At 63.8% G+C, this 221,212-nt stretch carries 224 protein-coding genes and 2 pseudogenes (2 of these 226 only partly in view); 107 read left to right on the top strand and 119 right to left on the bottom strand.

The genetic code is table 11. The annotated features are described in order from the left end of the window. Nucleotides 1–406, bottom strand: partial view of a 3-hydroxyacyl-CoA dehydrogenase gene (locus tag FJ423_RS02270; RefSeq protein WP_140838814.1) — the 5' portion only. The gene continues 356 nt to the left of window position 1, outside the view; only the first 406 of its 762 coding nucleotides appear in the window; its start codon is at nucleotides 404–406; its stop codon lies off the left edge, out of view. Nucleotides 407–433: 27 nt separating this feature from the next. Next, nucleotides 434–1,039 (bottom strand): N-acetyltransferase, encoded by a 606-nt coding sequence (locus FJ423_RS02265; protein ID WP_140838812.1) that lies wholly within the window; start codon nucleotides 1,037–1,039, stop codon nucleotides 434–436. A 121-nt stretch (nucleotides 1,040–1,160) separates the two neighbouring features. Between FJ423_RS02265 and FJ423_RS33440 the strand changes: the two genes are divergently transcribed. Next, complete coding sequence (locus FJ423_RS33440; protein ID WP_181174696.1) at nucleotides 1,161–1,382, top strand: hypothetical protein; 222 nt, start codon at nucleotides 1,161–1,163, stop codon at nucleotides 1,380–1,382. Continuing rightward, on the top strand, nucleotides 1,366–2,352 hold the full coding sequence (locus FJ423_RS02260; protein WP_140838810.1) for a glutathione S-transferase family protein: 987 nt from the start codon (nucleotides 1,366–1,368) through the stop codon (nucleotides 2,350–2,352). The genes FJ423_RS33440 and FJ423_RS02260 overlap by 17 nt, the downstream gene beginning before the upstream one ends. On the opposite strand, the gene FJ423_RS02255 is transcribed toward FJ423_RS02260, so the two are convergent. Beyond that, on the bottom strand, nucleotides 2,353–2,856 hold the full coding sequence (locus FJ423_RS02255) for an NUDIX domain-containing protein (RefSeq protein WP_140838808.1): 504 nt from the start codon (nucleotides 2,854–2,856) through the stop codon (nucleotides 2,353–2,355). A 139-nt stretch (nucleotides 2,857–2,995) separates the two neighbouring features. Here FJ423_RS02255 and FJ423_RS02250 point away from each other — a divergent pair, with 139 nt between their 5' ends. Then, a complete protein-coding gene (locus FJ423_RS02250) occupies nucleotides 2,996–3,931 on the top strand; it encodes a metallophosphoesterase (RefSeq protein WP_140838806.1) in 936 nt (311 codons plus the stop codon). Here the strand turns inward: FJ423_RS02250 and FJ423_RS02245 are convergent. From FJ423_RS02245 to leuA, 4 genes are all read right to left on the bottom strand, one after another. Further along, nucleotides 3,921–4,538, bottom strand: a complete 618-nt coding sequence (locus FJ423_RS02245; protein ID WP_095766446.1) for a hypothetical protein — start codon at nucleotides 4,536–4,538, stop codon at nucleotides 3,921–3,923. The genes FJ423_RS02250 and FJ423_RS02245 overlap by 11 nt on opposite strands. Before the next feature lie 134 nt (nucleotides 4,539–4,672). After that, nucleotides 4,673–5,476 carry an alpha/beta fold hydrolase gene (locus FJ423_RS02240; RefSeq protein ID WP_140838858.1) on the bottom strand — a complete coding sequence of 268 codons (804 nt, stop codon included), beginning with the start codon at nucleotides 5,474–5,476 and terminating at the stop codon, nucleotides 4,673–4,675. A 205-nt stretch (nucleotides 5,477–5,681) separates the two neighbouring features. After that, nucleotides 5,682–7,469 (bottom strand): hypothetical protein, encoded by a 1,788-nt coding sequence (locus FJ423_RS02235; protein WP_140838804.1) that lies wholly within the window; start codon nucleotides 7,467–7,469, stop codon nucleotides 5,682–5,684. Nucleotides 7,470–7,795: 326 nt separating this feature from the next. Next, nucleotides 7,796–9,526 (bottom strand): 2-isopropylmalate synthase, encoded by a 1,731-nt coding sequence (gene leuA, locus FJ423_RS02230; protein WP_140838802.1) that lies wholly within the window; start codon nucleotides 9,524–9,526, stop codon nucleotides 7,796–7,798. Between the two features lie 440 nt (nucleotides 9,527–9,966). Between leuA and FJ423_RS02220 the strand changes: the two genes are divergently transcribed. The 4 genes from FJ423_RS02220 to FJ423_RS02205 all read left to right on the top strand — a co-directional run bounded on the left by FJ423_RS02220 (nucleotide 9,967) and on the right by FJ423_RS02205 (nucleotide 13,611). Next, a complete protein-coding gene (locus tag FJ423_RS02220) occupies nucleotides 9,967–11,133 on the top strand; it encodes an ATP-grasp domain-containing protein (RefSeq protein WP_140838800.1) in 1,167 nt (388 codons plus the stop codon). Between the two features lie 4 nt (nucleotides 11,134–11,137). Next, nucleotides 11,138–11,914 carry an alpha/beta hydrolase-fold protein gene (locus tag FJ423_RS02215; RefSeq protein WP_140838798.1) on the top strand — a complete coding sequence of 259 codons (777 nt, stop codon included), beginning with the start codon at nucleotides 11,138–11,140 and terminating at the stop codon, nucleotides 11,912–11,914. 157 nt (nucleotides 11,915–12,071) lie between these two features. Further along, nucleotides 12,072–12,386 carry a nuclear transport factor 2 family protein gene (locus FJ423_RS02210; RefSeq protein ID WP_140838796.1) on the top strand — a complete coding sequence of 105 codons (315 nt, stop codon included), beginning with the start codon at nucleotides 12,072–12,074 and terminating at the stop codon, nucleotides 12,384–12,386. Nucleotides 12,387–12,477: 91 nt separating this feature from the next. Continuing rightward, complete coding sequence (locus FJ423_RS02205) at nucleotides 12,478–13,611, top strand: siderophore-interacting protein (protein ID WP_224626765.1); 1,134 nt, start codon at nucleotides 12,478–12,480, stop codon at nucleotides 13,609–13,611. Nucleotides 13,612–13,620: 9 nt separating this feature from the next. Here FJ423_RS02205 and FJ423_RS02200 read toward each other — a convergent pair whose 3' ends face one another. The 3 genes from FJ423_RS02200 to FJ423_RS02190 form a co-directional block, all read right to left on the bottom strand. Next, nucleotides 13,621–14,838, bottom strand: a complete 1,218-nt coding sequence (locus FJ423_RS02200) for an MFS transporter (RefSeq protein WP_140838794.1) — start codon at nucleotides 14,836–14,838, stop codon at nucleotides 13,621–13,623. Further along, a complete protein-coding gene (locus FJ423_RS02195; protein WP_246680060.1) occupies nucleotides 14,838–16,949 on the bottom strand; it encodes a TonB-dependent siderophore receptor in 2,112 nt (703 codons plus the stop codon). The genes FJ423_RS02200 and FJ423_RS02195 overlap by 1 nt, the downstream gene beginning before the upstream one ends. A 110-nt stretch (nucleotides 16,950–17,059) precedes the next feature. Next, the gene (locus FJ423_RS02190) at nucleotides 17,060–18,595 is read right to left on the bottom strand and encodes an MFS transporter (protein ID WP_140838792.1); all 1,536 of its coding nucleotides are present in this window, start codon (nucleotides 18,593–18,595) and stop codon (nucleotides 17,060–17,062) included. Between the two features lie 145 nt (nucleotides 18,596–18,740). Between FJ423_RS02190 and FJ423_RS02185 the strand changes: the two genes are divergently transcribed. Next, a complete protein-coding gene (locus tag FJ423_RS02185) occupies nucleotides 18,741–19,628 on the top strand; it encodes a LysR family transcriptional regulator (protein WP_140838790.1) in 888 nt (295 codons plus the stop codon). Nucleotides 19,629–19,662: 34 nt separating this feature from the next. Here FJ423_RS02185 and FJ423_RS02180 read toward each other — a convergent pair whose 3' ends face one another. The 5 genes and pseudogenes from FJ423_RS02180 to FJ423_RS02160 all read right to left on the bottom strand — a co-directional run bounded on the left by FJ423_RS02180 (nucleotide 19,663) and on the right by FJ423_RS02160 (nucleotide 22,338). Beyond that, nucleotides 19,663–20,415, bottom strand: a complete 753-nt coding sequence (locus tag FJ423_RS02180; RefSeq protein WP_140838852.1) for an SDR family NAD(P)-dependent oxidoreductase — start codon at nucleotides 20,413–20,415, stop codon at nucleotides 19,663–19,665. 156 nt (nucleotides 20,416–20,571) lie between these two features. Then, nucleotides 20,572–20,697, bottom strand: a pseudogene (locus FJ423_RS33990) (AbrB family transcriptional regulator); the annotation flags it as partial. A gap of 1 nt (nucleotide 20,698) precedes the next feature. Then, a complete protein-coding gene (locus FJ423_RS02170) occupies nucleotides 20,699–21,010 on the bottom strand; it encodes a putative quinol monooxygenase (RefSeq protein WP_095766458.1) in 312 nt (103 codons plus the stop codon). A 51-nt stretch (nucleotides 21,011–21,061) separates the two neighbouring features. Then, entirely contained in the window at nucleotides 21,062–21,835 is a 774-nt protein-coding gene (locus FJ423_RS02165) for an SDR family oxidoreductase (RefSeq protein WP_181174695.1), read from the bottom strand. Nucleotides 21,836–21,903: 68 nt separating this feature from the next. Further along, a complete protein-coding gene (locus tag FJ423_RS02160) occupies nucleotides 21,904–22,338 on the bottom strand; it encodes a DsrE family protein (protein WP_140838786.1) in 435 nt (144 codons plus the stop codon). 189 nt (nucleotides 22,339–22,527) lie between these two features. Between FJ423_RS02160 and FJ423_RS02155 the strand changes: the two genes are divergently transcribed. Beyond that, nucleotides 22,528–23,628, top strand: a complete 1,101-nt coding sequence (locus FJ423_RS02155) for a hypothetical protein (RefSeq protein ID WP_140838784.1) — start codon at nucleotides 22,528–22,530, stop codon at nucleotides 23,626–23,628. A 240-nt stretch (nucleotides 23,629–23,868) separates the two neighbouring features. Here FJ423_RS02155 and FJ423_RS02150 read toward each other — a convergent pair whose 3' ends face one another. The 5 genes from FJ423_RS02150 to FJ423_RS02130 all read right to left on the bottom strand — a co-directional run bounded on the left by FJ423_RS02150 (nucleotide 23,869) and on the right by FJ423_RS02130 (nucleotide 30,308). Continuing rightward, complete coding sequence (locus FJ423_RS02150) at nucleotides 23,869–24,816, bottom strand: cation diffusion facilitator family transporter (RefSeq protein ID WP_140838782.1); 948 nt, start codon at nucleotides 24,814–24,816, stop codon at nucleotides 23,869–23,871. A gap of 5 nt (nucleotides 24,817–24,821) precedes the next feature. Beyond that, a complete protein-coding gene (locus FJ423_RS02145; RefSeq protein WP_140838780.1) occupies nucleotides 24,822–27,011 on the bottom strand; it encodes an anthranilate synthase in 2,190 nt (729 codons plus the stop codon). A gap of 239 nt (nucleotides 27,012–27,250) precedes the next feature. After that, nucleotides 27,251–28,306, bottom strand: coding sequence for a succinylglutamate desuccinylase/aspartoacylase family protein (locus FJ423_RS02140; RefSeq protein ID WP_140838778.1), 1,056 nt, complete (start codon nucleotides 28,304–28,306; stop codon nucleotides 27,251–27,253). Nucleotides 28,307–28,473: 167 nt separating this feature from the next. Further along, nucleotides 28,474–29,850, bottom strand: a complete 1,377-nt coding sequence (locus FJ423_RS02135) for an FAD-containing oxidoreductase (protein WP_140838776.1) — start codon at nucleotides 29,848–29,850, stop codon at nucleotides 28,474–28,476. After that, nucleotides 29,847–30,308, bottom strand: coding sequence for a DUF4126 domain-containing protein (locus FJ423_RS02130; RefSeq protein ID WP_140838774.1), 462 nt, complete (start codon nucleotides 30,306–30,308; stop codon nucleotides 29,847–29,849). Before FJ423_RS02130 ends, FJ423_RS02135 begins: the two co-directional genes overlap by 4 nt. 134 nt (nucleotides 30,309–30,442) lie before the next feature. Between FJ423_RS02130 and FJ423_RS02125 the strand changes: the two genes are divergently transcribed. Next, entirely contained in the window at nucleotides 30,443–31,000 is a 558-nt protein-coding gene (locus tag FJ423_RS02125) for a sugar O-acetyltransferase (protein ID WP_140838772.1), read from the top strand. Here FJ423_RS02125 and FJ423_RS02120 read toward each other — a convergent pair. Beyond that, nucleotides 30,987–31,973, bottom strand: a complete 987-nt coding sequence (locus tag FJ423_RS02120) for a helix-turn-helix domain-containing protein (RefSeq protein WP_140838770.1) — start codon at nucleotides 31,971–31,973, stop codon at nucleotides 30,987–30,989. The genes FJ423_RS02125 and FJ423_RS02120 overlap by 14 nt on opposite strands. A gap of 127 nt (nucleotides 31,974–32,100) precedes the next feature. On the opposite strand from FJ423_RS02120, the gene FJ423_RS02115 reads away from it, so the two are divergent. The 3 genes from FJ423_RS02115 (at nucleotide 32,101) to FJ423_RS02105 (ending at nucleotide 34,435) form a co-directional block, all read left to right on the top strand. After that, nucleotides 32,101–32,742 carry a cysteine hydrolase family protein gene (locus FJ423_RS02115; protein ID WP_140838768.1) on the top strand — a complete coding sequence of 214 codons (642 nt, stop codon included), beginning with the start codon at nucleotides 32,101–32,103 and terminating at the stop codon, nucleotides 32,740–32,742. Between the two features lie 157 nt (nucleotides 32,743–32,899). Beyond that, nucleotides 32,900–33,115, top strand: a complete 216-nt coding sequence (locus tag FJ423_RS02110) for a hypothetical protein (RefSeq protein ID WP_140838766.1) — start codon at nucleotides 32,900–32,902, stop codon at nucleotides 33,113–33,115. Nucleotides 33,116–33,130: 15 nt separating this feature from the next. Continuing rightward, nucleotides 33,131–34,435, top strand: coding sequence for a hypothetical protein (locus FJ423_RS02105; protein ID WP_140838764.1), 1,305 nt, complete (start codon nucleotides 33,131–33,133; stop codon nucleotides 34,433–34,435). 65 nt (nucleotides 34,436–34,500) lie between these two features. Here the strand turns inward: FJ423_RS02105 and FJ423_RS02100 are convergent, their stop codons facing one another. The 8 genes from FJ423_RS02100 to FJ423_RS02065 form a co-directional block, all read right to left on the bottom strand. Next, complete coding sequence (locus FJ423_RS02100; protein ID WP_140838762.1) at nucleotides 34,501–36,180, bottom strand: formate--tetrahydrofolate ligase; 1,680 nt, start codon at nucleotides 36,178–36,180, stop codon at nucleotides 34,501–34,503. A gap of 314 nt (nucleotides 36,181–36,494) precedes the next feature. Further along, nucleotides 36,495–37,619 (bottom strand): DUF2333 family protein, encoded by a 1,125-nt coding sequence (locus FJ423_RS02095; protein ID WP_095766470.1) that lies wholly within the window; start codon nucleotides 37,617–37,619, stop codon nucleotides 36,495–36,497. Between the two features lie 217 nt (nucleotides 37,620–37,836). Beyond that, nucleotides 37,837–39,141 (bottom strand): DUF6638 family protein, encoded by a 1,305-nt coding sequence (locus tag FJ423_RS02090; RefSeq protein ID WP_140838760.1) that lies wholly within the window; start codon nucleotides 39,139–39,141, stop codon nucleotides 37,837–37,839. 225 nt (nucleotides 39,142–39,366) lie between these two features. Beyond that, entirely contained in the window at nucleotides 39,367–41,277 is a 1,911-nt protein-coding gene (locus FJ423_RS02085; protein ID WP_140838758.1) for an ATP-binding protein, read from the bottom strand. Between the two features lie 23 nt (nucleotides 41,278–41,300). After that, nucleotides 41,301–42,446 carry a hypothetical protein gene (locus tag FJ423_RS02080; RefSeq protein ID WP_095766473.1) on the bottom strand — a complete coding sequence of 382 codons (1,146 nt, stop codon included), beginning with the start codon at nucleotides 42,444–42,446 and terminating at the stop codon, nucleotides 41,301–41,303. Nucleotides 42,447–42,480: 34 nt separating this feature from the next. Then, entirely contained in the window at nucleotides 42,481–43,569 is a 1,089-nt protein-coding gene (locus tag FJ423_RS02075) for a hypothetical protein (protein WP_095766474.1), read from the bottom strand. 427 nt (nucleotides 43,570–43,996) lie between these two features. Further along, entirely contained in the window at nucleotides 43,997–44,608 is a 612-nt protein-coding gene (locus FJ423_RS02070) for a thymidine kinase (protein WP_095766475.1), read from the bottom strand. Nucleotides 44,609–44,670: 62 nt separating this feature from the next. Further along, complete coding sequence (locus FJ423_RS02065; protein WP_140838756.1) at nucleotides 44,671–44,895, bottom strand: hypothetical protein; 225 nt, start codon at nucleotides 44,893–44,895, stop codon at nucleotides 44,671–44,673. On the opposite strand from FJ423_RS02065, the gene FJ423_RS02060 reads away from it, so the two are divergent. The 4 genes from FJ423_RS02060 to FJ423_RS02045 all read left to right on the top strand — a co-directional run bounded on the left by FJ423_RS02060 (nucleotide 44,894) and on the right by FJ423_RS02045 (nucleotide 49,126). Next, a complete protein-coding gene (locus FJ423_RS02060) occupies nucleotides 44,894–45,829 on the top strand; it encodes a choline ABC transporter substrate-binding protein (RefSeq protein ID WP_140838754.1) in 936 nt (311 codons plus the stop codon). The genes FJ423_RS02065 and FJ423_RS02060 overlap by 2 nt on opposite strands. Nucleotides 45,830–45,952: 123 nt before the next feature. Next, on the top strand, nucleotides 45,953–46,807 hold the full coding sequence (gene choW / locus FJ423_RS02055; protein ID WP_095766478.1) for a choline ABC transporter permease subunit: 855 nt from the start codon (nucleotides 45,953–45,955) through the stop codon (nucleotides 46,805–46,807). After that, complete coding sequence (gene choV / locus FJ423_RS02050) at nucleotides 46,804–47,985, top strand: choline ABC transporter ATP-binding protein (protein ID WP_140838752.1); 1,182 nt, start codon at nucleotides 46,804–46,806, stop codon at nucleotides 47,983–47,985. The genes choW and choV overlap by 4 nt, the downstream gene beginning before the upstream one ends. A gap of 103 nt (nucleotides 47,986–48,088) precedes the next feature. Then, a complete protein-coding gene (locus FJ423_RS02045) occupies nucleotides 48,089–49,126 on the top strand; it encodes an MBL fold metallo-hydrolase (RefSeq protein WP_140838750.1) in 1,038 nt (345 codons plus the stop codon). Nucleotides 49,127–49,275: 149 nt separating this feature from the next. Here FJ423_RS02045 and FJ423_RS02040 read toward each other — a convergent pair whose 3' ends face one another. After that, entirely contained in the window at nucleotides 49,276–51,276 is a 2,001-nt protein-coding gene (locus tag FJ423_RS02040; RefSeq protein WP_140838748.1) for a transcriptional regulator, read from the bottom strand. Between the two features lie 241 nt (nucleotides 51,277–51,517). On the opposite strand from FJ423_RS02040, the gene FJ423_RS02035 reads away from it, so the two are divergent. Then, nucleotides 51,518–52,603, top strand: coding sequence for a pyridoxal-phosphate dependent enzyme (locus FJ423_RS02035; RefSeq protein ID WP_140838746.1), 1,086 nt, complete (start codon nucleotides 51,518–51,520; stop codon nucleotides 52,601–52,603). An 81-nt stretch (nucleotides 52,604–52,684) separates the two neighbouring features. Next, nucleotides 52,685–54,163 carry a pyridoxal-dependent decarboxylase gene (locus FJ423_RS02030; RefSeq protein ID WP_140838744.1) on the top strand — a complete coding sequence of 493 codons (1,479 nt, stop codon included), beginning with the start codon at nucleotides 52,685–52,687 and terminating at the stop codon, nucleotides 54,161–54,163. A 20-nt stretch (nucleotides 54,164–54,183) separates the two neighbouring features. Here FJ423_RS02030 and FJ423_RS02025 read toward each other — a convergent pair whose 3' ends face one another. The 3 genes from FJ423_RS02025 to FJ423_RS02015 form a co-directional block, all read right to left on the bottom strand. Continuing rightward, nucleotides 54,184–54,558, bottom strand: coding sequence for a YciI family protein (locus FJ423_RS02025; RefSeq protein WP_140838742.1), 375 nt, complete (start codon nucleotides 54,556–54,558; stop codon nucleotides 54,184–54,186). A 95-nt stretch (nucleotides 54,559–54,653) separates the two neighbouring features. Beyond that, complete coding sequence (locus tag FJ423_RS02020) at nucleotides 54,654–56,063, bottom strand: ATP-binding protein (RefSeq protein WP_140838740.1); 1,410 nt, start codon at nucleotides 56,061–56,063, stop codon at nucleotides 54,654–54,656. Further along, nucleotides 56,060–56,776 carry a response regulator transcription factor gene (locus tag FJ423_RS02015; protein ID WP_140838738.1) on the bottom strand — a complete coding sequence of 239 codons (717 nt, stop codon included), beginning with the start codon at nucleotides 56,774–56,776 and terminating at the stop codon, nucleotides 56,060–56,062. Before FJ423_RS02015 ends, FJ423_RS02020 begins: the two co-directional genes overlap by 4 nt. A gap of 247 nt (nucleotides 56,777–57,023) precedes the next feature. On the opposite strand from FJ423_RS02015, the gene FJ423_RS02010 reads away from it, so the two are divergent. From FJ423_RS02010 to clpS, 4 genes are all read left to right on the top strand, one after another. Next, nucleotides 57,024–57,329 (top strand): hypothetical protein, encoded by a 306-nt coding sequence (locus FJ423_RS02010; protein ID WP_095766486.1) that lies wholly within the window; start codon nucleotides 57,024–57,026, stop codon nucleotides 57,327–57,329. A 37-nt stretch (nucleotides 57,330–57,366) separates the two neighbouring features. Continuing rightward, nucleotides 57,367–57,642 (top strand): hypothetical protein, encoded by a 276-nt coding sequence (locus FJ423_RS02005; protein WP_140838736.1) that lies wholly within the window; start codon nucleotides 57,367–57,369, stop codon nucleotides 57,640–57,642. Between the two features lie 152 nt (nucleotides 57,643–57,794). Continuing rightward, nucleotides 57,795–58,127, top strand: a complete 333-nt coding sequence (locus FJ423_RS02000) for a hypothetical protein (protein WP_140838734.1) — start codon at nucleotides 57,795–57,797, stop codon at nucleotides 58,125–58,127. Between the two features lie 127 nt (nucleotides 58,128–58,254). Further along, nucleotides 58,255–58,560, top strand: a complete 306-nt coding sequence (gene clpS / locus FJ423_RS01995) for an ATP-dependent Clp protease adapter ClpS (RefSeq protein ID WP_140546186.1) — start codon at nucleotides 58,255–58,257, stop codon at nucleotides 58,558–58,560. 170 nt (nucleotides 58,561–58,730) lie between these two features. Here the strand turns inward: clpS and FJ423_RS01990 are convergent, their stop codons facing one another. Genes FJ423_RS01990 through FJ423_RS01975 form a run of 4 tightly spaced genes read right to left on the bottom strand, consistent with a single transcriptional unit; the run spans nucleotide 58,731 to nucleotide 65,559 of the window. After that, the gene (locus FJ423_RS01990) at nucleotides 58,731–60,818 is read right to left on the bottom strand and encodes a hypothetical protein (protein ID WP_140838732.1); all 2,088 of its coding nucleotides are present in this window, start codon (nucleotides 60,816–60,818) and stop codon (nucleotides 58,731–58,733) included. A 3-nt stretch (nucleotides 60,819–60,821) separates the two neighbouring features. Continuing rightward, the gene (locus tag FJ423_RS01985; protein WP_140838722.1) at nucleotides 60,822–63,644 is read right to left on the bottom strand and encodes a DUF4159 domain-containing protein; all 2,823 of its coding nucleotides are present in this window, start codon (nucleotides 63,642–63,644) and stop codon (nucleotides 60,822–60,824) included. Further along, nucleotides 63,641–64,555, bottom strand: a complete 915-nt coding sequence (locus FJ423_RS01980) for a DUF58 domain-containing protein (protein ID WP_140838720.1) — start codon at nucleotides 64,553–64,555, stop codon at nucleotides 63,641–63,643. The genes FJ423_RS01985 and FJ423_RS01980 overlap by 4 nt, the downstream gene beginning before the upstream one ends. Then, entirely contained in the window at nucleotides 64,555–65,559 is a 1,005-nt protein-coding gene (locus tag FJ423_RS01975; protein WP_140838717.1) for a MoxR family ATPase, read from the bottom strand. The genes FJ423_RS01980 and FJ423_RS01975 overlap by 1 nt, the downstream gene beginning before the upstream one ends. Nucleotides 65,560–65,602: 43 nt before the next feature. Between FJ423_RS01975 and FJ423_RS01970 the strand changes: the two genes are divergently transcribed. Genes FJ423_RS01970 through FJ423_RS01960 form a run of 3 tightly spaced genes read left to right on the top strand, consistent with a single transcriptional unit; the run spans nucleotide 65,603 to nucleotide 68,285 of the window. After that, complete coding sequence (locus FJ423_RS01970; RefSeq protein WP_224524592.1) at nucleotides 65,603–66,388, top strand: DUF1285 domain-containing protein; 786 nt, start codon at nucleotides 65,603–65,605, stop codon at nucleotides 66,386–66,388. Next, a complete protein-coding gene (locus FJ423_RS01965) occupies nucleotides 66,388–67,020 on the top strand; it encodes a CoA pyrophosphatase (protein ID WP_140838715.1) in 633 nt (210 codons plus the stop codon). The genes FJ423_RS01970 and FJ423_RS01965 overlap by 1 nt, the downstream gene beginning before the upstream one ends. Further along, nucleotides 67,017–68,285 (top strand): CCA tRNA nucleotidyltransferase, encoded by a 1,269-nt coding sequence (locus FJ423_RS01960; RefSeq protein WP_140838712.1) that lies wholly within the window; start codon nucleotides 67,017–67,019, stop codon nucleotides 68,283–68,285. The genes FJ423_RS01965 and FJ423_RS01960 overlap by 4 nt, the downstream gene beginning before the upstream one ends. 24 nt (nucleotides 68,286–68,309) lie before the next feature. Here the strand turns inward: FJ423_RS01960 and FJ423_RS01955 are convergent, their stop codons facing one another. The 5 genes from FJ423_RS01955 to hemF all read right to left on the bottom strand — a co-directional run bounded on the left by FJ423_RS01955 (nucleotide 68,310) and on the right by hemF (nucleotide 72,032). Beyond that, nucleotides 68,310–69,290: a S8 family serine peptidase gene (locus tag FJ423_RS01955; RefSeq protein ID WP_095766496.1), complete on the bottom strand. Its 981-nt coding sequence runs from the start codon at nucleotides 69,288–69,290 to the stop codon at nucleotides 68,310–68,312. 85 nt (nucleotides 69,291–69,375) lie between these two features. Continuing rightward, nucleotides 69,376–70,038: a hypothetical protein gene (locus FJ423_RS01950; RefSeq protein WP_224524597.1), complete on the bottom strand. Its 663-nt coding sequence runs from the start codon at nucleotides 70,036–70,038 to the stop codon at nucleotides 69,376–69,378. Nucleotides 70,039–70,241: 203 nt separating this feature from the next. Continuing rightward, the gene (locus tag FJ423_RS01945; protein ID WP_095766497.1) at nucleotides 70,242–70,427 is read right to left on the bottom strand and encodes a DUF1059 domain-containing protein; all 186 of its coding nucleotides are present in this window, start codon (nucleotides 70,425–70,427) and stop codon (nucleotides 70,242–70,244) included. A gap of 169 nt (nucleotides 70,428–70,596) precedes the next feature. Continuing rightward, nucleotides 70,597–70,857, bottom strand: a complete 261-nt coding sequence (locus FJ423_RS01940; protein ID WP_095766498.1) for a DUF1344 domain-containing protein — start codon at nucleotides 70,855–70,857, stop codon at nucleotides 70,597–70,599. 260 nt (nucleotides 70,858–71,117) lie between these two features. Further along, entirely contained in the window at nucleotides 71,118–72,032 is a 915-nt protein-coding gene (gene hemF, locus FJ423_RS01935) for an oxygen-dependent coproporphyrinogen oxidase (protein ID WP_140838710.1), read from the bottom strand. Between the two features lie 121 nt (nucleotides 72,033–72,153). On the opposite strand from hemF, the gene FJ423_RS01930 reads away from it, so the two are divergent. Then, a complete protein-coding gene (locus FJ423_RS01930) occupies nucleotides 72,154–72,411 on the top strand; it encodes a hypothetical protein (protein WP_095766723.1) in 258 nt (85 codons plus the stop codon). Between the two features lie 140 nt (nucleotides 72,412–72,551). On the opposite strand, the gene soxR is transcribed toward FJ423_RS01930, so the two are convergent. Beyond that, on the bottom strand, nucleotides 72,552–72,995 hold the full coding sequence (gene soxR / locus FJ423_RS01925) for a redox-sensitive transcriptional activator SoxR (RefSeq protein WP_140838707.1): 444 nt from the start codon (nucleotides 72,993–72,995) through the stop codon (nucleotides 72,552–72,554). 149 nt (nucleotides 72,996–73,144) lie between these two features. Further along, complete coding sequence (locus FJ423_RS01920; protein ID WP_095766501.1) at nucleotides 73,145–73,603, bottom strand: tRNA (cytidine(34)-2'-O)-methyltransferase; 459 nt, start codon at nucleotides 73,601–73,603, stop codon at nucleotides 73,145–73,147. A gap of 443 nt (nucleotides 73,604–74,046) precedes the next feature. Between FJ423_RS01920 and FJ423_RS01915 the strand changes: the two genes are divergently transcribed. From FJ423_RS01915 to FJ423_RS01895, 5 genes are all read left to right on the top strand, one after another. Then, the gene (locus FJ423_RS01915; protein ID WP_140838705.1) at nucleotides 74,047–74,463 is read left to right on the top strand and encodes a hypothetical protein; all 417 of its coding nucleotides are present in this window, start codon (nucleotides 74,047–74,049) and stop codon (nucleotides 74,461–74,463) included. Between the two features lie 26 nt (nucleotides 74,464–74,489). Then, nucleotides 74,490–76,370, top strand: a complete 1,881-nt coding sequence (locus tag FJ423_RS01910) for an ABC transporter ATP-binding protein (RefSeq protein ID WP_140838703.1) — start codon at nucleotides 74,490–74,492, stop codon at nucleotides 76,368–76,370. A gap of 205 nt (nucleotides 76,371–76,575) precedes the next feature. Beyond that, a complete protein-coding gene (locus FJ423_RS01905) occupies nucleotides 76,576–78,468 on the top strand; it encodes an ABC transporter ATP-binding protein (RefSeq protein WP_140838701.1) in 1,893 nt (630 codons plus the stop codon). Continuing rightward, nucleotides 78,465–80,348: an ABC transporter ATP-binding protein gene (locus tag FJ423_RS01900; RefSeq protein WP_095766505.1), complete on the top strand. Its 1,884-nt coding sequence runs from the start codon at nucleotides 78,465–78,467 to the stop codon at nucleotides 80,346–80,348. The genes FJ423_RS01905 and FJ423_RS01900 overlap by 4 nt, the downstream gene beginning before the upstream one ends. Nucleotides 80,349–80,357: 9 nt before the next feature. Further along, nucleotides 80,358–80,669 carry a DUF6665 family protein gene (locus FJ423_RS01895; RefSeq protein ID WP_140838699.1) on the top strand — a complete coding sequence of 104 codons (312 nt, stop codon included), beginning with the start codon at nucleotides 80,358–80,360 and terminating at the stop codon, nucleotides 80,667–80,669. On the opposite strand, the gene FJ423_RS01890 is transcribed toward FJ423_RS01895, so the two are convergent. Both FJ423_RS01890 and FJ423_RS01885 read right to left on the bottom strand, forming a co-directional pair. Next, nucleotides 80,666–81,517: an alpha/beta hydrolase gene (locus tag FJ423_RS01890; RefSeq protein WP_140838697.1), complete on the bottom strand. Its 852-nt coding sequence runs from the start codon at nucleotides 81,515–81,517 to the stop codon at nucleotides 80,666–80,668. The two genes, FJ423_RS01895 and FJ423_RS01890, sit on opposite strands and share 4 nt — an antisense overlap. A gap of 81 nt (nucleotides 81,518–81,598) precedes the next feature. After that, on the bottom strand, nucleotides 81,599–81,943 hold the full coding sequence (locus tag FJ423_RS01885; protein WP_140838695.1) for a cupin domain-containing protein: 345 nt from the start codon (nucleotides 81,941–81,943) through the stop codon (nucleotides 81,599–81,601). A gap of 310 nt (nucleotides 81,944–82,253) precedes the next feature. On the opposite strand from FJ423_RS01885, the gene petA reads away from it, so the two are divergent. The 5 genes from petA to FJ423_RS01860 all read left to right on the top strand — a co-directional run bounded on the left by petA (nucleotide 82,254) and on the right by FJ423_RS01860 (nucleotide 86,582). Further along, nucleotides 82,254–82,814, top strand: coding sequence for a ubiquinol-cytochrome c reductase iron-sulfur subunit (gene petA / locus FJ423_RS01880; protein ID WP_095766509.1), 561 nt, complete (start codon nucleotides 82,254–82,256; stop codon nucleotides 82,812–82,814). 16 nt (nucleotides 82,815–82,830) lie between these two features. Next, on the top strand, nucleotides 82,831–84,129 hold the full coding sequence (locus FJ423_RS01875; RefSeq protein WP_140838693.1) for a cytochrome b N-terminal domain-containing protein: 1,299 nt from the start codon (nucleotides 82,831–82,833) through the stop codon (nucleotides 84,127–84,129). A gap of 21 nt (nucleotides 84,130–84,150) precedes the next feature. Next, entirely contained in the window at nucleotides 84,151–85,008 is an 858-nt protein-coding gene (locus FJ423_RS01870; RefSeq protein WP_140838691.1) for a cytochrome c1, read from the top strand. Between the two features lie 138 nt (nucleotides 85,009–85,146). Then, nucleotides 85,147–85,842: a phosphatase PAP2 family protein gene (locus FJ423_RS01865; RefSeq protein ID WP_140838689.1), complete on the top strand. Its 696-nt coding sequence runs from the start codon at nucleotides 85,147–85,149 to the stop codon at nucleotides 85,840–85,842. Between the two features lie 194 nt (nucleotides 85,843–86,036). Further along, nucleotides 86,037–86,582 (top strand): adenine phosphoribosyltransferase, encoded by a 546-nt coding sequence (locus tag FJ423_RS01860; protein WP_140838687.1) that lies wholly within the window; start codon nucleotides 86,037–86,039, stop codon nucleotides 86,580–86,582. A gap of 160 nt (nucleotides 86,583–86,742) precedes the next feature. Here FJ423_RS01860 and FJ423_RS01855 read toward each other — a convergent pair whose 3' ends face one another. The 6 genes from FJ423_RS01855 to FJ423_RS01830 all read right to left on the bottom strand — a co-directional run bounded on the left by FJ423_RS01855 (nucleotide 86,743) and on the right by FJ423_RS01830 (nucleotide 91,566). Continuing rightward, on the bottom strand, nucleotides 86,743–87,213 hold the full coding sequence (locus FJ423_RS01855; protein WP_140838684.1) for a MaoC family dehydratase: 471 nt from the start codon (nucleotides 87,211–87,213) through the stop codon (nucleotides 86,743–86,745). Continuing rightward, nucleotides 87,210–87,680: a MaoC family dehydratase gene (locus FJ423_RS01850; protein ID WP_140838682.1), complete on the bottom strand. Its 471-nt coding sequence runs from the start codon at nucleotides 87,678–87,680 to the stop codon at nucleotides 87,210–87,212. The genes FJ423_RS01855 and FJ423_RS01850 overlap by 4 nt, the downstream gene beginning before the upstream one ends. A 114-nt stretch (nucleotides 87,681–87,794) precedes the next feature. After that, nucleotides 87,795–88,769 (bottom strand): magnesium/cobalt transporter CorA, encoded by a 975-nt coding sequence (gene corA / locus FJ423_RS01845; protein ID WP_140838680.1) that lies wholly within the window; start codon nucleotides 88,767–88,769, stop codon nucleotides 87,795–87,797. 19 nt (nucleotides 88,770–88,788) lie between these two features. After that, on the bottom strand, nucleotides 88,789–89,892 hold the full coding sequence (gene ychF, locus FJ423_RS01840) for a redox-regulated ATPase YchF (RefSeq protein WP_140838678.1): 1,104 nt from the start codon (nucleotides 89,890–89,892) through the stop codon (nucleotides 88,789–88,791). Nucleotides 89,893–90,090: 198 nt separating this feature from the next. Continuing rightward, nucleotides 90,091–90,813, bottom strand: a complete 723-nt coding sequence (gene pth / locus FJ423_RS01835) for an aminoacyl-tRNA hydrolase (RefSeq protein WP_095766517.1) — start codon at nucleotides 90,811–90,813, stop codon at nucleotides 90,091–90,093. A gap of 111 nt (nucleotides 90,814–90,924) precedes the next feature. Beyond that, nucleotides 90,925–91,566 (bottom strand): 50S ribosomal protein L25/general stress protein Ctc, encoded by a 642-nt coding sequence (locus tag FJ423_RS01830; protein WP_095766518.1) that lies wholly within the window; start codon nucleotides 91,564–91,566, stop codon nucleotides 90,925–90,927. Between the two features lie 346 nt (nucleotides 91,567–91,912). Between FJ423_RS01830 and FJ423_RS01825 the strand changes: the two genes are divergently transcribed. The 6 genes from FJ423_RS01825 (at nucleotide 91,913) to FJ423_RS01800 (ending at nucleotide 97,351) form a co-directional block, all read left to right on the top strand. After that, nucleotides 91,913–92,557 carry a glutathione S-transferase family protein gene (locus tag FJ423_RS01825; RefSeq protein ID WP_140838676.1) on the top strand — a complete coding sequence of 215 codons (645 nt, stop codon included), beginning with the start codon at nucleotides 91,913–91,915 and terminating at the stop codon, nucleotides 92,555–92,557. Between the two features lie 141 nt (nucleotides 92,558–92,698). Beyond that, nucleotides 92,699–93,256 (top strand): FMN reductase, encoded by a 558-nt coding sequence (msuE, locus tag FJ423_RS01820; protein ID WP_095766519.1) that lies wholly within the window; start codon nucleotides 92,699–92,701, stop codon nucleotides 93,254–93,256. A 36-nt stretch (nucleotides 93,257–93,292) separates the two neighbouring features. Further along, on the top strand, nucleotides 93,293–94,657 hold the full coding sequence (locus FJ423_RS01815; protein WP_140838674.1) for an LLM class flavin-dependent oxidoreductase: 1,365 nt from the start codon (nucleotides 93,293–93,295) through the stop codon (nucleotides 94,655–94,657). Between the two features lie 24 nt (nucleotides 94,658–94,681). Then, nucleotides 94,682–95,530: an ABC transporter permease gene (locus FJ423_RS01810; RefSeq protein ID WP_140838672.1), complete on the top strand. Its 849-nt coding sequence runs from the start codon at nucleotides 94,682–94,684 to the stop codon at nucleotides 95,528–95,530. Nucleotides 95,531–95,576: 46 nt separating this feature from the next. Further along, nucleotides 95,577–96,572 (top strand): ABC transporter substrate-binding protein, encoded by a 996-nt coding sequence (locus FJ423_RS01805; RefSeq protein ID WP_140838670.1) that lies wholly within the window; start codon nucleotides 95,577–95,579, stop codon nucleotides 96,570–96,572. A 17-nt stretch (nucleotides 96,573–96,589) separates the two neighbouring features. Further along, a complete protein-coding gene (locus FJ423_RS01800; RefSeq protein WP_140838668.1) occupies nucleotides 96,590–97,351 on the top strand; it encodes an ABC transporter ATP-binding protein in 762 nt (253 codons plus the stop codon). 40 nt (nucleotides 97,352–97,391) lie between these two features. On the opposite strand, the gene FJ423_RS01795 is transcribed toward FJ423_RS01800, so the two are convergent. Beyond that, complete coding sequence (locus FJ423_RS01795; RefSeq protein WP_095766524.1) at nucleotides 97,392–97,841, bottom strand: MarR family transcriptional regulator; 450 nt, start codon at nucleotides 97,839–97,841, stop codon at nucleotides 97,392–97,394. A gap of 144 nt (nucleotides 97,842–97,985) precedes the next feature. On the opposite strand from FJ423_RS01795, the gene FJ423_RS01790 reads away from it, so the two are divergent. Both FJ423_RS01790 and FJ423_RS01785 read left to right on the top strand, forming a co-directional pair. Beyond that, complete coding sequence (locus tag FJ423_RS01790; RefSeq protein WP_095766525.1) at nucleotides 97,986–98,843, top strand: alpha/beta hydrolase; 858 nt, start codon at nucleotides 97,986–97,988, stop codon at nucleotides 98,841–98,843. Nucleotides 98,844–99,110: 267 nt separating this feature from the next. Continuing rightward, nucleotides 99,111–100,397 (top strand): glycosyltransferase, encoded by a 1,287-nt coding sequence (locus FJ423_RS01785; RefSeq protein WP_140838666.1) that lies wholly within the window; start codon nucleotides 99,111–99,113, stop codon nucleotides 100,395–100,397. Nucleotides 100,398–100,549: 152 nt separating this feature from the next. Here the strand turns inward: FJ423_RS01785 and FJ423_RS01780 are convergent, their stop codons facing one another. Beyond that, nucleotides 100,550–101,779, bottom strand: a complete 1,230-nt coding sequence (locus FJ423_RS01780; RefSeq protein ID WP_181174692.1) for an MFS transporter — start codon at nucleotides 101,777–101,779, stop codon at nucleotides 100,550–100,552. A 167-nt stretch (nucleotides 101,780–101,946) separates the two neighbouring features. Between FJ423_RS01780 and FJ423_RS01775 the strand changes: the two genes are divergently transcribed. Both FJ423_RS01775 and FJ423_RS01770 read left to right on the top strand, forming a co-directional pair. After that, nucleotides 101,947–102,816, top strand: a complete 870-nt coding sequence (locus FJ423_RS01775; protein WP_140838663.1) for a helix-turn-helix transcriptional regulator — start codon at nucleotides 101,947–101,949, stop codon at nucleotides 102,814–102,816. Nucleotides 102,817–102,932: 116 nt separating this feature from the next. Next, nucleotides 102,933–103,499 carry a dihydrofolate reductase family protein gene (locus FJ423_RS01770; RefSeq protein ID WP_140838661.1) on the top strand — a complete coding sequence of 189 codons (567 nt, stop codon included), beginning with the start codon at nucleotides 102,933–102,935 and terminating at the stop codon, nucleotides 103,497–103,499. Here the strand turns inward: FJ423_RS01770 and FJ423_RS01765 are convergent, their stop codons facing one another. The 6 genes from FJ423_RS01765 to lgt form a co-directional block, all read right to left on the bottom strand. Further along, on the bottom strand, nucleotides 103,500–104,435 hold the full coding sequence (locus tag FJ423_RS01765) for a ribose-phosphate pyrophosphokinase (protein ID WP_095766529.1): 936 nt from the start codon (nucleotides 104,433–104,435) through the stop codon (nucleotides 103,500–103,502). A 189-nt stretch (nucleotides 104,436–104,624) separates the two neighbouring features. Continuing rightward, entirely contained in the window at nucleotides 104,625–105,251 is a 627-nt protein-coding gene (locus FJ423_RS01760; RefSeq protein ID WP_140838659.1) for a hypothetical protein, read from the bottom strand. Nucleotides 105,252–105,306: 55 nt separating this feature from the next. Then, nucleotides 105,307–106,458 (bottom strand): Xaa-Pro peptidase family protein, encoded by a 1,152-nt coding sequence (locus tag FJ423_RS01755; protein WP_140838657.1) that lies wholly within the window; start codon nucleotides 106,456–106,458, stop codon nucleotides 105,307–105,309. Further along, nucleotides 106,458–107,246 carry a peptidoglycan editing factor PgeF gene (pgeF, locus tag FJ423_RS01750; protein ID WP_095766532.1) on the bottom strand — a complete coding sequence of 263 codons (789 nt, stop codon included), beginning with the start codon at nucleotides 107,244–107,246 and terminating at the stop codon, nucleotides 106,458–106,460. Before pgeF ends, FJ423_RS01755 begins: the two co-directional genes overlap by 1 nt. An 87-nt stretch (nucleotides 107,247–107,333) precedes the next feature. Next, nucleotides 107,334–108,401, bottom strand: coding sequence for a class I SAM-dependent methyltransferase (locus FJ423_RS01745; RefSeq protein ID WP_140838655.1), 1,068 nt, complete (start codon nucleotides 108,399–108,401; stop codon nucleotides 107,334–107,336). After that, the gene (gene lgt / locus FJ423_RS01740; RefSeq protein ID WP_140838653.1) at nucleotides 108,398–109,252 is read right to left on the bottom strand and encodes a prolipoprotein diacylglyceryl transferase; all 855 of its coding nucleotides are present in this window, start codon (nucleotides 109,250–109,252) and stop codon (nucleotides 108,398–108,400) included. The genes FJ423_RS01745 and lgt overlap by 4 nt, the downstream gene beginning before the upstream one ends. 130 nt (nucleotides 109,253–109,382) lie before the next feature. Between lgt and FJ423_RS01735 the strand changes: the two genes are divergently transcribed. The 3 genes from FJ423_RS01735 to FJ423_RS01725 all read left to right on the top strand — a co-directional run bounded on the left by FJ423_RS01735 (nucleotide 109,383) and on the right by FJ423_RS01725 (nucleotide 110,877). Further along, nucleotides 109,383–109,685, top strand: a complete 303-nt coding sequence (locus FJ423_RS01735; RefSeq protein WP_040990372.1) for an accessory factor UbiK family protein — start codon at nucleotides 109,383–109,385, stop codon at nucleotides 109,683–109,685. A gap of 313 nt (nucleotides 109,686–109,998) precedes the next feature. Then, nucleotides 109,999–110,499 (top strand): YbjN domain-containing protein, encoded by a 501-nt coding sequence (locus FJ423_RS01730; protein WP_040989643.1) that lies wholly within the window; start codon nucleotides 109,999–110,001, stop codon nucleotides 110,497–110,499. 18 nt (nucleotides 110,500–110,517) lie between these two features. Then, nucleotides 110,518–110,877: a tRNA-binding protein gene (locus tag FJ423_RS01725; protein WP_127251739.1), complete on the top strand. Its 360-nt coding sequence runs from the start codon at nucleotides 110,518–110,520 to the stop codon at nucleotides 110,875–110,877. Here the strand turns inward: FJ423_RS01725 and FJ423_RS01720 are convergent. From FJ423_RS01720 to FJ423_RS01705, 4 genes are all read right to left on the bottom strand, one after another. Then, a complete protein-coding gene (locus FJ423_RS01720; RefSeq protein ID WP_246680059.1) occupies nucleotides 110,869–111,933 on the bottom strand; it encodes a glycosyltransferase family 1 protein in 1,065 nt (354 codons plus the stop codon). The two genes, FJ423_RS01725 and FJ423_RS01720, sit on opposite strands and share 9 nt — an antisense overlap. A 225-nt stretch (nucleotides 111,934–112,158) precedes the next feature. Beyond that, on the bottom strand, nucleotides 112,159–113,574 hold the full coding sequence (locus FJ423_RS01715) for an ATP-binding protein (RefSeq protein WP_140838651.1): 1,416 nt from the start codon (nucleotides 113,572–113,574) through the stop codon (nucleotides 112,159–112,161). Nucleotides 113,575–113,625: 51 nt separating this feature from the next. Next, the gene (locus FJ423_RS01710) at nucleotides 113,626–114,345 is read right to left on the bottom strand and encodes a response regulator transcription factor (RefSeq protein ID WP_095766537.1); all 720 of its coding nucleotides are present in this window, start codon (nucleotides 114,343–114,345) and stop codon (nucleotides 113,626–113,628) included. Beyond that, nucleotides 114,332–114,859 carry a MarR family transcriptional regulator gene (locus FJ423_RS01705; RefSeq protein ID WP_140647554.1) on the bottom strand — a complete coding sequence of 176 codons (528 nt, stop codon included), beginning with the start codon at nucleotides 114,857–114,859 and terminating at the stop codon, nucleotides 114,332–114,334. The genes FJ423_RS01710 and FJ423_RS01705 overlap by 14 nt, the downstream gene beginning before the upstream one ends. Nucleotides 114,860–115,118: 259 nt before the next feature. Between FJ423_RS01705 and FJ423_RS01700 the strand changes: the two genes are divergently transcribed. From FJ423_RS01700 to FJ423_RS01690, 3 genes are all read left to right on the top strand, one after another. Next, on the top strand, nucleotides 115,119–116,012 hold the full coding sequence (locus FJ423_RS01700) for a branched-chain amino acid aminotransferase (protein ID WP_140838647.1): 894 nt from the start codon (nucleotides 115,119–115,121) through the stop codon (nucleotides 116,010–116,012). A gap of 146 nt (nucleotides 116,013–116,158) precedes the next feature. Then, a complete protein-coding gene (locus tag FJ423_RS01695; protein WP_095766540.1) occupies nucleotides 116,159–116,467 on the top strand; it encodes a hypothetical protein in 309 nt (102 codons plus the stop codon). A 204-nt stretch (nucleotides 116,468–116,671) separates the two neighbouring features. Beyond that, nucleotides 116,672–117,313, top strand: coding sequence for an MBL fold metallo-hydrolase (locus FJ423_RS01690; protein ID WP_140838645.1), 642 nt, complete (start codon nucleotides 116,672–116,674; stop codon nucleotides 117,311–117,313). A 211-nt stretch (nucleotides 117,314–117,524) separates the two neighbouring features. Here the strand turns inward: FJ423_RS01690 and FJ423_RS01685 are convergent, their stop codons facing one another. The 3 genes from FJ423_RS01685 to FJ423_RS01675 all read right to left on the bottom strand — a co-directional run bounded on the left by FJ423_RS01685 (nucleotide 117,525) and on the right by FJ423_RS01675 (nucleotide 118,869). Continuing rightward, nucleotides 117,525–117,938, bottom strand: a complete 414-nt coding sequence (locus FJ423_RS01685) for a BA14K family protein (RefSeq protein WP_095766542.1) — start codon at nucleotides 117,936–117,938, stop codon at nucleotides 117,525–117,527. Nucleotides 117,939–118,205: 267 nt separating this feature from the next. Next, a complete protein-coding gene (locus FJ423_RS01680; RefSeq protein ID WP_008877668.1) occupies nucleotides 118,206–118,418 on the bottom strand; it encodes a cold-shock protein in 213 nt (70 codons plus the stop codon). 238 nt (nucleotides 118,419–118,656) lie between these two features. After that, entirely contained in the window at nucleotides 118,657–118,869 is a 213-nt protein-coding gene (locus tag FJ423_RS01675) for a cold-shock protein (protein ID WP_006202520.1), read from the bottom strand. A gap of 450 nt (nucleotides 118,870–119,319) precedes the next feature. Here FJ423_RS01675 and FJ423_RS01670 point away from each other — a divergent pair, with 450 nt between their 5' ends. Both FJ423_RS01670 and FJ423_RS01665 read left to right on the top strand, forming a co-directional pair. Next, nucleotides 119,320–119,712, top strand: a complete 393-nt coding sequence (locus FJ423_RS01670) for a Kazal-type serine protease inhibitor domain-containing protein (protein ID WP_140838643.1) — start codon at nucleotides 119,320–119,322, stop codon at nucleotides 119,710–119,712. Between the two features lie 190 nt (nucleotides 119,713–119,902). After that, a complete protein-coding gene (locus FJ423_RS01665) occupies nucleotides 119,903–121,537 on the top strand; it encodes a sulfotransferase (protein ID WP_140838848.1) in 1,635 nt (544 codons plus the stop codon). 292 nt (nucleotides 121,538–121,829) lie between these two features. On the opposite strand, the gene FJ423_RS01660 is transcribed toward FJ423_RS01665, so the two are convergent. The 7 genes from FJ423_RS01660 to FJ423_RS01630 form a co-directional block, all read right to left on the bottom strand. Continuing rightward, complete coding sequence (locus tag FJ423_RS01660) at nucleotides 121,830–122,183, bottom strand: DUF1428 family protein (RefSeq protein ID WP_140838641.1); 354 nt, start codon at nucleotides 122,181–122,183, stop codon at nucleotides 121,830–121,832. A 105-nt stretch (nucleotides 122,184–122,288) separates the two neighbouring features. After that, nucleotides 122,289–122,705 (bottom strand): glyoxalase/bleomycin resistance/extradiol dioxygenase family protein, encoded by a 417-nt coding sequence (locus tag FJ423_RS01655; RefSeq protein WP_071034680.1) that lies wholly within the window; start codon nucleotides 122,703–122,705, stop codon nucleotides 122,289–122,291. A gap of 155 nt (nucleotides 122,706–122,860) precedes the next feature. Further along, entirely contained in the window at nucleotides 122,861–123,043 is a 183-nt protein-coding gene (locus tag FJ423_RS01650; RefSeq protein ID WP_140838639.1) for a hypothetical protein, read from the bottom strand. 95 nt (nucleotides 123,044–123,138) lie between these two features. After that, nucleotides 123,139–123,528 carry a nuclear transport factor 2 family protein gene (locus FJ423_RS01645; protein ID WP_095766548.1) on the bottom strand — a complete coding sequence of 130 codons (390 nt, stop codon included), beginning with the start codon at nucleotides 123,526–123,528 and terminating at the stop codon, nucleotides 123,139–123,141. Nucleotides 123,529–123,649: 121 nt separating this feature from the next. Next, nucleotides 123,650–125,176, bottom strand: a complete 1,527-nt coding sequence (locus FJ423_RS01640; RefSeq protein ID WP_140838637.1) for an ABC-F family ATP-binding cassette domain-containing protein — start codon at nucleotides 125,174–125,176, stop codon at nucleotides 123,650–123,652. Between the two features lie 309 nt (nucleotides 125,177–125,485). Continuing rightward, entirely contained in the window at nucleotides 125,486–128,608 is a 3,123-nt protein-coding gene (uvrB, locus tag FJ423_RS01635; RefSeq protein ID WP_140838635.1) for an excinuclease ABC subunit UvrB, read from the bottom strand. A gap of 99 nt (nucleotides 128,609–128,707) precedes the next feature. Then, nucleotides 128,708–129,643 (bottom strand): LysR substrate-binding domain-containing protein, encoded by a 936-nt coding sequence (locus tag FJ423_RS01630; RefSeq protein WP_140838633.1) that lies wholly within the window; start codon nucleotides 129,641–129,643, stop codon nucleotides 128,708–128,710. A 104-nt stretch (nucleotides 129,644–129,747) separates the two neighbouring features. Between FJ423_RS01630 and FJ423_RS01625 the strand changes: the two genes are divergently transcribed. Next, complete coding sequence (locus tag FJ423_RS01625; RefSeq protein WP_140838631.1) at nucleotides 129,748–130,971, top strand: TauD/TfdA family dioxygenase; 1,224 nt, start codon at nucleotides 129,748–129,750, stop codon at nucleotides 130,969–130,971. Nucleotides 130,972–131,196: 225 nt separating this feature from the next. On the opposite strand, the gene FJ423_RS01620 is transcribed toward FJ423_RS01625, so the two are convergent. Further along, the gene (locus FJ423_RS01620; RefSeq protein ID WP_140838629.1) at nucleotides 131,197–132,453 is read right to left on the bottom strand and encodes a hypothetical protein; all 1,257 of its coding nucleotides are present in this window, start codon (nucleotides 132,451–132,453) and stop codon (nucleotides 131,197–131,199) included. A gap of 131 nt (nucleotides 132,454–132,584) precedes the next feature. Here FJ423_RS01620 and FJ423_RS01615 point away from each other — a divergent pair, with 131 nt between their 5' ends. Further along, nucleotides 132,585–133,634: a CapA family protein gene (locus FJ423_RS01615; protein WP_140838627.1), complete on the top strand. Its 1,050-nt coding sequence runs from the start codon at nucleotides 132,585–132,587 to the stop codon at nucleotides 133,632–133,634. Between the two features lie 3 nt (nucleotides 133,635–133,637). On the opposite strand, the gene FJ423_RS01610 is transcribed toward FJ423_RS01615, so the two are convergent. Together FJ423_RS01610 and FJ423_RS01605 are read right to left on the bottom strand one after the other, a co-directional pair. Then, nucleotides 133,638–134,120: a DUF2314 domain-containing protein gene (locus FJ423_RS01610; RefSeq protein ID WP_140838625.1), complete on the bottom strand. Its 483-nt coding sequence runs from the start codon at nucleotides 134,118–134,120 to the stop codon at nucleotides 133,638–133,640. Nucleotides 134,121–134,284: 164 nt separating this feature from the next. Then, nucleotides 134,285–134,800: a hypothetical protein gene (locus tag FJ423_RS01605; protein ID WP_140838623.1), complete on the bottom strand. Its 516-nt coding sequence runs from the start codon at nucleotides 134,798–134,800 to the stop codon at nucleotides 134,285–134,287. 806 nt (nucleotides 134,801–135,606) lie between these two features. On the opposite strand from FJ423_RS01605, the gene FJ423_RS01600 reads away from it, so the two are divergent. Beyond that, nucleotides 135,607–136,545 (top strand): diacylglycerol kinase family protein, encoded by a 939-nt coding sequence (locus FJ423_RS01600; RefSeq protein WP_140838621.1) that lies wholly within the window; start codon nucleotides 135,607–135,609, stop codon nucleotides 136,543–136,545. Nucleotides 136,546–136,893: 348 nt separating this feature from the next. Here FJ423_RS01600 and FJ423_RS01595 read toward each other — a convergent pair whose 3' ends face one another. Genes FJ423_RS01595 through FJ423_RS01585 form a run of 3 tightly spaced genes read right to left on the bottom strand, consistent with a single transcriptional unit; the run spans nucleotide 136,894 to nucleotide 140,632 of the window. Continuing rightward, nucleotides 136,894–137,811 (bottom strand): NAD(P)-dependent oxidoreductase, encoded by a 918-nt coding sequence (locus FJ423_RS01595; protein WP_140838619.1) that lies wholly within the window; start codon nucleotides 137,809–137,811, stop codon nucleotides 136,894–136,896. Beyond that, nucleotides 137,808–139,019: a mandelate racemase/muconate lactonizing enzyme family protein gene (locus FJ423_RS01590; RefSeq protein WP_140838617.1), complete on the bottom strand. Its 1,212-nt coding sequence runs from the start codon at nucleotides 139,017–139,019 to the stop codon at nucleotides 137,808–137,810. The genes FJ423_RS01595 and FJ423_RS01590 overlap by 4 nt, the downstream gene beginning before the upstream one ends. Further along, nucleotides 139,016–140,632, bottom strand: coding sequence for a GMC family oxidoreductase N-terminal domain-containing protein (locus FJ423_RS01585; protein WP_140838615.1), 1,617 nt, complete (start codon nucleotides 140,630–140,632; stop codon nucleotides 139,016–139,018). The genes FJ423_RS01590 and FJ423_RS01585 overlap by 4 nt, the downstream gene beginning before the upstream one ends. 188 nt (nucleotides 140,633–140,820) lie before the next feature. Here FJ423_RS01585 and FJ423_RS01580 point away from each other — a divergent pair, with 188 nt between their 5' ends. Together FJ423_RS01580 and FJ423_RS01575 are read left to right on the top strand one after the other, a co-directional pair. Continuing rightward, nucleotides 140,821–141,216 carry an acyl-CoA thioesterase gene (locus tag FJ423_RS01580; protein ID WP_140838613.1) on the top strand — a complete coding sequence of 132 codons (396 nt, stop codon included), beginning with the start codon at nucleotides 140,821–140,823 and terminating at the stop codon, nucleotides 141,214–141,216. Nucleotides 141,217–141,341: 125 nt separating this feature from the next. Beyond that, complete coding sequence (locus tag FJ423_RS01575) at nucleotides 141,342–141,545, top strand: hypothetical protein (RefSeq protein ID WP_140838611.1); 204 nt, start codon at nucleotides 141,342–141,344, stop codon at nucleotides 141,543–141,545. 160 nt (nucleotides 141,546–141,705) lie between these two features. On the opposite strand, the gene FJ423_RS01570 is transcribed toward FJ423_RS01575, so the two are convergent. Next, the gene (locus tag FJ423_RS01570) at nucleotides 141,706–142,074 is read right to left on the bottom strand and encodes a helix-turn-helix domain-containing protein (RefSeq protein ID WP_140629822.1); all 369 of its coding nucleotides are present in this window, start codon (nucleotides 142,072–142,074) and stop codon (nucleotides 141,706–141,708) included. Nucleotides 142,075–142,164: 90 nt separating this feature from the next. Here FJ423_RS01570 and FJ423_RS01565 point away from each other — a divergent pair, with 90 nt between their 5' ends. Both FJ423_RS01565 and FJ423_RS01560 read left to right on the top strand, forming a co-directional pair. After that, nucleotides 142,165–142,770 carry an NADPH-dependent FMN reductase gene (locus FJ423_RS01565; protein ID WP_095766563.1) on the top strand — a complete coding sequence of 202 codons (606 nt, stop codon included), beginning with the start codon at nucleotides 142,165–142,167 and terminating at the stop codon, nucleotides 142,768–142,770. Nucleotides 142,771–142,966: 196 nt separating this feature from the next. Then, a complete protein-coding gene (locus FJ423_RS01560) occupies nucleotides 142,967–143,332 on the top strand; it encodes an avidin/streptavidin family protein (protein ID WP_140838609.1) in 366 nt (121 codons plus the stop codon). A gap of 166 nt (nucleotides 143,333–143,498) precedes the next feature. Here FJ423_RS01560 and FJ423_RS01555 read toward each other — a convergent pair whose 3' ends face one another. The 4 genes from FJ423_RS01555 to FJ423_RS01540 form a co-directional block, all read right to left on the bottom strand. Beyond that, nucleotides 143,499–143,840: a gamma-glutamylcyclotransferase gene (locus tag FJ423_RS01555; protein ID WP_246680058.1), complete on the bottom strand. Its 342-nt coding sequence runs from the start codon at nucleotides 143,838–143,840 to the stop codon at nucleotides 143,499–143,501. A 162-nt stretch (nucleotides 143,841–144,002) separates the two neighbouring features. Then, nucleotides 144,003–144,374: a hypothetical protein gene (locus tag FJ423_RS01550; protein ID WP_140838607.1), complete on the bottom strand. Its 372-nt coding sequence runs from the start codon at nucleotides 144,372–144,374 to the stop codon at nucleotides 144,003–144,005. Nucleotides 144,375–144,781: 407 nt separating this feature from the next. Then, on the bottom strand, nucleotides 144,782–145,255 hold the full coding sequence (locus FJ423_RS01545; protein ID WP_140838605.1) for an SRPBCC family protein: 474 nt from the start codon (nucleotides 145,253–145,255) through the stop codon (nucleotides 144,782–144,784). 47 nt (nucleotides 145,256–145,302) lie between these two features. Then, on the bottom strand, nucleotides 145,303–146,172 hold the full coding sequence (locus tag FJ423_RS01540; RefSeq protein WP_140838603.1) for an NmrA/HSCARG family protein: 870 nt from the start codon (nucleotides 146,170–146,172) through the stop codon (nucleotides 145,303–145,305). A 104-nt stretch (nucleotides 146,173–146,276) separates the two neighbouring features. On the opposite strand from FJ423_RS01540, the gene FJ423_RS01535 reads away from it, so the two are divergent. Beyond that, nucleotides 146,277–147,170: a LysR family transcriptional regulator gene (locus FJ423_RS01535; protein ID WP_140838601.1), complete on the top strand. Its 894-nt coding sequence runs from the start codon at nucleotides 146,277–146,279 to the stop codon at nucleotides 147,168–147,170. Nucleotides 147,171–147,322: 152 nt separating this feature from the next. Here the strand turns inward: FJ423_RS01535 and FJ423_RS01530 are convergent, their stop codons facing one another. Continuing rightward, nucleotides 147,323–148,633: a hemolysin family protein gene (locus tag FJ423_RS01530; protein WP_140838599.1), complete on the bottom strand. Its 1,311-nt coding sequence runs from the start codon at nucleotides 148,631–148,633 to the stop codon at nucleotides 147,323–147,325. A 172-nt stretch (nucleotides 148,634–148,805) separates the two neighbouring features. Then, nucleotides 148,806–149,513 (bottom strand): LssY C-terminal domain-containing protein, encoded by a 708-nt coding sequence (locus tag FJ423_RS01525; protein WP_140838597.1) that lies wholly within the window; start codon nucleotides 149,511–149,513, stop codon nucleotides 148,806–148,808. Between the two features lie 111 nt (nucleotides 149,514–149,624). Here FJ423_RS01525 and FJ423_RS34735 point away from each other — a divergent pair, with 111 nt between their 5' ends. Beyond that, entirely contained in the window at nucleotides 149,625–149,927 is a 303-nt protein-coding gene (locus tag FJ423_RS34735; protein ID WP_348642871.1) for a gamma-glutamylcyclotransferase, read from the top strand. Between the two features lies 1 nt (nucleotide 149,928). Continuing rightward, nucleotides 149,929–150,345 (top strand): gamma-glutamylcyclotransferase, encoded by a 417-nt coding sequence (locus FJ423_RS34730; RefSeq protein ID WP_348642870.1) that lies wholly within the window; start codon nucleotides 149,929–149,931, stop codon nucleotides 150,343–150,345. Between the two features lies 1 nt (nucleotide 150,346). On the opposite strand, the gene FJ423_RS01515 is transcribed toward FJ423_RS34730, so the two are convergent. The 3 genes from FJ423_RS01515 to FJ423_RS01505 all read right to left on the bottom strand — a co-directional run bounded on the left by FJ423_RS01515 (nucleotide 150,347) and on the right by FJ423_RS01505 (nucleotide 152,860). Continuing rightward, nucleotides 150,347–151,177 (bottom strand): extensin family protein, encoded by an 831-nt coding sequence (locus FJ423_RS01515; protein ID WP_140838595.1) that lies wholly within the window; start codon nucleotides 151,175–151,177, stop codon nucleotides 150,347–150,349. 135 nt (nucleotides 151,178–151,312) lie between these two features. Beyond that, the gene (locus FJ423_RS01510) at nucleotides 151,313–152,302 is read right to left on the bottom strand and encodes an extensin family protein (RefSeq protein WP_246680057.1); all 990 of its coding nucleotides are present in this window, start codon (nucleotides 152,300–152,302) and stop codon (nucleotides 151,313–151,315) included. A 132-nt stretch (nucleotides 152,303–152,434) separates the two neighbouring features. Then, nucleotides 152,435–152,860 (bottom strand): DUF3775 domain-containing protein, encoded by a 426-nt coding sequence (locus tag FJ423_RS01505; protein WP_140838591.1) that lies wholly within the window; start codon nucleotides 152,858–152,860, stop codon nucleotides 152,435–152,437. Nucleotides 152,861–153,040: 180 nt separating this feature from the next. On the opposite strand from FJ423_RS01505, the gene FJ423_RS01500 reads away from it, so the two are divergent. Together FJ423_RS01500 and greA are read left to right on the top strand one after the other, a co-directional pair. Further along, nucleotides 153,041–153,577, top strand: coding sequence for a tetratricopeptide repeat protein (locus FJ423_RS01500; protein WP_095766572.1), 537 nt, complete (start codon nucleotides 153,041–153,043; stop codon nucleotides 153,575–153,577). Between the two features lie 259 nt (nucleotides 153,578–153,836). Further along, nucleotides 153,837–154,310, top strand: coding sequence for a transcription elongation factor GreA (gene greA / locus FJ423_RS01495; protein ID WP_095766573.1), 474 nt, complete (start codon nucleotides 153,837–153,839; stop codon nucleotides 154,308–154,310). 140 nt (nucleotides 154,311–154,450) lie between these two features. Here the strand turns inward: greA and waaC are convergent, their stop codons facing one another. The 3 genes from waaC to rfaD are packed head-to-tail and all read right to left on the bottom strand — an operon-like array spanning nucleotide 154,451 to nucleotide 157,352. Beyond that, on the bottom strand, nucleotides 154,451–155,425 hold the full coding sequence (gene waaC, locus FJ423_RS01490; RefSeq protein ID WP_140838589.1) for a lipopolysaccharide heptosyltransferase I: 975 nt from the start codon (nucleotides 155,423–155,425) through the stop codon (nucleotides 154,451–154,453). Further along, nucleotides 155,422–156,429 carry a lipopolysaccharide heptosyltransferase II gene (gene waaF / locus FJ423_RS01485; RefSeq protein ID WP_140838587.1) on the bottom strand — a complete coding sequence of 336 codons (1,008 nt, stop codon included), beginning with the start codon at nucleotides 156,427–156,429 and terminating at the stop codon, nucleotides 155,422–155,424. Before waaF ends, waaC begins: the two co-directional genes overlap by 4 nt. After that, nucleotides 156,402–157,352: an ADP-glyceromanno-heptose 6-epimerase gene (gene rfaD, locus FJ423_RS01480; RefSeq protein WP_140838585.1), complete on the bottom strand. Its 951-nt coding sequence runs from the start codon at nucleotides 157,350–157,352 to the stop codon at nucleotides 156,402–156,404. Before rfaD ends, waaF begins: the two co-directional genes overlap by 28 nt. 163 nt (nucleotides 157,353–157,515) lie before the next feature. Here rfaD and FJ423_RS01475 point away from each other — a divergent pair, with 163 nt between their 5' ends. The 5 genes from FJ423_RS01475 to FJ423_RS01455 all read left to right on the top strand — a co-directional run bounded on the left by FJ423_RS01475 (nucleotide 157,516) and on the right by FJ423_RS01455 (nucleotide 161,509). Further along, nucleotides 157,516–157,974 carry a thioesterase family protein gene (locus tag FJ423_RS01475; protein ID WP_210239530.1) on the top strand — a complete coding sequence of 153 codons (459 nt, stop codon included), beginning with the start codon at nucleotides 157,516–157,518 and terminating at the stop codon, nucleotides 157,972–157,974. 63 nt (nucleotides 157,975–158,037) lie between these two features. Continuing rightward, nucleotides 158,038–158,670, top strand: a complete 633-nt coding sequence (locus tag FJ423_RS01470; protein WP_140838583.1) for a LysE family translocator — start codon at nucleotides 158,038–158,040, stop codon at nucleotides 158,668–158,670. Nucleotides 158,671–158,822: 152 nt separating this feature from the next. After that, complete coding sequence (gene rfaE1, locus FJ423_RS01465) at nucleotides 158,823–160,307, top strand: D-glycero-beta-D-manno-heptose-7-phosphate kinase (RefSeq protein ID WP_140838581.1); 1,485 nt, start codon at nucleotides 158,823–158,825, stop codon at nucleotides 160,305–160,307. Nucleotides 160,308–160,314: 7 nt separating this feature from the next. Next, nucleotides 160,315–160,887: an SIS domain-containing protein gene (locus FJ423_RS01460; protein WP_140838579.1), complete on the top strand. Its 573-nt coding sequence runs from the start codon at nucleotides 160,315–160,317 to the stop codon at nucleotides 160,885–160,887. Further along, nucleotides 160,880–161,509, top strand: coding sequence for an HAD family hydrolase (locus tag FJ423_RS01455; protein WP_140838576.1), 630 nt, complete (start codon nucleotides 160,880–160,882; stop codon nucleotides 161,507–161,509). The genes FJ423_RS01460 and FJ423_RS01455 overlap by 8 nt, the downstream gene beginning before the upstream one ends. A gap of 69 nt (nucleotides 161,510–161,578) precedes the next feature. Here the strand turns inward: FJ423_RS01455 and FJ423_RS01450 are convergent, their stop codons facing one another. Beyond that, entirely contained in the window at nucleotides 161,579–162,055 is a 477-nt protein-coding gene (locus FJ423_RS01450) for an Lrp/AsnC family transcriptional regulator (protein ID WP_040989590.1), read from the bottom strand. A gap of 278 nt (nucleotides 162,056–162,333) precedes the next feature. On the opposite strand from FJ423_RS01450, the gene trxB reads away from it, so the two are divergent. Both trxB and FJ423_RS01440 read left to right on the top strand, forming a co-directional pair. Continuing rightward, entirely contained in the window at nucleotides 162,334–163,308 is a 975-nt protein-coding gene (trxB, locus tag FJ423_RS01445; RefSeq protein ID WP_140838574.1) for a thioredoxin-disulfide reductase, read from the top strand. 70 nt (nucleotides 163,309–163,378) lie between these two features. Next, the gene (locus FJ423_RS01440) at nucleotides 163,379–164,275 is read left to right on the top strand and encodes a LysR family transcriptional regulator (RefSeq protein ID WP_095766582.1); all 897 of its coding nucleotides are present in this window, start codon (nucleotides 163,379–163,381) and stop codon (nucleotides 164,273–164,275) included. A gap of 147 nt (nucleotides 164,276–164,422) precedes the next feature. Here the strand turns inward: FJ423_RS01440 and FJ423_RS01435 are convergent, their stop codons facing one another. From FJ423_RS01435 to FJ423_RS01425, 3 genes are all read right to left on the bottom strand, one after another. Then, the gene (locus FJ423_RS01435; RefSeq protein WP_140838572.1) at nucleotides 164,423–164,920 is read right to left on the bottom strand and encodes an isoprenylcysteine carboxylmethyltransferase family protein; all 498 of its coding nucleotides are present in this window, start codon (nucleotides 164,918–164,920) and stop codon (nucleotides 164,423–164,425) included. Between the two features lie 776 nt (nucleotides 164,921–165,696). Further along, nucleotides 165,697–167,745 (bottom strand): elongation factor G, encoded by a 2,049-nt coding sequence (locus tag FJ423_RS01430; protein ID WP_095766583.1) that lies wholly within the window; start codon nucleotides 167,743–167,745, stop codon nucleotides 165,697–165,699. A 322-nt stretch (nucleotides 167,746–168,067) separates the two neighbouring features. Beyond that, nucleotides 168,068–168,925 carry an alpha/beta hydrolase gene (locus tag FJ423_RS01425; RefSeq protein ID WP_140838570.1) on the bottom strand — a complete coding sequence of 286 codons (858 nt, stop codon included), beginning with the start codon at nucleotides 168,923–168,925 and terminating at the stop codon, nucleotides 168,068–168,070. A 107-nt stretch (nucleotides 168,926–169,032) separates the two neighbouring features. Here FJ423_RS01425 and FJ423_RS01420 point away from each other — a divergent pair, with 107 nt between their 5' ends. Further along, entirely contained in the window at nucleotides 169,033–169,626 is a 594-nt protein-coding gene (locus tag FJ423_RS01420) for an isoprenylcysteine carboxylmethyltransferase family protein (RefSeq protein ID WP_246680056.1), read from the top strand. A 44-nt stretch (nucleotides 169,627–169,670) separates the two neighbouring features. On the opposite strand, the pseudogene FJ423_RS01415 reads toward FJ423_RS01420, so the two are convergent. Next, nucleotides 169,671–170,028 (bottom strand): annotated as a pseudogene (locus FJ423_RS01415) (aminotransferase class I/II-fold pyridoxal phosphate-dependent enzyme); the annotation flags it as partial. Between the two features lie 78 nt (nucleotides 170,029–170,106). Beyond that, nucleotides 170,107–171,636 carry a GGDEF domain-containing phosphodiesterase gene (locus FJ423_RS01410; RefSeq protein WP_140838568.1) on the bottom strand — a complete coding sequence of 510 codons (1,530 nt, stop codon included), beginning with the start codon at nucleotides 171,634–171,636 and terminating at the stop codon, nucleotides 170,107–170,109. 298 nt (nucleotides 171,637–171,934) lie between these two features. Between FJ423_RS01410 and FJ423_RS01405 the strand changes: the two genes are divergently transcribed. After that, nucleotides 171,935–172,330, top strand: a complete 396-nt coding sequence (locus tag FJ423_RS01405) for a cupin domain-containing protein (protein WP_140838566.1) — start codon at nucleotides 171,935–171,937, stop codon at nucleotides 172,328–172,330. A 63-nt stretch (nucleotides 172,331–172,393) separates the two neighbouring features. On the opposite strand, the gene FJ423_RS01400 is transcribed toward FJ423_RS01405, so the two are convergent. Beyond that, nucleotides 172,394–173,596 carry a pyridoxal phosphate-dependent aminotransferase gene (locus FJ423_RS01400; RefSeq protein ID WP_140838564.1) on the bottom strand — a complete coding sequence of 401 codons (1,203 nt, stop codon included), beginning with the start codon at nucleotides 173,594–173,596 and terminating at the stop codon, nucleotides 172,394–172,396. A 219-nt stretch (nucleotides 173,597–173,815) separates the two neighbouring features. On the opposite strand from FJ423_RS01400, the gene FJ423_RS01395 reads away from it, so the two are divergent. From FJ423_RS01395 to FJ423_RS01385, 4 genes are read left to right on the top strand one after another with little or no spacing between them, the layout of a single operon-like run. Continuing rightward, nucleotides 173,816–174,718 (top strand): EAL domain-containing protein, encoded by a 903-nt coding sequence (locus FJ423_RS01395; protein ID WP_140838562.1) that lies wholly within the window; start codon nucleotides 173,816–173,818, stop codon nucleotides 174,716–174,718. Next, nucleotides 174,715–175,575, top strand: a complete 861-nt coding sequence (locus tag FJ423_RS01390) for an EAL domain-containing protein (protein ID WP_140838560.1) — start codon at nucleotides 174,715–174,717, stop codon at nucleotides 175,573–175,575. Before FJ423_RS01395 ends, FJ423_RS01390 begins: the two co-directional genes overlap by 4 nt. Then, the gene (locus FJ423_RS33435) at nucleotides 175,575–175,721 is read left to right on the top strand and encodes a hypothetical protein (protein WP_181174691.1); all 147 of its coding nucleotides are present in this window, start codon (nucleotides 175,575–175,577) and stop codon (nucleotides 175,719–175,721) included. Before FJ423_RS01390 ends, FJ423_RS33435 begins: the two co-directional genes overlap by 1 nt. A gap of 44 nt (nucleotides 175,722–175,765) precedes the next feature. Next, nucleotides 175,766–176,374, top strand: a complete 609-nt coding sequence (locus FJ423_RS01385; RefSeq protein WP_140838558.1) for a glutathione S-transferase family protein — start codon at nucleotides 175,766–175,768, stop codon at nucleotides 176,372–176,374. Nucleotides 176,375–176,828: 454 nt separating this feature from the next. On the opposite strand, the gene FJ423_RS01380 is transcribed toward FJ423_RS01385, so the two are convergent. After that, nucleotides 176,829–177,041, bottom strand: a complete 213-nt coding sequence (locus FJ423_RS01380) for a cold-shock protein (protein WP_027168154.1) — start codon at nucleotides 177,039–177,041, stop codon at nucleotides 176,829–176,831. 278 nt (nucleotides 177,042–177,319) lie between these two features. Here FJ423_RS01380 and FJ423_RS01375 point away from each other — a divergent pair, with 278 nt between their 5' ends. Continuing rightward, entirely contained in the window at nucleotides 177,320–177,646 is a 327-nt protein-coding gene (locus FJ423_RS01375; RefSeq protein WP_140838556.1) for a hypothetical protein, read from the top strand. Between the two features lie 11 nt (nucleotides 177,647–177,657). Here FJ423_RS01375 and FJ423_RS01370 read toward each other — a convergent pair whose 3' ends face one another. Then, a complete protein-coding gene (locus FJ423_RS01370; protein ID WP_140838554.1) occupies nucleotides 177,658–178,227 on the bottom strand; it encodes a methylated-DNA--[protein]-cysteine S-methyltransferase in 570 nt (189 codons plus the stop codon). A gap of 165 nt (nucleotides 178,228–178,392) precedes the next feature. Here FJ423_RS01370 and FJ423_RS01365 point away from each other — a divergent pair, with 165 nt between their 5' ends. From FJ423_RS01365 to FJ423_RS01320, 10 genes are all read left to right on the top strand, one after another. Continuing rightward, nucleotides 178,393–179,430 carry a lytic transglycosylase domain-containing protein gene (locus FJ423_RS01365; protein WP_140838552.1) on the top strand — a complete coding sequence of 346 codons (1,038 nt, stop codon included), beginning with the start codon at nucleotides 178,393–178,395 and terminating at the stop codon, nucleotides 179,428–179,430. A gap of 35 nt (nucleotides 179,431–179,465) precedes the next feature. Continuing rightward, nucleotides 179,466–179,963 (top strand): N-acetyltransferase, encoded by a 498-nt coding sequence (locus tag FJ423_RS01360; protein ID WP_140838550.1) that lies wholly within the window; start codon nucleotides 179,466–179,468, stop codon nucleotides 179,961–179,963. A 452-nt stretch (nucleotides 179,964–180,415) separates the two neighbouring features. Then, the gene (locus FJ423_RS01355) at nucleotides 180,416–181,639 is read left to right on the top strand and encodes an ABC transporter substrate-binding protein (protein WP_246680061.1); all 1,224 of its coding nucleotides are present in this window, start codon (nucleotides 180,416–180,418) and stop codon (nucleotides 181,637–181,639) included. A 23-nt stretch (nucleotides 181,640–181,662) separates the two neighbouring features. Continuing rightward, complete coding sequence (locus FJ423_RS01350; RefSeq protein ID WP_140838842.1) at nucleotides 181,663–182,577, top strand: sugar ABC transporter permease; 915 nt, start codon at nucleotides 181,663–181,665, stop codon at nucleotides 182,575–182,577. A gap of 1 nt (nucleotide 182,578) precedes the next feature. Next, nucleotides 182,579–183,403, top strand: a complete 825-nt coding sequence (locus tag FJ423_RS01345) for a carbohydrate ABC transporter permease (protein WP_140838546.1) — start codon at nucleotides 182,579–182,581, stop codon at nucleotides 183,401–183,403. A gap of 116 nt (nucleotides 183,404–183,519) precedes the next feature. Then, the gene (locus tag FJ423_RS01340; RefSeq protein ID WP_140838544.1) at nucleotides 183,520–184,275 is read left to right on the top strand and encodes a DUF899 family protein; all 756 of its coding nucleotides are present in this window, start codon (nucleotides 183,520–183,522) and stop codon (nucleotides 184,273–184,275) included. A gap of 114 nt (nucleotides 184,276–184,389) precedes the next feature. Next, nucleotides 184,390–184,944 carry a DUF4142 domain-containing protein gene (locus FJ423_RS01335; protein ID WP_140838542.1) on the top strand — a complete coding sequence of 185 codons (555 nt, stop codon included), beginning with the start codon at nucleotides 184,390–184,392 and terminating at the stop codon, nucleotides 184,942–184,944. Nucleotides 184,945–185,170: 226 nt separating this feature from the next. Further along, nucleotides 185,171–185,563: a RidA family protein gene (locus tag FJ423_RS01330; RefSeq protein ID WP_140838540.1), complete on the top strand. Its 393-nt coding sequence runs from the start codon at nucleotides 185,171–185,173 to the stop codon at nucleotides 185,561–185,563. A 183-nt stretch (nucleotides 185,564–185,746) separates the two neighbouring features. After that, entirely contained in the window at nucleotides 185,747–186,679 is a 933-nt protein-coding gene (locus FJ423_RS01325) for an HD domain-containing protein (RefSeq protein WP_140838538.1), read from the top strand. Continuing rightward, nucleotides 186,676–187,629, top strand: a complete 954-nt coding sequence (locus tag FJ423_RS01320) for a hypothetical protein (protein WP_140838536.1) — start codon at nucleotides 186,676–186,678, stop codon at nucleotides 187,627–187,629. The genes FJ423_RS01325 and FJ423_RS01320 overlap by 4 nt, the downstream gene beginning before the upstream one ends. 46 nt (nucleotides 187,630–187,675) lie before the next feature. On the opposite strand, the gene carB is transcribed toward FJ423_RS01320, so the two are convergent. The 4 genes from carB to FJ423_RS01300 all read right to left on the bottom strand — a co-directional run bounded on the left by carB (nucleotide 187,676) and on the right by FJ423_RS01300 (nucleotide 193,438). Next, nucleotides 187,676–191,179 (bottom strand): carbamoyl-phosphate synthase large subunit, encoded by a 3,504-nt coding sequence (carB, locus tag FJ423_RS01315; protein ID WP_140838534.1) that lies wholly within the window; start codon nucleotides 191,177–191,179, stop codon nucleotides 187,676–187,678. Nucleotides 191,180–191,423: 244 nt separating this feature from the next. Beyond that, complete coding sequence (locus FJ423_RS01310; RefSeq protein ID WP_140838532.1) at nucleotides 191,424–192,251, bottom strand: SH3 domain-containing protein; 828 nt, start codon at nucleotides 192,249–192,251, stop codon at nucleotides 191,424–191,426. Next, a complete protein-coding gene (locus tag FJ423_RS01305; RefSeq protein WP_140838530.1) occupies nucleotides 192,235–193,044 on the bottom strand; it encodes a metallophosphoesterase family protein in 810 nt (269 codons plus the stop codon). Before FJ423_RS01305 ends, FJ423_RS01310 begins: the two co-directional genes overlap by 17 nt. A gap of 37 nt (nucleotides 193,045–193,081) precedes the next feature. Next, complete coding sequence (locus FJ423_RS01300; RefSeq protein WP_140838528.1) at nucleotides 193,082–193,438, bottom strand: helix-turn-helix transcriptional regulator; 357 nt, start codon at nucleotides 193,436–193,438, stop codon at nucleotides 193,082–193,084. Between the two features lie 192 nt (nucleotides 193,439–193,630). Between FJ423_RS01300 and FJ423_RS01295 the strand changes: the two genes are divergently transcribed. Beyond that, nucleotides 193,631–194,809 carry an MFS transporter gene (locus FJ423_RS01295; protein ID WP_140838526.1) on the top strand — a complete coding sequence of 393 codons (1,179 nt, stop codon included), beginning with the start codon at nucleotides 193,631–193,633 and terminating at the stop codon, nucleotides 194,807–194,809. A gap of 31 nt (nucleotides 194,810–194,840) precedes the next feature. Here FJ423_RS01295 and FJ423_RS01290 read toward each other — a convergent pair whose 3' ends face one another. Continuing rightward, complete coding sequence (locus FJ423_RS01290; RefSeq protein ID WP_095766733.1) at nucleotides 194,841–195,305, bottom strand: MarR family winged helix-turn-helix transcriptional regulator; 465 nt, start codon at nucleotides 195,303–195,305, stop codon at nucleotides 194,841–194,843. Between the two features lie 189 nt (nucleotides 195,306–195,494). On the opposite strand from FJ423_RS01290, the gene FJ423_RS01285 reads away from it, so the two are divergent. Continuing rightward, nucleotides 195,495–196,289, top strand: coding sequence for an SDR family oxidoreductase (locus tag FJ423_RS01285; RefSeq protein ID WP_140838524.1), 795 nt, complete (start codon nucleotides 195,495–195,497; stop codon nucleotides 196,287–196,289). A 177-nt stretch (nucleotides 196,290–196,466) separates the two neighbouring features. On the opposite strand, the gene FJ423_RS01280 is transcribed toward FJ423_RS01285, so the two are convergent. Continuing rightward, complete coding sequence (locus FJ423_RS01280; protein WP_140838522.1) at nucleotides 196,467–197,066, bottom strand: LysE family translocator; 600 nt, start codon at nucleotides 197,064–197,066, stop codon at nucleotides 196,467–196,469. A 99-nt stretch (nucleotides 197,067–197,165) separates the two neighbouring features. Here FJ423_RS01280 and FJ423_RS01275 point away from each other — a divergent pair, with 99 nt between their 5' ends. After that, nucleotides 197,166–198,032 carry a LysR substrate-binding domain-containing protein gene (locus FJ423_RS01275; RefSeq protein ID WP_140838520.1) on the top strand — a complete coding sequence of 289 codons (867 nt, stop codon included), beginning with the start codon at nucleotides 197,166–197,168 and terminating at the stop codon, nucleotides 198,030–198,032. A gap of 7 nt (nucleotides 198,033–198,039) precedes the next feature. Here the strand turns inward: FJ423_RS01275 and FJ423_RS01270 are convergent, their stop codons facing one another. The 4 genes from FJ423_RS01270 to FJ423_RS01255 form a co-directional block, all read right to left on the bottom strand. Next, the gene (locus FJ423_RS01270; RefSeq protein ID WP_095766611.1) at nucleotides 198,040–198,687 is read right to left on the bottom strand and encodes a glutathione S-transferase family protein; all 648 of its coding nucleotides are present in this window, start codon (nucleotides 198,685–198,687) and stop codon (nucleotides 198,040–198,042) included. Nucleotides 198,688–198,767: 80 nt separating this feature from the next. Next, entirely contained in the window at nucleotides 198,768–199,418 is a 651-nt protein-coding gene (locus tag FJ423_RS01265; RefSeq protein WP_140838518.1) for a dihydrofolate reductase family protein, read from the bottom strand. 152 nt (nucleotides 199,419–199,570) lie between these two features. Then, nucleotides 199,571–200,413: a methyltransferase domain-containing protein gene (locus FJ423_RS01260; protein ID WP_140838516.1), complete on the bottom strand. Its 843-nt coding sequence runs from the start codon at nucleotides 200,411–200,413 to the stop codon at nucleotides 199,571–199,573. Nucleotides 200,414–200,449: 36 nt separating this feature from the next. After that, entirely contained in the window at nucleotides 200,450–201,808 is a 1,359-nt protein-coding gene (locus tag FJ423_RS01255) for an Nramp family divalent metal transporter (RefSeq protein ID WP_140838514.1), read from the bottom strand. A 223-nt stretch (nucleotides 201,809–202,031) separates the two neighbouring features. Between FJ423_RS01255 and mntR the strand changes: the two genes are divergently transcribed. The 3 genes from mntR (at nucleotide 202,032) to FJ423_RS01240 (ending at nucleotide 204,995) form a co-directional block, all read left to right on the top strand. Beyond that, nucleotides 202,032–202,487, top strand: coding sequence for a manganese-binding transcriptional regulator MntR (mntR, locus tag FJ423_RS01250; RefSeq protein ID WP_176476973.1), 456 nt, complete (start codon nucleotides 202,032–202,034; stop codon nucleotides 202,485–202,487). Nucleotides 202,488–202,641: 154 nt separating this feature from the next. Beyond that, the gene (locus FJ423_RS01245) at nucleotides 202,642–203,562 is read left to right on the top strand and encodes a neutral zinc metallopeptidase (RefSeq protein ID WP_140838512.1); all 921 of its coding nucleotides are present in this window, start codon (nucleotides 202,642–202,644) and stop codon (nucleotides 203,560–203,562) included. A gap of 164 nt (nucleotides 203,563–203,726) precedes the next feature. Further along, nucleotides 203,727–204,995, top strand: a complete 1,269-nt coding sequence (locus tag FJ423_RS01240; RefSeq protein ID WP_140838510.1) for a TCR/Tet family MFS transporter — start codon at nucleotides 203,727–203,729, stop codon at nucleotides 204,993–204,995. A gap of 14 nt (nucleotides 204,996–205,009) precedes the next feature. On the opposite strand, the gene carA is transcribed toward FJ423_RS01240, so the two are convergent. Continuing rightward, nucleotides 205,010–206,215 carry a glutamine-hydrolyzing carbamoyl-phosphate synthase small subunit gene (carA, locus tag FJ423_RS01235; RefSeq protein WP_140838508.1) on the bottom strand — a complete coding sequence of 402 codons (1,206 nt, stop codon included), beginning with the start codon at nucleotides 206,213–206,215 and terminating at the stop codon, nucleotides 205,010–205,012. A gap of 260 nt (nucleotides 206,216–206,475) precedes the next feature. On the opposite strand from carA, the gene FJ423_RS01230 reads away from it, so the two are divergent. Then, nucleotides 206,476–206,925, top strand: coding sequence for a GatB/YqeY domain-containing protein (locus FJ423_RS01230; protein WP_140838506.1), 450 nt, complete (start codon nucleotides 206,476–206,478; stop codon nucleotides 206,923–206,925). A 9-nt stretch (nucleotides 206,926–206,934) separates the two neighbouring features. Here FJ423_RS01230 and FJ423_RS01225 read toward each other — a convergent pair whose 3' ends face one another. Next, nucleotides 206,935–207,933 (bottom strand): hypothetical protein, encoded by a 999-nt coding sequence (locus tag FJ423_RS01225; protein ID WP_140838504.1) that lies wholly within the window; start codon nucleotides 207,931–207,933, stop codon nucleotides 206,935–206,937. Nucleotides 207,934–208,216: 283 nt separating this feature from the next. Between FJ423_RS01225 and FJ423_RS01220 the strand changes: the two genes are divergently transcribed. Beyond that, on the top strand, nucleotides 208,217–208,927 hold the full coding sequence (locus FJ423_RS01220; RefSeq protein WP_140838502.1) for a DNA helicase: 711 nt from the start codon (nucleotides 208,217–208,219) through the stop codon (nucleotides 208,925–208,927). A gap of 47 nt (nucleotides 208,928–208,974) precedes the next feature. Continuing rightward, complete coding sequence (locus tag FJ423_RS01215) at nucleotides 208,975–209,532, top strand: GNAT family N-acetyltransferase (protein WP_140838500.1); 558 nt, start codon at nucleotides 208,975–208,977, stop codon at nucleotides 209,530–209,532. Between the two features lie 105 nt (nucleotides 209,533–209,637). Here the strand turns inward: FJ423_RS01215 and FJ423_RS01210 are convergent, their stop codons facing one another. From FJ423_RS01210 to FJ423_RS01200, 3 genes are all read right to left on the bottom strand, one after another. After that, a complete protein-coding gene (locus FJ423_RS01210; protein WP_140838840.1) occupies nucleotides 209,638–210,819 on the bottom strand; it encodes an MFS transporter in 1,182 nt (393 codons plus the stop codon). A gap of 126 nt (nucleotides 210,820–210,945) precedes the next feature. Then, nucleotides 210,946–211,155: a DUF2061 domain-containing protein gene (locus FJ423_RS01205; protein ID WP_095766624.1), complete on the bottom strand. Its 210-nt coding sequence runs from the start codon at nucleotides 211,153–211,155 to the stop codon at nucleotides 210,946–210,948. Between the two features lie 95 nt (nucleotides 211,156–211,250). Next, nucleotides 211,251–212,915 (bottom strand): Na/Pi cotransporter family protein, encoded by a 1,665-nt coding sequence (locus FJ423_RS01200; RefSeq protein ID WP_140838498.1) that lies wholly within the window; start codon nucleotides 212,913–212,915, stop codon nucleotides 211,251–211,253. A gap of 364 nt (nucleotides 212,916–213,279) precedes the next feature. On the opposite strand from FJ423_RS01200, the gene FJ423_RS01195 reads away from it, so the two are divergent. From FJ423_RS01195 to FJ423_RS01170, 6 genes are all read left to right on the top strand, one after another. After that, nucleotides 213,280–213,642, top strand: a complete 363-nt coding sequence (locus tag FJ423_RS01195; protein ID WP_140838496.1) for an RcnB family protein — start codon at nucleotides 213,280–213,282, stop codon at nucleotides 213,640–213,642. A gap of 137 nt (nucleotides 213,643–213,779) precedes the next feature. Further along, nucleotides 213,780–215,720 (top strand): DNA primase, encoded by a 1,941-nt coding sequence (gene dnaG, locus FJ423_RS01190; protein WP_140838494.1) that lies wholly within the window; start codon nucleotides 213,780–213,782, stop codon nucleotides 215,718–215,720. Between the two features lie 426 nt (nucleotides 215,721–216,146). Then, nucleotides 216,147–218,174, top strand: coding sequence for an RNA polymerase sigma factor RpoD (gene rpoD, locus FJ423_RS01185; protein ID WP_095766628.1), 2,028 nt, complete (start codon nucleotides 216,147–216,149; stop codon nucleotides 218,172–218,174). Nucleotides 218,175–218,378: 204 nt separating this feature from the next. Next, nucleotides 218,379–218,672 (top strand): GYD domain-containing protein, encoded by a 294-nt coding sequence (locus FJ423_RS01180; protein ID WP_095766734.1) that lies wholly within the window; start codon nucleotides 218,379–218,381, stop codon nucleotides 218,670–218,672. A gap of 61 nt (nucleotides 218,673–218,733) precedes the next feature. Further along, nucleotides 218,734–219,114, top strand: coding sequence for a DCC1-like thiol-disulfide oxidoreductase family protein (locus FJ423_RS01175; protein ID WP_181174689.1), 381 nt, complete (start codon nucleotides 218,734–218,736; stop codon nucleotides 219,112–219,114). Nucleotides 219,115–219,249: 135 nt separating this feature from the next. After that, nucleotides 219,250–219,906, top strand: coding sequence for a PadR family transcriptional regulator (locus tag FJ423_RS01170; protein WP_140838492.1), 657 nt, complete (start codon nucleotides 219,250–219,252; stop codon nucleotides 219,904–219,906). Between the two features lie 79 nt (nucleotides 219,907–219,985). On the opposite strand, the gene FJ423_RS01165 is transcribed toward FJ423_RS01170, so the two are convergent. After that, nucleotides 219,986–220,246 carry a YiaA/YiaB family inner membrane protein gene (locus FJ423_RS01165; RefSeq protein WP_095766630.1) on the bottom strand — a complete coding sequence of 87 codons (261 nt, stop codon included), beginning with the start codon at nucleotides 220,244–220,246 and terminating at the stop codon, nucleotides 219,986–219,988. A 43-nt stretch (nucleotides 220,247–220,289) separates the two neighbouring features. Beyond that, the gene (locus FJ423_RS01160; RefSeq protein ID WP_095766736.1) at nucleotides 220,290–220,967 is read right to left on the bottom strand and encodes a PspA/IM30 family protein; all 678 of its coding nucleotides are present in this window, start codon (nucleotides 220,965–220,967) and stop codon (nucleotides 220,290–220,292) included. Between the two features lie 179 nt (nucleotides 220,968–221,146). Here FJ423_RS01160 and FJ423_RS01155 point away from each other — a divergent pair, with 179 nt between their 5' ends. After that, a protein-coding gene (locus FJ423_RS01155; RefSeq protein WP_140838490.1) for a TetR/AcrR family transcriptional regulator crosses the window boundary here: on the top strand, nucleotides 221,147–221,212 show its beginning. Its footprint extends 576 nt past the window's final position; the window shows 66 of its 642 coding nt (coding positions 1–66); its start codon is at nucleotides 221,147–221,149; the stop codon falls past the right edge of the window.

Here is a 221,212-nt window from a genome sequence, read left to right as displayed (position 1 = left end):
CGCCGGCGAGCGGTTCGAGTTTCGCCGCCCGGTCGGCAACGAGGCGGATCATGTTGAAGGTGCCGATGAGGTTGATCTCGATCACCTTGCGATACTGGTCGAGCGGATGCGGTCCGTCCTTGCCGATCGTCTTCATGCCGATGGCAATGCCGGCGCAATTGACCAGGATGCGCGGCTGCCCCAGCTTTTCAGCCACTTCGGCGATCGCGGCCGTAGCGCGGTCGCCGCTGCCGACATCGCATTGGACGGCAACGCCGCCGATCTCGGCTGCAACTTTCGCCGCGCGCTCGATGCCCACGTCGAGGATGGCGACGCGGGCGCCCTTGGCCGCCAAGGCGCGCGCCGTTGCCTCGCCAAGGCCCGACCCGCCGCCGGTGACGATCGCGATCTGGCCGTTCGGGTTCATGCAGGCCTCCCAGGATTCCCGATTATGCTACGAAGCGCGCAAAGGAGGCGCAACCGCAATGGGCGGGTCGATTGAAGGCTGCACACTCGCGGTCGAACGCGACACGGCCGGGGCAAATTCCGCAACCTTTGCCGTGTTGGCGTGACAGACATCGCCGGCAAAGCGGGCGACCGCCCCCGGCTTGATCTCGTGATACAGCAGCCGGTCGAGATCGACCGGGCGCGGCATGGTGATCTGTCCGCGCGGGAAGCGCTTGAAGCCAAGCGGTCCATAATATGGTTCGTCACCAACCAGAATGACGGCAGGCGCACCGGCCTTCCTGGCCGCCTCCAGCGCGATCGCGACCAGCTTGCGGCCGATGCCGAGATTCTTGTAGGCGGGGCGCACCGCAAGCGGGCCGAGCATCATGGCGCGTCCGGCGCCCGCTGCCACGCGCGTCATGCGCACCGAAGCGATGACCGTGCCGTCCTTGACGGCGACGAAGGACATCGAGCGGTCATGTCCTCCTGACTCGCGGATCTTGTAGGCGGCAAGCACGAAACGACCCGGACCGAAGGCCTCGTCGTTGATGGCTTCGATTTCAGGGTCATGCGCCGGAGTCTCCGGCAGGTATTTCACGTCGGCAAGGCTCATGGTCTTTGCGTTCCGGTATCGAGGAAGGTCTGCTGCAAAGCGGCAGCGTTCGCCAGTCAACGCTTCTTAAGCGCGGGCGCCCTTTCGTCGTCGGTCGAACCGGATCGAGGCAAAGTCGAACATGGGCGCCTCCGCTAGCATCAATTTTGGGCCGCTGCAATCGGTGCTTTCAGGCTTTCTTTGCGTCCATGACGAACTTATCCGTCCCCGGAGCGGTTGGTCATTTGACGAACTGGTTCGTCGTTTGACGAACTGTTCATCCGCTGAGGGCTTCGCCAGCCCGGTCATCAACCTAGATAATATCGAGCCGCAGGGAGATTTTTCGCATGGGATTGCTGATTGAAGGCAGATGGCAGGATCGCGCGCCCAACACCGATAGCGGCGGCCGGTTCGTGCGAACGGAATCGCAATGGCGCGACTGGATCACGCGCGACGGCGTGCCGGCGCAAGGGCGCACGCGCGGCTTCAAGGCGGAACCTGGCCGTTATCACCTCTATGTGTCGCTCGCCTGCCCATGGGCGCATCGCACACTGATCTTTCGCGTCCTGAAGAAGCTGGAGGGCATCATCTCCGTCTCCGTGGTGCACCATTTCATGGGGGAGAACGGCTGGACCTTCAAAGCTGAGGACGGCGCCACGGGCGACACGCTCTACGGCCTCGATTTTCTGCACCAGGTCTATGCCAAGGCCGATCCGGCATATTCAGGCCGCGTCACGGTGCCGGTGCTGTGGGACAAAAGGCAAGAGACCATCGTCAACAATGAGTCCTCCGAGATCGTCCGCATGCTCAATTCCGCCTTCGACGAATGGGGCGACGCCGGTCTCGACTTCTATCCGGCGGCGCTACGCGCGGAGATCGACAGGATCAATGCGCTGGTCTATCCGGCAATCAACAACGGCGTCTATCGCGCCGGCTTCGCCACCACGCAGAAAGCCTATGAGGAAGCGTTCGGCGAATTGTTCTTAGCGCTTGATACGATCGAAGAGCGGCTTTCGCAGCAGCGCTTTCTGACCGGCGAACGCATCACCGAGGCCGACTGGCGGCTGTTCACGACGCTGGTTCGTTTCGATCCGGTCTATGTCGGCCACTTCAAATGCAACCTGCGCCGCATCGCCGACTATCCGAACCTGTCGAACTATTTGCGCGATCTCTATCAGGTGCCCGGCGTCGCGGGCACGGTCAGCCTGCATCACATCAAGGCGCATTATTACGGCAGCCACAGATCGATCAACCCGACGGGGATCATTCCGGCAGGGCCGGAGCTTGATTATGCCGCGCCGCATGACCGGAACAGGTTCAGGAAGGCGGCTTGATTACCAGTAAGCCGAGTTACGCTCGCCGCCAAAAATCTCCGCTATCCGCTGCAGCGTCGCCGGCGTCGTGCCCTCCGGCAGGCGGTCGAGCGGAAAGAAACCCGCTTCGGCGATCTCGTGGTCAGGCAGTTTCGGCGCCGTCTGGTAGAAGGCTTCGATCAGATAAAGGCCGACATGGTCGCGCTTGCTGGGGTGATGGTTGAAATGCATCGACTTCAGCACCGGCGGCGCAGTCAGAGCGATGTTGCCTTCCTCGGCCAGTTCGCGCGCCAGCGCTTCCTCAAGGGTCTCGCCCACCTCGACGCCGCCGCCCGGCAATTGCCAACCGGGAACATAGGTGTGGCGGATCAGGAAGACTGAGTTGGAGGCACGGTCATAGACCAGCCCGCGCACGCCAAGCGTCATCGGGCGGCGCAGCAGAAAGTAAAAATGGAACAGCCTTGCCCGCAACCCCGGCCAGCCGGTCTGGCGGAATGCCGCGTCAGGATCGGCCGGGCGGTTCATTCAACGACCCCCAAAGCAGATGTTCACTGTTTTTCGCGGGCTCCGGCCGCAAAACCATGGGACACTTTTGCGGAACCTGCTTGGGCGAAACAGCAAACGGTGAGTGGAAAGCCTCGTCGGCGTCGCTTAAGAAGGGGCCATGTTCAGGCTCGCGCATATTTCCGATGCTCATCTGGGACCGCTGCCCGATGTAACCTATCGCGACCTCGCCTCCAAGCGCGTGCTGGGCTATGTCAACTGGCAGCGCAATCGCCGCCGCCATATGCATGACGCGGTGATCGACACCATCGTCGCCGATATCAAGGCCGGCACGCCCGACCACCTCGCCGTCACTGGCGATCTCGTCAACCTGGCGCTCGATGGCGAGATCGAGATGGCCAAGCACTGGCTGGAGACGCTTGGATCGCCAAATGACGTTTCCGTGGTCCCCGGCAATCACGACGCCTATGTGCCGGGCGCCTTCGACAAGGTCTGCCGGTCGTGGGCTCCCTGGATGACGGGCGACGGCGTCAACAGTCCAGTCGACCGCAATTCCTTTCCGTATCTGCGCGTACGCGGCAATGTCGCTCTGATCGGCGTCACCACGGCGCGCGCCACCGCGCCCTTCATGGCCAACGGCTTCTTCATGGAAGGGCAGGCCGAGCGGCTCGCCAAGATCCTCGACGATGCCGCGGAGCAAGGGCTGTTCCGCGCCATCATGATCCACCACCCTCCGGTGCGCGGTGCCGTCCCGCAGCATAAGCGGCTGTTCGGCATCACTCGCTTTCACAAGGTCATTCGACGTCATGGCGCTGAACTCGTCCTGCACGGGCATTCGCATCTGCCGTCACTGTTCACCATCGGCGCACGGGGCGCCAAGGTGCCCGTGGTCGGGGTTGCCGCCGCGGGCCAGGCGCCCGGCGGCAAACACCCGCCGGCGCAATACAACATCTTCGAAATCGACGGTGAAAAGGGCGACTGGCGTCTTCGCCTGATCCGGCGCGGCCTGACGGGACCAGCCCTGCCGCCTGCCGACCTGCAGGCCATCGACCTCGATGTGCCCGCCGGCACGGCGCGCCAGCTCGTCAGAAGCTGATCTTCATCTGCATGATGCGGTCCCAAAACAACGCCAGCGAAACCGCCAGGCCGACAAGGGCGCCTGCGGCGATCAGGCCGAGGCCGGCGAAGAAGGTCGTCCAGCCATTGCGGCCGCTTTCGGATCGGATGGGCGGCTCCGCTTCCTGGACCACGGGGCGATGCAGGCCGCGAACGGCGCTCTCCACGCTCCCTTCCATCATGCGCTGCCGCTCGACGACACGCTCGGCCACGTAGCGCATCACCGCATCGGCAACGGCTTTCATCTCGGTCGATTCGGCCAGCACCACGCGGCCGACGCGCGTATCCCTGAGGAAGCGATAGGTGCGGCGGTCGCGTCCCATGGCGACATGGCTCACCGCATCGATCCATAGCCGCGGCTGCAGGCCGGACGAGACGGCGAAGTCGAAGCTGTCCATGTCGGCCGGGACATCGGCAAAGACCGGGGCAAGCTCGCTCGCCAGAAGATCGAGTCGCATGCGGTGCGCCTCGCGCATGTCGACGACCACGTCATCGCGGTCGGCAAAGGCGTTCTTGACGTCGCGTACGGCATCGGCGAGCTTTCGCGATGGTTCGATCGGGGTGATTTTGTCGCCTGCATCCGTCATGGCGGCTGCCTCACTGTTGGTTAACAGCGAGTTACCACAGTCGCCGGCAAAATGCACTGCCGACGACGAACCGCGCGACTGCCGCGGTCCGGCGAAAGCGGGTAAGGGACGTTTCGAGATCGGTCCGGGAGAGATCAACTCGCCGAAGCGTCCAGCGGTGGACGCAACCGTCTGCCTCGCCGCCGCACGTTGCGACGCACGATTTCGGCGATCAGGTCAGGAGCTTCCTCGACCAGCATGTGACCTGCGTCAAGGACATGATGCAGATGGAAATGCGACGGCAGCGCCTCGGCCTGCTCAACCCGCAGCAGCGGATCCTCCGCTCCCCAAACGACCATGACCGGCATGTCAAGCGTATCCAACTGCGCGCGGGGGATGATCCCTTGCCGGTCATCCCTCGACATCGCGGCCGCCATATCGATCAGGGTCTGCAACTGGCCCGGCCGTTTGCGCATCCGGCAGAGTGCATCCACCACGTGATCGGGCGGCACGCTTCGCGGACCCGACATGGCGGCAAGGCTGGCGCGGACCTGGTTGCTGCTGGCCGCGGCGGCGTAGCGGCGCAGCAAGTCGGCGTTGATTTCCGGGCCAAAACCGCCGGGCGCCAACAGCGTAAGCGAGGCCACCCTGTCGGGGTCGGCAAGCGCCATCGATGTCGCGACCGCGCCGCCCATTGAGTGACCGACGAGATGGACCTTGCCCAACCGGCGGGCGGCCAGATCGGCGAGGATGGCTCGCGCGGCTGGCTTGGCGCCGCCCAGGCCTTCGCTTTCCAGGGACTGTCCATGGCCCGGCAGATCATAGGCCAACACTCTCGCCCGCGCCGCCAGCGAGGCCGCGACGTCACGCCAGATCTCACCACATGCTCCGAAGCCGTGCAGAAGCACGATCGTCCTCGGACGGGCGCCGCTTTCGACCGCATAAGGGAATGGGCGCATGAAAAAATGGGGCGGTGAACAAGGCAGGAGCTTCAAATTGTGGCTGAATTGCTCCCGAACCGGATTGATGGCCAGTAAAATTTTCGCGACCGCAGCGCCCTGTCAGGCGCTCGATGCGCAAGAATGTCCTAATATATGCCGGATCACAGCGTCATACTTTGGTGCTCCGGCATTCGTGTGGCCCAGATGAGTATGGAGAGTTGGATTAGCTCGGGTTGCCGATCCCAGCGGCCCGCAAGGATTGAACCAGCCGATCGGTGAGATCCGGGGGGTATTTGCGATCGACGAATGTCGCGCGCGGGTCGGCGGCGAACTTCGGGAATTGCGCGGTGAGCTCGTTGGCAAGCTCGCCCGCCAGCTTGTCGCGTCCCGAAATCCTGGCGCCGATCAGGCGCGCGGCCAGGTAATGCGACTTTGATGCCGTCGTGCGCAGCGACTCGCTGGCGAGCGCGGCCTTTTTCATATCGCCCTGCATGAAGGCTCCGACGAAAAGGCCATAATCCCACCAGGTTGGATGGCCGCTGAAGGCTTCGACCGCGTGGTCCAGGATCGGCGTCCCCTCATCATATTTGCCGGCGAAGATCAGCCCGTAGCCATAGGCGGCGGCCATGCCGAGGTCGTACGGGTTGAGTTCGTAAGCCTTTCGCATCAATCGGATCGCTTCGTCCGTGTTGCCGAGACGCGAGTTGACGTAGCCAAAGGCGCGATGCGCGTGCGGGCTCATCGGCCCCATCTGGACGGCCCGGTGGGCAAGCGACATGGCCTTTTCGAGCGTCGCTTCCGGCGGATAGGCATAGTGCGCGGTGACGGCTTCCACATGAAGCGCGGCCAGCTCCGCGTAGACAAGCGACGATTTGGTGCCCTCGCCGACCAGCTTCTCCAGGCAGCGATACGCAATTTCGTGCGTCTGGGCGCTCATGTCGAGATAATAGCGGTCATCGAGCACCAGGCACCCGATCTGGCTGGTCCGGATGTCGCTCTGGTCGATGTAGCTGTAGATCGCGCCCGAAGCGGGAACGGTCGAGGTGAGAAGGCTGGCGACGTTGCCTTCAACCGCGCCAGGGGCGCTCTCGGCTGATGTCAGGTTGCGCGACAGGAGAACCCGCCCGGTCGCGACGCTCTGCAACTCCACCGTGACGTCGCCGGCAGCGGGCCCGGGAACAATTTCGAAAACGAAACTGATCGGATCGGCGGACCGATCACGCGTCGAATCCGCATCGCGCCCGATGAAATCGATAGTGTCGAAACCCGCAAGCCCGGCGCGCAGCGACGACGCGACGCGAGCCGCCTCCGCTCCATCGGCTTTGACGGCGATGTAGATCAGCGGCAGGGAGTCGAATCCGGACTGGGCGGTGCCGGCCAGGCGCGCCGTTTCGGCTGTCGCGGCAGTGTCGCCGCCGTTGAGGAAGGCATTGCCTTGACGCACGATGAGCACGCCGAGCATGACAATGACCAGAGCCATGGCAGCCCAGAAGAACCGCAATTGCCGCGTGAGCGACTGGGCGGGTGCTGCCGGCCCCATCAGCGCTGCAGGTTCGCCCGGGGCAGAGGTGTCGAGATGTTCGGTTGCGGCCGGAGCGGCTTCGGCCAAAGCGTCGGACCGCTGCGCGACGGTTTTGGAGGCGGACCTGGCGTCGCCGGGCAGGCGGATCGCATTCGGCTCGTAGGACGGGACATAACCGCCGCGCGGGATTGCGATGCGCACCGGCTCGGCGACACCTTCATTGGCGAAATACTGCTCCAGAAGTTCGCGCAGACGACCGGCCTGAACCCTGACCACGGCATCGGTGGAGGCGTCGAAATCGCCGTCCTTGCCGAAGACGTCCATGGCGATGGAAACGCCTTTCAGCCTGTCCGCCTCGCCGGCCTGCTCGCGTTCGACCAGATAGCGTAATAGCCTGCGGGCACGCTCGGATCGGCCGAACGTTTCGCTGGCAAGCAGTCGCTCCAATGTCTCGCGCACTGCGGGGGCGGCAGGCGGGGCATGCTCCAAGTGTCGAACCTTTCGAAGTCGGCACAGGTTAGGGAGCGATAATATAGCGCTCGCGCCGGCGCACAAGGATGCTTCTATTATGTGATCGCGTAAGCCACCGGAAATTCCTCCGGCGGTTAACGAATGGCAGATTCGCGTCCGCGTCTGCAGCGTGGTGCAAGCTGGAATGCGCCAGCTCCATCGCTGAATCAGATCATCCGGCTAGAGCGGTTCACCGTTTCACGAAACGGTGAACCGCTCAATTTTTTGTTTGACCGCAATTCCGGACGGAAGGCTACGGCGAAACCGCCGAGCCTAACCGCCTCACACTTTTCCTGGAATTTGCTCTAGCCGCCGATGATCCGGTTGGCGGCCGAAACTACGGCCTCCAGCGAGGCGGCGACAATGTTGGTGTTGATGCCGGCGCCGAACAGCTTGCCGCCCGGATACTCCATCTCGACATAGGAGATCGCCGAGGCGTTGGAGCCGCGCTGCAGGGAATGCTCGGAATAGTCGAGCACCGACATGTCGACGCCGACATGGCGCGAGAGCGCATCGACAAAGCCGTCGATCGGGCCGGTGCCCGAGCCGGTGATGGTCACTTCCTTGCCATTGTCGAGAATATCCGCTTCGACCATGCGCCGGCCCTTCACCTCGGTATCGGGATAGGTGCGATGGTCGAGGAACTTCAGCCGCGCGCCGGGCTGGTCGACATAGGTTTCGAGGAAGCGTTCGTGGATGCGCCTGGCCGGCACTTCCTTGCCTTCCGCATCGGTGATCGCCTGGATCGCCTGGCTGAACTCGATCTGCAGATTGCGCGGCAAGTTGAGGCCGTAATCTGCCTGCAGCACGTATGCGATGCCGCCTTTGCCGGACTGCGAGTTGATGCGGATGATCGCCTCGTAGGTGCGGCCGACATCGGCCGGATCAATCGGCAGATAGGGCACTTCCCAGATTGGGGTGTTGGCCTTCTTCAGAGCTTTCATGCCCTTGTTGATGGCGTCCTGGTGCGAGCCGGAGAAAGCCGTGTAGACCAGCTCGCCGACATAAGGGTGACGTTCCGGGATCTTCAGCTGGTTCGAATATTCGTAGACGTCCTTCATCCGGTTGATGTCGGAGCAGTCGAGCTCCGGATCGACGCCCTGGGTGAACATGTTGAGCGCCAGCGTGACGATATCGACATTGCCGGTGCGTTCGCCATTGCCGAACAGCGTGCCTTCGACGCGGTCCGCGCCAGCCATCAGGCCGAGCTCGGTGGTGGCGATGCCGGTGCCGCGGTCGTTGTGCGGATGCAGCGAGACGGTCAGGTTCTCTCTGGCGTCGAGGTTGCGGCACATCCATTCGATGCGGTCGGCATAGACGTTGGGCGTCGACATCTCGACCGTCGACGGCAGGTTGATGATCAGCTTGTTGTCGGCCGTCGGCTTCACGATCTCGGTGACGGCGTTGCAGATCTCCAGCGCGACTTCGAGCTCGGTGCCGGTGAAGCTCTCCGGTGAATACTCGAAGCGGTAGCCGCCGCCGGCCTTGGCGGCCATGTCGGTGATCATCTTGGCGGCGTCGGTGGCGATGCGCTTGATGCCGGCGACATCCTTCTCGAACACGACGCGGCGCTGCAGCTCGCTGGTCGAATTGTAGAAATGCACGATCGGGCGGTGCGCGCCCTTCAGCGCCTCGAAGGTCCGCGTGATCAGCTCGGGCCGGCACTGCACCAGCACCTGGAGTGAGACGTCGGCGGGGACGCCGCCTTCCTCGATGCACCAGCGGGCAAAGTCGAAATCGGTCTGCGAGGCCGAGGGGAAGCCGATCTCGATCTCCTTGAAGCCCATGTCGAGGAGCAGCGCGAACATGCGCGCCTTGCGCTCATGACCCATCGGGTCGATCAGCGCCTGGTTGCCGTCGCGCAGGTCGACCGAGCACCAGATCGGCGCCTTGTCGATGGTCCTGTTCGGCCAGGTACGGTCGGTCAGGCCGACGGTCGGGTAGGATTGGTATTTGCGTGCTGCATCCGGCATGTGGCCGGCCGCGCGCTTCCGGCTTTCAGCCTCGCCGGCGCGGATTTCTTCTCGTGCGTTCATCGTCGTTTCTCCCGGCGGCCCGCATGCCCGCTTCAGGCGGATGGGTGGCGAGCGTCGCCTCTACCAAAAATTCGTTCGCTTGATGTGACTTTGCCAAAGTCTGGCCAAGGAGCATGCGCCTTGAGCGGCGGTTTCGACCGCCGGGCGCTCCTTCAGCGAACCCGGCGATCGCCGATAAGGCCGAGAAGAAGCAGGGTCGAGGCGAGCGCGCGCGCGGTCTCGCCGGCAAAGCCGGTGCGAGAGGAGGCGACGGAGCGGACGCGCGTGGTCATGCCGGCTCTCTTACAGGAGCGGCCCGTCGGAGGCAAGCGGGACGCATGAATGAACGCCCTTGCCTAATATCGCCGCCGGTGCGGACAGTCTTCCCCGCGCCTCGCAAATGCGCCAGACTTGGTTTCGAAGGCTTGGCACCGAGCGAAGCTCCGGGGAGGGGTTCGTCCATGAATTTCGTGTTCTTCTCGCCGCATTTCCCGGCCAACGGCACCGATTTTTGCGACCGGCTGAAAAAGGCGGGCGCCACCGTGCTCGGCATCGGCGATGCGCCTTACGAAACCTTGAACGCCAAGCTCAAGGCGGCGCTTTCGGAATATTACCGCATCGCCGACATGGAAGATTACGACGCCGTTTTGCGGGCGATGGGGCACTTCATCCACAAATGGGGCCGCATCGATCGCTTCGAGTCGCTCAACGAGCATTGGCTCGAACTCGAAGCCAACATCCGCACCGATTTCAATATCTACGGCACCAAGCTCGATTTCGTGAAGAACTTGAAGCGGAAAAGCCGTATGCGCGCTTTCTTCCGCAAGAGCGGCGTGGAGACCATCCCGCAGCGCAAATGCTCCGACCGCGCCGGCGCCATGACCTTCATCCGCCGCGTCGGCTTTCCGGTGGTGGTCAAGCCGGATTCGGGCTCCGGCGCCTCGAACACCTTCAAGATCTCCAACGCCAAGGAGCTCGACCGGTTCTTCAAGGACAAGCCGGAGGGTGTCACCTTCGTCATGGAGCAGTTCATAGAAGGGCTGGTGGTGACCTTCGACGGGCTAGTCAACCGCGATGGCGAGGTGGTGCTGGCGGCCAGCCACCGTTACGACCAGAGCATCATGGAGGCGGTCAACCGCGACCGCCACATGAGCTACACCTGCTTTCCCGAGATCAGCCCGGAAGTCGAGGAGGCGGGCCGCAAGATCCTCAAGGCGTTCGACGTACGCGAGCGCTTCTTCCATATCGAGCTGTTCGAAACCAGCGACAAGCGCGTCATCGCGCTCGAGGTCAACATGCGGCCGCCCGGCGCCTGGATGACCGACGCCATCAACTACACATTCGACATCGACGTCTATGCCGCCTGGGCCGACATGGTGGTCAAGGATGCCGCCGGCGGCCCTTACAAGGGCAAGTATTTCACCGCCTATGCCAGCCGCAAACGCCACATCGACTATTTGCACAGCCATGGGGACGTGCTAGCCGCCCACGGCGACAAGATCGTCCACCATCAGGCCATCGAAGAGGTCTTCAGCCGCGCCATGGGCAATTACGCCTACCAGATGCGTTCGAAGGATCCGAAGGCGCTGCGCCAGGCGGTCGACTACATCCACGCAGAAAAGGCCTGAGCCGATGGACGTCTCCTATCACAAGGGCCATGCCCGCAATCTCGGCCGGGACATGGAATACAAGCGCTACGGCCATGCCGGGCGGCCGGTGGTGGTGTTCCCGACCTCGCAAGGGCGGTTCTACCAGCTCGAGGATTCGGGCGGGGTCGGCGCGCTTGCCGACTTCATCGACACCGGCCGCATCCAGCTCTTCACGCTCGACGGCGTAGATTCGGAATCCTTCTTCGACAAGCATGCCGACCCGGCGCAACGCATCGCCCGCCACGAAGCCTATTTCCGCTACGTGCGCGAAGAAGCGCTGCCGGAATTGCAGGCGGTTGCCGCCAAGTCCAACGGTGGCCGCGTTTTGAAGCCGCTGTTTTGCGGCTGCTCGATGGGCGGCTACCACTCATCCAATTTCGTGTTCCGCTTCCCGGAGCTGGCGAGCGGGGTGATCTCGCTGTCCGGCGTCTATTCGGCCCGCGATTTCTTCGGCCGGGTGCTTGAAGGCAACATCTATTTCAATTCGCCGCTCGACTATCTGCCCGGCATCGTCGACCAGAAGCTGCTCGGGCGGCTCAGGGCGCTCAGGCTGATCTTCTGCTGCGGCCAAGGCGCCTGGGAAGAGCGCATGCTGGTCGAAACGCGCGAGCTGGAACAGGTGCTGCGCGACAAATCGATCCCGGCCTGGGTCGACTATTGGGGTGGCGACGTCAGCCATGACTGGCCGTGGTGGCATAAGCAGCTCGTCTATTTCTTCGGCCGTTGGCTGGATGACGACCTCATGCACAGGTTGGACTGAGGTGCGTTGATATTCAGGTGAGGCCGGCCTGCAAATGGCGGTTTCCTGCGCTTCCGGTGCTCACGTACATGAAGTACGCTCCGCTCCGGTTCTCGGAAGCCACCATTTTCGTCTCGGCCTGACCTGAATCTCAACACACCTCAAAATGTACAGACCAATGACCACACCCGATCCGATCCGTCGCTTTGTCGAAGCAACCAACGCAGCCGATACCGAAGCCTTTCTGGCCACATTCACAGACGATGCTTTCCTCAGCGACTGGGGTCGCGATTTCCGTGGCCGCGATAGCGTCGCGCGGTGGAACCAGTCGGACAATATCGGCGTGCAGTCCAACCTTCGCATCGTTCGCATCGCGGAGCGCGACGGCGTCTACCATGCCCGCGTCGCCGTGACCGGCAACGGCTTCAACGGCGAGGGCGACATGGCCTTCACGCTCAACGGCGACCGGATCGCGAGCCTGGTCATCAGCTGAAGAACGGATGCGTCGCGACCTTCGTGCGGCATCGTCCAAAAATATGACCATTGTAATCATGTTTTTGTGGCAATGCCGCCGGCGCTGTGGCATGCCGGCGCTTGGCGATATCGGGCTTCGGCCGATCTCGTCGATATCGGAAGGCCCGGCGATGAAGCTCTTGAGCGCGCAAACCCGTATCCAAAACGACAACATCCGCGCGGTGATGGACAGGCTGCGCGCCGAGCACGGCGATTATGAAAGCGACACCGGCGTTGCCGGCCAATGGGAATTCCGTATGCATTACGGCACGTTGAATGCCTCATTCGACGACCGCGGCGTGCTGGTCCGTGTCGCGGCGGAGGACGAGACCTGCCTCTCCTACATGAAGATGATCTTCGCCGGCCACATCGCCGCGCATCTCAGCACCACCGAAGGCCTGCGCTGGCAAGGAGACGGCAAGGATGCCGGCACGCCGATATTCTTCCGCGAGATATCGGTCCTGTCCTCGAGGCGGTTGTCGCCGCATATGCAACGCGTGCGCTTCTGCGGCCGCGACCTCGGACGCTTCGCCCATGGCGGATTTCATGTTCGGCTTCTGCTGCCGCCGGCCGGACGGCAGGCGGTTTGGCCGACCATGGGCGCGGACGGCCTGATCGTCTGGCCGTCGGGCGAGGATGCGCTCACCATCCGCGTCTACACGATCCGCGCGCTGGACGTGGCCGAGGGTTGGCTCGACATCGATTTCGTGCTGCATCCCGGCGCCGAGACGCCGGCTGCGAGTTTCGCGCAGAATGCGAGAGCCGGGGACATCATCGGCATGATCGGCCCCGGCGGCGGCGATGTGCCCGAGGCATCAAACCTGCTTCTTCTGGGCGACGATACCGCGCTTCCGGCGATCGGCCGGATGCTGGAAGAGCTTGCGCCGTCCGTCCGTGCCGAGGCCTTCATCGAGGTTGACGGTCCGCAAGACCGGGTGATGCTGGCGGCGGGCGAGAACATCGCTGTCCATTGGCTTTATCGGCATGGCCGCGAAGCAGGCCGGGCCGGCCTGCTGCCGGAAGCGCTGCGCGAGCGCGGCCGCGGGGCCGACGATCTCTTTGTCTGGGCCGGATGCGAGTTCGCCGACTTCCGCGACATCCGCCGGACCGTGCGCAAGGAATGGGCCCTGTCGCGCAACCGGCATCTTGTCACCGCCTATTGGCGCCGCGGCGCGTCGGGCGGAGACGGTGCCGGCGAGGAATAGTTCAATCTTTCAGTTGCGATCGCTGACCATGGCGATGGCCGGCACCGCCAGCAGCGCGACGACGCCCGCGCCGCCGAACAGTGCGCCATAGCCCAGATGCTGCGCCGCATAGCCGGCCAGGATGCCGCCCGCCATGCTGACCAAGGCATCCATGCACTGGAAAAGCGTGAAATCGACCCCTGCCTGCTTCGGATCCGACCAGCGCATGAACTGCGCATAGAGCGCCACGAAGCCGAGCGCCATGATGCCCGAGGAACTCAGCGTCGCGACGGCCGCCAGCGGGCCTGCCGGGAAAACGCCGGAAAGCGCGAAGGCCGCGAGGATGAACAGCGATCCGGCCTGCAGCATAAGCGCGAGCACAAGCACGCTGCGCGTGCCCAGCCATCGGACAAGAGCGCCGCCGGCAAGGGCGGCCGCGCCGCCGAGAACCATGCTGCCGACACCGTTGACCAGGCCGATCGTGGAAAGGCTGAGTCCGGCATCGACCAGAAACGGGCCGAGCATGGTCAGCGCCGCCTTCTGCGCCAGAACGTAGATCGCCGACGCCGCCAGACCGCGGCGTATCTGCGGGCGCCGCAGCGCCGTGCCGAGCGCGGGCACGTGTTCGCGTACTTCCTCGCGCGATCGGCCGGCGATGCCGAGCAGGAAAGGCAGTCCGAGCAGCACCAGCAGCGAGGCCATCGCCGACACCGCCACGCGCCAGCCGTGGATTTCGACCAGATAGAGCAAGAGACCGGCGCCGATCGCCGAGCCGAGATAGGCGCCGCCGACCTGGGCGGCATTGCCCCAGCCGAGATTTTTGCCGGCAAGGTTCTGCACCGCAAAGCCATCGCAGGCGATGTCGACCGTCGAGGCGGCAAAGGCGACCACCGTCAGGCAGGCGACGACCGGCCAGAAGGTGGCGGGACCGAGCTGGGCGATGGCCAGCAGTCCGGTGATGGAGATGAGGCCGCCGATGAGGACGATCGCGCCGGTGCGGTTCCTGCCCGCTGGCGGAAGCCGGTAGCGCTCCACCGCCGGCGACCACAGGAACTTCAGCGCCCATGGCATGGCGATCAGGGTGAGCAGGCCGATGCGGTCGAGCGGCAGGCCCTGGTCGCGCATCACGGCCGGGAGACCCGTCCAGGTGATGCCGCCGATCACGCTCTGCGCCACATAGAGGCCGCCGATCGCAGCGACGATGGCCGCCGGCGACGAGGCGGCCCGGTTCGAGACGGAGACCGACATCAGAAGCGATAGCGCAGGCTGCCGAACAGCGAGCGGCCCTCGTCGCGGTAGCAATAGCCGGCCGAGCAAATTGCCTGCTGGTTGTCGAACAGGTTCTTGGCGTTGATCTGCAGCTTCACGCCTTCGAGCCTCGGGTTGCGATAGCCGAAATCATAGGACAGCGAGGCATCGACGAAGGCGCGCGCGTCGTTCTTGAAAGTATTGGTGTCGTCGCCGTAGCTCGCGCCGGCGAAACGCACGCCAGCGCCGAGCCCAAGCCCTTCAAGCGTGCCGTTCTCGAACTGGTAATGGCCCCAGAGCGACAGGATGTGGTTCGGCGTGGCCGACAGTTCCTTGCCGTCGGTGCCTTCGGCGCCGCGTTCGATCTTCACGCGCAGATAGGTGTAGGAGGCGATGACGCTGAAGCCATTATCGAGTGAGGCATTGGCTTCCAGCTCGACGCCGCGCGAGTTGAGGTCGAGCTGGCGCTGCTTGTTGATGCCGGTGGAGGCGTCGAAGACGACGCCGTCCTTCTGGTCGATGTCGAACAGCGCGGCGCTGACGGTCGCGTTGTGGTCGGGGATCTCGTATTTGACGCCGATCTCCGTCTGCGTGGCGATGGTCGGGCGGGCGACGCGGCTGACGGAACTCGAGACGTCGTCATAGACGAAGCCGATGTTGGGAGAGAACGAGGTCGAATAGTTGACGTAGGGGATGATGCCCCATTCGGTCCGATAGGACAGGCCGACGCGGCCGGAGAAGGCGCTGTCCTTCTGCTTCGACTGACTGAAATCCGCCGCGGTGGAGGTGGTGTCGACCCAGTCGTAGCGGCCGCTGGTGAACAGGGTGAAATCGTTCCACTCCATCTGGTCGTGCAGGTAGACGCCGAGCTGGTTCATCTCCTGCCCGCCGAAATGGGGGACGGGAGCGGCCTTGATATCCTCGACCGAGACATAGGAAAGCCCGCTGCCGGCGTCATAGTCCGACCAGGCATAGTCGATGCCGGCAATCACGGTGTGCCGCACCGGACCCGTGTCGAATTCGAGCTGCGCCATGTTGTCGACGACGAAGTTCTTCATCGTCTCGGTGTAGTGGCCCCAGTAGCGCTCAAGCGGCTGATCGGCGCCGATCGAGTAATGGCCGCTATATTCGATATCCGAGTCAACGGCGTTGTAGCGCAGGTTCTGGCGCACGGTCAGCCAGTCATTGAAGCGGTGCTCGAACTCGTAGCCGATGCGCCCCTGATCTTGGGTGAAATCATTCCAGGACGCATCGCCTTCATAGACGTTCGACAGCACGCCATAGGCGGAGTTGTAGAAGGCGGCGGTGCCACCGGTGACGGACTTCGAATATTCGCCGAGGATGGTGAGCTTGGTGTCCTCGTCCGGCTTGAAAGTGACAGCCGGCCCCAGATAGAGTTTATCGTCGGGATAGTCGGGCAGGCCGGTCCCGCTCAGACGGCCGAGGCTGGTGAAGCGATAGAGAATGCTGCCGTCGTCATTGACCGGCCCGGAAGCATCGAGCGCCGCCTGGAAGCGGTTGTGCTCGCCGGCCAGCAACTCGATCTCATGGAACGGCTCGTCCTTGGGGCGTTTGGTGACGACATTGACGATGCCGCCCGGACCGCTGACGCCGTAAAGCGAGGAGGCCGGTCCCTTCAGGATGGTGACGCCCTCGATGCCGTAAGGTTCTGTCTTGAACCAGGCGGAAGGGCCGTTGTACTGGCGCAGCCCGTCGCGGAACATGCCGTTGTAGAAGGCCTGGAAGCCTCGCAGGAAGAAGGCGTCGTAGCGCGTGTCGAAACCGAAGCTGTTTGGATTGGCGCTGGCCGTGTAGCCCAGCGCGTCGTTCAGTGTACGCGGCTTCTGGTCCTCGATCTGCTTCTGCGTGACGACCGAGACCGCCTGCGGGATCCTGGCGATCGGCGTGTCGGTCTTGGTGCCGATGCGGTCCTTCTTCGCGACGTAGCCGTCCTGCTTCAGGATCTCGTTGCTCTCGGCGGTCACCTCGATCCTGTCGAGAACGGTGGCGTCGCCGCCTTCCTGGGCAATTGTCGGCCAGGCATGGCCGAGGATGGCGCTGCCCGCCAGCAATGATAATCCCCGGCGCCACGTCCTCGACCGCTTCGTCATTAACTTGTCTCCAATCCTCATGTTTGGTTGCGCCTCCGCGCTCTCAAATATGAGTAAGAGAGTCAAGTATTTTTTTGATACCTCGCCGGACTTGACGGCGTCACATGGCGTCAGCCTTCCAGGCAGGCCGGGACAGGCGCGACGTCTTGTTGCGACGGCGATCCGCGACGCAAGCCGAAGAAGACGACGACGGCGGTGAGCACGGTGATCGTCGCCAGCACGATGAGCAGCCGGTCGAAAGCCGTCTCATAGGCTTGGACCAGGGCACTGGCGTCGGCCAAGTGCAGATGTTGCACCGTTTCGCTGATATTGCCGGTTGCCAGTAGCTGTGCCGCCGCGGCCGCTTCGGCAGGCGAGGCCAATCCTTGAGCGCCAAGCTGCGTGGCCGTGAAACCGGACAAGGCCGCCATGACGATAGCCAGGGCCACGCCCTCGCTGGCGACGCGGGTGGTGTTGAATATGCCGACCGCCATGCCGGCGCGCTCCTTTGGCACGACGCTGACGGCAAGTCCGTCCATCAGTCCCCAGGGCAAGGCGATGCCGATGCCGACCAAGACCAGCGGGAGCAGCAGCGCGTTGTCCGCCACGGGCACGCAACTGAGCCAGACCAGGCCGGCCGCGGCAGCGAGGAGGCCCACACCGCAGATGGTGGCCGGGGCGATCCGGCGTGCCGTCTGGCCGGCCAGCAGCGGCAAGATCAGCAGCGGCCCGGACAGGCAGATCATCAATTGCCCCGCCTTGATCTCGCTCATCCCCTCAATGCCGATGAAGCGGATCGGCAGGAGCACGAGCAAGACGACGAAGGCATAGGCAGGTGCGGCGGCCAGGAACTGCACGCCGACGAAACGCGGGAAGCGAAACAGTGTCAGGTCCAGCATCGGCCGGCGCACCCGCCGCTCGACAATGACGAAGGCGGCAAAGAAGATGGCTGCAACGCCGAGGAGGGCGATAACGAGGGGATTGGCCCAACCGCTCTGGGGCGCCTGCAGCACGCCGCAGGTCAGCGCGGCAAGCGCGATGGTGAAGGTGGCGGCTCCCGCCCAGTCGAGCCCGGTTGCGTCCGGGTCGCGCGATTCGGCGACGATGCGCAGGCCGAGCGCGGCGGCGGCAACGCCAAGCACCGCCACCAGAAGAAAGATCGCGCGCCAGCCGAACGCGTCGATGAGCAGGCCGGAGGCAACAGGGCCGAAGGCAAGGCCGATGCCGAAGCTGGTGCCGAGGAAGCTGAAGGCGCGCAAACGCGATTGCCCGTCGAATTCCTGGGCAAGCGCGGAGGCGCCGCCGGCGAAGGCGGCAGCGCCGCCTATGCCTTGGAGGGCCCTGAACAGGTCGAACCAGACGATGCCTGGCGCCAGCATGCAGCCCAGCGCGGCAAGCACATAGGCGGTGAGGCCGGCGAGGAAGATCCGCTTGCGGCCATGGGTGTCGGCCAGCGCTCCGGCCGCCATCAGGCCGGCGCCGAAGGTCAGCATGAAGGCATTGGTCACCCAATTGAGCTCGATCGGACTGCCGCCGAGCTCGGCGGCAATGCGGGACAACGCCACGGCGGGACCGGTGAAGCTCAACGGCATCGTCATGGCGGCAAGGCAAACCGACAGCAGCACGAGCCATCTGCCGGCCGGGCCGGTTCTGGTCATCAAAGTCATGGATTTTCCTATCCGAGGCGGGATTTTGCCGGCATGTCCTGACTGGCACAGCCGATCGCAACGACAAGATAGGGCGGCGACGTTTCCGGCAAAATAGTATTAAATCTCCGTTCATCTCGGAACAAAACGCTCGAATAGGTTCACCATGGATCGTCTCAACGGCCTTCTGGCTTTCGCCCGCACCGCCGAGCTCGGCAGTTTCGTCGCCGCCGGACAAGCGCTCGGCATTTCCGCCTCCGCCGTCGGCAAGAGCGTCGCCCGGCTCGAGCAGGAACTCGGCGTGCGTCTCCTGCAGCGCAGCACGCGGCGCATAGGTCTGACCGAGGAGGGCAAGCTTTTCAACGAGCGGGTGCGCCGCATCCTCGACGACATAGAAGACGCGGAGGCGATGCTGTCGCGTACACGCGAAACGCCGCATGGCCGGCTGCGCATCTCAACGCCGATCGTCACCTATCATCTGCTTTTGCCGGTGCTGTCGGAATTCATGGCGCGATACCCGGAAATCGAGCTCGACATCGATTTCAACGATCGCATCGTCGACGTCATCGACGAGGGTATCGACGTCGCGATCCGCAGCGGTGAGCTGCCCGATTCGCGATTGGTGTCGAGGCCGGTCGCGCCCTTTCGCATGATCTTGTGCGCGGCCGCCTCCTATCTCGATCGCCATGGCACGCCCGGCACGCCGGCGGATCTAGCGGCACATTTCGGGATACACTTCCGCTTTCTCAACAGCGGCAGGCTGCTCAACTGGCCGTTCATCACCGGGAGCGCCGAGCCGCAGATCCGTTCGATGCTGACCTGCAACAACATGGAGGCATTGAAGGGCGCTACGATTGCCGGTCTCGGCATCGCCTGCATGCCCGACTTCCTGGTGCGGGAGGCGCTGCATGACGGCAGGCTGCGCGCCGTGCTCGACGACCATGTCGACGGCCGCGGCCAGTTCCGCATGCTGTGGCCGTCCAATCGCCATCTTTCGCCGAAGGTCCGGGTCTTCGTCGATTTTCTTCCCGAGAGGCTTGCGGCGGGGCGATAGGCCCGGCAATCCAAACGAAGCTCCGCGGGGATGGTCAGTAGGTCGCGCGGCCGCCGGAGAGATCGAAGGTCGCGCCGGTGGTGAAAGAGTTCTCGTCCGACAGCATGAAGACGATCATCGCGGCGGCCTCTTCCACCTCGACGAAGCGGCCGCGCGGCACTTTGCCGAGCATATAAGCGACCTGCGCTTCCGTGAGCTGCTCGAGAATTCTGGTACGGGCGGGCGAGGGGGTCAGCGCGTTGACGGCGATGTCGTGTCCCGCGAGCTCCTTGCCGAGCGACTTGGTCAGCGCCAGCACGCCGGCCTTGGCGGCCGAATAGGCGGCGGCATTCGGATTGCCTTCCTTGCCGGCCACCGAGGAGATGTTGACGATGCGGCCGTAATTGCGCGCGACCATGCCGGGCACCAGGCGCCGGCAGCAGTAGAAGACGCCGTTGAGGTCGATATCGACGATCTGACGCCAGGCGGCGGGGTCGTAGTCCGCCACGGTCGCCGCCGGCCCGGCAATGCCGGCATTGTTGACCAGGAGATCGACGGGGCCAAGCGAGCGCTCAGTCGCGGCGGCCGCGCGATCGACGGCCTCGATCTGGGACTGGTCGCAGAGAATGGCTTCAACGCGGCCGAGCGAAGCGAGCTCGGCGACAGCCCGGGTCATTGCGGCCTGGTCGACGTCCCAGATGGCAACGCCGGCGCCCGACGACAACAGGCGCCGGGCGACCGCAAGGCCGATGCCTTGCGCGCCGCCGGTCACCACGGCGACGCGGCCGGAAAGATCGACGGCGTTCAAACGGCGTTCCATGGGCACTTCTCCTCCGCTCACTCAGAGCAATTCAGCATCCTGATAGGATTGCTGACCTCCTCTGATTTTCTATTTTTACGCAATTCCGGACGGAAAGCTGCTGAGCATTTTTCCTGAAATTCCTTTGGCATTGGATAGCTCGGATCAGGCCCCGACGTTTCGCGCCACCAGCCTGGCTACGCTTGGCCCAATGAGCAGCACGACAAGGAAGCGCGCTGTCTGCAAGGCCATGACGAAAGAGATGTCGACGTTCTGCGCCGCGGCGGCGATGTCACCCGGCCTTTTCGGGCGCAGGAAGGCCGAAGCCGCCAACGGGATGGGTCTCGATCTGGAATTCGAAGCCGGCGATGAAGGGACGCGCCCTGGCGATCGCCGCCTGGACTTCCGGCAGCTGCAGCGATGCCTTATGGCTCGCCTGGTCGGTCCACACTTCGGTGACCCAGATGGCGTCGGCGTCGGCTGGATCGGTGGCGATGATGTAGCTCAGGCAGCCGGGGAGAGCGCCGGTGCTTTCGCGCAGCACGTCCATGACCGCATCGCGCTGGCCGCGCGCTGCCCGCATCTTGCCGATCAGTCCGTACATGCCCTTGATCTCCTCCAGGTTGTGCGCTGCATGGAGTATGCAGTCGACCGCTCACGGCATCAACTGGCCACCATTGACCTCGATCACCTGGCCGATGATGTAACCGCTCAACAGATCGGACGACAGGAACAGGTAAGCGCCGACGCAATCCTCCGGCGTTCCGGCGCGCCCTTGCGGAATGGTGGCGACCATGGCCTTGATCTGCTCGGCGTTCGAATAGCGTTCGTGGAAGGGCGTCAAGATCGTGCCGGGCGCCACAGCGTTGACGCGGATGCCGAAGCCGATCAGCTCCTTGGCCATGCCGCGCGTCACGTTGGAAACGAAGGCCTTGGACGATCCGTAAAGTCCGGCGCCGCCGCCGGCGCCGTTACGGGCGGCGATCGAGGTGGTGTTGATGATGAAGCCGCCCTGGCGCTTCAGCCAGGGAATCGCCTTGCGCGAAGCGGTAAGCACCGAGCGCGCATTGAGGTCCATCACGGCGTCGTAATGCGCCTCGTCCTGGTCGGCATAGGCGACGCGGCCAAGCATGCCGCCGGCATTGTTGACCAGGCCGTCGAGCCGGCCGAAATGGTTTGCGCTCTCTTCGACCACACGCTCGACGTCGGCAGGTTTCGAGAAGTCGCCCTGGACCAGGAACACCTCGCCGCCACCGTCGCGAATGGATCCGGCCACGGTTTCGGCGGGAGCGCGGCTTGCATTGAAATGCAGCGCGACGCGGCATTTCTGCGCCGCATAGGCACGGGCAAGTGCCGCGCCGATCCCGGTCGAAGCGCCGGTGACCAGCACCGCCTTGCCGGCAAGATCGGGGATGGCAAGTGTCGTCATGTCGGCTGGCCTCCGAGTTGCCATCCTTCGTAGGCCATTGCCTGCCTGCCGTTCAAGCCCGGTCGCGCTCAGGGCCTGAGATATAGATAGCCTTGGTGCTGCAGTTCGGCGAGCTTCACGACGCCGCCTTTCTCGGTAAGCTCGAAGCCCGCCAGCAGGTCGGTCAGTGTGATATCCATGCCGTGCAGGGTGTTGCCGCAGGCTTGCGGGACGAGTCCCCGCTGAACAAGGCCGGCGAAGCGGCTGGAAACAGCGCCGGATGCGCCCTTGGCTTTGAAAGCGGCCAGAGCCGGACCGTGCACCACAAGTACGATATCGACATTGCCGCCGGTGCCTTCATAGTGGTTCTTGATGTTGCCGAGGACGAAGTTGACCTTGTCGGCGTCGCTGAGGTGATAGGCGACTTTCAGCCTTCCCTCAGGCGTTGCCGCATTTGCACGGCTCAGGCCGAACAGGCCCGCGGCGCCCGCGAGACCGGCACGAAAAATGTCACGGCGCAGCATCCTGTCCTCCCTTGCCTTGCCCGTTCGCTCAATTTTGCATGGTCCGGGCGCTCCTAGATTACTGCGTTTCACGGAAACGGCGAAACGCCCTATCTCCTTGTTTTTACGCAATTCCGAACGGAAAACTGCTCACACTTTTCCTGGAATTGCTCTAGCATGAAGCCAGTCCTGTGGCGGGAGGAGGATCATATGGCATCGAGGATCGTTGTGGGGAGGGCCATGGCGGGCGCGGTGCTTTGCGCCGCCCTTGTCGCTTTTGCCGGCGTAGCACGCGCCGAACAACCGCCCAAGCTTCCCGAGCTCAGCCCGACTGGCGCCGACGCCTGCTTCGGCCGTGTCTACGACGCCGCCCATCTCAAGGCGCATCCGCGCCAGAAGGTGGCGCGCATCTTCTTCTTCTACGGCCATGACCCGGTCAGCCGGACGAACGAAGAACCCGCCGCCAACCAGGATACGTCCTATAACGGCTTCCTCACCACAACGGTGCGCGGCGCCAAGAAGCCGGAATGGGCGAGCAGCTGGTGCAACAACGAGGATCCAAGCGACAAGGCGAGCGGCATCCGTTGCGGCATGGACTGCGACAGGACGCTGGCTTCGCTGAAAGTCGACGACAAGGGGAAGCTTCTTCTGTCCGGCCTGTCGCCAGACGTCTATCTCGACCCGGATTCGGAAGAGCAGCTCGGCGAGGCCGAGTACAACAAGCAGACGCTGGGCAGCGAGGACGACAATTTCAAGCTGGACCCGATGCCGGCCGAGACCTGCAAGGCGGAGTTCGCGCGCATCGACCCGATCGACCCTGCGCTGGGCGAGCCGCTGCGCGTGCGGCTCAAGCCCGATCAGCCCTTCTGCTTCGGGCGTGACTACGACGATGCGCATCTGAAGTCGCATCCCAACCAGCTGACGCAATCGATCCGTATTTTCCGCGGACCGGTCGAGCTCGCCTCCTTCGCCGCCGGGGGCGATGCCGCGAACTGGCCGGATGGGGCGGATATCGCCGTTTCGGTGACGACGAGGCAGAAAGGGAAAAAGGTCACGCAGACCTATTCCTGCCAGGGCGAGGCCGATCAGTGGCGCTGCTCGGCCAGTTCCAAGATGAGCGATTTTTCCTGCGACGTCTCGCAGAAGGAGATCTTCCTCAAGCGCGGCGTCAACGGCACGATGATGGTCGCGAACCCCAACAATGCGGTGGCGGTCCTCGATCTCTGCTCGAAGGCGGCGAGCGGCAAGACCAGGTCCGACGACAAGGTCTATCGGCTGCAGCCGATGCCGCAGTCGGCATGCGCTCCGTAACCAGCGCTTCGTCATTCTATGGCGGAGCAAGGAGCGAAGCGACGCGGCGCAGACCATAGAAGCCAACGCCGTGGGTTGGAAGCGCCGCTGCGGTGCAGAATTTTGCTCCGTTGCGCTCCTTGGCGAAGGCAACGGCATGGATTCTAGGGTCTTCGCGACGGAGCTTCGCTCCTGCTCCGCCCTAGAATGACGAAATTGAGAGGCTCCGGCCAATCTCCAATGTCTGCCGTGCTGCCACCGTCAGGCGAAAGGCACTGCCGCGGTGCCTTTCGGCAGCTTGGCTTCGTCGTCCGGCTCGACATGGATGGTGACGCGCACCGAGGGGATCTCGGCCTTCAGCGCGTCCTCGATGCGGTCGCAGATGACATGGCTGGCGCCGACGGTCATGTCGGCGTCGACCACGAGATGGAACTCGATGAAGGTGGCGCGCCCGGCAATGCGCGTCTTGAGATCATGCACCTCGAGCGCGCCCTTCGAATTGGCCGATATGATGTTGCGGATCTGCATGTGCTCATGGTTGTCGACGGCGCGGTCCATCAGCCCGCTCATCGACGAGCCGATGACATGCCAGCCCTGCCACAGGATGTTGAGCGCGACGATCACTGCCAGCGCCGGGTCGAGGACCTGCCAGCCGGTGAGCACGGCACCGACAAGACCGCCGAACACGCCGACGGATGTTACCACGTCGGTCATGATGTGCTGGCCGTCGGCGACAAGCGCAGGCGACTTCGCATTCCGGCCGGCGCGGATCAGCGTCCAGGCCCAGATCGCATTGATGACCGTCGCGAGGCCGTTAACGGCAAGTCCTTCCCAAGGCTGTTCCAGCGGGGCCGGATGTTGCCAGGACTGCCAGACCTCGTTGAGGATCAGCAGCGCCGCGACGACGATCAGCACGCCTTCGAGGACGGCGGAAAAATATTCGGCTTTATGATGGCCGAAGGGATGGTCCTGGTCGGCGGGCTTGTAGCTGACCTGGATCGCCCAGAAGGCGGCGGCCGATGCGATCACGTTGACGATCGATTCCAGCGCGTCGGAATAGAGCGCCACGGAACCGGTGATGTACCAGGCGGCAAGCTTCAAGACGAGCACCACGAAGGCGACCAGGATCGACGAGAAGGCAAGCCTGGCAATCTTCTCGCGGGTCGCGGCTTTCGCCGCGGCCGCCACCGTGTCCTGCGTCGCAGCCATAGGTCCTACGCGGCCTTTTCCTTGGCCTTGCGCGGCAGATGCGCGACAATGTTTTCGATGATGCGCATGCCGGCATTGTGACCGAGCGTCATGATCGATTCCGGATGGAACTGCACCGCCGCGATCGGCTCCTTGCGGTGCTCGAAAGCCATGATGATGCCGTCCTCGGTCTCGGCGGTCACCACGAAACCGTCGGGCAGGCGCACCGGGTCGGCGAAAATCGAGTGATAGCGGCCGACGGTCACTTCCTTGGGCAGGCCTGAGAAGATGATGCCGGGCTTCGAAACGCGGATGCGCGACGGTTTGCCATGCATGGGGATGTGCAACTGCCTGAGCTCGCCGCCATAGGCCTCGGCCAATGCCTGCAGGCCGAGACAGACGCCGAAGATCGGCAGGTCGCGGCTGCGCGCTCGTCTGATGGTGGCGGCGCAGTCGAAATCCTTCGGCGTGCCAGGGCCGGGCGACAGCACGACGAGGTCCGGCTTCAACCGCTCGAAGACCTCCTCCGGCACCGGCGAGCGAACCGTGGAGACGTTGGCGCCGGTCTGGCGGAAGTAGTTGGCCAAGGTATGGACGAAACTGTCCTCATGGTCGACCAGCAGGATGTTGACGCCGTCGCCGACGCGCGCGGTGGTGCGCTCGGTTCCGGTGGCGTTGCCGGTCTTGGCGTCGCGGATGGCGGAGAGCATGGCGGATGCCTTCAGTTCGGTTTCGGCTTCTTCTTCCTCGGGAATGCTGTCGAAAAGCAGTGTGGCGCCGGCGCGGACCTCGGCGATGCCGTCCTTGATGCGGATGGTGCGCAAGGTCAGCCCGGTGTTCATGTCGCCATTGAAATTGACCATGCCGACCGCCCCGCCATACCAGGCGCGCGGGCTCTTCTCGTTCTGCTCGATGAAGCGCATGGCCCACAGTTTCGGCGCGCCGGTGACGGTGACCGCCCAGGCATGCGAGAGAAACGCGTCGAAGGCGTCCATGCCTTCGCGCAGTCTACCCTCGATGTGGTCGACAGTGTGGATCAGGCGCGAATACATCTCGATCTGGCGGCGGCCGATGACGCGCACGGAGCCTGGCTCGCAGACGCGCGACTTGTCGTTGCGGTCGACGTCCGAGCACATGGTGAGCTCGGACTCATCCTTCTTCGAGTTGAGCAGCTTCAGGATCTGCTCGCTGTCGGAAATGGCGTCGTCGCCGCGTTTGATGGTGCCGGAGATCGGGCAGGTCTCGACGCGGCGGCCGTTGACGCGCACGAACATCTCCGGCGAGGCACCGATCAGATATTCGTTCTCGCCGAGATTGATGAAGAAGGAATAGGGCGAGGGGTTGATCGATTTCAGCTTGCGCGAGATGTCGGAAGGCTGGGTCTCGCAGCGCTCGTAGAACATCTGTCCAGGCACGACCTCGAACAGGTCGCCGCGCTTGAAGCTCTCCATGGCGCGGCGCACCAGGTTGGCGTATTCGCCCGGCTCATGGTCGCCGCGCGGCGGGATGCGGTCGGCGGTCTTGAACGGCTCGGCATGGGCATCGCGGGCCAAGCCCTCGGTCGAAAAACCGTCGCCGGAATAGTCGTAGCGGTCGGTCCAGGCCTTGGTCGAATAATGGTCGACGACGAGGATCTCGTCGGGCAGGAACAGCACCAGGTCGCGCTGGCTCTCCTTGCGCTCGAGCTTGTAGTCGACAGGATCGAACTGGAAAGCTAGGTCGTAGCCGAAGGCGCCGTAAAGGCCGAGATTGGCGTCCTCGGCGGTCTTGAACAGCGCGGTGATGGCGCGCAGCACCGTGAACACGGACGGTACGCGGCTGCGCTCCTCCTCGGTGAAGACACGGCCGGGCTTTGCCACATCGAGGTGGATGAGCGTCTTCGAGGTCTCGACGATCGTCACTTCACTGAGCTCGCCAAGCGCCTTGCCGATCACCGGCAGCAACACTTCGCCGCGCTTGTTCAGCGCTTCGATGCGCATGGTGCGCCCTCGCGCGGAAATCACCAGCGGCGGATCGATGATGGCGGTATCCCAGCGCGTGTAGCGGCCCGGATATTCGTAGTTGGAGGAAAACACCGCGCCGCGGCGCGAATTCAGGCCGTCGACATAGGCATCGATCGCGCCTTCATAGGGCCGGTCGTGCCGCTCGCGGGTGATCGTCACGCCGCCCGCGGTGATGAAGCGCTCGGCCCCGTTGTCCAGAACTTTAGTCGTCATTGCCGTCTCCATCAGCGTCTTGGGCAACGGACCCGGGAATGGCGTTAAAAAACAAATGGCCGCCCGGATATTCCGCTGCGGCCACCCTCTTTTTCACGCGCACAAGCACGAACAGGCCGCTGTCAGCGAGCCCACCACCAAATGGTCTTGTTCGAACGCATGTTCATGGCCACTCCCATAGCGGCGAATGGAGGTCCATGCAACTGGATTTCACGGCGGATGGTGAAAGCCGCTACGCCTCAGTCTTCCAGCGTGCCGGAGCGTGCATCGGTGCTCCTGGCGTCGCCGGCGAGCTTCAGAAGATCCTCGCCGGCGCGGATGATGCGGCGCGCGCGGCGGGTCAGGATGAAGCCCGACTGAGGGGCGAACACTTCCGTGCGGCCGCCGGCCTCGCCGGGCGCGTGGACGATCGTCGCCAGCCTTTCGCCTTTCTTGACGCGGTCGCCGGGTTTGACCTCGTAAAGGATCGCGCCGGCCCTGGGCGAAGGCATCATGTCGATGTTTTCCAGCGGTACGACCGGTCCGGAAAATTTCTCGAATTTCGGCACGGATGAGTCCCGGACGACGCCGCGCGTCACAAGCAGTCGGTAAAGTCCCGCGGCATCGGCCGCGGCGAAGGCGGCGTCGACATCGAGCATGCCGCGATATTCGACCGTGGTGACGGCGCGGCGATCGAAACGCGCGACGCTCGCCGGCACGTTCTGGTAGGGCATGATCGAGGCGCCTTCGAAGGTGCCGGTATCGTCCTCGCTCCACAGCAGGACGGCTTCGGCGCCCATGGCCGCCGCGCAATCGGCCATATGCGGCCACAGGCTGGTGTGGATGTAGAGATAGGCCAGACCTTCGTCGTCGCAGTGGAGGTCAAGCACGATATCGTTGCCGAGCGAGAGCTGGACGAGCCGGTTCTTCAGCCGGCGATCGGCGCCGCCGAGGCTGACATCCGGCAGAAGCCTGGCGTCGGGCGCGGCAAGCAGCGGAAAGGAGCGATTGAAGTTGGTGCGGGTGCCGAGATTGAAGCGGCCCTGGTGCTCGCCGAAATGATATTGCGCGCGGCCGATCGGGTTGGCCCAGGGTACGATGGTGATCGGACCCTTGATGCGGCCCTCGGCCTCCGCCTTGGCCAGCATCGGCATCAGCGCGTCGATGGCGACGACGCCCGGCAGCTCGCCGGCATGCAGCGCCGCCTGCAGATAGGCGGAAGGAGCCGCCTTGTCCTTGCCCTCGAAGCGCAAGACCGGAAATTCGTAGGCGACACCCTCGCTGTCGCCGGCGATGCGTTCGATCGTCTTCTGCATGGGATATCTCCGCGTGAGGAGGTTTCAGCCATGCATTGTTGCGATCGGGCTGTCGAGTGGTCCAGCCTCGCCGGGCTATCGGGGCAGGGCGGCTACGGCGAAGACGCCGAGCCCTGCTACGGCGAAGACGCCGAGCCTAACCGCAGCGCTTTTTTCCTGGAATTGCTCTACTCCAGCGGCTTCAGCTCCTGGGCGATGGTCGGCAGCAGCTCCGAGACATTGGGGTGTATGTGCATGGCGCGCGCCAGCGTCGAGATCGGCGCCTTGGCGTACATGAGGTCGAGCACGCAGTGGATCGCCTCATCGCCGCCCGGGCCGAGCACGGAGCAGCCGAGGATTTCACCGGTGTCGGCATCGGCCAGGATCTTCATGAAGCCTTGCGTCTCGCCCTTCTCGACCGCGCGGCCGACACGCGTCATCGGCCGCTGTCCGACCAGCGCGCGGCGGCCGGATTTCTTCACGGCGGCTTCCGTCATGCCGCAGCGCCCGAGCGGCGGATCGATATAGAGCGCATAGGCTTCGATGCGGTCGCTCACCTTGCGCGGATCGTTGTCGAGCAGGTTGGCGGCGACGATCTCGAAGTCGTTGTAGGAGGTGTGGGTGAAGGCGCCCTTGCCGTTGCAGTCGCCCATCGCCCAGATGCCCGGCACATTGGTGCGCAACTGGTCGTCGACGACGATATAGCCGCGCTGGTCGACCGCGACGCCGGCCTTGTCGAGGCCGAGATCGTCGGTGTTGGGCTTGCGCCCCAGCGCCAGCAGCACATGCGAGCCGACCGCCGGCGGCTTGCCGGCGGCGAAGGTGACGGCGATCCCATTGCCTTGCCTGGCAAAGGCGATGTCGTCCGCGCCGACATGGACGGCGATGCCTTCGTTTTCGAGTATCGATTGGATGGCGGCGGAGGTGTCCTCGTCCTCGCGGCCGGTCAGCCGCGGCGCCTTCTCGATTACCGTGACCTCGGAGCCGAAGCGGCGGAACATCTGCGCGAATTCGAGCGAGATATAGCTGCCGCCGATGACGATCAGGTGGCTGGGCAGCACATCGAGATCCATCATCGAGGAATTGGTGAGATAGGGTACGTCGTTGACGCCAGGCAGATCGGGCACCGAGGCGCGGCCGCCGGTGTTGAGGAAGATCTTTGGCGCGGTGAGCAGCTCGTCGCCGACGCGCACCGTGTCGGCGGTGACGAAACGGGCATGGTCGCGATAAAGCGTGCAGCCCTTCATTCCGGCGATCCATTTTTCGAGGTTGCCGCGGGCGTCGTTGGTGACCTTGTCCTTGCGCGCCTTGATGCGTTTGTAGTCCACGCCGACGGGGCCTGAGAGAGCGACACCGTAGTCGGCGGCGCGGCGGGCGAGATGCGCGGCATAGGCGCTCGCCACCATCGCCTTGGTCGGCATGCAGCCGGTGTTGACGCAGGTGCCGCCGATGAACTTGCGCTCGATCAGCGCAACCTTCATGCCGGCGGCCTCGAGCCGGCCGACAAGCGGCGGCCCGGCCTGGCCGGCGCCGATGACGATGGCGTCGAAGCTCTTTGCGCTCATGCGACGGACGCCACGACGAGCAGCCCGCCGATGATGGCCACCGCATCCTCGATGAAGGCGGCGGGCTGATCCTTGCCGAATGCGGCGGCCAGCCGGCCGCGGACCTCGGCGCCGCCCAGCGTGCCGATCACCGCGCCGATCGCGCCGGCGACCAGGCCGCCGATGGTGGCGCCGGCGGTCGCGCCGATCACCGCGCCGCAGAAGGCGCCGACGACGATGCGGGTGCCGAACTGCGGCGGCACCTTGCGGCTCGGCGTCGACGGCAGCTGGTCGGCGACCAGCTCGACGATGGCCAGGATGGTGAAGATGCCGACAGTGATCCAGTGGCCCATGAAGCTCGCCCAGGTGCCCGTGACCGGCAGCCAGCCGAGATAGGAACCCCAGGCGACGGCGGCGGGCGCGGTCATGGCGCGCAGGCCGGCAATGACGCCTATCAGCAGGGCGAGAATGTAAAGCATGATCGGCCCCCTCAAACCGAGACCTTCGCATGGCCTCGCAACGGCAGGCTAGCACAAGCCAGGCGTTTGGCTACGGGGCTTTTGACAGACGATCGATTATGCTTTGGCAGCAGACGAAACCCTGGAGGGCCACCATGACGACAAGCGAACGCATAAAGATGGCGGCGGGCGAATGGTACACCTGCATCGACGATGAGCTCGAGGCGTTGCGCATCGCCGCACGCGATGCGGTGTTCGAGCACAACAGCCTGCCGCCCCGGCAGCGCGGTGATATCGCCCCGGCCCTGCAGGCGCTGCTCGGTGGCGCGGGCGAGGGGGCGCGCATCGAGGCGCCGTTCCATTGCGCGTACGGGTTCAACATCCATCTCGGCGACGGCGTCTTCCTCAATGCCGGCTGCACCATCCTCGATACCGCGCCGGTGCGCATCGGCAAGGGGACGATGCTGGGGCCCAATGTGCAGATCTACTGCGCCGAGCATCATCGCGAAGCTGCCGGCCGGCTGGCCGGGCTGGAGATCGCCAGGCCGGTAAGGATCGGCGACAATGCCTGGATCGGCGGCAGCGCGGTGATCCTCGCCGGCGTCAGCATAGGCGAGGGCGCCATCGTCGGCGCGGGCGCGGTGGTGACCCGCGACGTACCGGCCAACGCGACCGTCGTCGGCAACCCGGCACGGGCCGTTACAAAAGGCTGAGTCCGTCTGACGCCTTGGTGCTTCTGGAAAACTCGCGCCGGTACTGCCTCGGCGAGGTCCTGAGCCGCGCGGCGAAATGCTGGCGCAGCGAGGTGGCGCTGCCGAACCCGGCTTCGAAGGCCACGATGTCCATCGATTTGTCCGTCTGCTCCAGCAGCCTCTGTGCAAGTGCCACGCGCTGGTCGGCAAGCCAGTCGCCGAAACTGGTGCGTATCGACTTCTGGAAGCGGCGTGTGAAGGTGCGGCGGGTGAGGCCGGCCGCATCGGCGACGCTGTCGAGGCTGTGCGGTTCGCCGAGCGTCGCCCGCACCTGGTCGAGAGCGCGCGAGAACCGGTCGGCATTCGGCGTCGGCGCAAGCGGGCGCTCGATGAACTGCGCCTGGCCGCCCTGCCGATGCGGCGAGAGCACGACGTGGCGGGCAAGCCGAAGGGCGGCCTCCGCGCCATAGCGGGCGCGAACGATGTGCAGGCAGCAGTCGAGGCCGGCGGCGACGCCGGCGGAGGTGACGATGTCGCCATCGTCGACATAGAGCACGTCCGCATCGATCGCGATGTCGGGATGCAGCGCCTGCAGCCGGTCGGTATAGGCCCAGTGGGTGGTTGCCCTGCGCCCGGCCAGCAATCCGGCGCCGGCAATGGCGAAGGTGCCGAGGCACAAGCCGACGATCAAAGCGCCGCGCCGATGCGCGCGCTGCAGCGCGTCCTTGAACGGCGCGGCCAAAGGATCCTCGAGATCCTTCCAACTCGGGATGATGACGATGTCGGCCTCGTCGAGCGCCGAAAGCCCATGCGGCACGACGATGCTCAGCCCCGCATCGGTATGAATGGGTCCCTCGTCCATCGCACAGACGCGGAAGTCGAAGCGCGGCAGGCCAAGGTTGGTTCGATCGGTGCCGAACACTAGGCACGGCACAGAGAGGTGGAAAGGACTGATGCCGTCGAAGGCGACGGCGGCGATGATCGGATTCTTCATGGCAAGCATCGTTTCGTTGAAAGTTGAATGTCCCAATTTTTTCGAATGATGTCAATCGGGACACTTTCTCGACTCGAAACATCGGCCTAGCTTTGCGCCCATCAACCCGGTCGAAAGGAAAACCGTCATGTCAGCACCAGCCACCCAGCCGCGCCGCGCGCTTGTCGTCGTCGATGTCCAGAACGACTACAATGGCGGCAACCTCGCCATCCAGCATCCGCCCTTCAACGAGACCGTCGCCAATGTGGCGCGCGCCATGGATGCCGCCGCGGCGGCCGGCATCAAAACCGTCGTCGTCAAGCAGATGGCGCCCGAGACCTCGCCGATCTTTGCCAAGGGCAGCCATGGCGGCGAGTTGCATGCCGAGATCGCCAGGCGCGGCCGCGACCACTATGTCGAAAAGACGCTGCCTTCGGCCTTCACCGGCACGGATCTCGAAGCCTGGCTGCGCGCCAACGCTATCGATACGATCGCAGTCGTCGGCTATATGACCCACAATTGCGATCTGTCGACCATAATCCACGCGGTGCATATGGGTTTTGCCGTCGAGTTCCTTTCGGATGCCAGCGGCTCGGTGCCCTATGCCAACAGCGCCGGCTACGCGTCCGCCGAGGACATACACCGGGTGGTGAGCGTCGTCTTGCAGTCGCGCTTCGCTGCGGTGCTCGAGACCGCCGAGTGGATCGATTGCCTGAAGACCGGGAAGCTGCCCGAGCGCGACACGATCTATGCGTCCAACCAGCGGGCCCTGCAGCGGAACGCCGCGTAGCCCGAAGCCGTTCAAAAGCAAGGGCGCCGCCAGGATGCGGCGCCTTTTTCTTGGCGCCAAATATCCAGCAAGAGCGTGAGCCATTTCACGGACGCCGTTCCGGTATTTTCAGAAAGTCGCCGCATGTGAATAAGCGCGGATGGCTCGGGGGGCTGGATTGAAGGCGCGCGTTGCACGAACTTTGGTCGTCCTGACCCTCGCTGTCGGCGCGGCGCTGCTGCCGTGGCCCGCCTTCGCGCAAGTGCCGCCGCATGCGCCAGGCACGATCTGCTTCACCCAATTCTTCTGGTGCTGGGCGCAACCGCCCGGGCCGGCCGGCTATCCCTGCGGATGCCCGTCGCAATATGGCTTCGTGCAGGGTTATCTGGGCTAGTCGTCGGGGGGCGCGATGACGACATTCCACGATCCTCTTGTCTCCGGGTTGCTTGCCGACGCCAAGCTGGTTGCCGGCTACGGCCGCTACGGCGTGTTCAAGGACAGCGCGCTCTTCGCTGCGATCGGCGACGCGGAAAAACTCAGTGACGCGAGCGCAAGCCAGCCCGAGGTCGTCAAACTTCAAACGGTGCTCAACGACTGCTCCGGCACCGTGCCGTTTTCAACCCTGGCTGCGCTGCGCACCGGCTGGTCGCCGGGCGACATGTCGCGCCGGACCGCGCTCGCGACCTATTTCCTCATCGCCCTGTCGGTGACGATGATGATCGTCATCGGCAAGCTGACCTATGTCTACAACAGGGGCGTCTCGATCAACGCGGAACTGCAGGAGATCGACAACAACGATTTCAGTGCTCGGTTCGGGCAGTCGATCAGGCAGGTCTGGGCGACCAAGAAGCAATTGAGCTCGGCCGCCGCCCAGCAGGCGTCGGCGACCGATCTGACGCTTCTGAAGGACGCCTATTACAATTCAGTCGACAACCTGCATTCGCTCGACCAGCGTTTTTCCTCGTTGCTGGTGCGGGCGCAGGGGTTCATGACGCAGGAGGCGCCGTTTCCGCTCTGGGGCATGCAATGGGCCTATTGCAAGCTCTCGGCTTCGCCAGGGAAAGCGGGCGCGCCGCTTGATTTCTCGAACCCCAGGCAGATGGCCATAGACCAGTTCTGCGGCCAGCAAATCGCGCTGGCGCAACAGCAGAGCGGGGCCGGGAGCAGCCAGCCGCTCAAGCAGTCGGATTTCGATTGCAGGAACAACGGCAACGCTCAAGGCGGCATGCAAGTCGTCAGTTCTACCGGCATGGTCGAAGACGTGAGCGCGGATTTCGACGCGGCGACACGCGACCTGCAATGCGAAGGCGTCATCACCATCACGCCGAATTCGATTTCGACGCTGACACTGCAGGCCAAGACGCTGACCGAGGTCCTCAGCCCCTATGCGCTGTGGATCCTGCCCGCGCTTTACGGCGCGCTTGGCGGCATCATGTTCCACATGCGCATGATCCTGAACCCGCTTCTGCCCAATCCGCCGCTGTCGCGGCTCATTCACCGCATCGCGCTGGGCGGGCTTGCCGGGATGATCCTCGCCTGGTTCATGGCGCCGGGAACCAAGCTCGGCGGCGAGGTGACCGGCATAGGCTTCAGCCTGTTCACCTTCGCTTTCCTGTTCGGCTTCAGCCTCGATATCTTCTTCGCCATCCTCGACCAGTTCGTCTCGATGTCGGTCGCCGGCATCAAGAAGTTCGGCTCGCCCGCGGTGGCGTGAAAGCCGGCGAAGAAAAAAGGCGCCGCGGTGAGGCGGCGCCCTTGGTCTTTCAGCTCGAGCAGCGTCTAGAACAGGCCCTCGATCTGGCCGGTCTCGTTCAAGAAGATCTTCTCCGAGGACGGCGCCTTGGGCAGGCCCGGCATGGTCATGACCTCGCCGCAGATGATGACGACGAAGCCGGCGCCGGCCGAGAGCCTGACCTCGCGCACCGGCACGGTATGGCCGGTCGGCGCGCCGCGCAGGTTCGGGTCGGTCGAGAACGAGTACTGAGTCTTGGCCATGCAGACCGGCAGGTTGCCGTAGCCGGCCTGCTCCCAGGCATGCAACTGGTCGCGGATCGACTTGTCGGCGATCGCCTCGTCGCCGCGATAGATGCGCTTGACGATGGTGTTGACCTTCTCGAACAACGGCATCTCGTCCGGGTAGAGCGGCGAGAACTGTGAGGCGCCGGATTCTGCGATCTCGACCACCTTCCTGGCGAGGTCCTCGATGCCTGCCGAGCCCTGCGCCCAGTGCTTGCACAGGATGGCCTCGGCGCCCTGCGCCTTGACGAAGTCCTTCATCGCCTGGATTTCGGTTTCGGTGTCGGTGGTGAAGTGGTTGATCGCCACCACTGCCGGCACGCCGAACTGCTTCACATTCTCGATATGGCGGCCGAGGTTCAGGCAGCCTTTCTTGACCGCCTCGATATTTTCCTTGCCGAGGTCTTCCTTCTTGACGCCGCCATTCATCTTCATGGCGCGCACCGTGGCGACAATGACCGCCGCCGACGGCTTCAGCCCCGCCTTGCGGCACTTGATGTCGAAGAACTTTTCTGCACCGAGATCGGCGCCGAAGCCGGCTTCGGTAACGACATAGTCGGCAAGCTTCAGCGCTGTCGTGGTGGCGACGACCGAGTTGCAGCCATGCGCGATGTTGGCGAACGGGCCGCCATGCACGAAGGCGGGGTTGTTCTCCAGCGTCTGCACGAGGTTGGGCTGCATGGCGTCCTTGAGCAGAACTGCCATGGCGCCGTCGGCCTTGAGGTCGCGGGCATAGACCGGCGACTTGTCGCGGCGGTAGGCGACGATGATGTCGCCGAGGCGCTTCTCGAGGTCCTTGAGGTCGGTGGAGAGGCACAGGATCGCCATGACTTCGGAAGCCACGGTGATGTCGAAGCCGGCTTCGCGCGGATAACCGTTGGCGACGCCGCCGAGCGAGCAGATGATCTCGCGCAGCGCCCGGTCATTCATGTCCATGACGCGGCGCCAGGCGACGCGGCGGGTGTCGATGCCGAGCTCGTTGCCCCAATAGATGTGGTTGTCGATCAGCGCGGACAGCAAATTATGCGCGGTGGTGATGGCGTGGAAGTCGCCGGTGAAGTGAAGGTTCATGTCCTCCATAGGCACCACCTGGGCGAGGCCGCCGCCGGCGGCGCCGCCCTTGACGCCGAAATTCGGTCCGAGCGAGGCCTCGCGGATGCAGACGATCGCCTTCTTGCCGATGCGATTGAGGCCATCGCCAAGGCCGACCGTGGTGGTGGTCTTGCCTTCGCCGGCCGGCGTCGGGTTGATGGCGGTGACCAGGATCAGCTTGCCGTCCTTCCTGTCCTTCACCGACTTGATGAACTCGGCCGAGACCTTCGCCTTGTCGTGGCCATAGGGTAAGAGATGCTCGTTCGGGATGCCGATCTTGGCGCCGATCTCCTGGATCGGTTTCTTCTTGGCGGCGCGCGCGATCTCGATGTCGGACTTCACTTCGGCCATGACGGCTTTCCTCTGGATTGGGCGGTGGAAGGGACGGTTTTGATCATCTGTGCATGTTCGAAACGCCGCGCGGGCGCAAGGGCAAGTTCTAACCCTGTCGCGGCCGCGGCGTCAACTTCCATGCAACTAAGTTTCCTGCAAAGAAAAACTGCTGTTCCCGGTCCGACCCTGCTCGGGTCTTCGGCCCCGGTCGCTTGCGGCGTATAGAAGCCAGAGCCAAGACCGTTCCGCCGTCTCAAAACAGCCGCTGAATACGCGAAAAGCGACAGAGGCGACGGCGCAAATCCACCATCGCCGTGTCGCCTCGAAAGGCGCTATTGCGTGAGCACGTTGCTGATCTCGACCATGTTGGAGCGCACGCGCAGGATGTAGAAGCCCATCGTCGTCAGATGCGTCGGCAGGAGCCAGCCGTCCTCGCGGCCGTTGGCGATGATGAAGGGCTGGATGCGCAGCGCCGAGACGAATTGCGAATCCATCGTGTCCCAAAGGCTCTGCAGGTGCTTTTCCTTGATCACGTCGTCGAAGTCGGCCTGGGCGCCCTTCATCAGGCCGTAATATGCGTAGAGCTGACCATAGGCGAACCAGAAGCGGTCGTCGGCGCGGGTATCGAACCAGCCATCATTGTGGTTTTCCGCGCGCTCCTTGAGAATGGCCGAGGTCGATCCGATGTCCGAGGAGATGCGGTCGATATATTGCTTCAGATTGTCGGCACGGGCGTCGAACGTCGCCTGGCAGGTGGCCAGCCGGGCGTTGAAGTTTCGCAGCTTCCGCACCGCGTCGCGATAATAGCTCGGCGTCGGCGTCTTGGGGCCGAACGGGTTCAGGCCGAAATACCAGGTGTATTCATCGAACTGTAGATTGCCGCGCGCATCCTGCAGGTCGGCGTCGATCTGCGATGTCGTGCGCACGCGGCCGAGATTGTCGGCAAGCTCGGTCGCGGTGCGCCGCACCGCCTGGTTGATGCCGCGCTGGAAGGACGCCTTGTTGTCCATCCAGGGCGTGTGGTCCCAATCGATGCCGAACAGGCCGAGCTTGTAGAGGATCATCGAGGAGATCCAGGCATTCTGGTTGACATTGAAGTCCGTCAAATCAGCGGCAACCTGGGCGATCGCCGAGTTGCCGCATGTCTTGGCCGTATCGGTGCCGCTGCCGGCTGAAACCTGCTCGCCCGCCGACACGTTCCGCTTCTCGAACGTGTAGGTGTCGGGATAGTTCGGGTTGAAATTGTTCCACCACTGCGTGGCGTAGAAGAAATTGGCATAGAGGCCGATCAATACCAGAACGGCAAGGCCGACCACCGCCTTCAGAATCCAGCCGCGCTGGCCGTACCAGCGGCCAACCCACATGAACGGCCACAGGATAAGGCCGATGACGAAACCGATGCCGCGGCCGATCCATTGAAAAATCCGGGTGAAGAAGTTCACGATCGGGTCGAGCATGGCTGTGGTACCCCTCAGAGCATTTCACCGTTTCAAGGGAAGCGGCGATCTGCCCTAACCCTTTGTTTTGCCGCAATTCCGGGCGGAAAACCGCCCACACTTTTCCTGGAATTGCTCTAGATCAGAATAACGTTTCGTTGAAACGTCATCCTGATCTAACTCTTTGTTGGAGCATGATTTCCCCCGAAAACCGGTTCCCACTTTTCGGAATCATGCTCTAGTCAGTCAAACCGTAAAGGCGCGCACGGAACGCCGCCTTGTCCTGCAAATATGTGGTTTTCAGAACGTCCACAACATGGCTTCGCCAGGCGTCGCTGAAGCCGTCATAGTCCTTGTAGAAGCCGGGCTTGTTGAAGACGTAGCGCGACACGAAGTCCTGCGGCACGAAATCCGAGATCAGCTGGTTGGTCAGCCAAGCATCGGGATGATCGGGCTTGGCGCGCACGACCAGGAAACGCTGGCGCGGCGACACATCCTCGATCTTGAGATGGCCGAGCTGGGCGATCTCGCGCTTGGCGGCGTTGAGGAACGGGAAATTGCCGTCGCTGGCGATCAGGTCGGCGTGGCCAAGGATCCAGGTCTGCAGCCAGACCTTGTCGACATCGGTCAGATTGCGGTTGGGCTCGGCGTCGCGGATCAGCGCCCGCACGACCATTTCGGCGCGGTGTTCGAGATAACCGGAAGTCTCGATCCAGGAGGCGCGAGGCAGATCGAGACGGCCGGTGGCGGCCAGGAAGCCGAACACCTTGTCGGCGTCGTTGATCGACAGATAGCTCACCTGCCAGGGCCGCGAGCGGCGGAAGCCGGGAGCGGCCGGATCGCTGATCACCGTCGTCATATCGGGGTCGACGAAGACGTAGAGCCCGCCGAAATGGCTGGTCCAGTAGGCGTTGTGGCGGAAGATAACCTGGTCCGGCACCAGCGCGTTCTCGCGGATGTCGCCGCAGACCTTGGCAAGCTCGACCATGCGCTCAAGCATGGCGTCGTCGCGCCAGGCGTCAGGCTCCTGCCTCAGCCGGTCGACGAGCTTGCCGAGCTCAGCCGCCTTGCCGAGCACGTCCTCGGCTGACAACACCTTGAACTCGACCTGGTTGATCGACAGCAGGTCCTCGATATCGTTGACCTTGGGAACCGAGTCCTCGATCTCGCCGTAGATGACGTCCTTGATGGTCAGCGCGTCGATGGCGCGCCGGTTCTTCGACATGAACTCGAACATCAGCTGCGAGGTGTTGGAGAAGGCGGTGTGGACCACCGGCAGGTCGATCTGCGACGGCGTCAGGATGATGAAGCGGCGGTTGACCTCATTGGGATCGAGATAGTTGTAGTCGCCGCATTCCTCGGCGATTTCGGGCGAGAAGCCGGTGCGGTCGATCTGGAAGCTCGCAAGCTTGGTGGGCTCGAGGCCGAAAGCGGCAAGCGCCTTGTTGTAGCGCTGGATGAGATGCGGCTCGTCGATGGCGAGCAAGCGGCCGTAGATCAGCTCGTTGTCGCGCAGAAGGTCGGGTTTTTTAATTGCGCTCATCTTCCCTTCTCCCCGTTCACGGGGAGAAGGTGCCCGAAGGCCGGATGAGGGGCGGCGCACTCTTCCCTTCTCCCCTTGTGGGAGAAGGTGGATCGGCGCGATAGCGCCGAGACGGATGAGGGGTGCTCCAGCGGAGTGAGACGCTGGCGTTCCCTGGAGCACCCCTCATCCGTCGCCTTCGGCGACACCTTCTCCCACAAGGGGAGAAGGCGAGGTCGGCGCAGCTCACGCATTCCACAGCCCCTTCTTCTTCAACTCCTCCATCTCGCGCGCTGCGCGCTCGCGCAGCCTGGCGTCGCGCAGGAGCTTCTCCACGGCGGCGTCGTCGGATTTGTCGGAATAGCGGAACTCGGAATCGGCGTAGCGGTTGATCTCCTGCATGACCATGTCCATCGAGAACGGTCCGCGCAGTTCCTCGATCATCGCCTTCTTGTCGTCGTAGCTCTTGTGCATGAAGGTTTCCGGCTTCTCGAACCAGTCGTCCGGCAGCTCGATGTCCATGGCGCGCATTTTTATCGCGTCGGTGACGTTCTTGATGGCGCGGCCGGTGAAGCGCGGCTCGGCGTCCTTGATCATGTGCAGATAGGTGCCGACATCGGCCATGGTCTTCGGCGCGCCGTTTTCCTTCATGTATCGCTCATAGACCTTCATCAGCCCGTCTTGCTGCGGCTTTTCGTGCTCTTCATAGGCCTCGGCCACGGCGCGCTGGATCTCCTGCGCGGCATAGAGCTCGTGCTTGCCAAGCGGGATCTCGTGGTTCTTGCCGGCAAGCAGCACGAAGATGTCGATATAATCATCGCGGGTCTGCGGGCCGTCGACCAGCCAGCGCGCGCCGGCGCGCTGGCGCAGCGCGTCGTCGACATTTTCCGGATAGTTGGAGAACATGCCGAAGGAGCAATTGCCGCGCACCACCGTCGAGGCGCCGGCGAAGGCGTCCATCAGGACGCCGGTGATCTCCTGCTGACCGGCGGAAGCACGGTCGTCGGAACGGCGCGCCGCCACCTGGTCGATGTCGTCGATGGTGCCGAAGCCGATGACGCGCGGATTGAGCACGTTGTTGATGAATTGTCGGCAGTTCTGGCCCGACTTGCCCTGGTAGGACGAGATCTGGTCGACGCCGAAATTCTCATAGGCGAAGGGATAGCCGGCGACCTGGCAGTAGCCGTTGACGAGGCCGGCGATCATCTGGATCAGCGTCGTCTTGCCGGTGCCCGGCGCCCCGTCGCCGATGAAGGTGAACAGGAACCCGCCGAGCTCGACGAAGGGGTTCAGCTCGCGCTCGAAGTCGTAGGCCATGAGCATCTTGGCCAGCCTGACCGACTGGAATTTGGCGATGTGGTTGCCGATGACCTCTTCCGGTTTCTTGAAGGTCATCACCAGCGGCTTGGTGCGCTTGCCGGGCGCGACGTCGAAACCATCGAGGGTGAAATCGTCGACGTCGATACGGATATGCGCATTTTCGAACGGGCCAATGCCGTCGAAGCGACCTTTGCGCGCAAGCAACCCGTCGATGGCGACGCGGGCGAAGGCGCGAGCGCGCGTCGTCAGGTCGGCGTCGTCCTTCGAGCCGGCGATTGCCTTGTCGAGACCGGCGATGATCGACTTGACCGCGTCCTGCGGCGTGTCGAACAGGAAGTCGGGCTCGGGGATGTCGTTCGGCGCCTCGCCATCGCTGTCGATCAGCTGGAAGAGATACGAAGCGAAACTGAAGGCGGAAACGTAAGCCGAGGCCGACAGAAGCTTCTTGAAGGTGGCTGCCTCATCGCCTTCCAGCGGCGCACGCGCATTCCTCGCCTGCAGGCTTTCGAGGTCGGAGCCTTCGGCGAAGACGTCGGATATGGCGAGCGCGATCGCCAGGCCGCGGCGGGCGCGGTAGAGCAGCGTGTGCTGCGGGATGCTCATCAACTGGTCGTCGGGATGAATGGCCGCTACTGTTTTCGTGAGCTCGACCTCGCGCGTGCGGCGCACCGAGCCGACCGACACGGTCGAGACGAAGCGGCGGTTGGTGCCGGCAAGCGCCGTGCCGGATTCGCGCGAAGGGTCCTCCAGCACGACGATGCGGGTGATGAAGCTCTGCGCGGTCGCGCGGTGCTTTTCGATTGCGGCTTCCGAGATCGTGGTCAGGCCGGTGTCCATGAAGGATGCTCCGCGATTGACGGTCAGACGTCGCTGATCACCTGTCCGTTGGACAGGATGTGGACCTTGTAACCGGAAAAGATCTTCTGCGCCTCGCCCGCGGCGTAGAGCGCCTGATAGGCCTCGTGCGGGATCAGCGCGTGGTTCTCGTAGCTCGACACGCCCTGGCGCGCCGCTTCGAGATCGTCGGTGTTGATGAAGAATTCCTGCGTCGTCTTCTCGCTGGAGAACAGGCCCCTGCGGCCGGGCTTTTCGCTCTTGGAGAAGACTTCCTGGATGGTCCAGGTGAGCAGCCAGGCGTTCTGCGGCTTGCGCACCTTGGCCAGCACCTCGGCCACCGTCGAATTGTTCTGGGTGATGCCGGCCGAGTAGAAGGGTCCCAGCACCACGCGCCTCAGCTGCTTGGGATGCAGCGGCTCGAAATCCTTGTCGAGATTGACGGCGATCGTCGCCGGAGACAGCGTATAGGCCGAGTTCTTCTCGGTGAAATCGTCGAAGCGGTGCGCAAGCTCCGGGTTGAGCAAGCCGTCGACGGGGAGCGGGATATCGACCCGCTCGTTGAGCTTGCCGTTCACGTCGACCAGCTGGCGCACCATGCTTTCGGAGGAGTCCTCCACCGTCACCATGTAGACCAGCGGCAGGTTGGCGCTGCCGTCGAACGCGGCCCAGTGGACGAGGTAATAGGGCCGCATGGTTTTCGGGTTGACCGAGACCTTGGCCGTCTGCGCAAGCGTGAACGGGCCGAAGGTCGCCTCGCTCTTGACGTCCTCCAGATAGAGCCGCTCGGCCATCGACTTCTGTAGCGCCTCGGGAAATTCCTTATGGCGCAGGATGAAGTCGGCCATCTCCTCGCGCAGCTCGCCGGCCTGCGGGATGTTGGCCAGGCGGGCATCGGCCTGCTGGCGGTCGTTTTCCAGCTCCAGCAGGTTCTGGAAGACCGGATAGCCGCTTTCGGCGCGCGAGATGCGGAAGGTGTCCATGAAGCCCAGCCGGTTGCGCCAGCAGGCAAAGGACTTGTCCAGCCGCGCGATATACTCCGCGACGATCCTGGCGACGATGCCGTGCCGGTAAAGCGGCGAGCGGTCGTCGCGCATGAACACTTCCAGCCCGCTCAGCGCCGCCGTGATGGCGGAGAAATAGCGTACCGCGGCGTCGTTCTCAGGTGTCATGTGGCTGCCGTGGAAATGAAATCAGCGGCGCCGCCTATTGCTGCACATAGTTGGCGGCGTTGTGCTTCTTCATCACATCGTCGAAGCGGCGGGCGAAAGCATCGTCGGCAAGCTTCTTGCGGCGCTGGATGTCGGCTGAAGCCACCATGTTCTTCTCATGCATCTCGAGCAGGTCGCCAATGTGCTTCTGCGAGGCGGCGCCGATGCCGGCCATCGTCTCCTCGGCCGTGTTGTCGACCTGGCTGCCCAGCGTGTTGATCTTGTGGGCGACGTCCTGCTGGGCGGCGGTCTTGAGCGAATCTTCCAGCGCCTTGTAGAGGACGATGCGCTGCTCGGTGTCGATGGTCAGCTTGTTGATCAGTGTCGACTGCGCGGCAATCTGGTTGTTGAGTGAATCGACGAAGGTCTGGAACATCGAGGTGTAGCGCTCCAGCGTCTGGCTTTCGGCCAGCAGCTCCTGCTCCTTGGCCTGCTTTTCATTGTATTCGGTCGCCATTTTGGAGCGCTCGCCCTCAAGCTCGGTGCGCTCCTTCTGGGTCGTGGAGGCGGCGATCTTGTTTTCGATGTCGAGCAGCATCGGGTTCAATTCCTCGATGCGCTTCTGCACCGCTTCAAGATTGGTCATCGTCACCTTGCGGCGCTCGATAACCTGCGAAAGGCTGGCTTCGGAGGTCTTGTAGCGCTGATCGAGGACCTGCTTCTGCGCCTTCAGGATGCCGACGATGGTGTCCGATTTTGCCAGCAGCTCCTGCAGATTGCCGGCAAGCGACATATTGCGGACGCGATCGGTGCGCATGCGCTGCTTGCGCTGCGCCGAAAAGACACCGACGAAATTTTCCCAGCCGGTGTAGTTCTTCATGCTTTCGAACTCGGCGCCGAAGACATTGGTTGCGTCCTCGAGCCCGATGATCAGGTCGGCAATATTGCCTTCCATGACTTTCTGCTGCTTGAGCACGTCCTCGATGCGGGCGTTCTCGATGTCGAAATTGGCGTCGCCGATCTTCTTGTCGGCCTGAGCAAGCGTATCGAGCACGGTGCCGGACTGCTCGATTTTGCTGCGCATGTCCTGCACGACCTGCTTGGTCTTGGCAATTTCGGCATCGAAATTCTGCAATGTCGCCATTGGGGCCTCCCGCTTCGGCATCCGTTTTCGTGTCGTGGCGGCGAATATATGTGGGGCTTCAAGGGATTGAAAGAAGGAAGACAAAGGGAAGCGTCAAAACAAAAGAATTGGTTAGGTCCTTGAAAGGCAAGGCAAGCATGCGCATGGCACCTAGTAACGCGCACCATCATCGAACAGCTTTTGCTGACATGCCCTAAGGTCTTGTTTTTGCGAACGGCCATGAAACAGCGCCGGCAAATATCTTGCGGCGGCGATGCCGGTTTCACCGGCGCCGGTCAGGGTTTGAAGCGGTTTTCGGACGACATCCAGCTCTAGAGCGGTTCAGCGTTTCACGGAAGCGCCGAACTGCTCTAAGTCTTTGTTTTTACACAATTCCGGACGTAAAACCGCTACGCACTCCTGGAATTGCTCTATGCAGGCTTTCGGCTCAGCGGTTGACAAAGCCGATGAAGTCGTCGGGCGCGGCCCGGCCCATCTCCTCTTCCCAATGCCTTCGGCAGAGCGAGACATAGACGTCCTTGCCGATCGCCACCTGCTCGCCCTGCTTCGCCACCTTGCCGTCGGGCCCCAGGCGCACCACCATCGTCGCCTTACGGCCGCAACGGCAGATGGTGCGGACCTCGCGCAGGTCGTCGGCGATGGCGAGCAGAGCGCGCGAGCCGGAGAACAGATTACCCTGGAAGTCGGTGCGCAGGCCGTAGCACATGACCGGAATGCCTAGACGGTCGGCGATGCGGGCGAGCTGCCAGACCTGCTCTTCCTCGAGGAACTGCGCCTCGTCGACGAAGATGCAATGCACAGGGCCATGCCGATGGTGCTCGGCGACCGTGGCATAGAGGTCGTCGCCGTCGCGGAAAATCTCTGCCTCGGATTCGAGACCGATGCGCGACGAGATCAGCCCGGTGTCGCCCTTACGATAGTGGCCGGCGACGAACAGCATCGTCGACATGCCGCGTTCGCGATAATTGTAGGACGCCTGCAAGAGCATCGTCGTCTTGCCGGCGTTCATCGTGGCGTAGTGGAAGTAAAGCTTGGCCATGTCGCTCTTTTGGGTGTGTCGGGATTCAGGCGAGGCCGGCCCGACCTGAATCTCGACACACCCTAAGCCGACTTGCCGCGGCCCGGGGAGAGGGCACCGGCTCCGTCCACCAAAAACTCGATGTCGTTCAAAAAGCTGTCATGTCGCTTAATGGCCAGCGCGCGCCGTTCGTCGCGACGTTGAACCGCTTGAAACAACATCAAAATGGTGTTTGGCTGACGAAACAAGGCGGGCGCAAGAACCGTGACTTCGCTTTGCCTCGGAAATCCAATGGGAGATAAGTTCATGTCGCGTATGAAATCTTTCGTCGCAGGCCTCGGCCTTGCGGCGTTCCTGTCGACAACCGCCGCCAATGCCGGCGATCCGGCGAGCTGCAAGGCCGTGCGGCTGTCGGATGTCGGCTGGACCGACATCCAGGCCACCACGGGCCTCGCCTCGGTGCTGCTCACCGCGCTCGGCTATGAGCCGCAGACGATCCAGCTTTCGGTGCCGGTGACCATGGCCTCGCTGAAGAACAAGGACCTGGACGTCTTCCTCGGCAATTGGATGCCGTCGATGACCAACGACATCAAGGACTACACCAAGGAAGGCTCGATCGAGACGATCAGCACCAACCTGACCGGCGCAGGCTATGGCATCGTCGTGCCGACCTATGTCGCGGATGCCGGTGTCAAGACGCTGACCGATCTCGGCAAGTTCAAGGACAAGTTCAACGGCAAGATTTACGGCATCGAGGCCGGCAATGACGGCAATCGCATCATCCTCGACATGATCAAGAACCCGAAGGACAATCTCGAAGGCTTCGAGCTGGTCGAATCCTCGGAGGCCGGCATGCTGACGCAGGCCGAGCAGTCGATGAAGAACAATGAGTGGATCGCCTTCCTCGGCTGGACGCCGCATCCGGTGATGGGCGCCATGAAGATCACCTATCTCGACGGCATGGGCGACAGCGGCTTCGGCGCCGCCACCGTCTATACCATCGTGCGCAAGGGCTACACCACCGAATGCCCGAACGCCGGCAAGTTCATCGCCAACCTGAAGTTCAATCTCGACATGGAAGGCGAGATGATGGACGCGATCCTCAAGGGTGGCGATCCGCAGACGGTGGCGACCGATTGGCTGAAGAAGCATCCGGACGCGGTGGCGCCCTGGATCGCCGGCGTCACCAGCTTTGATGGCGGCGACGCGGCCGCTGCCGTCAAGACCGCGCTCGGGGGCTGATCCGCTTGGGACCGGCATGATTTCCGAAAAAGGGCAGCCCTCGAAGAGGCTGCCCTTTTTCATATGCCTGGAGACGTGAGAGGATAACCGTGCGGCGAGCGCGGCGAAGCCGAGAGGGGAAAGATGGATCCGATTTCTAAATTCCTGACCGACTACAAAATTCCGATCGGGCCATGGGGCAAGGCTTTCTTCGGTTTCCTGACCGACAATTTCGACACCATCTTCCGCGCATTTTCAAACGGTCTGAATTTCATCCTCGACGGAGCAGTGAGCCTCCTGCTCATGGTGCCGCCGGTTTTGTTGGCCCTGGTCATCGCGTTCATCGCCTGGCTCTTACAGCGTTCGCGGCCGCTCGCCATCGGCGTCTTCCTCGGCCTGATCTTCATCATCAACCAGAATCTGTGGAAACAGACGGTGCAGACGCTGGTGCTGGTCGTTGCCGCCGCCGCAATGGCAATGGCGATCGGCGTGCCGCTCGGCATCTGGGCGGCGCACAAGCCGAAGGTCTACCGCGTCATGCTGCCGGTGCTCGACCTGATGCAGACGCTGCCGACCTTCGTCTACCTGATACCGGTGCTCACCCTGTTCGGGCTCGGCAATGCGCCCGGCCTCATCGTCACCATCATCTTCGTCATCCCGACGGCCGTTCGGCTCACCCATCTCGGCGTCGTTTCGGTGCCCAAGGCAATCATCGAAGCGGGCGAGGCGTTCGGCGCCACCAAGCGCCAGCTTCTGTGGAAAGTGGAGCTGCCCTCGGCGCTGCCGACCATCATGGCGGGTCTGACGCAGTCGATCATGCTGTCGCTGTCGATGGTGGTGTTCGCCGCCCTGATCGGCGCCGGCGGCCTCGGCACGGAAATCAACCGGGCGCTCGGCTCGCGCCGTATCGATCTCGGGCTTGAGGCGGGCCTCGCGATCGTCGTGCTCGCCATCGTGCTCGACCGCATGACCCGCATCGGCGTTGGAGGCAAGAAATGACCGTCGCGGTTGATTTCAAGAATGTAGACATCGTCTTCGGCGCTGATCAGGCAGGCTCGCTGGCGCTGATCGATCAGGGCGCCACCCGTGCCGAGATCCTCGAAAAGACCGGCAATGTGCTCGGGTGCGCCGACGCCAGCCTCACCGTGCATGAAGGCGAAATCTCGGTGCTGATGGGCTTGTCCGGCTCCGGCAAGTCGACGCTGCTGCGGGCCGTCAACCGGCTCAACGTCGTGTCGCGCGGCCAGGTGCTCGTCAAGGACGGCGACCGCATCGTCGATGTCGTCACCTGCGACGAGACGACCTTGCGGCGGCTGCGGCAGAAGCAGGTGGCTATGGTGTTCCAGCAGTTCGGCCTGCTGCCGTGGCGCACGGTCGAGGAAAATGTCGGCTTCGGCCTCGAGCTTGCTGGCGTGCCGGAAGCCGAGCGCAAGGCGCGGGTACAGAAGCAGCTGCAGCTTGTCCATCTCGACCAGTGGTCGAAGAAATACGCGCATGAGCTTTCGGGCGGCATGCAGCAGCGTGTCGGTCTCGCCCGGGCCTTCGCCACCGAGGCGCCGATCCTTTTGATGGACGAGCCGTTTTCGGCGCTGGACCCGCTGATCCGCACCAAGCTGCAGGACGAATTGCTGCAGCTCCAGGCCGAGCTGAAGAAGACCATCATCTTCGTCAGCCACGACCTCGAGGAGGCGCTGAAGATCGGCAGTCACATCACGATCATGGAGGGCGGCCGCATCGTCCAGACCGGCGCGCCGGAAGACATCGTGCTCAGGCCCGCCAACGACTATGTCCGCGACTTCATCGCCAATGTGAATCCGCTGTCGGTGCTGACGGCGTGGAACGTGATGCGGGACCGTCGCGACCTGGAGCACGGCGATAACGGCTGGGTGTGGCTCGACCGGCGCAAGACGACACGCTTCAAGATCGACGACCACGGCCTTGTGGCGGCGGCCGAGCGCGACGGCAAGCCGGCGGTGTGGGTGTCCTGCGCCGATGTCGAGCGCCAGCCGGAGGAGGGCGCCCAGGTGTTCTGGGCCAATCCCGGCACCCCGCTGAAAACGGTGATGCTCGCCATGCACCGGTCGCAGACGGCGCCGGTGGCGCTGTTCGATGAAGGCTCGCGCTTCGTCGGCTCGATTGGCATCAGGGACGTGCTGAGTGCTGTGCTGAGGCGGTAGGGCCTTCAGCCTTTTTGACGGGCGTGTGCCGCTGGCGGGCACCTCGCGCTTGTTCTAGACTGACCGGCAGCCGAACAACCGGCATCAGGCGAAAGAGGCACGAATGATCTTCCGTCAGCTCTTCGATTCCGTTTCGGGCACCTATTCCTATCTGCTCGCCAGCCGGCGCGGCGGCGAGGCGCTGATCATCGATCCGGTGCTGGAGAAGGTCGAGCGATATCTGCAGCTGGTCAATGAGCTCGACCTCAGGCTGGTCAAGGCTGTGGACACGCATCTTCATGCCGACCACATCACCGGTCTCGGCGCGCTGCGCGACAAGACGCATTGCGTGACTGTCATGGGCGAGCAGACCAAGGCCGACGTGGTGTCGATGCGGCTTGCCGACGGCGACAAGCTAGGCATCGAAGGCCTGGCGCTCGACGTCATCTACACGCCGGGCCACACCGACGATTCCTACAGCTTCATCCTGCCGGATCGTGTGTTCACCGGCGACACGCTGCTCATCCGCGGCACCGGCCGCACCGACTTCCAGAACGGCGATCCGCGCCAGCAATATGAATCGATCTTCGGCCGCCTGCTCAAGCTGCCCGACGAGACGCTGATCTTCCCGGCGCATGACTATAAGGGCGAGACCGTGTCGACGATCGGCGAGGAAAAGGCCTTCAATCCGCGCCTGCAGGTGAAGTCGGTCGACGAGTATGTGAACATCATGAACAATCTCAATCTGTCCAACCCGAAAATGATGGATGTGGCCGTGCCCGCCAACATGCGCGTCGGGCTGCATCAGGACGACATCGCCAGCCGCGGCTGGGCGGTCAGCGCGGAGCAGGCGCTGGCGCTGGTCGGGCGACCCGACGTGGCGCTGATCGACCTGCGCGAGCAAACCGAGCGCGAGCGGCACGGGGTCATCCCCGGCGCGATCCATCTGCCCTATGCGCGGCTGCAGGAAAACATTGCCGCCGGCGGCATGCTGCACGAGCTGGCGAAGTCGACCAGCAAACAGATCCTGTTCTACTGCGCCTTCGGCGAGCGCTCGGCGATGGCGGTGCAAGCGGCGCAGGATGTCGGGATTTCCGGCGCCCGCCATATCCAGGGCGGCATCGACGCCTGGCGGAAAGCCAGCGGCCCGCTGATGCATTAAAGCGCGTCGCACTTCTGGGCGACATGCACTAGTGCGTTTCACCGTTTCACGGAAACGGCGAAACGCCCTATCTCTTTGTTTTTTACGCAATTCCGGACGGAAAACCGCTCACACTTTTCCTGGAATTGCTCTAGGCGCGCCGGCCAGGTTCAGTTCAGCCCGATGAGCTTGGCGCCGTTCCGGAACAGGGCTTCTCCATCGCGATCGAAACGGAATGTCGCGATGAAATCGTCGGCGCGATAGTTCGGCAAGGCGTTGCGGATAGCGGCGGCGAAGGTTCGCGCCTCCTCCTGCCGGCCGGCCAGCGCCAGGCAATGGGCGGCGATCGCCAGGATGATGACATGGGCGTTTGGCCTTGCGGCCGCCTTCAGCGCCCATTCGGCCGCCGCTTCGAATTCGCCCAGCCTCGCATGTGCCATGGCGCGCGCGCCCATCATGCCGAACAGCAGCGGATCGAAGGGGCTGAGATGACGCGAATGGTCGGATGAGCCGATCGCCGATTGCGGGTCGCCCGACTGCGAATGGACGAAGGACAGCGCGTAATGGCCGAGCGCGAAATTGGGGCTGAGATCGACGGCGCTCGCCAGCTCCAGCAGCGAGCTGTCCTGCTCGCCGCGCAGCCATAACGCGCGGCCCATCGCCCAGTGGGCGGCTGGGTTACGGTCGTCGACCAGCAGGCTCTGGCCGGCGCTCTCGAAGGCAAGCGCGGCCTCGCGACCGCGGTCGCCCCAGCGCTGGAAAGCGTTCTGCCAGTGGGTGAAGGACATGCCGGCATAGGCGCGTGCGAAAGTAGGATCGAGCTTCAACGCCTCGCCGAAGAAATGCTGCGCCAGCTCGTTTTCTTGGCGGGTGAAGCGATACATGTGCCAAAGGCCGCGATGGTAAGCCTCCCAGGCATTGAGCGAGTTTGGCGCTTTCAGCAATGCGCGGTTGCGCTCCACCGTCGCGATCTCGGCGGCGAGCGATGAGACGATGCTGTTGCCGATATCCTCGATGACGATGAAGATGTCGTCGGGTTTATGCTCGAAGGTTTCCGCCCAAACGATCCTTGCCGTGCGGACCTCGACAAGCTCGACCGAGACGATGAACCTGCCCGGCAGAGCCCGCACCGAGCCCGTCGCGACATAGTCGACATTCAGCCTGCGCCCGGCGTCTTCCGGCGCGATGTTCTTCTCGGCGAGCGCGAACACAGAGCCGCGGGCGATAACGAAGAAATCGCGCAGCTTGGCAAGCCGCGTGATGATGTCATGCGTGAGGCCATCGGCCAGCCCGCCACGGAAGCCGCCAGTGCCGGCGCTCTCCGCAAACGGCATCACCGCGAGCGAAGCCCGGCGCGTCGCAACGGGCTCGGATTCGTCCGCGGTGACCGACGATTCCGAAACCGGGAAAGCCGGCCCAGATCGGGCGCATGGCGTTGCGCCGGCGTTCCGGGCTCTTATCTCCTGCCAAGCCTCGCGCAATGGAGTGAAATCCAGCTCTTCCGAGCGAAACAACTCCGCTGCCGTGGCAAGATGCTCTTCGCCGGCGCCGATCTGCCCGCGCCGGGCCAGATTTTCCAGCAGCGCCACATGCGCGCGGCCGTCGAAGGGCGCAAGCTCCAGCCATTTGTCGATATAGGCGCCGGCCTCATCGGCTCCACGCGGGAGAAGCCCAATGATATGCTCCAGAACCGCGACATGGCATGCGCTGAAACGGCGGCGCTGCGCCGTCAGCCAGCTGCCGAAATGCGGGCTGCGATCGAGCTCGAGGCCGTCGAGAAAATCGCCGGCGAAATGTTGCGAAATCGCCTGCAGCCGCACGAGATCGAGCGTCTGGACACCTTCGGCCACCGCCGAGGCGGCATCCAGCGCGTCCACATGGACATCGTCAAGACGGAGCGACACCATATCGCCGTCGGTTTCGACCCGGCGCAAGCCCGCTTCGTCGAGCGCGGCACGCAGCTTGCTCAGGCACCAGCGCAACTCGCCGCGCGGATCGTTGGGCACGTCCCAGAGAAGTTCGCAAAGACGGCTGCGGCTGACTGGGTGGGGCGCCAGCGCTAGATAGGCCAGCAGCGCGCGCAGCTTGCGTGACGATGGCAACACCACAGGAACATCGTCGCGCATGATCGCAAGCGGGCCGAGCAGCCTGATCGAAAGGCTGGCTGCCATGCTTTTCAGAGCCGACCGAACGGATTCCACGTCCGTTTCCACGCTCGCTCCCACGTCGAACAGTTGGTCCATGTTCTATCACCAAACACGACAGGGCGCATCCGGCGGCGAATTTCGAGCCGGACGCGGCCTTTGCCGAATTGTCGGCAAGTCACTCGCAACTAACGCGGCAAGGTGTCGAAACTGCGCCGCCCAATTCGCCGGTTTGTAACCGGCACGTGAGATTTCGAGGAGAAAGCCCATGTTGCATCAGTTGAAAATCAGGACCACGGCCGGGCGCGGCCGTCTGTTCGACAGCATTCTCGACACGGTCGGCGACACGCCGGTCATCCGCATTAACAATCTCGGGCCGGGTCACGCGACGATCTATGTGAAGGCCGAGTTCTTCAATCCGGCGGCCTCGGTGAAGGACCGGCTGGCCCTCAACATCATCGAGGAAGGCGAGCGCAGCGGTAAGCTCAAACCTGGCCAGACCGTCGTCGAGGCGACGAGCGGCAACACCGGCATCGGCCTTGCCATGGTCTGCGCGCAGAAAGGTTACCCATTGGTGGTGACGATGGCCGACAGCTTCTCCATCGAGCGCCGCAAGCTGATGCGCATGCTTGGCGCCAAGGTGGTACTGACGCCGCGCGCCCAGAAGGGCTTCGGTATGTACAAGAAGGCAGTCGAGCTTGCCGAGGCCAATGGCTGGTTCCTGGCGCGCCAGTTTGAGACCGAGGCCAATGCCGCCATTCATGAGGCGACGACGGCGCGCGAGATCATCAATGACTTCGCCGGCTCGAGGCTGGACGTGCTCGTCACCGGCTACGGCACGGGCGGCACGGTGGCCGGCGTCGGCCGCGTGCTGCGCCGCGAGCGGCCGGAGGTGAAGATCGTGCTCGCCGAGCCGGCGAACGCGCAGCTGATCGGCAGCGGCAAGGCCCAGGAGCGCGGCGCCGGCGGCGCGCCGTCAGCCAGCCATCCGGCCTTCGAACCGCATCCTATCCAGGGCTGGACGCCGGACTTCATCCCCAACGTGCTGCAGGAGGCGATCGACCAACGCTATTATGACGAGGTGGTGCCGATCCCCGGTCCCGAAGGCATCAAATGGACGAAGGCGTTGGCGCGGCAGGAGGGCATCTTCACCGGCATCTCCGGCGGCGCCACTTTCGCCGTGGCGCGGCAGATCGCGGGCAAGGCCCCCGCCGGCTCGGTGATCCTGTGCATGCTGCCCGACACGGGGGAGCGCTACATGTCGACGCCGCTTTTCGACGGCATCGAGGCCGAGATGGACGCCGAGGAGACGGCGCTGTCGCGCTCGACGCCGAGCTGCCAGTTCGAAGGCTGAGAACAGAAACGCGACGCCGCCCCCGCATGGCGGCGTCGTTCTTTTATGCGCGGGTTGACCCACGCCGGCGGGAGAGGCGAGATGGATATATTTCCGGAAGCGACCAACGCGGAGGAAACGCTCGATCCGCCGGATTGGGCCGATGTGGGAGAGCTCTCGCACCGAATCCTCGACGATGCCATCGCCTATCTCGAGGATGTCCGCAACCGGCCGGTCTGGTGCGAGATGCCGGCCGAGGTGCGGGCATTCTTCGGCGCACCTTTGCCGCGCTCGCCGGCGCCGGTGGCTGACGTCTATGACGACGTCGCCCGCAACGTGATGCCTTACCCGATGGGCAACATCCATCCGCGTTTCTGGTCCTGGTATATGGGATCCAGCAACTTCACCGGCGCGCTCGGCGATTTCCTGGCGGCGATCCAGGGCTCCAATCTCGGCGGCGGCAACCATGCCGCCGCACTGATGGACAGCCAGGTCGTCAACTGGATGAAGGAGATGGTCGGTTTCCCAGTCTCGGCCAGCGGCACCCTGGTCAGCGGCGGCTCGATGGCCAACATTATCGGACTGACCGTGGCGCGCAACGTCAAGGCGGGCGTCGACGTGCGCGAGCGGGGTGTCGGCGCCATGCCGAAGCCGTTGCGCTACTACGCCTCGGACCAGGTCCATTCCTGTCATCGCAAGGCTGTGGAGGCGCTCGGCCTCGGCAATCAGGCGCTGCGGCGCATCCAGACCGATGCCGGCTTGCGCATCGATATCGCCGCGCTCAAGGCGGCAATCGCGGAGGACCGCGAAGCGGGCTTCAGGCCGGCCTGCGTGATCGGCACCGCCGGCACCGTCAACGCCGGCGCGGTCGACGACCTGCGGGCGCTGGCGAGCGTGGCGGCCGAAGAGGATCTCTGGTTCCATGTCGACGGCTGCATCGGCGCGCTCATCGCGATCGCGCCTAAGAACCGATCGCTCGTCGCCGGCATCGAACAGGCGGATTCGATCGCACTCGACCCGCATAAATGGCTGCACGCGCCGTTCGAAGCCGGCTGCGCCTTGGTGCGGGACGCATCCCAGCACCGCAACACGTTTGCCGTGACGCCGGAATATCTGGAATCGACGCCGCGGGGCCTGGCCTCCGGAGAGTGGCTGCACGATTATGGGCTTCAAACGTCGCGCGGCTTCCGTGCGCTCAAGATCTGGATGGCGCTGAAGGAGCATGGCGTCGAGAAGTTCGGCCGCCTGATCGACCAGAACATCGCCCAGGCCCGCCACCTCACCCACCTCATCGAGGCGGAGCCGGCACTCGAACTGATGGCGCCGAGCACCATCAACATCGTCTGCTTCCGCCATCGCCTGGATGGGGCATCCGAGGAAAAGCTCAAGGCGTTCAACACCGAGATCATGCTTAGACTTCAGGAAGAGGGAATCGCAGCCTTATCCGATACCACGGTGCAGGGCCGGCACTGCCTGAGGGTGGCGATCGCCAATCACCGCACCCGCCGCAGCGATCTTGATCTGCTGGTGACGGAGATACTCCGGCTGGGACGGGAAATCGAGGCCGCGATACCGGTCTGAAGCACGCTCGGGCAGCTGTCTCAGCTTACCGTCAGCGCGGCGCCCGGTAGATAGAGCATGATCGGCCGGATCTCGTAGACGGCGGTGGGGTTGACGCGCTTGAGATCTCGCGCCGCGGCAATCGCCTCGTCCTGGGTCGCGCAGTCGAGGACATAGAGGCCGAGCAACTGCTCCTTGGTCTCGGCGAAGGGACCGTCGATCACCAAGCCGTCGCCCGGACCGCGCAACGTCACGGCCTTGGCCGTCGCGCCGAGCCTGGCCGCGGGCCCGAGCTTGCCCTCGCGCGTCAGCCTGTCGTTGACCTCGAGCAGGTCTTTCATCAGCGCCGCATCCTCATCGGGCGACCAGGACTGCACGGTGTCTTCGACATGATAGGCAAGGACGGCGTAGAACATGGGTGGATTTCCCTCATGACCAGGCGGGCCGCACTATCACAAGGATGGTTCGGCTGATCCAGTGGCGCCAGTGGCGGACAGAGCCCACTCCTGACTCAAGCTGCCAGCGGCAGCCGCAGCTCCGTCAACAGCCCGCCACCGGGGTAGTTGGAGAGATCTACCTCGCCGCCGGCGGCGCGCGCGATGTTGCGGGCGATGGTGAGACCGAGGCCTAGACCGCCGGTCGTGCGGTTGCGCGATTTCTCCAGCCGCACGAAGGAGCCGAACACCGCGTCCAGCTTCGCCTGCGGGATGCCGGGGCCCTCGTCGCGGATCGAAAGCGTGATCATGTCGCCCGATCGCCGCACGCCGAGATGCGCCTTTTTGCCGTAAGTCACCGCGTTCTGGATAAGATTGGTGACGCAGCGCCGCAGCGCCACCGGCCGCGCGACGCAGATCAGGCCGCGCGACGGGACCACGCCTTCGTCGAAGTACGCGCCGTCGAAGGAGTCCGCCACCGATTCCACCAGCGACCAGAAATCGATCCGCTCGACCTTTTCCTCTGTCACCTCGAATTTGGCGAAGTCGATGACCGAGCTGGCGATGCTTTCGATGTCGGCGAGGTCGTGCGCCAGCGCCTCGCGCGCGGGCGACCTGCGCAACAGTTCGAGGCGCAGGCGCATCCGGGTCAGCGGCGTGCGCAGATCATGCGCCAGCGCTGCCGCGAGATGCTCGCGGTCCTCGACATAATCGCGCAGCCGCATCTGCATGGCATTTATCGCCTTTGCGGCCGCGCGGATCTCGCGGCTGCCGCTTTCGGCGATCGGCGGGCTTTTCAGATCGTTGCCAATGCGCGTCACCGCCGTTTCCATCATCCGGTAGGGCGCGGTCAGCCGGCGCAGCGACCAGATCGACATGATGATGATCAAGCCGGCGATCAGTGAGTAAAGCGGCAGGCTGTCGAGGCTCAGAATCGGTCCCGCCGGCGTGATCGGTTCGGTGAAATTCAGCCACTGCCCGTCGGAAAAGCGCAGCGAGGCGGTCAGCTTGTCGCTTTGCGCGAAATCCGCGCCCAAGACCAGCAGGTCGCGCTCGACCTGGCCGACATCCTTGTTCACCGCCTGCCCGTCTGGGACGTCGGCTTCCTGGGTGGCCGGATCGCGCCGCACGCGCGCGTCGGTCACGCCGAATTTCGACAGGCGGCCGACCAGGATGTCCTCAAGCTCGGCCAGCTCGTCATCGCCGGCGATCGAAGAGGTGACGGCGGGCGTGTCCGAAACCGTCAGCGCATAGGTCGAGTTGAACAGGCCGGAGGCGGTCGCCTTGCGCTCTTCGGGCGTGGCGTCATGCATCAGCTGCACCAGCGAATAAGCGCGGTCGTTCAACCGGTAGAGATCGACGACGCCGTTGGCGGCGGCCCGATCGCGCGCAACGATGTAAAGCGTCGTCACCTGGCTCAGCATGAGACCGGCAATGACGATGAGCAGCACCCAGACTGGCAGGGTCTGCGGCAGGAAGCGTCTCATTCGGCCGTCGTCTCGGGCAGGAACTGATAGCCGCCGCTGCGCACGGTCAGGATCAGTTTCGGCGTTTTCGGATCGTCTTCCATCTTGCGGCGCAGCCGGCTCACCAGAATGTCGACGCTGCGGTCGAAGCTGTAGCCGGTGTCGCCGCCGGACAGCTCGATCAGCTGCTCACGGGTAAGCACGCGCTGCGCGCTCTTGACGAAGGTCTGCAGCAAGTTGAACTCCGCCATCGTCAGCTCAACCCGCACGTCGTCGGGCGCCGTCAGGCGGCGGCGCGCGCAGTCCATGGTCCAGCCGGCAAAGCGGTAGATCTGCTTGATCGTGGGGCGACGCGGCTCGGCGCTGCCGTTGCGCCTCAGCACGGCGCGGATGCGGGCCAGAAGCTCGCGCGGATCGAAGGGCTTGGGCACGTAGTCGTCGGCGCCCATTTCCAGGCCCACCACGCGATCGGTCGTTTCCGTCACCGCGGTCAGCATGATGATGGGCGTGGTGTAGTTGGCACGGATCTCGCGGCAAAGCTCAAGCCCGCTTTTGCCGGGCAGCATCACGTCGAGAATGATCAGGTCCACCGGCGTGCGGCGCAGGATCGCTTCCATCTCGGTGCCGTCGCCGGCAACCGTCGTTTGCAGCCCGCGCTTCTGGAAGAACTCCTGCAGCAGGTCGCGTATGCCCTTGTCGTCGTCGACGATCAGTATGTGCGCATCGGATTTCACTCGAAACCTATCATTCTCTTTGCCGGCTCTTGCTGGATATCCGTTCGAGACAACCCACACGATAGAATTCGGGCCACATCTTGGCCAGTGGCCGCGATCGCCGCGTAGGGCGGATTCCTCAGAAACAATCCAGAAACAAAATTCTATAGTTGGGAAAAACTGGTGAAAAATTTCAAGGGCATAAACGGTGCCGTGGCGGTCAGGTCATCGGCTGCGACGCGAGTTTCCGGAGTAACGGACAAGACCAATGCAGAGGTTCTGGATCAGCGTGATGGGTGCTTTGCTCAGCATATCGCTCATCACAGCCGCGGACGGCGCCTCCACCGCAAAGGTCGTCGCTCCGCTCACCCGGACCGAGCGCTGCACCAATCTGAGCCGTCAGGTTGACGAAGCTCTCGAAACCCATGCCGCGGCAACGCAGGTCACCGCGGCGAAAGCACTGCAAAGAAGGGGAAACCGGTTCTGCGCCAACAAGAAGCAGGCACAGGGAATCCGGATGCTCGCAAATGCTTTGAAGCTGCTTGGAGTGGCACCGATCGATCCCGTTCAGTGACACCCACCCAGACCCGCAAGAAAAAGGAAATGAAGCCATGAAGAAGTCCATCCTCTCCGCCCTCGGCCTCGGTGTTGCTCTCGCCTTCGCGATGCCGGCGCTCGGCAACGCCGCCGCCACGACGACGGCTGCCCCGGCTGCTTCGACCGCGACCACCACGGCTGCTCCGGCGGATAGCACGGCTGCGAAGCCGATGAAGAAGGTCGCTGCCAAGAAGGCCTGCAAAGTGACCGAGACGCACAAGTGCCCGGTCAAGAAGAAAGCGTCGGCTGCGAAGCCCGTTGCTGCGAAGCCGGCTGCCAAGAAGCCCTGATCCAGCGCTCTGCGCCACTAGACGAAGCCGCTCCGGTCGATTTCGGCAGGGGCGGCTTGCTTGCGGCAGGGAGCCCGAAACCAGCAGTTTTCCACCGCGCTCAAGTCCTATCCTTAACCCGATCGCAATGCCGGTGCTGTAGGACAGTCCGCATGAAGAAGCGGTTTTCGTCCCTGATGCGTTCGCTGACCCTCGGCGGCCTGATCGCCACCGCGGCGGCACGATCGTTGATCATCTTTACCGCAAGCCCCGTGCCGGATCCCGCCAGCGGCAGGACCGAGCCCGAGCTGTTCGCTCCGCTGATCTCTTCAAGCTTCGACTACATCACGCCGGCGCAGTCCTGGGTCCTGATCCTGCTGACCGGTGCGACCGTGATCGGCTTTGTCGGCTGGATGTTCTTCGCCTTCGTCGAACGCGGCTCCGACATGGATGGCGGTGCAGGTTCCGGCAGATCGGGCACCGCGTTGCGCCGCCAGGGCCGTTGACCTTCGGCAGTGATTCCCCAAATAGGGCTGATGGTCCAAGCCGGCATTACCCGCGCGTGGAATTGGACGTATATTTGCTGCGTGACAGAATGAGAGCGAGAGAGCCCAGTTCTCGCTGGTGGATCCGATGCCCGAAACCGTCCTCAAACCCCGCACTAAGACGCAGCCGAAAACCGAGCGGCCGAAGCTCTACAAAGTCATCCTCGTCAATGACGATTTCACGCCGCGCGAGTTCGTGGTGACGGTGCTCAAGGGCGAATTCAAGCTCAGTGAGGATCAGGCGCATCGCGTCATGATCACCGCGCATACGCGCGGCGTGTGCGTCGTCGCGGTGTTTACGCGCGATATCGCCGAGACCAAGGCGACGCGGGCGACCGACGCCGGCAAGGCCAAGGGCTATCCGCTGCTGTTCACCACAGAACCGGAAGAGTAGGGGCAGGCGCTTTCCCTTCTCCCCTTGTGGGAGAAGGTGGCCGCGAAGCGGCCGGATGAGGGGTGCTCCAGGGAACGCCGACGCCTCACTCCGCTGGAACACTCCTCATCCGTCTCGGCGCTGCGCGCCGATCCACCTTCTCCCACAAGGGGAGAAGGAAGAAGGTGGCGTCACCGCCCTTCGCGATACCACATCGAGCCGATGGCGAGCAGCAGGAGGCCGAGGCCGAGGAAGCCGCCGAACAGCGGCACGCGCGACACGGCCTTGAGCGTGCTGTCGTCGGTGGTGCGCAGGCCGATCCAGTCGTCGCCCGACGCGGCCGCTGAAGAGCGGACGGGAACGATCGACGGCAGTGTCAAGCCGCCGGCGAGATTGCCGAGCGTCGACGACGGAGCCAGCCGCCGCACGCTGCCGCCGGTCGCCTCGGCGGGCGCCTTCAGCCGATCCTCGGTCGAGATCACGTCGGAAAATTCCGGCGCGTTGATCGGGCCGACATGGGCAAGCGCGGTAAGGTCGCCATTGCCGATCTGATAAAGGCCGATCTCGCCGGTCTGCAGGCTGCCGGTGAAAATGCCGGGCTCGGCTTTCTCGAGCTTCACCGCCACCGCCTTGCCGGACGGCGTGATGACCTGGGCGGGACCGGGATCATCGCTCATCGTCTGGCGGCGGATTTCGAGCATCATGCCGCGGCCGTCGGCGGTTAGCCGTTCTTCTTCCAGTTCCGGCTCCTTCATCAGCCAGTGGGCGATGCGGCGATAAAGCTGGACATGCGGCCCGCCGCCCTCGAAGCCGCGCGCCCACAGCCAGCCCTGATCGGACAGGAGCATGCCGACACGGCCCTCGCCCTTGCGAGCGAGCAGGAGCAGGGGCCGATCGTCGGCGCCTTTCATCACCGCTTCGCCTTCCGGGTTCTTGACGCCGATGGTGCGGAACCATCGGCTCCAATGCGGCGGCTCGCTTGCCGAGCCGTCGAGCCCGCGCGTCACCGGATGGCGCTGGCCGAGATCGGTCAGGCGCGGGTAGAAGGCCTTGTCCACCACCTCGCCGGTCGGCATGGCCGGCAGCGCGGCGTTGAGCGGCGTGCGGGCGATGGAGTTCTCGCCGGCATATTCGGGGCCGGCGGCAATCAGCAGCGCGCCGCCCTTTTCGACATACTCGGAGATGTAGTCGTAATAGAGGATCGGCAGCACGTCGCGGTGCTGGTAGCGGTCGAAGATGATCAGATCGAAATCCTTGATCTTCTCGACGAACAGCTCGCGCGTCGGGAAAGCGATCAGCGACAGCTCATTGATCGGCGTTCCGTCCTGCTTTTCCGGCGGACGCAGGATCGTGAAGTGGACGAGATCGACCGACGCGTCCGACTTCAAAAGGTTGCGCCAGGTGCGCTCGCCGGCATGCGGTTCGCCGGAAACCAGGAGCACGCGAAGGTTCTCGCGGATGCCGTCGACCAGGGCAATCGCCCGGTTGTTGGCGTCGGTCAGCTCGCCGGGTTCCCGATCGATGCCGAGTTGGACGATGTTGCGGCCGGCATTGGGTATCGTGACCGAGAGCTTCATCGGCTGGCCGACCGTGGCGTGCTCGACCGAGACCTGCTCGCCATTGACCGAGACGCGCACGTCCACCGGAGCGCCGTCGCCTTCCGTCGAGATGACGCGGTAGGTCATGTCGAGCGGCTTGCCGACGAGACCGAAGCGCGGCGCGTTCTCGAAGCGGATGCGGCGGTCCTTCTCATGCTCGTTGCCGGTGATCAGCGCATGCAGCGGCGCGTTGAACTCCGGCGCGCCGGCAGGCGCATCATGCACCTCGCCGTCGGTGATCATGACGGCACCGCCGATGCGCGACGGCGGCACGTCGCGGAAGACGCCTTCCAGCGCGCTGAACAGCCTGGTTTCGGTGCGCTCGTCGGCGGCTTCGGACTTGCCGGCCTCGACGACACGGACATCGAACTGCTTGAAGCGGGCAAGACGCTGCTGCAGGCCGGCCAGCGCCTCGTCGGTCTGCTTGGTGCGGTCGCCGATGTCCTGGCTCTGGCTGCGGTCGACGACGAGGGCGACGACGCTCTTCAGCGCCTCGCGTTCCTCGGCGAGGAAAACGGGATTGAGCAATGAAGCGGCGAGCGCGAGCAGCGCGATGAAGCGCAATGCCGAGCCGCGCTGGCGGAACCACAGGCCGACCAGCGCCAGCAAAAGCAGCGGCACGAAGAGCAGGCCGAAGAGCGGCCAGGAGAGAAGCGGTTCGAATGAGATGGACCAGTTCATGATCTACTGCCCCAGCCGTTCGAGCAGCACCGGCACATGCACCTGATCGGATTTGTAGTTGCCGGTCAGCATGTACATCATGATGTTGACGCCGGCGCGCAGTGCGTAGATGCGCTGCATCGGATCCGGCGGCACGGTCGGCAGCATCGGATCGCCGTTCTCGTCGATGGCCCAGGCGCCGGCGAAATCATTGGCGGTGATCATGATCGGCGAGACGCCGTCGCCGGTGCGCACGGGGCGGTTCTCGGTGTTGCTGGCGTCGAGCGAGGCCTCGACCCAGAGCGGGCTGCCGTTGAAGCGGCCGGGGAACTCCGGAAGGATGAAGAAGGATTTGGTCAGCACGTGGTCCGACGGCACCGGCTCTAGCGGTGGCACGTTGAGATTGCCGAGGATGTCGCGCAGCCGCTCGGTCGCCGGGCTTGCCGAGCCGGCGCCGATGCCGTTCGAAAACTGGTCGCGCGTATCGAACAGAACCGTGCCGCCCTGCTGCATATAGGCGTCGATGCGGGCGATCGCCGCCTGGCTGGGCATAGGCGCCGTCGCATCGACCGGCCAATAGATCAGCGGGAAGAAGGACAGCTCGTCTTTGGCGATGTCGACGCCGGCCGGCGGGCCGGGCTCGAGCGCGGTCTTCTCGATGAGGAAACGGGTGAGGCCCTCGAGGCCGGCGCGGCTGATCGAATCGACGCCCGGCTCGCCGGTGATGACATAGGCGATGCGGGTTTTCGAGATATCCTCGATCGCCTGGGTGTCGCCGGGCTTGGAATCGTCGGCGCGGGCAAGATCGGCATGGCCGAAGAGGCCGCCCAGCACGACCAGAACGGCCGCGGCGGTCGCCGCCGTGCCTGCGCGGCGCGGCCGGCGCGCCAGCAGGCCGCCCATCCAGAACACGGCCAAAGTGTCGAGCACCATCAAAAGCAGCGCGATGGCGACCAGCGGCCCTTTGAGATTCTCCGATTCATCGAAGGCATAGGGGATAGCTGTCACCGGCAGCGAAACCTGCGGACGGACCAGCGGCGTGAACGTGCTCGACGCATCGAGCAGATTATGTGCGAAGACGCCCGTCTCGGAGCCGTAAAGGCCGGGCGGATTCTCCAGCGTCACCGGCAGCGGACCGGCGCCGGGCACCAGCGGTCGGGCATCCGGCGAGGGCGGCGTCAGCATGCCGTCGGCGCTGATCATGCGGTAGGGCGCGAGCGACGCGGCGGCGGCTTCGGCATTGGCGATCGCGGCGCCCTGGTTGCGCGACAATTGCACGACACGCCGCAGCATTTCGACGAAGCTGCCGGAGATCGGCAGGTTCGACCAGGTCGCCTCAGGCGTGACATGGAAGAGCACCAGCGTGCCCTTGTCCTTCTTCATGCCCGTCACCAGCGGCGTGCCGTCGGCAAGCGTGGCCCAGGTACGCTCGACGATGTCGGGCGTCGGCTCGGCCAGGACCTGCCGGCTCACCGTCACCTCGGAGGGTGGGGAAAGATCGGCGAAGGGACCGCTCTTCGGGAATTCGGTCACCGCCTGCGGCGTCGTCCACGACAGCGCGCCGCCCAGCGCGCGCTCGCCGCTGCGCAGCCTGACCGGCAAAAGGTCGTCGTCATTGCCGGCCGCGGCAAGGCGGGGACCGGCAAAGCGCACCAGCGTGCCGCCCTTGTCGACCCAGTCGACCAGCCGCTGCTTGACCTGGGCCGGGATGGTGCCGACATCGGCCATGATGATCATCGCCGGCTTCTGGTCGAGAAGCTGTGGAATAGCGTCGGCGAGATCGGCGCTCGACGGCTCGACCAGATCGGCAAAGGGCTGCAGGGCGCGGCGAATGTAATAGAGCGGCGACAGAAGCGGCTGCGCCTGGTCGGCTTCGGCCTGCGACAGAAGGCCGACGCGGCGGCGTTTCGAGCTCTCGTCCAGCACGCGCACGGCGCCGGCCTGGTGCTCGCCGTCGAGCGCGATCGAAGCGAAGTCGTTGCGTAGCTCGAAGGGAACCGCCATCGTCCCCGTGGCGGTGGTTTCGCCCGGCGCGAAGGTCAGCGTCGCATCGGCGATGCGGCGGCCCTTGTCATCGAAGGCGCCAGCGGTGACCTGCGCCGGCGCCGGATTGCCCGGCGCGCGAATGGCGCTCAAAGCGAAACCATCGACCTGGTTGTCGGCGCCGATCAGGCCGGTCACGGAAGGCCGATCGGACGTGGCCCAGACCAGCCGTGTCGCATTCTTTTCGAGCAGCGTCTTGAAAGCGGCCTCATCGCCTTTGGCGGCAAGCCCATCGGCGAGCACCGCAACGCTGGCGCCCGGCAGGCGCTCCAACGCGGCGGCGACGCGGGCGTAGACGGCGGGCCTGTCGGTAGGAATCGGCCGCGGCTTGGCGGCGCGCAGGTGATCGAGCGCGCCCGAAGCGTCGAAAGGGCCGATCTCGGCATTGGGCTTCTCGGCGGTGAAGGCGATCACGACCGGCACGCCGTTCGAGCCGGCGTCGGCGATCAGCCGCTCGGCGGTGGCGACGCGCTTGTTCCAGTCGGCGGCGCTCGCCCAGCCATTGTCGACGACAAGCGCCAGGGCGGCGCCCTCCGCCGGCAGTTTTTCGCGCGGGTTGAAGACCGGCTCGGCCAGCGCCATCACGATGAGCGCCGCCATCAGCAACCGAAGCAGCGTCAGCCACCACGGGCTTTGCTGCGGGGTTTCTTCGCGCCTCAGGACCCGGGCGAGGATTCTCAGCGGCGGAAAAACTTCCGTTTGCGGCCTGGGCGGGGTGAGCCGCAGCAGCCACCAGATCACCGGCAGGGCCAGAAGGCCCCACAGCACCATGGGCGCCCCGAACGAAAGCGGCAGCCAGCTCATGCGACCGCCCTTCCGAAATTGGTGCCGTCGGCGGTCATCGCCATGTGGACGCGCACCAGCGCCTCGGAGGCGAGGCGGTCGGTGTGGTTGACGGTGTAGCTCCAGCCGAGACGCTTGCACCAGGCGGCCAGTTCGTCGCGGCGGGCCCGGTAAAGCAGGCGATATTCCTCGGCCAGCATCTCGGCGCGGCCGGCGGTCAGCTTGTCGCCGGTCTCGGGATCGGTGAACTCGGTGCGGCCGGCATAGGGGAAGGTTTCCTCGGCCGGGTCGGCCACCTCGATCAGATGCGCGCGCACGCCGTGGCGGGCGAGCACGTCGAGCCAGGCCATGGTTTCCTCAACCGGATCGAGGAAATCGCTGACCAGAACGATGTCGCAGAAACGGCGGATGGCCGACAGATCGGGCTTGGCCGGAAGCGCGGCGGCGTGGCTGAGCTGGGCGGCGATCCGCTCGGCGCCGTTGCGGGCGGTGAACGGATCCGTCAGGCCCGGCCAGGCGATGCGCTCGCCGCTGCGCGACAAGAGCTCGGCCAAGGCGAGCGCCAGCACCAGCGCGCGCGATTGCTTGGAGACGCTTGCCGCGGCGGATTTGTAGAGCATGGAAGGCGAGGGGTCGGCCCAGAGCCAGACGGTGTGCGCGGCTTCCCATTCGCGGTCGCGCACATAAGTATGGTCGTCTCTCGCGGAGCGGCGCCAGTCGATGCGCGAGGAATCGCCTTCCACATAGGGCCGGAACTGCCAGAAGTTCTCGCCGATGCCGCGCTTGCGGCGGCCATGCCAGCCGGCGATCACCGTGTTGACGATACGGCGCGCCTCGACCAGCAGGTCCGGCACCAATGAAGCCCGCAACCGGCCACGGGCGAGCGCGTCGCGCGTCGCAACCGGTGCCTGGACCTCGCCTATTCGACCCATCAGATGCCTTTTGCCAGCTTCGCCACCACGTCGCGCACGGAAGTGCCTTCGGCGCGGGCGGCGAAAGTCAGCGCCATGCGATGCTGCAGCACCGGTTCGGCCAAGGCGCGAACGTCGTCGACCGAAGGCGCCAACCTGCCATCATATAGGGCGCGGGCGCGGGCGCACAGGGTGAGCGCCTGGCTGGCGCGGGGACCTGGCCCCCAGGCGACGTGCTTGTCCGTCTCGGCATTGCCCTGGCCCGGCCGGGCCGAACGCACCAGCTTGAGGATCGCCTCGACGACGCTTTCCGGCACCGGCATGCGGCGGATCAGCGTCTGGATTTCCCTCAGCCGTGCCGGCTGCAGCACATTGTCGGCCTTGGCTTCGTCGACGCCGGTCGTTTCGAGCAGGATGCGGCGTTCCGCCTCGATCTCGGGATAGAGGATGTCGACCTGCATCAGGAAACGGTCGAGCTGAGCTTCGGGGAGCGGATAGGTGCCTTCCTGTTCCAGCGGGTTCTGCGTCGCCAGCACGTGGAAGGGCGCCGGAAGGTCGTGGCGGGCGCCGGCGATGGTGACGTGATATTCCTGCATCGCCTGCAGCAGCGCCGATTGCGTGCGCGGCGAGGCGCGGTTGATCTCGTCCGCCATCAGCAATTGCGTGAAGATCGGCCCGGAAATGAAGCGGAAGGACCGCTTGCCGAACTCGTCCTGCTCCATCACCTCGGAGCCGAGAATGTCCGACGGCATCAGGTCGGGCGTGAACTGGACGCGGCGCGAATCGAGGCCGAGCACGATGCCTAGTGTCTCGACCAGCTTGGTCTTGGCGAGGCCCGGCACGCCGACCAGCAGCGCATGACCGCCGGCCAGCAGAGCCACCAGCGAGCGCTCGACGACCGCCTCCTGGCCGAAGATCACCCTGCCGACCGCGTCGCGGATCCTGGAGATATCGGCCAGCGCCTTTTCGGCTTCCTCGATCATCGCTTTTTCGCTGATCGGGCTTTCCTTGATCATCACGCTCATGCCGTTCGATCCTTGTGGTTGGAAATGCCGGCCTGCACTCTCGATGCCGCAGAATGCCGCGATTCGGCCTCACCTGGCGCCTGTAATTGAACTTAAATCACAGACTCGGGCGGACAAGGCTGACAATCGGGACAACAGTGACTATTTCGTGACCATGGCCGAACGCAGCGAACATCGTGAACAAACGCCCGACGAACAGAGCGCTGGCGAGCACAGCTTGAGCAAACAGAGCCTGATCGGCGCCACAGAGGCGCGCGGCCTTGAGGCGCTGATCTCCCGCGCGGCCCGGGCCGGCAAGGGGCCGGCGCCGGTCGAGCGCTGGAATCCGGAGTTCTGCGGCGACCTCGACATGGAGATCAAGGCCGACGGGACCTGGTTCTATCTCGGCACGCCGATCGGCCGCATGCCGCTGGTGCAGCTCTTTTCCAGCGTGTTGCGCAAGGATGCCGACGGCAAGACCTATCTGGTGACGCCGGTCGAGCGGGTTGGGATCCGCGTCGTCGACGCGCCCTTCATCGCCGTCGAAATGAACGTGTCCGGGAGCGGGAACGACCAGGTCGTCACCTTCCGCACGAATGTCGGCGATGTCGTCGCCGCCGGCCCCGGCCATGCGCTGCGCTTCGTCGACGAGGACGAAACCGGCGGACTGAAACCCTATGTGCTTGTGCGCGGACGACTGGAAGCGCTGTTGGCGCGTCCGGTGATGTATGAGTTGGTCGAGCATGGCGAGGAGATCGACATCGGCGGCAAGGCGATGTTCGCCATTCGCTCGGGCGGAGAGGTCTATCCGATCATGCCGGCCGAGAAACTGAAGCGGCTGAGCGCGTGATGGACCAGGTTACGCCGGCGGCGTTTTCGGTCGCGGATTTTCGGGCGCGCGTCGCGGCGCAAGCGGCGATCGTCCCCGGCGACGAATTCGGCGATCATCGCTTCAATCCCGGCCATCCCAGGCTCAAACACATCAAGCCGCTGCGCGACGCGGCGGTGCTGATTCCCGTGGTCGACCGCGCCGAGGGCGCCATGGTGCTGCTCACCAAGCGCGCCGAGAAACTGCGCAGCCATTCCGGCCAGGTGGCCTTTCCAGGCGGCACCATCGATGCGACCGATGCAAGCCCCGAGGCAACCGCTTTGCGCGAGACCTTCGAGGAGATCGGCCTCGAACGGGATTTCGTCGAGATCATCGGCCGCATGCCCGACTACGTCGCCGGCAGCGGCTACCGCATCGTGCCGGTGCTTGCCATCGTGCGCCAGGGTTTTTCGCTGACGCTCAATGCCGATGAGGTCGACGCGGCTTTCGAGGTGCCCCTGAGTTTCCTGATGGATCCGGCCAACCACGCGCGCGACAGCCGCATGTGGAACGAGCTCGAATGGTTCTTCTACGAGATGCCCTATGGCGGCCAGCGTATCTGGGGCGTCACCGCCGGCATAATCCGCACGCTCTATGAAAGGCTTTATGGTTGACCGCTGAGGCGTCACTCTCGGGCAAGGCCGATTGGCTGGCCGACAAGCATCTGCAGAAGCTTCTTGCCGCGCTGAAGCAGGGCGGCGAGGAAGCGCGTGTCGCCGGCGGCGCGGTGCGCAATGCGCTGATCGGCCAGCCGGTCGCCGACATCGACATCGCCGCAACTACCGTGCCCGAGGAAACGGTCCGGCGCGCGGAGGCGGCCGGTTTCAAGACGGTGCCGACAGGCATCGAGCATGGCACGATCACGGTGATCGCCGGCGGCAAGCCTTATGAGGTGACGACGCTCAGGGCCGATGTCGAGACCGACGGCCGGCGGGCAAAGGTGATCTTCGGGCGCGATTGGAAAGCGGACGCCGAGCGGCGCGACTTCACCATCAACGCGCTCTACGCCGAAGCGGACGGCACGGTCGTCGATCTCGTCGGCGGCGTCGCCGATATAGAGGGGAGGCGGCTGCGTTTCATCGGCGACGCGGAGGCGCGCATCCGCGAGGATTATCTGCGCATCCTGCGCTTTTTCCGTTTCTTTGCCTGGTATGGCGACGGACGGCCGGACGCGGAAGGGCTGAAGGCCTGTGCCAGGCTGAAGGACGGACTTGCCCGGCTTTCGGCCGAACGCGTCTGGTCCGAGCTGAAGAAGCTGCTGTCGGCTCCAGATCCCTCGCGCGCGCTCTTATGGATGCGCCAGGCAGGCGTGCTCACCGCCGTGCTGCCGGAAAGCGAGAAGTGGGGCATCGACGCCATCCATGGCCTGGTCAAAACTGGAAAAGATCTCGGCTGGGCCGCCGATCCTGTGCTGAGGCTGGAGGCGATCGTCCCGCCCGATGCCGTGCGCATGAAGACGCTTGGCGAGCGGCTGCGATTGTCGAACGACGAGGCCGGCCGCCTGCGGCATTGGGCACTGACCATCGCGCCGGATGCCAAGGCGACGGAGACCGAGCTGGCCAAGAAACTCTATTACGGCGACCGCAACGGCTATATCGACCGCATTCGGCTGGCGCTTGCCGCCGCGCGGACACGCGCAGTCGAGGACAATCAGGCGATGATGGAAGCCGGCGGCTTTTCACGCCTGCTCAATTTCACGCTGAAATGGGAGAAGCCGGTGTTTCCGATAAAAGGCGCCGACCTGACCGCGCTTGGCGCGTCGCCAGGACCGAAGCTCGGCGCCACGCTGAAGAACCTCGAGAAGGAATGGGTCGAGTCCGGCTTCACCCTGGAACGCGGCGCGCTGGTGGAACGCGCCGCGCAGGCGCTGGAGAGCTAGACGGGCCGGAACGGCCGGTGCCTGTCAGTGTATGGCCACAGGAGCGAGAGCGCGCGAGAGACTTGCTTCGCCCTTGCCGTAGACGGACGGGTCGTAATTGGCCAGCGTGTCGGTGCGGGCCGTATTGAGCAGGTCGTTGGTGATCTGGACGGGCGTCGCCTTGGTGAACTTGCTGCCGATGATCGCAGCATAGCCGGAGATGATCGGCGCGGCAAAAGACGTTCCGTAGAGCCCGGTCTTGTCACCCTCGACGCCGACCACCAGGAAGTGGCTCTGCACAGCCTGGTCGGAGCCGGCATAATTGGAATACCAGGCGAGCTGGGCCTTGTTGGCTGTGGTTCCGTTCGTCGACAGCGCGCCGACGAAGATCGCGGTCGGTTTGCCGATCAAAGCAAGGTCGAGATAGTCCTGCTGGCCACCAGTGACCCCGCCAACAGCGACCGCGTCGTTGCCGGCCGCCTTCGAGACGATGGCCGAACCTTTGGTGGCGTAGGAAATGATCGAGGACTCCTCTGGAGCCCACCAGATCTGGTTCGCGCTGTAGCCCGCGGTTGTGTACATGCCGTAGCTCAGGTTCAGCACATTAAGGCCGCGTGCCAGCGAAACGGCCGTGCCGGTCGAGAAATCCTTGGAGCGGATGGTCGCGGCGGGAGCAATCATGCTTGCTTCCTCGCGCGTCCATTCGCCGTGTCGCTGGGTCTGCACGCCGATCCCGAAATTGCCGGAAAAGCGCGAGGTGCTGCTGAAGTCGTCGACCATCGTGATGGTGACGCCCTTGCCCTTGTAGCCGGCGGCCCATGCCGCGCCGACGTCGGGGCTCATCCAGTTCTGTACCGTTTGCGTCGTGCGCGCGACCGGTATCTTTGCGCTCACGCAGATGGAGCCGCCGCCATGGCAGAGCGCCGCCGTCTCGTCCGCGCCGAGGCCCTCCTGCGCCGAGGCAATGGGCGCCGAAAGGATGGCAAGGGCGGCAACGAGGCCGAATTTCAGGTGACCAGCAGACATGTTCCAACTCCAGCCAAACAAGAACCAGGACGGGCGATCGCGCGTTTCGGGACGAGATGGACTTTTCATTCGCGGCTCCCGGCGATCAGAAAGTGAGACGATAATTCAGCCACAGATGCATGCTCTCGGGCTTGGCGCTAACCAGGTATTTCAGGGTTTCCTGCGGCGCCATCTCACCGGCCGCGAGCCGGCAATTGACACTGTAGGAGCCCAGATCCCCGTAGTCGGCCAGGCAAGGTTTCTCGGTGAGGTTTCCGCCGATGATCGACGTTACGGACAGCGACAGGGTGCTGTTCGGATTCGGATGCGTCTGGGTGAGGAAACCGAGCTTCAGGCTGGGCCCGATGCTGTATTTGTCGCCTTGTTCGCCGGTCCCGAACCCCCAAAGGATGCCGGTGTTTTCGGTAACCTGGGTGAGCAGGTCGACATGCATGTCTACCCAGTTCGTGTGGTACCATTGGTTGAACGAGACCCAGCTTCCATTCTGCAGCTCATAGCCGCCACCGCCGAGGCCTCGGGCACGGTCGCTCAGCGGCGACCCCTGATGCATGCCGATCAGCGAGGTGGTCATCATTTCCTGGGCGGTCGCGGGAGACGCGCCGAGACATGCGCACAGCAGCAGCGCCGCCTCGCACGATGTGCCCCTCTTGCCGGATCGTTCGCGCATGCGCGAAACACCTCGCCCCACCGATCCGGTCAGCGCCTTGGGTGGCGGCGAGTTTCTCGGCCAGCCCTGCAGCCGGATCATTTGCCCGACGGTGGCACGAATTCCGTTACCGCAAACTTAAATGAGACGACTCGAATATAAGTATCTGTTTGAAATGCCGGGCCGGTCCGGACCTTCCGGGATCGACTCAGGCAAATTGGTTCGCAACTCGCGATGGAACATGCTCAGGCCCTGAGCCGTCCTGATTTCGCTGCCGGTCGATCTGTTCGAAGGTGAGGAGTCCCTCAGGCCGCGTCGCGAACCTTCTGGATGCGGGAGCGTATCGCCTCGATCATCGTCTCGCGGATGACGGTCTCGCCATGCGTCTCGCGCATGTGCTCGACGGCACGGCGCATCACCTCGGCTTCTTCCTCGGCGCGCGTATGCCAGTCGCAGCCGGGGACAAGCGACCCGCATTGGAATTCCTTCATGGGACTTTCCTTTCCTCGTTCTGCTGGAAAACCATAACACATGCGACCGGTTTCGGTTGCATCGCAGCCCGCGGCAGACTGCTTTTCTCTCCAAAAAAGGAAGGCGGAGCAGTGCTGCCCCGCCTTCCTTGCCGCCTGAGAACTCGATCTGCCTTTGACGGGCAGGCCTTCACTTCATGATCTTGACGGCCTCGGCAATCTTGTTCTTGCCGCTCATGTCCCAGGAGACGCGAACCTTCTCGCCGGCCTGGATGCCGGGATCCTTGAAGGCCTTGGACAGCTTGAAAGTGGATCCGTCGTCCAGAACAAGGCTCATGGCCGTTCCGTCAAAGCTCTTGACGGTGCCGGTGGTGTGCTTGACCGCTGCGAACGCGGCGCCGCCGGAGGCGAGAAGGGCGGCGGTAGCTGCGGTCACGATAAGCTTGCGCATGGCGTGCTCTCCTGGAATGCGGGTGCCCGATTCGGCGAGGCACCTCTCGTGATCAGGGTCGTCAAGTCGCGCCGGCTCACGGCCGGAGGGAGACGAGATGATCTCCGCTTCGACCGCCGGCGCTTCCCGACCCCGCGATCTTAAATAGCTCAATTTTTTCAAAAGGATATTAGACGAAAAAGATATCGTCCCTGCCACATTGCCGGCCAAGATTCGGCGAATTGGACAGCAATGCGGCCGTCGCCGCGCTCACCGGATCGTTACGGCCATTTTACCTCAGGCGGCAGGCTGGACAGGATCGAGGCGACATTGCCGCCGGTTTTCAGGCCGAAGATGGTGCCGCGATCGTGAAGCAAGTTGAATTCGACGTAGCGGCCGCGCCGGATGAGCTGTTCGTCGCGCTCGCCGTCGGTCCAGTTCTGGTTGAAGTTGCCTCGAACCAGATGGGCATAGACGACGAGGAAGGAGCGGCCGACGTCCTGGACGAAATTGAGATCGGCGTCCCAGCCGCCCCTGTCCTCGTCAGAATGCAGCCAGTCGAAGAAGATGCCGCCGATGCCGCGCGGCTCGTTGCGGTGCGGCAGGAAGAAATACTCGTCGCACCAGGATTTGAATTTGGGATAGTCGGCGACGGCGGCGTTCTTCTCGCAGGCGAACTGCATGGCGCGATGGAAGGCGATCGTGTCGGGATCGTCCTGGGTGCGGCGGCGGTCGAGCATCGGCGTCAGATCGGCGCCGCCACCGAACCACTGGCGCGTGGTGACGACCATGCGGGTATTCATATGCACGGCCGGCACGTTGGGGTTCCAGGGATGTGCTATCAGCGAGATGCCGCTCGCCCAGAAGCGCGGGTCTTCCTCGGCGCCGGGTATCTGCTTCCTGAACTCGGGCGAGAATTCGCCGTGGACGGTCGAGGTGTGGACGCCGACCTTCTCGAAGACGCGGCCTCGCATCATCGACGTGGTGCCGCCGCCGCCGCGGCCCTCGTCGCGCTCCCAGGGGGTCTTCTCGAAACGGCCGGGCGACCATGACGCTTGCGGGCCGGTGAGTTCCTGCTCGATCTGCTCGAAAGTGGCGCAGATACGCTCGCGCAAGGCCTCGAACCACAGACGTGCCTTCATCTTCTTCTGCTCGATGTCGGCCGGCAGGCCCAAGGGAAGGTCAGGTCTTTCCAATTCGGTCTCCAGTCGCAGGCGCGCTTGCCTGACAAATGACTCGTCTTTTCAGGGCGCGATCCCTAATCTCTTGAGAGGAAGGGTCAAGTCCTGTCTGACCAAGGTGCAAGGGAGTTCCTTCGTGCGCACCCCGGCAAGACCGCCGCTGGATGGCTTACGCAAGAGGCTGGAGCGCTCACGGGCTGAGCGCGAAAACCAGCCGCGCGACGGTTTCCTGCGCGAAACCTTCGTGCTGCCGCGCCCGGATGCGCGCCTCAAGGCCAAAGAGTGGTTCGAGCGTTTTCCGAAACAGGCCTACTGGACCGAGATCGAAAGCTGGTTCGAGCGCCCGGGCGATGTGATCGAATTCACCATGCGCCGGCTGCCGGCGGCCGATTAAGGTGCATTGATATTCAGGTGATGCCGGCCTGCAAATGGCGGCTTCCTGCGCTTCCGGTGCTCACGTCCGCTCCGGTTCTCGGAAGCCACCATTTTCGACTCGGCCTGGCCTGAATCTCAATGCACCTTGGCGGCAGACTGTCAGCGCACCGCCAGCCGTCTCGCCCCCGTCCCCTCCTTGGCCAGCCGATCTTCCTTGTTCCTCAGCGGGCATTTGTCGATCGACATGCAGCCGCAGCCGATGCAATCCGTCAGGCCGTCGCGCAATTTCTTGAGCTGGGCGATCTTCTGGTCGAGCTCGTCGCGCCAGGCTGTCGAAAGCAGGTTCCAGTCCTCGCGGTTCGGTGTGCGCTCTTCCGGCAGCGACTGGAACGCCCGGGCAATGTCGGCAAGCGAGATGCCGACCTCCTGGGCGACGCGGATGATCGCCACGCGCCGAAGCACGTCGCGGCTGTAGCGCCGCTGGTTGCCCGAGGTGCGGTGGCTGCGGATCAGGCCGCGCGCCTCGTAGAAATGCAGCGCCGATACCGCAACGCCGCTGCGAACGGCCACCTGGCCGACCGTCAATTCCCTTACCGGAGCCATCTCGAACTTTTCCGCTTGACCTCAAGTTAAGTTGAGCTTGTAGCCAACAAATGTCGATAGGGCAATTGCAGGAGAAGGCGATGTGCGCCTGGGTGAGAATGACGCCGCGAGTGGAGCCTGCGCGCGGCAATGAAGAGGGGTTCGGGGTTCTAGCCGAGCTGGCGCAGCGCTTCGCCCGCGACCATGGCGACGGACAGCGCGACATTGATGCTGCGCGCTCCGGGCCGCATCGGGATGGTCAGTCGCGCATCCGCCGCCTGGTGGACCTGGTCCGGCACGCCGGCGGATTCGCGGCCGAACAAAAGGATGTCGCCGGCAGCGAAAGCAAAGTCGGTGTACGCGGTCGTGGCTTTGGTGGTGAGCAGCACGAGGCGGCGCGCGCCGGTCTTTCGCCACTCCTCGAAGGCGTGCCAGTCGGCATGGCGGGAAAGCGCCGCCATTTCGAGGTAGTCCATGCCGGCCCGTTTCAGCGCCCGGTCGGAGAGCGGGAAACCAGCCGGCTCGATGATGTCGACGCCGATACCGAGGCAGGCGGCGAAGCGCAGGATTGTCCCGGTGTTGCCGGCGATATCCGGCTGGTAGAGCGCGATGCGGAGACGATCGTTCATTTCCGTATCCTGCTAATAAGTGGCAGATCGGCCACAGGCGCCTGCGGCTTTCGGCGATTCCTGGACTGGCGGGTGGCCATTTTCTGCGAAGTCGAGTATATGCTCACCATCGTCAACCCGAACCGAAGGAGGGGGACCACATGATGACCATGCACTTCCAGCTCCTCTCCGGGGCACCCCTATGCCCACTGGCGGTTTCGGTACGACGATTCTTCTGACACTTTAAGTCCTCATCGCACCGATTCCCGCCGAACCCAGTTTTCGGCCTTCGAAGGAATCTTGCGATGTTTTTCAAACTGCCAAAGGGGCGCCGTGCCCCAGCTGAGCGTGTCCGGACCGACGCTAGTCGTGTCCCGGCCGATTCGATCCGCGCCTTCGGCCGAATGCCGATGATCGAGGACGCATCACCCTTTTTAACGCATTTGCATATGGAGGACGGACCAATGTTCGATCCCTACAAGATACCGGGGTCAAGAAGCCTGCATGAACGCAAGGTGGCTACCTGGGCGCTGCTGATCGGCGAGACCTATTCGTCGGCGGTACATGCCGAGGAACGGCGCAGGCCGCATCGCGGCATGCTGCCGGACGTCGATTTCTCGCGCGCGGTGCCCGATCACAGCCGGCCCACGCTGGTGCGCCGGATCATCCGCTTGATCCGGCCGGGCGACAGGAGCCGGGCAGGCTCCAGCCTTTCGTCGGGAAGTTCGGTGCCGTCAGGGACGTCAAACGAGCCTGTCGGCGAAATGCCGGCGAAACCCTATATTGCGCGTAGCAAGGCCGGCGATGCGGATGATTCCGTATCGCCGGCCCGCAATGCCGCGCGGCTGCAACGCCTAGCCCATCAATCCCGCGCCGCGTGAGCGCATAGATAAGTCGAGTGCCCGGAATGTTCCGCTGGTTTGAAAACAGGCTCGATCCGTTTCCCGCCGCGGAGCCGGTCGAGCCGCCGAAGACGCTGATCGCCTTCTGCGTTCATTATACGCGCGGCGTCTGGCCCTACATCGCCGTAGATGCGGTGCTGGTGGCGGCGATCGCCATCACAGAAGTGTGGATGTTCGGTTTCATGGGCCGCATCGTCGACTGGCTGTCGGCGCAGAACCGGCAAACGTTCCTGCAGACCGAGAGCTGGAAGCTCGCCGGCATGGCTTTCATCGTGCTGTTTGCGCTGCCCGGTACGGTGTGGCTGCGTTCGTTGCTCAACCAGCAGACGCTGATGGGCAATTATCCCATGCGCATCCGCTGGCAGGTGCATCGCTATTTGCTGAAACAGTCGATGGCTTTCTACCAGGACGAGTTCGCCGGCCGGATCGCCACCAAACTGATGCAGACCGCACTCGCCGTGCGCGACTTCGTCATGAAGCTGATAGATGTCCTCAACTACGTGATCGTCTACTTCCTCGGCATGCTGTTCATCGTCGGATCGGCGGATTTGCGGCTGGCCGCACCCTTGGGTGTGTGGCTGATCGGTTATGTCGCCTTGCTGTGGCATTTTATTCCGCGGCTGGGCAAAGTCGGCGAGGAGCAAGCCGACGCACGCTCGACCATGACCGGCCGCGTCGTCGACAGCTACGCCAACATCCAGACGGTGAAGCTGTTTTCGCACGCGCGCCGCGAGGCGACCTTTGCCAGGGAAGGCATGGCAGGCTTCCTCGACACCGTCTACCGTTCTATGCGGCTGGTGACGGTGCTTTACGGCCTGCTCTACATCTTGAACTCGCTGCTGCTGGTCTCTGTCACGGCGATCTCGCTGTGGCTGTGGCTCGGCCAGGCGGTGACGATCGGCGCAGTAGCCGTGGTCATCGGCCTGGTGCTGCGCATGTGGGGCATGTCGCAATGGATCATGTGGGAGATGTCCGTGCTGTTCGAGAATATCGGCACGGTGCAGGACGGCATCCAGTCGATCTCGCTGCCGCGGCTGGTCGAAGACAGGCCGGGCGCCAAGGACATCGCCGTCGCCCGGGGCGAGATACGCTTCGAGGACATCCGCTTCCATTACGGCAAGCAGAAGGGCGTTATCGAGAACCTGTCGCTCACCGTGAAGCCCGGCGAGAAGGTCGGCATTGTCGGACGTTCCGGCGCCGGCAAGTCGACGCTGGTCAACCTGTTGTTGCGCTTCTACGACCTGGAAAGCGGCAGGATCCTCGTTGACGGCCAGGAGATTGCGGCGGTGACGCAGGATTCTTTGCGCGCGCAGATCGGCATGGTCACGCAGGACACCTCGCTGCTGCACCGCTCGGTGAAGGAGAACATCCTCTATGGCCGGCCGGACGCGACCGACGAAATGCTCATGGAGGCGGCGCGCCGGGCGGAGGCGCTCGATTTCATCGGCGGGCTCTCGGACCATAACGGCCGCAAGGGATTCGATGCCCATGTCGGCGACCGCGGCGTCAAACTGTCCGGCGGCCAGCGGCAGCGCATCGCGATTGCCCGCGTCATGCTGAAGGACGCGCCGATCCTCATCCTCGACGAGGCGACGTCGGCGCTCGATTCGGAAGCCGAGGCGGCCATCCAGGAGAACCTCTACAAGCTGATGCAGGGCAAGACCGTCATCGCCATCGCGCACCGCCTGTCGACGATCGCGGCGATGGACCGGCTCGTCGTCATGGACGAGGGCCGCATCATCGAGGAAGGCTCGCATGAGGAGCTCGTCGCCAAGGGCGGGCTCTACGCCCAGCTCTGGCAACGCCAGTCGGGCGGTTTCCTGCTCGATGACGCGCCGGCTGAGCCCGATGCCAGGTCGCTTCGATCCGAGATGGCTGCGGAGTAACGCGATCGCGATTGCAGCAACTCCGTCCGGAATTGCGCAAAACAAAGACTTGGAGCGGCCCGGCGGTTCCGTGAGCCGTCGAGCCGCTCCGGCATCAAGGTTACGGCGATTGCGGGGAATCGATCCCGGGCGTAACCACGGCCTGGCCAGAGGCCTGCTGGCGACCAGATCGGTGCCGGCGGATTTCCGGCGCGATGAGAGAAAAATGTTCGACCGCATCTTCACCTGGTTCGAAAGCCGTTATTCGCCGGTGGCGCTGGCCGACGACAGGCAGCCGCCAATGGGACTTTGGCGGTTCTACTGGTATTTCATAAGGCAGTTTCGTACCGCCTATCGGCTGCGCATGATCATCGTTGCCGTCGCGGCGATAGTGGACGCGATGCTGCCGATTTTCGTCGGCCTGATCGTCGGCCTGCTCTCCAGCACCAAGCCAGGCGATTTCTTCGCTGCGCACATGCCGTTGCTCGTCATGATGGCGATCGTCGTGCTGCTGCGTCCGCTGTCGATGGTTGTCGATGGTCTCATCCGCAACCACGCCATCGCGCCGAACCTCATCGACCTCATCCGTTGGCAGAGCCATTGGCACGTCGTGCGCCAGGACTGGTCGTTCTTCCAGAACGACTTCGCCGGCCGCATCGGAACCAAGGTCATGCAGAGCGGCGATTCGGTGGAGATGAGCGTCAACCTCACCGTCGATGCGGTCTGGTACGCGCTGGTCTTCGTCGCGGTCGCCATCATCGTGCTGGCGCGGCTCGACGCGCTGCTGTTGGCTGTGGTGGCGGTGTGGCTGGTGTTCTACTGCCTCATCTTCTGGTCTGCGATGCCGAAGATCACCCAGCGCTCCTCCCAACTGTCGGAGCGGTGGTCGCAGGTGAGCGGCCGCATGGTCGACAGCTACACCAACATTCTGACGCTCAAGACGTTCTCGACCGGCGAGCACGAGGACAAATATGTCTCGCAGGCGGTGGTCGAGCATGCCGACACGTTTTACCAGCTGATGCGCGTTTTCACGCTGATGTGGTCGGCCCTGTTCGTCCTCAACGCGGCGCTGCTCATCGCCATAAGCTGGCTGGCGCTGGCCGGCTGGAACGCGGGGACCATGACTACGGCAGCCGTGGCGACCGCGATACCGTTCGCGCTGCAGATCGCCAATATTTCCGGCAGGATCCTCGATGTCGGCGCCAACGTCTTCCGGCAGATCGGCGTTGCCAGCAATTCGATGACGACGATCGCGCGTCCCATCACCATGCAGGACCAGCCTGACGCACCGGCCCTCGCCGTGACCGCCGGCGGCATCGAGTTCGACCGGGTGAATTTCAACTACTGGCGCAAGGACGGTAAAGGCGGCGTCATCGACAATCTGTCGCTGAAGATCGCGCCGGGCGAGCGGGTCGGCCTGATCGGTCGCTCCGGGGCCGGCAAGTCGACGCTGGTCAATCTCGTGCTGCGGCTGTTCGACGTCCAGGATGGCAAGGTGCTGATCGACGGACAGGACATCCGCCACGTCTCGCAAGAGAGCGTTCGCGCGGCAATCGGCTTCGTCAACCAGGACACGTCGCTCTTGCATCGATCCGTTCGCGAGAACCTCAAATATGGACGCCAGTCGGCCAGCGACGAGGCCATGTTCAGCGCCGCCAAAGCCGCTCAGGTCGACGATGTGATCGCGGCACTGACCGATCCGTATGGGCAGAGCGGCTATGAGGCGCTTGTCGGCGAACGCGGCGTGAAGCTGTCCGGCGGCCAGCGGCAACGCATCGCAATTGCCTGCGTTATGCTGAAGGACGCGCCGATCCTCATTCTCGACGAGGCCACCTCCGCGCTCGATTCGGAAGTGGAAGCCGCCATTCAGGAGAACCTCTACAAGCTCATGCAGGGCAAGACCGTCATCGCCATCGCCCACCGGCTGTCGACCATCGCGGCGATGGACAGGCTGGTGGTGATGGACAAGGGACGCATCGTCGAGGACGGCTCGCATGAGACCTTGATCGCCAAGGGTGGGCTCTATGCCCAGCTCTGGCGGCGCCAGTCGGGCGGTTTCCTGCTCGAGGAAAAGCAGGCCGCCGACGATCCGGCGGCGAAAGGTGAAGCCGCGGAATGATGAAAGGCGTCTATCGCTGGTTCGAGGGCTGGGTCTATCCGTTCCGCGAGCCCGTGAATCTTCGGCCACCCGCCAGCGTCGGCGGCTTCCTGTGGCACTATGTCGGGCAGGCCAAGCTCGCTTTCTTCGCCATGCTCATCATCGGCGGCATCGCCCCGCTGGTCGAGGCAGGCTTGTTCTATTTCGTCGGGAGGCTGGTCGATATCCTCGACCAGTTGCCCGGTGAGCGCAGCTGGCACGCGCTGTGGGCGGCCGCCGGTCCCGAGCTCCTGTTCATGGGCGCCGTGGTTCTGTTCATCCGCACTCTGGTGGTCGGCCTGTCGGCGCTGGTCGACGAGCAGACGATTACGCCCGGATTCTACAATCTGGTGCGCTGGCAGGCGCACCGGCACGTCTCGCGCCAGTCCTATGCCTTCTTCCAGAACGATTTCGCCGGCCGCATCGCGACAAAAGTCTGGCAGGCGGGGCAGGCGACCGGCGACCTGATGGAGAGCTTCATCGAGGTGGTCTGGTTCATGATCGTCTATACGGTGACGACGCTCGCGCTGGTCGCCGGTCTCGATCTGCGGCTGGCGGTGCTGGTGGTGATCTGGATCGCTGCCTTCGGCTGGCTGGCGAAACTCTATCTGCCGGCTATCCGCAAGCATGCCGAGGCGACCGCCGAGGCCGGTTCGATGATCACCGGCCGCATCGTCGATTCCTACTCGAACGTGCAGACGTTGAAGCTGTTTTCGGCCGACGGCGACGATCGCTATATCCGCAGCGGCTTCGGCATCTATCTCGACGCGCTGCGGCCGTTCACACGCCGGCTGACTGGCGTGCGCATGGCGCTGACCATGCTCTCCGGCATCATGATCACGGCGATCGCCGCGTTCGCCATCTATCTATGGGTCGAAGGCTCGATCACGGTCGGCGCCGTCGCCTTCACGCTGTCGCTGGTGCTCAGGCTCAACATGCTGCTTGGAAGGCTGATGATGCAGCTCAACGGCATCCTGAGGAATCTCGGCGTGCTGGAGAATTCCAAGGCGCTGATCTCGCAGCCGCTTGGCCTGACCGACGCGCCGGACGCCAAGGAACTGGTCGTCGCCGGCGGCCGCATCGACGTCAGGAACGTCACCTTCCATTATGGCAAGGGGGCCGGAGTGCTCGACGGCATCGACCTCGTCGTGCATCCGGGCGAGAAGGTCGGGCTGGTCGGCCCGTCGGGCGCCGGCAAGACGACCTTGGCCAACCTGATCCTGCGCCTCTATGACCTCGAGGGCGGCCAGATCCTGATCGACGGCCAAGACATCGCGCATGTGACGCAGAACTCGCTGCGCGGCAATATCGGCGTGGTCAGCCAGGATACCGCACTTTTCCACCGCTCGCTGCGCGACAACATCAAGCTCGGCATGCCGGACGCGACCGATGCGCAGGTGATCGCCGCGGCCCGGAAAGCCGAGGCGCATGACTTCATCCTAGGGCTGCGCGACAACCGCGAGCGCTCCGGCTACGAGGCCTATGTCGGCGAGCGTGGCGTGAAGCTGTCCGGCGGCCAGCGGCAGCGCGTCGCCATCGCGCGCGTCTTCCTCAAGGATGCGCCGATCCTGATCCTCGACGAGGCAACCTCGGCACTCGATTCCGACATCGAGGCGGCGATTCAGGAGAACCTGACCAGACTGATGGAGAACAAGACCGTGATCGCCATCGCGCACCGTCTGTCGACCATCGCAGCGCTCGACCGGCTGGTGGTGCTGGACGGCGGCCGCATCGTCGAACAGGGCACGCATGACGAGCTGGTGGCGCTCGACGGGCTCTATGCGCGGCTCTGGAAGCGGCAGTCCGGCGGCTTCCTGTTCAACGAGGAAAGCGCGCTGGAAGAGACGCGACCAGCGGAGTAGAACGGCATCATGTCGGTACGCATGCCTATGAATTTTGGACGGTCAGGCGCGCAGGAAAGCGCGCTCGATCTGCTCGGCCACGAAATCCTCGCCGAGAAGGCCGCAGCGCTCGGCCGCGCCGGCCGGCGTGTCGAGGAAACCCTTGCCAGATTGCGCGAGAGCGGCGAGGGCGAGCATCGCAACCGGCTGCTTAAGGAGGCGGCAGCGGCCGTCCATGCCTATTTCATCCAGCGCGAGCTTTGCGGTTTGCGCAAGCATGACGCCGTGATCCGCGAATACGACATCCCGCGCGCGGTGCTGGTCAGGCTCGGCGCCAGCTAGGCGATTTCCTGGCGAAAACGCGCCAATCGCGCAGCAAGGGCTCCGGGATTCTCGTCGGCGACGAAGTGGCCGCTACCCGGGATGATGTCGGCTTCGACATTGGATAGGCCCGCTGCCTTCAAGCCGTCGAGATAGTCGGCGATGTCGCCGGATTCGGCCGAGCCTCTGAGATAAAGAACCGGCGTGGCGATCGGCGTCGCGTATGTGTGGGAATTGACCTTGGCGTCCGCGGCAAAGGCGCGGTACCAGTCGAAGCCGGCCTTGAGGCTTTCCGGCCGCGAATAGGCTTTGGCATAGATGTCTCTGGCTTCCGCAGGGATCGCCGATTTTTCCTTCGAAAGAATATCGAAGAAGAAATCGAAATAGGCGCGCTCATGGCCGCTCACCAGTATCTCCGGCAAGGCCGGGATCGCATGAAAGGCGAAATGCCAGATACGCGGATTGCGGATGACATTTTGCCACGGCGCCACGCCGGGGATAACGACGTCCATGATCACCGCGCCGGACAAATTTTCGGGCTCGTCGCGCAACAGCGCGAAGACGATCTGGCCGCCGACGTCATGACCGGCGACGATGACCTGCCGCAAGCCGCAAACGGCGATCAGCCCCTTCATCAATCTGGCCAGATATGCCTTTTCTCCGGTCTCGGGCGCGCCGTGTGAACCGCCGATGCCCGGCAAGTCCGGCGCGACCACGCGCTGGTCGCCGGCCAGCTCGTCGACGATTGCCTCAAAAGCATGGGAGCTTTGCGGCCAACCATGCAGCAGCAGAAGGCCCGGCGCATCGGGCGGCCCTGCGTCCCGGATCGCGATAGCCAGCCCCTCGACCTCAACCGTGCGCTGTCGCATGCTTCATCTCCATCGATGCCAGATCGATGGAACTAGGCTGCAATCAGCCTTCGGACAGGCCCGGTCCGACGATCGGAAGAATCATTCCAGCCATTCGGTGATAAAGTGGCCGTTCTCGTGGATGTCGGTGCTTTCGAGCGGGCCAGGTCCGAGATTGGTGAATTTGTGCGGCGTGTCGGGCGGCACGATCAGGATCTGGCCGGCCGTGGCCTTGATCTCCTGGTCGCCGATCGTGAACAGGCCGGTGCCGCAACGGATGACGAAGATTTCCGCGTAGGGATGCTTGTGCAGGCGCGGGCCGCCGCCGACCGTCGGCTGATAGTTGAAGATCAGGCAGGAATTGGCACCGAACTGGCCGCATTGCAGCTCGCCTTTCCAGCAGTCGGGGGCGTCGGCCCAGCTGTCGCGTTCAATGACATGCGCCATGACGTCAGAATAGACCGGGCCAGGAGCCGATGTCGAGGCGAACACCGGCTCGATTGACCCCGGATTTCCCGCTGTTTCACCCTGTCCAGCGGCCTGGCGGGGACGCGTCGGCCTGGGCCGCCGCGCATCCCCGCGACAATCTGCCCTTGTGGTCTCACCCCGCTGGACAAAAACGGGCCGCACGCATAAACCGAACTCCAAATGCCGGAGGAATTCGCTAGCCTGTTCGCCATGCGCTGTCGGGCAGGTGCGATTGAGCGGGGACAAGGCTCGGCCTCCGGTTAGGAAGAGGCGAAAGGATCAGGCACCCGTGAGCGCAACCGATATCCACGATCCCAACCGTCGCGATTTTCTCTACGTAGCCACCGGCATGGCCGCCGTTGTCGGCGCCGGAGCCGTCGCGTGGCCGTTCATCGACCAGATGCGCCCCGATGCCTCGACCCTGGCACTGGCTTCGGTCGAGGTCGATGTTTCTTCACTGCAGCCCGGCAGCTCGCTGGTCGTCAAGTGGCGTGGCAAGCCGGTGGTGGTGCGCAACCGCACCGAAAAGGAAATGAAGGACGGCGCGGCCGTCAATCTCGCCGATCTCAAGGATCCGATCGCGCGCAACGCCAACCTGCCGTCCGACGCGCCGGCGACCGACGCCAACCGCACCACGCCCGGCAAGGAAGCCTGGATGGTGATGGTGCAGGTCTGCACGCATCTCGGCTGCATCCCACTCGGCCAGGAAGGCGATTTCGGCGGCTGGTTCTGCCCGTGCCACGGTTCGCAATACGACACCGCCGGCCGCATCCGCAAAGGCCCGGCGCCGGAGAACATGGCGATCCCGGTATTCAAGTTCATTTCCGATACCAAGATTCTTATCGGTTGAGGCAGGGGACATTTCGATGAGCGAGGGACACTCGACCTATACGCCCAAGACCGGTATCGAGCGCTGGTTCGACGCCCGCATGCCGCTGCCGCGGCTGGTCCATGACAGCTTCGTCGCCTATCCGGTGCCGCGCAACCTCAACTACATGTGGACGTTCGGCGGCATCCTGTCGATCATGCTGGCCGCGCAGATCCTGACCGGCATCGTGCTGGCGATGCACTACACCTCCGACACCAATCTCGCCTTCGATTCGGTCGAGAAGATCATGCGCGACGTGAATTCGGGATGGCTCTTGCGCTATCTCCATTCTAACGGCGCCTCATTCTTCTTCGTCGCCGTCTACATCCATATCTTCCGCGGCCTGTTCTACGGCTCCTACAAGGCGCCGCGCGAGCTCTTGTGGATCCTCGGCTGCATCATCTACCTCCTGATGATGGCCACCGGCTTCATGGGCTACGTGCTGCCTTGGGGCCAGATGAGCTTCTGGGGCGCTACCGTCATCACCGGCTTCTTCAGCGCCATTCCGCTGGTGGGGAACTGGATCCAGGAACTGCTGCTCGGCGGCTTCGCCGTCGACAATCCGACGCTGAACCGCTTCTTTGCGCTGCATTACCTGTTGCCGTTCATGATCGCCGGCGTGGTCGTGCTGCACATCTGGGCACTGCATGTCGTGGGCCAGTCGAACCCGACCGGCATCGAGGTCAAGTCGAAGACCGATACCGTCGCCTTCACGCCCTACGCCACCATCAAGGACGCGTTCGGCATGATCGTGTTCCTGTTCGTCTTCGCCTATTTCGTCTTCTACCTGCCGAACTTTCTTGGCCATCCGGACAACTACACGGTCGCCAACCCGCTGAAGACGCCGGCCCACATCGTTCCGGAATGGTACTTCCTGCCGTTCTACGCGATCCTGCGCGCCATCACCTTCAACATCGGCCCGATCAACTCCAAGCTCGGCGGCGTGCTGTGCATGTTCGGCGCCATCGCCATGCTGTTCCTGGTGCCGTGGCTCGACACTTCCAAGGTGCGCTCGGCGGTCTATCGTCCATGGTACAAGCTGTTCTTCTGGCTGTTCGTAGCCGACGCCATCCTGCTCGGCTGGCTGGGCTCGCAGCCGGCGGAAGGCAGCTATGTGTTCATGGCGCAGATGGCGACGCTGTTCTACTTCGCCTTCTTCCTGGTCGTCATGCCGGTGCTCGGCCTGATCGAGACGCCGCGCAGGCTGCCGAACTCGATCACCGAGGCCGTGCTTGAAAAGAAAAAGGGCAGCGGACATCCGGCACGCGCTACCGCCGCGCCGGAAATCACGGGCTGAGAATCTGAGGGGATTTTGGGTATGAAGAAGATTCTCACCTCGCTGGCGCTGCTTGGCCTGGTGGTCGCGGGCACCGCCGCCATCGCCGCCGAGGAGGAACACAACGCGGCCGCTCCGACGCATTTCCCGATCAACGAACCGAAGGAAATGAGCTGGAGCTTCGCCGGTCCGTTCGGCACCTATGACAAGGCGCAGCTGCAGCGCGGCCTGAAGGTCTACAAGGAAGTTTGCTCGGCCTGCCACTCGATGAACCTGGTGGCTTTCCGCACGCTGGAAGGCCTCGGCTATTCGGAGGCGCAGATCAAGACTTTGGCCGCCGAATACACCATCCATGACGGCCCGAACGATGCCGGCGACATGTTCGATCGTCCCGGCAAGCCGTCGGATCACTTCCCGGCGCCGTTCCCGAACGAGCAGGCCGCGGCATCCGCCAATGGCGGCGCCGCCCCGCCGGACATGTCGCTGCTTGCCAAGGCGCGCGGTGTCGAGCGCGGCTTCCCGCGCTTCATCTTCGACATCTTCACCCAGTATGCGCAGGGCGGCCCGGACTACATCCACTCGCTGCTCACCGGCTACGACCAGACGCCGCCGGCCGGCATGGTGATCCCGGAAGGCACGCACTACAACCCGTACTTCCTGTCCGGCGTGTCGCTGAAGATGCCGAAGCCACTCTCGGACGGCCAGGTGACCTATGACGACGGCTCGCCGCAGACCGTCGACCAGTATGCCCGCGACGTCTCGGCCTTCCTGATGTTCGCGGCCGAGCCGCATCTCGAGGATCGCAAGAAGACAGGCTTCCGCGTCATGATATTCCTGCTGGTCTTCGGCGCATTGATCTACATGACCAAGCGCAGGGTCTGGGCCGACGTGGCGCACTGAGGCGGCGTCGATCGCAAGAATTTTGAAAGGGCGCCACAAGGCGCCCTTTTGTATTTCGGCGCGCGCAAACCGGGGCGTGTCACATGACCGTCATCGCTCGTGGCGATCCTGCCTCGCACTCACCAAAGGATCGCACCCATGAAAAGATACGCATCGCTCGCGGCGGGTTTCCTGCTGCTTGTCACCGGATATGTCGCCCATGCCGATGAGGCCCAGCCTTTCGTCACCAGCAAGGACATTGACCTGACGATGATCCTGCCGCCGCCACCGGCCAATGACTCGCCGGAAGCCAAAGCGGAGCTCGGCGAGGTGCTGACGCTGCAGGTGACACGCACGCCGGAAATGGAAAAGCGCGCCATCGCCGACGCCGAGGAGAATATCTGGCGCTTCGCCGACGTCATGGGCCCGAATTTCAACAAGGAGAAGCTGCCGAAGTTCAGTGCCTTCTTCGATCGCGTCGTGGCGACCGAAGGCGCCGTCGTCGATCCCGCCAAGGATGTCTGGAAGCGGCCGCGGCCGCATCAGCTCAGCGATCTGGTCAAGCCGGTCGTGAAGCTGTCGAGCTCCGGTTCCTGGCCGTCTGGTCATGCGACGGTCGGCACCATGATGGGCATCGTCCTTGCCGACATGGTCCCCGAAAAGCGCGCCGAGATCATGGCGCGCGCGGCCGAATTCGCCCACAACCGCGTGGTCGGCGGCATCCATTATCCGTCCGACATCGAGATGGGCAAGATCTCCGGCAGCGTGATCGCCGCGGTCCTGCTCAACCGTCCCGATTTCAAGGCCGAGTACGAAGTGGCGCGCTCCGAGCTGCGCTCGGATCTCGGCATGTAGCCGCTCGGTAGCGCCTGCTTTTCGAAGGGCGCCTTCGCGGGCGCCCTTTTTCATTATGGTCGAGGCCGATCGGTGCCGATCCTTTGCCGGATGTGCTTGTCTCTGGCGCGACATCGCGGTAGCCCTTGTCGGTCGCGTCGGGCAGCAAAGGCCGACGCCGCCAAATCCGACAGCCGGACACGCGGAAAGCCTCGATGAAATCCTCCCTCGAAGACACGCTGCTTGCGGCCATCCGCACCATTCCGGATTATCCCAAGCCCGGCATCCTGTTTCGCGACATCACCACGCTGCTTGGCGACGCGCGCGCCTTCCGCCGCGCCATCGACGAGCTGGTCCATCCCTATGCCGGATTGAAGATCGACAAGATCGCCGGCATCGAGGCGCGCGGCTTCATCCTCGGCGGCGCTGTGGCGCACCAGCTTTCGGCAGGCTTCGTGCCGATCCGCAAGAAAGGCAAGCTGCCCTACGAGACGGTGCGCGTCGCCTACAGCCTCGAATACGGCCTGGACGAGATGGAGATGCACAAGGACGGCGTCTCGCCGGGCGAGAAGGTGATCGTGGTCGACGACCTGATCGCCACCGGCGGCACGGCGGAAGCCGCGGTGAAGCTGCTGAGGCAAATCGGCGCCGACATCGTCGCGGCATGCTTCGTCATCGACTTGCCCGACCTCGGCGGACGCCAGAAGCTGGAAGCGCTAGACGTGCCGGTGAGGACGTTGATTGGGTTCGAGGGGCATTGATCTTCCCCTTCTCCCCTTGGGGGAGAAGGTGTCGCCGAAGGCGACGGATGAGGGGTGTTCCAGGGAACGCCAACGTCGCACTTCGCTGGAACACCCCTCATCCGTCTCGGCGCTGCGCGCCGATCCACCTTCTCCCACAACAAGGGGAGAAGGAGAGGCGCTATCCCACCTTCACCAGAACGGCGCTGTCGAACTCAATCACCTTGTCGCCGGTCGAATCGAAGCCTTCCGAACGCAGCGTCAGCAGGTTCCAGCCTGGGCGCCCGGCGAGCGGGCGGTGCGCCTGCGCGGTGCGCGTGAAAGTCACGGTCTCGCCGGCGTAGACCGGCTTCAGCCACTTCAAATTGCGGAAGCCGGGCGAGGGGCCGAATTCGGGCTGCGGACCTGGGCCTGTCCAGCGCACGCCCTCGGTCTCCATGCGCTTTTCGAGATTGTATTTCATCCAGGTGGCGGCAGTGTGCCAGCCTGAGGCGCAGAGTCCGCCAAGCACGCTCTCCTTCGCCGCCTCTTCATCGACGTGGAAGATCTGCGGATCGTATTTGTTGGCGAACGCCTTGATTTCGTCGGCTTCGAATTTATGCGAGCCGAGCGTGACGGTCTCGCCAATCAGGAAATACTCGTCCAGGGTCATGACAGGTCCATTGCGGTATCACGCGCCAGGAACATGCCGGTGTTTTCGAGCTCGAAGACGCTTTCGCCGCGCTGGTTGACGAGCTCGCTGCGCATGGTGATCAAGCCGAGCTGCGGCCTCGATTTCGACTGGCGCTTGGAAAGTATGGTGAGCGTGCCGGTAAGCCTGTCGCCGGCCAGCACCGGCTTCTTCCATTTCACATGCTCGATGCCGGGCGAGCCCTGCGAGGTCGAATCGAGCAGGAAGGCGTCGCACAGCATGCGCATGAACATCGCACAGGTATGCCAGCCCGAAGCCGAAAGCCCGCCGAGGATGCTCGCCTTGCCGGCTTCCTCGTCGAGATGCATCGGCTGCGGATCGAACTCCGAGGCGAATTCGATGATCTCGGCGGCGCTTACGTCCTTGCTGCCGAGGTCGAGCGAGGCGCCCTCGGCGAAATCCTCATAGGCCCAGGTCTTTCCGGTCATGATCGGCAATCCGGTTGACGAACGCGATCCCCAAGGATCGGAAAACCCGGATGCCGGCCCAAGTCGATTTGGTCAAGTGATTTCTGGTAAGCCAGCCGTCGCCGGCCAAGTCCGTCAGAGCCAGCCGCGGCGGCGGAAATACCAGAAGGGCAGGATCGCCGAGACCACCATCAGGGCGATGGCGAAGGGGTAGCCGAACTCCCATTTAAGCTCGGGGATGATGTCGAAGTTCATGCCGTAGATCGAGGCGACCAGCGTCGGCGGCAGGAAGATGACGGCGGCGACCGAGAAGATCTTGATGATGGCATTCTGCTCGATCGAGATCATGCCGAGCGTGGCGTCGAGCAGGAAGGAGATCTTCTGCGACAGGAAGGTGGCATGGTCGGCGAGCGAGAGCACGTCGCGCGACAGCGTCTTGATGCGGGCGCGCACATCCTTGCTCATCTTGGTCTGGTCAGCGACGTGGGCGAGAAAGCCGGCCAGGCGCTGCAACGAGATCAGGCTGTCGCGGACCGAGGAAGCGATGTCCTCCTTGCGGCCGATGCCTTTGAGGAGCTCCTGGAAATCGCGGTTGCGCTTCGAGGCCTTGGTCGAGCGCGCTTCGAAAATGTCGCGCGAGATCGTTTCCACCTCGCGGCCGGCGCGCTCGAGGATGTCGGCCAGGCGATCGACGATCGCCTCGAGGAGGCCGATCAGGATGGTGTCGCCGCTGGTGCAGCCGGTCGCCACCTTTTCGGCGCGCTGCGGGAAGGTCTTGAAGGCCTTGGGCTCATGATAGCGGATGGTGATCAGCCTCTTGCCGGCGAGCGCGAAGGTTACCGGCGACATCAAGGGATCGTCGGCCTCGGTCTGCGCCGGCAGTACGGCGGTCATGAAGTAGCCGCCGTCCTCGATATAGAGCCGGCTCGAAATCTCGATCTCTTCCATTTCCTCGCGGGTCGGGATGGCAATGCCCAGCCAGCTCTCGATGCGCGCCTCTTCCTCCTTGGTTGGGTTGAAAAGATCGGCCCAGACGATCCTGTCGCCGTCCGCCGCAAGGTCCTCCGTGAGGCGCAGGCGATCATTGTCCACGACGAAGGTCTTTATCATCGCCGGGTCTCCCTGGAGATCAGGTGTTGAACTTGAACAGCATGATGTCGCCGTCCTGGACGACGTATTCCTTGCCTTCGTCGCGCGCCTTGCCGGCTTCCTTGGCGGCCGCCTCGCCGCCCAGCGTGACGAAGTCGTTGTAGGAGATCGTCTGGGCGCGGATGAAGCCGCGCTCGAAGTCGGTGTGGATGACGCCGGCCGCCTGCGGCGCCTTATCGCCCTTGTGGATCGTCCAGGCGCGCGTTTCCTTCGGCCCGACGGTGAAATAGGTGATCAGATGCAGGAGCTCGTAGCCGGAGCGGATCACCTTGTTGAGGCCCGGCTCATCGAGGCCGATCGAGGCAAGGAACTCCATTTCCTCCTCGTCTGAAAGCTGGGCGACTTCAGCCTCGATCGCCGCCGAGATCACAACCGTGCCGGCGCCCTGCGCGGCCGCCATCTTCTCCACTGCCCTGGTGTGCTCGTTGCCGGTGGCGGCGTCCGCTTCGGCGACGTTGCAGACATAGAGAACGGGATGCGAGGTGAGCAGGTTCAGCCCCTGCAGGATGCGCAGGTCCTCCGCGGCGATGCCGTTGAGCAGGAAGCGCGTCGGCTTGCCGGCCTGCAGAAGCTCGAGCGCGGCCTCCATCATGGGCAGGACGGCCATGGCTTCCTTGTCCTTGCCGGCGGCGCGCTTGCGGATCTGGGCGATGCGGCGCTCGAGGCTTTCGAGGTCGGCGAGCATCAGCTCGGTCTCGACCGTCTCGGCGTCGGCGACAGGGTCGATACGGCCTTCGACATGGGTGATGTCGTCATCCTCGAAGCAGCGCAGCACATGCACAATGGCGTCAACCTCGCGAATGTTGGCGAGGAACTGGTTGCCCAGCCCTTCGCCCTTGGAGGCGCCGCGCACCAGGCCGGCGATATCGACGAAGGAGATGCGGGTCGGGATGATCTCCTTCGACTTGCCGATCGCCGCGATCTTCTGCAGGCGCGGGTCAGGCACCGCCACCTCGCCGGTGTTCGGCTCGATGGTGCAGAAAGGATAGTTGGCGGCCTGTGCGGCGGCCGTCCTGGTCAGCGCGTTGAACAGCGTCGACTTGCCGACGTTGGGCAAGCCAACGATGCCACATTTGAAACCCATGTTCGTCCAATCCTGTCGGAAATTCGATTTTGGTGAGGGCTATGGGCGATAGGGGTGACGAACGTCAAGCCCCATGCCTCTATCGTGACAGGGCCTAAAGCGCGTCGCGATCTTTTAGATTCGCTCCCTGCGCTTTAGTCTTTTGATTTTGCGCATGTCTTTACCCCGAAACCGGTTCCCACTTTCGGGAGACATGCTTTAGTCCTTGCCAAAGAGCTTCTTCAGCATGGCAGCCATCGGGCCGCTTTCTGGGAGCTTTGCCGCCGGCTGCTGCGGGCGCGCCTGGCGGACATGGCTTTGCTGCTTCGGCGCCTTGGGCGGCGGGCGGTCGTCGTCGCCGGTCGGCACAAGCTTGTCGCGCAAGGCGAGCGTGACCCGGTTCATGAACGAGCTGTCGTCGCCCTTGGCGAGCAAGCCGGCAGCGTCGGCGATTGCGTCCAGCAGGACATCGAGCCACTCGCGGTCGGCCTTGGCGAAATCGCCAAGCACATGGCCGTGCACCATCTCCTTGACGCCGGGATGGCCGACGCCGATGCGCACCCGGCGATAGGCGTTGCCGACATGCTGGTCGAGCGAGCGGATGCCGTTATGGCCGCCGGAGCCGCCGCCCACCTTGACCCGGAGCTTGCCGGCAGCAAGATCGATCTCGTCGTAGAAGACGGTGAGGGCGGATGGTTCGAGCTTGTAGAAGCGCAGCGCTTCGCCGACCGACTGTCCGGAGAGGTTCATGAAGGTTTGCGGCTTGATCAGCAGGATTTTTTCGCCGCCGAGCGTGCCTTCTGAGACCAGGCCCTGGAATTTTCTCGACCAGGGCGAAAAGGAATGGCGGCGGGCAATCGCGTCCGCCGCCATGAAGCCGACATTATGCCGGTTGTTTTCGTATTTCGCGCCCGGATTGCCGAGGCCTGCAAAGACAAGCATCGCCGCCTCCAGACTTAGAGCACGATGCCGAAAAGTGGGAAGCGGTTTTCGGAAAACATCATGCTCTATTTCTTTAGTTTAGAGCCGGATGAAATCATCCGGCTCGGAGAATTACTTCTCTTCGGCCTCCGGAGCCGCCGTCTCTTCCACAGCTTCCGTGGTCGCTTCCGTCTCCGGCTTCATCGCCGACGAGCCGGCAACGGTCGCGATGGTGAAATCGCGATCGGAGATGACCGGCTTGACGCCGGCCGGCAGCTTGACCGCCGAGATATGGATCGAATCGCCGATGTCGGTGCCGGTGAGATCGACGGTGATGAACTCCGGGATCGCGTTGGCCGGGCAGTGGAACTCGACTTCGTGACGAACGATGTTGAGCACGCCGCCGCGCTTGATGCCTGGCGACTTGTCTTCATTGATGAAGTGGACAGGCACGTCGACATTGACTTCGGTGTCCTTGCCGATGCGCAGGAAGTCGACATGGACAGGAAAATCCTTGACCGGGTCGAGCTGGAAATCCTTCGGCAGGACCTGGATCTTCTTGCCGTCGACATCGATCGTGGCGATCGTGGTCAGAAACCCGCCGCCATGGATCTTGTAGAAGATGTCCTTGTAGTTGAGCGCAATCGCCAGGGGAGGCTGCTTGTCGCCATAGATAACTGCAGGCACTTTACCGTCGCGACGAACTGCACGGGCGGACCCCTTACCGACCTGTTCGCGCGCTTCGGCTTTCAGCTCATAAGCATCGTGGCTCATGGCATTTCCTTTCGCGTGTTGTGGAGCGTTCGCGGCCGGCAAACCCGTCCGTAAACGTCGAAAGCCGTCGCGGCCTTGCACGATCTGTCGATGCGTTTGGCGATCCAAAAGCGTCTAGGGGATCATGCAGGCCTGGCCGGCCTTCCTCCGCGTTGCCTCCAAGGGTGTCTACGCGGGTGGCGGCTCTATAGCGGAAGGCGGGCAAGGGTGCAAGCGGTTGGCCGGGCGGGTTGCGGGCGGTTTCCGGTGCCGAAAGGATAAACCGGAAATCCGACTTGCGGCAAATGTAGGAACGCGCAGTTCTCAGCCGTCCTGCGGGCATGTGGCCAAATCCATGGGGACCAATATGAAGCTTCTGTTCAGCCGCAATCCCAATCCTCGCCTCGCGGTCGCGACGGCGCGCCATCTCAAGGCGGAGATCGCGTTCGAGTACGCATCGCCGATGGCGCCGGGGCAGGCCGAACGCTATCGCGCGCTCAACCCCAATCTGACCTTGCCGATCCTGGTCGGGCCGGGATGGAGCCTTTGGGAGGCCGACGCCATCGCCTGCCGGCTTTCGCGCGAGACGCATTCGGATTTCTGGCGCGGCGGGCAGGACGAGCCGGACATGATCCGCTGGATCAGCTGGGGCAAGGAACGGTTCGCTTTCGCTTGCGACATGGTGCATTTCGAGCGTGGGACCAAGCAGCGCTATGGGCTCGGTCCTATCGACCACGCGCTGGTCGAGGAGGGATTGAGGCAGTTCCACGCCGCCGCCGCGATCCTCGAGCCTGAGCTTGCCGGACGCGATTGGCTGGTCGGCAATTCCGTCTCCTATGCCGACTTCCGCATGGCGACGTTCCTGCCTTTCAACGATGCCGCCCGATTGCCGCTCGACGACTACCCGTCTATCCGCCGCTGGTATGGCCGGCTCGAGGCGATCGATGCCTGGCGCGACCCGTTCCAGGGACTTCAGGCGCCTCCACTGGCTCCGGTCAAGGTCGAGGCCTGACCCGCATGGGCTGAACCAATCAACGCTTCTCCCGCGCAAACTCAATCCGTTTGCGCGGCGCGTTTTGAAATCTTCTCGCTCATTTTAATTCTACAAAATCTGTAGCCTTAATGAAGAAATGTCCGCGAGGAGAGCCCGAACATGACAAAGAAGCTGGTGGTTGGATTTTCCGGCAATCTGACCCGTCCGTCAAAGACCAAGGCATTTATCACGCAGATCGCGGACGAAGCGGCTGGCCGCATCGGGGCGGCCTCGGCGGTCCATGACATTGAAGATCTCGGTCTATCGTTCCCGTCGGCACGGCGCATTTCCGATCTCGATCAAACGGCGCGCAATATCGTTGAGCAATTGCTCGGCGCCGACGTTCTGGTGGTGGGGTCGCCGACCTTCAAAGGCAGCTATACCGGACTTTTCAAGCACTTGTTCGATCTGCTCGATCCGTCGTCGCTGCGCGGCAAGCCGATCATTCTCGTTGCCACGGGCGGCGGCGAGCGCCATTCGCTGATCGTCGAGCATCAGCTGCGGCCGCTGTTCGGATTCTTCGAAGCGCTCACCATGCCGACCGCGATCTACGCTTCCGACAAGGATTTCACCGACGGCGTGCTGGTGTCGGAAGCTACTCAAGCCCGCGCCCGACAGGCCGTTGCCGAGGTTTTGCGCATCGTTGGCGAAACTCGCAGCGTCGGCCTCGCCGCCTGAATTCAGGCAGTCGTTTTGGAACCCGAAGGATCAGCCATGACCAGCTCCAGCACATCCAGACAGATCAAGCTCGGCGCCTTTCTGCCAGGCGGCGGCCAGCACGTCGCGGCTTGGCGCCATCCGGACGCGCCGGCCGATGGCGCCACCAATTTCGAGTTCCACAAGCAACTCGCACTGACCGCCGAGCGGGGCCTGTTCGACGCCTATTTCCTGGCTGACAATCTCACCATCGGCCTCGGCGCCCGTGAAGGCGGCAACGCCAAGATCGCCGGTTTCGAGCCGGTGACTCTGTTTGCAGCGCTGGCGCCGCTGACCACGCATATCGGCTTCATCGCCACGGCCTCGACCACCTATGAAGAACCCTACACACTCGCGCGCAAATTCGCCTCGCTCGATCTGTTGTCGAACGGGCGCGCCGGCTGGAACGTGGTGACGTCGGCCGGCGACGACACGGCGCGCAACTTCAATCGTGACGTCCAGCCCAATCATGCCGAGCGCTATGCGCGGGCGCATGAGCATGTCGAAACGGTCAAGGCGCTGTGGGACAGCTGGGAAGACGACGCCTTCATCCGCGACAAGAAGACGGGCCGTTTCTACGACAAGGACAAGCTGCATGACGTGAACCACAAGGGCGCGCATTTCAGCGTCAAGGGGCCGCTCAACGTGCCGCGTCCGGTGCAGGGCCATCCGGTGGTCGTGCAGGCGGGACAGTCGGAGGACGGTCGCGGGCTCGCGGCGGCATCGGCCGAGGTTATATTCACCGCGCATCAGAACCTTGCCTCGGCGCAGGAGTTCTATCGCGACATCAAGGCGCGCGTCGCGGCGACCGGGCGCGATCCGGCGCAGGTGCTTATCATGCCGGGCGTGGCGCCCTTCGTCGGCCGCACCGAGGAAGAAGCCCGTGCCAAATACCAGCAGCTGAACGACCTGATCCTGCCGGAGGACGGCGTGGCGCTGCTCAACGGACTTGCCGGCCAGACGCTCGACCTCAGGGACTATCCGCTCGACGGCCCGCTGCCGCCGAGCAGGGAGACCGAAGGCATGAAGAGCCGCCAGGCGCTGATCCGCCAGATCGCGGACGAGCATAATTTCACGATCCGCCAGCTCTATCAGTGGGTTGCGACCGCGCGCGGCCATTACACGGTGATCGGCAGTGCCGCCCAGGTCGCCGATCAGCTGGAGGAATGGTTCACGGGCGAGGCCGCCGACGGCTTCAACATCCTGCCGCCCTGGCTGCCCGGCGCGCTCGACGACTTCGTAGACCTGGTGATCCCGGAGCTGCAGCGTCGCGGCCTGTTCCGCACCGCTTACGAGGGCAGGACGCTGCGCGAAAATCTTGGCCTGAGGCGGCCGCAGAATCCGTGGACGGCCGCGCGCTCGACCGTGCTCGCCGCCGAATGATTCCTGACGCGAGAGGGCAAGACGATGACTTTGCAGCATATCGAAAAGACGGTCGGCATCGGCCGGCATGAGGGTGGCAGCGGCACCGGCATGGAGCCGCTGCGCCTCCTGACGCGGACTTCGGCGCGAATCCTGTCGCGTTATGGCGTGCTGCTCGGCTTCCTCGTGTTCTGGCAGGTGGCAGCGAGCAGCGGCTGGGTCAATTCGGCCGTGCTGCCGCCGGTCGACACGATCGTCGCGGCGCTCTGGAAGGGCCTCATTGGCGGCAGCCTGCTCGGCGACATAGCCATCAGCCTGCAGCGCGCCGGCCTTGCATTCGCGGCGGCCGTCGTCGTCGCCATTCCGCTTGGCCTGGTCATGGGCCAGGCGCGTGCCGTGGAGACCGCGCTCGACCCGATCCTGCAGCTGTTCCGTCAGACCTCGGCGCTGGCGCTCTACCCGGTGTTCATCCTGCTTCTGGGGCTGGGCGAAGCTTCGAAAGTGTTCGTCATTTTCTGGGCGACGCTGTTTCCGCTGCTGCTCAACACCATCAGCGGCGTCAAGGAGGTCGATCCGAAGCTGCTCGAAATGGCGCGCGCCTATGGCGCCCGGCGGCTGACGATTTTCCGCCGCGTCGTGCTGCCGGGCGCAGTGCCGTCGATCTTCGTCGGGTTGCGGCTCGGCGCCACGACCGCGCTGCTGCTGTTGATCGCATCGGAGATGATCGGCGCCAACAAGGGCATCGGCTTCCAGGTGATGAATGCGCAGTACAATTTCCAGATTCCGCTGATGTTCGCGGCGATCGTTATCCTGGCGGCACTCGGCCTGATCGCCAACCAGGTGCTGGTCGTCCTGCAGCGGCGGCTGTGTCGTTGGAATATTTCAGCCGGCTAAGCACCCAAACCTTCACCGTCATTCCAAAACAACGAAAGGCTTGATCATGAGCATCACCCGCCGTTCGCTTCTCCTGCGCGCTCCGCTTGCTGCCGGCATTCTCGCCGGCCTGCCGTCGATCGCCATGGCGCAAGCCGCATCCGTCAAGATCCGCTATCTCGCCAGCCGCGGCAGCATCTCCCCGCATGAGCTGGCCGACGCGCTCGGCTATTTCAAGGGCCTCGGCATCGAGCTCGAAAATGTCGGCTATGCCGCGGGCGGCCCGGAATCGCTGTTCGCGCTCGCGTCCGGCAGCGCCGACCTGGGCTCGGCAGCCACGCCGGCGGTGATCAACTCTATCGCCGGCGGCAACGACTTCGTCGCGGCTTGTCCCAGCAACGGCATCAACAAGGATGTGAAGAGTGTCTTCTACGTGCTGGAAGACAGTCCGATCAAATCGATCGCCGACATTGCCGGCAAGACGATCTCGGTCAACACGCTCGGCGCCCATCTCGACTATACGGTGCGCGAGGCGCTGCACAGCGTTGGCCTGCCGCCGGACGCGGCCAAGCTGGTCGTGGTGCCCGGGCCGCAGCTCGAACAGACCTTGCGCTCGCGTCAGGTCGATATTGCCGGGCTGGGTTATTGGCAAGCGACGTTTGCGGGCCAACTGGTCAGCAATGGCGGCGTGCGCGGCGTCTTCAACGATACCGACGTGCTCGGCGAAATCGCCGGTGGCTTCGTCGTGCTGCGTCGTGATTTCATCACGGCGAATCCGGATGCGGCCCGCAACTTCGTCGAACAGTCGGCGCGCGCGTCGGACTGGTCGCGGCAAAATCCGGACGAGGCGCGCAAGCTGCTCGCCGACATTCTCAACAGGCGTGGCGAGAATGGCGAGCTGGCGCGCTACTGGACCGGCTTCGGCCTGCGCGAGAAGGCGGCGGTGACCGACCGCGACGTCGAGTTCTGGGTGAATATCCTCGAGCGCGACGGCCGGCTGCCGAAAGGCAAGCTCAAGGCTTCCGACATTCTCTACCGTCTCGGCGAAACCAAGACCAATTGAGCACGGAGACGCAAACCATGCCCACGGCACGCGGCGGCGATGTCACGATCCGCGACCTGTCGAAATCCTTCGCACTCGCCGGGCGGCAGCTTGCCGTGCTGCGCTCGCTCAATCTCGATATCCGCTCCGGCGAATGCCTGGTCATTGTCGGCGCAAGCGGTTCCGGCAAGACGACGCTGCTGCGCATCCTTGCCGGGCTGGAGCGGGCCGATGGCGGCGCCGTCGCGATCGACGGCAAGCGGATTGAGGGCGTCGGCGAAGAGCGAGCGGTAATTTTCCAGGAGCCGCGGCTGCTGCCCTGGCTGACTGTGCTCGGCAATGTCGCCTTCGGTCTCGAAGTGCGCGGCATTGCCAAGGCGGAGGCCGAGAAGCGGGCGCGTTTCTATGTCGACCTGGTCGGCCTTGCCGAATTCAGCGATGCATATCCCAGGCAGCTCTCCGGCGGCATGGCGCAGCGCGTCGGCATCGCCAGGGCACTGACGGTGCAGCCGGAAATCCTGCTGCTCGACGAGCCGCTCGGGGCGCTCGACGCCATGACCAAGATCTCCATGCAGGAGGAGCTGGCGCGCATCTGGAGCGAGGAGAATGTCACCATGGTCATGGTGACCCATGACCTTGAAGAGGCGATCTATCTTGCCGACAGGGTGCTGATCCTGCCCAGGGAGAAAGGCGGCGCGGCGCGACTGATCGATGTCGACCTACCGCGGCCGCGCGAGCGCAGCGAAAGCCGCTTCGTGCGCTATCGCGAGGAGTTGCTAAGCGAGTTCGGCCTGCACTAGGTTGATATTCAGGTGATGCCAGCCCGACTTTGAATCTCGATTAGCCTTCGGCGGTGTCCACCACCTGGCCGCCGCTTAAAGCATTGCGCAGCGCCTGGATTTGCCGGTTCAGCGCATCGAGTTCAGCCAGTTTCATGCCTGAGCGCTCGATCAGGGTCTCGTTCAGGCAATTGCACCGGACGAGCAGAGCACGTCCGGCGGCGGTGAGATCGACCTGCACCTGGCGCTCGTCCGTCTGGCTGCGCTGGCGGGTGACAAGGCCTGCCTGTTCCATGCGTTTCACCAGCGGCGTGATGGTGCTCGATTCGAGGGCCAGCCGATGCGCGATGCTGCCCACCGACATGCCGTCCGTCTCTCCCAGCGCATTGAGCACGAGATATTGCGGATAGGTGATCCCCATCTCGTCCAGCATCGGCTTGTAGGTGCGGTTGATCGCCATGCTGGTGGCGTAGAGGGTGAAGCAGAGCTGATTGTCCAACGGGAGAGGCACGGCGCATTCCTTTGCCGACTGAGCATCCTTTATGTATCACGGGAAATGGTATCGCGATACATTTTTTGGTAGACAAGGCTCTCGATCTTCATTACGAAATAATTATCGCGATATTGTTTATCGCGCTAATACAAGGAGATTGAGATGACCTCGCAGACCAAGTCGGGTTCGGGCAGCGGCACGATCACCACGAAGGACGGAACGCAGATCTTCTACAAGGACTGGGGGACTGGCCAGCCGGTCGTCTTCCACCATGGCTGGCCGCTGAGCAGCGACGACTGGGACGCCCAGATGCTGTTCTTCCTGGCACAGGGCTACCGCGTCATCGCCCATGACCGGCGCGGCCATGGCAGGTCCAGCCAGACCGATACCGGCAACGAGATGGACACCTATGCCGCGGATGTGGCGGCGCTCGCGGAACATCTCGACCTCAAGGATGCCATCCACGTCGGTCATTCGACAGGCGGCGGCGAGGTCGCGCGCTATGTCGCGCAACATGGCGGCGGAGGCCGCGTCGCCAAGGCCGTGCTGATCGGCGCGGTGCCGCCGATCATGTTGAAGACGCCGGCCAATCCCGGCGGCCTGCCGATCGAGGTGTTCGACGGTTTCCGCGCGGCGCTGGCGGCCAACCGGGCACAGTTCTTCCACGACGTGCCGGCCGGCCCGTTCTACGGCTTCAACCGTCCCGGCGCCCAGGCTTCCGAAGGTGTCATCGACAATTGGTGGCGCCAGGGCATGATGGGCGGCGCCAAGGCGCATTACGACTGCATCAAGGCCTTCTCAGAAACAGACTTCACCGAGGACCTGAAGAAAATCGACGTGCCGGTGCTGGTCATGCATGGCGACGACGACCAGATCGTCCCGATCGCCGACTCCGCGCTCCTCTCGATCAAGCTGCTCAAGAAGGGCGAGCTCAAGGTTTACAAGGGCTTTCCGCACGGCATGGCAACGACCCATGCGGATGTCATCAACGCCGACCTGCTGGCCTTCTTCAAGGCCTGAGGCTGGCCGCCAAAACGCGAAAGCACCCGCCCTCGGGCGGGTGCTGTAAGACGACGGATCATCGTTTCGCGGTTGGGCGGGGACGCTCGATATTGTCCCTATGCCGTCCTTTCGATATCGGCGAGAAGTCAGCGCCCGGCCGCCGATATCATCTCCAGACTCGGCACCGAAAAATGGTACTGTCGCCTCTGAAGAAGGGGGCAAAAAAATGAGTGCCGTCGTAGGATCGCTGCTTGATGCCGGCGATTGCAGCATCACGCTGATCCGATGAGATATGTTTCGCTGGGAACGTATCCGATCCGGCAGCCGGTCCAGGGCGGCCAGCTGCGGGCGAACGCCATCCACAAGGTCCTGCGGGATTGTGGATGGGAAACACGCCATGTCCTCGTTACTCCCAACCGCGGCGCCAGGCGGGAAATGGAGGCCGGCGATCTTTTCATCGAGATGCCGCGCCGGTTTCGCAAGCAGATGGCCAGGCGCAAATGGCGTTCCGATGTCGCCACCGCCGAATTCATCGCGCGCAGCAGCTCCCATCGCCTTGAAATCGCAAGATTTCTCGACGACTTCAGGCCGGATGTCATTGCCGTGGAGCAGGGCTGGCTTTGGCCGGCTTTGCGTGAGTATGTTCAAACGTGCTCGCCCGAGGCGAATTTTTCAATCGTCTACAGCTCGCACAATGTCGAACAGCACTTGCTGGCGCAAGAGGCCGCGATTGCCGGCGCGGGAACGGACCTCTGGAGCGCTCGACGTGCGGCGGACATCGAGTCCGATCTTGCCGCAAAGGCGGACCTGGTGGTCGCGGTCAGTGAGCAGGATGCAGCCCATTTTCGCAAGCTCAATCCAAGGGTGGTGGTCGCCGCCAACGGCGTATGGCCGCGGGAAACGCCCGTCGGCCTCGATCGTTGGGCATCGCGGTTCGCCGGCGTGCGCACGGCGCTGTTCGTCGGGTCGGGCCATCCGCCCAACGCCCGCGGTTTTCTCCAGATGACGGATCCGGACCTTGGTTTTCTCTCAGCCTCGGAACGGATTGTGGTGGTTGGCGGCGTTGCCGACCAGATCCGCAACGATCCCGGATTCCTGCGGCACCGTGGCGCCGACAATGCCCGGATCGAGCTGCTCGGCATGCAGGACGGCGCGACCCTCGGCGCGCTGATCGAGCTTGCCGACGTCGTGATGCTTCCGATCGTCGAGGGCGGCGGCACGAACATCAAGACCGCGGAAGCGCTGTACAACCGCAAGCCGGTCGTGGCGACATCCTTCGCGTTGCGCGGCTACGAGCAATTCCAGCATTGGCCGAATGTCCGGCTGGCGGACAGGCCGGAAGACTTCCGGGATGTGCTTGCCCAGGCGCTCAGAAGCGAGCCTGAAGAGCTGAATTCGGCGGACATCGCACAGCTCGACACGCTGCTTTGGAGTTCGACGCTCCGAAAGCTTCCCGAGCTGTTCGCAGCGCTGCCGAGGCGGCAACGCCAGCCGGCGGCGAAGCCACCCGATGGCCGGGGTCGCTTTCTTCACGGCCTTTTGCAACGCCTGGGTTTGAGGGGAAGGAGCTGATCTCGTCGCGAGGGCGGCGAGGGAAGAAGCTGCTTGTTGGATAAAGCAAGCGTCGCGCCATGGGACGCCGCCGCCGGCTCCGAAACCTTCAAGGCTCCGAACCCGGCGGCGATCTTTTGTTGAACGGCAGCTTGGCCGCTGACCCGATCGGCTCAGGCCTTCCGCGCTTCCTTCATGTTGGGCAGGAACACCGTCAGCAGGCCGAGGAAGGGCAGGTACGAGCAGATCTGGTAGACGAAGTCGATGCCCTTCATGTCGGCGACGACGCCGAGCACCGCGGCGGCGATGCCGCCCATGCCGAAGGCGAAGCCGAAGAAGATGCCGGCGATCATGCCGACGCGGCCCGGAACCAGCTCCTGCGCGAAGACGACGATGTTGGAGAAGGCCGACGACAGGATCAGGCCGATCAGCACGGTAAGCACCATCGTCCATTCCAGATTGGCGTAGGGCAGCGCCAGCGTGAAGGGTAGCACACCGACGATCGAGAACCAGATCATCGCCTTCTGGCCGTAGCGGTCGCCGAAGGGGCCGCCGAGCAGGATGCCCAGCGCCGAGGCGCCGAGGAAGAGGAACAGCATCACCTGGCTCATCTGCACCGAAACGCCGAATTTATGCATGGCGTAGAAGGTGTAGTAGCTGGAGAGCGAGGCGATATAGGCGTTCTTGGTCAGCACCAGCAGCGTCAGCACGGCCAATGCCCACATGACCTTCTTGCGCGCGAAGGGCGAGACATGGGCAGCCTGCTTACGGGTTGCCAGCGAGGCGCGCAGCCGGCTGTACCAGCCGCCGACCCGCCACAGCACGACGATGCCGATCAGCGAGCCGACGGCGAACCAGGAAATGCTGGTCTGGCCGAACGGCACGACGATGAAGGCGGCGAGCAGCGGCCCCATGGCCTGGCCGAAATTGCCGCCCACCTGGAACAGCGATTGCGCCAAGCCGAACCGGCCGCCCGAGGCGAAGCGGGCGATACGCGAGGATTCCGGATGGAAGATCGCCGAGCCGATGCCGATCAGCGAGGCGCCGATCAGGAGCAGCCAATAGTGGCCGGCATGAGCGAGGACAACCAGACCGACCAGCGACGAGGCCATGCCCCAAGGCAAGGAGTAGGGCATCGGCTTCTTGTCGGTGATCATGCCGATCACCGGCTGCAGCAGCGAGGCCGTCACCTGGAAGGTGAAGGTCAGGAGGCCGATCTGCCAGAAATCGAGACCGTAATTGTCCTTGAGCAGCGGATAGATCGCCGAAAGCAGCGACTGCATGATGTCGTTGACGCAGTGGCAGAAGCTCACCGCAAGAATGACGGTGAAGGCCGTCGCTTGCGCCGAGATGTTGCTTGCCGGCGCCGGTGCGGCGACGGAGGTGGCGGTCGTATCAGTCAAGGCAATGCTCCGTAGTCTCTTGTTGGAGCATGATCTTTTCCGAAAACCGGTTCCCACTTTTCGGGATCATGCTCTGGGCGGGCCGAACCGCAGCCGGCCTTATAGGCCCGTTGCCAAGCGACTTCTTTCGTGGTTTGGTCCAATAGTTTCGCAAGTGGGCCACATCGATGCCGCATGGCAAGGAGATATTCAAGGGCGACGCCGCCGAGCTCGGCCGGCTGCATGAAAGCCGCTGGCAATGGCTGGAACAGGCTGTCGGGCCGGCGGTCGCGCTGCCGACCGAATACCCGGACGGCTATCACGTGCCGCAGCACCGCCACAGCCGCAGCCAGCTGCTGCACGCGCTGGTCGGCGTGGTCCTGGTGACGACCAGGCATGGGCGCTGGATGGTGCCGCCCGACCATGCGATGTGGATACCAGCCGGCATCGAGCATTCCGTCGAGATGCTGGGCGACGTCTCGATGCGCTCGGTCTATGTGATGCCGGGCGCCATTGCCGGCCTGCCGGACAGCTTGCGCGTCGTCGGCATTACCGAGCTGATGCACAGCCTGATCGTCGAATCGGAGAAGCTGCCGCAGGGCGGCGAGCTCGAAGGGCGGGCGGCGCTCGTCATGGGACTGCTGCTGCACGAGATCCCGAACCTGCCGGAACGGCCGCTCGGCTTGCCTTTCCCGTCCGATCCGAAGCTCGCGGCGCTTTGCCGGCGTTTCGTGGCGGCCCCTTCGCCGCATGCGACGATCGACGAATGGGCGGATGCCGCGGGCATGAGCCGGCGCTCTTTCACCCGCGCCTTCCATCGCCAGACCGGACTGTCGCTGTCGACCTGGCGCCAGCAGGCCTGCCTTTTCGCGGCGTTGCCAAGGCTCGCCGACGGCGAGCCGATCACCAGGGTGGCGCTCGATCTCGGCTATGACAGCGTGCCGGCCTTCATCACCATGTTCAAGCGCATGCTCGGCACATCGCCGCGCGGCTATATGCGCAGGGCGCGCGATGCCGGTGAGAACCCGCGCCGCACAGGCGGTCCGATCGCCGCGTGAAACAGCGCCCGGCGGCATTGAGCCGGTGTGCCGGTTCTCGGCATAGGCGCCAATTCTGATTGCAATTTGCAATCAGTTATGTTTCTTTTCCGAGAAACGCAAAATCGGAGGCCCCCATGGCAACGCTCGTCTATGCCATGCTGACATCGCTGGACGGCTACATCGCCGGGCCGAGCGGAGACATCGACCTGCCGGTTCCCGAGGAAGAATTGCATCGGCATTTCAACGACGAGATGAGGCGGACGTCGATCGCGCTCTGCGGGCGCAGAATGTATGAAACCATGCGCTTCTGGGACAGCCCGGAACGCGATATCGCGGCTGGGGAGGTCGAGCGGGATTTTGCCCGCGCGTGGCGGGAGACGCCGAAGGTCGTGTTTTCGACCACGCTTCAGGAGGTCGGGCCGAATGCCCGCCTGGTGAAGGCTGACGCGGAGGCGGCGGCAAGGACCCTCAAGACGGATACAGATGGCGAGATTTCGGTCTCCGGCGCCGACCTTGCCGGGCACCTTGCGCGTGCCGGCCTGATCGACGAGTACCGGCTTTACGTGCATCCGGTCGTGCTGGGCGGCGGCAAGCCCTATTTCCAGTCCGGCCGGTCGCTGGCGTTAAAGCCGCTCGGCACGGAGCGCCTTGCCCAAGGGGTCACGCTGCTGCGCTATGCGCCCGCGGGAACCAGTTTCTGATCAATCGAACAGGCTCGAGACTGATTCTTCCGTCGCGGTGCGCGAGATCGCTTCGCCCAGCAGGTCGGCGATCGAAATGACACGGATGTTCGGGGCGTCGAGCACGCCCTGCGTCGGCTGAATGGAATCTGTGATCACCAGTTCCTGCAGCTTCGAGCCGGCGATACGGGCAACGGCGCCGCCGGAGAGCACGCCATGGGTGATATAGGCGGTGACGGAGGTCGCGCCATTGGCCAGCAGCGCGTCGGCCGCGTTGCAAAGCGTGCCGCCGGAATCGACGATGTCGTCGATCAGGAGGCAGTCCTTGCCGGCAACCGCGCCGATGATGTTCATGACTTCCGATTCACCGGGACGCTCGCGGCGCTTGTCGACGATGGCGAGCTGCGCGTCGAAGCGCTTGGCCAGCGCGCGCGCCCGCACCACGCCGCCAATGTCGGGCGACACGACGACGACATTGCCGAGCTGCTTGTACTTGGCCTTCACGTCGCGGGCCATCACCGGCACCGAGAACAGATTGTCGGTCGGGATGTCGAAGAAACCCTGGATCTGGCCGGCATGGAGATCAAGCGTCAGCACGCGGTCGGCGCCGGCGCGGGTGATCATGTTGGCGACCAGCTTGGCCGAGATCGGCGTGCGGCCCGAGGCGCGGCGGTCCTGCCTTGCATAGCCGAAATAGGGGATGACCGCCGTGATGCGCCGCGCCGAGGAGCGCATGAAGGCGTCCATCATGATGAGCAGTTCCATCAGATGGTCGTTGGTCGGATAAGAGGTCGATTGCAGGATGAAGACATCCTCGCCGCGCACGTTTTCCTGGATCTCGACGAAGATCTCCTGGTCGGCGAAGCGCCTGACGCTGGCCTTGCCCAGCGGGACGTTGAGATAGCGAGCGACCGCCTCGGCCAGCACCCGATTGGAATTGCCCGCGAAAAGCTTCATGCACCGTTCCTGGTGAAGGATGGAGAGGCCGGAGAGACTCTCATGCGCCTTTTAAGCGGGCTTTTAGCGGGCCGGGCCGGTATTGCAAGCCTCGTCGTGGGGAATCCTTCCGGCGGCCGCAACAAACACGGAAAACATCGCAAGCCGGCAACAGTTTGGCCGGCAACAGTTCGGCCCGCGCCGGTCCGGTCAACCGGCGCCGCCGCTGCCGAGCCAGGCGGCGAACTGGTCGATCGTCTGGTCGGCAATGGCCTGCATGGTCGCGGGCGCCACCGTGGGCCAGCCCTCGCCGCTGCCGGCCGCGGGCGCCTTCTGTTGGCCATTGATGCGGTGCAGGCGATTGCCGGAGGGGTCGTAGATGTCCCAGACATAGATGACGGTCGTGTTCTTGCCCTCGGACATCGTCGAAAAATAGCCTTTCAGCACATGCGTGGCCGTTTGGTCGGTGCTGCCGACAAGCGTCAGGCCGCGCTGCCGGGCACGGGCCTGCAGTTCCGCCGTCAAGGGCGCCGCAGCCTCCACGGACGCGCCGACGATCGGCGCCACCTGAAGCCGCGTCTTGGCGACAGCCGCGGTCTGGGCCGGTGTCCTGGATGTCGCGGGCGACGCTGTGGTGGAAGGCGCGGGCGAAGGGGCGGGCGCGGTCGTGGTCGGGGTTGTGGCCGTCGTCGATGTGCCCTGCGAAGCGGCCGAGGACTGGGCCGAGCCCGCCGGCGGGGTGATCGCCGAAGGTTCGAGCACGTCCTTGGCATTGGTGCAGGCGCCAAGCGCCAGCGCCGCAAGCAATGACACGGTCGTCACCTGCGATCGTCTCATTTGCCTGAAAACTCCCTGCTGGCGAACGCCCCCGCGTGAACGAACGATTATGGATTCACTGCACGATCAAGTCGAGATCATGGCGCGACAGCGGCTTCGGTGCCGATTCCGTGGTGAGGTAGGTGCGGCCAAGCGTCATCGCGGTCTCGGTCTCGGAGTCCATGATGATCATGTGCGCGAACAGCGTCATGTTGGGCGCAATCGGCTCGGTATTGCCCTGGTAGAACATCGGCATGTCCATCCAGGACGGCGTGAAGCGGGCGCCGACCGAATAGCCGCAGGCGTTCAGCCGGTGCTTGGTCAGATTGTGCGTTTCGAGCGTGCGGGCATGCGCGTCGAAGACATCGCCGAAAGTGTTGCCCGGCGTCATCGCCTTTTCGACCGCGAGCAGGGCGGCGCGGGAAGCGTCGAACAATTCCTGATGACGTTTCGACACCTTGCCGGTCAAAACGGTACGCATCATGGGGGCATGGTAGTGGTGGAAGACGCCGGCCCATTCGAGCGTCAGCTGGTCGTTCTTGGTGAGCTTGCGGCGGCCGGCCTTGTAGCGGCAGAGCAAGGCATCGGCGCCGGAGCCAATGATATACTCATTGGCGGGATAGTCGCCGCCGCCGGCAAAGACCGCGCCCTGCATGGCGGCAAGGATCAGCCCTTCGTCGCCGCCTTGCTTGATCAGGGGCAGGGCGGCATCCAGCGCGTCGTCGGAAAGATTGGCGGCCTTTTCCGCCTTGGCGATCTCGGCCGGGCTCTTGAACAGGCGCAGCCGGCCGACGATGCCGGAAGCATCGGCGATCTGGCCGAAGGTCTGCAACTGCTCGTCCAGGCGGCGGCCATTGTAGGCGGTCAAGCCATGGGTGTCGTATTCGACGCCGATGCGGGCGCCGAGCAGATCGAGGTCGTTGAGCAGGTTGCGCAGGTCGATCGCCGGATTGGCGCCCTGACGATCGGTCCACAGCACGATGTTCTCGATGGTCGAGGTATGGCGCGCCTGTCTCAGATCGGCCGAACGAGTGAGCAGCACCATCGAGCTGTCGGCCTTCACCACCAGGCACTGGAAGAAGCAGAAGCCGAACGTGTCGTAGCCGGTCAGCCAATACATGCTCTCCTGCGCGAACAGGAGCACGGCGTCGAGCTTCTTCTCGGCCATCTCGATCAGCAGCCGGTCGCGCCGCGCGTCGAATTCGGAACGTTCGAAATGCAGCGCCATTATTCTTTCTCCAGAACGATTGCCGAAACCTGGCGCCCGTAATCCGCTTCCTTGCGGTGTGTGGTGCGCCGGTAGGAATAGAACAGGTCTTCTTCCGCATAGGTGCAGCGGCCAAGCCCCTCGGCGGTCACGCCGGCCTTGCGCAGCCGGTCGACCGTATATCGGTTGAGATCGAACATCGAGTGCCCGGCGGTCCTCGATGGCCTGAAATAGCGATGATTGCCGGTGTCGGCCTCGACGAAGCGGGCGACGAATTCCGGCCCGACCTCGTAATTGTCGGGGCCGATGGAAGGACCGAGCACGGCGACGATGCGCTCGCGGCTGGCGCCGAGGCTCTCCATCGCGGCGACGGTATTCTCGAGCACGCCGGTGAAGGCACCCTTCCAGCCCGCATGGGCGGCACCGATGACGCGCGCCTCGGCATCGGCGAAGAGAACCGGCCCGCAATCGGCGGTCGAGGCGCCGATAGCGATGCCCGGACGGTCGGTGACGATGGCGTCGGCCTTTGGGCGAGGACCAGCGAAGGGTTCCCTGGCGACGACGACATCCGGCGAATGGACCTGGTGCGCGGTCAACAGATGATCCGCCGGCACGCCCATCCAGGCGGCAACGCGCCGCCGGTTCTCGGCGACCAGTGTCTGATCGTCGCTGGAGCCCGTGCCGATGTTGAGCCCCCGATAGATGCCGTCGGAGACGCCGCCGATGCGCGTGAAATAGCCGTGGCGCATGCCTTGCGCCTTTTCAAGCAGCGGCGAGCGCACTGGATCGGGTCTGGTCTGATTCAGCATGGTGGGTTTGTCGTCCGTGCGGGGCGGTCTCGTCAAGGCGAAGTTCGGAGTACGAAGCGGACCAGCCGGTGAAGCCGCTCGTCGATCTCAGGCGGCTTTGGCCGCCGGCAGGACCTTCATGACCTTGAACAGCTCACCCATCGCGTCGGGGCCGGCCAGGCGTTCGACCGCGTCCGAAATGGCTTGACGTGTCTTGGCATCGGCATCGGCACCGAGCGTGCCGGCGCGCTCGAGCAGGCCCATGCCGAGCAGGAATTCGCCCTGGGTCGACAATTGCACATCGAGACCGTGAGCGCGCGCCATATCGGCAAGGGGCGTGAAATCGACATGGGCGGTGAGATCGGCTTCACCTGGGTTGGCCAGCACGTCTTCGCGCCGATGCCGGCGCAGCGCCTGGAAGGTGTCGCCGATCCCCGGCCGGAGGTGGCCGTAGTCGATGAACAGGCCGGCGCCGCCCTGGCCGGCGATGCGTTCGGCGATCGCCGCCATCAGCGCCGAACGGGCGGGCGCGATTTCGGCGACGGCGCCTTGCGGCGCATCGGCCGCGGCGGCCGGTAGCAGTGCCGGATCGACAGACCCCGCGCCGGCGAAGAAACGCAGTTCATCGGCGCCATCGAGGCCGACCACGCGCTCTCGCCAGCTTTCGCCGACATGGACGAACTGCCGGATCGGCACCGCGTCGAACAGCTCGTTGCCGACGATGAAGAGCGGCTGCCGCGGCAGCGTGTCGATGGTCTGGTGCCAGGCAAGCTTTGCGTCTTGGCCGGCAAGTGTCTCTCTCTGGATTTCAGCCAGGCGCGGGCTGGTCTCGATCATGGCAAAGGAGGCGCCGGCCACGAGCGCCGGGTCGAGCCGTGACCAGGTGCGCAGCATGTCGTTCATCAGGGTGCCGCGGCCGGGACCGATCTCGGCGAAGGTCGCAGGCAACGGCCGGCCGGCACCTTGCCAGGCCTGGTAGAGCCAGACGGCGACGAGTTCGCCGAACATCTGGCTGATCTCTGGCGCGGTGATGAAGTCTCCGGCGGCGCCGAAGGGCTCGCGCGTCGTGTAGTAACCGGCGTCGGGATCGAACAGGCAGAGCGCCATATATTCGCTGACCGGGATCGGCCCCGCCGCGCCGATCAGGCCTATGATGCGCTCCTTCAGCCGGGTCATGCCGCCCGCGGCTCGGCCGCCGGCTTCGCCGTAGCCATGGCCCAGATACCGGCGAGCACCATCGGCGTGGACAGGATCATGCCCATGGTCAGCCAGCCGGTGCCGAGCAGATAACCAAGCTGCTGGTCGGGCTCGCGGAAGAACTCGACAAAGATGCGCGACAGGCCGTAGCCGCAGATGAAGGCGCCGCCGACGAAGCGCGGCGTCTTCAGCTTCAGGCGCGAATGGGTGAGGAAGCACAGCACCAGGAAAAGCACGAGCCCTTCGAGCAGCGCCTCGTAGAGCTGGCTGGGGTGGCGGGTGAACGGGCCGCCATTGGGGAATTCGATCGCCCAGGGCACGTCCGACGGCCGGCCCCAAAGCTCCGAATTGATGAAGTTGGCGACCCGGACCAGGCCCAGCCCAACCGGCACGCCAGCCGACACCACATCGAACAATGTCCAGGTGGGAATGCGGCGCTTGAGCGAAAACAGCGTCATGGCGAGGATGACGCCAAGCAGGCCGCCATGGAACGACATGCCGCCCTGCCAGACCGCGAAGATGTCAAGCGGATGCGCGATATAGCGCGGCAGATCGTAGAAGAGCACGTAGCCGGTGCGCCCGCCGAGCACGACGCCGATCGCCGCCCAGACGATGAAGTCGTCGAGGTCCTCGGGCTTCATCGGCAGATTGCCGTCGGGCCACAGGCGCGGGTTGGTGACCAGGCGCTTGGCGTACCACCAGGCAAAGAGTATGCCGACGATATAGCCGACGCCGTACCAATGCACCGCCAGCGGCCCGATATGGACGATGACCGGATCGATGTTGGGGAAGGGCAGGGAGGCCAGCGGCAGCAGGAAATATTCGCTCAAAACGGTTCCCCGGTGACGGTCACGATTGGGCGCGGACCATGCGGCAGGGTTTTGGCGGGGTCAAGGCAAGGCTTCGCTTGCATTCCGCGCCGCGCCCCACTACGTCAAAACGACAAAGCGAGGATCTGCCATGGCGACTGGACCGAACCGCATTCTCGATGAATTCGCAAAGATCATGACCGATGCCGCGGGTGCCGCGCAGGGCGTGCGGCGCGAAGTGGAGACGGCGTTCCGGGCCCAGGCCGAGCGCATGCTGAATTCCATGGATGTGGTGCAGCGCGAAGAATTCGAGGCCGTGCGCGAGATGGCGGTCAAGGCGAGGGAAGACAACATCCAGCTGGCGACGCGCGTCGAGGCGCTCGAGGCCAGGCTCGCCGAACTGACCGGACAGGCCGCACCAGCGGGTGCTGCAAAGCCCCGCGCAAAAAAATAATCGTTAAACTTTTCCACATAGCGCGATCCGAAAAATCGCTTTGCCGTGAATCGTTTACCGGCATTGCATGAATCTTCCTGACAGCCACCTTTCCACATGCGGATGGCGCAGTGCGAAAAATTGGGCTGTTCACGCGACTCCCGATCAATAGACTGAATTTGTTGCATGATTCGAAGCAGGGTCATGCGCCGGGCGGTGGGGTCCGGTTGGGTCTTTGTGTTGGAAAGTCCTGACCGTCCGAGTTCTAGACAAGATTGTTCGTCGTGTGTGCCCCGCGGAGCGTGTGGCGCTCCCCTGAACACAGGAAGCATTCATGGAACTCCTCGAACTCGAATTCTCCCGCGAAATCCACCCGGTGGATGTCATCGAGCAGGTGGCCCACAACAACGACTGGTCCTTCGAGCGCGCCGGCGACGACGAGATTTCGATTTCGGTGGCCGGCAGCTGGACAGACTATCACGTCTCCTTTTCCTGGATGGAGGATTTCGAGGCGCTGCATCTGGCCTGCGCCTTCGACATCAAGGTGCCGGAGACGCGCGCGCTGGAAGTGATGCGGCTGCTTTCGCTGATCAACGAGCAGATGCTGTTCGGGCATTTCGACCTGTGGGAGCAGGAAGGCGCGATCATGTTCCGGCAGTCGCTGCTGCTTGCCGGCGGGGTCGAGCCTTCGAGCCAGCAGGTCGAGGTGCTTCTGTCGTCGGCGCTAGAGGCCTGCGAATGCTATTTCCAGGCCTTCCAGTTCGTCGTCTGGTCGGGTACATCGGCCAAGGACGCGCTGTCCAGCGTGCTCTTTGAGACCCATGGAAACGCCTGAGCCAAGCCGACATCGCCGATGAGTTCCAGCAGCGAGCGCAAGCCCGAGATCAGCTTTGCCGATTTCGACCGTGTCGACATCCGTGCCGGCACGATCGTCGAGGCCGAGCCGTTTCCGGAGGCGCGCAAGCCGGCGATCAAGCTGAAGATCGATTTCGGCCCGGCGATCGGGGTAAAGAAGTCGTCGGCGCAGATCACCAAATACTACGCGCCGGAAACGCTGATCGGCCGCCAGGTCTTCGCGGTGGTCAATTTCCCGCCGCGCCAGATCGGCCCGTTCATGTCGGAAGTGCTGACGCTGGGCTTTCCCGACGAAGAGGGCGCCGTGGTGCTCGGCGCCATCGAGCGCAAAGTGCCGGACGGCGGGCGCCTATTCTAGGGCGAGCCTGGGGCGAACTGGAGCCGCTCTGTCCTGATCGGCGCGCTTGCTTGGCATGCCCAGCGCTTCGTCGACGGCGTCGAGGAACATTTCGGCGCAGGCCTGCCAACTATAGCGCATCGCGCGCTGGCGCGCTTCGGCGCGATCGACGTGAAGCGCCTTCATCGCCGCCTCGCCCAGATCGTTCGACACGGCCCCGCCGACGCCATCGCCGACAATATCGATCGGTCCGGTCACCGGATAGGCGGCGACGGGCGTTCCGCTGGCCAGCGCCTCGATGATGACATTGCCGAAGGTATCGGTGCGGCTCGGAAAAACGAAGACATCGGCCGACGCGTAGATCTCGGCCAGCTCGTCGTTCGGGCGGTGGCCGAGAAAATGCGCGCTGGGATGGCGCGCCTTGAGCTTTGCCAGTTCCGGTCCTTCGCCGACGATAACCTTGCTGCCGGGCAGGTCGAGATCGAGGAAGGCGGTCAGGTTCTTTTCGATCGCGACGCGGCCGACGCATAGGAAAACCGGACGGGGGTATCCGGTTTCCTTGCGCTTGTTGGGCCGGAAATGGTCGGTGTCGACGCCGCGCGTCCAGGGCCTCAGCTTGTTGAAGCCGCGTGCCGCGAGATCGTCCGCCAGCGATTGCGTGGCGACAAGCGTGCCCTGTCCGGAATTGTGGAAGTCGCGCAGCCAATTGTAAGCCCAGCTCTCCGGCACCGGCAGGCGGGCGCTGAGATATTCCGGAAAGCGCGTGTGGTAGCTGGTGGTGAAGGGGCGGCCCACTTTTCGGCAATGGCGGCGCGCCATGATGCCGAGCGGACCTTCGGTGACGATGTGGATGTGGTCGGCCTTGGCGGCCTCGATCACGCGCGCGACGCGGCCAGGCGTGGTCAGCGCCAAGCGGATGTCGGGATAGGTCGGCATCGGCAAGGTGCGAAACAGGTTCGGCGTCAGGAAATCGAGCTCGACGTCGAAGGGTTTCAGCGCCTCGGTGAGGCGTTCCAACGTGTGCACCACGCCGTTGACCTGGGGCCGCCACGCGTCGGTGACCATCAGGATACGCATAGCGACCCCGACACACATGGCGATCCTTTGCCGTAATAATTCCTGAGCGCGCCGGCGCGGTGCCGGAACGGCGACCAGGCAGCCGCTCGCGCCTCGCTCCAGCGCGCCCGGGCAGGGGCCGGATCGAAGCGGTGCGGCAGGGCCGAATCAACAGAGGTCGCGCGCTTCATGCGCGCTCTTGACCATGATTTCATGACGGGCGGATGAAGCCTGCCTCGGCTGGACTTACGCAGGCACCTTGATCACTGCGCGCAGGCCGCCGAGCGGGCTGTCCTCGAGGCTGACGTCGCCGCCGTGGCTGCGGGCGATGTCGCGGGCGATCGACAAGCCAAGGCCGGTGCCGCTGGCATCGAGATTGCGCGCCTCGTCGAGCCGCAGGAAAGGCTTGAACACCTCTTCGCGCTTGTCGGGCGCGATGCCCGGTCCATCGTCGTCGATGGTGACGGTGAGCGAGCCGGGGCCATGATTGGCGTGGACCTCGACGGTCTTGGCATAGCGGAAAGCATTGCCGATGACGTTCGACAGCAAACGGGCAAAGGCGTTCGGCCGCACATGCACGGTCGGATCGCCGACCAGCGTCGTCGCGAGCTTGCAGCCGCGCAATTGCGCTTCCTCGCCGAGCTTCTGGAAATAGGTCTCAAGGTCGAAGCGGCCGGTATCCTCCGCGGACTCGCCGCGGGCAAAGGAGAGATAACCTTCCAGCATCGACTGCATGTCGTCGATGTCCTGGTTCAGCGCGGCCTTGGTCTCGGACTTGCCGCCGGCCAGCGCCAGCTGCAGCTTGAAGCGGGTGAGGATGGTCCTGAGGTCGTGGCTGACGCCGGTCAGCATCGCGGTGCGCTGCTCGATCTGGCGCTCGATGCGCTCTCGCATCTGGATGAAGGCGAAGCCGGCGCGACGGACTTCCTCGGCGCCGCGCGGGCGGAAATCGCGCGGCATCGGCCGACCTTTGCCGAAACTCTCGGCGGCCTCGGCGAGCGTCAGGATCGGCCTGATCTGATTGCGCAGGAACGGGATGGCGATCATCAACAGCACCAGCGAGGTGCCGACCATCCAGATCAGGAAGATATGGGTGTTCGAGGCATAAGCCTGGCTGCGCCGCACGAAGACGCGCAGCACCTTGCCTTCAAGCTGGACGCGAACCTCGACGACGTTGGAATTACCGACCGTGTCGATCCAGAACGGGCGGTTGATCTGCTTCGTGATCTCCGATGACAAGGCCTCGTCGAGGATCGAGAAGAACGGTTTGGGACCGGGCGGCGGCAGCGGATCCGGCGGCAGCAGATCCACCTTCAACTGCATGCGGTCCTGGGCGATGCGGATGATGTTGGCGTAGTCGGCGTCGTGCGGATAGGTCTCCATCATGTCGATGACGGCCGCTATGTCCGAGATGGTCGCCTGCGACAGGCGCTGCGTGACCGTCTGCCAGTGGCGCTCCATGAAGACGAAGGCGACCACCGACTGCAGCAGGATCATCGGCGCGATCACGATGATCAGCGAGCGGGCGTAAAGCCGTTTCGGCATATAGAGCGCGACCAGGCGCCAGAACCGGTTCCAGGCACGCGGCATCGCCCTCAGCGTCCGCAATGCGAGATCGCCGGGACCGCTTCCTTTCGGCTTGTCCAGTTGCGTGGTCGCCATTCGCCCTTCCGCTCGTCGATGGCCGTTCAGCAAAGGGCCTTCGACGGTAACCTATTCGACGCTGAGCCGATACCCAATACCGCGCACCGTCTGCAGCCACACCGGATTGGACGGATCGCGCTCTATCTTGCGGCGCAGCCGGTTGATCTGCACGTCTATGGTGCGCTCGCCGACATCCGATTCATCGCCCACCAGCTCATGGCGCGGTATGGTCTCGCCCGCCCGCGCGGCGAAGATCGCGAGGATCTCCTGCTCGCGGTCGGTCAGCTTAAGCGCCTCGCCGCCGCGCTTCAATTCACGCTTGGCGATCTGGAATGTGTAGGGCCCGAACACCAGTTGCTCCACCTTCGGCGTTGCCGCCGGGCCGCCACGGCGCAGGATGTTGTTGATGCGCAGGATCAGCTCGCGCGGATCGAACGGTTTGGGCAGGTAGTCATCGGCGCCGGCTTCCAGGCCGGTGATGCGGCTGTCGGTCTCGGACAGCGCCGTCAGCATCAGGATCGGCACGTTCTTCTCGGCCCGCAGCGCCTTGGTGAGGTCGACGCCGGTCTCGCCCGGCATCATCACATCGAGCACCAGAAGGTCGAAGTCGAGGCCGGCGAGCTTGCGCCTGGCCTCGCCGGAATTGCCGGCCACAGTGACGCGAAAACCGTTCTCGGACAGATACTGCTTGAGCAGGTTGCGGATACGCGTGTCGTCGTCGACGACCAGAAGATGCGGCGCGTCATCGTCGGGCGCTGACGGATGATCGACCTTCTCAATGGTCTCCATGGTTCTTCCCCGATGTTTGCGCAGGCACAATGTCGATCTGCGCTCTTAGTTCCGGATTGACCATCGCTTCCAGGAAACGCTCGATCGTGGCGCGTTCGGTGGTTCCGGAATCCTCCAATGCCGCACGGATGCGGCGCGACTGTGGCCGCGCCAGCGCCAGGGCCAGGGCGCGACCCTTGGCGGTCGGGTAAAGCTCGCGCTGCCGGCGGTCGCGCGGACCCTGCACCTGGACGATGTGATCTGTGTCGATCAACTGCTTCAAAACCCGCGCCAGGCTCTGCTTGGTGATCTTCAGCACATCGAGCAGCTCGGCGACGGTGAGGCCGGGCCTGCGGTTGACGAAATGCAGCACGCGATGATGGGCGCGGCCGAAGCCGTAATCGGCGAGGATCTGGTCCGGGTCGGAGGTGAAATCGCGATAGGCGAAGAAAAACAGCTCGATGATGGCGAAGTCGATGCCGTCCTCATCGGCGATGGCCGTCCTGATCGGTTTTCCGGCTGCGGGGCTCGTCATCGTTTCTCCATGCGAGGCGGGAATTACGTCAGTACTATTGACGTAATTTCCGGGCAATGATAATTTTTGACAAGCTTTTCGGCGGATTGCGAACAAAAAGGCAAGAGGAAGCCGTTTTTCCGGAACTTCCTGAGTTTGCCACGGATTGAATATCCGCCTACGCTTTCAAGCATTGGCCAGCGTTTCGGATCCTGTGCGGGGCCGGTTCGGAAGGTCATAAACACAACGATTTGCGGGCGCCTGCCCGCGGGAGGTTTCCATGGCATCCGTTCCCTTCGATCAATTGGAAGGCTTCATCTGGATGAACGGCGAGTTCGTCAAATGGGCCGACGCCAAGATCCATGTGCTGACCCATGGCCTGCATTATGCCAGTGCCGTCTTCGAGGGCGAGCGCGCCTATGGCGGCCAGATCTTCAAGCTGACCGAGCACAATGAGCGCCTGCATGAATCGGCGCGCCTGCTCGGCTTCAAGATTCCCTATCCGGTCGCCGAGATCGACGAGGCCTGCCGCACGCTGTTGAAGAAGCAGGGTTTCCAGGACGCCTATGTGCGTCCGATCGCCTGGCGCGGCAGCGAGCAGATGGGCGTTTCGGCGCAGAACAACCGCATCAACTGCGCCATCGCCATCTGGCAGTGGCCGAGCTATTTCGATCCCGCGCAGAAGCTCAAGGGCATTCGGCTCGACGTCGCCGAATGGCGCCGGCCCGATCCGCGCACCGCGCCGTCCAAGTCGAAGGCCGCCGGCCTCTACATGATCTGCACGCTGTCCAAGCACGCCGCCGAGGCCAAGGGCTACGCCGACGCCATGATGCTCGATTGGCGCGGCCAGGTGGCGGAAGCCACGGGCGCCAACATCTTCTTCGTCAAGGACGGCAAGATCCATACGCCGACGCCCGACTGCTTCCTCGACGGCATAACCCGCCGCACGGTGATCGGCCTGGCGAAGGACCGCGGTTTCGAGGTGATCGAGCGCGCCATCATGCCGGAGGAGCTCGAAGGTTTCGAGCAGTGCTTCCTCACCGGCACCGCCGCCGAGGTCACGCCGGTTTCCGAGATCGGTCCATACCGATTCGAGGTCGGCGAGATCGCCAAGACATTGATGAATGACTATTCCGCCGCGGTGCAGCCAAAGCATGCAATCGCTGCAGAATAGAGATAGTCACAGCTTTTTTGTGCAATAGGGGCGGTTTTCAAGCCGCCCCTTTTATTTAAGCGCGCGCGCATTTGACTTTCGAACAATTCGGCGTCTCATGATGGCGTCGGCCCGAGGAGGCTGGCGGCTATGGAGGGACTAGTTACATGGACAGCAACACGATTATTCAGATCGTTGTACAGGTAATTGCCGGCGTTATCGGTGGCCAGGCGGTTGGCGCGGCGTTCAAGCAGGCGGCGATGGGCCAACTTACCAAAATCCTCAGCGGTGCGATCGGCGGCGTCGGCGGCGCGGCCATTCTCGGCAGCCTGCTCGGCGGCGGCGGCGTTGACGCGGCAGCGGCGGCGGGCGGCATCGGCAGCGCGCTCGACCTGAAGAACCTCCTCGGCGGCGTTGGGGGTGGCGCGATCCTGACCGGCATCGTCGGCGCGGTCATGAATGCGATGAAGAAATAGCTCCGGTCTTTCGGACTTTGCCATGGGCGGCCTCGGCCGCCCATTCTTTATTACCAAGCCGGCGGCCTCGGCCGCCCATTCCTTTGGAAACATGGCCAGCGGGCCTCGGCCGCGCATTTCCTCCCGAAGTTCGGACAATGGTGGACGAGGTTCGCCGGGCTGTCTACATCAGGGCGACACTTCGAAGGAAGGGAAAGGAATGCCATGGGTCAGCTCAATGCCGGTATCGTGCCGGTCACGCCCTTCCAGCAGAACTGCACCATTCTCTTCGACATGGACGACAGGTCGGGCGTCGTGGTCGATCCCGGCGGCGATGTCGACCAGATACTGTCGGCGCTGAAGGACAATGCCATCACCGCCGGCGCAATTTGGATCACGCACGGCCATATCGACCATGCCGGCGGCGCGATGGACCTGAAGGACGCGCTGGGCATCGACATTATCGGCCCACATGAGGCCGACAAGCCGCTGCTTGCCAATCTCGAGAACCAGGCCAAACGTTTCGGCCTCACCGATCCGGTGCGCAATTGCGTGCCGGACCGTTTTCTCACCGAAGGCGAAACGGTGTCGTTCGGCAACCATGTGTTCGAAGTGCTGCATTGCCCGGGACATGCGCCGGGCCATGTCGTCTACTACAACCGGGCGGCCAAATTCGCGCATGTCGGCGACGTGCTGTTCCGCGGCTCGATCGGGCGCACCGACCTGCCCGGCGGCGACCACGCAGCGCTGATCGCCTCAATCAAGGACAAGCTTCTGCCGCTAGGCGACGACATAGGTTTCATCTGCGGCCATGGCCCGGGTAGCCGCCTTGGCGATGAACGGCGGACCAATCCGTTTCTGACCTAGGCTATGCCGATATTCAGGTGATGCCGGCCTGCGAGCGTCAGTTTCCTGCGCTTCCGGTGCTCACGTACTGTAAGTACGCTCCGCTCCGGTTCTCGGAACCCATCGCTCTCGGCTCGGCCTGACCTGAATCTCGGCATAGCCATCGTTGGCGAGTTATTCAAAAAAGCGCCGCCCAAGGGCGGCGCTTTTAAGGTAGGGAACCTGGGTTTTCTTAATTGGCGACGCAGAAATGCTGAGCGCCGTCACTGCCGGTGAAAGTGCCGGTCCGCGAATTGAAGCTGCGGTAGCGGTCCGAGCAATACTCGTACCAGCCGCGGGTCCACGGCTCGGCGTAGCGGTCGGCATAGACGACGCGCGGCTGCTGAACATAGTAGCGGCGCACCGGCCGGTAGACATAATAATCGTCACCATAGGCCGGTTCGTAATAGCGCGGCCCGGGGTTGCTGAGCGCGCTGCCGATCAGAGCGCCGGCCGCGAGGCCGACAACGCCGGCGGCGAGGGCGTCACCGCCATGATGACGATGATGGTGCCAGCGCCAGTCGTCCGCATTGGCCGCCGAGAAGGTGGCCAAGGTGGTCGCGGCAATGCCAACACTGAGGATGGCGGTCCTGAGAAAACGGTTCATTTTCGGTCTCCTTAGCGCCGGCCCGCGCGTTTTTCGGGGGATACGGACCGGCTTTAGCAAAGGTTAATAGAAGACCGTGGCTGAACGGAGGCTGAACGGAAATCGGCGTAAACGATTTTTCGAGGCCTGGGGATTTTTCGAGCCTCGGCGGTTTGCGAGGCTTGGCGATTTTCGAAGCCGGCGACCTTTCTGGACCTAGGCACAATCCGTTCCGGGGCGGGAGCGGTCCCGCCTGAAAAGCTTCCGTCGGATCCGTCGCGAGCCGGCTTAGCCGACCGACAGATTGACGGCCTTCGGACCCTTGCCGCGCTTGTCCGGCTCGGTGTCGAATGTCACTTTCTGCCCATCCTCAAGACCGGGAAGGCCCGACGCCTGCACAGCCGAGATGTGGACGAAGACATCCTTCGCGCCATCATCGGGCGTGATGAAGCCGAAGCCCTTGGCATGGTTGAAGAATTTGACGGTGCCGGTCTGCGGCATGGGAAACTCCTTTGATCCCATCAAGTCAAGTCTCGGGCCGGCAAACTGCCCGAGAGGAAATTTGTCCTTTATTTTAGCGCTATCGGCAAGAGAAAGTTTTCGCCTGCCGATCCAAGCATTTGCGCGCAAAAAAGGCGCAACCTTTTCGGTCGCGCCTTCGCAAATTCAGGCCTGTCCTGAAGCCGGTTCATGATCCTGCCGCACCATTGCATCCGCAACGATAGGCTGTTTCGGCGGATCAGGCGGCGCGCAGGTTGACCGCCTTCGGGCCCTTGCCCATGCGGTCCGGCTCGACGTCGAAGGTGACCTTCTGGCCGTCGACCAGCGTGCGCAGGCCAGAGGCCTCGATCGCGGAAATGTGGACGAACACGTCCTTGGCGCCACCATCCGGCGTGATAAAGCCGAAGCCTTTGGTGGCATTGAAGAACTTTACAGTACCGGTCTGGGCCATTGGGGAAAACTCCTTCACCCGTGTCAGTCTTGGTGGTTTGCCCGCTGCCTCGCGCCTTGGGCAAATCCCGGTGGTTGCTTCGGCGGTCATGCATTCGCGCATGGTCAAACCCCCCGCCGAAAAACGGGGTTGTCAGAGATTCACACTTATCGGGGAAAGGTCGTCCAAAACGTTCCGCTCTCCGGGTCGCAAATGCCCGAACATGATTTTTATTACACGGAAACGTGATGGTTGCAAGACGACGCTCGCGGGCGGCCAGCGGCGCGTCCAACGCTGGGCCTCGATAGACCCGGCCCTATCACCGGTCATCGGCCAGAGGCGGGCCAAGCATGGGCCAGAATGAGGGCGGCGACGACCGTTCCGTGGTTCCACAAACGATGGTTGCGTTTAACGCGAAGGATGCGAGGATACCGCGAGCCGGCATCACACGCCGGGATGGAGGAGGGGTATATGCGGCTTCTTGCAGTGTCATGGCAGGGCGTTGTCGTTTTCACGCTGTCGGCGCTGCTGGCAGCCTGCACCGTCGCCGTCGACGATGGGCCGCGCCCGCTGCCGTCCCGGCCGCATCCGCAGCTCTGCACCATGCAGTACCAACCGGTCTGCGCCCGGCGCGGCGGCGACCGGCAGACCTTTGCCAATGCCTGCCTGGCTGAAAGGGAAGGCTACCGCATCGTGCGGGACGGTCCTTGCCGCGAGGGCGGCGGTGGTGGTGGCGAACAAGCCTTCTGCACGCGCGAATACGCGCCGGTCTGCGCCAGGCGCCATGGGCAGATGCGCACCTTCCCGAACGCCTGCGAGGCGCGCGCGGCGGACTATCGCATCGTCGGCGACGGGCCGTGCTGAGCAGACCGCGGTGTCCATTCGCAAGATAGACACCGCGAGGCGCGCTGACGTTTGTCTTGAATCTCTTGCCCGCATGGCTTAGGTCCGGCGGACCAACAAACACGGCAGGTTTCCCATTAACAAAGATCGCAGAAGAGCGGCAAACGCCGGTGGCAGGCCAGGTGGCTCGGTGAACCCGCTCGATCCTTATGTGCAAAAGGCGCTGCAACTGCACCAGGCCGACCGGCGCCAGGAGGCCGAGGGCCTCTACCGGCAGGTATTGGGGCAGCAGCCGAACCATGCCGCCGCGTTGCATTTCCTCGGGCTGCTGCTGCACCAGACCGGCAGGAGCGAGGAAGGGCTCGATCTCATCGAGCAGTCCGTGACGCTGCAGCCCCAGAATGCCGACTTCCTCAACAATATGGGCACGGTCATGCGCGATCTCGGGCGCGTCGCCGCCGCGATCGATTTCTTCCGCGGCGCGGTGGATATCCGGCCGGACCAACTGGCCGCGCGCGACAATCTCGGCTCGTCGCTGAAGCAGCTCGGACAGCTCGACGCGGCTGAGGAGATCTATCGCGGCACCATCGGCCGCAACCCGTTCCATGTCCGCGCGCGCATCGGCCTTGCCGAGACGATGCAGGAGGCCGGGCGGCTGGATGAGGCGATCAAGCTGTTTAGCGAGGCGCTGTCGATCCGGCCGAAGGACGCCGAGCTTCTCTACGGGCTTGGCGTCGCGATGATGGAGAAGGGCAAGCTCGGCGAGGCGGCCGATTTCGCCCGCCAGGCATTGGCGATCGCCCCGAACATGTCGAAAGCCTGGCTGCTGCTCTCGCAGGTCAAGCGCCAGACCGAGCGCGACAAGGAGCTTTCCGGCATGGAGGCCGAGCACGCCAAGGCGCCGCAAGGCAGCCTCGCGCGCATGCAGCTCTCCTTCGGCCTGGGCAAGGTCAATGACGACCTCAAGGATTACGGTCGCGCCTTCGACTATTTCGCCGAGGGCAATGCCATCCGCCGCAAGGCGATCGACTACGATCCCGCGCGCACGCGCGGCGAATTCGAGGCGATGAAGGCGGCCTTCGACACAGCCTTCTTCGAGAAGCGCAGGCCAAGCGGCATTTCCGACGACACGCCGATTTTCGTCGTCGGCATGCCGCGCTCCGGCACCACGCTGGTCGAGCAGATCATCGCCAGCCACTCGACGGTCTTTGGCGCGGGCGAGTTGAACATCCTGAAGACGGCCGTCGGCAAGCAGTTTCCGATGAGCATGCCGGGCGGCTTCCCCGCCGGTATCGACGATATGCCCGACAAGGCGTTCGCCGAGGCGGGCCAAGCCTATCTCGACATGCTGCATACCCGCTATCCGGGCTACCGCCATGTCACCGACAAGATGCCGGGCAACTTCCTGCTGGTCGGCTTCCTGCACATGATGCTGCCGAAGGCCAAGATCGTCCATTGCGCGCGCGATGCGGCGGCCACGTGCCTGTCGATCTTCAAAGTGCATTTCCGCGGCGACAGCCACCGCTACGGCTACGACCTCGGCGAGCTCGCCGATTTCCATAACCTCTACACAGACATCATGGCGCATTGGCACAAGGTGCTGCCAGGCGTCGTGCATGATGTGCGCTATGAGGATTTCGTCGCCGACCAGGAAGGGCAGTCGCGGGCGCTGATGGCGTATCTCGGCCTGCCCTGGGACGACAAGGTGCTGTCCTTCCACGAGACGGACCGGCCGGTGCGCACCGCTTCCGCCGCGCAGGTGCGCCAGCCGATGTATCAGGGCTCGGTCGATCTGTGGAAGAGGTATGGGGAGCGGCTGAAGCCGCTGCTTGATCGGCTGAACTAGCACACGCGTCAGCGATTGGCCGAAGCGCCCGAACTTCGTCATCCTCGGGCGGAGCGGGAGCGAAGCGGACGCGTAGACCCGAGGATCCATTCCGTGACCTCGCGCGAAGGTTAAAGGCGGCGCAGAACAGAGGTCGTTTTGCATCGCTGCAAAGCTCATAGGTAACGGAATGGATCCTCGGGTCTGCGCCGCGTCGCTTCGCTCCTTGCTCCGCCCGTGGATGACGACCTGACGAGCGTCTCGGCCAATCGCAACGGATTGCGATCAGCCGACACTGGCGTTCCGTCGCTCCTCAAAGCTGGATGAATGGCTGGAAGCCGCCGAAGATCATACGCTTGCCGTCGAACGGCATGGCCGACCAGTCCATCTTGAGACGCTCATCGGCCATCACCTTGGCCATGACCGCGTCGCGCCTCTGCCTGGACTCGTAGACGACCCAGGAGAAGATGACGACCTCGTCGTCCTTCGCCTGCACGGCGCGCGGGAACGAGGTCAGCTCGCCATAGGGCACGTCGTCGCCGACGCATTCGACATAGGCAATCGCGCCGTGCTCCATCCAGACGGCGCCGGCGTTCTCGGCCATCTTCTTGTACGCATCGAGATTTGCCTTCGGCACGGCGAGCACGAAGCCATCGACATAGGACATCACAGTCTCCTCTTACTGAAATACGAGCGCCGGGTCGGCGGGGATACGACCCGGCGTGAGCGCGTCAGCCACGCCGCAGGCGGGTGACGCCGCTCGCTACGATATTCACTTCACCGGCGCGTTCATCGCCCAGGCGACGCCGAACGGGTCTTTCACCTGGCCCCAGCGGTCGCCCCAGAACATCACCTGCAGCGGGGTGACGATCTCGCAGCCGGCATCCACCGCGCGCTTCCACCAGGCATCGATGTCGTCGCTGCCGAGATGCAGCTGCAGCGTATAGCCCTGTGCCGCCTGGTGCGGATGGCCGTGTTCGGGATAAGCATCGCCCAGCATCAGCGTCGAGCCGTTGACGTAGAGATGGATGTGCATGGTCCGGCCCTTGTCGTCAGGCGGATAGGCGAACACTTCCTCGGCGCCGAAAGCCTTCTTGTAGAACTCGGCGGCCTTGATGGCGCCATCGACCTGCAGGTAGGGGGTCAATCCGCCAAGGACCTTGGCGCGGGGCGGGGTCTGGTCGTTCATTCTCGTGTTCCTCTTCACGGGTTGATCCGGTTTTGCGACCCCAGGACGGATGAAGCGGCGGCGATCCTACATGGCCCGCAAATTATTTTTAGAGTAGCTGGCCCAAACAGCTCGGGCGGCAAGCGCGGCTGCAAAACGATCGCATCGAAAGCGACTTATATGACCTTCGCCGTGAAGGTGGCGGCGCGGCGGCTTTCGCGCGTTTCGAAAATCTCCGGAAAGCCGATGTCCTTGCGCAGCTCGGCCGGCAGCGACAGCAGGATGCGCTCGCTGCGATGACGCGCGCGCGCCTGGGCATAGCGGTTGGCAAGACGGCCGATGGATGACAGTACCGACATGATGTCTCTCCCTGGTTGATGCCGGCATCATCGTGTCGGCATCCCAAGGACGAGGCGGCAATCGGCGATCCGACAGGTCGCCCTCGATTTTTTTTTCAGAGCACCGACGCGGCCAGCGCGGTGTCGTAATATTCCACCATCTCGATGATCTCGCCGTCGCGGACCGTCCAGAAATTGGCGGTACGCATGATGAGCTCCTCGCCGGTGGCGCGGCGCGTCATGTGGATCTCGACTTGCGCGGCCACCTTGTCGCCGCCGTCGATGAGCTCGACGGGGACAAAATGCCGGTACTCGAAGTCGTCATCGAGCGCCAGGAGCCTGGCGAGGAATTCCTGCTTGCCGTGCGCGGTGCCGGCATGACGCGATTGCCGGGGATCGGCAATCCAGCGGAACACGACATCTTCAGCGCACCGAGACAAGGCGCCCTCGATGTCGCGATCCGCATAGGCCTGATAGAGATTGCTGACGATTTCCACTGCACGCATGGCCCATTCCCTCCATGGCTAAGCAGTTCAGAATGCGCTTTTTTTAGCAGGTGGAAAAGTATCGCCGGGCCGGCAGCAACGCCTGTCGGGCCGGCAGTGCCGGCCCAACAGAGGTATCGTCTCAGTTCGGCATCTCGGCGACCGAGCGGAAGAACGCTTCCGGGTCGTCGACCTCGGTCAGCCGCCGCTTGTCGATCAGCCAGAAGCGATTGCCGACGGCGCGGATGAAGGAGCGGTCATGCGAGGCAAGCAGGCAGCTCGCCTGATGCTTCAACAATTCGTCCTCCAATGCTTCCTGGCCGTCGATGTCGAGATGGTTGGTCGGCTCGTCGAGCAGATAGAAATTGGGATGGATGAGCCTGAGCACCAGCATCATCAGCCTCGATCTCTGTCCGCCGGACAGAGCGCCGATCTTCTTCTCCTGCATCTCGATCGCGACGCCGGCGCCGGCGAGCAGCGAGCGGGCGCGATGCTCGCCGACCTCGAAGCGGCGCGAGACCATCGCCAGCGGCGTGTCGTCGCCATCGACGCCCGACAGCGCCTGATCGCTGTAACCGAGCACGGTCGACGGCGTCACCTTGATGTTCGCGACCGATCCCGGCTCGGCGATGGCGCCGCGGATCATTGCGATGAAGCGCGTCTTGCCGACGCCGTTGCGGCCAAGCAGCACGATGCGATCGCCTTGGCATATGTGGCGCTTGCCGGTCCTGAACAGCAGCGTGCCGTCAGGGGCTTCGACCGGCGCGTCCTCCAGCGTGATCAGCACCTTGGCGTGGGTGCCGCGGTTCGCCAGCTTGATCGCGCCGGCCGAACGCTCGCGATGCGCTTGTATGGCGGCATCCTCCAGCTTCTCGGCACGTTCCTTGAGCTGCCTGGTCTTCACCGTCAAAAGGTCGCTGCCGGAATTGATGCCGATATTGTTCAACTTGGCGGCCTGTTTGCGCAACTGCTGGGCGATCTTCATGTCGCGCTCGAACTTGCGCGCCGTCGAGGCATCGAGCTCGTCGAGCGCCTGCCTTGCCCGCGAATAGGGCAGCGCGAACACCGGCGATTCTTGCGGGCGCAGGAACAGGGTACGGTTGGTGGCCGCGTCGAGGAAGGCGCGGTCGTGGCTGGCGATGATGACCGGCACATCGCGTGGCAGCGCGTTGAGCCATGTTTCCAGCTGGCTGATCCTGGCGAGGTCGAGATGATTGGTCGGCTCGTCGAGCAGAAGCACGTCCGGATCGGTGACCCAGACGCGGGCGATCAGCGCCAGACGCTGCCAGCCGCCGCTCAGAGCGCGCATCGGCCGGCCGCGCATGTCTTCCGGCACCTCGAGCGAATCCAGCACGACGGCGACGCGCCACAGCTCGCTGTCGCGCTGTTCGGGCGGCAAGGCATCGGCGACGACGTCATGGAAGCTGCGGCCGAGGAATGCGTCAGGGATGGATTGCTCGACATGGCCGACGCGCAGGCCGCGCGACCGGGTGATGTCGCCGGTCGTGGCTTCGACTTCGCCGGCCAGGCATTTGAGAAGTGTCGATTTGCCACGGCCATTGGCCGCGACGATGCCGAGCCGGTCGCCGGCGCCGATGATGAGGTCGAGGTTGGAGAAGAGCGGCGCACTCATGGTGACGCCGAGAGATTTGAGGCTGATCAGGGCCATGTCGATTTCTCTGGTCTGTCCGGAAAATCCGGCTCAATGCACTTTGACGGTGCGCCCCTAGGCCATCAGGCCAGGTTCAGCGGCACTACGAAGGGCAGACCAAAAATCGAAGCGGGAAAACCCGGACCGTCCTGGTCAGCCCTGCAAGCAAGCTCGCAGGGCACAGACAGGGCCGCGCTGACGGTGGTGGCAGTAGTTCACGCAGCCCTCCTTTCCGGATGTTCGAGTTGGGAATTGGGTACACCGGGGGAGGGGCGGAGGCAAGTGGTCCGCACTTCCCTTCTCCCACAAGGGGAGAAGGAAAAGATGCTACTGCCCCGGCCGTCCGGTCTTGCCCGGCCGGCGTTTTTGACGCCGCTCGTCGCCAGGGTCCTCGTAGGAGCCGATGCCGGCTCGCTGGCGGACGATCGGCTTATCGTCGCGTTCCTTCGCGCCCGTCCTGCCGGACATCTCCCCCGCCGGAGGAGGCGTTGGCTGCGGCTTCGCCGGCTTCTTGCCCTCGACCGGTTTCTCCGTGCGGCGCACGGTCATCTCGTCGAGCGAGTTCTTCCTGAACAGGGGCTTTGTCGGCTCGCCCGGAATGCCGAAATCGGAACCGTGCGCTTCCTGCGCACTCTGCTTCTTGAACAGCGAACGCGACACCGCGCCGGCCGGGGTCGTCATGTCGGTGCCCGGCCCCATGTCGTCGATCGACGGCTTGGCGAAGAGCGGCTTCTTCACCGGCACGGCGCCGTCAGCGCCCATCTCGTCCAGATGCGGCTTGCGGAAGAGGTTGGGCCGGGTAGCCTTTGCCGCCTCCTCGGCGGCGCGTGCCTCATCGAGCTTGCGGAAGCGCTCCTGTTCCTCGACCGTACGATGCTTGGCCACGCCCTTGTTGTGCTTGCCCTTCTCGCGGCCTGATGCGGGACTTTGGCTTTCCACCTCGCGCGCCAGCGGGTCGTCGGAGATGGCAAGTTCCATCTCGCGCAGCCGCTTGATCTCGTCGCGGACGCGCGCCGCCTTCTCGAAGTCGAGGTTGGCGGCGGCGTCGCGCATCTGCTTGTCCAGCGCCTCGAGATGCGTCTTCAGGTTGTTGCCGATCATCGCCCCGGCATCGTCGGTGAACTGCGAGATGTCGGCGCGGACATGGTCCTTCTCGTAGACCGAATCGAGGATGTCGGCGATGCGCGACTTGACCGATTCCGGCGTGATGCCGTTGGCGGCGTTCCACTCCATCTGCTTCTCGCGGCGGCGGTTGGTCTCGGCCATCGCCCGTTCCATCGAGCCGGTGATCTGGTCGGCGTAGAGGATGACCTTGCCGTCGACGTTGCGGGCAGCGCGGCCGATGGTCTGGATCAGCGAGGTTTCCGAACGCAGGAACCCTTCCTTGTCGGCATCGAGAATGGCAACGAAGCCGCATTCGGGAATGTCGAGGCCCTCGCGCAACAGGTTGATGCCGACCAGCACGTCGAAGGCGCCGAGACGCAAATCGCGCAGGATCTCGATGCGCTCCAGCGTGTCGATGTCAGAATGCATGTAGCGGACGCGGATGCCGTTCTCGTGCAAATATTCGGTGAGGTCCTCGGCCATGCGCTTGGTCAGTACGGTGACCAGCGTGCGATAGCCGGCCCGGGTCGTGTCGCGGATCTCGCCGACGACGTCGTCGACCTGGCTCTTGGCCGGACGCACCTCGACCGGCGGATCGATCAGGCCGGTCGGACGGATGACCTGCTCGGCGAAGACGCCGCCGGACTGGTCGAGTTCCCAGGCGCCCGGCGTCGCCGAAACTGCCACCGACAGCGGGCGCATGGCGTCCCATTCCTCGAAGCGGAGCGGCCGGTTGTCCATGCAGGAGGGCAGGCGGAAACCATACTCGGCCAGCGTCGCCTTGCGGCGAAAGTCGCCGCGATACATGCCGCCGATCTGCGGCACGGTGACGTGGCTTTCGTCGATGAAGATCAGCGCGTTGTCGGGCACATATTCGAACAAGGTCGGCGGCGGATCGCCGGGCTGGCGTCCGGTCAGGTAACGCGAATAGTTCTCGATGCCGGCGCAGGAGCCGGTCGCCTCCAGCATCTCCAGATCGAAGCGCGTGCGCTGTTCCAGCCGCTGCGCCTCCAGCAAACGGCCAGCCTTTTCAAGCTCTTGCAGGCGATGCTTGAGCTCCTCCTTGATCGACTTGATGGCTTGATTCAAGGTCGGGCGCGGCGTCACATAGTGCGAGTTGGCGTAGATCTTGACGCTCTTCAGCTCGCCGGTCTTCTGGCCCGTGAGCGGATCGAACTCGGTGATCTGTTCGATCTCGTCGCCGAACATCGAGATGCGCCAGGCGCGGTCTTCCAGGTGGGCGGGAAAGATCTCGATGGTGTCGCCGCGCACGCGAAACGAGCCGCGCACGAAATTGATGTCCTGGCGCTTGTATTGCTGGGCGACGAGGTCGGCGAGAAGCGAGCGCTGGTCGAGCCGGTCGCCGACCTGCATCTGGAACGTCATCGCCGTGTAGGTCTCGACCGAGCCGATACCATAGATGCAGGACACGGAGGCGACGATGATGACATCGTCGCGCTCGAGCAGCGAGCGGGTCGCCGAGTGGCGCATGCGGTCGATCTGCTCGTTGATCGAGGATTCCTTCTCGATATAGGTGTCCGTGCGCGGGACGTAGGCTTCCGGCTGGTAATAGTCGTAATAGGAGACGAAATACTCGACCGCGTTCTCGGGGAAGAATTTCTTGAACTCGGCATAGAGCTGCGCGGCAAGCGTCTTGTTCGGCGCCAGGATCAAAGCAGGGCGCTGTGTCTCCTCGATCACCTTGGCCATGGTGAAGGTCTTGCCCGAGCCGGTAACGCCGAGCAGCACCTGGGTGCGGTCGTTCCGCTCGACGCCTTCGACGAGGTCCTTGATGGCTGTCGGCTGATCTCCGGCGGGCTCGAAATCCGAGACCATCTTGATGGCGATGCCGCCCTCAGACTTTTCCGGGCGGGCCGGACGGTGCGGCGTCCACAGCTGGCCGTCCTTGTGCAGCGGATTGCCGGATTCGATCAGCGCCGACAGCGCCGCGACCGTCGCGGTGACGCCGCCGGACGAAACCGACTCGGCATCCTCCAGGCTGATGTCGAGGCCGGCCACAGGGTTGAGGCCAGCGGCCGCGCGCTCCTTCGCCGAGGCAGCGCCGCCCATCGAGGTGCCGCGCGCGGTGCGGCCGGGCGCCGACGAGCGCTCGGGTATCTTCTTCGGCGCTTTTGCCTTCGGCTGCTTTTCAGCTTCACGCTCGATCTGCCCGGCCCAATCGGAGATCGAGCCGGTCAGCGGCGCTCCGGAAAAGTCGGCCTGCGGCGCTTCCGCGAAGCCGCCGGGCTCCAGCGGCTCGGCGGCATCGAGGAATTCGGTCAGCGGGCTGCGCCGCTTCGGCGCGCCGTCTTGCGAAGGCGTCTTCTTGTCAGGATGTCTGGCCATGGCCCGAATATGGGTGGACTCGGCCGAAATGGAAAGAGCCGAGTGAAAGGGCTCCGGCCGCGCTTGGACGCTGCTGACAGAAGGCTGTCAGGAGAGGGGTCATGATCCGATGGGCCTGGGATCGTCCGGCTCCGCCTTGGCAACCGCGGCAAGCGCCGCGGCGACGACGGCGGCGCGGCGGGCCTTCGGTCCATCCACCGGCCAGACCAGACGGCGCTTGATGGTCAGCGCGGGAATAACGCGGGCGATCTCGACGAGTTGGCCGGAGCGGAAATGCTCCCTAAGCACCAGTTCGCTGGCAAGCAGCGCCCCCATGCTGGAAAGCGCGGCCTGCGCGGCCAGCACGGTCAAGGGGAATCGCGGTCCGTGATCGATGTTCTTACGCTGGCGGCCGGCGGCGGCGAACCAGTTTGCCCATGTGGGGTAGACGTCGTCGCCCATTGTCTGGTCGATGTGGAGGAGGGGCAGGCGGTCGAGCACTTCGGCGCTATCTTGATCTGCGCGGTTGCGGATCAGCGCCGGGGCACAGGCCGGGATCACCCTTTCGGTGAAAAGATCGGCCGATGCGAGATCTCTTGCCGTGCTGTTGCGGTAGCTGATGGCGAGGTCGATGCCTTCCTCCAGCATCGAATCCAACGCGATCGACACCACGATGCGCACGTCCAGCCTGCCGAGAGCCGCGCGGACATTGCCAAGGCGCGGCGCCAGCCAAAGCGAGGCGAAGGACGGATCGGCGGCGATGGTGAACGTATCGGCACGGCGCTCGAAACGCAGCCGCCGCAGTCCGGAGGCCAGCGCGTCGAAGCCGCGGTCGATGTCTGGCAGCGCCGTCTCGGCGATGCGTGTGAGCGCGATGCCGTTGCCCTCGCGCCTGACCAGCTTGACGCCAAGCCGGTCCTCCAGCTGCCGCAACTGATGGCCGACGGCGCCCGGCGTGACGCCGAGCTCGTCGGCGGCGCGCGTCAGGCTGCCTGTGCGCGCGGCGGCTGCAAGCGCACGCAAGGCCGACAGCGGGAGGTCGCGAAGAAACGCCATGGATTGAGAATAGCTCAAAACTGGCGAAAACAAACTCGTTTGCAAGAAAAGCCGCGATCGCCCTACCGTTGTTGAAGACAACTCAATCCAGGAAAGCCGTCGCCATGCTCGATATGCAAATGCATTCTGTTCCCGCCGGTCGGGCTCTTGAGGCCCCGCGCTCGTTGCGGTCGATGCGCAACGAAGGACCGCACATCGCCGTGGAATTCGATGACGGCAGCGCCGGCCGGCTGTCGACGCGCTGGCTGCGGCTTGCCTGCGAATGCGGGATATGCGGGGACACCGCTTCCGGAAAGCGTTGGCTGACGCCTGCCGATGTTCCGGCCGACATCCGCGCGGCCTCGATCGAAATCTCGACGAGCGGGACGATGGACGTGGTCTGGCAGGACGGCCACTTCTCGCGCTTCGCGGCGAGCTTTCTGGCGGCCCATGCCGGACGGGGCGGCGATTTCGGCGCGCCACGCTTTCAGCCGGAACTGTGGAATGGCGATCTCGGCGCGCGGCTTGGGCGCTTCGCCTTCGACGCCGTGGTGGAGGGGGACGCGGCGCTTTTCCAGTCGCTGCGCGCCTTGCGCGACCATGGTATCGCCATGCTGACCGGCGTCCCGGCCGAGCCGGAGGCGACGCTGCGCGTCGCCGGCCGCTACGGTCCGGTGCGCGAGACCAGCTACGGCAAGGTTTTCGATCTCATCTCACGGCCCGACGCCCGGGTGGCCGGGGAAACGGCGCGCGCGCAAATTCCGCACACGGACGAGCCGTTCCGCTATTCGCCGCCGGGCTTCATCTTCTTCCATGCCATCAGGACCGGCGCCGGCAGCGGCGGCACCTCGTTGATGGTCGACGGATTTCAAGTCGCCGAACGGATGCGCACAAACAGTCCGGAGCTGTTCGACCTGCTCGCTCGACATGGCGTGACATTCCATCGCGAGCATGCCGGCGACGTGTTCTTCAGCGCCGAGGCGCATGTCATCAGCCTCGACGCGAGCGGCGCCGTCACCGGCATACGCTTCAACGATCGCTGCCTGGCGCCGCAGACGGGCGCTGTCGATGAGATCGACGGGCTGATCGAGGCGCTTGCCGAGCTGACGCGGCTGATCTGCGATCCGGCGAACCAGTTCCGGCATCAGCTGCAGCCCGGCGAGGTGCTGGTCTTCGACAATCAGCGGGTCTTGCACGGGCGCACCGAATTCGATCCGACGCTGGCCGTCCGCCACCTCAGAAGCTGCAACCTGGACCGCGACGGCGTCCACAGCGCCTTCCGCACCCTGGCGCGCCGCTTCGCGCCGGAAGAGGCGAAAGCAGTGCTTTATCAGGGCGCAATTTTCTGACGATAGCCAGGGGGACGGCGTCGACCTCGAAGGTTCGGTTCCTCGCCCCCGCCAGAGGCGGGGGAGAGGTGTCCGCGAAGCGGACGGAGAGGGGTTTCGTAAGGCGCAAGCCCTTCTCTTCAAAGCGCTTTTCGCCGCCCGGACCGGCGCCCCCCTCTCCGTCTCGGCTTCGCCGAGCCACCTCTCCCCCATTTCATGGGGGCGAGGAACCTAAGACCGCGGGCCTCAATTGAACCACAGCGCAAAGGTCAAAAAACCGGCGCCGCTGAACTGGCGCTGGATTTGGTCGAAATCGTCGCTGGTGAGGATCTTGCCGCTTTCGAGATAGGGCGCGATGCCGGGACCGGTGATCGAAAGGACCAGGTCAAAAGGTTTCGGCTCGTCGAAGAAGCGCTTCATGTTCATGCCCTTGCCGGTGATGCGGAAGTGCGGAAGCAGCGCGCGGCCTTCGAGAAGATCCTCGGCCACGGTCAACGTGGCGAGCCAGGCCTGCACCTGTTCCTCGCCGACCTCGAGGCCGGTGAGCGGGTTGACGCCTTTCTGCTGCGGTCCCGGCAGCCATTCGCGATCGTTGTCGGTCTCGGCCAGGATCGACTTCCAGTCCTCGCGCGACAGCCGGATCATCTCCAGCAGGTGGCGGCGCGCAGCCCGCCGGCGTTCCGGCTCGATCACCGGCCAGTTGACGAGATGCACCAGCGAGATGAAGTCGGCGAAGCGCCATTCCGAGGCGAACATGTTGCCGCTCATGCCGCCGTCCAGCGGCACGAGCGCATCCTGCAATGGCAGTTTCGCGCGCGGGAACAGCATGTGGAACGAGCCGTCAAAGGCATTGCGGAAATCATGCGCCAGCCAGAAATCGGCCTGCGCCATGAGGAACTCGGCATAGCCTTGCAGCCAAAAACCGTCGGCGCGGTCGAAGCGGAAGGTGAGCGAAGGCGCGGTATTGCTGGTGTCGATGCTGCCGCGCGACAGCGACGCCATGATGGCGGCGAAGCTTTCATCGGGCGCGAGCTTGCCATCTTCGTTGAGGTCGATGCCGACATGGGTGAGATCGACCACCATGCCGACATCGGCATCTTTTGGTACCGAGCCGAGCGTGGCCGCAGATTTTTCGAGCCGGTCACGGAAGGCAACCAGGATGGCGCGGAGTTCTTCGTAGGTCAGCGGCTGCGGGTTGGGATTGTCGGGCACCGGCAACCGCATCAGCGGCAGCATGAAGGATCTCGGGCTCTCGAAACCGTGGCGATGCAGGCCGCCGGCGAGGAGCTCGAGCGCAGTGAAGAATTCGCCGGCGCCGGCCGCATAGGCTGAGGCTGGGTCCTTGGCCGCTGCCGCCTCCAACGTCGACAGCGCCGTGTTCCGGTCGGCCACGCTCTTCGCCTCGAACATGGACTTGGCTTCGTCTGGCATCTCGGCCCAGGCGACGGACGCCGGCAGGAATGCAAGCAAGGCTGCTGCAAGGATCGTTCTACGCATCGTCATCGCCCTCCACTGCTCCACGTCGTGAGCATACACGGATTTCGGGCAGTCCGAGATGGCCGCCGCGGGATCGCCCGCAATCCGCTTCAACCGGCCCGTCAGACAGTCTACACAGAGCGAAACTGGATGGGCCTGTGTCGAACTATCCGCTTGCCTATAAACTGTCATGGCTGCCGCGCCTGCTGAGACCGTCGCTTGCCGGTGACAGACGCGGGTTCGCGGCGCCCGCGGCGACGTTGCTCGATCCGCAACCCAAACGGAAGGTGCGGCTGGCGTTTATTGGCGACATTTCGGCCGTCGCCAATCGCGATGCGCCGGATTGCGATCCGGCGATCACGACGCTGCTTTCATCCGCCGACCTCGTGATCGGCAATTGCGAAAGTCCGATCGTCGAACGAGCACGCGCGGTCATGGGCACGCGGCTCGGCACGCATCATGCGATGAGCGAGCATTTCCTGGCCGATGCGCTCGCAGCCGCCGGCATCCCGCGCGACCGGCTCGTTCTGTCCCTGGCCAACAACCACGTGCTCGATCAGGGCATCGCCGGTTTCGACGAAACGCTCGCGGCGCTGAACCGGCTCGGGATCCGGACCATCGGCACGGTTGCCGGCGGGCCCGTCCAGCGTCATGCGGCCGGACCGCTGACGATCGGCTTTGCGGCTTTCACGCTCTGGCGCAACACGGATGCCGCGCCGTTCGAAGAGCGCATCTCAATGCGCGCGGCGGAATGGCCGCGCGACGCCGTATCCGGCATCGATCTCATCTGCGCCGTGCCGCACTGGGACTGGGAGTTCCGGCATTTTCCACGACCCGCGACGCGGGCGCTGGCGAGACGGCTGGCGGATCACGGCGTCCGGTTGATCGCCGGGCATCACGCGCATGTCTTGCAGCCCATCGAGCGTGTCGGCGACAGCGTGATCGCCTACGGCCTTGGCGATTTCCTCGGCACTGCGCTCGCCAGACTGCCATGGCCGGCACGCATCGGCTCGATATTCGTTGTCGATGTCAGCGCTGATCCGGCCACGCGGGGTAGGATCGCTGCCTACCGGATGCATTTCTTCGTGCGGCTGCGGGCAGGCAACCATGAGCGGCTGCTGCCGATCGAAGTTCTGGATGGAGTGCTCAAGCAGCGGGTCGCGGCCCGACTGGTGGCGATTTTTCCCATGGCGGGAAGTGGGCGATAGACCTCAGCAATCGAAGCCGTATTGGGCGCGCATGTACTCGGCCTCTTTCTTCGACATCTTCTTGAGCATCACGCAGACGGTGAAGCTGCCGACCTGGCGGCCGTTCCTGGTGTAGCCCCAGTCGGAGATGTCGTCCCTGGTGAATTCGATGTTCTGGCCAAGGACGACGTTGCGGACGATTTCCGGCTCGTTCGCCAATATGCCGGCGAAGCCGTTGGCGGTCCGCTTGAAGGGAATGACCCAGAAATGCTCTGTCGCATTGCCGTCGACGATCATCACTTTCAGCTTGAACCTGTCGGTTCCCGGCGGCGGAGCGTCGGACAGGTTCAGGAATTCATCCAGGCTGGATCTCGCCTTCTCGACCGCCGCCGCCATCTCGGCGTCGTCGGATGCGATCACCATGGCCTTGTCGTCGCCTTCCGCCCTGGCATGCAATGGAGCGAGCGCCAGCAGCAGGGATAACGCGATACGAACGGCAATTGTCATGACACCCCCCGGTGAAGGCCAATATCCTGTGCGTTATCTTCGGGCAATGTGTCGGCTTGATCAATCCGATCTGCGGTTGCGAAGCGGCCCTACGCCATTGTCATCGGGCAATGACAAGGGAATGGCTTCACTTCTGCTCGGGCCGACCTGAACCTTGGGCAGGCTTACAGCCCGGTCAATCCGGCCAGCCAGCTTGCCGAGCGCTTCGCCGCTTCCACCGTTGCGCCGGCAGCGCGGCTGAGGTCGGTCTTGACCACGGCATAGCCGGCCTTGGTGCGGTAAAGCACGGCGCGGCCGCCATCGACCGACCCGTCGAAGGCCACGGGCTTTGCCGATTCCGTTTCGCTGGCGGTCACCGTCGCGCCGACCGGAGCGCTCGGGCGATGGTCGAGCTCGGGCGGCAGCGGGGCGATGGTTTCGACAACGCGGTTCCTGGGTTTCAGATCCGGCCTGGAAGCTTTCTCGGCAAGCTCGGAGGAAGCGGCCGAGCCCTTGACGCGGCAGATGCCCGAAACAAGCGGATAGTCGAAATTGCGCTGGTGCAGCATCTGGCTCTTCATCGCCGCTTCGCAGTCGGCGAGCGTCGTCCATTTGGCCGGCGTCTCGCCGATATATTCGCAGAGCTTGGCGTCGCAGTCGCAGCCGACAATGGTCATGGCGACAAGGGCGGTCTTGATCACGGTCTTGTCCCTTTAAATATTCCCAAACCGATCAATCGCCGCGGAACAAGGCGGGATTTGGCCGCGATTGTGGATTGTGCGTGTCGATGCGTTACGGAAGGTTGCTTGGCCGGCGACTGTGGCCGGAAAGCATCAGCAGCGGATGTCCGGGAGGGCGGTAGCCTGTGAGGCGGACAGCACCAAAAAGACAGTTGGCGCTGGGATTTCTCCCAGCGCCTCCCTGTCAGATCAGGAACCGGTTACGGCAGCAACTTCCGTAAAGTCGTCGCGCCAGGCCAGCCTTGATTTTGACGGTCCTGCCAGTCGCCGCCCGAAGGGCAGCTCCCGTTCCAGACCACGCCGATCTCCACCCTTGCGGGCTTCGCCCAGCGTGCCATCGAAGGTTTTCACCGGCCTTCATGGCAGCATCGGTCCGCCGTCGGCGTTGGCACGCTTTCCGCGGCACCCGTAGGTCTCGGCATCCGTCCCTCAAACAGGCGAGCCTGCTCTCGTTCTGGGCCGTACGGGCCTCAGGAAATCCGCCTTGCGCTTTTGCCTTTCGGCTGGGCGTTCGGTAGCCGCCTGAGATGGGTTGAATGTACGCCGGGTAAGGGTTCCAGGGAATGCCGGCGCGCCTGTGGATAGCGGGATTATCGGGGACCAATGGCAAAAGCCGCGGAATCCGGCGGCCGAACCGCTTAGACAGCCTGCCCGGCTTTTCTGTGACCGTTCGACGTTGGAGCCTTGCTCCGGCGCCCGGTCCGCGTTTCAATGTCGGCAAAAGACTTTGGGTACTAGTTGCGGGACTTGCCTCGGGGGAGGTCGACTTGAAAGTCGGGGTGGTTCTCAATCCGATTGCCGGCGGCGGCAGGCTCAAGCGGCATTGGGCGGAGGCTGCGGCATCACTCAAGGCGAATTTCGGCGATTTCGACTTGCGCGAAACTCAGGCCAGCGGCGACGCAGAGCGGCTGGCGATCGATCTCGCCGCCGGCGGGTGCGACCTGGTGATCGCGGCAGGCGGCGACGGCACCGCAAGCGAGGTGGCCGACGGGTTGCTGCAGGCACAAGATGAGACCGGCCAGGAAGCCGCGCTTGGCCTTCTGCCCTGTGGTACCGGCATCGACTTCGCGCGCGGGCTCGACTTGCCGCGCGGCATCGATGCCGCGCTGAAGCGGATCGCCGATTCCAAGGCGCGAAAAATCGACGCCGGCCGCATCTGCTACATCGACGACCACGGCGCGCTGGCAAGCCGCCACTTCATCAACATCGCCAGCCTCGGCCTGTCCGGCGCGACGGATCGCGCCGTTAATGCCGACAAGCGCAAGGGCAGGGTCTCGGCCAAGGCGCTGTTCTTCTGGCGCACCGTGCTGGAGTTCATCCGCTACCGTTTTCAGGATGTCAGGATCACCATCGACGACGGCGAGCCGGTCGAGGCGCGCATGGCGCTGGTGGCGGTGGCCAACGGCAAATTCTTCGGCGGCGGCATGATGATCGCGCCGGACGCCGAGCTCGCCGACGGCCAGTTCGATATCATCATCCTGCGGGCCGCCGGCAAGCTTGGGCTGATCCGCGACCTCCGCCTGCTCTACGGCGGGCGCCACCGCAACCATCCGGCAATCACCATCCTGCGTGGCCGCAAGGTGCTGGTCGAGCCGCTCGGCGATGCCGAGAAGAACGGCGCGCTGGTCGACATAGACGGCGAGTCGCCAGGCCGAATTCCGGCGACATTCGAGATCCTGCCCGGCGCGCTGACGCTGAGAGGTTGAATCAAGACGTTGGCCAGGGGTGGAGCGCCCCGCGGCGTCGTCATCCCTGGGCGAAGCAGGAGCGAAGCTCCGTCGCGGAGACCCTGGGATCCATGCCGGGACTCATAAGCGCAGCCACGGTGCAGAATTCTTCACCGCTGCACCTTCGGCTTGGTCGCGGCATGGATACTCGGGTCAAGCCCGAGTATGACGAAGGGAGGGCCGGTTCCGCCAATTGTCGAGGTATGCAGTCTGGTCGGAACTTCTGCCTGAGAACCAACCGAGATGTTGAAGTTCCGATTCAATTCGTTGCGGGGATGATTCCGGAGGCTTACTCAAAGTCCTGATTTCATTCCACGATCCCACTGTTCAAATCTCCAGCTTCGCCGGAAAGCCCGGCGCGCGAAGCTCCGTGCCGACCGCATCCTCCAGCAGCTTGACGATCTGGGTCGACCAGGCGCCACCGCCATAGGCGCGCTTGCCCTCCTCGAAGATCGCGTTGACGCGGGTGGCAAGATCGAGCGGCGCGCCGAAATCCCTGCCCATGGCAAGCGCGAAGCCGAGGTCCTTCAGCGCCAGGTCCATGGTGAAGCCGACGTCGTAGGAGCCGTTAAGCACCAGCTGGCTTTCGGTCTCGTGGACGAAGCTGTTGCCGGAAGAGGCGACGATGGCGTGGTAGGCCTGGGCGAGATCGAGCCCGCCCTGCTTCGCCAGCATCAACGCTTCGCCGGCAGCGACGAGATGAATGAAGGCGAGCATATTGGTGATGACCTTGATCACCGCCGCCGAGCCGACCGTGCCCATCAGGAAGGATTTCGCGCACATCGCCTCGATGGCCGGACGATGGCGTTCGTAGAGCGCCGCATCGCCGCCGACGAGCGCCGTGATCCTGCCCACTGCGGCCAGATGCACGCCGCCGGTCACCGGGCATTCGAGCGTCTCGATGCCTTGTGCCGATGCCAGCGCGGCGAGCCGTAAAATCTCGTCACGGCCATTGGTCGACATCTCGATCCAGGTGCCGCCCGCGGGGAGGCCCTGGAGCAATCCATCGGGGCCGGCGAGCACTGTTTCGCTGACCTTCGGCGAGGGCAGGCAGGTGATCGCGTTGCCGGCGCGGGCAGCGGCTTCCGCCGGACTCGCCGCCGCCGTGGCGCCGAGCGCGACAAGGCGCTCGACCGCCCCCGGGTCGCGGTCGAAGACGGTGACGGCAAAGCCGTTGCGCAGCAGGCTGGCGGCAAGATTGCCGCCGAGATGGCCAAGGCCGACGAAGGCGTAAGCGAGGGTCACGGCATCAACGGCGTCTGCATCATCTGCAGATGCAGCTCCTTGCCGCTATAGGGATGGGCCTCGCAGACCGCCTCGTTGAGCTCGACGCCGAGGCCGGGCTCCTTCGAGGGGATGACGTTGCCGTCCTGCCATTCGATCTTCTTCTTGAGCAGCGTGGCGTGGAAACCGTCCCACTGCTTCAGCGATTCCAGGATGAGGAAGTTGGGCAGCGTCACCGCGAGCTGGATGTTGGCGGCGCCGACGATCGGGCCGCAGTAGCAGTGCGGCGCGACCTGGATGTGATAGGCCTCGGCCATGGCGGCGATCTTCTTGGTCTCCAGGATGCCGCCGGAGCGGCCGAGATCCGGCTGCAGGATGGTCGCGGCGCGGTTCTCGATGACGCGGGCGAACTCGAACTTCGTCGTCAGCCGCTCGCCGGTGGCGATCGGAATGGATGTGCCGCGGGCGACCTGCGCCATCACCTCGGGCATATCAGGCGGTACCGGCTCCTCGAACCAGAGCGGATCGTAGGGCTCGATGGCGCGGGCGAGCCGCAGCGCCCCCGAGGCGGTGAACTGGCCATGCGTGCCAAACAGGATATCCGCCCTGTTACCCACTGCTTCGCGGATCGCCTTGACCATGCGCGCCGACAGGTCGATGTCGATCAAGCGCGGCTGATGGCCGTCATAGGCGGTGTAGGGGCCGGCTGGATCGAGCTTCACGGCATTGAAACCCTGCTCGACATATTCGAGCGCGCAGGCCGCAGCCATGTCGGGGTCGTTGTAGACGTTCTTGCCGCGCGCATCTTCCGAATGGACGCTGCCGGTGTGCGGATAGAGGTAGGTGTAGGAGCGCAGGGTCTCGTGCACCTGGCCGCCGAGCAGCTTGTAGACCGGCTTGCCGGCCTCCTTGCCGACGATGTCCCAGCAGGCCATTTCGAGCGCCGAGAAGCAGCCCATGCCGGAGACGTCGGGGCGCTGGGTGAAGCCGGAAGAATAGGCGCGGCGGAAGAAATTCTCGATGTCGTGCGGATCGCGGCCGACGAGATAGCGCTCGGCCATGTCCTCGATCATCCTGGCGGTGACATGCGCGGAGAAGGTGGCGTTGTAGGCCTCGCCATAGCCGACCACGCCGCCATCGGTGGTGAGCTTGACGAAGATGAAATACTTGCCGCCGATGCCGGGCGGCGGGTTGCCGACAACCCAGGTCTTCACGTCGGTGATTTTCATGTGTGATCCTCCAGAACCAGGTCGGCGCCTTTCCATCCGGTCAGGATCGAGGCGGCGTTGGTGTTGCCCGTGATGTTGTCGGGGAAAATCGAAGCGTCGATGACGCGCAGGCTGTCCAGCCCATGCACCCGAAGCCGCGGGTCGACGACGGCGCGCGCGGCGTCCGGCCCCATGCGGCAGGTCGAGACCGGGTGATAGACGGTGCCCGAGCGTTTCCTGAAATCCTGGATCAGGTCGGCGTCCGACTGGATCGAGGGGCCGGGCAGAACCTCTTCCTCGATGATCTCGGCCATGGCCGGCATCGAGGCGATCTTGCGCACGAACTTCACCGCCGCCAGCATCTCGTCGACATCGGCGTTGGTCGAATAGGCGTTGGCCTTGATCCTCGGATAGTCGCGCGGGTCCTTCGAGCGGATCATGATCTCGCCGCGGCTCGAGGGCCGGCAGTTGGACAGGCCTATCGAGAAGCCCGGCCAGGGGTCGGGCGTCAGGATCGGACGCTCGCCGCTCTTCGGGATGACGGTGGAGAAGGCCTGGAAATAGAGCTGCATGTTCGGCCGTGTCATCGACGGGTCGGTGCGGAAGAAGCCGCCGGCATTGTTCATCGACAGCGACAGCGGACCGGAGCGCAAGAGGATGTATTGCATGCCGACGAGCAGCTTGCCCCACCAGGGCCTGAGGATCTGATTGAGCGTCGGCAGCTTGCCCTTGAAGGTGTAGTTGATGCCGACATGGTCCTGCAGATTGACGCCGATATTGTCGTTGGCATGGACGACCGGGATGCCGAGGTCGGCCAGCAATGCCGCAGGGCCGATACCGGACAGCTGCAGCAACTGCGGCGAGTTGATCGAGCCGCCCGACAGGATCACCTCGCGGCCCGCGCGAGCCGTCTTCTTCTGCCCGTTCTGCTCGTATTCGATGCCGACGGCGCGTTTGCCCTCGAACAGGATTTTCGTCGCCAGGGCGTTGGTTTCGACACGGACATTGCCGCGTTTCATCGCCGGCCGCAGGAAGGCGCGGGCGGCCGACATGCGGCGTCCGTTCTTAGTCGTGATCTGATAGACGCCGACGCCTTCCTGGGAGGCGCCGTTGAAGTCCGGATTGAGCGGCAGCCCGGCTTGCTGTGCGGCGGCAAGGTAGCGCTTGGTCAGCGGATGCACCGCGTTCGTGCAGTCCGTGATGTGCAAAGGGCCCCCGACTCCGCGCCACTGGTCGGCGCCCGCCGCATTGTCTTCCATCGCCTTGAAGGAGGGCAGGAGGTCATCATAGGCCCAGCCGGGATTGCCGGCAGCGGCCCAGGCGTCGAAATCCTCGCGCGCGCCCCTGATATAGACCATGGCGTTGATCGAGCTCGAGCCGCCGAGCAGCTTGCCGCGCGGCCAGTGGTCGCTGTTGCCCGCAAGGCCGGGGTCGGACTCCGCCTTGTAGTTCCAGTTGACGGCCGGATCGAAGAAGGTCTTGCCGTAGCCGAGCGGCATCTGGACATAGAAGCGCCGATCGGTTCCGCCGGCCTCCAGCACCAGCACCGAGAAGCGGCCCGAGGCCGACAGCCTGTCGGCAACGACGGAACCGGCCGAGCCGGAGCCGACGATGATGAAGTCGTAAGTCTGCATGATGGAAAAGCGGGCTCCGCAATGTTGCGCTTACCCTAGACATTGCCGGCTTGCGGCGTCGCCGTGGCTTCCGGCATGGCTTGTGAAAAAAGCGACCGGCGCAGTGGGGCACATTTCGCTTTTACCAGAGCTTGCGACATGGCGGTCGCATTGATACGCAACATAAGCTGCCCTTTGAGGATTTTGCCATGGTGCATTACGCGGACGGAAAACCCATTGGCGATCTGACCTTGCGCACGCTCGCCATGCCGTCCGACGCCAATGCGGCCGGCGACATCTTCGGCGGCTGGGTGATGGCGCAGATGGACCTTGCCTGCGGCATCCGGGCCGCCGAGCGCGCTAAGGGCCGCGTGGTCACCGCCGCGGTCAAGGAGATGTCCTTCGCCAAGCCGATGAAGATCGGCGACACGTTGTGCATCTACACCCATGTCGAGCGCGTCGGCCGCACCTCGATGGTGCTCAAGGTCGAAGCCTGGGCGCAGCGCTATCTTTCCGATCTGATGGAGAAGGTCACCCATGCCGACTTCGTCATGGTGGCGCTCGACGGCGAAGGCAAGCCGAAGCCGGTTCCGGCCGAGAGCTGACCCTCCGGCGGGATTACTGATTCTCCCAGACTTGCCGCTCTGTAACAACGCCGGCGTGGGAGATTTGCTTCGCGACATCCAATGGTTGCCTTCACGCCCCACCTTGTAGGCGCGAGGGAAAGACAATGCGTCAACATATGCTGAACGGCTGGCTCGTGGCAGCTCTTATTGCCCTGGTCTGCCTGCTCGGCATAACGGCCTATGTGGAGGTCAGCAAAGGCCTTCCACACGTCGCCTGCATGCGAGGCCCGAAGGCGATCGACAAGAAGGCCGCGCAATTCAAGAGCTGCTCGACGGCGTGCTGCGACAGCACTGCCCCAAGCGCCTGATCGGTTGCCGGCTAAAGACGGATCTCCTTGGCGAAGCGGTTGCCCGGCGACGCCGGCGGCGGAACCGCGGAGGCTCCGATCAAAATCGAAAGCGTGATGCGACCGGCGCTGAGGCCCACGGTTTCATCGGCAGACTAAAAACCCTTGCATCGCAAGGGCTTCAGGCCTGTAGGCCGTCAAATTTCGCGCGTGCTTCGCGGACTCGATTGGTGTTCTTGCGCGCCCACTCGCCGAGCGCGCCGACCGGCACGAGGAGCTCGTGACCGAGTTGGGTGAGCTCGTAATCGACACGTGGCGGAATGGTCGGAAACACCTTGCGCGTGACGAAGCCGTCACGCTCCAAACCGCGCAAGGTGGTGGTCAGCATCTTCTGCGAAATTCCGCCGACGGCGGCGCGCAATTCGTTGAAGCGCATTGGTCCGCCGCCGAGCTTGCCGACGACGAGCACCGTCCATTTGTCGCCGACCCGTTGCAGGATTTCCGAAACGGCCCGGCAGTCCTCGGTGTTGTGCGGGTGCCTCAGTAACAAAGAAGTGCCTCCTTGCGCGCCGATTTGTCAGTATCACATATAGCGCCGGTATCCAAACGATACCAGAAATTCCCGCAAGGAGAGCCCCTTATGTCCAAGCCCAAAATCGCCATTGTCGTCGGTTCGACGCGCGCCGCCCGCTTCGCCGACGTGCCGACGCAGTGGATCGCCAAGATCGCCAAGTCGCACGCCGATATCGATGTCGAGATCGTCGATCTGCGCGACTGGCCGCTGCCCTTTTTCGACGAGGTCGCTTCCTCCGCCTGGGCGCCGTCGCAGAACGAAGTGGCGCAGCGCTGGCAGAAGAAGGTGGCCGAGTTCGACGGCTTCATCTTCACCGCCGCCGAATACAATCACGCCCCGACCGCTGTGCTGAAGAACGCCATCGATTACGCCGCCAACGAGTGGAACAAGAAGCCGGCCGGCTTCGTCGGCTATGGCAGCGTCGGCGGCTCGCGCGCGATCGAGCACCTTCGGCTGATCGCCGTCGAGCTGCAGATGGCGCCGGTCAAGTCGGCGGTGCACATCGCCTGGGGCGATTTCCTTGCGGTTCGCCAGGGCGAGAAGAAGCTCGAGGATCTCGAGCACCTGAACCAGTCGGCCGCCGCGCTGGTCAACGACGTCGCCTGGTGGGCAAGGGTGCTGAAAGCGGCCCGCGCCGCCGACGCGATCGCCGGCGAAGCCCAGGCCGCCTGAGCGGTCGATCGACACTGTCCTCCCAATGAGAAAGGGGCGGTGCCAGCGCTGCCCCTTTCCATTTGCGGAGCTGTCTGTCTGGCCTGGATCCCAGGCTGATCCCTTTGGCCGTCGCGCTGTTGACCGCTCGGAACGGCGCGTTAGATGCAGGCCGTATCCCCCGAAGACGAAGACAGCACAGTCGTGGAGGAGCGGGATGCCTTGGCTTGGCAGATGGCGCAATCAGTATGGGTCCGTCCTCGACATCACCGGCGAGGAGGGCGGCCGGATTGAAGGCACGTTTCGCACGGCGCTCGAAGACAGCAGCTTCTATGGACAGACCGTGCCGATATCCGGCATCGCGCATGGCGACGTGATTGGAGTAACGGCCGCCGGCGAGGGTACGGCCGGCCCTGCCGCCGTGAGCTACACCGGCATTTTGCGGGACGGCAGGCTGGAGACGATGTGGCTGACAGTGGCCGGCAGCACCATCACCGGCAAGGAGGGCGAAACCGCTTCCCGCAAGCAGGTAGGAGCCTGGCGCGCCTTCGGCATCAGCCTCGACACCTTCGTCCGAGAATAGCCAAGCTAGCTGGCCCCGAGTGCCGTCGTCAGGAAGCGGCGCAGGCCGTTGCTGCTCGGCGCCGCTCTGATCACGATCGCTGCCGCCGGATGGGAAAGCTCCAGCGGTGGCAGGCCAACCGTTTCTTGAACCGAAAATACAAAACGTCCGGAGGCGGGCGAAGCCGCTACGTTCTCCCAGGAAGAACGAAGCGCCAATCATTGTAACAGGCGAGATATCCCGAATGCACGGGATCTGCGAGAAGCCGGGATTTCATATAGACCTGCGCTACGGGCGACGGTCCCTTCGAGAGCCTCAACCTCGATCGGCGCAAACTGCCGGGCGCGCTCACGGATACGATGGCATGGAGGCGCGAGAGGGTGCGATCATCGACCTCGTAGAGTTCGCCGGCGACCTGGAACCCGACACCCGGTTCGTTGAACATCATCGGAGCGAAGCGAGGTCCAGCAATCAGCATTGGAAACCGCTCACGCGTCCGACAATTGCCAAGAAACGCGGCCCCGTTCAAACCCCTGCTCGTGCAAGGGAAACCCTCTTTTCAAGGTGCCAAAGACGAAGACGTTCGTGACCATTCAGGTGAACGTCGGCCAAAGCCGGAAGTTCATCCTAGGTCGTGAACTCATAAATGTGGTATGACCGAGATGAGTGGGAAGCAGAGTAAAGGGTTGGCTTAGCCCTCCACGCCCCATTTTAGTTGGCTGGCATCGACGACGTCTGATCCCATGTGCTCAACAAAATAGCCTCGTATCCTCTGGCGATGCCGATCCCATCTGGGAGACATTCGCTCACTCTCATTCTCATATTCAGCTAGAAATACCCATTCCACGAATTGATCCGCTGTAACATCGCCGGATTGAGGAATAAAATCGGTGACATGCATGAACTTGTCGCCGTGCCTTCCTCCACAATAGCCATGACCAACACAGACCGCGTGCATGAGCGAGTCGAATCTATTCTTTGCTTTCATGGAACATGCGCGATGATGAAGCGGGATGCCTGCGCGCGCCGCGGCAACATATCCTTCTTGGGCGTAGGTTCGCAACGGGTCGTTTCCGACCGAGACTTTCATATCGCGGCTGAATCTGATTCAGGCTCAGCATGAGCCCATATGACCTGCCAAGCAGTTCCGCCGTATTGTCACCCGATACGACGAGCTGGCTGTCTCGCCGCCCTCAAACTCGTCTCAATCCGCATCTGGCTACGCAGCAATGAGTCTACGTCTAGCAGGCCGTGCGGCGCGCAAGGTAGACGTGTTCGCCGACGAAGCCCAGGCTGCCTGAGTGGCTTTTCGAATATCCTCCTAAGGACGTGGGGCGGCGTTTGCGCCGCACCGGCAAGGCCGTGTTAGTGCCTTGACGGCAGAACAAATTCCCAGAGGCCGATCGTGAGACTTGTCTGCCTTGCGCCGTGGACGAGAGAAGGTCCCGGGTTGATGTTCATGAGTAATGGTCAGAGCCGGCCCTCCATGAGCAGCTCGCGGGTGCGCTTCAGTGTGGACAGCAGGGCAGCCTTGTAGCCCTGGTCGCCGTCGAACTGCGCCTGCTCGGCCTGCTCCTCGGGGCCATTCGGCTCTTTGCCGCGCAGGCCGAGATAGCAGTAGAAGCGCAGATGGAGCGTGCCGTCGGCGCCCTCGAACAGTTCGTTGACGATCGCGCCCTCGCGCGGCCCGGCGGCCTGGAAGAATGTGACTTTGCTCTGCGGTTCAAGCGTGATGACCTCGCGCAGATCTGCACCCGCAATGGTCGCTTCGCGCACGAAATACGTCGCGCTTTCCTCCACGACATCGCAGCGGGTGCAGAGGCCTGGCGGCAGGAATTCGCGGGCGTCGCGAGCCTTGAGCTCCAGGCCAGCCCAGGCTTGTGCACGGGTCAGCCTGGTCGCGCCTTCCGGGTTCACCGGGACGGTGGCGGTTGAGTAGATCATAATTGTATCCTTAGGATTGATGTTGAGGTGGCAGGCTGCCTCCGGCGTCAGGCCGAGGCAGCGATTTCTGCGGCGAAGTCGCGATAGGTGCGCATCGGCCGACCCAGCAGCTTGGTCAGGCGGTCGACGTCGCCAGCATCGGGAATCATGCCCTCGCTGATGAAGCGCTCGCCCATCAGGCGCATGTCGAGCGCCATCCAACTCGGCATGAACTGCCGCAGGTTCTGTTCGAAGCCTGCCAGATCTTCGCCGGGGTAGGCGATCTGGCGACCCAGGACCTCTGTCCAGACGCCGGCGACATCCGTGCCGGTCAGCGTGTCGGGACCGACGAGGTTGATCCGGTCGAGCGGGAGGGCAATTTCGGCCTGCTCGCGGCGAAGCAACTCGATTGCCGCGACCTCGGCGATGTCGCGTGCATCGACCATTGCCAAGCCTTTGCTGCCGATCGGCATCGGATAGACGCCATAGCTGAGGATCACGTCCTTGATCATGAGCTCGTTGTTCATGAAATAGGCCGGACGGAGGATGGTGGCGTTGAGGCCCATCTGCTCTATCATCCGCTCGACCGCGAGCTTGCCGGCGAAGTGCGGCACGTTCACGTAAAGCTCGCCGTGGATCACCGACAGGTAGACGATGCGCTCGATGCCTGCCTCGCGGGCCAAGTTGAGGGCGATCAGCGCCTGGGTGAATTCATCGGGCACCACGGCGTTAAGCAGGAACAAAGTGGAGACGCCCGAGAAGGCGCTGCGCAGGGAATCGACGTCGAGCAGGTCGCCCTGCACGACGGCGACGCCCGCCGGGAAGTTCGCCTTGGAAGGATCGCGGACAAGCGCACGGACATCGGCGCCGCGCTTGACGAGCTGGTTGACGACTTGGCTGCCGACATTGCCGGTCGCGCCGGTAACGAGAATGGTCATGGGGTTCACTCCGGGTTTGGGTCAAAAGACATCCCGTAAATGAGTGATCCACATTCGAACCGATAGGCGCTATATCTGGACACGGCGTCTCAATGGTGGAACAGATGGACCTTCTCGCCCTCGCTGATTTCAATCTGGTTGCCCGGCATGGAGGGTTCGGAAAGGCGGCGCGCGCCGCGGGGCGCCCGAAGGCGACCCTGTCTCGCCGAGTCGCGGAACTGGAGGCCGCCCTCGACTTGCGTCTGTTCGAGCGCGGGGCGCGTGCGCTGAAGCTCACCGAGGAAGGACGGGCGCTCTTCGAGCGGACGGGAGCGTTGCTGACCGAATTGGACGAAACCGCGACGGCGATCGCTTCGGGCGGACGCACGCCGCGGGGCAGGCTGCGGATCAGCGCGCCGCTGCTCTTCTCCCAAACTGCGATGGGGAGGCTGGCCGCCGGGTTCGCGCTGAAATATCCGGAAGTCCGGCTCGAGGTCACGACGGAAGACCGGGCCGTCGATATGATCGAGGAGGGGTACGATCTGGTGATCCGGGTCAATCCTGAGCCCGATGAAAGTCTTGTCGGACGGGTGTTCCTGCGCGACCGGCTGGTGGTGGTCGCGAGTCCGGGCCTCGCCAGACCGACCGACGATCTCGCCGTTCCGGCCGTCGTGCGGGAATCCGGCGAGCGCGTTGCCGCCTGGGACATCGTGACGCCGACCGGACGATCACGCATCGCGATTGAGCCAGTCCTTCGCCTTTCGTCGCTCCTGATGTTCCGCGATGCCGTCCGGGCGGGCGTCGGCGCCGGACGTTTGCCGATCTCGCTTGTAAGTCACGATCTGGCTGCTGGAACGCTGGTGCATTGGGGCGATGTCGACGGCCCGGACATCGCCCTATGGACGCTCTATCCGTCCCGACGCTTGCTCAGCGTCCGCGTATCGGCGTTCCTCGACTATTTGAAGCAGGCCTTTCCCAAGGGAACCCCTGACGAATTGGCGGCCTATATCGGCGGATGAGACGGAATGATCGAAACGCTATCTGCGCCTTCTCTATGCGGCGACCCTGTACGGTCGGGGGCGGCAGCTTGTTGGTGGGCCTGCCGAAAAGCAGACTGGGCGCCTCCCGCCGCAAAGCTGACGGCGAGTTGGTTACCACATAAATTTCGTCCTCAGCGCGCCACAGGGCGGTGGCCCTCGGGCAGGCGGGTGGCGATCAGCTTGTCGATGCGGCGGCCGTCCAGGTCGACCACCTCAAAGCGCCAGCCTTGCGCGTCGACGCATTCGCCGGTGGTCGGCAGATGATGCAGATGCGACAGCACATAGCCGGCGACGGTTTCGTAGTCGCGGTTTTCGGGAAGGTCGATGCCAAGCACCTCGGCCATCTCGTCGGCCTGCATATAGCCGGCGAGCAGCCAGGAGCCGTCCTCGCGCTTGACGGCGTTTTCCTCCTCGCCGGCTTCGAGGTCGGAGCGGAACACGCCGGTGATGGCTTCGAGGATGTCGGCCGGGGTGACGATGCCTTCGAAATGGCCGTATTCGTCGTGAACGAGGGCCATCGGCACGTCCGATTCCCTCAGCTTCTGCAGGACATCGAGCGCGTCGGCCTGATCATGCACGATGGGGGCGGCGCGCACATGCTGGCGCGGATCCAGCACCCTGCCGGCCAGAAGGGCGGCCAGCACGTCGCGCGTCTGGATGACGCCGACCATGGCGTCGACATTGCCGTCGCCGACGGGCAGGCGCGAGTGCTGGGTATCCATCAGAAGCTTTTTGACCGTGGTCTCGTCGGACTGCAGGTTCAGCCAGTCGACCTCGGTGCGCGGCGTCATGACGGCGCGCACGGCGCGGTCGCCGAGGCGCATGACGCCTGCGATCATGCGGCGCTCATCGGATTCGATGGTGCCGTGATGCTCGGCCTCGGCGACCAGCATCTTGATCTCCTCGTCGGTGACCTTCTCTTCGGTCTCGCCGGCCTGCCCAAGCAGCCAAAGCACCGCGCGGCCCGAGAGGTCGAGCAGGAAGACGAGCGGCGCCGAGAAGGTGGCGAGGATGGTCATTGCCGGCGCGGCTCTGACCGCGACGCGCTCCGGATCCTTGAGCGCGATCTGCTTCGGCACCAGCTCGCCGACGATGAGCGAGGCATAGGTGATCAAAGCGACCACGATGCCGACGCCGACAGGATCGGCGATGTTTTCGCGGATGCCGGTCGACGCCAGATATTGCGCCAGCCTTTCGCCGAGCGTGGCGCCCGAAAAGGCGCCGGAGAGAACGCCGACCAGGGTGATGCCGATCTGCACCGAGGACAGGAACTTTCCGGGGTTAGAGCCGAGCGCCAGCGCGCGGCCGGCGCCCCTGACGTTGCGGTCGATCATCGCCTTGAGGCGGGCGGGCCGCGACGAGACGATGGCTAGCTCCGACATCGACAAGAGGCCGTTCACCAGAATGAGGACGGCCACGACGGCGATTTCAACATATAGCATGGGCGGTCAATAGCATTGCTGCAGTGCGTTCGAAAATAGCCCGCGGGTATTTTTGGAACATGACAGGCGCGCTGTTCAGACGGCATCCCAAAGCGGCGCCGAAAAATGCCCGACAAGCGCGTCGACCACGACGCGCACCTTCGGCGTCAGCGCGCGCGGGACGGGTGCGCCGTCACTGCTGCGTCTTCAGAACGCCGATAATGGCCATGCCGTCGGTGAAATAGGGATCGCCGCCGCCATTACGTCCGGCCTTAGTGGCGCCGATCCCGGGTATCTCGCTGGTGGAGGCCAGCAGGTCGGCAGTCTTCAGATCGCCGATCAGGAAGTCGCGCTCCGCATCGATGTCGGGGCCGATATGGTGGGTGACGGCGCCGGTATCGTGGCTGAGGCCGACGCCGCGGTCGAAGCTCGCGGCGCCCAGGCAGAGCGGGCGGCCGTCGTCGCCCATCGTGTCCGTCTGCCAGAAGCGGACGTGGTGGCGCCGGTCGGCGCTGTCGCCGACCGGCTTCTCGAAGGCCAGGTCCTGGGCTCGGCCCTCGAACAAAAGGCGGCTCATCGGCGCATCGGGATAGGGGCGGGAAAACAAGACGCTTTCACCGATGTCGATCGCGGTCCGCAGCGTCACGGCATCGGCCGTGTCCCAGCCGGCGACGGCGAAGGCGTGGACGATTTCCTTCTCGGTGCCGACCAGGCCGACATTGATCGGATCGCCGGGAATGCCCTGCGGCGTATGCGTCACCATCTCGAAGGGCCGGGTACGGAAGCCGCGCTCCCGCCAGGTCCAGAATTCCGGCGCGGCGAGATATGCGAGCATCACGTAGAAGGCGCAGAAAGCCGCGATCCAGATCACCGCGCGTCGTCTCAAACTTCTGTGGCTCATGAGCGCCGCTCGATCCCGTGTGGCATGTGTTGCCCGACAATCACGGGAAATCAATGGCCAGCGATCTGGAGACCGTCTACCATCGATTATCGTTTGACGGGGGTGCGGCGAATGGAACCGACAAAGACAGGCCGCGGTAAAATGGCGCTGACTGCAGAGCTTGTCGCGAGGGTCGAGCGCATGGAGCCTGATCCAGGTCCCGAGCCCGGAACAAGTGAGCATAGCGACGCTGAATTTAACGATCTGGCCGAACAGCTGCTTGCGCAATATCGACCCGATGCGCTTTGGGTATTTGCCTATGGCTCGCTGATCTGGAATCCAGAATTCATTTACCTGGAGCAGCGTCAGGCGACGGCACTTAGGTTGGCACCGCTCATTTTGCCTGAAGCTGACACGCTGGCGCGGAACGCGTGAATTGCCGGCGCTGATGCTGGCGCTCGACCGGGGAGGCAGCTGCAACGGCATCGCCTATCGGCTGCCGGCGGAGGACCATCTGGGGCAGATCGTCCAACTGCTTCGTCGCGAAATAGATGCGAACCCGCCGACCAACGTGCCATGCTGGATCAAGCTCCGGACCAGGGACGGGCCATTGCGTGCGCTGGCTTTTGTCGCCGCGCCCGAGGGCAGGGCTTATGCCGGCAGGCTGGCGTTGGAGCAGGTTGCGCACACGCTGGCGCGCGCCGCCGGGCATTGGGGCTCCTCGGCGCAATATCTTTTCCGGACGGTCGCCAAGCTGGAGGAAAGCGGGATCCGCGACAGAAATCTTTGGCGTATCCAGGATCTGGTCGCCCGGCAGATCATCGCTTCGACTGAAGCCCAACGGCAAGGCTGATCTAGCGGCAGGCGCGGTAACCGCTTTTGCGGTTCTTGATGTCGAAATGGAAATGGTTGCGGTGGTCGTAATTGTAGCCTGGGCCGAGCACCGTGGTGAAATACTCGCAGCCGTCGGCGCGCACATTGTTGAGGAAGCCGCGCGTGCGGAAGGCGAACAGGCCGGGCTTGCGGACGTCGATGTCGTCGCCATTGTTGAGCTCGATGCTCATGACGTCGAGGGCGTTGCCCTTGCCGTGCTCGGACAGCACGCCTTCGCCGGCGATGTTGCGGCAGGAATAGCTGGAGCCCTGGTGGATCGCCTTGACGCCGGAGAAATAGCGCCAGCGGGCAGCCGGCTGCAGCTCGTTCTTCGTCCAGGCGGCAAAGGTGGCGGCCATGTTGCAGGTCAGGGTCGCCGCGGGCGTCATGGCGACATTGCCGATGGCCGAGACTTTTACCGGATAATCGATGCCGCACTGGCCCTCATGGATCGGCTGGACGTCCTGATAGACGACTCCCATCCGCTTCAGCTCGTTGCGGCAGTCGATTTCGCTGGCCGGCATCTGCTCGAGAGGCGACATCGGCTCGTCCATGCGCGGATAGGCGACCTGCGTCATATAGGGGTTGGATGGAACAAGACGCTGCATTCCGGAATATTGCGGCGCATCGGGCTGCGGCACGGCTGCCGTCTGGCTGCCGACATCGACGGCCGGCTGCAGTGCAAAGACGTCACCGGTCGTGCAGGCCGATATTGCCGCCATGGCGACGCCCGCGGCCAGCCCGGCGACCGTGATGCGCGCACGCTTGCTCCGTTGCGCCGCTGCCAGCATAGCGCCAAGTCTTCCAGCCATTGAAAGGCGTCCTTGTCCCCGAATGGCACAAGGTTAACCGCCAACAGTAAAGGAAAGATCAGCGCCGGCATTCACGCATGGGGCGGAATTGCGGCGCTGTCCTTGGCTTGCTGCGGGCAAGACTTCCGGAATCACCTATTGGCAGAAGGTTCCGCCGTGGCGGCGCGGTTCCAGGTCCAGATGGAAATGCAGCGCGTGGTCGGGATCGGCGCCTGGTCCGAGCACCGTCTTGAACGGACCGCAGGCAGCCTTGCGCACCGCGTCGAGGAATTTTGCGTCCTTCTCCGGCGGTGTCGGCCCGACCTCGATCTTCCTCCCGTCCGACAAGGTGAAGCTGGCGATGTCGAGCGCGTTGCCGAAGGCGTGTTCGGACAGTTTGCGGGTGCCGTTGCGCGGGCGGCAGACAAAGGCCGAGCCCTGGTCGATCGACTTCAAATCGGCGCCGAGCTCGGCCTTTGCCGTGGGTTGGACGATTTCGGCCATGAAGCGCGCCGCCGCCTCGGCCATCTGGCAGTTGAGCTCGGTGCCGGGACTGATGCCGATGGACTTGCCCAGCGTTTTCAGAATTATCGGATAGGGGATCGAGCAGCCGATTTCCGCATCGTGCTCGGCCTTGTGCTCCTCGAACTCGACGCCCAGAGCCTTCAGCCGCTCGCGGCACGCGGTTTCTTCCGCCGGCATCGTTTCGGCCGGCATGTCGGCCGAGCGCGGATCGGGAAGCATCTTTTCCTCGCCCGGCGGTTCGGGTTTTTCCGATGGCTGCGGCGCGGTTTCCGGCGGCTCCGGCTCCAGTTCGGTCGGCTTCTGCGGGGGCGTCGGCACGACATCCGGCATCTGCGGCTCGAATTCCGTCCGCGGCGCGGACTGAGCGCTCTTCGAACGCGGCGGACGGGCGTCCCATTTCGGATGCGATTTCTGCTGGTTGAGGAAGTCGTCGCTGCCGCCCGCGCGCGGCTTGCCTTGCCCGGACTTCTCAGCGCCGTTGTCCAGGTCCTGCGGACGCGACCCTGGAACCGGGGTCGCCGGCGGCGTTTCCGGAGCCGGAGCGGCGCTCTGGCTGGCCGGCGGCAGATGTCCTTTATGCCGATGATGATGCTTGGCTATGGCCGGCGTAACCAGCAACATCGCAGCCGCCACAGGCAGCGCCAATCTGCAAAGTCGTGAAAGGCTCAGCGTTGCCATCGCCCGGAAACGGCGGTCGCGGTGCGAAGTTGCCTGTATCGGCTGCCTTGCCGATCACAATCGGTTACCGGCGCGTTACGCGCCGATGGCTTCAAGGCCTTCCTCCAGCCAGTCGGCAAGCATCGGCAGCCCGAGCAGATATTTGGCCGCGCGCTTCCTGGGACGCTCCCTGGCGGCGGCCACCGCGTCCATCCATTCGGATGCCTCATAGTCACCGCGCCCGACCCAGGCGAGCGCGATGAGCTCGGCCGCTTCGTCGATATTGAGATCGTTGATTAGCTCGCGCAATTCTTCCCCGGTCAGGTCTTCCGAGGCTTCCTCGACAAGGCCGTCATGATGGTGGCTGTCATGCGTGTCGCCGTCGAACTCGACCTCGTGCTCAGCGCCGTCATCATAGTCCTCGTTGACGGCAGCACTCAGCGCCTTCGCCTTGAGGATGAACAGGCGCACCGTGTCCGGATCGATCGAAAGTTCCCACTCCTTCTCGAGGCGCTGCTGCACGGTCCTTCTCCACGTGATGCGCTTGGTCCGATGATAGCGCAATTAAAGCGCGCGTCACGTCCGCAGCTATCGGCTTCTGTCCGGCCCGGGTTCAAAATAGTTCGGTAGTAGCCCGCATTTCGGGATGAAACCGCGCCAAGGCGGCGTTAATCTGGCATTGTCACACTCACGGAGGCTTCGATGCGCAGACGTTTGCTTGTTCAGGTCATGGCTATTGCGGCGCTGCCGCTGTTCGTTGCGCCGGCTTTTGCGGCTGGTGAAGGCGGCAGCAGCGGTGGCCAGACGACCACCACCTGCAAGAAGGGCGAGGTCTGGGACAAGAAGAAGAACAAATGCGTAAAGCCGCAATATGGCATGCTGGACGACGACAGCATCTACGAGGCCGGTCACGATCTGGCGATGGCCGGACGCTATGACGAAGCGATTTCGGTGCTGACGCTCGCCGCCAACAAGCAGGATCCGCGAATCCTCAATTATCTCGGCTATTCGCATCGTCATTCGGGCCGCGTCACGGTCGGCCTCGGCTATTACGAGGAAGCGCTGCGGATCGACCCGAATTACACGCTGGTGCGCGAATATCTCGGCGAGGCGCATCTGCAGATCGGCGATCTCGCCGGCGCGCAGCAACAGCTCCAGGAAATCGAAAAGCGGACCGGCAAGGGCTCGCGCGAATACGGCATGCTGTCCGAGCAGATCGATCATTTCCTGAGGAGCTGAACAGGGCTCGAAGCCTCTCGAACCGGCTGCGGGCATCGCAGCCGGTTTTTTATTGCTCGCCGGCAGCCGCGGACCGCGAAAGCGGTGATCATTTTGCCGAACTTCAATTTTTGGGCGTGAAAATCGCGCAAAGATCGCTATATTCAGGGAAATTGTGGTGAGACGGTTCCGTTAGCCCGAGGCTGCCGGACCGTTTTCTTTTTGTACCTATTGACAAGGTCCCTCCCGAAAACGGGGGTGGCGGCAGAAAGGTCAGGCTATGATCAAGGTCCCGATGACAGGCGAGGGGTTCGCGTCATTGAAGGAAGAACTTCGCTGGCGCCAGCAGGAGGAGCGTCCTCGCATCATCGAGGCGATTTCCGAAGCGCGCTCGCATGGCGACCTGTCCGAAAATGCCGAGTATCACGCGGCGAAAGAGTCGCAGAGCCTCAATGAAGGCCGCATCAACGAGCTCGAGGATCTGATCGCGCGGGCCGAAGTTATCGACGTTTCGAAGCTTTCCGGCGACAAGGTCAAGTTCGGCGCAACTGTCGTGCTCGTCGACGAGGACACCGAAGAGAAGAAAACCTACCAGATCGTCGGCGACCAGGAAGCGGACGTGAAGTCGGGCCGTATCTCGATTTCATCGCCGATCGCGCGTGCGCTGATCGGCAAAGAAGTCGGCGACGCCATCGAGGTCAATGCTCCAGGCGGCGCCCGAGGGTACGAGATCGTCCAGGTGCAGTTTATCTGAGGACCTTTTGATAATTCTACTCTGGCGGCCGACTAGCGTAGTTTTCTGCGCTTCCGGTGCTCACGTACTTTAAGTACGCTCCGCTCCGGTTCTCGAAAACTACGCCATTCGACTCGCCAGAGCGAATTCTGAAAAGGTCCTCACGCTGGCGCCTTTGAACTGAGTGCCAGCAGCCGCTCAGCCTCCACCATCACCTCAGCCGGCGTGACCCTGCCGCCCGCAGGCGCAGGCAAGGTCGATGCGAAAGGCCCGCGCGGGCCTGTGAGACCGGGTTCCGTCGCCAGGAAGACGGCGACGGTCGGCAGGCCGAAGGCGCTGGCGAGGTGGGTGAGGCCGGTGTCGGCGCCGATGACCAGCGCCGCGCGGCCGAGGATCGCGGCGACATCCGCGAGCGGCGATTTCGGAATAAGCACCGTGCCTGGCACGGCGGCGGCAATGGCTTCCGCTACGGATTTTTCCGCTTCATTCGACCAGGTGGCAATCGGCGTGAACTGCCGCCCGGCCAGTCGGCGCGCGGTTTCGATCCAATTCTCGACCGGCCATTTCTTGTCCTCGCGGCTGGTGCCGTGCAGGAGGAAGGCGGCTCTGCCTTCGATGCCAGGCAGGTTGCCCGCCGGCGGCACGATGCCTGAGCGAAGCGTCGACAGGTCGGGCTGATAGCCAAGCGCCAGCCCGAACAGCCGTCTGGTGCGCTCGATGGCGTGCAGGTCGCGCGGCACCGCATATCTGTGTCGATAAAACAGCGTCGCCGACGGCTCGCGGGCGCTGGCCCGGTCGAAGCCGGCAATCGGCGCGCCGGCCTGGATGGCGACCAGGGCCGATTTCAATAAGCCCTGCGCATCGATGACCAGATCGTAGCGGGAGGCGCGGAGCGCTCCGCGCAGTCCGGTCATCTCGCGCCACGTGGCTCCGTCGAGAAGCCGCTTGCGCCAGCGCCGGACCGCCACCTTGTGAATGGTGCCGATCGCCGGATGCAGAGCCACGATACCGGCAAACGGCTCCTCCACGCACCAATCGAAATCTATATCGGGGCGATTGCGCACCGCGTCCTCGACGGCGGGAAACGTGTGGATGACATCGCCCATCGACGATGTCTTGACGATCAGCACTTTCATGCCGCTGCCGGAACCTTGAGCAAGCGGTCGGCCGCGGCGGTGACGCGCGCGACATCGAGCGTGTTCAGGCAGTTGAGATGGCCAAGCGGGCAGACCTTCTTGTGGCAGGGCGAGCAGGACAGATGCAGCCAGATCAGCTCTGAGCGCTCGCTGAGAGGCGGCGTGTTTTCCGGCGAGGTCGAACCGTAGACGGCAACGATCGGCGTGCCGACGGCGGCGGCGACATGCATCAGCCCGCTGTCGTTCGAGACCGCAAGCTTCGCTGCGGCGATCAGGTCGATGGCGTCCTCGAGGCGTGTCTTGCCGGCAAGGTCGACGGCACCCGGCGCAAGGGCTGCAATCTCGCCGGTCACGTCGGCATCGTTCGTCGAGCCGAGTAGCGCGACGCCCAAGCCCTTGGCCATCATGTCTCGGGCCAGCCCGGCATAGCGATCGCTCGGCCAGCGTTTTGCCGGGCCGAATTCGGCGCCGGGCATGAGCGCCACAAATTTCTTCCCGGTCAGCCCGAAGCGCACCAGCAGATCGGCCTGGTTGGCCTTGTCGACGGTAAGACGCGGCGCGCGAAAAGTGCCGCCGCGCGCGAGGCCGAAATAGGCGCGTGCGGTGCGCCGCTTCAGCGCTTCGGGCAGGGGTACGACATCCGTCAGCAGGCCGTAGCGCATCTCGCGCAGATTGCCGACGCGATGTGGGATGCGGGCGAAGAACGGGATCAGCGCCGATTTCCAGCTCCCCGGCAGCACATAGGCCATGTCGTAGCGGCCGCGCAGCAGGCGGCCGAAGCGCCTGCGGCTGCGGAACTCGAGCGCTCCCGGCATCAACGGAAAGTCGATCTGGCTGCGTATCTCGGGCATGCGCTTGACCAGCGGGGCCGCCCATGCCGGCGCCAGCACGTCGATGGCCGCATTCGGATGTTTTTCCTTCAGCGCCGCAAACAGGCACTGCGCCATGACCATGTCGCCCACCCAGCGTGGGCCGATCACGAGGATCGTTGGGCCTTCAGCCATTCGACATAGTCCCTGACGCCGGTTTCGACTGTGCGGAATTGGCCATTGTAGCCGGCCGCGCGCAAGCGGGACATATCAGCCTGCGTGAAACTCTGGTAGCTGCCCTTGAGGTGATCGGGAAAGGGGATGAATTCGATCTCGCCCTTGCCCAGCGTGTCGATCACCGTCTCGGCGATCGCCCGGAACGGCTGGGCGCGGCCGGTACCGCAGTTGAAGATGCCGCTGGCGCCGCGTTTCCACAGCCACAGATTGACGTCGGCCACATCGCCGACATGGATGAAATCGCGGCTCTGCTCGCCGGGTCCGAAGTCGCCATAGGCGCCGAACAGCTTCGGGTTTTCGCCACGCTCGACCTGGTTGAACAGATGGAAGGCGACCGAGGCCATGGCGCCCTTATGCGCCTCGCGCGGGCCGTAGACATTGAAATAGCGCAGGCCCGCCACTTGCGAATGATCGGTATCGAAGACGTTGCGGCGGACGTAGTCGTCGAACAACTTCTTCGAATAGGCATAGACGTTGAGCGGCCGCTCGAAGTCCGGCTCCTCGCGAAACTCGCTGCCGCCGCCATAGACCGAAGCCGACGAGGCGTAGAGGAAGGGCACGCGCAGCTTCAGGCAGGCATGCAGCAACCGCTTCGAATAGGCGTAGTTCACCTCCATCATGAACTTGCCGTTCCACTCGGTGGTGGTCGAGCAGGCGCCTTGATGGAAGACGGCCTCGATGCGGCCGAGTGCGCCGTCATCGAGCCGGGCGAGAAATTCGTCCTTGTCGAGATAGTCGGCGATGCGAAGGTCGGCAAGGTTGGCGATCTTGTGGCCGTCGGTCAGATCGTCGACGACGACGATGTCATCATGGCCCTCGGCATTGAGAGCGGCGACGATGTTGGAGCCGATCATGCCGGCGCCGCCCGTGACGATGATCATGCTTTCTTCAGCCTCGCTCCGTTGCCGATTCCGGCCCTTATAGGGGAGGTGGGCTGGGCTGTCGATAAAGCTCGCCAGCCGCGGGTACGACGAACGTAGGGATAGATCGGCGGAAGGGCTTTCGGGATAAGCTGCTTGCGAGCACCGCGGCGAAAGGCCGCCGGTGCGGGTCCTTGCTCGTGGTGCAACAGTGACGTCCGATCTAAAGCCCGGCCTCCGCCATCGTCAAATCGTGCGGGTCGATGATACCCTGACGGTGCCTGCCATGACGCCCGCCTTTGCGGGTTTTGGCGACATGCCACCGGTTTTCGCCACCGCCTTCATGGTCGGCTTCATTGAATGGGCGTGCATCGAGGCCTTGCGCCCGTTCCTTGGCAGCCACGAGAGAACCGTCGGCACCCATGTCGACGTCAGCCATGTCGCCGCCACCCCCGTCGGCATGATGGTCACCGCCGATGTCGAGCTTGTCGCCGTGGAAGGGCGAAAATTGCGCTTCAAGGTGTCATGCACCGACGAGGGCGGACTGATCGGGGAAGGTCTGCATGAGCGCGCGGTGATCGACCATGACAAGTTCATGGCGCGTGTCTTGACCAAATCCGGGCAGACAGGTTCTTTGTCATAGCGAGGCCGCAAAGCTACGGCTCCAGTTCGGCCTTCGCCACCTGGCGTAGCGTGAGGGAACAAGATGCCGTCGACCGAACTGCTCATCGCTTTCTTCGCCACCACGGCGATCTTCGCCTACATTCCCGGTCCTGCCATGCTCTACGCCGCTGCGCAGACGATGGCGCGCGGGCGCTGGTCTGGGCTGACGGCGGCACTCGGCATCCATCTCGGCGGCTATGTGCATGTCTTCGCGGCCGCTGCCGGCCTGTCCGTCCTGTTTCACGCCGTGCCGCCGCTGTACCTGGTGGTCAAGCTGATCGGCGCGCTTTATCTGGTCTGGCTCGGCGTTGCCATGTTCCGCAAACGGGCGGATAGCGATATGGCTCTGCCCGCCATCGAGCGGAAATCGGCCCGGCGCGCCTTTTTCGAAAGCATCACCGTCGAGGTGCTCAATCCGAAGACGGCGATCTTCTTCATGGCGTTCCTGCCGCAATTCATCGATGCTTCGGCGGCGTTTCCGGTCTGGCTGCAGTTCGTCGTGCTTGGAACCATCGTCAACCTGATGTTCTCCTCCGCCGACGTCATGTGCGTATTCCTTGCCGGCGCGATGATCGCCCGGCTGCGGCGTTCGGGACGCGCGCAGCGCCTGATGCAGCGAGCGGGCGGCGCCGTGCTGGTTGGCCTCGGCGTCCACGTCGCCCTGCAGAGGAGCTGATTGCCAACCCGGCTCCGGCTAAGGTCCGCGCCGGGCTGCCGTTGCGCTCGCCCGAATTGCGGTATATCGGCATCGCTTTGAACAGCCCGCGCCACAATTCCGGCGCTGAAACCTAATCAAGTCCGGCCGTCTTCAGGCATAGCTCGAGCGAGATGATCAAGCACCATCTGCCTTCTCCGGAACCTTTGCATCGCACCATCGCCCGGTTCGGCGACGTCACCGTGCTGGTGGTGGGCGATTTCATCCTGGACCGTTTCGTCAGCGGGGTGATCGAGCGCATCTCGCCGGAAGCTCCCATTCCCGTGCTGCATGGAAAGGGCGAGGCGTTGAACATCGGCGGCGCCGGCAATGTCGTCTCCAACATCGTTTCGTTGGGCGCGGCCGCCATTCCCGTCTCGGTGATCGGTGCCGACCAGGCAGGCGACAATCTGATGCGCATGCTCAGCGAGATCGGCGTCGATACCGACGGGCTCCTGCAGCGCCAGGACCGCATGACCTCGTCGAAAAGCCGCTTCAGCGCGCTCAACCAGCAGGTGCTGCGGTTCGACGAGGAAGAGATCAAGCCGCTCACCGGGGCCGAGCGGGCGAAGCTCATCGATCATTTCCAGGCGGCGCTTGGCCGCGCCGACATCGTCATCCTCTCCGATTACGGCAAGGGCATCCTGCTCGACGGCGTCGCCGGCGAGCTGATCGCGATCTGCCGAGATGCCGGCAAGCCGGTGCTGGTCGATCCGAAGGGACGCGACTATGCGCGCTATGCCGGCGCCACGGCTGTGACGCCGAACCGCAAGGAGCTTGGCGAGGCGGTCGGGCGCAAGGTCTTCGGCGATGACGAGATCGTGGCGGCGGCGCGCGACCTGATCGCCACGCATGATTTCGAGTTCATCGTCGCCACGCGCAGCGAGAAGGGCATGAGCGTGGTCTCCGCCGAGGACGCCCGCCACATCTCCACCCAGGCGCGCGAAGTCTTCGACGTCTCCGGTGCCGGCGATACAGTCATCGCGAGTTTCGCGCTGTCGCTCGCCGCCGGCGCCGACCGGGTGCATGCGGCGGTCATCGCCAACGCGGCCGGCGGCGTGGTCGTCGGCAAGCGCGGCACGGCGCGGCTCAACGTCGAGGAGCTATCCGGCGCGCTGTTCCGCTCGCACGGGCCGACCGGCCATCAGGACGCCATCCTCGATTTCAATGCCGCGGCCAGGATGGTCGCTGCCTGGAAGGAAGAGGGGCTGACCGTGGGCTTCACCAATGGCTGCTTCGACATCCTGCATGCCGGCCATGTCAGCCTGCTGCATGCCGCGCGCAGCCAGTGCGACCGGCTGGTGCTCGGTCTCAACAGCGACGCCTCGGTGCACCGGCTGAAAGGGCCGGGGCGCCCGGTCAACAACCAGCATGACCGCGCCTGCGTGCTGGCGGCACTTGCCTCTGTCGATGCAGTCGTCGTCTTCGAGGAGGACACGCCGCTGAAGCTGATCGAGGCGCTTCTGCCGGACATTCTGGTCAAGGGCGCGGATTACACGGTCGAGACCGTGGTCGGCGCCGATGTCGTGCAGAAGGCGGGCGGGCGCGTGGTGCTGGTCGATCTCGTCGCCGGCAAGAGCACGACGAACACGATCGGCAAGCTGCGTGCCGCAAACTGAGGATCTCATGTCCAATTTGAACGACTACCTGGTCCGCTCCGCGGCGGCGATATCGGCGATGGTCGAGCGCGACCTCACCGACGAGATGGAACGGGCCGTGAGCACCGTTGTGGGGGCGCTGTCGCAAGGCAAGGCGCTGCTTATCTGCGGCAATGGCGGCTCGGCCAGCGACGCCATTCACATCGCAGGAGAACTGGTCGGCCGCTTCCTGAAGGAGCGCAAGGCCTACAACGTCATCGCGCTGCCGGCCAACGCCGCGGTGCTGACCGCCTGGGGCAACGACTACGGCTTCGACACCGTCTTCTCGCGCCAGGTGGAGGCGCATGGATCGGAAGGCGCGGTGCTGCTCGCCATTTCCACCAGCGGCAATTCGCCGAGCATCCTTGCCGCCGCTGAGCAGGCGCGGGCGATGGGCATGACGGTGATCAGCCTGACAGGCGAGACCGGCGGCAAGCTCAAGCCGCTGACTGACATTCTGCTCAACGTGCCGTCGACCTCGACGCCGATCATTCAGCAGGGGCATTTGTGCCTCTATCACCATCTGTGCGAGGCTGTCGAAGCGCGCCTCAGCAATGGCTGAGAGCGACGGCTTTCCACTGGCCGGGCCGGGCCTTTGGGTCGAGCAGGTCGGTGACAGGACGTTTCCGGCCGGCCGGCCGGCGCTGTTCCTCGATCGCGACGGCACCATCAATGTCGATACCGGCTATCCAGACGTTCCGGCGACCATGGTGCTGCGCGACGGCATCGCGCCGGTCATCGAGGCCGCGAACGAGCGCAGCATTCCGGTCGTTGTCATCACCAACCAGTCCGGCATCGCGCGCGGCTATTTCGGCTGGGACGCGTTCGCGCGGGTCAATGGGCGTGTGCTCGAGCTGCTGGCTGAGAAAAATGCCTTCGTCGACATGGTGCTTGCCTGCGCCTACCACGAAGCCGGCAGGGGCGCGTTGGCGGTTGCCGATCATCCGATGCGCAAGCCCAATCCGGGCATGCTGCTGGAGGCGGGCCGCCGCCTCGGCCTCGATCTCAGCCGATCGCTGATCGTCGGCGACAAGCCGGCCGATATGGAAGCCGGCCAGCGCGCCGGCCTTGCGCGTGGCTGGCTGGTGGACGGCGAAGGCTCGACGATAGGCGGGTTTTCGGTTTCGCCGTTGCGCGGCGCCACGGACCTTGAGGGACTGCTTGCCGCGATACGGTTGCTCTGATCGCAGGTTGATTCAAAGCCCAGCGCTAAGCCCTTTGTTTTTGCAGATGATTTTCAGGAAGCCGGCACATCAAGTTGGGAAGGCGACAAGCCCTTCGTCCTTGACGCGCCGGATGGTCAAGGCGGTGCGTACGGTATCCACGTTGGGGGCGGAGGCCAGTTCCTCGATGACGAAGGTCTGGAATGTGCCGAGGTCACTCGCCACGCAATGCAGCAAGAAATCGGATTCGCCCGAAACCATCCAGGCATCGCGCACGATCGGCCAGCCGCGCGTGCGTTCGGCGAAGGTCTTCAGCTCGGCATCGGCCTGATGATGCAGGCCGATCAGGCAGAAGGCGACGACATCCATGCCGAGCGCCGGCGCGTTCAGCAGCGCGCGGTAACCGCGGATGATGCCGGCCTCTTCCAGCCGCCTGACACGGCGCAGGCAGGGCGGCGCCGAAATGCCGACCCTGTTGGACAATTCGACATTGGTCATGCGGCCGTCGCCCTGCAGTTCGCGCAGGATCTTCCAGTCGATGGCATCGAGGTCGGCTTTGAGCGGCATGGACGGCTTTCGCGCAAGAATCTTTCGCGATTTTGTAATTTGGTTTCGCCTGGGAGGCCATCCCTTTACGATGATTTTCTCCTTCTTTTGATGCATGCGGTGATGCCAGAGCCGCGCATATCTGCGGACGACATGCATCGGTGCGGGGCTGCGATATGCCCGATATGCGAGGAACGAAGCTTTCCGGGGACGAAAGCCAACTTGCCTTGCTGGTCTCACGGGCAACACTTACATTAAGCCCAACAAAACCACGGCTTCGCGCCGCAGGGGACTTTTTCATGAACACCAAACACGCGCCCGTTCTTATCATCGGTTCCGGCCCGGCCGGCTACACGGCGGCGGTCTATGCCGCGCGCGCCATGCTGAAGCCGATGCTGGTCGCCGGCCTGCAGCAGGGCGGCCAATTGATGATCACCACCGACGTGGAAAACTATCCAGGCTTCGCCGATCCGATCCAGGGTCCGTGGCTGATGGAGCAGATGCTCAAGCAGGCCGAGCATGTCGGCACCGACATCATCAACGACATCATCACCGAGGTCGATCTCAATGTGCGGCCGTTCCGCGCCACAGGCGATTCCGGCACCGTCTACACCGCGGACGCCTTGATCATCGCCACCGGCGCGCAGGCGAAATGGCTGGGCATCCCGTCGGAGCAGACCTTCATGGGGTTCGGCGTTTCGGCCTGCGCCACCTGCGACGGCTTCTTCTATCGCGGCAAGGACGTCGCGGTGGTGGGCGGCGGCAATTCGGCGGTCGAGGAGGCGCTCTATCTGTCGAACCTCGCCAAGAGCGTCACCGTCATCCACCGGCGCGGCGATTTCCGCGCCGAGCGCATCCTGCGCGAGCGACTGCTCAAGAAGGACAATGTCCGCGTCATCTGGGACACGGTCGTCGACGAGATCACCGGACGGCCGGGCAAGGCGCCGCTGCCGCCCTCGGTCGAGGGCCTGACGCTGCGCAACGTGGTGACCGGCCAGGAATCGAAGCTGCCGGTCGACGGCGTGTTCGTCGCCATCGGCCATGCGCCGGCGGTCGAGCTCTTCGCGGGCAAGCTGAAGCAGAAGCCGAACGGCTATCTGTGGACGGCGCCCGATTCCACCCGCACCGACGTGCCCGGCGTGTTCGCCGCCGGCGACGTCACCGACGACGTCTACCGCCAGGCGGTGACGGCGGCCGGGCTTGGCTGCATGGCGGCGCTCGAGGCGGAAAAATATCTGGCGGGCATCGAGGTTCACCGCGAAGCGGCGGAATGACAATCGGCTGAAAGAGCCGTTTAAAAGCCTGATTTTTCATTCAGACGCCAAAGGCAACGCGAGGGGAATCATGGCGCTGGACTGGGACAAGCTACGCGTTTTTCACGCAGCGGCGGAGGCTGGGTCGTTCACCCATGCCGCCGAGACGCTGCATCTGTCGCAATCGGCCATCTCGCGGCAGGTCAGCGCGCTTGAGCACGACGTCGGCGTTGCACTGTTCCACCGCCATGCGCGCGGCCTGGTGCTGACCGAGCAGGGCGAGATGCTGTTCCGCACGGCGCATGACGTGCTGATGAAGCTGGAAACCATCAAGACGCGGCTGACCGAAACCAAGGATCGGCCGTCGGGCGTGCTCAGGGTGACGACCACGGTCGGCCTGGGCGCCGGCTGGCTGACCGAGCGCGTGCAGGAATTCATTGAGCTCTATCCCGAGATCAGCCTGCAACTGATCCTGGCCAATGAGGAGCTTGATCTCACCATGCGCCAGGCCGATTGCGCGATCCGGCTGCGCCAGCCACAGCAGCCCGACCTTATCCAGCGCCGGCTGTTCACGGTGCATTTCCACCTCTATGCGGCGCCGTCCTATATCGCCAAGTTCGGCAGGCCGGCCTCGATCGCCGAGCTCAGGAACCACCGCATCGTCACTTTCGGCCTGCCGGTGCCCTCGCATCTGTCGGAGCTGAACTGGCTGGAGACGGTCGGCGATTTCGAGGGCGGGCAGCGGGTGCCGACGCTGCAGATCAACGACATCCTGTCGATCAAGCGGGCAGTGCAGGGCGGCGCCGGCATCGCCATGCTGCCGGACTATGTGATCAACAAGGACACGAACCTGGTGCAGCTGCTGCCGGAGACCGAGGTGCCGTCCTTCGACACCTATTTCGCCTATCCCGACGCGATGAAGAACCAGGCGAAGCTGCACGTGTTTCGCGACTTTATCATCGCCAAGGCGCGCAGCTGGTCTTACTGAATGTTCAGGTGAGGCCTGCCTGCGAACGGCAGGCTCCTGCGCTTCCGGTACTCACGTACTTGAAGTACGCTCCGTTCCGGTTCTCGGAGCCTACCGTTCTCGACTCGGCCTGACCTGAATATCGGCACCCCTCTCGGAAAGGGCGGCTTATCCGCGCCAGGGTTTCAGGCGCGGCAGCCAGCCGGGCACGGCGCGGCGGTAGACCTCGTATTCTTCGCCATAGCGGTTGGCGAGCGTCGGCTCTTCATAGAGCTTGACGAAGGAGATCATCGTCGCCGCGGCGATGAGGCCGTAGACCAGCACCGCCCAACTCGAAAAGATCAGCGCCTGGCCAAGGATGATCGACAACACCGCCACATACATGGGATTGCGTACATGGCGGTAGACGCCGCCTACGACCAGTTTCTCGGTCGGAGCCACGGGAGCGGGCGTGCCCAGGCCCTCGAGGGCAAAGCGGGCGAAGGCATGAAGCAGGATGGCGGCCGCTCCGATCACAAGAATCGAGCCCACAGCCACGAAGCCCGGCAGGGCCGACAGAGGTTTGCGATAATGGTCGGTCAGCAGCCACGGCGCCAAGCCGGCGACGACGCCCGGCGCTGCGACCAGGAACAGCGCGCTGGCGGCGATTGCTGAAAAAGTTCGCATCATCGGTCTCCTGCCGTAAAAATAAACTCGGCCTGCCGAAATCGACATCATTTCGCCGACTCGCATATTTCTGAGCAAAATCGGCTCGGTTTGCTTTTAAGCAGTCGCTTTAGCGCCTGAAACGCGCCGGAATCGGCGACTTTTCTGGTCCTATGGCTTCGAGGAACAGGTTGGACCACAGCCTGCGTCTTTTTGCATGCGTGTGTTGCAAAATAGATGCTTGTTTCTTGGGCATGATGAGCACATATATAGTCGCATCTCCGGGGCGCGTTCTCCTCCCATTAGCGCCCTCGAGTGTTCCCCTCTGGAGGTTAGCCTTAATCGGCACTTCCAATCAAACTCAGCCGGATCTTTATTGATCCGGCTTTTTTGTTGCCCGCATGCCTTCGAGCCGGCAAGAAAACGACTGAATCCACCGCGTAACAGTGACATGTAACATCGGGTAACATGTCGCAGACCCACTCTATCGTTTAAGTAGACGATAGGACGCGGTTGGTCGGCTCGGGAGATGGGGGCATCACTCGAAAGACCGGGCTCAGGCAAGCACCGCGTCCGAACCTTTTTACGGATGCGGCGGACCAGCCGTTGCCTCCCAGGAGAACGGTCCGCAATAGGAACGGCGTCCGGATCATCCGGACGCCGATTTCATATCTCCAACAGAAGCCTGCCAGCAGGCTCGTGCGTTTCACCGTTTCACGGAAACGGCGAAACGCCCTATCTCCTTGTTCTTTCGCAATTCCGCACGGAAAACCGCTCACACTTTTCCCGGAATTGCTCTAGGCCGCTTTGCCGTTGGCGTTCATCGCTTCGTCGGCCAGCCGGCCGGTGAGCTCGGCCATGTGATCGAAAGTGGCCTTGTAGCTGGCGACGCCGGCGGTCGCCGAGCGCAGCTCGATGATCAGATCGCCGATTTCGGCCTGCGGCATGGTCGCCTCGACGACGTCCCAGCCGGGCCAATCGGGCCTTGCATCATAGCCGAGGATTTGGCCGCGCCGCTGCGGGATCAGCGCGATGATCTTGGAGGTCGCGTCGGAGGGCGTGACGATCTCGACCTTCATGATCGGCTCAAGCAGGACCGGCGAACAGGCGGCCATGCCTTCCTTCATCGCGAGCTTCGCCGCCATCTGGAAGGCCATGTCGGAGGAATCGACCGCGTGGTAGGAACCATCCGACAGATTGACGGCGACATCGACGACCGGAAAGCCGAGCGGGCCCGTCTTCAGATAGTCGCGAATGCCGGTCTCCACCGATTGGATATAGGTTTTCGGCACCACGCCGCCGGTGATGGTGTCGGAGAACTGGAAGCCGGACCCGCGCGGCAGCGGCTTGATCTCGATCACCACGTCGCCGAACTGGCCGTGGCCGCCGGACTGCTTCTTGTGGCGGCCGCGCTGTTGCGCCGATTTGCGGATCGTCTCCCGGTAAGGCACCGCCGGGGTATGGCCCTCGATCGGGATCTGGTTCTTGCCTTCGAGGCGCTCGCGCACCACGCGCAGATGCATCTCGCCGTGACCCGACAGGACGGTTTCGGCGGAGTCCTGGTTGTGGCGCAGGCTGAGCGATGGATCTTCTTCGGCAAGCCGCTGGATCGCCGCCGACATCTTGACCTCGTCCTTGCGCTCCTTGGGGCGAAGCGCGAAGGCGAAGACCGGCTGCGGCGGCTCCAGCGTGACCAATGGCCGGATGCCGCCCTTGGCCGAGCTCAGCGTCTGGCCGGTCTTGACGTTGTCGAGCTTGCCGAGCGCAACCGTGTCGCCCGCCTTGGCGGATGTCAGCTTCGACTGGTCCTTGCCGAGCATCCTGTAGATGCCGGAAACCTTCGCCGTGTCGCCGTTGGAAAGGAAGAGCTCGGCTGCGTCGGCCAGTTGGCCCGAGAGCACGCGCGACACCGAAAGCTTGCCGCCATGCGCGGTGTGAATGGTCTTCATCACCTGCACTACCGTCTGGCCGTCCGGCGCGCCAAGGCGCTTCCGCGTCGCCTCGACATCCGGCGCGTCATGGCGGATGGCTTTCAACAGGCGCAGCACGCCGTTGCCCTTCTCGGCCGTGCCGATCAGCACCGGCGTCACCGCGCCGGCGCGCAGATCGGCCGAGAGATCGTCGAAGATAGCGTCCTTCGGCGGCTCGATCTCCTCCAGCAATTGCTCCATCAGGTGATCGTCATGATCGGCGAGCGTCTCCAGCATGGAGAAACGGGCTTCCAGCTCGCGCGCCTTGTCGTCGTTCGGGATCTCGGCAACCTGGCTCTCGGCGTATTCGCGATAGATGTAGGCGCGTTCCAGCGCCAGATCGATCGAGCCGATGACGATGCCGTCCTTGCGCACCGGAATCTGGCGCAGCAGCAACGGTACCGTGCTTGCCGGCTGCAGCATCTTCAGCGTCTCGCGCACGCCCGCGACCGCCTTGTCGACCTTGTTGAGGAACAGGATGCGCGGAATGGCGAGATCGTCGAGCTTGCGCATGATGAGCTGCAGCGCCGGGATCTTCTTCTCATCGGCCTCGGCGACGACGACCGCGAGGTCGCAAGCGGCAAGCACGGGTTCGGCCTCGAAGGCGAATTCGATGGAGCCGGGACAGTCGACGAAAGTGATCTGCTCGCCCATGAAATCGGTGGTGGCGAAGGTCGCCTCGACGCTCATGGCGTGGGCGCGTGCCTCCGGCGAATGGTCGGAAACGGTGTTGCCCGATGAAACCGGTGACTGGCGGGGAATGGCGCCCGTGCGGGCGAGGATGGCTTCGAGAAGTGTCGTCTTACCGCTTGCGAAGGGACCGACTATGGCAATGCATTTCGGTCCCGTGCGTCGTCCTCCGGCGCGAGTACCCATGGCTGAACCTCCACTCAGGCGTTTCCCAAGAGAGCGATCAGCAAAAGTGGAAACCGGTTTGCGTCCGATCGCACCCTATGCAGAGCGGCGGCCGGCCTGTTCGGCCGTCGCGGGCGGGTTTTCACCTCTTCCCAAAACCATCGTCACACGGGTTTGTCGGGAGGGCAAGAAAAATAGGACGTTCGCCGGCTTGGGTTTCGTCAGGTCGCGATTTCCTGTTTGTCAGCCCGTGAGGGCAAGACCGCAGCCGCTAAAAGCCAAGCCGGCACCTGCCAATTGGGCCGTCCGCGAGAAGCCGGAATCGGAAGATGTCAATAAAGGCTCAGCCGGCCTCGGTTCGGCGCACCGGCATGACTGCGCTCTGCTTCACTACCTTCTCGGCAAAGCGTGACAGCAGCGGATTGAATAGGTCCGGCTTTTCCCAGAAAGGTGCGTGGCCGGCGCCGGATATGACATGGCACCGTTCCCACAGCGAGGCGTAGGCCACTGTCTCGAAGTAGCTCAGCCGCACGAGCGGGTCATGCTCCCCATTGATCACCGCGACCGGGAAGGGGGCATTCTCGACCACCTGCTTCTGGTCGGCGCCCTTGCCGGCAAACATGCCGAACGCCACGCCCGAGCGCAGCCTGCCGTCGGTGCGCCTTATAGCCTCGCGGAAAGACGGACTTGCGCTGCCGCCGAAGCAAAACGCCTCAAAGCGCTCGATGTCGCGTTCGGAGTAAACTTTCTTGGAGGTGAGCAGCATGTCCCAGTTGGCATGAAAGCCACGCAGCATGCCGAGCGGCCCCCTCGACACCGGCGGCGCCCCGGTCAACACCAGACCGTTCACCGCGTGATGGAAGCTGGCAAGTTCAATCGCTACATGGCCGCCAAGCGACCAGCCGAAGATGATGGCGTGGCCGATGTTGAGGGCATCGAGAAGGCGGGCTGTGGTCTGGGCGAGGCCGGTGATCGTATAGGTTGCGGCCGGGTCGCGAGCATCGGAGGAGTCGCCATGGCCGGGAAGGTCGAAAGCGATCAGCCGGTGGGCATCGGCGAGCGGACTGTCGAACTGACGCGCAAAGACGGCGCGCGAACTGCCCGAGCCGTGGATCATGACGATGGGCATGCCGGAACCAGACGACTGGCTGAGGCGCAAATCAGCCTGCGGCGTACGGATTGTGCGGTCAGTGACGCTCATGCTGGATTAGATCCTCGGATGTGGCTGGTGGCCAACATCGCATCCGGGGCTCTATATCTTCTTTAAGCATGTGGTTAAGAGAGGGTTCCTGGAAATAAGCGGCCGGCGTGGCTACCGGCTGGATGGCAGCACCGGCGGAAACCCCTACGATGGAATCACTCCTCGATCTTCTTGTCTCGATTTGCAGCATCGCGACCATTGGCCAATATGTCTGGTCGATGCGGGCGCATTTCCAATTGCAGGCCATGTTTCCAGGCGCCATGGTGATTTCGGCAGCGGTGATTGCTACGACTTTTTTCTTTCTCGCCATCCTGTGGATCCAATCGCAGCCGGTTCCGGCAAAGCTCGCCGGGCTCGCCGTCGAACTGGCAAGCTCTGCCCTCTTCTGGTGGGCGATCGTCACCTCGCGGAAGGCGCGGCTGCACTTCGCCTTCGCGCCCGATAATCCGCACAGCCTGCTGACCCGTGGCCCCTACCGCTACATCCGCCACCCTTTCTACTCGTCATACATCATCTTCTGGATTGGATGGGGGATCGCGACCTGGTCGATCTGGGCGGTGGTGCCGGTCGCCGGGATCGCCGTCCTCTATGTGGTTGCGGCGCTGGGCGAAGAAAAGAAATTTTCGCGGACGCCATTGGCGGGCGATTACCAGGCCTATCGCGGTCGAGCCGGCCTGTTCTGGCCGCGACTGGGATGGTAGCCGACACAGGGCAGGGATTCTCCCCAATGGAAGGATTGCCAGATGCCGCCGCAGATCGCCACCATTTCGGGATAGCTCACCCAGTAGGGGCGCGGGATGATGACCTCGTCGCCCGGGTTAGCGTCGCCATGAAGGCGTTGAACAGGATCTGCTTGCCGCCGGTGCCGACGATGGTCTGCTCCGGCCGGTAGTCGAGATTGTTCTCGCGCTTGAATTTTTCGCGATCGCCTCGCGCAACGGCACGATGCCGGAGACCGGCGGGTATTTCGTCTCGCCGCGGCGGATCGCCTCGATCGCCGCGTTCTTGATGTTGTCGGGCGTATCGAAGTCCGGCTCGCCGGCGCCGAGGCCGATCACGTCACGGCCGGCATTTTTCAGGGTTTCACCTCTTCCCAAAGCCATCGTCACACGGGTTTGTCGGAGGGCAAGAAAAATAGGACGTTCGCCGGCTTGGGTTCAGCAGGCCGCCATTTTTGCTTGTTAGGCTGTGAGGGCGAGCGGTTCGCGGGCGGCGGCACATAACGCGCTTGCCTTGTCGCGCGGCGCCGGCCTGCCGAAGAAATAACCCTGGAAGCGGCTGCATCCGGCCGTCCGGGCAAGCGCGAATTCCTCCGCGGTTTCGACGCCTTCCGCGACGATGGCGATGTCCTGGATGCGGGCGATCTGCGCAAGCGCAGAAACGAAGATCTGCGCCACCTGGTCGTGGGCGAGGCTGCGGATATAGGAGCGATCGATCTTGACGCTGTCGATGGGCAGCGACTTCAGGTAGTTGAAGCCGCAATGGCCGGTGCCGAAGTCGTCGAGGGCGATGTGGAAGCCGAGGCCGCGCAGTGCCTCGAGGCGCCTGAGAACCTCGGGCGTCGCGGCCGTCGCCACCGTCTCGGTGATCTCGATGATGAACTGCGACGCGGACCGGCCGGTCTCGCGCAGGACCCGGTCGCACATCGTCACGATCTCGTCGCGCTTCAGCTGCTCGCCGGAGACGTTAATCGAGATGCGCCGTCCGGGAAAATGCCCGATATCGGCGCAGGCCCGCTTGAAGACCCATTCGCCGATCATGTCGATCAGCGTCGAACGCTCGGCGATCGGGATGAATTCCGACGGCGAGATCAAGCTGCGCACGGGATGACGCCAGCGGATCAATCCTTCCAGCGCGTCGACCGAGCCGTCGGGATCGACGATCGGCTGGTAGTGCAGTTCCAATTCGCCGAGATAGATTGCGGCGCGCAGCTCGCGTTCGACCAGCCGGCGATAGCGTTTGTCAGACAGCATCTCCTCGTCGAAAACGGTGACGCGGCCGCGGCCGCCCGCCTTGCTCTCGTAGAGCGCGAGATCGGCCAGCAGCATCAATTCAGTGCCGTTCGAAGCGTGCAACGGCGCGAGCGCGACGCCCACCGAGATCGACAGGGGAATGATCTTGCCTTCATGTCTCTTGCCGGCCCGCATCGCATGCAGCAGCCGGCGGGCGTCGTTGCCGATACTGGCGACGTCGCCATGCGGAACCATGATGCCGAACTCGTCGCCGCCGAGCCGGCCGATGACGCCGCCCTCGAAGATGCGCTGCGCTTCCGCGACCAGATGCGCCAGCGCCAGATCGCCGAACTGATGGCCGAACGTGTCGTTGAGCTGCTTGAAATGATCGAGGTCGATCAAAAGCAGGCTTGCCTGGCGGCGATTGCGCGAGCCGCTCAGCCAATCACCCAACGCTTCGATGAAGTAGCGCCGGGTCATGGCGCCTGTCATGGCATCGACAGTGAGAAAGCGATGCTTCTCGGCCTCGGCGTCCGCCGCCGATTGCAGGCGCTGGACGACGTTCGAGCGCATATACATCAACACCAGAAGCGCCAATAAGGTCGAAGTCACCGACACCGCGAGCGCGCCGGCGCGGGAGGCGTTCTCCGTCAGCGCGAAAGCCGCAAGCCCGGTGGCGGCGATGCTCATCACGAGCAACGCTTGGATGCCGCGATAGATACGGCCGCTGTGATCTTTGATTGTCGCCAAGATACTCATGTCCGCGCCCCCACAGCACGCGACATGGCTAGGACCTTAGCCGTTAAGAAACGCTGAGCGTGGCTGCTGCCTGGATCTATTCCTTTGCCGCCGAGTGGAGATCGCGATTTTATGGTTAAAAAGCAACTATTTGTGACGGTTCTCTGACATTCTAATGCTGCAATCCGCCCGCTGCGCGAATGAGAAATCGAGGTTGCCGCCCGGCAACGGCTCAAAGCCAGTTGCAACGGTCTCCCGACGAGGTGAAACTACCGCGTGAGACGCCGCGCGGGGCGCTTTGTTCGAGAGGATCTGAACGATGAAGCTCATTGCGTGCGGCAGCGTGCCGACGATCATCGCGCCGGAGACATATTTCACCGGGCGGGTGCTGCAGACGCCGATCATCGAGAAAGAGGCGCCGGCGCGGCTCAGGGCGACGCTGGTCAGCTTCGAGCCCGGCGCGCGCACCCATTGGCACACGCATCCGCTTGGACAGACGCTCTATGTCACCGCCGGGGCCGGCCTGGCGCAAAGCTGGGGCGGCCCCGTGCAGGAGATCAGGGCAGGGGATGTCGTTTCCTTCGCGCCGGGCGAAAAGCACTGGCATGGCGCCGGCCGGAAAACCGCCATGACACACATCGCCATGCAGGAGGCGCTGGACGGCGTCCACGCCGACTGGCTGGAGCAGGTTTCCGAGGAGCAATATCGCAGCTGATCGGCGTCCAAGAAAAACCCGGCGCGGCGCCGGGTTTTTCTTGCTGGCCGGCCGGGCGGCCGATCAGGTCAGCGACGCGGTGAAGCGCTGGATGCGCGTGCAGGCTTCTTCCAGCAAGGCGTCCGACGTGGCGTAGGAGATGCGGAAGTTCGGTCCGAGGCCGAAGGCCGAGCCAAACACCACCGCGACACCTTCGGCCTCCAGCAGTTCGGAGCAGAAGGCCTCGTCATTGTCGATCACCTTGCCCGTCTTGGTCTTCTTGCCGATCAGCTGGGCGCAGGACGGGTAGACATAGAAGGCGCCTTCCGGCGACGGGCAGGAGATGCCGCGCGCCTGGTTGAGCATCGAGACCACGAGGTCTCGCCGGCCCTGGAAGATCGCCTTGTTCCTGGCGATGAAATCCTGCGGCCCGTTCAGCGCCTCGACCGAAGCCCATTGCGCGATGGTGCAGGCGCCCGAGGTCTGTTGACCCTGGATCATGTCCATCGCCTTGATCAGCGGCACCGGGCCGGCGGCATAGCCGATGCGCCAGCCGGTCATGGCGTAGGCTTTCGACACGCCGTTCATGGTCAGCGTGCGCTCATAGAGGTTCGGCTCGACCTCGGCGATGGTCTTGAAGACGAAATCGCCATAGGTCAGGTGCTCATACATGTCGTCGGTCAACGTCCAGACATGCGGATGCTTGAGCAGCACGTCGGCCAGCGCCCGCAGCTCGGCCTCCGTGTAGGCGGCGCCCGACGGGTTCGACGGCGAGTTCATCAGCAGCCATTTGGTCTTCGGCGTGATCGCCTTTTCCAGCACTTGCGGGGTGAGCTTGAAGCCGTTGTCGATCGAGGTGTCGGCGAACACCGACGTGCCGCCGCAGATCGCCACCATTTCGGGATAGCTCACCCAATAGGGGCGCGGGATGACGACCTCGTCGCCCGGGTTCAGCGTTGCCATGAAGGCGTTGAACAGGATCTGCTTGCCGCCAGTGCCGACGATGGTCTGCTCCGGCCGGTAGTCGAGATTGTTCTCGCGCTTGAATTTTTTCGCGATCGCCTCGCGCAGCGGCACGATGCCGGAAACCGGCGGATATTTGGTCTCGCCGCGGCGGATCGCCTCGATCGCCGCGTTCTTGATGTTGTCGGGCGTATCGAAGTCCGGCTCGCCGGCGCCGAGGCCGATCACGTCACGGCCGGCATTTTTCAGCTCGCGCGCTTTCTGCGTCACCGCGATGGTCGCGGAAGGCTTAACGCGGGAAAGGGCGTCGGCGAGAAAGGCCATGACGAAATGTCTCCTAGGAAAAGCGGCCAGGAGCGGCCGCGGCGCTTCTCATGTCGCATCATGGCGCGGAGCGCAAGCATTGTGCGATGAGCCAGAGGTCAAGGAGGCGTGACCAAAGTCAACCTGCGTGAGCGGCAACGCTAAATTCATCAACGGCCGGTAAACCCTTGGCTGGCAGGATCGCAGATCGGATTGCGACTATTCGCGGAGCGAGAAACCTTGTCGCGCAGCATCGGGCTCGCCCACATCATCCGTCATGATGACGGCACCTCGACCGGTGTCTGGGGCATCTATACGTTGCAGAGCGCGTTCCAGCCGATCTTCGCCTTCAAGGAGGGCAAGCTCTCGGTCGTCGCTTTCGAAGGGCTGATCCGGCCGTTCCGCGATGGCGAGCCGCAGTCGCCGGGGACATTTTTCGGCACCTGCCCGGCGGCCGACCGGCTGCATATCGAGGCGCTGACGCGCACGCTGCATCTTCTGAACGCCGGCGCCTGCCTGCCGCAAGAGGCCTCCATCTTCGTCAATTTCGACCCGTCGGTCTTCACCGATCGTCACATCGCCGACAAGGCCCTGCGCGACATGCGGCTGGTGCTGCACGAAGCCGGCATCGATCCGCGCCGCATCGTCTGCGAGGTCACCGAGCAGAAATCGGCTTCGCAGGAAGCGCTCTACGGTTTTGTCGAGGCGCTGAGGGCCAATGGCTTCAGTATCGCGGTGGACGACTATGGTGCCGATGATTCCGACATCAATAGGATCAAGGAACTCAAGCCAGACATCGTCAAATTCGATGCGAATTGGATCACCCATCTGATGGAGTCCGGCGCCGGCTTCGCCTTGCTGACGGCGATGGTGCAAAGTTTCGAGAATCAGGGCATCCGCACCGTCTTCGAAGGTATCGAGGAAGGCTGGCAGTTGGAGCTCGCCGAGAGGTCCGGCGCCTCCATGGTGCAGGGCTACGTGCTTGCCCGGCCGGAACTTGCCCCCACCAGCTTTCGCGTCTTCGGCAAGGGCGCGCAGCAGCCTTCGAGCGAAGACAGCAAGGCACCGGCCGCCGCAAGCCCGGCGGCCCCAACGCTGCACGGACGGCCGGCAAGGGTGTTCGGGCGCAAGGTCGCGCCATGAGCGGACAATCAGACAGGCGGCGCAACGTCGCCGAGGCGATCTTCGCCGACGAGATCGGCCTACAGTTCGGCGTCTATGGCGAGTACCGGCTGTGGAGCGCCTATCAGCCGATCTTCGCGCCGGAGGGCAGGGTGCTCAGAGCCGTCGCCGTCGAGGGGCTGATCGAGCCGCGCCGCGTCGCGCAGCCGGTAGCCGCTTCGGTCTTCTTCGGCAGCATTCCCGCGTCCGACCTTCTGTTTGTCGAAACGATGTGCCGGATGCTGCATCTCGGCAATTACCGCAACATCGGCGTCGAGGGATTGACGCTGTTCTTCAACTATAATCCGACCATCAACGATCATCTCGGACGTGCGCTCGCCGAGATCCGGCTGATGACCAGGCATCTCGGCGATCTGGAGCTTGAGCCCAGCCTGCTGGTCTGCGAGATCACCGAACAGGCAGCCGACGACCAGGTTCTTGCCAGCCTGGTGCGCGAAATGCGGCGCGACGGCATCCGCATCGCCATCGACGATTTCGGCACGGGGCATTCGACCGAAGCGCGCATCGATCTGCTTGCACCCGACATCGTCAAGATCGATGGCGCCTGGTTTGGCGAGCTCTGCCGTCATGCCGCCGCCGAACGCTTCTTCCGGCCGTTGGTGGCGATGCTGCACGAGCGCGGCGCCAAAGTGCTGGTCGAGGGCATCGAGAATGCACAGCACTTGCGCGTCGCGCTGGAGGGCGGCGTCGACCTGCTGCAAGGCTTCCATCTCGCCCGCCCGGCGCTCGCCGGCACGGTCTTCAAGGAAGAACCGCTTTCCATCGACGCTCTCATCGACGCCGGCAACAAGGTCGTGCCCCTGCATCAGCATCGCTGATGCTCGATCCAAAAGACGCATCAGCATCGCTGATGCTCGATCCAAAAGACGCATCAGCATCGCTGATGCAGAGAAAAAAAATATCAGCGCCGCTGATGGTTCTTCTTGAAAACAAATCACTGGATGGTCTCGCCTGGGCGCGTTAGAGCCGTGCTGAAATGGGCTTCAGACGACGCGCGAGGTATGTGCGATGATCCTTTACGACATGGCCGACAGCGGCAATTGCTATAAGCCGCGGCTGTTGATGGCCAAGCTCGGCATTCCTTTCACCCGGGTCGAGGTGAGCTCGCATACCGGCGAGACACGCAAACCAGACTACGTCGCCAAGAATCCGAACGCGATGGTGCCGATGCTCGAGCTCGACGACGGCAGGCGTATCGCCGAGAGCAACGCCATCCTGCTCTATCTTGCCGAAGGCACGCGCTTCCTGCCTGCTGACAAGTATGAACGCGCGCTGGCTTACCAATGGCTGTTCTTCGAGCAATACAGCCATGAGCCCTATATCGCGGTGCGCAAGGCGCTTTTGACTTTTCCGGAACGGGCGAAGGACGCCACGCCTGAACGATTGGCGCAGACGCTGGAGCGAGGCAACAAGGCGCTCGGCGTGATGAACCAGCATTTGGAGCGGAACGAATCCTTCGCCGGCAACGCCTACAGCGTCGCCGACATCGCCTTATACGCCTATACCCACACCGCCGGGATGGGCGGCTTCCAGCTCGACGCCTATCCGGCGGTCGCCGCCTGGCTGAAGCGCGTCGAGGCGGACAAGGGACATGTGCCGATCGAGTGGGTGCCTTAAGGCAGCGCCGGCGATTGGCGAAAGGCTGGGGGACAGCTTCCTTCTCCCCGTTCACGGGGAGAAGATGGCGGCAGCCAGATGAGGGGCTGCGCCGGCCTAACTAAGTCAGCCAAAATGACAGTCCTGAAACCTTGGCGCTGCCCCCTCATCGCCCTGCCGGGCACTTCTCCCCGTGAACGGGGAGAAGGAGGCAACTCGCCAAAATCCAGACAACAAAAAAGGCGGGCAATGCCCGCCTTCCTCTGCCGGTAGCCTGATCGGGAGCGTCTGGTCCGGGCCGGCAGCTATCTGCTGTTCCAGCTTGTCGGGTCTTTTCGCTCCGGCGCGCTTCTCGCGCGACCGTCAGTACATCCGTGACTTGCCGCGCGCCCCGAACCTTCGCCCGGTGCGCGCCTTACTTAGTCGCATTTTGCGCCGCTGGCCGTAAAGCCTGCCGCAAAATGCTTAAGCCAAATCAGGCTGCCTTGCTAAGAGAGCCAGCAGCGGACTTGCCGGTGCGGCGGTCCTGCTCGATCTCGAAGTTGATTTTCTGGCCTTCAGCCAGGCTCGTCATGCCAGCGCGCTCGACAGCGGAGATGTGGACGAAAACGTCCGCGCCGCCATTGTCAGGCTGGATGAAGCCGTAGCCCTTGGTGGCGTTGAACCACTTGACCGTACCAGTTGCCATATAGAATGCCCTTCACATTTGCTTTTGTTTGACCGGACCAACGTCCGGCCGGCGGTATCGAAATTTTGGAGATAGACGTCAGCAAACGCGAAGATCGCGGCCCGATCGATCGGCCAAATTCAATGCTGCGGATATAGGATAGTTTGAGCAAGAAAACAAGATGGGTTGCCTGGACGCTGCCCCGCATCCCGGATCGAGCGGAATACAAGCATGGAAGTTTTGACAGCGGTGCCGCGTTGTGGAGGGATGGGATGCTTGCCCTTCCGAGGAGAGAAGCCATGAAAGCCATTCTGCTTGCCGCCTGCTTCCTGCTGCTGGCCGCGGAAGCGCAGGCGGTGACGCGCTACGATCCGACGCGCATGAGCTGCGACCGGGTGCAGGCGACGATCGCCAGACAGGGCGCCGTCATCCTGCGCTACCAGTCGACGCGCGTGCCGGGGCTGCCGCTCTACGACCGCTATGTGCGCGACGAGCGTTTCTGCAACGCGGGCGAAGTGAGGGCACGCGCCTACGTGCCGAGCGCCGACACCCGGTCCTGCATGGTCTATGTCTGCAAGCGTCCGGATTTCGAGCGGCGTTTCCGCCGCCGGTTCCTGCAGGACTGATACGCGGCGCCTTAGAACCCGAACGAAGCCTGCGCCGCCGGCGGCGGGCCGACGCGAACGCCTTCCATGGACAGCATCCTTTCCTTGGTGGCCGAGCCGCCGGGCGCGGAGAAGCCGCCGATCTTGCCGCCGGCCGCCAGGATGCGATGGCACGGAATGACCAGCGGCACCGGATTGGCGCCTAGCGCCGCGCCCGTTTCGCGCGGAAGGCCCGCATGGCCGGCGCGCTTGGCCAGTTCGCCATAGGTGGTGGTCTCGCCGAAGCCGAGCTTGCGAGCCGCGTCGTAGATGGCGAGGCGGAAATCGTCGACGCCGTCGAGATCGACCGGCACGCTCGAGAAGTCGACGTCCTCGCCGGCCGCATAGGCCTTGATCTTGGCGATCAGATCGACCACCCAGGACGGCTGGTCTGTCGAGGCTGAGACGCCGGGGTGGCGAAGCAGCCGGCGCTCGACCGCTTCGCGGCTGCGCTCCGGCAGGCAAAGCCGGATCAGGCCCTTCTCGCTCCAGGCAATGCCCATGAAGCCGATCACTGTTTCTAACACTGCGTGGCCGGCCGTGATCTGGGATGTGGGTTTCATGGCGTATTCCTTCGGCAAAACAGCGAAAAACGAGTACATATCCAGAACAATATGGCACTTCGGCCCTGTTGTCGCCACCCGAAAACCGCCGGGTGGCCCCGATTGCCGGGTGTGAATCGCTGGTGTAAGGACTCCTTAACAACCGACAAACCGGACCCGCACGGCTTGCCAGCTAAAATCATATTCACCGCGCTCAGCGTGCTCGTAGCCGCTGCTGGTCTCAGCGGCTGTACCTCGACCTCGCAGATGAAGGCCGCGCCCGCGCTTGCGGAAGCCTCGACGCCGGCCGTCGCGGATGATACGCCGACGCTCGCGCTGCCCGAAACGGTGGCCGTGCTGCCGGAGCCTTCTGGCCTCGCGCAGGTGCAGACTGCCGCGCTGGCTGGCGATGCCGTCGCCATGGCGACCACGCCAGGGGCGCCTGCGACGCAAAGCGCATTGGCGATGCAAGGCGCGCCCGCGACGCAAGGCGCGCCTGCGACGCAAAGCGCGCTGTTGCCGCCGCCTGTCCAACCTGGCGCGCCCGCCGCGGCGTTGGCTCAGCCTGCGGCTTTCGCGGGAGCGACGCCGATGGCCGGCCAGTTTCCGCCGCCGGTGCTGACGGCCGGCGGCTCGCGGACCGGCCCTGGATCCATCAGCCGAGCGGCATCCATCAAGCAGGCAGTCTATACAACCGCAGGCGTTGCCATGCCGGTCACCGGCCAGTCGGCCAAAGTCGCCCCGATGCCCGGCGTCCAACAGGTCGCTTATGTGGTGCCGGACAACCCGGCGCTGCTTGCGGCACCCGGCCAACCCGAGCAGCACGCCAGCGGCCCGCGCGGCGAGATCGAACGGCTGATCGAGAAATATTCGGCGATTTATGAAGTGCCGATCGATCTGGTGCGCCATGTCGTCAATCGTGAAAGCACCTTCAACCCGAAAGCCTACAATCATGGACATTGGGGGCTGATGCAGATCAAGCACGCGACGGCTCGCGGCATGGGCTATGACGGACCGGCGACCGGCCTGTTCGACGCCGAAACCAACCTCAAATATGCGGTCAAGTATCTGCGCGGCGCCTGGCTGGTTTCGGGCGGCAACGCCAAGCGGGCCGACGTGCTCTACCAGACCGGCTATTACTACGACGCCAAGCGCAAAGGCCTGCTCGAGGCGACTGGCCTGGGCGTCGACCGCAAGCGGCACCGCCTGCCACCCGACGCCTGAGCGGACGGTTCCCCGCGGCGTTTCGAGACAGCGCCATGCATGAAAACACAATTGCCCGCCTGCCGGCTGCCGACGACATCCGCCTGCGCAAGCTGCTCGACGATACACTCACCGCGCCGCACTGGCCGCAGGGTTTCGTCATGCGCGCGTTCGAGTACCGGGACGCGCCAGCCTTGCACGCGCTGCTGGAAGAGGTGTTCGACGACGGCGCCGACGGGCCGTTCGACGAGTGGTGGCCGCGCATTGCCGGCGATGCGGAGTTCGATCCCGCTCTCTGCTTCCTGGCGATCGACGGCAAGGGGCTGCTGGCGGGCGCGGCGCCCTGCTGGATATCCGGTTTCGTCAAGGATCTCGCCGTCCATCCGGAATCGAGACGGCAAGGCCTCGGCGAGGCGCTGATGCGGCAGGTGTTCCTGACCTTTCGCGAGCGCGGGGCGACCCATGTCGATCTCAAGACTAATATTGTGAAGAACACCGCGGCCTTCAGGCTCTACGAGCGGCTCGGCATGATCCCGGTCGACTGGGAAGGCTGACGCGCAAAGCGCGGCGGCCCGTATTGGAGGCTCCCGGCGCGGTGTTGCAATCGCCTGCGCCCGGACATTGTGAACTCCTTCACATAGGCTGACGTTAGGGCATGCTAATTCGTCGTCGTGCCGGGCGGCCGATCGGCGGATCGACGCGGGCAAGGCGTCGGAGGAGGCTGTGCCGGCATGCGTCAGCCACTCCCAGGCGGGCTCCGGGGCGGGGGTTTCGGAGCCCGTCCGCTTTGCGTGAAGCGAGGCGGACGGAACGGCCGCCGACGCGCGAGCCACCGAGATCGGCTTCACCGACCTGCTGGCCCGGTCGGCCACGCACAACGCGGGAACCCTAAGCGGCGTCGCGCATTCAACGCAGGGGCCTTGATGAGCCGCGACCTATGCGTCGCCGGTCGCGCAGGGAGGTCCGCAATCCCGTGAAGCTCGCTTCAGCATTCCTGGCCGCCGGCATGCTGCTGGGCGCTGTTCAAGCGCGAGCCGTGGAACTGTCGATCGTGTCGGGTGATACCGGCAACGGCATCAAGGTGCTGCGCGAGATACTCGACCGTTACGAGAAAAAGAGCGGCAACAAGGTCGACATCGTCGTCATCCCGCCCTCGACCACGGACCAGTTCGGCCAATACCGGCTCTGGCTTGCCGCCGGCAGCAGCGACATCGATGTCTACCAGACCGACGTCATCTGGGCGCCGCAGCTGGCCAGCCAATTGGTCGACCTGACGGAGGCCACCAAAGATGTGGTGGGTGAGCATTTCCCGTCGATCATCCAATCGCAGACGGTCAACGGCAGGCTGATCGCGCTGCCGATCTTCACCGACGCGCCGGCGCTCTATTACCGCAAGGATCTGCTCGACAAATATGGCGCCAAGGTTCCGACCACCTGGAAGGAGCTCGCCGATACCGCGAAGCTCGTGATGAACAAGGAGCGGGCGGCCGGCAACAAGGACATCTGGGGCTTCGTCTTCCAGGGCAACGCCTATGAGGGGCTGACCTGCAACGCGCTCGAATGGGTGATGTCGAATGGCGGCGGTCGGATCATCGAGCCGGACGGTGAAATCTCCATCGACAATCCAAAGGCGGCCGCGGCGCTCGACATGGTCAAGGGCTGGATCGGCACGATCGCGCCGCCGGGCGTGCTCGCCTATCAGGAGGAAGAAACGCGCGGCGTCTGGCAGACCGGCAATGCGGTCTTCATGCGCAACTGGCCCTACGCCTATGCGCTCGGCAACAGCGAGAACTCGCCGATCAAGGGCAAGTTCGACGTGGCGCCGCTGCCCGCCGGCGAAGGCGGGCATCCCGCCGCCACGCTGGGCGGCTGGAATCTTGCGGTGTCCAGATATTCGAAACATCCAGACGAGGCGATCGAGCTGGTCAAGTTCATCGCGTCGCGCGAGATGCAGAAATACCGGACGCTGAGAACGTCCAACCTGCCGACCATCCCGGCGCTCTATGACGACGCCGACATCGCCCGGCAGCAGCCGATCGTGCCGCGCTGGAAAGGGATTTTTCTCAACGCGCAGCCAAGGCCGTCGGCAACCGCCAGGATCAAGTACAACGAGGCATCCAGCCAGTTCTGGACTGCCGTGCACGACACGATCTCCGGCCAGGGCGCCGCCGCCGACAATCTGGCCGATCTCGGCGCGAGGCTGACCAGGCTGAAAGGCAAGGGCTGGTGAGCGCGGCAAGGCGATCGCCGCTGATGCGCCGGCGCGTGCGCACGGCCTGGCTGTTCCTCGCGCCGATGCTTCTCGTGCTCGCCGCCGTCGCTGGCTGGCCGTTCCTGCGCACGGTCTATTACGGTTTCACCGATGCTTCGCTGGCGGACCTCGACGCGCGGCAATGGGTGGGCTTCGACAATTACTTTTCGGTGCTGCGCCTGCCGAGCGGCCGCCTGCTCTATGACGGGCTGCTCGTCGATCCGGTCTGGTGGCGCGCGGTGTGGAACACGGTGCGCTTTGCCCTGGTTTCGGTGGCCTGCGAGACGGTGCTGGGCATGATCGTGGCGCTTGCGCTCAACACCGAATTCCCGGGACGCGGCATCGTGCGGGCCGCCATCCTCATTCCCTGGGCGATCCCGACCATCGTCTCGGCCAAGATGTGGCAGTGGATGCTCAACGACCAGTTCGGCATCATCAATGTCGCGCTTCTCAATCTCGGCCTGATCGACACCAAGATCGCCTGGACCGCCAATGCCGATACCGCGATGATCGCCGTGCTGATCGTCGACATCTGGAAGACGACGCCGTTCATGGCGCTGCTGATCCTGGCGGCCCTGCAGATGCTGCCGCGCGAGATTCTCGAGGTGGCCAAGCTCGATGGCGCGAACCCGTGGCAGATCTTCTGGCGGGTGACCTTGCCGCTGATCCGGCCGGCGGTGATGGTGGCGGTGATCTTCCGCGCGCTCGACGCGCTGCGCATCTTCGACCTGATCTATGTGCTGACGCCGAACAATGTGCAGACCAAGTCAATGTCGATCTTCGCGCGCGAGAACCTGTTCGAGTTCGACAAGTTCGCCTATGGCTCGGCCGCCTCGACGCTGCTTTTCCTGATCATCGGCCTGCTCACCATCGCCTATATCCGCATCGGCCGGCTGAGTTTCGACGGAGGGCGCTGACATGAAGATGCTGAAGCGCGCCGGCTTCTACCTGCTGCTCCTGGCGATCGTCTTCGTCGCGGTGTTTCCGTTCTACTACGCAATCGTCACCAGCCTGAAATCGGGAACAGAGCTGTTCCAGGCAGGCCTGTGGCCGCAATCGTTCAGCCTTGCCAATTACCGCAACGTGCTGACCGAAGGTCCCTTCCTGCGCAATCTCGTCAATTCGCTGATCGTCTCCGGCGCGGTCGTCGCGGTCTCGCTGCTGCTCGGCGTCACCGCGGCCTATGCGCTGGCGCGCATTCGTTTCCGCGGGCGCTCGGCGCTGATGCTGGCCATCCTGTCGGTGTCGATGTTTCCGCAGGTCGCGGCACTTGCCGGACTGTTCGAGATCATCCGGGCGCTGCATCTCTACAATTCGCTGCTGGCGCTCATCCTGACCTACATGATCTTCACCCTGCCGTTCACGGTCTGGGTGCTCAGCACTTTCGTGCGCGACCTGCCGGTCGAGATCGAGGAGGCGGCGATCCTCGACGGCGCCGGGCCCTGGACCATCCTCACGCGCATCTTCCTGCCGCTGATGTGGCCGGCGCTCGCCACCACCGGGCTGCTTGCCTTCATCAGCGCCTGGAACGAATTCCTGTTCGCGCTCACCTTCACCTCCACCAACACGCAGCGCACCGTGCCGGTGGCGATCGCGCTTCTGTCAGGCAACTCGCAGTTCGAGATTCCGTGGGGCAACATCATGGCCGCCTCGGTGATTGTCACCGTGCCGTTGGTGGTGCTGGTGCTCGTCTTCCAGCGCAGGATTGTCTCGGGTCTCACGGCTGGCGGCGTCAAAGGCTAGATGCGACGCGAAAAAGTGACCGGAAAGCGTGTGCCGAAATGTCGGATCCGGTCGCGGCGAGCCGTCCTTGGATCGTAGAGCAACCCGCGCCGGGACGCCGGCGCCAGGAGACGATCATGATCACCTTTCCCAATGAATCCGCCAAATATCGCACCGCGCGCGAAAAATTGCTGCGCAAGGAAATCGAGCTGCGTCGCGCCATGGAAGCGGTGGCGGAGGCAAGGCGCGCTTTGCCGCCGGGTGGTTTGGTGCCGCAGGACTATGTGTTCGCCGCCCTGGACGGCGAAGGCAGGCCGGCGAAAGTCAAGCTGTCGGACCTGTTCGCGCCGGGCAAGGATACGCTGATCCTCTATCAGATGATGTTCCCGCGCCACCCGCAGGAGACGCGCGAGGTGGCGAAAGGCGGCGAGACGGCGAAGCTTGCCCGGCAGGACCAGCCATGCCCCTCCTGCACGGCCCTGCTCGACCAGTTCGACGGCGCGATCGGCCATCTCGAAGCGGCGGGCTTCAACTTCGCCGTGGTGGCGAAGACCGCGCTCGACAATCTGGTAGCGCTCGGCCGCGACCGCGGCTGGCGAAACATGCGGCTCGTCTCGTCGGCTGGCAATCCTTTCAAGCGCGACTACAATTCCGAGACGGCCGAGGGCGCGCAGATACCGCTGCTTTCGGTGTTCCACCGCGATGGTGACGGCATACGCCATTTCTGGTCGTCGGAGCTAGACTTCGCGCCATCGGACCCGGGACAGGACCCGCGCGGCATCGGCACCTGCGAGATCCTCTGGAACCTGATGGATTTCACGCCCGAAGGTCGGCCGAACTGGCACGAGCAGCTGCAATATGCCGGGCACGCCGCCGGCGCGCACTGCCACTGATGGCGACGCGGGCGCCAGGCCCGCGCCCTTCTTTTCGAGGCAACCTCTTAGGCAACCCTGGGGCCGGTGCCGCGTTGGGGAAGGCGGAGGGGCTGTTTCGGATCGGAGATCGAGATGAAAACGCTGCTGCCCCTGGTCGCTGTCGCGCTTCTTGCCGGCGCGCCCGCCGCGTTCGCCCAGTCGGACAATTCAGACGCCGTGGGACCGATGGTGACCGAGAACAAGGTCGACACCCAGACCTTCGTCGCGACGGTGCCGAATGCCAATATGTTCGAGATCGAGTCGAGCAAGCTGGCGCAAGAGAAGTCGGCGTCGGCCGACGTCAAGGCCTTCGCCGCTCAGATGGTCAAGGATCACACCAAGGCGGCCGAGGATTTCAAGACGGCGCTGAGCCAGGGCCAGACCACCGCATCGATCAAGCCGGCCGGCCCCGCGCTGCAGCCTAAGGAGCAGCAGCTGCTCGACGACTTGAAGGCTGCGAGCGGCAAGGAATTCGACGCCAAATACATCAAGATGCAAGCCGACGCGCATAAGGACGCCGTCGCGCTGTTTTCCACCTATGCCAATTCCGGCGATGACCCGGCGATGAAGGAGTTCGCCAAGAAGACGCTGCCGGTGCTCAAGATGCACGAGAAGCATGTGAAGGAACTGGCGGTGGCGCATCAGTGAGGGGGGCCTTCCCCCTTCTCCCCTTGTGGGAGAAGGTGGCCGAGCGAAGCTCGGTCGGATGAGGGGTGCTCCAGGGAATGCCGACGCCTCATTTCGCTGGAACACCCCTCATCCGTCTCGGCGCTAGCGCGCCGATCCACCTTCCCCCACAAGGGGGGAAGGAGAAGAGGCGCTGGCGTTCCCTCGCTGCCGCGATAAGCTCGCGCCAAACAAAGGGAGGACCGCCATGGACAAGGAAGTCATTGAAGTGCCCGTGATGTCGGCGAAAGTGCGCTCGCTTGGCCTGCCGTGCTCGACAGCGGTGCGGGCCAACGGTTTCGTCTTCATCTCGGCGACGCCGCCGGTCGACATGGTGACCGGCGAGATGGTGCGCGGCGACATCGAGGCCCAGACCGACGCGTCGCTGAAGGCCTTGAAACACTGCCTGGAAGCGGCCGGCACCTCGCTGGACAAGGTGGTGATGGTGCGCATCTACGCCGTCAATTCCGGCTTCTACAACGCCATCAACCGGGTCTACGCGAAGTATTTTTCGACCAACCCGCCGGCGCGGAGTTTCGTGCCGGTGGCGTCATGGCCGATGGAGTTCGATATCGAGATTGAGTGCGTGGCGGTGGCGTGAGGGGAGACTCTCCTAGCCCAATGAGCTAACGTTCGACGCACTACCACATATAGCGGTGGCCACTTAGATATGGTCTGCATATGCATCTGCGAGTCGTTGATCGCCTGTGGATATGTGTCCTTGATAAAAAAGGTCCGAGTAACTCCGCGCCAAGGATAAACTTAGCAAGGTTCGAAATTTGCAATGGCCTCACTTGACCAGCCATGGGTTGAAAATGCGGAACGCGCTCTCATTCAGGGCCTGGTTAAGTCCGAAGCGTTTCGCCGCCTTCAAGAGATTTCATTTCTGGGAGCCATCGATTATTACAATATTCACAAATCAAAGGAAAATACATGGTATTTTAGCCGTTCCGATCACACTTTTGGTGTGCTGTTCCTTGTAAAAAGGCTAATCGATAATATCGAAATTTCTAAAAAAGACAGATTGTATGCTGTTGCAGCTTGTCTTTGCCATGACCTTGGGCATAGCCCTTTTTCGCACTCCACAGAGCGGGCCTTTAAGAAAATAAATCCGGATATCAATCACAAAGTCGTGCTTGAATTTATCATGTCTGCGCCTGAGATGGGTGTTTCAGCCGTATTGTCCGAGTTTGGGCTGAGCGTAGATAGGGTTCTAGGTATAAGTGTGGGGACAGATAATGAGTTGAGTTGGATTTTTCACAATCCCATCAATGTGGATACTTTGGATGGGATGCTTCGCTTCATTGCCTCATTTCGATTGCAGTTGCCCTTCGATGTGTTAAGGGCCGTGGATTCCCTCGCGAGTCTTCGCAACGGAGACGACTTGACACCTCACGATGTGGACAACTTAGATGTGTTTTGGAATGTCAAGGCGTCCTTTTATGAACATTTTCTGAAGCGCGGCGCATATGCAAAATTTGAAGACGCTTATATCGAACTTGTTTTGGCCAAGAAAAAGAGCGTAGACTATCGCGACTATTTAAAGATTGACCGAGAGCTAGCCGAAGAGATAGGTTTGGAGCCCGAGCTTTACTTCAAGCATATAGAGCATGAAAGGGAATACGTTCCGTCAAAATTCTATATAGATAGATCCATATCTCTTAGATCAATATCTGATCTATATCTTCGATATGTAAGAAAAGGGGGGAAGGCATGAACGCATCTGATCTCGACGACAGATTTGATTATATCAAGAGGGCCTATTCTCAATCGGAGGAGCGCATCGCTAAGCTGAATGCCTTGAACGATGCTTACGCTGGGACGGGCGTCTTTTTAGTAGTGAATGGATCGCTTGCGCGTAAAGAGACTGTAGATGGATCTGATTTTGACGCTTTTGTTGTGCAAAAAAGTGGTTCGACAGCCGCTGCCAAGGAGCTTTGGCAAGCCGCGCACGATGCTGCCGGGCTGAAGAAACCCGGCTCCACCGGGATCTTTGGCGAAAATAGTGTATCCAATTACGAAGACACCCTTTATAATATAGGTGGATCTTCTGACAGTAACGAGAAAATAACTCAGAGAATGCTACTTATTTTGGAGTCGATGCCTATAGGAGATATCAATTCATACTTTGGTCTTGTTCACTCAATGCTTAGAAGATATATTTCTGACCTAATTACGGATCACCAACTTTCTTTGTTCTTGCTGAATGACATTATTAGATACTATAGAACAATATGTGTAGATTTTGAATTTAAGACCGAGGAAGATAATAAGCCATGGGGTATTCGTAATATAAAGCTTGTCTTCTCAAGAAAATTGATTTACTTCTCTGGACTGTTGATATGTGCTGAGACGGCGCAACGCAGCGCCATTCAGAAGCGAGAGATTTGTTATAATTTAATCAAGAAGACTCCGATAGAGCGGATGTTGCTCGTATTGAGAGAGGACGCCTTCGAGCCGCTAACTTACTATAGTGAGTTTTTAAAAAATATGGCTAACAAAGAGGTAAGAGAGCATCTTGAAGGAAGAGACAAAGAGGAAGTTAGAAGGAGCGAGTTATTCCGTTCGTTAAAGAATGATGGGCATCATTTTTCGATGTCGTTGCGAAGCGCATTCGTTCGGCACTATGATAGCAGTCATCCGATACATAGAGCCATTATGTTTTAGAATAGGATGCAGCACTCCGAGAGTGTAATGCAGGGACCCCGAAGTCTCACCCAAAATACTCCTGCAGCGGCCTCACCTCGAGATTCCCCGCCCTTAGCGCTGCAATCGCCTCGGCCACCGCAGCGGCCCCCGATAGCGTCGTGTAATACGGCACCTTCTGCATCAGCGTCGCGCGGCGCAGCGACTTCGAGTCCGACACCGCTTTCTGGCCGTCCGTCGTGTTGAAGACGATCTGGACCTGGCGGTTGCGGATGGCGTCCTCGATGTGGGGGCGGCCTTCCAGCACCTTGTTGATCTTTTCGGCCGTCACGCCGTTCTCGGCGAGGAAACGGGCGGTGCCGGAGGTGGCGAGGACCTTGAAGCCCTGGCCGGCGAGGCGTTTCACGGCCGGCAGGATGCCGGCCTTGTCCTCGTCGCGCACGGAGACGAAGAGCGTGCCGGAGCGTGGCAGGTCGACACCCGCTCCGAGCTGGCTCTTGGCGAAGGCCAGCGCAAAGTCGCGGTCGAGGCCCATCACCTCGCCGGTCGAGCGCATCTCCGGGCCGAGCAGGATGTCGACGCCGGGGAAGCGGGCGAAGGGGAAGACGGCTTCCTTGACCGCGATGTGGCCCGGGTTGCGCGCGTCGGGCATGGCGCCGTAATGGGCGAAGGCGTTTTCAAGCGTCTCGCCGGCCATGATGCGGGCGGCGATCTTGGCGATCGGACGCCCGATGGTCTTGGCGACGAAGGGCACGGTGCGCGAGGCGCGGGGGTTCACCTCCAGCACATAGACCGTGCCGTCCTTGATCGCATATTGCACATTCATCAGGCCGCCGACGGTGAGCGCGCGAGCCAAGGCCGCCGTCTGGCGCTCCAGCTCGTCGACGAGGTCGGCGGGCAGCGAGTGAACGGGGAGCGAGCAGGCGCTATCGCCCGAATGGATGCCGGCTTCCTCGATATGCTCCAGAATGCCGGAGACGAAAGTATCCTTGCCGTCGCACAGGCAATCGACATCGACCTCGATGGCGCCGGAGAGATAGGTGTCGAACAGCAGCGGGTTCTTGCCGAGCAGCGTGTTGATCTGGCCGGTCTTGTCGTTGGGGTATTTCTGCTTGATGTCCTCCGGCACCAGGCCGGGCACGGTGTCGAGCAGATAGGTCTGCAGCATGCCCTCGTCATGGATGATCTGCATGGCGCGGCCGCCGAGCACATAGGACGGGCGCACCACCAGCGGGAAGCCGAGCTCGCCGGCGACGAGGCGCGCCTGCTCGACCGAATAGGCGATGCCGTTCTTCGGCTGGCTGAGGTTGAGCTTATGCAAGAGCTTCTGGAAACGGTCGCGGTCCTCCGCCAGGTCGATCATGTCGGGCGAGGTGCCGAGGATCGGGATGCCGGCCTTCTCCAGCGCGTCGGCCAGCTTCAGCGGCGTCTGGCCGCCGAACTGGACGATGACGCCGACCAACTCGCCGGAGGCCTGCTCGGCGCGCAGGATCTCCAGCACGTCCTCCGCCGTCAGCGGATCGAAATAGAGCCGGTCTGAGGTGTCGTAGTCGGTCGAGACCGTCTCCGGGTTGCAGTTGACCATGATCGCTTCATAGCCGGCGTCGCGCAGCGCGAAGGCGGCATGACAGCAGCAATAGTCAAACTCGATGCCCTGGCCGATGCGGTTCGGGCCGCCGCCGAGGATGACGACCTTCTTGCGCGACGACACGCGCGCCTCGTTGGCGGGCTCGCCGACGAAGGGCACTTCATAGGTCGAGTACATATAGGCGGTCGGCGAGGCGAACTCGGCCGCGCAGGTGTCGATGCGCTTGTAGACCGGATGAACGTCGAGCTTTTGCCTTGCCTTCTGAATCGCTTCCGCGTCGGTCTTCGTCAGCGAGGCGAGGCGGGCGTCGGAAAAACCCATCGCCTTCAGCATGCGCAGATTGACGGCATCCTGCGGCAGGCCGTGCTCGCGGACGCGTTCCTCCATGGCGATGATGCCGGCGATCTGCTCGAGGAACCACGGGTCGATCTTGCACATGGCGTGCACGTCTTCCAGCGAGGTGCCCATGCGGATCGCCTGCGCCACCATGCGCAGCCGGTCCGGCGTCGGCGTGCCAAGCGCGGCACGGATCGCGTTGCGGTCGTCGGCGTGGCTTGCGGCGGTGCTCCCGTGACCAAGGCCCGGAATCTCGATCTCGTCCAATCCGGTGAGACCGGTTTCCAGTCCGCGCAAAGCCTTCTGCAGCGATTCCTGAAAAGTGCGGCCGATGGCCATCACTTCGCCCACCGACTTCATGGCAGTGGTCAGCACCGGCTCGGCGCCCGGGAATTTCTCGAAGGCAAAGCGCGGGATCTTCGTCACCACATAGTCGATGGTCGGCTCGAACGAGGCCGGCGTCGCGCCACCGGTGATATCGTTCTCCAGCTCGTCCAGCGTGTAGCCGACGGCAAGCTTGGCCGCGACCTTGGCGATCGGGAAGCCGGTGGCCTTCGAGGCAAGCGCGGAGGAGCGCGAGACGCGCGGGTTCATCTCGATGACCACCAGCCGGCCGTCGGCCGGGTTGACGGCGAACTGCACGTTGGAACCGCCGGTCTCGACACCGATCTCGCGCAGCACCGCGATCGAGGCGTTGCGCATCATCTGATATTCCTTGTCGGTTAGCGTCAGCGCCGGCGCGACGGTGATGGAATCGCCGGTATGCACGCCCATCGGATCGAGGTTCTCGATCGAGCAGATGATGATGCAATTGTCCGCCTTGTCGCGGACGACCTCCATCTCATACTCCTTCCAGCCGAGCACGCTCTCCTCGATCAGCACCTCGGTGGTGGGCGAGGCGTCGAGGCCGGACTGGACGATGTCGTAGAATTCGGCGCGGTTGTAGGCGATGCCGCCGCCGGTGCCGCCCATGGTGAAGGAGGGGCGGATGATGGCCGGCAGGCCGACATGGTCGAGCGCCTGGGCGGCGATCGCCATGGCGTGGCTGATATAGCGCTGCTTGCGATCGCCTTCGCCGAGGTTCCAGCGGGTTTCCAGCGCATCGAGCGCGGCGTCGAGGTTTTCGGGGTGTTCGGCCTTCAGCGCGGCGCGCTCGGCCTCATGCGTCTTGCGGTCGGCGTTCTTGACGTCGGTGGCGTTGGCAAGCATCGACTTCGGCGTCTCCAGCCCGATCTTGCTCATCGCCTCGCGGAACAGCGCGCGATCCTCGGCCTTGTCGATGGCTGCCGCGTCGGCGCCGATCATCTCTACCTGATAGCGCTCGAGCACGCCCATGCGGCGCAGCGACAGCGCGGTGTTGAGCGCGGTCTGGCCGCCCATGGTCGGCAGCAGCGCGTCCGGCCGCTCCTTGGCGATGATCTTGGCCACCACTTCGGGCGTGATCGGCTCGATATAGGTGGCGTCGGCCAGCTCCGGATCGGTCATGATGGTGGCCGGATTGGAGTTGACCAGGATGACGCGGAAGCCCTCTTCCTTCAGCGCCTTGCAGGCCTGGGTGCCGGAATAGTCGAACTCGCAAGCCTGGCCGATGACGATGGGGCCGGCCCCGATGATCAGGATCGACTTGATGTCGGTGCGTCTTGGCATGTCTACGGGTTCCGTTCGGCGAGCAGCTTGCACGAAAAACCGGGCGGGAAGGACCCGGCCGGTTGTGCTTGCGATTCTGGTATCAGGCTAGGAGGGCCTTATAGGGAAGAGTTTTGGCGGATGTAACCCCGAAAATGAGGGAGTAGGGGAGTAGGGAGTAGGGAGTAGGGCAGTAGGGCAGTAGGGCAGTAGGGCAGTAGGGCAGTAGGGCAGTAGGGGCTCTCTTCCCTACTGCCCTACTGCCTTATTCCCCTGTATCAGTACCCAACGCCAGTGCGTCCGTGATCTCGAAGCGCTCGGAAACGCCAATGCGGATCATGTTGAGGCTGCCTTCGCGGGTGAAACGGAATTCGTCGGAGGAGTCGGAGCCGGCGGGCTTGCCGTCGCGGAAATTGATGAGGCGGGTGCCGCCGTCCGGCCAGGTCACGGTCACGACGCTGTCGCCGCCCTCATGCGCGACACTGATTTCGCAGCGGGTCATCGGCTGGCCGACATGGCGGGCGCAGGGGATGCCGCTGGCATCGGGGGCAGGGGCATCGGCCTGAGAGGTTGCCGAGGCCGCGAAGGCGAGGGCGTAGGCATCCCGCATGGCGATTACGCTGATATCGATTGCCGTTGGCGGAGCGGCTGGCTCGCTGCGGCCCAGGCGCGCCGCAATGTCCGGCTGCGGTTCTTCGGAAGACTCGGGCGCGTTGGCTTCCCCTGGCAGGTTTGCATCCGTCGCCGGCGCGGCGGCATCTTCAGGCGCCGGCGCAGGGTTGTTGGGGCTGAGATAGCGGGCGGGCGCCCAACCGACGATATGCGCGTCCTGCGTATCCTCGACCTTGCACCAGGGATAGCCGTTGACGACGTTGCAGCCGAAATTCTTGACGGCCGTGCCGTTGGGCAGCCGCGCCGCCACCTTTCCACTCGGCGAAGCGGTGACGCGGATATTGAGGAGATCGTCCGGCGCCAGGCCGCCGATAATCGAAACGATGGGTCCCGGCGCATCCTGGGCCATGGCCGGCAGGGCCGCCGCCAGCAATGGAGCGACGAAGAGCAGCGTCGATGGGAGCCTAACCCTGCGCTTCATGCATAGGCTCCGCTCGATCGGGATATGAACTCCGCTCAATCCTCATAAATCCGGTCCGCAGCGCGTGTGCCCATTCCGGCCGTCCCGCCTGTTCGGCCTGCTTTGCGGCGGCTTCATGGTCGTAGTCCACCGCGATCGCCTGGAAGCGGTCGGCGCGGCCGGGCACGTCCAGCTCGACGATGCCGTAGCGGGCATGCGGCGAGCCTTGCTCGGAGACATGCGCCGGCGGCGTGTCATCGACATAGGCGGGGCAGCCGACGCTGCCGGGGTTGAAGATGACCGGACCGTCGGGGATGCGGATCAGCTCGTTGCGATGGCTGTGGCCGCACAGCACCAGGCGGCAGGCCGGATCGAGCGGCTTCAGCCGGCGCCTGATCGCGGCGAGCGGCGCGCGCACCAACTGGCCGTCGACAATGGCGTCGGAAAGATATTTTTCGTCATGGTCCGGCCGGGCGTGGAAGGCTATGACGCCGGGCACGATCTCCAATGTGAGCGGCAGGGCGAGCAACGCCGCGCGCTGCGGCGCGGTCAACCGCTCCTGGGCGTAGCGGTCGGACGGCCACATGGCTTCATCGGCCACGTCCTGGGCGACGCGGCGGTCGTGATTGCCGCGCACCGTCGCCAGATTGAGCGCCTGCAGCCGTTCCATCGTCTGGCGCGGCCAGAGCGGGCCAGACACGCAGTCGCCGAGATTGACGATGATGTCGGCGCCGCCTCGCTGGTTCAGATCGTCGAGCACAGAGTCCAAGGCGAGCACGTTGCCGTGGATGTCGGCCACTACTGCGATGCGCATGAGAGCTCCATGACAGGCAATTTCGTCAGCGCCGCAATCAGGCCTCGAGTTCCATCTCGGAGGTGCCGACCGCCGGCAGATCCTTGTCGCCGTCAGCCGCGGCGATCACGCTGTCGAGCAGGCCGGGAAAGCGCTTGTCGAGGTCGTCGCGGCGCAGCGTTATAAGCCGGCTGGTGCCGGCAGCCTCGCTGCGGGTGACGCCAGCCTCGCGCAGCTTGGCGAGGTGGTAGCTGAGATTGGTCTTGGAGGCGAGGTCGAGGAACTTGCTGCAGTTCATCGGCACGCCTTCCTTGCGAGCCAGATAGCGGACAATGGCAAGCCGGGTCGGGTCGCCGAGCACGGCGAGCACGATCGGCAGGCTGATCTGGTCGGCGGTTGGATGGGGCAGGCTCATGGCCCAGAATTAAGCACAAACGGCACGAACTTCAACGCGGCTTCCTTTTCTGCCGACAGACATAGCCTCTTCCTTTCGGCCCGTCCTGACACAGGGCTGTCAGCAGGGTTCAGCTATTTTATCCCGGCTCGGTTGACATCATGCCCCGCTATGTCCAATTGTTCAATAACTTTTGAACTAAGGACAGCTTCCATGGACAAGCGGATCTTCTGGCTTGCGCTCGGATCGTTCGCGATCTCGACCGAAGGCTTCGTCATCTCCAGCCTTCTTCCCGACATCGCCACTGACGCCGGCATCTCCGTGCCGCTCGCCGGCTCGCTGATCACCGCCTTCGCGCTCGCCTATGCGTTCGGCGCGCCGGTGCTGGCGACGCTGACCGGCGAATGGGACCGGCGGCGCGTCATCTTGTGGACGCTGGTGTTCTTCGTCCTTGGCAATGTTGCTGCCGCGCTCAGTTCCTCCTTCGAGGTGCTTTTGATCGCCCGCATCGTCATGGCGCTGTCGTCGGGCCTGTTCGCAGCGACCGCGCAAGGCACGGCAGTGGCACTGGTCGACGACCACCACCGGGCGCGCGCCATCGCCGTCGTCGTCGGCGGCACCACTGTGGCGGTTGCCGTCGGCGCGCCGCTCGGCGCGCTGGTAGCGGCCATTGCCGGCTGGCGCGGCACTTTCTTCGCCATTGCCGGGCTCGGCGCGCTGGCCGGTGCGATCCTGTGGTACCGGTTGCCGCGCGGCATCGTCGGCACCAAGCTGCCGCTGAGGGCGCGGCTGGCGGCGGCAGTGCGGCCCGGCGTGATGCCGATCCTGCTGACCACGGTGCTGGCGCTGATCGGAGCCTTCACGGTCTTTGCCTTCATCGCGCCCTTGGCCATAGAAGGCGGCGGGCTCTCCCCGATCGCACTGCCGGGCATGCTGCTCGCCTTCGGCGTCGGCGCCGTCATCGGAAACATCGCCGGCGGGCAGGCCGCCGACCGCTTCGGCGCCACCCGAACCGTCGCCTGGTCGCTGGCGCTCTCCGCCGCGATGCTCGCCACCTTCTCGGTGATCCCGACCTTCTTGCCGCATCATATCGCCGGGCCGGCGCTGATGGGTATGATGGTGCCGTGGGGCATCGTCGGCTGGGCCTTCCCGCCGGCGCAGGCGAGCCGCATCATCAAGCTGGCGCCCGACGCTGCGCCGATCGTGCTGTCGCTCAACGCCTCGGCGCTCTATCTGGGCGTCGCCATGGGCGCGGTGGTCGGCGCCGCGGTGCTGCGCTTCGGCGCTCCGGCCGATCTCGGCCTGATCGCCGCGGTGTTCCCGATCGTCGGGCTGGGCGTCGTGCTCGCCGGCCGGGTGTTCGCCCGGCCAGTGGCGATGCCGGCCGAGTAACGGTTTCAAAGCCTGATCGGCGGCCGCTTCTTCAGAGCGAATGAGCGACCGTCGGCATTTCCAGATCGAGATCAGCCACCGCGTCCAGCGCCGCACGCAGCTTTGCCGCCTGCTCCGCACCAACCTTTTTCTCGAACTGCCGCTGCGCGACGCTCCACAGCTTGAGCGCCTCGTCGAGCTTGGCCTGTCCTCGCGGCGTCAGCCGCACGCGCTTGACGCGGCGGTCGTCCTTGTCGGGGAAGGTCTGGACATAGCCGTCGCGGATCAGCGGCTTCAGCGTATGGCCGAGCGCGGACAGATCCATGATCAGCGCTTCGGCGATGGTGCCCATTGCCGGCTCGTCGCTGATGTGGATCTGAAAGAGCAGCCCGAACTGCGTGCTCTTCAGGCCCGAAGGCGCCAGCGCGTCGTCGTAGAAGCGGCCGAGACTGCGCGCGGCACGGCGCAGCGTGGCGTTGTTGCAGTCGCTGAATCCGGGCTTGTGAGCTTCGGTCATGATCACTCCTCGCCGGCGCGTCGACGCGCCAGCCTGCCGCAGAAATAGTTTTCGCCGCCGCCGTTGACAAGATAGTGGCATATACCTACTTCGCCGAAAGTGGCATATGCCACTAAGTCGGATCAGAAGCCCGGCAGATGATCGGATGGTCGGCGCTGGGCCAAGCGAAGCAAACAAAGGAACAGGACAATGAGCACGAAGGACAATAAAGGCACGGCCGTCATCACTGGCGCCTCGTCGGGCATAGGCGCGGTCTATGCAGACCGGCTGGCAGGGCAGGGATACGATCTGGTGCTGGTGGCGCGGCGCGCCGACCGGCTGCGGGAGTTGGCGGACAAGCTGGCCTATGCCTATGGCCGCAAGGTCGAGACGATCATCGCCGACCTTGCGGTCGATGCCGATTTGCGCCGCGTCGAGCAGGCGGTGGCGGCGGATGACAGCGTGACGCTGTTGGTCAACAATGCCGGCGTGGGTGGCCTGGAGACGATCGCCGACGCCGACGCCGACGCGGCCGAGCGCATGATCAAGGTCAATGTCGTGGCGCTGACCCGGCTGACCCGCGCGGTGCTGCCCGGCCTGCTTGCGCGCAATCGCGGCGGGATCATCAACATCGCCTCGGTCGTTGCCTATGGCATCGCCGTCGGCGGTATTTACAGCGGCACCAAGGCCTATGTCGCCAACTTCACGGAAGCGCTGCAGAAGGAAGTCGCCGGCACCAATGTGAAAGTCCAGTCCGTCGTGCCCGGACCGGTCCGCACCGAGTTGTGGGACGTCTCCGGAATCAGCCTTGACGGGATCAATCCGGACTGGATCATGAGCGCCGACGATCTGGTCGACGCGGCGCTTGCCGGGTTCGCTCAGGGCGAGACCGTCACCGCGCCCGGCCTTGCCGATGCGGCTGGGCTGGCCACCTATCTCGGTGCCCGGAACCAGTTCTTCGGGAGCCTGTTCTCCGGCAAGCCGGCGGCGCGCTACGCGGTCTGAGAACTAGGTTCCTCGCCCCCACGGAGTGGGGGAGAGGTGGCCGCGAAGCGGCCGGAGAGGGGGCTTTCATAGGGCGAGTTCGTCGCCGGATCCTTGGTCAGGGCGGCGCCAGTCCCCTCTCCGTCTCGGCTTCGCCGAGCCACCTCTCCCCCACCTTCGTGGGGGCGAGGAACAGCACTACACCGGCCGCCACATCTGCAGGATCGAGGCGGCCAGCAACAGGCCGAGCACGATATTGAGCGCGCGCCACTGGCGCTCCGTCTTGAGCAGACGGGCAAGCAGGGTTCCCGCCACGCACCACAGCGACAGCGAAAAGGCTGCGGTCAGCCCGAACACGGCGCCCAGCAGCAGCGCAAGCTGCAACGGGCCATCCGCCAGGGCCGCGAAGGATGCGGCGGCGCCGAGCCCCATGGCCCAGCCTTTCGGATTCATCCACTGGATGCCGGCGCCGCCGAAAAAGCTGTTCGGCCTGGCCATGCCGATGTCGAGGTTGGGCGGCCCGCTGCGGCCGATCTTGATCGCCAGCCAGATCAGATAGAGCGAGCCGGCGATCTTCATGGCAAGCTGCAGGGATGGAATGGCGGCCAGAAGTCCAGCCAGGCCTGCCGCGCCCGCGGCGGCCACGGTAGCCAGCCCCGCGGCGCTGCCGGCCATCAGCGGCACCGAACGGCGAAAGCCGAATTGTGCGCCCGACGCGGTCGACAACGTCGTGGCGATCCCGGGCGTCGAGGTCGAGACCAGCGCGAACAGGACCAGCGGGATGATGGTGTCGGACATGCGGGCCTCCCAATCGAGGAGCAGACATGCTTAGGCGCTTGGCAGCATCAGTAAATGCAATGTTTGGCATGGCTTGCATTAGCGATTATAATACCGGGCATGATCCGCGATCTCGACATGACCCTTATCCGCACCTTCGTCACCACCGCCGACAAGGCCAGCATGACGGCGGCCGCCAATGCGCTTCACCTGACGCAAGGCGCCGTCAGCCAGCAGATCAAGCGGCTGGAGCAGGTGCTCGGCCAGAGCCTGTTCGAGCGCGACCGCCGCGGCCTGAGGCTGACGCGGGTGGGCGAGCGGCTGCTCGACAAGGCCCGCCGCTTGCTGCAGCTCAATGACGAGATCCTTGCCGAGATCAGGGGAAGGGCGGTTGCCGGGCAGGTGCGGATCGGCGTACCTTACGACCTTGTCGGCACGCTGCTCGCGCCCGTGCTGAAGGCCTATGCGGAAGCCTATCCGCAGGTGGAGATTTCGCTGATCTGCGCGTCCTCGCCGGAACTCGCGGCGGCCCTGGCGGCGGGCACCATCGACCTTGCCGTCATCGAGGAGCGTGTCGGCCCGACCCTTGGCGAATGCCTGCTCGTCGACCGGCTGGTCTGGGTCGGCGCCAGAGGCGGGACGGCACGCCTGAAGCGGCCGCTGCCGGTTTCGATCGTCGCCGACACCTGCGCCTTCCGACCGGCGGTGCTGGCCGCACTTGGCGAACACGGGCTCGACTGGCGCACAGTGTTCGAAAACGGCAACATCGATGCCACGACCGCGACGGTGCGCTCGGACCTTGCCGTGACCGCATGGCTTGCCTCGACGGTTCCCGCCGATCTCGACATATTGTCAGACGCCGGCCTTCCGGCGCTGCCGAATTTCTCCGTCAACCTGCATCTGCCGAAACATGCCGCCGCGCCAGCCGCAAAGGCTTTTGCCAGCCATATCCGCGAAGGTCTTTCCCGCTATCGGCAGGCGGCGTGACGCGGCGTCAGCCTTTCGCTGCCATGGCGACCGCCAATTGCGCGTCGAAAGCGCGCTTGAAGGCCGGCCGCGCCTCGCCGCGGGCGACATAGGCGGCAACGTTCGGGAATTCGTTCAGCAGTCCCGATCTCTGCAGCCGGCGCAACACGCCCACCATGACAAGGTCGCCGGCGCTGAAGGCGCCATCGAGCCAATCACTATCGCCGAGATGGCGGGCAAGATCGGCCAGCCGCTTGCGGATGCGGTCGTCAACCAAGGGCAGGCGCTGGTCGTGCCACGGTGCGTCGCGCTCCAGAATCACGGCAGTCGCGCGGTCCAGGATCGGCTGCTCGATGGTGCTGAAGGCTGCGAACATCCAGGCGACGGCGCGCGCCCGTGCGTTCGCGTCCTCCGGCAACAGGCCCGCGTGACGCACCGCGATGTGAAGGACGATCGCGCCTGACTCGAACAGGGTGAGATCGCCTTCTTCATAGGTCGGGATACTGCCGAAGGGATTGATCGCAAGGTGCGCGGGTTGCTTCATCGCATCGAACGAAACGAGGCGAATATCATAGGGCTGGCCGACTTCCTCGAGCGCCCAGCGCACGTGCATGTCGCGCGCGAGCCCCCTGCCGCCATCGGGCGATCGTTCAAAGGCGGTGATCGTGGGCATCATTGGCGGCTCCTGACCGTTCAATCGTCGTTCGAAAGAGAGGCAATGCGCGGCGGGTCTGCCCGCCGCGCGACAGCTTTGTGCTACTTCCAATTTTTGCGCCGTTCGAGCTCGGCTTCCGAAGGCTCCTGCTGGGCAAACGAGCCGGTACGGATTTCGCCTCCGCGCTCATAGGTCGCCATGATGACGCCGGTGGTGGAAGCCTGCGATTTGACCAGCTTGAAGGCCGCCGGCATCGCGTCGTCGCCGAACAGCCGCTTGCCCTTGCCCAGCAGCAGCGGGAAGGTCATCAGCCGGATCTCGTCGATCAGCCCGTTGGCGAGCAGGGTCTGGATCAGATTGCCCGATCCCTGGATGAGCAGGTCGGGTCCATCTTCCTGCTTGAGCTCCTTGAGCCTTGCAACGACATCCGGTCCGAGCGACTGCGTGTTCTGCCAGGTCAGCGTATCCGGCCGGTGCGTCGCCACATATTTGACCGCGGGGTTGAAGACAGCCGCGATCGGATCTTTCTGATACGGCCAGTACGCGGCGAAGATATCGTAGGTTCTGCGGCCGAGCAGCAGGTCGAACGGCTTGGAGAACATTTCCTCCATGGCCGCGCCTGCCACCTCGTCAAAATAATGGAAGGTCCAGCCGCCGAATTTGAAGCCGCCGACCGGATCCTCTTCCGGCCCGCCCGGCGCCTGCATGACACCGTCGAGGCTAACGAATGTGGCGGCGATGATCTTGCGCATCTGTCTTCTCCCTTTCACGATCCGCGCCGTCGCGGCCGGATTTCTGCCTAAGGCATTCGACGCATTCCTGACGGAAAACCGCTTCGCACTTTTCCTGGAATTGCTCCAAGGACGAACGGCAAGGCTGATCTCCGACACAGCCCCGCGAATTTCTAGCGCGTGTCGTCGACGCGAATGGCGCGTGACGAGAACCAGACCTCGCCGAAGACGGCGGTTGCCGTCCGGTCCGGCGCCTTGTCTTCCCTCAGCCAGATCGAGCGCGTGCGCGCGGCGCGCTCACGTGTCGGTATTTTTGCGCCCGGCTCGGCAGTGGAGGCGCCGACGCAAGGGATGAACCAGGAGCCCATGAAGGGCCGACAGGCAAAGCCGTTTTCCAGGCGCATTACGACCACCGCGAGGCCGACTGTTTCGGAGGGACGCCACGGAAAGATCATGCGGCCGCCGGGCTTCAGCGCTTTCAGCCACGCGGCGGGCGGCGCGACGACGCCGGCATTGACATAGACGATGTCGGAGGGCGGCAAAGGGTTGGCGACGGCGTCGCCATGGATCACCTCGATGTTGCGGTACCGGGCCAGGTTCGCCTTGGCGCGCGCGGCAAGATCGGCCTCGATCTCGAAGGCGGTGACGCCGCCCCCCGGCTCGACCAGCCTCGCCAGCAGCGCCGTGTAATAGCCTGTGCCGGCGCCGATATGGGTGACGTGCTCGCCAGGCTTCGGCTCGACCTTGCCGAGCCACATCGCGTGCAGCATCGGCTCGCCATTGTTGATGCCCTTGTCGGCATCGAGCACGACGAGAACATTCTGGTAAATGTAACCAGGATCGGCGCTCGGCGTCTGGAACCGGCCTTCGCCGGCAAAGACGGTCCATGGCCCCGGACCCAGGAAGGCCTCGCGCGGCACCGCGGCGAACACCTCCTCGATGCGTGGATCGGCCGACCGGGCGTGCGCAGCCATCAGCCTGGCGTAGAATCTGCGGGCTTCGTCCGGTTTGGCCATGGCGCGAAGATAGCGCGGCCGGCGCGAATGTCGCGGTCAGCCGGCGAAGGTGTCGTAGAGGAGCTTGAAGTTGAGAATGAGGATGACAGCGGCAACCACCCAGGCCAACGCCGCAACGCCGCGCGGTATGGCGAAATTGCCCATCTTCTTCTTGTCCGACACGAACTGCACCAGCGGCACCACCGCGAAAGGCAGCTGCATCGACAGGATCACCTGGCTGAAGACGAGCAGCTGGCCGGTTCCCTTCTCGCCATAGAGTGCCGTGACGACCACCACGGGGACGATGGCAATGCCGCGCGTCACCAGGCGCCGCGCCCATTGCGGGATGCGCAGGCGCAGGAAGCCTTCCATCACGATCTGGCCGGCGAGCGTCGCGGTGACGGTCGAGTTGAGGCCGGAGGCAAGCAGCGCGACGGCGAACAGGATCGAGGCGATGCCCAGGCCGAGCAGCGGCGACAGCAGCTCGAAGGCCTGGCCGATCTCGGCGACGTGGTGATGGCCGGTATCGTGGAAGGCGACCGCCGCGACGATCAGGATCGACGCATTGACGAACAGCGCCAGGATCAGCGCGATGGTCGAATCCGTCGTCGCCCATTTGATGGCGTCGCGCTTGCCGGCATCGGTGCGCTCATAGGCGCGGGTCTGCACGATCGAGGAATGCAGATAGAGATTATGCGGCATGACTGTCGCGCCGATGATGCCGATGGCGATGTAGAGCATCGCCGGATTGGTGACGATCTCCGGCGATGGCACGAACATCGAATGCAGGATCGTGCCGGCCGGCGGCGCGGCGACGAAGATCTGGATGGCAATGCAGCCGAAGATGATGATCAGCAGCGCGACGACGAAGGCCTCGAGATAGCGGAAGCCCTTGTTCATCAGCAGCAGCACAAGGAAAGCGTCGAGCGCGGTCAGCATGGCGCCGCCGATCAGCGGAATGCCGAACAGAAGCTGCAGCGCGATCGCCGTGCCGATCACCTCGGCGAGGTCGCAGGCGATGATGGCCAGCTCGCAGGCGATCCAGAGCAGCAGATTGACCGGGCGCGGATAATAGGCGCGGCAGGCCTGGGCGAGGTCGCGGCCGGTGGCGATGCCGAGACGCGCGGCAAGCGCCTGCAGCAGGATCGCCATCAGGTTCGACAGCATGATGATGAAAAGCAGCGTATAGCCGAACTGGGCACCACCGGCGAGGTCGGTCGCCCAGTTGCCTGGGTCCATATAGCCGACCGAGACCATGTAGCCCGGCCCCATGAAGGCGAACAGGTGGCGGAACCAGACGCCGGTCCGCGGCACCGCGATCGAGGCGTTCACCTCGCGCAGGCTCGGCTGCTCGTCGTCGGGCCTGTCGAATCGCCATGCGGGTCGGGCTACGGTTGCTGCATCGGCATCGGACATGGGATTTCCGCTGGAATTGTCGAACGTGCCCCTTATCTACGCCATGGCTCAACATTATGCAATATGCTATATTTCATTGATCCTGCTTTCGTGATGAGCCGAGACAAGGCTGGCGGCGGGCTGCTGCAAACGCCGGTTGCGCATGAGCGGGAATGCAAATAAACGGCCGGACCATCAGGGGTTCGTGCTATGGATGCGGTCCCGATTCAAGGAGGAGCGCGGATTGGCGCTGAGGAACAAACCGGTTCGACGCGAAGAGCCGCTTCCCGATGCCGAAATCCATTCGGCGGGTTTCCGGCAGACGCGCGAGGCGCGTCGTAGCGCGCTGGTCGAGGACTATGTCGAGCTGATCGCCGACCTGATCGAGGACGGCAATGAAGCGCGGCAGGTGGATATCGCGGCAAGGCTCGGCGTCGCGCAGCCGACGGTGGCAAAGATGCTGACCAGGCTGTGCGCCGACGGGCTGGTCTCGCGAAAGCCCTATCGGGGCGTGTTCCTGACCGAGGCCGGCCGCAGGGTCGCCGAGCAAAGCCGCATCCGCCACCAGACGGTCGAGGCCTTCCTGCGCTCTCTCGGCGTCAGCGCCGAGACGGCGCGCATCGACGCCGAGGGCATCGAGCACCATGTCAGCGCCGAAACGCTAGAAGCTTTCCGCCGGGCGATGACCTCCGCTCGTTGAGCTCGGGCTCGATACGAGAATAGCGCTGCAGGACGCAAAGTGTCGGTACCGACCTCGCGAAAAATACTGACTTGACGTATTCGTTGCGATAATTGTCTGCAGGGGGCGGTGGCATGCCGGTCCCTCCAGGACGTTCGTGTCGCGAGGAGTTGCCATGCTTTGGAGAGGCCGTCGTCAGAGCGACAACATCGAAGACGAACGCAGCGACAGCGGCGGCGGGCCTGGCGGCGGATTGGGCGGCGGTGGCCAGTTCCGCATCCCCATCGGCGGCCGTACCGGTGGCGGCGGCAGCATCATCCTGGTTATCCTTGTCGTGCTCGCAGGATGGTATTTCGGCTTCGATCCATCGCAGATCCTGGGTGACGGCAGCGGCGGCCTGGTGCCGGGAGACGGCGGCCAGATCTCCGACACACAGGACAATGGCAACGCCCCCGCCAATGACGAGATGAAGCAGTTCGTCGCGACCGTGCTTGCCGATACCGAGGACACCTGGACCGGCATTTTCAAGTCCGAAGGGCTGACCTACCAGGATCCCAAGCTGGTGCTGTTCAGTGGCCAGGTCCGTTCGGCCTGCGGCTTCGCCTCGGCGGCGGCCGGGCCGTTCTACTGCCCGGGCGATCGCAAGGTCTATCTCGACATGACCTTCTTCCAGCAGCTCGATCAGCAGTTCGGCGCGTCCGGCGAGTTCGCCCGTGCCTATGTGGTGGCGCATGAGGTCGGCCACCATGTGCAGAATCTCACCGGCATCATGGGCAAGTTCAACCAGATGCGGCAAGGCATGAGCGAGGCCGACGCCAACCAGCTGTCGGTCCGCATCGAGCTTCAGGCCGATTGCTTCGCTGGTGTCTGGGCACATTACACGCAGCAGAAGGGCATCCTGGAGCAGGGCGATATAGAAAGCGCGCTGAACGCGGCCAAGCAGATCGGCGACGACACGCTGCAGAAGAAAATGCAGGGCTATGTCGTGCCGGAAAGCTTCAACCACGGCACCTCGCAGCAGCGGCAGACGTGGCTGGCGCGCGGCATCAAGAGCGGCAAGCTGTCCGACTGCAACACGATGGGCGGTCCGATCTGACGCGGCCCTGCCGCTTCTTTGGCGGCGAGGATCGGCGATCAACGCGGCTGGCAAGTGATGTCAGGATGAGGCAATTGCGTTCGTTCGCGTATTGTTCCTATCGGCGACGTCGCCTATAAGATTCCTCCCGTCTTTGCCCCGGGCGGCCTGAGGAGATTATCATCATGATCGACCCCAAAACCGCCAGGCGGGGCCTTGCGCTCGTTTTCACCACGCTGCTGCTCGACGTCATCGGCTTCGGCATCATCATGCCGGTGCTGCCAGCCTATCTGGAGGAACTGAGCGGCGTCACAGTCAGCCAGGCCGCGATCGAGGGCGGCTGGCTGTTCTTCGTCTATGCGGCGATGCAGTTCGTCTTCGCGCCGATCATGGGCGGCTTAAGCGACCGGTTCGGCCGGCGGCCGATCCTGCTTGCCTCGGTGCTGACCTTTTCCATCGACAACCTGATCTGCGCCATCGCCTGGTCCTATCCGATGCTGTTCATCGGCCGCGTGCTCGCCGGTGTTTCCGGCGCCAGCTATTCGACGACATCCGCCTTCATCGCCGACATCTCGAACGACGAGAACCGGGCGAAGAATTTCGGCCTACTCGGCATCGCCTTCGGCGTCGGCTTCGTCATCGGCCCGGTGCTGGGCGGTCTGCTCGGCACGTTCGGGCCGCGCGTGCCGTTCTATTTCGCCGCAGCACTTGCCTTCGTGAATTTCCTGATCGCGATGTTCCTGCTGCCGGAGACGCTGGACGAGAAGCATCGTCGCCGTTTCGAATGGAGGCGCGCCAATCCGGTCGGCACGCTCATGCAGATGCGCAATTACCCCGGCATCGGCTGGATCGGGCTGGTGTTCTTCCTGATGACGCTCGGCCATATGATGTATCCGGCGGTGTGGGCGTTCGTCTCCAACTACCGCTATGGCTGGAACCAGCAGCAGATCGGCTTCTCGCTCGGCGCCTTCGGCTTGTGCGGGGCGATCATCATGGCGACGGTGCTGCCGCGGATCATTCCGAAACTTGGTGAGTGGAGGACAGCGGCGATCGGCCTGACCTTCACCGCGCTCAGCGCCTTCGGTTACGCGTTTTCGACGCAAGGCTGGATGATCTATGCGGTGATCGTGGCCGGTTGCCTGGAAGCGCTCGCAGATCCGCCGCTCAGGAGCCTCGCCGCCGCCAAGGTGCCGCCCTCGGCGCAGGGCGAATTGCAGGGCGCGATGACCTCGATCTTCTCGATCACCTCGATCGTCACGCCGCTGCTCTACACCGCGATATTTTCCTGGTTCACGGGCCCGGCGGCGCCGGTCGTGTTCGGCGGCGCTCCCTATGTGCTGGGCGCGATTTTCCTGACGCTGGCGGTGATCGTCTTCGTGACTAAGGTGGCCAAGCCGACGCCGAAGGAAGTCGAGCGCATGCATGCGCCGGAAGTGGTCACCGACGCTGCTTAGGCTGGTGGTTTAGGCTAGGAGCGTTCTGCCAGCGCTTCCTCGCCGCGCCGTTCGCGGATCAGGTTGACGAAGCGCCGGAACAGGTAATGCGAATCCTGCGGGCCGGGCGAGGCCTCGGGATGATGCTGAACCGAGAACACTGGACGGCCGGTCAGGGCGATGCCGCAATTCGACCCGTCGAAGAGCGAGACATGGGTTTCCTCGACGCCTTCGGGCAGCGAGTCCGCGTCGACGGCGAAACCGTGGTTCATTGACACGATCTCGACCTTGCCGGTGGTGTGGTCCTTGACCGGATGGTTGGCGCCGTGATGGCCCTGGTGCATCTTCTCGGTCTTGCCGCCGAGCGCCAGCGCCAGCATCTGATGGCCGAGGCAAATGCCGAACACCGGGATGTCGGTCTTCAAGAGATCCTGGATCACCGGCACGGCATATTCGCCGGTCGCTTCCGGATCGCCGGGGCCGTTCGATAGGAAGATGCCGTCCGGCTGCATGGCCATGATCTCCTCGGCGCCGGTCTTGGCCGGCACGACGGTGACCTTGGCGCCGAGACCCGCAAGCAGGCGCAGGATGTTGCGCTTGACGCCATAGTCGACGGCCACGACGTGCATGGAAGGCTCGCTCCGCTCGCCATAACCTTCGTTCCAGATCCAGGGCGTCTCGCGCCAGACCGAAGACTGGCCCGACGTGACCTCCTTGGCGAGATCGAGGCCGATCAGACCCGACCAGGCAGCCGCCTGCCGCTTCAAATCCTCGATGTCGAAGACGCCGTCGGGCGCATGCGCGATGACGGCATTGGGCATGCCCTTCTCGCGGATCAGCACAGTCAGCGCGCGGGTGTCGATGCCGGACAGCGCGACGATGCCGCGCCGCTTCAGCCACTGGTCGAGATGGCCGGCGGCGCGATAGTTGGACGGGTCGGTGACGTTGGCCTTGAAGATGGCGCCGACAGCGCCGGCGCGGGCGGCCGGATGCAAATCCTCGATGTCCTCGTCATTGGTGCCGACATTGCCGATATGCGGGAAGGTGAAGGTGACGATCTGGCCGGCGTAAGACGGATCGGTGAGGATTTCTTCATAACCGGTCAGGGCGGTGTTGAAGCACACTTCCGCAACCGCCGATCCCGTGGCGCCAAGGCCGCGGCCTTCGATCACCGTGCCGTCGGCGAGTACCAGAAGGGCGGTCGGCTTTTCGGTTGCCCACGGGGCGGTGGTCGTGGCCATGGCGGCACTCCTGTCAGGCGCGGCAATCGGTCGGGAGGACCATTTGCGCAGCAAGGCGCGAAGCTGGATTGCCCGGCTCCCACGCGTCAACTCATTGTCTCATGCAGGACCGAGTACATAGGCGAACGCGCCGGAGCGGTCAATGCGGCGCCCCCAGACCACGGCCGATTTGCTTTCGTCCAGCAATATCAGCGGCTTGGCGGGATTTGCGTTGGCCGTTCGGCAAAGCTATTGTCCGCCGCGTTCGAAGGAGAAGCACGATGCGCGAGAAAATCGCCGAATCCATGAAGAGCGCGATGAAGGCACAGGACAAGCACCGCCTGCCGACACTGCGGCTGATCCAGGCCGCCATCCACGACCGCGACATCGCCAATCGCGGCGCCGGAAAGCCGCCGGCGAGCGAGGAGGAGATCCTGCAGATTCTCGCCAAGATGGTGAAGCAGCGCGAGGAATCCGCCAAGGCTTTCGAGGATGGCAAGCGGCCGGAGCTGGCGGCGCAGGAGCGCGGCGAGATGGCGATCATCCGCGAGTTCCTGCCGACGCAGCTCGACGACGCGGCGATCCAGGCTGCGGCGCGCGAGGCGATCGCGGCGACGGGCGCGGCCAGCCAGAAGGACATGGGCAAGGTGATCGGCGCGCTGAAGCAGAAATATGCCGGCCAGATGGACTTCGCCAAGGCGAGCGCCCTCATCAAGGGGTTGCTGCAATAGACGACGGTGTCAGTCCTTGCAGATCGGCACCGGCTGCGGCGGTGGTGCCGGATGATCCTTCTTGTACTTGGCGATGATCGGCTCCAGCATCTTCTTCGGCCAGAATTTGGGAGTGCCGATCTCCTTCAGGCAGGAGGCGTTCCAATAGGTGCCCGCATTTGAGAGCGCCTGGCCGGCAGCCTTGGCCCGGGCGACAGCGGCGATGTCGCGTGATTCCGGATAGATGTAGAGCGTCGTCGGGTTGTTCTTCACGAGGGGGATGATCTGCTCGGCGTCGGCGGGCGACCAGCTGGTGCAGCCATTGCTGCGGCCGCCGGCATAGTTCACCAGCTTGCCGAACGGAACGAGGCCGTCATGGTCGGCGTAGGAGCTTTGCGGGCTCTTGCGCATGCACAGGCCCTTCAAGATCGCGGCCGGATGGCCGCCGATCACGCGCTGTCTGGCGTTCGCCGCCTCGCCTTCGCCGTCGAACTGGATGAAGCTGCGCATGAACACCGCGTTCTGCGCGCCGACACGATAGTAGCCCTTGAAGGACGTCTTGGTCTCGGCCGTCATATAGGCGCCGCCGGCCGTCAGCGCCGAGTCCATGGCGTTGCCGAAATTCTTGGCGCAGCGCCTGCCGTTGGAGAAATCGGCAACGCCTTTCAGGTTGCGTCCGCCGCCATGGCCCGAGGAAACCGCGCGGAAGAGCTGCTTGCTTTCACAAATGATGTAGTAGCGCTGGCCAGGCACGCTGTTGCCCAAATCCGCGGGACGCGTGGCATCCATGGCGAAGTAGCAGGGGTTGCTGACCGAACCTTCGCTGACCTTCTTCTGGTAGAGCGCGCGCGCCCGCTCCAGCACGACCTGAGAGATCTGGCCTTCGCCATCGCCGACATGGCGCTGCAACCAGTCGGGAACGGTCGACGGCCGCAAGGCCGCAAAAGAGCTGACCGATGCCGTCAGGGCGGCCAGGATCGCGACAAGGCAGAAGATGGCTGCGCCCCGCGGAACAGATCTCAACCGCACCCTCTTGCCCCTCCCGTCGAAATGTCTCGTACCCGTGAATCAGCATGGACGATTATAGAAGGTCTCGCACGCATCGGCGAAACACTTCTAGTTTAGCGACGCCTTTTGGAGGTCGGATTTTCGGCCCGCCTCGATTAAGCTATGATCTGATTCCGGCGCGCCCACGCCTCCTCCCTCCGTCGGGAAGCATCGTTCATGCAGGGCAGTTTATCACCGAACCAACTGTTCGAGCGCCAGACATAAGGAGGGGTTGTCAAGACTGCTCGCGGCAGGAGGTTTTTCGATGCGGTTTTCCGCACCCGTCTATCATCTGAAGCGCCAGGCGCGGCTTCTGTCCCGCAGCGAAAATGTGCCCCTCCACCAGGCGCTCGACCGCGTTGCCGCCAAGCAAGGCTTCGGCAGTTGGAGCCTGCTTGCGGCCAAGGCTGCCGAGGCTGCGCCAGCCGGCGCCCTGTTGGCGCGGCTGATCCCCGGCGACATGGTCCTCGTGGCGGCGCGGCCGGGGCAGGGCAAGACGCTGATGAGCCTCGAACTTGCCGTGGCAGCCATGAAGCAAGGCAGTCGCGCCGTATTCTTCACCCTGGAATACATGCATGCCGATATCCTCGATCGGTTCCGTGACATCGGCGTCGACCCGGCCGATTTCAACCACCTGTTCGAGTTCGACAATTCCGACGCCATCAGCGCCGCCTACATCATCGAGACGTTGCGGGCGGCGCCGCGCGGCACGCTGGCGGTCATCGACTATCTGCAACTGCTCGACCAGAACCGGGAGAATCCGGAACTCATGGTCCAGATACACGCCTTGAAGTCGTTTGCCCGGGAACGGGGACTGGTGCTCATCTTCATCTCGCAGGTCGACAGGTCATATGATTGCGCCCGGAAAGCGTTCCCGGATATCGGCGATATCCGGCTGCCGAACCCGCTCGACCTGTCGCTGTTCGACAAAGCCTGTTTCCTGAACAAGGGCGAAATCCGGTTTCAGGCGACTTGAGAGCGATGCGTGTCGCTTCTATGCCGGTCTCGACAGGGAAGCCAAGCATGATCGAAATCGTCAAACCCGCGCTCGAACATTTGCCGTCCTACAAGGCGGCGCTCGAGCGCGGCTGGTCGCCCGACAATGTGCGGCTCCTCGAAGCGACGCGCGAGCAACTCGAGGCGATCGAGAAAGATCCCGTCGAATTTCTCGCCGGCCTTGATGACCCCGAAGCGAAAGGGCCGCCCATCGCTTTGCCCGACGGCACCAAGGTCGCGCGGCTGCCTGGATTCCGGCGCTGGATCTGGGACGGTGAGGCCGCCGGCTCGATCGGCTTTCGCTGGCAGAAGGGTACGTCGGAGCTGCCCTCGCATGTGCTTGGCCACATCGGCTATGCGGTGGTGCCGTGGAAGCGCAACCGCGGCTATGCCACTGAAGCGCTGCGGCTGATGCTGGACGAGGCGAGAGCGGTCGGGCTCCATTATGTCGAGATCACCAGTGATCTCGACAATCCTGCCTCGCACAAAGTGGTGCTTGCCAATGGCGGCAGGCTGGTCGGGCGGTTTGCCAAGCTTGCAGCCTATGGCGGCGCAGAGAGCCTGAGGTTCCGGATCGATCTTTAAAGCGCGTCGCGCTGAAACGGATTCAGGCGACGCGCTTTAAATCTTTGTTCTGATGCATGTCGTTGTCCCAGAACCGCTGCACACTTCTGGGCGACATGCATTAAATTATTCCGCGGCCGCCGGCAGCGGCGGTGTCGCGCGGCTGCGCCATTCCCAGGTCTGCGACGCAAAAGCCACCACGACCGCCACCAGCATGGCGAGCACGCCGGCCAGCGGCAGGCTGCGATAGCCCAGGCCGGCATTGAGCATCGCCGCGCCCAGCGAGGCAGCCAGCGCGATACCGACATTGAAGCCGGACGGGATCAGCGAGGAGGCGAGGTTGGAGGCATCGGCCGTCCAGGCGAGGATGCGCGTCTGGATCGGCGCGCCGATGGCGAAATTGAGACCGCCCCAGATGACGATTGCCGCGACCATCGGCAACGGATAGGGGCTGACAAGATAGATGACGCCAAGCGTCACCGCCTGCAGGGCAAGCATGACGATGAGCGACGGCATCAGCTTCCAGTCGGCGAGCTTGCCGCCGACCAGGACGCCGATCGTGGCGCCGACGCCGTTGAGCAAAAGCACAAAGGGGATCAGGCCCTCGTCGAGGCCCGTGACCTCGAGCAGCATCGGCGTGATGTAGGTGAACAGCGCAAACTGGCCGATCATCAGCATCAGCATCAGGATCAGCGAGGTCCAGACCTGCTGGCGGCCGAGCACGCGAACTTCGCGCGCCAGCCCGGCTGGCCGGTTGGCGGCGCCCGCCGTGCGCGGCAGCAGCGCCAGCATGGCGAGGATCGCGACGAGGCCCAGCGCGCCCATCACCCAGAAGGTCGCGCGCCAGCCCCATAGGCTGCCGATCGCGGTGCCGGCGGGCACGCCGATGATATTGGAAACCGTCAGCCCCGAGAGAATGACCGCGACTGCCCGGCCGCGCTGGTCCTCGCGCACCAGGCTGACCGCAACCACCATGGCGACACCGAAATAGCAGCCATGCGCCACGGCAGTCGCGACACGCAGCAGAAGCATCGAGGTGAAATCGGGCGCCAGCGCGCAAGCCGCCTGGCCAAGGGTGAAAGCGATCGTGAGCCCAATCAGCAGCGTCTTGCGCGAGACTTTGCCGGTGGCCAAAGCCAGCAGCGGGCCGCCGATGGCAATGCCGCAGGCATAGCCGGAGACGAGATAGCCGGCGGTGGGCACCGAAACGCCGAGGCCCTGCGCCACCTCCGGCAGCACGCCGGCGATGACGAATTCGGTGGTGCCGAAGGCGAAGGCGGCAAGGAAAAGGGCAATCAGCGGCAGCATGTTCAAAACATAGGCGAGGAATGCACGTCTCAAACCATGCCTGCGCGGGCGCGGCAATGCAGAAATTGGCGATGGCGCTTTAGCTTTTCTTGACGGGACGCATCAAAGCCGGCCTGTCGCTTGCTGCTACGCTGCCGTTTTGCGCCCGTAAGGGATCTTCAGCCAGGCCCGTTCGTGCAGGTAGTAAAGCAGCGACTTGGTGACGACCTCGGTGAGCCCGATCGTGGCGGCGAGCTTGATGCTGCCGGTGACCACCAGGGAGATGATCATCGTGTCGATCGTGCCGGTGGCGCGCCATGAAAGCGCCTTGGCGAAGCTGCGCGAATGCGTGTCCATCGACGGATCGTCCTCCCAACAGGTCCACCGGCGATCCTTAGCCGACGGAAGCGAGGATGGGCAAAGACTAAATTTTTCGGCTGCCTTCGGCAGCCTTAGCTGGCCTTCAGCCGCGAGCCGCCGAGCAATCCGCGCTCCTCGAGCACCGGATAGGCGATCGAGGCGAGCAGCGAGTTGATCTGCTTCAGGTCGCGGATGGTGTCGAGGTGGATCGAGCTCGTCTCGACGCTCTTGGCGGTGCCGTCGCGCAGGCGCAGGAAGTGGCTGGCGCTGGCTTCCTTCTCGCGGTCGCGCAGCTGGTCCTTTTCGAGCACCAGCTGGCGGGCGGTTTCGGGATCGCGCGAGACCAGCACGTTGAAGGCGAGCCGCGCATTGGCGAGCACCGAGGAATGGAAGGCGCAGAGCTCCTGCCAGCCTTCCGGTGTGAATTCCAGGCCGCGCTCCAGCTTCTTCCTGACATGCACCAGCATGTTGCGCACGATGATGTCGCCGACCTGCTCCAGCTTGACGCAGGCGCCGATCAGTTCCTGGCACCGCAATGCCTCGTCCTCGGTCAGCGGATTCCTGGTGATCTTGGCGAGGTAGAGCTTGATCGCGGCGTGCTTCCTGTCGACACGGTCGTCGAGCGCGGCAAGCGCCTTGATCTTGGCGGGATCGGCATCCTCGTAAAGCTCGATGATGCGCTTCAGCATGATCTCGACCGTCTCGCAGACCCGCACCACTTCACGCGTCGCGTTGGCCAGCGCCTGGCTCGGCGTATCGAGGGCGCTTTCGTTCAGCGCCGAAAGCTCGACGACCTCGAGCGGGGCGGTCGGTTGCGGCTTGCTGCCCAGCGCGACGATCTTTTCGGACGCACGGTAGACGAGGCCGGCCAGCGGCAGACCGGCGAGCAGGATCAGCACGTTGAACAGGATGTGGGCGTTGACGATCTGGTCCGGCGCGGTTTTGCCGAGGAAGGCGACGTCCGGCTTGAAGGTCATGATCAGGACCAGCATGATCAGCGAGCCGAGGCCGCGCATCAAGAGATTGCCGATCGGCACGATGCGCACCTCCGGCGGCGCCGATCGCGTCAGCATCGGCGCAATCAGCGACGAACCGAGGTTGACGCCGAGCACCAGCACCACGCCGAGCTCCGGCGTGATCAACCCGCGGCCCGCCAGCGTCGCCATCAGAAGGACCGCGGCGATGCTCGACTGGAACAGCCAGGTGACCAGCGCGGCCAGGAGATAGGTGGTGATGGAGTCGCCCGAGAAATAATTGATGATCAGCGGCATCAACTGGCTGTTGCGCAGCGGCTCCGAGGCCTGCCCGATCATCTCCAGCGACAGGATCAGCAGGCCGACGCCGATCAGGATGCGACCCAGCTGGCGCCAGTCGCGCCGCTCGGTGGCCATGAACATGACCGTGCCCGCTATCAGGCATAGCGGCACCAAAAGCGTGAGGTCGAAGGTGAGCAGCTTGGCCACCAGCGCCGAGCCGATCTCGGCGCCGCGCACCGCCAATTGGCCGGCGGCGCCCGAAACGATGCCGGCGCCTGCGAAGGAGCCGACCAGCAGCGTCACCGCGGTCGAGCTCTGCAGCGCGACCGCCAGCCCGCAGCCGGCCAGCACCGCCATGATCGGATTGCGCATGGTGGCGCGCAGCCTGTGCCGCAGCACGTCGCCATAGGCGCGCTCGACCCCCGTCTTGACCATGCGGGTGGCGAACAGCATCAGCGCCACCGCGCCGGCAAGGTGCAGGAGGACGACGGAGCCGCTCACGGCCGACCTCGCAAGGCGGCTCCGGCGGCGTGGAGGGGGATACGAATCTTAGCCATATCGAGGCCTGGAAATATAGCAGTTAAGATTAGCCGAATAATAGATTTTTCTGATGCGATGATAGCCTCTGCTCGACGGACCATGTCGGAAATGAATGCAGGGCGCTTTGGTTGCACGGGGCGCGTGGCGGCGTTTCGGTCAGGATGAACCGCCGCTTGGACGGCAGCGCCGAGCGCAATCCGGAACCTTGTTGAAGCAGGCTCTGCAAGTATCGGAAACCATTACAGAATTGTAATCCTCATGTTCAGTTTCAGTTCATCCATTGGCGGCTATTTCTCCTGCCTATCGACAACAAGGAGCACCGACCATGAAGCGTCTCATACTTTCCGCCGTCACCGCCTCGATGCTGGCTGCATCGGCCTTCGCCGGCCAGGCCGCGCCGCTCGCCCAGCCGAGCACGCCGCAGTCGAGCTACACCCAGGTCGACTGGCAGAAGCCCGGCAGGCATGTCGACAAGCGGGTCATCGTCAAGAACAAGGTGGTGAGGCGCAGCCATTGGCGCAACGGCCAGAGATATTCCGACTGGAAGCGTCACCAGCCAGTCCGCGACTGGAACCGCTACGGCCTGCGCCGCCCTGGTCCCGGCCAGGAATGGATCCGCGTCGGCAACGACTATTTGCTGGTCAGCATCCTCTCCGGCATCGTCTTCGGCGCGATCGCCGCGCGGTAATCCGCGACAATCGCGAAATTCGGAAGGCGGCCACCCCCGGCCGCCTTCTTTTCGTCTGTGAAAAGCGGGTACGATGGGCCGGATGGGGTCGCCGTGCCCGGGCGGCTTGATTATATGGAGGGCAAACGAGTTCCCCGATGCGCTTTCCGCCCGCCTTCCTCGACGAGATACGCGACCGCGTGCCGATTTCGCAGGTCATCGGCACGCGCGTCGCATGGGACAGGAAGAAGACCAACGCGTCGCGCGGCGACTACTGGGCCTGCTGTCCTTTCCACGGCGAGAAGAGCCCGTCCTTCCATTGCGAGGACAAGAAGGGCCGCTATCACTGCTTCGGCTGCTCGGTTTCGGGCGACCATTTCAAGTTCCTCACCGAGCTAGACGGCATGAGCTTCCCCGAAGCCGTCGAGAAGATCGCCGAGATGGCCGGCGTGCCGATGCCGGTGCGCGACGAACAGGAAGAGCGGCGCGAGAAGGAACGCGCCAGCCTGACCGACGTCATGGAAATGGCGACCGCCTTCTTCCAGGAGCGGCTGCAGAGCGCCGACGGCGCCAAAGCCCGCGCGTATCTGCGCGACCGCGGGCTGACGCCGGCGACGCAGCAATCCTTCCGTCTGGGCTATGCGCCCGACAGCCGCAACGCGCTCAAGGAGCATCTTGCCGCCAAGGGCGTGCCGAAGGCGGATATCGAAGCCTGCGGCCTGGTGCGGCACGGCGACGACATTCCGGTCTCCTATGACTGGTTCCGCGACCGCATCATGTTTCCAATCCCGGATTCGCGCGGCAAGATCATCGCCTTCGGCGGGCGCGCGCTGGCACCCGACGCGCTCGCCAAATACATGAATTCGCCGGAGACGGAGCTCTTCCACAAGGGCAACGTGCTCTACAATTTCGCGCGCGCCCGCAAGGCGTTGGCCAAGGGCGGCACGGTGATCGCCGTCGAAGGTTATATGGACGTGATCGCGCTGGCGCAGGCAGGCTTCGAGAATGCCGTGGCGCCGCTCGGTACTGCGCTCACCGAAAACCAGCTCGAGCTTCTGTGGCGCATGGCGCCCGAGCCGGTGCTGTGCTTCGACGGCGACCAGGCCGGGCTGAAGGCGGCATGGCGTGCGGCCGATCTCGCGCTCCCGTCGGCGCAGACCGACCGCCGGGCGCGCTTTGCCTTGTTGCCGGAAGGCAAGGATCCCGACGATCTGGTCAAGGCCGAGGGGCCGGACGCGTTCCGCGCCGTGCTTGCCGATGCGCGGCCGCTGGACGAACTGTTATGGATGCGCGAGACGGCAGGCGGTGTCTTCGATACGCCGGAGCGGCGAGCTGAGTTGCGGAAAAGGCTGCGGGAGTTGACCAGCCGCATCCGTGACGAGAGCGTGCGTTATTACTATCAGCAGACAATGGACGAGCGGGAGCGGAACTTCTTCGGCTCCCAGCGGAGCGTTCGGCAAGGCCGTCAGGATTGGAAGCCAGGGCAGGGCAAGTCGCCCGTGCCCGGCGGGCAGTTCGCGAAAGGTGGGGCGGCCGGCGGGCGCGCCGCGATCACCGAGAGCCTGGGTCGCTCGGCGCTGGTCAAGCGGGCCGGCGAGGGGATGTCGGTGCGCGAAGCGACGATTATCGTGGCGCTGGTCAATCATCCGGCGCTGATCGACGAGAATTTCGCGCATGTCGAATTCCTCGACCTCGCCAATTCGGATTTGCGCAAGCTGCACGCGGCCATTCTCGACGCCATGGCGCATGAAGCGGCCGACGAGCGCGGCGCGGTCATCGCCACCATCGAGCGCGCCGGCTGCGGCGGCATCTGGGAGCGGGCTGTCGAGTTGATCAAGCGCGCGCGGCAATGGCCGGCGCTCGAAACCGCGGCGCTTGACGATGCCCGCGACGCCTTCAACCAGGCGCTCCACTTGCAGCGCAGCGCCCGCACATTACATAGAGAGCTGAAACAGGCGCAGGCGGCGCTCGATGCAGACCCTTCGGACGAAAACTTCCGGCATCTCGTCGAGATTCAAGCGCAATTCAACGATGTGCAGGCAACGGAAGCGCTGATCGAAGGATTCGGCGTCTCGTCGGGCAGGGTTGGCCGCGTTTAGGCCGAACACCACCCATTGGAAGTGAAGTGGAAATGCGCGGCGCGTCGAATCGACGCCTCTAAGTCGGGTAATTGATTCGCTTTTTTCATGCGAATCATGCCAGAGGCGCTTGACCTTCTGGCAGATTGGCGGAATCAGGACGATTCGAAACGTTAACCGTGCCACGGCATCGGCGGGAATTCGAGCGATGTGAGGCACCGGTGGCGACTGGACAGGCAAAGTGCCCGCTCCAGATATCAGGGTTAATCTGGACTTAATGCATGTCGCCCAAAAGTGGAAACCGGTTTGGGACAGAGACATGCACAAAACAAAAGAGATGACACGGTTGCTGGGCCGGTGAAAAGCGTTCCGGCGCGAGCGCTTCCAGCATAACCGGTACGGCAGTTTACGCGGCCTCGATATTCGGCCGCTTGGAGACGACAAAGAATGGCGACAAAGGAAAAGGAAGAGGTCGAGACCGAACGCGAAGGCGCCACTGATGGCCCCCTGCTCGACCTTTCCGACGATGCTGTCAAGAAGATGATCAAGGCCGCGAAGAAACGCGGCTATGTCACGCTCGACGAGCTCAACGCGGTGCTGCCCTCGGAAGAGACGGATCCGGACCGCATCGAAGATATCAATGCGATGCTCAGTGACATGGGCATCAACGTCGTCGAGGACGACGAGGTGGGCGAAGAGGCGGAAGCCGAGCCGGCCGCCGACGCCGAGGAAGACGCCAACGAGCTCGCCGAGCAGACCGGCACCGCTGTCGCCGCCACGACCACCAAGAAAGAGCCTACCGATCGCACCGACGACCCGGTGCGCATGTATCTGCGCGAGATGGGCTCGGTCGAGCTTCTGTCGCGCGAGGGCGAAATTGCGATCGCCAAGCGCATCGAGGCCGGCCGCGAAACGATGATCGCGGGGCTGTGCGAAAGCCCGCTGACGTTCCAGGCCATCATCATCTGGCGCGACGAGCTCAACGAATCGAAGATCCTGCTGCGCGAGATCATCGACCTCGAGGCGACCTATGCCGGCCCCGAAGCCAAGCAGGCGCCCGTCGTCGAACGCATCGAGGAAGCGCCCAAGCCCGAGGAGAAGCCGCGCGGCCGTTCGGCGGCACGCGAGGAAGAAGACGACATCACCAATGTCGGCGGCGACACGCGCGGGCTGGAGGAAGAGGAAGACGACGAGGACGAGGCGAGCCTGTCGCTGGCCGCGATGGAAGCGGAACTGCGCCCGCAGGTGATGGAGACGCTCGACGTCATCGCCGATACCTACAAGAAGCTGCGCAAGCTGCAGGACCAGCAGGTCGAGAACCGCCTGGCCGCGGCCGGCACGCTGTCGCCCAGCCAGGACCGCCGCCTGAAGGAGCTGAAGGACCAGCTGATCAAGGCGGTGAAGTCGCTGTCGCTTAACGCCGCCCGTATCGAGGCGCTGGTCGAGCAGCTCTACGACATCAACAAGCGCCTGGTGCAGAACGAGGGCAAGCTTTTGCGCCTCGCCGAAAGCTATGGCGTGCGCCGCGAGGAGTTCCTGCGGGAGTATCAGGGCTCGGAGCTCGATCCGAACTGGACGCGCTCGATCGCCAACCTGACGTCGCGCGGCTGGAAGGAGTTCACCAAGAACGAGAAGGATGCGATCAAGGAGCTGCGCGCCGAGATCCAGAACCTCGCCACCGAAACGGCGATCTCGATCCTGGAATTCCGCAAGATCGTCAACCAGGTGCAGAAGGGCGAGCGCGAGGCCGCGATCGCCAAGAAGGAAATGGTCGAGGCGAACCTTCGCCTGGTCATCTCCATCGCCAAGAAATACACCAACCGCGGCCTGCAGTTCCTGGATCTCATCCAGGAAGGCAATATCGGCCTGATGAAGGCCGTCGACAAGTTCGAGTACCGTCGCGGCTACAAGTTCTCGACCTACGCCACCTGGTGGATCCGGCAGGCCATCACCCGCTCGATCGCCGACCAGGCGCGCACCATCCGCATTCCGGTGCACATGATCGAGACGATCAACAAGATCGTGCGCACCTCGCGCCAGATGCTGCACGAGATCGGCCGCGAGCCGACGCCGGAGGAACTGGCGGAAAAGCTCGCCATGCCGCTGGAAAAAGTGCGCAAGGTGTTGAAGATCGCCAAAGAGCCGATCTCGCTCGAAACGCCTGTCGGCGACGAGGAGGATTCGCATCTCGGCGACTTCATCGAGGACAAGATGGCGATTCTGCCGATCGACGCGGCGATCCAGGCCAACCTGCGCGAGACGACGACGCGCGTGCTTGCCTCGCTGACGCCGCGCGAGGAGCGCGTGCTCAGAATGCGCTTCGGCATCGGCATGAACACCGATCATACGCTGGAAGAAGTCGGCCAGCAGTTCTCGGTAACGCGCGAGCGCATCCGCCAGATCGAGGCCAAGGCGCTGCGCAAGCTCAAGCATCCGAGCAGGTCGCGCAAGCTGAGAAGCTTCCTCGACAGCTGAGCGGAATACAACACGAAATCGAAAGGGCGCCTCGGGCGCCCTTTTTGCTTTTCCGGCTATCTCTCATGCCGCCTTGTCCGCTTTGCCCGACAGGAGGATAATCGGGCGTCGGATGCATTTATGGGCGGCAAGCCGGATGCCCGCCCCGGCGCCGGTCGCAGCGGCCAGGTGTCGCGCTCCGTGGCTCCCGGTGGGAGGTGTGCCATGACAACCTATATCGTGCTTATCAACTGGACTGAGCTCGGCGCCAAGAATGTGCGGGAATCGCCGAAGCGGCTCGATGCGGCCAAGAAGCTGCTGGGGGAAATGGGCGGTTCGTTCAAGGCGTTCTACCTGACCATGGGCGAATGCGACATGGTCGCCATCGTCGAAGCGCCGGATGATGCGGTGCTCGCCCGCTTCGCGCTGATGTTGTCGTCGGGCGGCAATGTCAAAACGCGGACGATGAAGGCGTTTCCGGAATTCGCCTATCGCGAGATCATCAGTTCGCTCGGGTAAAGTGGGCTAACGGGCGCAGCGCGCTGTTGCGAAGCCGCGCCGCATTCCCGATAGTCGCGCCATGCCCGAGCCGTTGCTGACAGTCTGGTACAACACATGCTGTCCGGTGTGCGACGCCGGCATCAACCGGCAGAAGCGGCGGCTGGTCGAGGCGGTCAAGGCGGGCCGGGTCGAATTCCGCGACATCAATTTCGAACCTGAGGCGCTCTCCGCCTTCGGCGCCTCGCTGGAGGATATCCGCCGGCGACTACATGCGACCGACGCAAGCGGGCGGCTGCTGGTCGGCGCCGACGTGGCGATTGCCGTCTGGCGGATCACGCCGGGCGAGGGATGGCTGGCGAGCTTGTTCGGCAACCCCATCGCGCTGCCGTTGACGCGCTTTGCCTATGACCGTTTTGCGGACGTGCTCTACGGCTGGAACCGACGAAAGGGCCGTTGGTAGCGGTCTGGCCGAGCCGTATGAGGACGCATATGCGATCTTGGAACGGCGTAAGATACATCTTAAGATATATCTTGACTCAACAAGCGCCGCGCCTTACTTACGATGTATCGTAAGATATAGCTCAAGGAGCAATCCATGCACAGACACAACCACTTTGGCGAGCGCATGTTCATGCATATGGCCGGCAAATTTGGTGGCAGAGGGGGCGGCGGTTTCGGCCCGTTCGGCCATGGCGGCAGGGGCGGTGGACGCGGCGGCCCGGGCGACATGTTCCGCGCCGGGCGCATGCTGGCCGACGGCGATCTCAAGCTGATCACGCTGTCGCTGCTGGCCGACGCGCCGCGCCACGGCTACGACATCATCAAAGCTCTGGAAGAGCGCACCAGCGGCATCTACAGCCCGAGCCCGGGCGTGGTTTATCCGACGCTGACCTTCCTGGAGGAGGCGGGCTACGCGGTATCCTCGAGCGAAGGCAACAAGAAGGTGTTTTCGATCACCGAGGCCGGCAAGGCGCATCTGGACGAGAACCGCGAGATGATCGACAGCGTGCTCGACCATCTCGAGCGTTTCGGCCGCAAGATGGCCGCGGCGCGCGAATGGTTCGGCTGGGGCGACGACAAGGACGAGGGGCGCCGCGGCCGCTCCGAAACGCGTGACCGGTTCCGCTCGTTGCGACACCGGCTGCGCGCCGCGCTCGGCGACATCGCCGACGCGCCGGAGGACAAGCAGGCCGAGGCGATCAGCATCCTGGAAGACGCCGCCGAGGCGATCGAAGCCTTGGCTCGCCGCTAAGACATTCTCATAGGGAAGCCCAAAAGCCCGGATCGCTCCGGACTTTTGTATTCAGTCAGCGATCGGCAAGGGCAGGGGATTATTCCTTGCCGACATATTCGCTGATCAGCTTCTCGTTGCGCGCCTTCTCGATCTTGGCAGTGGTCTCGGCCGCAATCCGCTCGTCGGTGCGGTATTTGACCAGGTTCACCAGGCTGCCGGTGAGCAGCAGCACGCCCATCGCCCAGTAACCTTTGGTCGAGAGGTCGACGGGAGCAAGCCACAGCGACAGGCCGAGCATGAAATAGGCAGCGCCCACCGATATGGTGTTGAAGAGGATATAGGTCTGATTGCCGTTCATCGTCGTATTCCTTGGATTTGATCCGTCACGGGAAATTGCGGGTTCAGTTCAGGGATTTGAGGCGTGCCAGAACATCCTGGGCGCGCACCTTGGTGGCCGGTCCATGGCCTGCTTCGGCGAGACGTTCGCGGATCGCCTCGTGGCGCAGCTCGCCGTCGATCTCGTCGAGGATGCTGGCTTCCTCGAACGGGTCGGAGCTGTCCTTGATGCGGGCCAGCAATTCCTCCGCTTCGTTGATGCTTGCGGTGCGGCCGATCGAGCGGTTGAGGCGCGACTGCGCCTTGCGTTCGGCATCGATCGCCCGGGCTGAGATCATGCCTTGGTTGAGATCGATGATGCGGCGATGCGCCTGTTCCACGGACAGACGCATCCGCAAGGTCTTCTCGCCCAGGCTCTTGACCGTGGCGCGACGAACCTCGCGCTCGTTCTCGAGTTCGGCGATTGCGGAGGCGCCGCCTTCGGCAAGCGCCTGGTTGTTGGCGGAAAGCGCGCTGAGCGTGCGGGTTTCCAGATCGGCGATGCGGCGGTCGAGCTGGTCGAGGCTGGTCTGCTCGGCGCGCTGGCGCACGATCAGCGAGGCGAGCGTCTGCTTGGCGGCGGCTAGGCCCGCCTCTGCGTCGCGGATGCGCTGGGCCAGAAGGTCGATCGCAAAACGATCCTTCAGATTGTCCTCGGCCCGCGCGCTGGCGCCGTCCAGCAATGTCTTGATCAGGCTAAGCATGGTCTTCTTCTCCCTGTTTTTCGTGAACGTTGTTCACAAGCTCAACATAACAGGAAATGAACATTGTTCAAGAGTTATTTTGAACGCTGTTCATGAAGCGCCGGACATGGTAAATGCAAGCAACGGAATGAATCCCGGGCCGGGCTTGCCGACTTCGGACATAAGGACAAGAAAGAAGCATGGCGCTGGACAAGGAAGAAATGAGTGAGAAGGTGCTCGCCATTGCCGAGGCGCTGCTCAACGAG

This window comes from Mesorhizobium sp. B2-8-9 (assembly GCF_006439475.1).
Classification (GTDB): Bacteria; Pseudomonadota; Alphaproteobacteria; order Rhizobiales; family Rhizobiaceae; genus Mesorhizobium.
This window is presented reverse-complemented; position numbering and strand designations above follow the sequence as displayed.

Bases quoted from the DNA above. Each gene is read 5' to 3' on its own strand.
- FJ423_RS02265 (WP_140838812.1), bottom strand. From the start codon at position 1,039: ATGAGCCTTGCCGACGTGAAATACCTGCCGGAGACTCCGGCGCATGAC.
- FJ423_RS33440 (WP_181174696.1), top strand. From the start codon at position 1,161: ATGGGCGCCTCCGCTAGCATCAATTTTGGGCCGCTGCAATCGGTGCTT.
- FJ423_RS02260 (WP_140838810.1), top strand. From the start codon at position 1,366: ATGGGATTGCTGATTGAAGGCAGATGGCAGGATCGCGCGCCCAACACC.
- FJ423_RS02255 (WP_140838808.1), bottom strand. From the start codon at position 2,856: ATGAACCGCCCGGCCGATCCTGACGCGGCATTCCGCCAGACCGGCTGG.
- FJ423_RS02250 (WP_140838806.1), top strand. From the start codon at position 2,996: ATGTTCAGGCTCGCGCATATTTCCGATGCTCATCTGGGACCGCTGCCC.
- FJ423_RS02245 (WP_095766446.1), bottom strand. From the start codon at position 4,538: ATGACGGATGCAGGCGACAAAATCACCCCGATCGAACCATCGCGAAAG.
- FJ423_RS02240 (WP_140838858.1), bottom strand. From the start codon at position 5,476: ATGCGCCCATTCCCTTATGCGGTCGAAAGCGGCGCCCGTCCGAGGACG.
- leuA (WP_140838802.1), bottom strand. From the start codon at position 9,526: ATGAACGCACGAGAAGAAATCCGCGCCGGCGAGGCTGAAAGCCGGAAG.
- FJ423_RS02220 (WP_140838800.1), top strand. From the start codon at position 9,967: ATGAATTTCGTGTTCTTCTCGCCGCATTTCCCGGCCAACGGCACCGAT.
- FJ423_RS02215 (WP_140838798.1), top strand. From the start codon at position 11,138: ATGGACGTCTCCTATCACAAGGGCCATGCCCGCAATCTCGGCCGGGAC.
- FJ423_RS02210 (WP_140838796.1), top strand. From the start codon at position 12,072: ATGACCACACCCGATCCGATCCGTCGCTTTGTCGAAGCAACCAACGCA.
- FJ423_RS02205 (WP_224626765.1), top strand. From the start codon at position 12,478: ATGCCGGCGCTTGGCGATATCGGGCTTCGGCCGATCTCGTCGATATCG.
- FJ423_RS02200 (WP_140838794.1), bottom strand. From the start codon at position 14,838: ATGTCGGTCTCCGTCTCGAACCGGGCCGCCTCGTCGCCGGCGGCCATC.
- FJ423_RS02195 (WP_246680060.1), bottom strand. From the start codon at position 16,949: ATGACGAAGCGGTCGAGGACGTGGCGCCGGGGATTATCATTGCTGGCG.
- FJ423_RS02190 (WP_140838792.1), bottom strand. From the start codon at position 18,595: ATGACTTTGATGACCAGAACCGGCCCGGCCGGCAGATGGCTCGTGCTG.
- FJ423_RS02185 (WP_140838790.1), top strand. From the start codon at position 18,741: ATGGATCGTCTCAACGGCCTTCTGGCTTTCGCCCGCACCGCCGAGCTC.
- FJ423_RS02170 (WP_095766458.1), bottom strand. From the start codon at position 21,010: ATGTACGGACTGATCGGCAAGATGCGGGCAGCGCGCGGCCAGCGCGAT.
- FJ423_RS02165 (WP_181174695.1), bottom strand. From the start codon at position 21,835: ATGACGACACTTGCCATCCCCGATCTTGCCGGCAAGGCGGTGCTGGTC.
- FJ423_RS02160 (WP_140838786.1), bottom strand. From the start codon at position 22,338: ATGCTGCGCCGTGACATTTTTCGTGCCGGTCTCGCGGGCGCCGCGGGC.
- FJ423_RS02155 (WP_140838784.1), top strand. From the start codon at position 22,528: ATGGCATCGAGGATCGTTGTGGGGAGGGCCATGGCGGGCGCGGTGCTT.
- FJ423_RS02150 (WP_140838782.1), bottom strand. From the start codon at position 24,816: ATGGCTGCGACGCAGGACACGGTGGCGGCCGCGGCGAAAGCCGCGACC.
- FJ423_RS02145 (WP_140838780.1), bottom strand. From the start codon at position 27,011: ATGACGACTAAAGTTCTGGACAACGGGGCCGAGCGCTTCATCACCGCG.
- FJ423_RS02140 (WP_140838778.1), bottom strand. From the start codon at position 28,306: ATGCAGAAGACGATCGAACGCATCGCCGGCGACAGCGAGGGTGTCGCC.
- FJ423_RS02135 (WP_140838776.1), bottom strand. From the start codon at position 29,850: ATGAGCGCAAAGAGCTTCGACGCCATCGTCATCGGCGCCGGCCAGGCC.
- FJ423_RS02130 (WP_140838774.1), bottom strand. From the start codon at position 30,308: ATGCTTTACATTCTCGCCCTGCTGATAGGCGTCATTGCCGGCCTGCGC.
- FJ423_RS02125 (WP_140838772.1), top strand. From the start codon at position 30,443: ATGACGACAAGCGAACGCATAAAGATGGCGGCGGGCGAATGGTACACC.
- FJ423_RS02120 (WP_140838770.1), bottom strand. From the start codon at position 31,973: ATGAAGAATCCGATCATCGCCGCCGTCGCCTTCGACGGCATCAGTCCT.
- FJ423_RS02115 (WP_140838768.1), top strand. From the start codon at position 32,101: ATGTCAGCACCAGCCACCCAGCCGCGCCGCGCGCTTGTCGTCGTCGAT.
- FJ423_RS02105 (WP_140838764.1), top strand. From the start codon at position 33,131: ATGACGACATTCCACGATCCTCTTGTCTCCGGGTTGCTTGCCGACGCC.
- FJ423_RS02100 (WP_140838762.1), bottom strand. From the start codon at position 36,180: ATGGCCGAAGTGAAGTCCGACATCGAGATCGCGCGCGCCGCCAAGAAG.
- FJ423_RS02095 (WP_095766470.1), bottom strand. From the start codon at position 37,619: ATGCTCGACCCGATCGTGAACTTCTTCACCCGGATTTTTCAATGGATC.
- FJ423_RS02090 (WP_140838760.1), bottom strand. From the start codon at position 39,141: ATGAGCGCAATTAAAAAACCCGACCTTCTGCGCGACAACGAGCTGATC.
- FJ423_RS02085 (WP_140838758.1), bottom strand. From the start codon at position 41,277: ATGGACACCGGCCTGACCACGATCTCGGAAGCCGCAATCGAAAAGCAC.
- FJ423_RS02080 (WP_095766473.1), bottom strand. From the start codon at position 42,446: ATGACACCTGAGAACGACGCCGCGGTACGCTATTTCTCCGCCATCACG.
- FJ423_RS02075 (WP_095766474.1), bottom strand. From the start codon at position 43,569: ATGGCGACATTGCAGAATTTCGATGCCGAAATTGCCAAGACCAAGCAG.
- FJ423_RS02070 (WP_095766475.1), bottom strand. From the start codon at position 44,608: ATGGCCAAGCTTTACTTCCACTACGCCACGATGAACGCCGGCAAGACG.
- FJ423_RS02060 (WP_140838754.1), top strand. From the start codon at position 44,894: ATGTCGCGTATGAAATCTTTCGTCGCAGGCCTCGGCCTTGCGGCGTTC.
- FJ423_RS02065 (WP_140838756.1), bottom strand. From the start codon at position 44,895: ATGAACTTATCTCCCATTGGATTTCCGAGGCAAAGCGAAGTCACGGTT.
- choW (WP_095766478.1), top strand. From the start codon at position 45,953: ATGGATCCGATTTCTAAATTCCTGACCGACTACAAAATTCCGATCGGG.
- choV (WP_140838752.1), top strand. From the start codon at position 46,804: ATGACCGTCGCGGTTGATTTCAAGAATGTAGACATCGTCTTCGGCGCT.
- FJ423_RS02045 (WP_140838750.1), top strand. From the start codon at position 48,089: ATGATCTTCCGTCAGCTCTTCGATTCCGTTTCGGGCACCTATTCCTAT.
- FJ423_RS02040 (WP_140838748.1), bottom strand. From the start codon at position 51,276: ATGGCAGCCAGCCTTTCGATCAGGCTGCTCGGCCCGCTTGCGATCATG.
- FJ423_RS02035 (WP_140838746.1), top strand. From the start codon at position 51,518: ATGTTGCATCAGTTGAAAATCAGGACCACGGCCGGGCGCGGCCGTCTG.
- FJ423_RS02030 (WP_140838744.1), top strand. From the start codon at position 52,685: ATGGATATATTTCCGGAAGCGACCAACGCGGAGGAAACGCTCGATCCG.
- FJ423_RS02025 (WP_140838742.1), bottom strand. From the start codon at position 54,558: ATGTTCTACGCCGTCCTTGCCTATCATGTCGAAGACACCGTGCAGTCC.
- FJ423_RS02020 (WP_140838740.1), bottom strand. From the start codon at position 56,063: ATGAGACGCTTCCTGCCGCAGACCCTGCCAGTCTGGGTGCTGCTCATC.
- FJ423_RS02010 (WP_095766486.1), top strand. From the start codon at position 57,024: ATGCAGAGGTTCTGGATCAGCGTGATGGGTGCTTTGCTCAGCATATCG.
- FJ423_RS02005 (WP_140838736.1), top strand. From the start codon at position 57,367: ATGAAGAAGTCCATCCTCTCCGCCCTCGGCCTCGGTGTTGCTCTCGCC.
- FJ423_RS02000 (WP_140838734.1), top strand. From the start codon at position 57,795: ATGAAGAAGCGGTTTTCGTCCCTGATGCGTTCGCTGACCCTCGGCGGC.
- clpS (WP_140546186.1), top strand. From the start codon at position 58,255: ATGCCCGAAACCGTCCTCAAACCCCGCACTAAGACGCAGCCGAAAACC.
- FJ423_RS01990 (WP_140838732.1), bottom strand. From the start codon at position 60,818: ATGAACTGGTCCATCTCATTCGAACCGCTTCTCTCCTGGCCGCTCTTC.
- FJ423_RS01985 (WP_140838722.1), bottom strand. From the start codon at position 63,644: ATGAGCTGGCTGCCGCTTTCGTTCGGGGCGCCCATGGTGCTGTGGGGC.
- FJ423_RS01980 (WP_140838720.1), bottom strand. From the start codon at position 64,555: ATGGGTCGAATAGGCGAGGTCCAGGCACCGGTTGCGACGCGCGACGCG.
- FJ423_RS01975 (WP_140838717.1), bottom strand. From the start codon at position 65,559: ATGAGCGTGATGATCAAGGAAAGCCCGATCAGCGAAAAAGCGATGATC.
- FJ423_RS01970 (WP_224524592.1), top strand. From the start codon at position 65,603: ATGCCGCAGAATGCCGCGATTCGGCCTCACCTGGCGCCTGTAATTGAA.
- FJ423_RS01965 (WP_140838715.1), top strand. From the start codon at position 66,388: ATGGACCAGGTTACGCCGGCGGCGTTTTCGGTCGCGGATTTTCGGGCG.
- FJ423_RS01955 (WP_095766496.1), bottom strand. From the start codon at position 69,290: ATGTCTGCTGGTCACCTGAAATTCGGCCTCGTTGCCGCCCTTGCCATC.
- FJ423_RS01950 (WP_224524597.1), bottom strand. From the start codon at position 70,038: ATGATCCGGCTGCAGGGCTGGCCGAGAAACTCGCCGCCACCCAAGGCG.
- FJ423_RS01945 (WP_095766497.1), bottom strand. From the start codon at position 70,427: ATGAAGGAATTCCAATGCGGGTCGCTTGTCCCCGGCTGCGACTGGCAT.
- FJ423_RS01940 (WP_095766498.1), bottom strand. From the start codon at position 70,857: ATGCGCAAGCTTATCGTGACCGCAGCTACCGCCGCCCTTCTCGCCTCC.
- soxR (WP_140838707.1), bottom strand. From the start codon at position 72,995: ATGGCTCCGGTAAGGGAATTGACGGTCGGCCAGGTGGCCGTTCGCAGC.
- FJ423_RS01920 (WP_095766501.1), bottom strand. From the start codon at position 73,603: ATGAACGATCGTCTCCGCATCGCGCTCTACCAGCCGGATATCGCCGGC.
- FJ423_RS01915 (WP_140838705.1), top strand. From the start codon at position 74,047: ATGTTCGATCCCTACAAGATACCGGGGTCAAGAAGCCTGCATGAACGC.
- FJ423_RS01910 (WP_140838703.1), top strand. From the start codon at position 74,490: ATGTTCCGCTGGTTTGAAAACAGGCTCGATCCGTTTCCCGCCGCGGAG.
- FJ423_RS01905 (WP_140838701.1), top strand. From the start codon at position 76,576: ATGTTCGACCGCATCTTCACCTGGTTCGAAAGCCGTTATTCGCCGGTG.
- FJ423_RS01900 (WP_095766505.1), top strand. From the start codon at position 78,465: ATGATGAAAGGCGTCTATCGCTGGTTCGAGGGCTGGGTCTATCCGTTC.
- FJ423_RS01895 (WP_140838699.1), top strand. From the start codon at position 80,358: ATGTCGGTACGCATGCCTATGAATTTTGGACGGTCAGGCGCGCAGGAA.
- FJ423_RS01890 (WP_140838697.1), bottom strand. From the start codon at position 81,517: ATGCGACAGCGCACGGTTGAGGTCGAGGGGCTGGCTATCGCGATCCGG.
- FJ423_RS01885 (WP_140838695.1), bottom strand. From the start codon at position 81,943: ATGGCGCATGTCATTGAACGCGACAGCTGGGCCGACGCCCCCGACTGC.
- FJ423_RS01875 (WP_140838693.1), top strand. From the start codon at position 82,831: ATGAGCGAGGGACACTCGACCTATACGCCCAAGACCGGTATCGAGCGC.
- FJ423_RS01870 (WP_140838691.1), top strand. From the start codon at position 84,151: ATGAAGAAGATTCTCACCTCGCTGGCGCTGCTTGGCCTGGTGGTCGCG.
- FJ423_RS01865 (WP_140838689.1), top strand. From the start codon at position 85,147: ATGAAAAGATACGCATCGCTCGCGGCGGGTTTCCTGCTGCTTGTCACC.
- FJ423_RS01860 (WP_140838687.1), top strand. From the start codon at position 86,037: ATGAAATCCTCCCTCGAAGACACGCTGCTTGCGGCCATCCGCACCATT.
- FJ423_RS01855 (WP_140838684.1), bottom strand. From the start codon at position 87,213: ATGACCCTGGACGAGTATTTCCTGATTGGCGAGACCGTCACGCTCGGC.
- FJ423_RS01850 (WP_140838682.1), bottom strand. From the start codon at position 87,680: ATGACCGGAAAGACCTGGGCCTATGAGGATTTCGCCGAGGGCGCCTCG.
- corA (WP_140838680.1), bottom strand. From the start codon at position 88,769: ATGATAAAGACCTTCGTCGTGGACAATGATCGCCTGCGCCTCACGGAG.
- ychF (WP_140838678.1), bottom strand. From the start codon at position 89,892: ATGGGTTTCAAATGTGGCATCGTTGGCTTGCCCAACGTCGGCAAGTCG.
- pth (WP_095766517.1), bottom strand. From the start codon at position 90,813: ATGCTTGTCTTTGCAGGCCTCGGCAATCCGGGCGCGAAATACGAAAAC.
- FJ423_RS01830 (WP_095766518.1), bottom strand. From the start codon at position 91,566: ATGAGCCACGATGCTTATGAGCTGAAAGCCGAAGCGCGCGAACAGGTC.
- FJ423_RS01825 (WP_140838676.1), top strand. From the start codon at position 91,913: ATGAAGCTTCTGTTCAGCCGCAATCCCAATCCTCGCCTCGCGGTCGCG.
- msuE (WP_095766519.1), top strand. From the start codon at position 92,699: ATGACAAAGAAGCTGGTGGTTGGATTTTCCGGCAATCTGACCCGTCCG.
- FJ423_RS01815 (WP_140838674.1), top strand. From the start codon at position 93,293: ATGACCAGCTCCAGCACATCCAGACAGATCAAGCTCGGCGCCTTTCTG.
- FJ423_RS01810 (WP_140838672.1), top strand. From the start codon at position 94,682: ATGACTTTGCAGCATATCGAAAAGACGGTCGGCATCGGCCGGCATGAG.
- FJ423_RS01805 (WP_140838670.1), top strand. From the start codon at position 95,577: ATGAGCATCACCCGCCGTTCGCTTCTCCTGCGCGCTCCGCTTGCTGCC.
- FJ423_RS01800 (WP_140838668.1), top strand. From the start codon at position 96,590: ATGCCCACGGCACGCGGCGGCGATGTCACGATCCGCGACCTGTCGAAA.
- FJ423_RS01790 (WP_095766525.1), top strand. From the start codon at position 97,986: ATGACCTCGCAGACCAAGTCGGGTTCGGGCAGCGGCACGATCACCACG.
- FJ423_RS01785 (WP_140838666.1), top strand. From the start codon at position 99,111: ATGAGATATGTTTCGCTGGGAACGTATCCGATCCGGCAGCCGGTCCAG.
- FJ423_RS01775 (WP_140838663.1), top strand. From the start codon at position 101,947: ATGCCGCATGGCAAGGAGATATTCAAGGGCGACGCCGCCGAGCTCGGC.
- FJ423_RS01770 (WP_140838661.1), top strand. From the start codon at position 102,933: ATGGCAACGCTCGTCTATGCCATGCTGACATCGCTGGACGGCTACATC.
- FJ423_RS01765 (WP_095766529.1), bottom strand. From the start codon at position 104,435: ATGAAGCTTTTCGCGGGCAATTCCAATCGGGTGCTGGCCGAGGCGGTC.
- FJ423_RS01760 (WP_140838659.1), bottom strand. From the start codon at position 105,251: ATGAGACGATCGCAGGTGACGACCGTGTCATTGCTTGCGGCGCTGGCG.
- FJ423_RS01755 (WP_140838657.1), bottom strand. From the start codon at position 106,458: ATGGCGCTGCATTTCGAACGTTCCGAATTCGACGCGCGGCGCGACCGG.
- pgeF (WP_095766532.1), bottom strand. From the start codon at position 107,246: ATGCTGAATCAGACCAGACCCGATCCAGTGCGCTCGCCGCTGCTTGAA.
- FJ423_RS01745 (WP_140838655.1), bottom strand. From the start codon at position 108,401: ATGACCCGGCTGAAGGAGCGCATCATAGGCCTGATCGGCGCGGCGGGG.
- FJ423_RS01735 (WP_040990372.1), top strand. From the start codon at position 109,383: ATGGCGACTGGACCGAACCGCATTCTCGATGAATTCGCAAAGATCATG.
- FJ423_RS01730 (WP_040989643.1), top strand. From the start codon at position 109,999: ATGGAACTCCTCGAACTCGAATTCTCCCGCGAAATCCACCCGGTGGAT.
- FJ423_RS01725 (WP_127251739.1), top strand. From the start codon at position 110,518: ATGAGTTCCAGCAGCGAGCGCAAGCCCGAGATCAGCTTTGCCGATTTC.
- FJ423_RS01720 (WP_246680059.1), bottom strand. From the start codon at position 111,933: ATGCGTATCCTGATGGTCACCGACGCGTGGCGGCCCCAGGTCAACGGC.
- FJ423_RS01715 (WP_140838651.1), bottom strand. From the start codon at position 113,574: ATGGCGACCACGCAACTGGACAAGCCGAAAGGAAGCGGTCCCGGCGAT.
- FJ423_RS01710 (WP_095766537.1), bottom strand. From the start codon at position 114,345: ATGGAGACCATTGAGAAGGTCGATCATCCGTCAGCGCCCGACGATGAC.
- FJ423_RS01705 (WP_140647554.1), bottom strand. From the start codon at position 114,859: ATGACGAGCCCCGCAGCCGGAAAACCGATCAGGACGGCCATCGCCGAT.
- FJ423_RS01700 (WP_140838647.1), top strand. From the start codon at position 115,119: ATGGCATCCGTTCCCTTCGATCAATTGGAAGGCTTCATCTGGATGAAC.
- FJ423_RS01695 (WP_095766540.1), top strand. From the start codon at position 116,159: ATGGACAGCAACACGATTATTCAGATCGTTGTACAGGTAATTGCCGGC.
- FJ423_RS01690 (WP_140838645.1), top strand. From the start codon at position 116,672: ATGGGTCAGCTCAATGCCGGTATCGTGCCGGTCACGCCCTTCCAGCAG.
- FJ423_RS01685 (WP_095766542.1), bottom strand. From the start codon at position 117,938: ATGAACCGTTTTCTCAGGACCGCCATCCTCAGTGTTGGCATTGCCGCG.
- FJ423_RS01680 (WP_008877668.1), bottom strand. From the start codon at position 118,418: ATGCCGCAGACCGGCACCGTCAAATTCTTCAACCATGCCAAGGGCTTC.
- FJ423_RS01675 (WP_006202520.1), bottom strand. From the start codon at position 118,869: ATGGCCCAGACCGGTACTGTAAAGTTCTTCAATGCCACCAAAGGCTTC.
- FJ423_RS01670 (WP_140838643.1), top strand. From the start codon at position 119,320: ATGCGGCTTCTTGCAGTGTCATGGCAGGGCGTTGTCGTTTTCACGCTG.
- FJ423_RS01660 (WP_140838641.1), bottom strand. From the start codon at position 122,183: ATGTCCTATGTCGATGGCTTCGTGCTCGCCGTGCCGAAGGCAAATCTC.
- FJ423_RS01655 (WP_071034680.1), bottom strand. From the start codon at position 122,705: ATGAACGACCAGACCCCGCCCCGCGCCAAGGTCCTTGGCGGATTGACC.
- FJ423_RS01650 (WP_140838639.1), bottom strand. From the start codon at position 123,043: ATGTCGGTACTGTCATCCATCGGCCGTCTTGCCAACCGCTATGCCCAG.
- FJ423_RS01645 (WP_095766548.1), bottom strand. From the start codon at position 123,528: ATGCGTGCAGTGGAAATCGTCAGCAATCTCTATCAGGCCTATGCGGAT.
- FJ423_RS01640 (WP_140838637.1), bottom strand. From the start codon at position 125,176: ATGGCCCTGATCAGCCTCAAATCTCTCGGCGTCACCATGAGTGCGCCG.
- uvrB (WP_140838635.1), bottom strand. From the start codon at position 128,608: ATGGCCAGACATCCTGACAAGAAGACGCCTTCGCAAGACGGCGCGCCG.
- FJ423_RS01630 (WP_140838633.1), bottom strand. From the start codon at position 129,643: ATGGCGTTTCTTCGCGACCTCCCGCTGTCGGCCTTGCGTGCGCTTGCA.
- FJ423_RS01625 (WP_140838631.1), top strand. From the start codon at position 129,748: ATGCTCGATATGCAAATGCATTCTGTTCCCGCCGGTCGGGCTCTTGAG.
- FJ423_RS01620 (WP_140838629.1), bottom strand. From the start codon at position 132,453: ATGACGATGCGTAGAACGATCCTTGCAGCAGCCTTGCTTGCATTCCTG.
- FJ423_RS01610 (WP_140838625.1), bottom strand. From the start codon at position 134,120: ATGACAATTGCCGTTCGTATCGCGTTATCCCTGCTGCTGGCGCTCGCT.
- FJ423_RS01590 (WP_140838617.1), bottom strand. From the start codon at position 139,019: ATGAAAATCACCGACGTGAAGACCTGGGTTGTCGGCAACCCGCCGCCC.
- FJ423_RS01585 (WP_140838615.1), bottom strand. From the start codon at position 140,632: ATGCAGACTTACGACTTCATCATCGTCGGCTCCGGCTCGGCCGGTTCC.
- FJ423_RS01580 (WP_140838613.1), top strand. From the start codon at position 140,821: ATGGTGCATTACGCGGACGGAAAACCCATTGGCGATCTGACCTTGCGC.
- FJ423_RS01575 (WP_140838611.1), top strand. From the start codon at position 141,342: ATGCGTCAACATATGCTGAACGGCTGGCTCGTGGCAGCTCTTATTGCC.
- FJ423_RS01565 (WP_095766563.1), top strand. From the start codon at position 142,165: ATGTCCAAGCCCAAAATCGCCATTGTCGTCGGTTCGACGCGCGCCGCC.
- FJ423_RS01560 (WP_140838609.1), top strand. From the start codon at position 142,967: ATGCCTTGGCTTGGCAGATGGCGCAATCAGTATGGGTCCGTCCTCGAC.
- FJ423_RS01545 (WP_140838605.1), bottom strand. From the start codon at position 145,255: ATGATCTACTCAACCGCCACCGTCCCGGTGAACCCGGAAGGCGCGACC.
- FJ423_RS01540 (WP_140838603.1), bottom strand. From the start codon at position 146,172: ATGACCATTCTCGTTACCGGCGCGACCGGCAATGTCGGCAGCCAAGTC.
- FJ423_RS01535 (WP_140838601.1), top strand. From the start codon at position 146,277: ATGGACCTTCTCGCCCTCGCTGATTTCAATCTGGTTGCCCGGCATGGA.
- FJ423_RS01530 (WP_140838599.1), bottom strand. From the start codon at position 148,633: ATGCTATATGTTGAAATCGCCGTCGTGGCCGTCCTCATTCTGGTGAAC.
- FJ423_RS01525 (WP_140838597.1), bottom strand. From the start codon at position 149,513: ATGAGCCACAGAAGTTTGAGACGACGCGCGGTGATCTGGATCGCGGCT.
- FJ423_RS34735 (WP_348642871.1), top strand. From the start codon at position 149,625: ATGGAACCGACAAAGACAGGCCGCGGTAAAATGGCGCTGACTGCAGAG.
- FJ423_RS01515 (WP_140838595.1), bottom strand. From the start codon at position 151,177: ATGGCTGGAAGACTTGGCGCTATGCTGGCAGCGGCGCAACGGAGCAAG.
- FJ423_RS01510 (WP_246680057.1), bottom strand. From the start codon at position 152,302: ATGTTGCTGGTTACGCCGGCCATAGCCAAGCATCATCATCGGCATAAA.
- FJ423_RS01500 (WP_095766572.1), top strand. From the start codon at position 153,041: ATGCGCAGACGTTTGCTTGTTCAGGTCATGGCTATTGCGGCGCTGCCG.
- greA (WP_095766573.1), top strand. From the start codon at position 153,837: ATGATCAAGGTCCCGATGACAGGCGAGGGGTTCGCGTCATTGAAGGAA.
- waaC (WP_140838589.1), bottom strand. From the start codon at position 155,425: ATGAAAGTGCTGATCGTCAAGACATCGTCGATGGGCGATGTCATCCAC.
- waaF (WP_140838587.1), bottom strand. From the start codon at position 156,429: ATGGCTGAAGGCCCAACGATCCTCGTGATCGGCCCACGCTGGGTGGGC.
- rfaD (WP_140838585.1), bottom strand. From the start codon at position 157,352: ATGATCATCGTCACGGGCGGCGCCGGCATGATCGGCTCCAACATCGTC.
- FJ423_RS01470 (WP_140838583.1), top strand. From the start codon at position 158,038: ATGCCGTCGACCGAACTGCTCATCGCTTTCTTCGCCACCACGGCGATC.
- rfaE1 (WP_140838581.1), top strand. From the start codon at position 158,823: ATGATCAAGCACCATCTGCCTTCTCCGGAACCTTTGCATCGCACCATC.
- FJ423_RS01460 (WP_140838579.1), top strand. From the start codon at position 160,315: ATGTCCAATTTGAACGACTACCTGGTCCGCTCCGCGGCGGCGATATCG.
- FJ423_RS01455 (WP_140838576.1), top strand. From the start codon at position 160,880: ATGGCTGAGAGCGACGGCTTTCCACTGGCCGGGCCGGGCCTTTGGGTC.
- FJ423_RS01450 (WP_040989590.1), bottom strand. From the start codon at position 162,055: ATGCCGCTCAAAGCCGACCTCGATGCCATCGACTGGAAGATCCTGCGC.
- trxB (WP_140838574.1), top strand. From the start codon at position 162,334: ATGAACACCAAACACGCGCCCGTTCTTATCATCGGTTCCGGCCCGGCC.
- FJ423_RS01440 (WP_095766582.1), top strand. From the start codon at position 163,379: ATGGCGCTGGACTGGGACAAGCTACGCGTTTTTCACGCAGCGGCGGAG.
- FJ423_RS01435 (WP_140838572.1), bottom strand. From the start codon at position 164,920: ATGCGAACTTTTTCAGCAATCGCCGCCAGCGCGCTGTTCCTGGTCGCA.
- FJ423_RS01430 (WP_095766583.1), bottom strand. From the start codon at position 167,745: ATGGGTACTCGCGCCGGAGGACGACGCACGGGACCGAAATGCATTGCC.
- FJ423_RS01425 (WP_140838570.1), bottom strand. From the start codon at position 168,925: ATGAGCGTCACTGACCGCACAATCCGTACGCCGCAGGCTGATTTGCGC.
- FJ423_RS01410 (WP_140838568.1), bottom strand. From the start codon at position 171,636: ATGAGTATCTTGGCGACAATCAAAGATCACAGCGGCCGTATCTATCGC.
- FJ423_RS01405 (WP_140838566.1), top strand. From the start codon at position 171,935: ATGAAGCTCATTGCGTGCGGCAGCGTGCCGACGATCATCGCGCCGGAG.
- FJ423_RS01400 (WP_140838564.1), bottom strand. From the start codon at position 173,596: ATGGCCTTTCTCGCCGACGCCCTTTCCCGCGTTAAGCCTTCCGCGACC.
- FJ423_RS01390 (WP_140838560.1), top strand. From the start codon at position 174,715: ATGAGCGGACAATCAGACAGGCGGCGCAACGTCGCCGAGGCGATCTTC.
- FJ423_RS33435 (WP_181174691.1), top strand. From the start codon at position 175,575: ATGCTCGATCCAAAAGACGCATCAGCATCGCTGATGCTCGATCCAAAA.
- FJ423_RS01385 (WP_140838558.1), top strand. From the start codon at position 175,766: ATGATCCTTTACGACATGGCCGACAGCGGCAATTGCTATAAGCCGCGG.
- FJ423_RS01380 (WP_027168154.1), bottom strand. From the start codon at position 177,041: ATGGCAACTGGTACGGTCAAGTGGTTCAACGCCACCAAGGGCTACGGC.
- FJ423_RS01375 (WP_140838556.1), top strand. From the start codon at position 177,320: ATGAAAGCCATTCTGCTTGCCGCCTGCTTCCTGCTGCTGGCCGCGGAA.
- FJ423_RS01370 (WP_140838554.1), bottom strand. From the start codon at position 178,227: ATGAAACCCACATCCCAGATCACGGCCGGCCACGCAGTGTTAGAAACA.
- FJ423_RS01360 (WP_140838550.1), top strand. From the start codon at position 179,466: ATGCATGAAAACACAATTGCCCGCCTGCCGGCTGCCGACGACATCCGC.
- FJ423_RS01355 (WP_246680061.1), top strand. From the start codon at position 180,416: ATGCTGCTGGGCGCTGTTCAAGCGCGAGCCGTGGAACTGTCGATCGTG.
- FJ423_RS01350 (WP_140838842.1), top strand. From the start codon at position 181,663: ATGCGCCGGCGCGTGCGCACGGCCTGGCTGTTCCTCGCGCCGATGCTT.
- FJ423_RS01345 (WP_140838546.1), top strand. From the start codon at position 182,579: ATGAAGATGCTGAAGCGCGCCGGCTTCTACCTGCTGCTCCTGGCGATC.
- FJ423_RS01340 (WP_140838544.1), top strand. From the start codon at position 183,520: ATGATCACCTTTCCCAATGAATCCGCCAAATATCGCACCGCGCGCGAA.
- FJ423_RS01335 (WP_140838542.1), top strand. From the start codon at position 184,390: ATGAAAACGCTGCTGCCCCTGGTCGCTGTCGCGCTTCTTGCCGGCGCG.
- FJ423_RS01330 (WP_140838540.1), top strand. From the start codon at position 185,171: ATGGACAAGGAAGTCATTGAAGTGCCCGTGATGTCGGCGAAAGTGCGC.
- FJ423_RS01325 (WP_140838538.1), top strand. From the start codon at position 185,747: ATGGCCTCACTTGACCAGCCATGGGTTGAAAATGCGGAACGCGCTCTC.
- FJ423_RS01320 (WP_140838536.1), top strand. From the start codon at position 186,676: ATGAACGCATCTGATCTCGACGACAGATTTGATTATATCAAGAGGGCC.
- carB (WP_140838534.1), bottom strand. From the start codon at position 191,179: ATGCCAAGACGCACCGACATCAAGTCGATCCTGATCATCGGGGCCGGC.
- FJ423_RS01310 (WP_140838532.1), bottom strand. From the start codon at position 192,251: ATGAAGCGCAGGGTTAGGCTCCCATCGACGCTGCTCTTCGTCGCTCCA.
- FJ423_RS01305 (WP_140838530.1), bottom strand. From the start codon at position 193,044: ATGCGCATCGCAGTAGTGGCCGACATCCACGGCAACGTGCTCGCCTTG.
- FJ423_RS01300 (WP_140838528.1), bottom strand. From the start codon at position 193,438: ATGAGCCTGCCCCATCCAACCGCCGACCAGATCAGCCTGCCGATCGTG.
- FJ423_RS01295 (WP_140838526.1), top strand. From the start codon at position 193,631: ATGGACAAGCGGATCTTCTGGCTTGCGCTCGGATCGTTCGCGATCTCG.
- FJ423_RS01290 (WP_095766733.1), bottom strand. From the start codon at position 195,305: ATGACCGAAGCTCACAAGCCCGGATTCAGCGACTGCAACAACGCCACG.
- FJ423_RS01285 (WP_140838524.1), top strand. From the start codon at position 195,495: ATGAGCACGAAGGACAATAAAGGCACGGCCGTCATCACTGGCGCCTCG.
- FJ423_RS01280 (WP_140838522.1), bottom strand. From the start codon at position 197,066: ATGTCCGACACCATCATCCCGCTGGTCCTGTTCGCGCTGGTCTCGACC.
- FJ423_RS01275 (WP_140838520.1), top strand. From the start codon at position 197,166: ATGATCCGCGATCTCGACATGACCCTTATCCGCACCTTCGTCACCACC.
- FJ423_RS01270 (WP_095766611.1), bottom strand. From the start codon at position 198,687: ATGATGCCCACGATCACCGCCTTTGAACGATCGCCCGATGGCGGCAGG.
- FJ423_RS01265 (WP_140838518.1), bottom strand. From the start codon at position 199,418: ATGCGCAAGATCATCGCCGCCACATTCGTTAGCCTCGACGGTGTCATG.
- FJ423_RS01260 (WP_140838516.1), bottom strand. From the start codon at position 200,413: ATGGCCAAACCGGACGAAGCCCGCAGATTCTACGCCAGGCTGATGGCT.
- FJ423_RS01255 (WP_140838514.1), bottom strand. From the start codon at position 201,808: ATGTCCGATGCCGATGCAGCAACCGTAGCCCGACCCGCATGGCGATTC.
- FJ423_RS01245 (WP_140838512.1), top strand. From the start codon at position 202,642: ATGCTTTGGAGAGGCCGTCGTCAGAGCGACAACATCGAAGACGAACGC.
- FJ423_RS01240 (WP_140838510.1), top strand. From the start codon at position 203,727: ATGATCGACCCCAAAACCGCCAGGCGGGGCCTTGCGCTCGTTTTCACC.
- carA (WP_140838508.1), bottom strand. From the start codon at position 206,215: ATGGCCACGACCACCGCCCCGTGGGCAACCGAAAAGCCGACCGCCCTT.
- FJ423_RS01230 (WP_140838506.1), top strand. From the start codon at position 206,476: ATGCGCGAGAAAATCGCCGAATCCATGAAGAGCGCGATGAAGGCACAG.
- FJ423_RS01220 (WP_140838502.1), top strand. From the start codon at position 208,217: ATGCGGTTTTCCGCACCCGTCTATCATCTGAAGCGCCAGGCGCGGCTT.
- FJ423_RS01215 (WP_140838500.1), top strand. From the start codon at position 208,975: ATGATCGAAATCGTCAAACCCGCGCTCGAACATTTGCCGTCCTACAAG.
- FJ423_RS01210 (WP_140838840.1), bottom strand. From the start codon at position 210,819: ATGCTGCCGCTGATTGCCCTTTTCCTTGCCGCCTTCGCCTTCGGCACC.
- FJ423_RS01205 (WP_095766624.1), bottom strand. From the start codon at position 211,155: ATGGACACGCATTCGCGCAGCTTCGCCAAGGCGCTTTCATGGCGCGCC.
- FJ423_RS01195 (WP_140838496.1), top strand. From the start codon at position 213,280: ATGAAGCGTCTCATACTTTCCGCCGTCACCGCCTCGATGCTGGCTGCA.
- dnaG (WP_140838494.1), top strand. From the start codon at position 213,780: ATGCGCTTTCCGCCCGCCTTCCTCGACGAGATACGCGACCGCGTGCCG.
- rpoD (WP_095766628.1), top strand. From the start codon at position 216,147: ATGGCGACAAAGGAAAAGGAAGAGGTCGAGACCGAACGCGAAGGCGCC.
- FJ423_RS01180 (WP_095766734.1), top strand. From the start codon at position 218,379: ATGACAACCTATATCGTGCTTATCAACTGGACTGAGCTCGGCGCCAAG.
- FJ423_RS01175 (WP_181174689.1), top strand. From the start codon at position 218,734: ATGCCCGAGCCGTTGCTGACAGTCTGGTACAACACATGCTGTCCGGTG.
- FJ423_RS01170 (WP_140838492.1), top strand. From the start codon at position 219,250: ATGCACAGACACAACCACTTTGGCGAGCGCATGTTCATGCATATGGCC.
- FJ423_RS01165 (WP_095766630.1), bottom strand. From the start codon at position 220,246: ATGAACGGCAATCAGACCTATATCCTCTTCAACACCATATCGGTGGGC.
- FJ423_RS01160 (WP_095766736.1), bottom strand. From the start codon at position 220,967: ATGCTTAGCCTGATCAAGACATTGCTGGACGGCGCCAGCGCGCGGGCC.